Annotated in this window: 220 protein-coding genes, 4 tRNA genes, 1 other RNA gene, 2 pseudogenes and 1 riboswitch (2 of these 228 only partly in view); of the genes and pseudogenes, 128 read left to right on the forward strand and 99 right to left on the reverse strand. The window is 66.1% G+C overall.

Translation table 11 applies throughout. The features are described from left to right. On the forward strand, positions 1 to 104 hold the 3' portion of the coding sequence (locus tag LLW23_RS14570; RefSeq protein ID WP_228946219.1) for a hypothetical protein. It extends 334 nt beyond the left edge of the window; only the last 104 of its 438 coding nucleotides appear in the window; the start codon falls outside the window, past its left edge; it ends in the stop codon at positions 102 to 104. 134 nt (positions 105 to 238) lie between these two features. Here LLW23_RS14570 and tcmP read toward each other — a convergent pair whose 3' ends face one another. From tcmP to LLW23_RS14590, 4 genes are all read right to left on the reverse strand, one after another. Further along, complete coding sequence (gene tcmP / locus LLW23_RS14575; protein WP_228946220.1) at positions 239 to 1,441, reverse strand: three-Cys-motif partner protein TcmP; 1,203 nt, start codon at positions 1,439 to 1,441, stop codon at positions 239 to 241. Further along, a complete protein-coding gene (locus LLW23_RS14580) occupies positions 1,438 to 2,169 on the reverse strand; it encodes a DUF5131 family protein (RefSeq protein ID WP_228946221.1) in 732 nt (243 codons plus the stop codon). Before LLW23_RS14580 ends, tcmP begins: the two co-directional genes overlap by 4 nt. 202 nt (positions 2,170 to 2,371) lie before the next feature. Next, positions 2,372 to 5,836, reverse strand: a complete 3,465-nt coding sequence (gene mfd, locus LLW23_RS14585; protein WP_228946222.1) for a transcription-repair coupling factor — start codon at positions 5,834 to 5,836, stop codon at positions 2,372 to 2,374. A gap of 148 nt (positions 5,837 to 5,984) precedes the next feature. Beyond that, positions 5,985 to 6,269: an FAD assembly factor SdhE gene (locus tag LLW23_RS14590; protein WP_228946223.1), complete on the reverse strand. Its 285-nt coding sequence runs from the start codon at positions 6,267 to 6,269 to the stop codon at positions 5,985 to 5,987. Between the two features lie 72 nt (positions 6,270 to 6,341). On the opposite strand from LLW23_RS14590, the gene recG reads away from it, so the two are divergent. From recG to LLW23_RS14605, 3 genes are all read left to right on the forward strand, one after another. Beyond that, complete coding sequence (recG, locus tag LLW23_RS14595) at positions 6,342 to 8,396, forward strand: ATP-dependent DNA helicase RecG (protein WP_228946224.1); 2,055 nt, start codon at positions 6,342 to 6,344, stop codon at positions 8,394 to 8,396. A 12-nt stretch (positions 8,397 to 8,408) separates the two neighbouring features. Beyond that, positions 8,409 to 8,846 (forward strand): DMT family transporter, encoded by a 438-nt coding sequence (locus LLW23_RS14600; RefSeq protein WP_228946225.1) that lies wholly within the window; start codon positions 8,409 to 8,411, stop codon positions 8,844 to 8,846. Between the two features lie 73 nt (positions 8,847 to 8,919). Beyond that, positions 8,920 to 9,795: a DUF2971 domain-containing protein gene (locus tag LLW23_RS14605; RefSeq protein ID WP_228946226.1), complete on the forward strand. Its 876-nt coding sequence runs from the start codon at positions 8,920 to 8,922 to the stop codon at positions 9,793 to 9,795. Between the two features lie 23 nt (positions 9,796 to 9,818). Here the strand turns inward: LLW23_RS14605 and tyrS are convergent, their stop codons facing one another. The 3 genes from tyrS to serS form a co-directional block, all read right to left on the reverse strand. After that, complete coding sequence (gene tyrS, locus LLW23_RS14610; protein ID WP_228946227.1) at positions 9,819 to 11,045, reverse strand: tyrosine--tRNA ligase; 1,227 nt, start codon at positions 11,043 to 11,045, stop codon at positions 9,819 to 9,821. 221 nt (positions 11,046 to 11,266) lie between these two features. Next, complete coding sequence (locus tag LLW23_RS14615) at positions 11,267 to 12,322, reverse strand: M23 family metallopeptidase (protein WP_228946228.1); 1,056 nt, start codon at positions 12,320 to 12,322, stop codon at positions 11,267 to 11,269. 10 nt (positions 12,323 to 12,332) lie between these two features. After that, the gene (serS, locus tag LLW23_RS14620; protein ID WP_228946229.1) at positions 12,333 to 13,637 is read right to left on the reverse strand and encodes a serine--tRNA ligase; all 1,305 of its coding nucleotides are present in this window, start codon (positions 13,635 to 13,637) and stop codon (positions 12,333 to 12,335) included. A gap of 83 nt (positions 13,638 to 13,720) precedes the next feature. Here serS and LLW23_RS14625 point away from each other — a divergent pair, with 83 nt between their 5' ends. Further along, positions 13,721 to 14,161 (forward strand): host attachment family protein, encoded by a 441-nt coding sequence (locus tag LLW23_RS14625; RefSeq protein WP_228946230.1) that lies wholly within the window; start codon positions 13,721 to 13,723, stop codon positions 14,159 to 14,161. A gap of 78 nt (positions 14,162 to 14,239) precedes the next feature. Here LLW23_RS14625 and LLW23_RS14630 read toward each other — a convergent pair whose 3' ends face one another. Next, positions 14,240 to 14,509: a PEP-CTERM sorting domain-containing protein gene (locus tag LLW23_RS14630; protein WP_228946231.1), complete on the reverse strand. Its 270-nt coding sequence runs from the start codon at positions 14,507 to 14,509 to the stop codon at positions 14,240 to 14,242. Between LLW23_RS14630 and LLW23_RS14635 the strand changes: the two genes are divergently transcribed. The 5 genes from LLW23_RS14635 to LLW23_RS14655 all read left to right on the forward strand — a co-directional run bounded on the left by LLW23_RS14635 (position 14,496) and on the right by LLW23_RS14655 (position 17,213). Next, positions 14,496 to 15,056: a hypothetical protein gene (locus LLW23_RS14635; RefSeq protein ID WP_228946232.1), complete on the forward strand. Its 561-nt coding sequence runs from the start codon at positions 14,496 to 14,498 to the stop codon at positions 15,054 to 15,056. The two genes, LLW23_RS14630 and LLW23_RS14635, sit on opposite strands and share 14 nt — an antisense overlap. A 605-nt stretch (positions 15,057 to 15,661) precedes the next feature. Beyond that, positions 15,662 to 16,027, forward strand: a complete 366-nt coding sequence (dksA, locus tag LLW23_RS14640) for an RNA polymerase-binding protein DksA (protein ID WP_228948597.1) — start codon at positions 15,662 to 15,664, stop codon at positions 16,025 to 16,027. 72 nt (positions 16,028 to 16,099) lie between these two features. Next, entirely contained in the window at positions 16,100 to 16,465 is a 366-nt protein-coding gene (locus tag LLW23_RS14645) for a PilZ domain-containing protein (protein ID WP_228946233.1), read from the forward strand. Between the two features lie 59 nt (positions 16,466 to 16,524). Continuing rightward, a tRNA-Leu gene (locus LLW23_RS14650) sits at positions 16,525 to 16,610 on the forward strand. A 78-nt stretch (positions 16,611 to 16,688) separates the two neighbouring features. Next, entirely contained in the window at positions 16,689 to 17,213 is a 525-nt protein-coding gene (locus LLW23_RS14655) for a biliverdin-producing heme oxygenase (RefSeq protein WP_228946234.1), read from the forward strand. Here LLW23_RS14655 and LLW23_RS14660 read toward each other — a convergent pair. From LLW23_RS14660 to LLW23_RS14675, 4 genes are all read right to left on the reverse strand, one after another. Then, positions 17,206 to 17,880 (reverse strand): HPP family protein, encoded by a 675-nt coding sequence (locus LLW23_RS14660; RefSeq protein ID WP_228946235.1) that lies wholly within the window; start codon positions 17,878 to 17,880, stop codon positions 17,206 to 17,208. The genes LLW23_RS14655 and LLW23_RS14660 overlap by 8 nt on opposite strands. 62 nt (positions 17,881 to 17,942) lie before the next feature. Beyond that, a complete protein-coding gene (locus LLW23_RS14665) occupies positions 17,943 to 20,078 on the reverse strand; it encodes a histidine kinase dimerization/phosphoacceptor domain -containing protein (RefSeq protein WP_228946236.1) in 2,136 nt (711 codons plus the stop codon). A gap of 82 nt (positions 20,079 to 20,160) precedes the next feature. After that, positions 20,161 to 21,159 (reverse strand): NAD(P)H-dependent flavin oxidoreductase, encoded by a 999-nt coding sequence (locus tag LLW23_RS14670; RefSeq protein WP_228946237.1) that lies wholly within the window; start codon positions 21,157 to 21,159, stop codon positions 20,161 to 20,163. 184 nt (positions 21,160 to 21,343) lie between these two features. Then, a complete protein-coding gene (locus LLW23_RS14675; protein WP_228946238.1) occupies positions 21,344 to 22,711 on the reverse strand; it encodes an acyl-CoA dehydrogenase family protein in 1,368 nt (455 codons plus the stop codon). Between the two features lie 91 nt (positions 22,712 to 22,802). On the opposite strand from LLW23_RS14675, the gene LLW23_RS14680 reads away from it, so the two are divergent. The 7 genes from LLW23_RS14680 to LLW23_RS14710 all read left to right on the forward strand — a co-directional run bounded on the left by LLW23_RS14680 (position 22,803) and on the right by LLW23_RS14710 (position 28,659). Then, a complete protein-coding gene (locus tag LLW23_RS14680) occupies positions 22,803 to 23,819 on the forward strand; it encodes a phosphotransferase family protein (RefSeq protein ID WP_228946239.1) in 1,017 nt (338 codons plus the stop codon). After that, positions 23,816 to 24,160: a DUF6285 domain-containing protein gene (locus LLW23_RS14685; RefSeq protein WP_228946240.1), complete on the forward strand. Its 345-nt coding sequence runs from the start codon at positions 23,816 to 23,818 to the stop codon at positions 24,158 to 24,160. The genes LLW23_RS14680 and LLW23_RS14685 overlap by 4 nt, the downstream gene beginning before the upstream one ends. Positions 24,161 to 24,251: 91 nt before the next feature. Beyond that, the gene (locus LLW23_RS14690) at positions 24,252 to 25,436 is read left to right on the forward strand and encodes an acyl-CoA dehydrogenase (protein WP_228946241.1); all 1,185 of its coding nucleotides are present in this window, start codon (positions 24,252 to 24,254) and stop codon (positions 25,434 to 25,436) included. A gap of 113 nt (positions 25,437 to 25,549) precedes the next feature. Then, positions 25,550 to 26,656: a CaiB/BaiF CoA transferase family protein gene (locus LLW23_RS14695; protein WP_228946242.1), complete on the forward strand. Its 1,107-nt coding sequence runs from the start codon at positions 25,550 to 25,552 to the stop codon at positions 26,654 to 26,656. Between the two features lie 86 nt (positions 26,657 to 26,742). Continuing rightward, a complete protein-coding gene (locus LLW23_RS14700; protein ID WP_228946243.1) occupies positions 26,743 to 27,864 on the forward strand; it encodes a CaiB/BaiF CoA transferase family protein in 1,122 nt (373 codons plus the stop codon). A gap of 15 nt (positions 27,865 to 27,879) precedes the next feature. After that, positions 27,880 to 28,050: a hypothetical protein gene (locus LLW23_RS14705; protein WP_228946244.1), complete on the forward strand. Its 171-nt coding sequence runs from the start codon at positions 27,880 to 27,882 to the stop codon at positions 28,048 to 28,050. 60 nt (positions 28,051 to 28,110) lie between these two features. Further along, positions 28,111 to 28,659 (forward strand): (2Fe-2S)-binding protein, encoded by a 549-nt coding sequence (locus LLW23_RS14710; RefSeq protein WP_228946245.1) that lies wholly within the window; start codon positions 28,111 to 28,113, stop codon positions 28,657 to 28,659. 145 nt (positions 28,660 to 28,804) lie between these two features. On the opposite strand, the gene LLW23_RS14715 is transcribed toward LLW23_RS14710, so the two are convergent. Both LLW23_RS14715 and LLW23_RS14720 read right to left on the reverse strand, forming a co-directional pair. Then, on the reverse strand, positions 28,805 to 30,064 hold the full coding sequence (locus tag LLW23_RS14715; protein ID WP_228946246.1) for an MFS transporter: 1,260 nt from the start codon (positions 30,062 to 30,064) through the stop codon (positions 28,805 to 28,807). Next, complete coding sequence (locus tag LLW23_RS14720; protein WP_228946247.1) at positions 30,061 to 31,383, reverse strand: dicarboxylate/amino acid:cation symporter; 1,323 nt, start codon at positions 31,381 to 31,383, stop codon at positions 30,061 to 30,063. The genes LLW23_RS14715 and LLW23_RS14720 overlap by 4 nt, the downstream gene beginning before the upstream one ends. A gap of 247 nt (positions 31,384 to 31,630) precedes the next feature. Between LLW23_RS14720 and LLW23_RS14725 the strand changes: the two genes are divergently transcribed. Continuing rightward, positions 31,631 to 34,774 (forward strand): acetyl-CoA carboxylase family protein, encoded by a 3,144-nt coding sequence (locus tag LLW23_RS14725; RefSeq protein ID WP_228946248.1) that lies wholly within the window; start codon positions 31,631 to 31,633, stop codon positions 34,772 to 34,774. Between the two features lie 22 nt (positions 34,775 to 34,796). Next, positions 34,797 to 35,414: a glutathione S-transferase family protein gene (locus tag LLW23_RS14730; protein ID WP_228946249.1), complete on the forward strand. Its 618-nt coding sequence runs from the start codon at positions 34,797 to 34,799 to the stop codon at positions 35,412 to 35,414. A 5-nt stretch (positions 35,415 to 35,419) separates the two neighbouring features. Here the strand turns inward: LLW23_RS14730 and LLW23_RS14735 are convergent, their stop codons facing one another. The 5 genes from LLW23_RS14735 to hppD form a co-directional block, all read right to left on the reverse strand. Further along, entirely contained in the window at positions 35,420 to 36,064 is a 645-nt protein-coding gene (locus LLW23_RS14735) for a DsbA family oxidoreductase (RefSeq protein WP_228946250.1), read from the reverse strand. After that, the gene (locus LLW23_RS14740) at positions 36,061 to 36,939 is read right to left on the reverse strand and encodes an alpha/beta fold hydrolase (protein WP_228946251.1); all 879 of its coding nucleotides are present in this window, start codon (positions 36,937 to 36,939) and stop codon (positions 36,061 to 36,063) included. The genes LLW23_RS14735 and LLW23_RS14740 overlap by 4 nt, the downstream gene beginning before the upstream one ends. A 10-nt stretch (positions 36,940 to 36,949) precedes the next feature. Next, the gene (locus tag LLW23_RS14745) at positions 36,950 to 37,333 is read right to left on the reverse strand and encodes a Rieske (2Fe-2S) protein (protein WP_228946252.1); all 384 of its coding nucleotides are present in this window, start codon (positions 37,331 to 37,333) and stop codon (positions 36,950 to 36,952) included. Next, entirely contained in the window at positions 37,297 to 38,583 is a 1,287-nt protein-coding gene (hmgA, locus tag LLW23_RS14750) for a homogentisate 1,2-dioxygenase (protein WP_228946253.1), read from the reverse strand. Before hmgA ends, LLW23_RS14745 begins: the two co-directional genes overlap by 37 nt. A 270-nt stretch (positions 38,584 to 38,853) precedes the next feature. Further along, positions 38,854 to 39,915 (reverse strand): 4-hydroxyphenylpyruvate dioxygenase, encoded by a 1,062-nt coding sequence (gene hppD / locus LLW23_RS14755; protein WP_228946254.1) that lies wholly within the window; start codon positions 39,913 to 39,915, stop codon positions 38,854 to 38,856. Positions 39,916 to 39,993: 78 nt separating this feature from the next. Here hppD and LLW23_RS14760 point away from each other — a divergent pair, with 78 nt between their 5' ends. Beyond that, positions 39,994 to 40,434: a MarR family winged helix-turn-helix transcriptional regulator gene (locus LLW23_RS14760; RefSeq protein ID WP_228946255.1), complete on the forward strand. Its 441-nt coding sequence runs from the start codon at positions 39,994 to 39,996 to the stop codon at positions 40,432 to 40,434. An 18-nt stretch (positions 40,435 to 40,452) separates the two neighbouring features. Continuing rightward, positions 40,453 to 41,346 carry an ROK family protein gene (locus LLW23_RS14765; RefSeq protein ID WP_228946256.1) on the forward strand — a complete coding sequence of 298 codons (894 nt, stop codon included), beginning with the start codon at positions 40,453 to 40,455 and terminating at the stop codon, positions 41,344 to 41,346. 25 nt (positions 41,347 to 41,371) lie between these two features. Here the strand turns inward: LLW23_RS14765 and LLW23_RS14770 are convergent, their stop codons facing one another. Then, positions 41,372 to 42,769: a cytochrome P450 gene (locus LLW23_RS14770; protein ID WP_228946257.1), complete on the reverse strand. Its 1,398-nt coding sequence runs from the start codon at positions 42,767 to 42,769 to the stop codon at positions 41,372 to 41,374. Between the two features lie 84 nt (positions 42,770 to 42,853). Next, entirely contained in the window at positions 42,854 to 43,858 is a 1,005-nt protein-coding gene (locus tag LLW23_RS14775) for a hypothetical protein (RefSeq protein ID WP_228946258.1), read from the reverse strand. Between the two features lie 21 nt (positions 43,859 to 43,879). On the opposite strand from LLW23_RS14775, the gene LLW23_RS14780 reads away from it, so the two are divergent. Next, entirely contained in the window at positions 43,880 to 44,173 is a 294-nt protein-coding gene (locus LLW23_RS14780; protein WP_228946259.1) for a hypothetical protein, read from the forward strand. Further along, positions 44,170 to 44,988 carry a 3-deoxy-8-phosphooctulonate synthase gene (kdsA, locus tag LLW23_RS14785; RefSeq protein ID WP_228946260.1) on the forward strand — a complete coding sequence of 273 codons (819 nt, stop codon included), beginning with the start codon at positions 44,170 to 44,172 and terminating at the stop codon, positions 44,986 to 44,988. The genes LLW23_RS14780 and kdsA overlap by 4 nt, the downstream gene beginning before the upstream one ends. Before the next feature lie 109 nt (positions 44,989 to 45,097). On the opposite strand, the gene LLW23_RS14790 is transcribed toward kdsA, so the two are convergent. From LLW23_RS14790 to LLW23_RS14800, 3 genes and pseudogenes are all read right to left on the reverse strand, one after another. Further along, positions 45,098 to 45,652, reverse strand: coding sequence for a histidine phosphatase family protein (locus LLW23_RS14790; protein ID WP_228946261.1), 555 nt, complete (start codon positions 45,650 to 45,652; stop codon positions 45,098 to 45,100). Continuing rightward, complete coding sequence (kdsB, locus tag LLW23_RS14795; RefSeq protein WP_228946262.1) at positions 45,649 to 46,455, reverse strand: 3-deoxy-manno-octulosonate cytidylyltransferase; 807 nt, start codon at positions 46,453 to 46,455, stop codon at positions 45,649 to 45,651. Before kdsB ends, LLW23_RS14790 begins: the two co-directional genes overlap by 4 nt. A 31-nt stretch (positions 46,456 to 46,486) precedes the next feature. Further along, a pseudogene (locus LLW23_RS14800) lies at positions 46,487 to 46,891 on the reverse strand (CBS domain-containing protein); the annotation flags it as partial. A gap of 8 nt (positions 46,892 to 46,899) precedes the next feature. Here LLW23_RS14800 and LLW23_RS14805 point away from each other — a divergent pair. Further along, positions 46,900 to 50,163 (forward strand): glycosyltransferase, encoded by a 3,264-nt coding sequence (locus tag LLW23_RS14805; protein ID WP_228946264.1) that lies wholly within the window; start codon positions 46,900 to 46,902, stop codon positions 50,161 to 50,163. A gap of 16 nt (positions 50,164 to 50,179) precedes the next feature. On the opposite strand, the gene LLW23_RS14810 is transcribed toward LLW23_RS14805, so the two are convergent. The 5 genes from LLW23_RS14810 to LLW23_RS14830 form a co-directional block, all read right to left on the reverse strand. After that, a complete protein-coding gene (locus LLW23_RS14810; RefSeq protein ID WP_228946265.1) occupies positions 50,180 to 50,353 on the reverse strand; it encodes a hypothetical protein in 174 nt (57 codons plus the stop codon). A gap of 76 nt (positions 50,354 to 50,429) precedes the next feature. Beyond that, entirely contained in the window at positions 50,430 to 51,236 is an 807-nt protein-coding gene (locus tag LLW23_RS14815) for a sulfotransferase family 2 domain-containing protein (protein ID WP_228946266.1), read from the reverse strand. A gap of 54 nt (positions 51,237 to 51,290) precedes the next feature. After that, the gene (locus LLW23_RS14820) at positions 51,291 to 52,046 is read right to left on the reverse strand and encodes a hypothetical protein (protein WP_228946267.1); all 756 of its coding nucleotides are present in this window, start codon (positions 52,044 to 52,046) and stop codon (positions 51,291 to 51,293) included. A 70-nt stretch (positions 52,047 to 52,116) separates the two neighbouring features. Continuing rightward, positions 52,117 to 53,016: an RNA polymerase sigma factor RpoH gene (gene rpoH / locus LLW23_RS14825; RefSeq protein WP_228946268.1), complete on the reverse strand. Its 900-nt coding sequence runs from the start codon at positions 53,014 to 53,016 to the stop codon at positions 52,117 to 52,119. Positions 53,017 to 53,073: 57 nt separating this feature from the next. Then, on the reverse strand, positions 53,074 to 54,021 hold the full coding sequence (locus tag LLW23_RS14830) for an RluA family pseudouridine synthase (RefSeq protein WP_228946269.1): 948 nt from the start codon (positions 54,019 to 54,021) through the stop codon (positions 53,074 to 53,076). A 12-nt stretch (positions 54,022 to 54,033) separates the two neighbouring features. Between LLW23_RS14830 and LLW23_RS14835 the strand changes: the two genes are divergently transcribed. The 25 genes from LLW23_RS14835 to LLW23_RS14955 all read left to right on the forward strand — a co-directional run bounded on the left by LLW23_RS14835 (position 54,034) and on the right by LLW23_RS14955 (position 72,559). Then, positions 54,034 to 54,444, forward strand: coding sequence for a M67 family metallopeptidase (locus LLW23_RS14835; RefSeq protein ID WP_228946270.1), 411 nt, complete (start codon positions 54,034 to 54,036; stop codon positions 54,442 to 54,444). Between the two features lie 24 nt (positions 54,445 to 54,468). Continuing rightward, the gene (locus tag LLW23_RS14840) at positions 54,469 to 55,113 is read left to right on the forward strand and encodes a histidine phosphotransferase family protein (RefSeq protein WP_228946271.1); all 645 of its coding nucleotides are present in this window, start codon (positions 54,469 to 54,471) and stop codon (positions 55,111 to 55,113) included. A 39-nt stretch (positions 55,114 to 55,152) separates the two neighbouring features. Further along, positions 55,153 to 57,438: a chemotaxis protein CheA gene (locus LLW23_RS14845; protein ID WP_228946272.1), complete on the forward strand. Its 2,286-nt coding sequence runs from the start codon at positions 55,153 to 55,155 to the stop codon at positions 57,436 to 57,438. Beyond that, complete coding sequence (locus LLW23_RS14850; protein WP_228946273.1) at positions 57,435 to 57,863, forward strand: chemotaxis protein CheW; 429 nt, start codon at positions 57,435 to 57,437, stop codon at positions 57,861 to 57,863. Before LLW23_RS14845 ends, LLW23_RS14850 begins: the two co-directional genes overlap by 4 nt. 61 nt (positions 57,864 to 57,924) lie before the next feature. Then, positions 57,925 to 58,290 (forward strand): response regulator, encoded by a 366-nt coding sequence (locus LLW23_RS14855; protein WP_228946274.1) that lies wholly within the window; start codon positions 57,925 to 57,927, stop codon positions 58,288 to 58,290. A gap of 74 nt (positions 58,291 to 58,364) precedes the next feature. Next, positions 58,365 to 59,387, forward strand: a complete 1,023-nt coding sequence (locus LLW23_RS14860; protein ID WP_228946275.1) for a chemotaxis protein CheB — start codon at positions 58,365 to 58,367, stop codon at positions 59,385 to 59,387. After that, on the forward strand, positions 59,387 to 60,229 hold the full coding sequence (locus tag LLW23_RS14865) for a CheR family methyltransferase (protein ID WP_228946276.1): 843 nt from the start codon (positions 59,387 to 59,389) through the stop codon (positions 60,227 to 60,229). The genes LLW23_RS14860 and LLW23_RS14865 overlap by 1 nt, the downstream gene beginning before the upstream one ends. Before the next feature lie 20 nt (positions 60,230 to 60,249). After that, positions 60,250 to 61,146 (forward strand): DMT family transporter, encoded by an 897-nt coding sequence (locus LLW23_RS14870; protein WP_228946277.1) that lies wholly within the window; start codon positions 60,250 to 60,252, stop codon positions 61,144 to 61,146. Next, positions 61,143 to 61,832 carry an N-acetylmuramoyl-L-alanine amidase gene (locus tag LLW23_RS14875; RefSeq protein WP_228946278.1) on the forward strand — a complete coding sequence of 230 codons (690 nt, stop codon included), beginning with the start codon at positions 61,143 to 61,145 and terminating at the stop codon, positions 61,830 to 61,832. The genes LLW23_RS14870 and LLW23_RS14875 overlap by 4 nt, the downstream gene beginning before the upstream one ends. A gap of 34 nt (positions 61,833 to 61,866) precedes the next feature. Continuing rightward, positions 61,867 to 62,245: RNase P RNA component class A (rnpB, locus tag LLW23_RS14880), an RNA gene on the forward strand. A gap of 40 nt (positions 62,246 to 62,285) precedes the next feature. Then, the gene (locus LLW23_RS14885) at positions 62,286 to 62,822 is read left to right on the forward strand and encodes a J domain-containing protein (protein ID WP_228946279.1); all 537 of its coding nucleotides are present in this window, start codon (positions 62,286 to 62,288) and stop codon (positions 62,820 to 62,822) included. Continuing rightward, complete coding sequence (locus tag LLW23_RS14890; RefSeq protein WP_228946280.1) at positions 62,819 to 63,115, forward strand: (2Fe-2S) ferredoxin domain-containing protein; 297 nt, start codon at positions 62,819 to 62,821, stop codon at positions 63,113 to 63,115. Before LLW23_RS14885 ends, LLW23_RS14890 begins: the two co-directional genes overlap by 4 nt. Positions 63,116 to 63,130: 15 nt before the next feature. Next, the gene (locus LLW23_RS14895) at positions 63,131 to 63,535 is read left to right on the forward strand and encodes a DUF2147 domain-containing protein (protein ID WP_228946281.1); all 405 of its coding nucleotides are present in this window, start codon (positions 63,131 to 63,133) and stop codon (positions 63,533 to 63,535) included. A 13-nt stretch (positions 63,536 to 63,548) separates the two neighbouring features. Next, positions 63,549 to 63,719 carry a hypothetical protein gene (locus LLW23_RS14900; RefSeq protein ID WP_228946282.1) on the forward strand — a complete coding sequence of 57 codons (171 nt, stop codon included), beginning with the start codon at positions 63,549 to 63,551 and terminating at the stop codon, positions 63,717 to 63,719. Further along, complete coding sequence (locus LLW23_RS14905; protein ID WP_228946283.1) at positions 63,716 to 64,450, forward strand: 16S rRNA (uracil(1498)-N(3))-methyltransferase; 735 nt, start codon at positions 63,716 to 63,718, stop codon at positions 64,448 to 64,450. The genes LLW23_RS14900 and LLW23_RS14905 overlap by 4 nt, the downstream gene beginning before the upstream one ends. A gap of 158 nt (positions 64,451 to 64,608) precedes the next feature. Beyond that, positions 64,609 to 65,982 (forward strand): glutamate--cysteine ligase, encoded by a 1,374-nt coding sequence (locus LLW23_RS14910; RefSeq protein WP_228946284.1) that lies wholly within the window; start codon positions 64,609 to 64,611, stop codon positions 65,980 to 65,982. Between the two features lie 11 nt (positions 65,983 to 65,993). Continuing rightward, complete coding sequence (locus LLW23_RS14915; RefSeq protein WP_228946285.1) at positions 65,994 to 66,629, forward strand: nicotinate-nucleotide adenylyltransferase; 636 nt, start codon at positions 65,994 to 65,996, stop codon at positions 66,627 to 66,629. Then, the gene (rsfS, locus tag LLW23_RS14920) at positions 66,626 to 67,048 is read left to right on the forward strand and encodes a ribosome silencing factor (RefSeq protein WP_408641974.1); all 423 of its coding nucleotides are present in this window, start codon (positions 66,626 to 66,628) and stop codon (positions 67,046 to 67,048) included. Before LLW23_RS14915 ends, rsfS begins: the two co-directional genes overlap by 4 nt. 1 nt (position 67,049) lies before the next feature. After that, a complete protein-coding gene (locus LLW23_RS14925; protein ID WP_228948598.1) occupies positions 67,050 to 67,472 on the forward strand; it encodes a 23S rRNA (pseudouridine(1915)-N(3))-methyltransferase RlmH in 423 nt (140 codons plus the stop codon). Positions 67,473 to 67,477: 5 nt separating this feature from the next. Next, positions 67,478 to 68,626: a murein hydrolase activator EnvC family protein gene (locus tag LLW23_RS14930; protein WP_228946287.1), complete on the forward strand. Its 1,149-nt coding sequence runs from the start codon at positions 67,478 to 67,480 to the stop codon at positions 68,624 to 68,626. Between the two features lie 108 nt (positions 68,627 to 68,734). After that, complete coding sequence (locus LLW23_RS14935; RefSeq protein WP_228946288.1) at positions 68,735 to 70,084, forward strand: S41 family peptidase; 1,350 nt, start codon at positions 68,735 to 68,737, stop codon at positions 70,082 to 70,084. Then, positions 70,081 to 70,563, forward strand: a complete 483-nt coding sequence (locus LLW23_RS14940; protein ID WP_228946289.1) for a disulfide bond formation protein B — start codon at positions 70,081 to 70,083, stop codon at positions 70,561 to 70,563. The genes LLW23_RS14935 and LLW23_RS14940 overlap by 4 nt, the downstream gene beginning before the upstream one ends. After that, positions 70,560 to 71,093 (forward strand): demethoxyubiquinone hydroxylase family protein, encoded by a 534-nt coding sequence (locus LLW23_RS14945; protein ID WP_228946290.1) that lies wholly within the window; start codon positions 70,560 to 70,562, stop codon positions 71,091 to 71,093. Before LLW23_RS14940 ends, LLW23_RS14945 begins: the two co-directional genes overlap by 4 nt. Positions 71,094 to 71,106: 13 nt before the next feature. Further along, positions 71,107 to 71,625 (forward strand): hypothetical protein, encoded by a 519-nt coding sequence (locus LLW23_RS14950; RefSeq protein ID WP_228946291.1) that lies wholly within the window; start codon positions 71,107 to 71,109, stop codon positions 71,623 to 71,625. Positions 71,626 to 71,767: 142 nt separating this feature from the next. Next, a riboswitch (ZMP/ZTP riboswitch) is annotated at positions 71,768 to 71,847 on the forward strand. A gap of 22 nt (positions 71,848 to 71,869) precedes the next feature. Then, positions 71,870 to 72,559 (forward strand): DJ-1/PfpI family protein, encoded by a 690-nt coding sequence (locus tag LLW23_RS14955; RefSeq protein ID WP_228946292.1) that lies wholly within the window; start codon positions 71,870 to 71,872, stop codon positions 72,557 to 72,559. Between the two features lie 53 nt (positions 72,560 to 72,612). On the opposite strand, the gene odhB is transcribed toward LLW23_RS14955, so the two are convergent. The 10 genes from odhB to LLW23_RS15005 all read right to left on the reverse strand — a co-directional run bounded on the left by odhB (position 72,613) and on the right by LLW23_RS15005 (position 84,866). After that, complete coding sequence (odhB, locus tag LLW23_RS14960) at positions 72,613 to 73,905, reverse strand: 2-oxoglutarate dehydrogenase complex dihydrolipoyllysine-residue succinyltransferase (protein WP_228946293.1); 1,293 nt, start codon at positions 73,903 to 73,905, stop codon at positions 72,613 to 72,615. A 165-nt stretch (positions 73,906 to 74,070) separates the two neighbouring features. Then, a complete protein-coding gene (locus LLW23_RS14965) occupies positions 74,071 to 77,043 on the reverse strand; it encodes a 2-oxoglutarate dehydrogenase E1 component (RefSeq protein ID WP_228946294.1) in 2,973 nt (990 codons plus the stop codon). A 142-nt stretch (positions 77,044 to 77,185) separates the two neighbouring features. Beyond that, positions 77,186 to 78,070 (reverse strand): succinate--CoA ligase subunit alpha, encoded by an 885-nt coding sequence (gene sucD, locus LLW23_RS14970; RefSeq protein ID WP_228946295.1) that lies wholly within the window; start codon positions 78,068 to 78,070, stop codon positions 77,186 to 77,188. Between the two features lie 60 nt (positions 78,071 to 78,130). Further along, positions 78,131 to 79,093 (reverse strand): malate dehydrogenase, encoded by a 963-nt coding sequence (gene mdh / locus LLW23_RS14975; protein ID WP_228946296.1) that lies wholly within the window; start codon positions 79,091 to 79,093, stop codon positions 78,131 to 78,133. 126 nt (positions 79,094 to 79,219) lie between these two features. After that, positions 79,220 to 80,314: a cell division protein ZapE gene (gene zapE / locus LLW23_RS14980; protein WP_228946297.1), complete on the reverse strand. Its 1,095-nt coding sequence runs from the start codon at positions 80,312 to 80,314 to the stop codon at positions 79,220 to 79,222. A gap of 111 nt (positions 80,315 to 80,425) precedes the next feature. Continuing rightward, positions 80,426 to 80,878 carry a PaaI family thioesterase gene (locus LLW23_RS14985; protein WP_228946298.1) on the reverse strand — a complete coding sequence of 151 codons (453 nt, stop codon included), beginning with the start codon at positions 80,876 to 80,878 and terminating at the stop codon, positions 80,426 to 80,428. Between the two features lie 157 nt (positions 80,879 to 81,035). Next, positions 81,036 to 81,818 (reverse strand): succinate dehydrogenase iron-sulfur subunit, encoded by a 783-nt coding sequence (locus tag LLW23_RS14990; RefSeq protein ID WP_270049240.1) that lies wholly within the window; start codon positions 81,816 to 81,818, stop codon positions 81,036 to 81,038. A gap of 19 nt (positions 81,819 to 81,837) precedes the next feature. Further along, positions 81,838 to 83,217: a cell envelope integrity protein CreD gene (gene creD / locus LLW23_RS14995; RefSeq protein ID WP_228946299.1), complete on the reverse strand. Its 1,380-nt coding sequence runs from the start codon at positions 83,215 to 83,217 to the stop codon at positions 81,838 to 81,840. Between the two features lie 48 nt (positions 83,218 to 83,265). Beyond that, complete coding sequence (locus LLW23_RS15000; RefSeq protein ID WP_228946300.1) at positions 83,266 to 83,838, reverse strand: ClpP family protease; 573 nt, start codon at positions 83,836 to 83,838, stop codon at positions 83,266 to 83,268. 41 nt (positions 83,839 to 83,879) lie between these two features. Beyond that, positions 83,880 to 84,866: a C13 family peptidase gene (locus LLW23_RS15005; protein ID WP_228946301.1), complete on the reverse strand. Its 987-nt coding sequence runs from the start codon at positions 84,864 to 84,866 to the stop codon at positions 83,880 to 83,882. A 91-nt stretch (positions 84,867 to 84,957) separates the two neighbouring features. Here LLW23_RS15005 and LLW23_RS15010 point away from each other — a divergent pair, with 91 nt between their 5' ends. The 3 genes from LLW23_RS15010 to brnA are packed head-to-tail and all read left to right on the forward strand — an operon-like array spanning position 84,958 to position 86,066. Further along, entirely contained in the window at positions 84,958 to 85,584 is a 627-nt protein-coding gene (locus tag LLW23_RS15010) for a 2-hydroxychromene-2-carboxylate isomerase (protein WP_228946302.1), read from the forward strand. A gap of 10 nt (positions 85,585 to 85,594) precedes the next feature. Beyond that, entirely contained in the window at positions 85,595 to 85,879 is a 285-nt protein-coding gene (locus tag LLW23_RS15015; RefSeq protein ID WP_228946303.1) for a BrnT family toxin, read from the forward strand. After that, positions 85,869 to 86,066, forward strand: coding sequence for a type II toxin-antitoxin system BrnA family antitoxin (gene brnA / locus LLW23_RS17710; RefSeq protein WP_408641975.1), 198 nt, complete (start codon positions 85,869 to 85,871; stop codon positions 86,064 to 86,066). Before LLW23_RS15015 ends, brnA begins: the two co-directional genes overlap by 11 nt. On the opposite strand, the gene sdhA is transcribed toward brnA, so the two are convergent. The 3 genes from sdhA to sdhC are packed head-to-tail and all read right to left on the reverse strand — an operon-like array spanning position 86,067 to position 88,674. Then, on the reverse strand, positions 86,067 to 87,869 hold the full coding sequence (sdhA, locus tag LLW23_RS15020) for a succinate dehydrogenase flavoprotein subunit (protein ID WP_228946304.1): 1,803 nt from the start codon (positions 87,867 to 87,869) through the stop codon (positions 86,067 to 86,069). Next, positions 87,869 to 88,249, reverse strand: a complete 381-nt coding sequence (sdhD, locus tag LLW23_RS15025; RefSeq protein WP_228946305.1) for a succinate dehydrogenase, hydrophobic membrane anchor protein — start codon at positions 88,247 to 88,249, stop codon at positions 87,869 to 87,871. Before sdhD ends, sdhA begins: the two co-directional genes overlap by 1 nt. Beyond that, positions 88,249 to 88,674, reverse strand: coding sequence for a succinate dehydrogenase, cytochrome b556 subunit (gene sdhC, locus LLW23_RS15030; protein WP_408641976.1), 426 nt, complete (start codon positions 88,672 to 88,674; stop codon positions 88,249 to 88,251). The genes sdhD and sdhC overlap by 1 nt, the downstream gene beginning before the upstream one ends. 150 nt (positions 88,675 to 88,824) lie before the next feature. Between sdhC and LLW23_RS17560 the strand changes: the two genes are divergently transcribed. The 4 genes from LLW23_RS17560 to LLW23_RS15050 are packed head-to-tail and all read left to right on the forward strand — an operon-like array spanning position 88,825 to position 93,300. Further along, positions 88,825 to 90,201, forward strand: coding sequence for a methyl-accepting chemotaxis protein (locus LLW23_RS17560; protein WP_270049241.1), 1,377 nt, complete (start codon positions 88,825 to 88,827; stop codon positions 90,199 to 90,201). Positions 90,202 to 90,246: 45 nt separating this feature from the next. Beyond that, the gene (locus LLW23_RS15040) at positions 90,247 to 91,617 is read left to right on the forward strand and encodes a methyl-accepting chemotaxis protein (protein WP_228946306.1); all 1,371 of its coding nucleotides are present in this window, start codon (positions 90,247 to 90,249) and stop codon (positions 91,615 to 91,617) included. Positions 91,618 to 91,673: 56 nt separating this feature from the next. Then, the gene (locus LLW23_RS15045) at positions 91,674 to 92,375 is read left to right on the forward strand and encodes an SDR family NAD(P)-dependent oxidoreductase (protein WP_228946307.1); all 702 of its coding nucleotides are present in this window, start codon (positions 91,674 to 91,676) and stop codon (positions 92,373 to 92,375) included. Continuing rightward, positions 92,365 to 93,300 (forward strand): 50S ribosomal protein L11 methyltransferase, encoded by a 936-nt coding sequence (locus tag LLW23_RS15050; protein WP_228946308.1) that lies wholly within the window; start codon positions 92,365 to 92,367, stop codon positions 93,298 to 93,300. Before LLW23_RS15045 ends, LLW23_RS15050 begins: the two co-directional genes overlap by 11 nt. 123 nt (positions 93,301 to 93,423) lie before the next feature. On the opposite strand, the gene phhA is transcribed toward LLW23_RS15050, so the two are convergent. Both phhA and LLW23_RS15060 read right to left on the reverse strand, forming a co-directional pair. Next, positions 93,424 to 94,293: a phenylalanine 4-monooxygenase gene (phhA, locus tag LLW23_RS15055; protein WP_228946309.1), complete on the reverse strand. Its 870-nt coding sequence runs from the start codon at positions 94,291 to 94,293 to the stop codon at positions 93,424 to 93,426. A gap of 71 nt (positions 94,294 to 94,364) precedes the next feature. Further along, positions 94,365 to 95,159 (reverse strand): Coq4 family protein, encoded by a 795-nt coding sequence (locus LLW23_RS15060; protein WP_228946310.1) that lies wholly within the window; start codon positions 95,157 to 95,159, stop codon positions 94,365 to 94,367. Between the two features lie 162 nt (positions 95,160 to 95,321). Here LLW23_RS15060 and LLW23_RS15065 point away from each other — a divergent pair, with 162 nt between their 5' ends. Beyond that, positions 95,322 to 96,431, forward strand: coding sequence for a DUF5694 domain-containing protein (locus LLW23_RS15065; RefSeq protein ID WP_228946311.1), 1,110 nt, complete (start codon positions 95,322 to 95,324; stop codon positions 96,429 to 96,431). Between the two features lie 29 nt (positions 96,432 to 96,460). Here LLW23_RS15065 and LLW23_RS15070 read toward each other — a convergent pair whose 3' ends face one another. Next, on the reverse strand, positions 96,461 to 97,882 hold the full coding sequence (locus LLW23_RS15070; protein WP_228946312.1) for a sigma-54-dependent transcriptional regulator: 1,422 nt from the start codon (positions 97,880 to 97,882) through the stop codon (positions 96,461 to 96,463). 128 nt (positions 97,883 to 98,010) lie between these two features. Between LLW23_RS15070 and LLW23_RS15075 the strand changes: the two genes are divergently transcribed. The 7 genes from LLW23_RS15075 to LLW23_RS15105 all read left to right on the forward strand — a co-directional run bounded on the left by LLW23_RS15075 (position 98,011) and on the right by LLW23_RS15105 (position 102,981). Next, positions 98,011 to 98,145: an aa3-type cytochrome c oxidase subunit IV gene (locus LLW23_RS15075; RefSeq protein WP_228946313.1), complete on the forward strand. Its 135-nt coding sequence runs from the start codon at positions 98,011 to 98,013 to the stop codon at positions 98,143 to 98,145. Positions 98,146 to 98,148: 3 nt separating this feature from the next. Then, positions 98,149 to 99,273: an NAD(P) transhydrogenase subunit alpha gene (locus tag LLW23_RS15080; RefSeq protein WP_228946314.1), complete on the forward strand. Its 1,125-nt coding sequence runs from the start codon at positions 98,149 to 98,151 to the stop codon at positions 99,271 to 99,273. 62 nt (positions 99,274 to 99,335) lie between these two features. Further along, entirely contained in the window at positions 99,336 to 99,731 is a 396-nt protein-coding gene (locus LLW23_RS15085; RefSeq protein ID WP_228946315.1) for an endonuclease domain-containing protein, read from the forward strand. 3 nt (positions 99,732 to 99,734) lie between these two features. After that, positions 99,735 to 100,034 (forward strand): NAD(P) transhydrogenase subunit alpha, encoded by a 300-nt coding sequence (locus LLW23_RS15090; RefSeq protein WP_228946316.1) that lies wholly within the window; start codon positions 99,735 to 99,737, stop codon positions 100,032 to 100,034. A 106-nt stretch (positions 100,035 to 100,140) separates the two neighbouring features. Next, entirely contained in the window at positions 100,141 to 101,646 is a 1,506-nt protein-coding gene (locus LLW23_RS15095) for an NAD(P)(+) transhydrogenase (Re/Si-specific) subunit beta (RefSeq protein ID WP_228946317.1), read from the forward strand. Between the two features lie 125 nt (positions 101,647 to 101,771). Continuing rightward, positions 101,772 to 102,710, forward strand: coding sequence for a MarR family winged helix-turn-helix transcriptional regulator (locus tag LLW23_RS15100; RefSeq protein ID WP_228946318.1), 939 nt, complete (start codon positions 101,772 to 101,774; stop codon positions 102,708 to 102,710). Positions 102,711 to 102,905: 195 nt separating this feature from the next. After that, positions 102,906 to 102,981: transfer RNA gene (locus tag LLW23_RS15105), tRNA-Val, on the forward strand. A gap of 12 nt (positions 102,982 to 102,993) precedes the next feature. Here LLW23_RS15105 and LLW23_RS15110 read toward each other — a convergent pair. The 3 genes from LLW23_RS15110 to LLW23_RS15120 all read right to left on the reverse strand — a co-directional run bounded on the left by LLW23_RS15110 (position 102,994) and on the right by LLW23_RS15120 (position 107,184). After that, entirely contained in the window at positions 102,994 to 104,511 is a 1,518-nt protein-coding gene (locus LLW23_RS15110) for a CpaF family protein (protein ID WP_228946319.1), read from the reverse strand. A gap of 105 nt (positions 104,512 to 104,616) precedes the next feature. Further along, positions 104,617 to 105,645 carry a bifunctional DNA-binding transcriptional regulator/O6-methylguanine-DNA methyltransferase Ada gene (gene ada, locus LLW23_RS15115; RefSeq protein WP_228946320.1) on the reverse strand — a complete coding sequence of 343 codons (1,029 nt, stop codon included), beginning with the start codon at positions 105,643 to 105,645 and terminating at the stop codon, positions 104,617 to 104,619. A 57-nt stretch (positions 105,646 to 105,702) separates the two neighbouring features. After that, positions 105,703 to 107,184 (reverse strand): tetratricopeptide repeat protein, encoded by a 1,482-nt coding sequence (locus LLW23_RS15120; RefSeq protein WP_228946321.1) that lies wholly within the window; start codon positions 107,182 to 107,184, stop codon positions 105,703 to 105,705. Between the two features lie 114 nt (positions 107,185 to 107,298). On the opposite strand from LLW23_RS15120, the gene LLW23_RS15125 reads away from it, so the two are divergent. Both LLW23_RS15125 and LLW23_RS15130 read left to right on the forward strand, forming a co-directional pair. Next, complete coding sequence (locus LLW23_RS15125; protein WP_228946322.1) at positions 107,299 to 108,078, forward strand: enoyl-CoA hydratase; 780 nt, start codon at positions 107,299 to 107,301, stop codon at positions 108,076 to 108,078. Between the two features lie 65 nt (positions 108,079 to 108,143). Further along, positions 108,144 to 109,685, forward strand: a complete 1,542-nt coding sequence (locus LLW23_RS15130; RefSeq protein ID WP_228946323.1) for a tetratricopeptide repeat protein — start codon at positions 108,144 to 108,146, stop codon at positions 109,683 to 109,685. Between the two features lie 19 nt (positions 109,686 to 109,704). Here LLW23_RS15130 and LLW23_RS15135 read toward each other — a convergent pair whose 3' ends face one another. Continuing rightward, entirely contained in the window at positions 109,705 to 110,412 is a 708-nt protein-coding gene (locus LLW23_RS15135) for a dienelactone hydrolase family protein (protein WP_228946324.1), read from the reverse strand. Positions 110,413 to 110,520: 108 nt separating this feature from the next. Between LLW23_RS15135 and LLW23_RS15140 the strand changes: the two genes are divergently transcribed. The 7 genes from LLW23_RS15140 to LLW23_RS15170 all read left to right on the forward strand — a co-directional run bounded on the left by LLW23_RS15140 (position 110,521) and on the right by LLW23_RS15170 (position 117,231). After that, entirely contained in the window at positions 110,521 to 111,090 is a 570-nt protein-coding gene (locus LLW23_RS15140) for a F0F1 ATP synthase subunit delta (protein WP_228946325.1), read from the forward strand. 3 nt (positions 111,091 to 111,093) lie between these two features. Continuing rightward, on the forward strand, positions 111,094 to 112,623 hold the full coding sequence (gene atpA, locus LLW23_RS15145) for a F0F1 ATP synthase subunit alpha (protein WP_228946326.1): 1,530 nt from the start codon (positions 111,094 to 111,096) through the stop codon (positions 112,621 to 112,623). A 145-nt stretch (positions 112,624 to 112,768) separates the two neighbouring features. Further along, positions 112,769 to 113,650 (forward strand): F0F1 ATP synthase subunit gamma, encoded by an 882-nt coding sequence (locus tag LLW23_RS15150; RefSeq protein ID WP_228946327.1) that lies wholly within the window; start codon positions 112,769 to 112,771, stop codon positions 113,648 to 113,650. A gap of 11 nt (positions 113,651 to 113,661) precedes the next feature. After that, entirely contained in the window at positions 113,662 to 114,267 is a 606-nt protein-coding gene (locus LLW23_RS15155; protein WP_228946328.1) for a hypothetical protein, read from the forward strand. Positions 114,268 to 114,344: 77 nt separating this feature from the next. Further along, positions 114,345 to 115,820, forward strand: a complete 1,476-nt coding sequence (gene atpD, locus LLW23_RS15160; RefSeq protein WP_228946329.1) for a F0F1 ATP synthase subunit beta — start codon at positions 114,345 to 114,347, stop codon at positions 115,818 to 115,820. A 127-nt stretch (positions 115,821 to 115,947) separates the two neighbouring features. Then, complete coding sequence (locus LLW23_RS15165) at positions 115,948 to 116,199, forward strand: ATP synthase F1 subunit epsilon (protein WP_228946330.1); 252 nt, start codon at positions 115,948 to 115,950, stop codon at positions 116,197 to 116,199. Between the two features lie 66 nt (positions 116,200 to 116,265). Next, positions 116,266 to 117,231, forward strand: a complete 966-nt coding sequence (locus tag LLW23_RS15170; protein WP_228946331.1) for a phosphatase PAP2 family protein — start codon at positions 116,266 to 116,268, stop codon at positions 117,229 to 117,231. On the opposite strand, the gene LLW23_RS15175 is transcribed toward LLW23_RS15170, so the two are convergent. Further along, entirely contained in the window at positions 117,226 to 119,394 is a 2,169-nt protein-coding gene (locus tag LLW23_RS15175) for a primosomal protein N' (RefSeq protein ID WP_228946332.1), read from the reverse strand. The two genes, LLW23_RS15170 and LLW23_RS15175, sit on opposite strands and share 6 nt — an antisense overlap. 10 nt (positions 119,395 to 119,404) lie before the next feature. Here LLW23_RS15175 and LLW23_RS15180 point away from each other — a divergent pair, with 10 nt between their 5' ends. From LLW23_RS15180 to LLW23_RS15205, 6 genes are all read left to right on the forward strand, one after another. After that, complete coding sequence (locus LLW23_RS15180) at positions 119,405 to 120,337, forward strand: tyrosine-type recombinase/integrase (RefSeq protein ID WP_228946333.1); 933 nt, start codon at positions 119,405 to 119,407, stop codon at positions 120,335 to 120,337. Positions 120,338 to 120,395: 58 nt separating this feature from the next. Continuing rightward, entirely contained in the window at positions 120,396 to 120,596 is a 201-nt protein-coding gene (locus LLW23_RS15185) for a CsbD family protein (protein WP_228946334.1), read from the forward strand. A gap of 123 nt (positions 120,597 to 120,719) precedes the next feature. Continuing rightward, complete coding sequence (ald, locus tag LLW23_RS15190) at positions 120,720 to 121,799, forward strand: alanine dehydrogenase (RefSeq protein ID WP_228946335.1); 1,080 nt, start codon at positions 120,720 to 120,722, stop codon at positions 121,797 to 121,799. Positions 121,800 to 122,232: 433 nt separating this feature from the next. After that, positions 122,233 to 123,555: an EAL domain-containing protein gene (locus tag LLW23_RS15195; RefSeq protein ID WP_228946336.1), complete on the forward strand. Its 1,323-nt coding sequence runs from the start codon at positions 122,233 to 122,235 to the stop codon at positions 123,553 to 123,555. Further along, on the forward strand, positions 123,552 to 125,951 hold the full coding sequence (locus LLW23_RS15200) for an ATP-binding protein (protein WP_228946337.1): 2,400 nt from the start codon (positions 123,552 to 123,554) through the stop codon (positions 125,949 to 125,951). The genes LLW23_RS15195 and LLW23_RS15200 overlap by 4 nt, the downstream gene beginning before the upstream one ends. Positions 125,952 to 126,005: 54 nt before the next feature. Then, positions 126,006 to 126,392 carry a response regulator gene (locus tag LLW23_RS15205; protein ID WP_228946338.1) on the forward strand — a complete coding sequence of 129 codons (387 nt, stop codon included), beginning with the start codon at positions 126,006 to 126,008 and terminating at the stop codon, positions 126,390 to 126,392. 11 nt (positions 126,393 to 126,403) lie between these two features. Here LLW23_RS15205 and LLW23_RS15210 read toward each other — a convergent pair whose 3' ends face one another. Beyond that, positions 126,404 to 127,342, reverse strand: a complete 939-nt coding sequence (locus LLW23_RS15210) for a D-2-hydroxyacid dehydrogenase (RefSeq protein WP_228946339.1) — start codon at positions 127,340 to 127,342, stop codon at positions 126,404 to 126,406. A gap of 48 nt (positions 127,343 to 127,390) precedes the next feature. Here LLW23_RS15210 and LLW23_RS15215 point away from each other — a divergent pair, with 48 nt between their 5' ends. Further along, positions 127,391 to 128,350: a M48 family metallopeptidase gene (locus tag LLW23_RS15215; protein WP_228946340.1), complete on the forward strand. Its 960-nt coding sequence runs from the start codon at positions 127,391 to 127,393 to the stop codon at positions 128,348 to 128,350. A gap of 15 nt (positions 128,351 to 128,365) precedes the next feature. On the opposite strand, the gene cysS is transcribed toward LLW23_RS15215, so the two are convergent. From cysS to LLW23_RS15230, 3 genes are all read right to left on the reverse strand, one after another. Next, positions 128,366 to 129,793 carry a cysteine--tRNA ligase gene (cysS, locus tag LLW23_RS15220; RefSeq protein ID WP_228946341.1) on the reverse strand — a complete coding sequence of 476 codons (1,428 nt, stop codon included), beginning with the start codon at positions 129,791 to 129,793 and terminating at the stop codon, positions 128,366 to 128,368. Positions 129,794 to 129,876: 83 nt separating this feature from the next. Beyond that, positions 129,877 to 131,229, reverse strand: coding sequence for a sensor histidine kinase (locus tag LLW23_RS15225; protein ID WP_228946342.1), 1,353 nt, complete (start codon positions 131,227 to 131,229; stop codon positions 129,877 to 129,879). Beyond that, the gene (locus tag LLW23_RS15230) at positions 131,213 to 131,956 is read right to left on the reverse strand and encodes a response regulator (protein ID WP_228946343.1); all 744 of its coding nucleotides are present in this window, start codon (positions 131,954 to 131,956) and stop codon (positions 131,213 to 131,215) included. Before LLW23_RS15230 ends, LLW23_RS15225 begins: the two co-directional genes overlap by 17 nt. Positions 131,957 to 132,186: 230 nt before the next feature. Here LLW23_RS15230 and rpsU point away from each other — a divergent pair, with 230 nt between their 5' ends. Next, a complete protein-coding gene (gene rpsU / locus LLW23_RS15235) occupies positions 132,187 to 132,393 on the forward strand; it encodes a 30S ribosomal protein S21 (protein WP_228946344.1) in 207 nt (68 codons plus the stop codon). An 82-nt stretch (positions 132,394 to 132,475) separates the two neighbouring features. Continuing rightward, entirely contained in the window at positions 132,476 to 133,069 is a 594-nt protein-coding gene (locus LLW23_RS15240; protein WP_228946345.1) for an FKBP-type peptidyl-prolyl cis-trans isomerase, read from the forward strand. A gap of 370 nt (positions 133,070 to 133,439) precedes the next feature. Here LLW23_RS15240 and LLW23_RS15245 read toward each other — a convergent pair whose 3' ends face one another. The 8 genes from LLW23_RS15245 to LLW23_RS15280 all read right to left on the reverse strand — a co-directional run bounded on the left by LLW23_RS15245 (position 133,440) and on the right by LLW23_RS15280 (position 143,292). Continuing rightward, positions 133,440 to 135,527 (reverse strand): catalase, encoded by a 2,088-nt coding sequence (locus tag LLW23_RS15245; RefSeq protein WP_228946346.1) that lies wholly within the window; start codon positions 135,525 to 135,527, stop codon positions 133,440 to 133,442. A 152-nt stretch (positions 135,528 to 135,679) separates the two neighbouring features. Then, positions 135,680 to 138,172 carry a DNA topoisomerase (ATP-hydrolyzing) subunit B gene (gene gyrB, locus LLW23_RS15250; RefSeq protein ID WP_228946347.1) on the reverse strand — a complete coding sequence of 831 codons (2,493 nt, stop codon included), beginning with the start codon at positions 138,170 to 138,172 and terminating at the stop codon, positions 135,680 to 135,682. Between the two features lie 52 nt (positions 138,173 to 138,224). Further along, positions 138,225 to 139,487 (reverse strand): MFS transporter, encoded by a 1,263-nt coding sequence (locus LLW23_RS15255; protein WP_228946348.1) that lies wholly within the window; start codon positions 139,485 to 139,487, stop codon positions 138,225 to 138,227. 69 nt (positions 139,488 to 139,556) lie between these two features. Beyond that, on the reverse strand, positions 139,557 to 140,351 hold the full coding sequence (locus LLW23_RS15260; RefSeq protein WP_228946349.1) for an OmpA family protein: 795 nt from the start codon (positions 140,349 to 140,351) through the stop codon (positions 139,557 to 139,559). An 84-nt stretch (positions 140,352 to 140,435) separates the two neighbouring features. Next, positions 140,436 to 141,479, reverse strand: a complete 1,044-nt coding sequence (gene recF / locus LLW23_RS15265) for a DNA replication/repair protein RecF (protein ID WP_228946350.1) — start codon at positions 141,477 to 141,479, stop codon at positions 140,436 to 140,438. Positions 141,480 to 141,668: 189 nt separating this feature from the next. Continuing rightward, positions 141,669 to 142,724: a ribonucleotide-diphosphate reductase subunit beta gene (locus LLW23_RS15270; protein ID WP_228946351.1), complete on the reverse strand. Its 1,056-nt coding sequence runs from the start codon at positions 142,722 to 142,724 to the stop codon at positions 141,669 to 141,671. A gap of 65 nt (positions 142,725 to 142,789) precedes the next feature. Further along, complete coding sequence (locus LLW23_RS15275) at positions 142,790 to 142,990, reverse strand: hypothetical protein (protein ID WP_228946352.1); 201 nt, start codon at positions 142,988 to 142,990, stop codon at positions 142,790 to 142,792. Beyond that, entirely contained in the window at positions 142,987 to 143,292 is a 306-nt protein-coding gene (locus tag LLW23_RS15280; protein WP_228946353.1) for a hypothetical protein, read from the reverse strand. The genes LLW23_RS15275 and LLW23_RS15280 overlap by 4 nt, the downstream gene beginning before the upstream one ends. A 68-nt stretch (positions 143,293 to 143,360) precedes the next feature. On the opposite strand from LLW23_RS15280, the gene LLW23_RS15285 reads away from it, so the two are divergent. After that, on the forward strand, positions 143,361 to 143,612 hold the full coding sequence (locus LLW23_RS15285; RefSeq protein ID WP_228948602.1) for a DUF2171 domain-containing protein: 252 nt from the start codon (positions 143,361 to 143,363) through the stop codon (positions 143,610 to 143,612). 156 nt (positions 143,613 to 143,768) lie between these two features. Here LLW23_RS15285 and LLW23_RS17630 read toward each other — a convergent pair. The 3 genes and pseudogenes from LLW23_RS17630 to LLW23_RS15300 form a co-directional block, all read right to left on the reverse strand. Continuing rightward, positions 143,769 to 144,212, reverse strand: a pseudogene (locus LLW23_RS17630) (endonuclease domain-containing protein); the annotation flags it as partial. A 46-nt stretch (positions 144,213 to 144,258) separates the two neighbouring features. Continuing rightward, a complete protein-coding gene (locus LLW23_RS15295) occupies positions 144,259 to 146,151 on the reverse strand; it encodes a ribonucleoside-diphosphate reductase subunit alpha (protein ID WP_228948603.1) in 1,893 nt (630 codons plus the stop codon). Between the two features lie 632 nt (positions 146,152 to 146,783). Further along, positions 146,784 to 149,423: an EAL domain-containing protein gene (locus LLW23_RS15300; RefSeq protein WP_228946354.1), complete on the reverse strand. Its 2,640-nt coding sequence runs from the start codon at positions 149,421 to 149,423 to the stop codon at positions 146,784 to 146,786. Positions 149,424 to 149,503: 80 nt separating this feature from the next. On the opposite strand from LLW23_RS15300, the gene LLW23_RS15305 reads away from it, so the two are divergent. The 6 genes from LLW23_RS15305 (at position 149,504) to LLW23_RS15330 (ending at position 155,616) form a co-directional block, all read left to right on the forward strand. Beyond that, entirely contained in the window at positions 149,504 to 151,024 is a 1,521-nt protein-coding gene (locus tag LLW23_RS15305; protein ID WP_228946355.1) for a fumarate hydratase, read from the forward strand. Between the two features lie 223 nt (positions 151,025 to 151,247). After that, a complete protein-coding gene (locus LLW23_RS15310) occupies positions 151,248 to 151,889 on the forward strand; it encodes a DUF969 domain-containing protein (protein ID WP_228946356.1) in 642 nt (213 codons plus the stop codon). Next, a complete protein-coding gene (locus LLW23_RS15315) occupies positions 151,886 to 152,788 on the forward strand; it encodes a DUF979 domain-containing protein (protein WP_228946357.1) in 903 nt (300 codons plus the stop codon). The genes LLW23_RS15310 and LLW23_RS15315 overlap by 4 nt, the downstream gene beginning before the upstream one ends. Then, complete coding sequence (locus tag LLW23_RS15320; RefSeq protein ID WP_228946358.1) at positions 152,785 to 153,768, forward strand: DUF2891 domain-containing protein; 984 nt, start codon at positions 152,785 to 152,787, stop codon at positions 153,766 to 153,768. Before LLW23_RS15315 ends, LLW23_RS15320 begins: the two co-directional genes overlap by 4 nt. A gap of 63 nt (positions 153,769 to 153,831) precedes the next feature. Then, complete coding sequence (locus LLW23_RS15325; RefSeq protein WP_228946359.1) at positions 153,832 to 154,767, forward strand: NAD(P)H-dependent flavin oxidoreductase; 936 nt, start codon at positions 153,832 to 153,834, stop codon at positions 154,765 to 154,767. Positions 154,768 to 154,824: 57 nt separating this feature from the next. Then, positions 154,825 to 155,616, forward strand: coding sequence for an enoyl-CoA hydratase/isomerase family protein (locus LLW23_RS15330; protein ID WP_228946360.1), 792 nt, complete (start codon positions 154,825 to 154,827; stop codon positions 155,614 to 155,616). Between the two features lie 178 nt (positions 155,617 to 155,794). On the opposite strand, the gene LLW23_RS15335 is transcribed toward LLW23_RS15330, so the two are convergent. After that, a complete protein-coding gene (locus LLW23_RS15335) occupies positions 155,795 to 156,073 on the reverse strand; it encodes a chorismate mutase (RefSeq protein WP_228946361.1) in 279 nt (92 codons plus the stop codon). 63 nt (positions 156,074 to 156,136) lie between these two features. Here LLW23_RS15335 and LLW23_RS15340 point away from each other — a divergent pair, with 63 nt between their 5' ends. After that, positions 156,137 to 157,147 carry a polyprenyl synthetase family protein gene (locus LLW23_RS15340; protein WP_228946362.1) on the forward strand — a complete coding sequence of 337 codons (1,011 nt, stop codon included), beginning with the start codon at positions 156,137 to 156,139 and terminating at the stop codon, positions 157,145 to 157,147. Between the two features lie 180 nt (positions 157,148 to 157,327). Here the strand turns inward: LLW23_RS15340 and LLW23_RS15345 are convergent, their stop codons facing one another. Then, a complete protein-coding gene (locus LLW23_RS15345; RefSeq protein WP_228946363.1) occupies positions 157,328 to 158,275 on the reverse strand; it encodes a cation diffusion facilitator family transporter in 948 nt (315 codons plus the stop codon). 200 nt (positions 158,276 to 158,475) lie between these two features. On the opposite strand from LLW23_RS15345, the gene LLW23_RS15350 reads away from it, so the two are divergent. Then, entirely contained in the window at positions 158,476 to 159,663 is a 1,188-nt protein-coding gene (locus tag LLW23_RS15350) for a glycosyltransferase (protein ID WP_228946364.1), read from the forward strand. A 735-nt stretch (positions 159,664 to 160,398) separates the two neighbouring features. Here LLW23_RS15350 and ctrA read toward each other — a convergent pair. The 4 genes from ctrA to LLW23_RS15370 form a co-directional block, all read right to left on the reverse strand. Continuing rightward, a complete protein-coding gene (gene ctrA, locus LLW23_RS15355; protein ID WP_228946365.1) occupies positions 160,399 to 161,097 on the reverse strand; it encodes a response regulator transcription factor CtrA in 699 nt (232 codons plus the stop codon). Positions 161,098 to 161,196: 99 nt separating this feature from the next. Further along, a complete protein-coding gene (locus tag LLW23_RS15360; protein WP_333473776.1) occupies positions 161,197 to 162,309 on the reverse strand; it encodes an AI-2E family transporter in 1,113 nt (370 codons plus the stop codon). 22 nt (positions 162,310 to 162,331) lie between these two features. Beyond that, positions 162,332 to 162,910, reverse strand: a complete 579-nt coding sequence (locus tag LLW23_RS15365) for an isochorismatase family cysteine hydrolase (protein ID WP_228946366.1) — start codon at positions 162,908 to 162,910, stop codon at positions 162,332 to 162,334. A 53-nt stretch (positions 162,911 to 162,963) separates the two neighbouring features. Then, the gene (locus tag LLW23_RS15370) at positions 162,964 to 163,851 is read right to left on the reverse strand and encodes a LysR family transcriptional regulator (protein WP_228946367.1); all 888 of its coding nucleotides are present in this window, start codon (positions 163,849 to 163,851) and stop codon (positions 162,964 to 162,966) included. Between the two features lie 129 nt (positions 163,852 to 163,980). Here LLW23_RS15370 and LLW23_RS15375 point away from each other — a divergent pair, with 129 nt between their 5' ends. Next, positions 163,981 to 164,694 (forward strand): pirin family protein, encoded by a 714-nt coding sequence (locus tag LLW23_RS15375; protein WP_228946368.1) that lies wholly within the window; start codon positions 163,981 to 163,983, stop codon positions 164,692 to 164,694. 131 nt (positions 164,695 to 164,825) lie between these two features. Beyond that, a complete protein-coding gene (gene wrbA, locus LLW23_RS15380) occupies positions 164,826 to 165,428 on the forward strand; it encodes an NAD(P)H:quinone oxidoreductase (RefSeq protein WP_228946369.1) in 603 nt (200 codons plus the stop codon). 80 nt (positions 165,429 to 165,508) lie between these two features. Here wrbA and LLW23_RS15385 read toward each other — a convergent pair whose 3' ends face one another. Then, positions 165,509 to 166,264 (reverse strand): M15 family metallopeptidase, encoded by a 756-nt coding sequence (locus LLW23_RS15385; protein ID WP_228946370.1) that lies wholly within the window; start codon positions 166,262 to 166,264, stop codon positions 165,509 to 165,511. A 48-nt stretch (positions 166,265 to 166,312) separates the two neighbouring features. Between LLW23_RS15385 and LLW23_RS15390 the strand changes: the two genes are divergently transcribed. Continuing rightward, positions 166,313 to 167,008 (forward strand): RluA family pseudouridine synthase, encoded by a 696-nt coding sequence (locus LLW23_RS15390; protein ID WP_228946371.1) that lies wholly within the window; start codon positions 166,313 to 166,315, stop codon positions 167,006 to 167,008. A gap of 114 nt (positions 167,009 to 167,122) precedes the next feature. Then, positions 167,123 to 167,578 (forward strand): DUF983 domain-containing protein, encoded by a 456-nt coding sequence (locus LLW23_RS15395; protein ID WP_228946372.1) that lies wholly within the window; start codon positions 167,123 to 167,125, stop codon positions 167,576 to 167,578. A 56-nt stretch (positions 167,579 to 167,634) separates the two neighbouring features. Here the strand turns inward: LLW23_RS15395 and arfB are convergent, their stop codons facing one another. Further along, entirely contained in the window at positions 167,635 to 168,057 is a 423-nt protein-coding gene (gene arfB, locus LLW23_RS15400; RefSeq protein WP_228946373.1) for an alternative ribosome rescue aminoacyl-tRNA hydrolase ArfB, read from the reverse strand. A gap of 118 nt (positions 168,058 to 168,175) precedes the next feature. Here arfB and LLW23_RS15405 point away from each other — a divergent pair, with 118 nt between their 5' ends. Then, positions 168,176 to 168,541 carry a hypothetical protein gene (locus LLW23_RS15405; protein WP_228946374.1) on the forward strand — a complete coding sequence of 122 codons (366 nt, stop codon included), beginning with the start codon at positions 168,176 to 168,178 and terminating at the stop codon, positions 168,539 to 168,541. Positions 168,542 to 168,670: 129 nt separating this feature from the next. After that, positions 168,671 to 169,693 carry a helix-turn-helix transcriptional regulator gene (locus tag LLW23_RS15410; RefSeq protein ID WP_228946375.1) on the forward strand — a complete coding sequence of 341 codons (1,023 nt, stop codon included), beginning with the start codon at positions 168,671 to 168,673 and terminating at the stop codon, positions 169,691 to 169,693. Here LLW23_RS15410 and LLW23_RS15415 read toward each other — a convergent pair. Beyond that, the gene (locus tag LLW23_RS15415) at positions 169,686 to 170,879 is read right to left on the reverse strand and encodes a mechanosensitive ion channel family protein (RefSeq protein WP_228946376.1); all 1,194 of its coding nucleotides are present in this window, start codon (positions 170,877 to 170,879) and stop codon (positions 169,686 to 169,688) included. The two genes, LLW23_RS15410 and LLW23_RS15415, sit on opposite strands and share 8 nt — an antisense overlap. Positions 170,880 to 170,892: 13 nt before the next feature. Next, the gene (locus tag LLW23_RS15420; RefSeq protein WP_228946377.1) at positions 170,893 to 171,903 is read right to left on the reverse strand and encodes a DNA topoisomerase IB; all 1,011 of its coding nucleotides are present in this window, start codon (positions 171,901 to 171,903) and stop codon (positions 170,893 to 170,895) included. 107 nt (positions 171,904 to 172,010) lie between these two features. Here LLW23_RS15420 and LLW23_RS15425 point away from each other — a divergent pair, with 107 nt between their 5' ends. The 4 genes from LLW23_RS15425 (at position 172,011) to LLW23_RS15440 (ending at position 175,307) form a co-directional block, all read left to right on the forward strand. After that, positions 172,011 to 172,562: a type 1 glutamine amidotransferase domain-containing protein gene (locus tag LLW23_RS15425; RefSeq protein WP_228946378.1), complete on the forward strand. Its 552-nt coding sequence runs from the start codon at positions 172,011 to 172,013 to the stop codon at positions 172,560 to 172,562. Positions 172,563 to 172,623: 61 nt separating this feature from the next. After that, positions 172,624 to 173,400 carry a formate dehydrogenase accessory sulfurtransferase FdhD gene (gene fdhD, locus LLW23_RS15430; RefSeq protein ID WP_228946379.1) on the forward strand — a complete coding sequence of 259 codons (777 nt, stop codon included), beginning with the start codon at positions 172,624 to 172,626 and terminating at the stop codon, positions 173,398 to 173,400. Between the two features lie 93 nt (positions 173,401 to 173,493). Beyond that, positions 173,494 to 174,240: an SDR family NAD(P)-dependent oxidoreductase gene (locus LLW23_RS15435; RefSeq protein ID WP_228946380.1), complete on the forward strand. Its 747-nt coding sequence runs from the start codon at positions 173,494 to 173,496 to the stop codon at positions 174,238 to 174,240. Then, the gene (locus LLW23_RS15440) at positions 174,240 to 175,307 is read left to right on the forward strand and encodes an ecdysteroid 22-kinase family protein (RefSeq protein ID WP_228946381.1); all 1,068 of its coding nucleotides are present in this window, start codon (positions 174,240 to 174,242) and stop codon (positions 175,305 to 175,307) included. Before LLW23_RS15435 ends, LLW23_RS15440 begins: the two co-directional genes overlap by 1 nt. A 38-nt stretch (positions 175,308 to 175,345) precedes the next feature. Here the strand turns inward: LLW23_RS15440 and LLW23_RS15445 are convergent, their stop codons facing one another. The 3 genes from LLW23_RS15445 to LLW23_RS15455 form a co-directional block, all read right to left on the reverse strand. Beyond that, positions 175,346 to 175,702, reverse strand: a complete 357-nt coding sequence (locus tag LLW23_RS15445) for a hypothetical protein (protein ID WP_228946382.1) — start codon at positions 175,700 to 175,702, stop codon at positions 175,346 to 175,348. A gap of 204 nt (positions 175,703 to 175,906) precedes the next feature. Beyond that, positions 175,907 to 176,812, reverse strand: coding sequence for an alpha/beta fold hydrolase (locus tag LLW23_RS15450; protein ID WP_228946383.1), 906 nt, complete (start codon positions 176,810 to 176,812; stop codon positions 175,907 to 175,909). Continuing rightward, positions 176,809 to 177,600 carry an SDR family NAD(P)-dependent oxidoreductase gene (locus tag LLW23_RS15455; protein WP_228946384.1) on the reverse strand — a complete coding sequence of 264 codons (792 nt, stop codon included), beginning with the start codon at positions 177,598 to 177,600 and terminating at the stop codon, positions 176,809 to 176,811. Before LLW23_RS15455 ends, LLW23_RS15450 begins: the two co-directional genes overlap by 4 nt. A gap of 94 nt (positions 177,601 to 177,694) precedes the next feature. Between LLW23_RS15455 and LLW23_RS15460 the strand changes: the two genes are divergently transcribed. From LLW23_RS15460 to LLW23_RS15475, 4 genes are all read left to right on the forward strand, one after another. Further along, the gene (locus LLW23_RS15460; protein WP_228946385.1) at positions 177,695 to 179,032 is read left to right on the forward strand and encodes a flavin-containing monooxygenase; all 1,338 of its coding nucleotides are present in this window, start codon (positions 177,695 to 177,697) and stop codon (positions 179,030 to 179,032) included. Then, a complete protein-coding gene (locus tag LLW23_RS15465) occupies positions 179,029 to 180,099 on the forward strand; it encodes an acyl-CoA dehydrogenase family protein (protein ID WP_228946386.1) in 1,071 nt (356 codons plus the stop codon). The genes LLW23_RS15460 and LLW23_RS15465 overlap by 4 nt, the downstream gene beginning before the upstream one ends. Continuing rightward, positions 180,096 to 181,283, forward strand: coding sequence for an acyl-CoA dehydrogenase family protein (locus LLW23_RS15470; RefSeq protein WP_228946387.1), 1,188 nt, complete (start codon positions 180,096 to 180,098; stop codon positions 181,281 to 181,283). Before LLW23_RS15465 ends, LLW23_RS15470 begins: the two co-directional genes overlap by 4 nt. 115 nt (positions 181,284 to 181,398) lie before the next feature. After that, on the forward strand, positions 181,399 to 182,166 hold the full coding sequence (locus LLW23_RS15475; protein ID WP_228946388.1) for an SDR family oxidoreductase: 768 nt from the start codon (positions 181,399 to 181,401) through the stop codon (positions 182,164 to 182,166). On the opposite strand, the gene nth is transcribed toward LLW23_RS15475, so the two are convergent. Then, positions 182,167 to 182,820, reverse strand: coding sequence for an endonuclease III (gene nth / locus LLW23_RS15480; RefSeq protein WP_228946389.1), 654 nt, complete (start codon positions 182,818 to 182,820; stop codon positions 182,167 to 182,169). 18 nt (positions 182,821 to 182,838) lie between these two features. Then, entirely contained in the window at positions 182,839 to 183,567 is a 729-nt protein-coding gene (gene dapB / locus LLW23_RS15485; RefSeq protein ID WP_228946390.1) for a 4-hydroxy-tetrahydrodipicolinate reductase, read from the reverse strand. A 105-nt stretch (positions 183,568 to 183,672) separates the two neighbouring features. Between dapB and LLW23_RS15490 the strand changes: the two genes are divergently transcribed. After that, a complete protein-coding gene (locus LLW23_RS15490; protein ID WP_228946391.1) occupies positions 183,673 to 184,374 on the forward strand; it encodes an NAD-dependent deacylase in 702 nt (233 codons plus the stop codon). 19 nt (positions 184,375 to 184,393) lie between these two features. Here LLW23_RS15490 and era read toward each other — a convergent pair whose 3' ends face one another. From era to lepB, 3 genes are all read right to left on the reverse strand, one after another. Continuing rightward, positions 184,394 to 185,284: a GTPase Era gene (gene era / locus LLW23_RS15495; RefSeq protein ID WP_228946392.1), complete on the reverse strand. Its 891-nt coding sequence runs from the start codon at positions 185,282 to 185,284 to the stop codon at positions 184,394 to 184,396. A 218-nt stretch (positions 185,285 to 185,502) separates the two neighbouring features. Continuing rightward, complete coding sequence (gene rnc / locus LLW23_RS15500; protein WP_228946393.1) at positions 185,503 to 186,192, reverse strand: ribonuclease III; 690 nt, start codon at positions 186,190 to 186,192, stop codon at positions 185,503 to 185,505. Continuing rightward, entirely contained in the window at positions 186,185 to 187,048 is an 864-nt protein-coding gene (gene lepB / locus LLW23_RS15505) for a signal peptidase I (protein ID WP_228946394.1), read from the reverse strand. The genes rnc and lepB overlap by 8 nt, the downstream gene beginning before the upstream one ends. A 130-nt stretch (positions 187,049 to 187,178) precedes the next feature. On the opposite strand from lepB, the gene pgi reads away from it, so the two are divergent. Then, a complete protein-coding gene (gene pgi, locus LLW23_RS15510) occupies positions 187,179 to 188,672 on the forward strand; it encodes a glucose-6-phosphate isomerase (RefSeq protein ID WP_228946395.1) in 1,494 nt (497 codons plus the stop codon). A 102-nt stretch (positions 188,673 to 188,774) separates the two neighbouring features. Continuing rightward, entirely contained in the window at positions 188,775 to 190,124 is a 1,350-nt protein-coding gene (gene gorA / locus LLW23_RS15515; RefSeq protein WP_228946396.1) for a glutathione-disulfide reductase, read from the forward strand. A 24-nt stretch (positions 190,125 to 190,148) separates the two neighbouring features. Here the strand turns inward: gorA and LLW23_RS15520 are convergent, their stop codons facing one another. The 3 genes from LLW23_RS15520 to LLW23_RS15530 are packed head-to-tail and all read right to left on the reverse strand — an operon-like array spanning position 190,149 to position 191,946. Further along, a complete protein-coding gene (locus LLW23_RS15520) occupies positions 190,149 to 190,976 on the reverse strand; it encodes a diacylglycerol/lipid kinase family protein (RefSeq protein ID WP_228946397.1) in 828 nt (275 codons plus the stop codon). A 36-nt stretch (positions 190,977 to 191,012) separates the two neighbouring features. Next, positions 191,013 to 191,465 carry a vgr related protein gene (locus LLW23_RS15525; protein ID WP_228946398.1) on the reverse strand — a complete coding sequence of 151 codons (453 nt, stop codon included), beginning with the start codon at positions 191,463 to 191,465 and terminating at the stop codon, positions 191,013 to 191,015. A 31-nt stretch (positions 191,466 to 191,496) separates the two neighbouring features. Continuing rightward, positions 191,497 to 191,946, reverse strand: coding sequence for a copper chaperone PCu(A)C (locus LLW23_RS15530; protein ID WP_228946399.1), 450 nt, complete (start codon positions 191,944 to 191,946; stop codon positions 191,497 to 191,499). Between the two features lie 197 nt (positions 191,947 to 192,143). On the opposite strand from LLW23_RS15530, the gene dnaK reads away from it, so the two are divergent. The 5 genes from dnaK to LLW23_RS15555 all read left to right on the forward strand — a co-directional run bounded on the left by dnaK (position 192,144) and on the right by LLW23_RS15555 (position 196,679). Beyond that, positions 192,144 to 194,054: a molecular chaperone DnaK gene (gene dnaK, locus LLW23_RS15535; RefSeq protein ID WP_228946400.1), complete on the forward strand. Its 1,911-nt coding sequence runs from the start codon at positions 192,144 to 192,146 to the stop codon at positions 194,052 to 194,054. Between the two features lie 68 nt (positions 194,055 to 194,122). After that, positions 194,123 to 195,244, forward strand: a complete 1,122-nt coding sequence (dnaJ, locus tag LLW23_RS15540) for a molecular chaperone DnaJ (protein ID WP_228946401.1) — start codon at positions 194,123 to 194,125, stop codon at positions 195,242 to 195,244. A gap of 28 nt (positions 195,245 to 195,272) precedes the next feature. Beyond that, positions 195,273 to 195,644, forward strand: a complete 372-nt coding sequence (locus tag LLW23_RS15545) for a hypothetical protein (protein ID WP_228946402.1) — start codon at positions 195,273 to 195,275, stop codon at positions 195,642 to 195,644. Positions 195,645 to 195,707: 63 nt separating this feature from the next. Further along, positions 195,708 to 195,784: transfer RNA gene (locus LLW23_RS15550), tRNA-Arg, on the forward strand. 82 nt (positions 195,785 to 195,866) lie between these two features. Further along, positions 195,867 to 196,679: an acyl-CoA thioesterase gene (locus tag LLW23_RS15555; protein ID WP_228946403.1), complete on the forward strand. Its 813-nt coding sequence runs from the start codon at positions 195,867 to 195,869 to the stop codon at positions 196,677 to 196,679. Positions 196,680 to 196,699: 20 nt separating this feature from the next. On the opposite strand, the gene LLW23_RS15560 is transcribed toward LLW23_RS15555, so the two are convergent. From LLW23_RS15560 to gltX, 3 genes are read right to left on the reverse strand one after another with little or no spacing between them, the layout of a single operon-like run. Further along, positions 196,700 to 196,900: a hypothetical protein gene (locus LLW23_RS15560; protein WP_228946404.1), complete on the reverse strand. Its 201-nt coding sequence runs from the start codon at positions 196,898 to 196,900 to the stop codon at positions 196,700 to 196,702. Between the two features lies 1 nt (position 196,901). Next, on the reverse strand, positions 196,902 to 198,182 hold the full coding sequence (locus tag LLW23_RS15565) for a citrate synthase (RefSeq protein ID WP_228946405.1): 1,281 nt from the start codon (positions 198,180 to 198,182) through the stop codon (positions 196,902 to 196,904). Between the two features lie 18 nt (positions 198,183 to 198,200). Next, a complete protein-coding gene (gene gltX / locus LLW23_RS15570) occupies positions 198,201 to 199,637 on the reverse strand; it encodes a glutamate--tRNA ligase (protein ID WP_228946406.1) in 1,437 nt (478 codons plus the stop codon). A 38-nt stretch (positions 199,638 to 199,675) separates the two neighbouring features. On the opposite strand from gltX, the gene LLW23_RS15575 reads away from it, so the two are divergent. Then, the gene (locus tag LLW23_RS15575; protein WP_228946407.1) at positions 199,676 to 201,898 is read left to right on the forward strand and encodes a ComEC/Rec2 family competence protein; all 2,223 of its coding nucleotides are present in this window, start codon (positions 199,676 to 199,678) and stop codon (positions 201,896 to 201,898) included. Between the two features lie 51 nt (positions 201,899 to 201,949). Then, complete coding sequence (locus tag LLW23_RS15580; RefSeq protein ID WP_228946408.1) at positions 201,950 to 203,011, forward strand: NAD(P)H-dependent flavin oxidoreductase; 1,062 nt, start codon at positions 201,950 to 201,952, stop codon at positions 203,009 to 203,011. A gap of 81 nt (positions 203,012 to 203,092) precedes the next feature. On the opposite strand, the gene lexA is transcribed toward LLW23_RS15580, so the two are convergent. Both lexA and LLW23_RS15590 read right to left on the reverse strand, forming a co-directional pair. After that, on the reverse strand, positions 203,093 to 203,755 hold the full coding sequence (lexA, locus tag LLW23_RS15585; protein WP_228946409.1) for a transcriptional repressor LexA: 663 nt from the start codon (positions 203,753 to 203,755) through the stop codon (positions 203,093 to 203,095). Positions 203,756 to 203,813: 58 nt separating this feature from the next. Next, positions 203,814 to 204,998 (reverse strand): molybdopterin molybdotransferase MoeA, encoded by a 1,185-nt coding sequence (locus LLW23_RS15590; protein ID WP_228946410.1) that lies wholly within the window; start codon positions 204,996 to 204,998, stop codon positions 203,814 to 203,816. Positions 204,999 to 205,072: 74 nt separating this feature from the next. Here LLW23_RS15590 and LLW23_RS15595 point away from each other — a divergent pair, with 74 nt between their 5' ends. Continuing rightward, on the forward strand, positions 205,073 to 206,428 hold the full coding sequence (locus LLW23_RS15595; protein ID WP_228946411.1) for a M24 family metallopeptidase: 1,356 nt from the start codon (positions 205,073 to 205,075) through the stop codon (positions 206,426 to 206,428). Between the two features lie 78 nt (positions 206,429 to 206,506). Here the strand turns inward: LLW23_RS15595 and moaC are convergent, their stop codons facing one another. From moaC to LLW23_RS15615, 4 genes are read right to left on the reverse strand one after another with little or no spacing between them, the layout of a single operon-like run. Further along, positions 206,507 to 206,974 carry a cyclic pyranopterin monophosphate synthase MoaC gene (moaC, locus tag LLW23_RS15600; RefSeq protein ID WP_228946412.1) on the reverse strand — a complete coding sequence of 156 codons (468 nt, stop codon included), beginning with the start codon at positions 206,972 to 206,974 and terminating at the stop codon, positions 206,507 to 206,509. Continuing rightward, on the reverse strand, positions 206,971 to 207,750 hold the full coding sequence (trpC, locus tag LLW23_RS15605; protein WP_228946413.1) for an indole-3-glycerol phosphate synthase TrpC: 780 nt from the start codon (positions 207,748 to 207,750) through the stop codon (positions 206,971 to 206,973). The genes moaC and trpC overlap by 4 nt, the downstream gene beginning before the upstream one ends. Then, the gene (gene trpD, locus LLW23_RS15610) at positions 207,747 to 208,736 is read right to left on the reverse strand and encodes an anthranilate phosphoribosyltransferase (RefSeq protein ID WP_228946414.1); all 990 of its coding nucleotides are present in this window, start codon (positions 208,734 to 208,736) and stop codon (positions 207,747 to 207,749) included. Before trpD ends, trpC begins: the two co-directional genes overlap by 4 nt. Next, the gene (locus LLW23_RS15615) at positions 208,733 to 209,311 is read right to left on the reverse strand and encodes an anthranilate synthase component II (protein ID WP_228946415.1); all 579 of its coding nucleotides are present in this window, start codon (positions 209,309 to 209,311) and stop codon (positions 208,733 to 208,735) included. Before LLW23_RS15615 ends, trpD begins: the two co-directional genes overlap by 4 nt. A 138-nt stretch (positions 209,312 to 209,449) precedes the next feature. Here LLW23_RS15615 and LLW23_RS15620 point away from each other — a divergent pair, with 138 nt between their 5' ends. Next, on the forward strand, positions 209,450 to 209,932 hold the full coding sequence (locus LLW23_RS15620) for a hypothetical protein (protein ID WP_228946416.1): 483 nt from the start codon (positions 209,450 to 209,452) through the stop codon (positions 209,930 to 209,932). Positions 209,933 to 209,957: 25 nt separating this feature from the next. Here the strand turns inward: LLW23_RS15620 and LLW23_RS15625 are convergent, their stop codons facing one another. Continuing rightward, on the reverse strand, positions 209,958 to 211,055 hold the full coding sequence (locus LLW23_RS15625) for an alpha/beta fold hydrolase (protein WP_228946417.1): 1,098 nt from the start codon (positions 211,053 to 211,055) through the stop codon (positions 209,958 to 209,960). Between the two features lie 151 nt (positions 211,056 to 211,206). On the opposite strand from LLW23_RS15625, the gene LLW23_RS15630 reads away from it, so the two are divergent. Then, a complete protein-coding gene (locus LLW23_RS15630; RefSeq protein WP_228946418.1) occupies positions 211,207 to 211,791 on the forward strand; it encodes a DUF2141 domain-containing protein in 585 nt (194 codons plus the stop codon). Here the strand turns inward: LLW23_RS15630 and LLW23_RS15635 are convergent, their stop codons facing one another. Continuing rightward, a complete protein-coding gene (locus LLW23_RS15635) occupies positions 211,792 to 212,325 on the reverse strand; it encodes a hypothetical protein (RefSeq protein ID WP_228946419.1) in 534 nt (177 codons plus the stop codon). 52 nt (positions 212,326 to 212,377) lie between these two features. Between LLW23_RS15635 and LLW23_RS15640 the strand changes: the two genes are divergently transcribed. The 9 genes from LLW23_RS15640 (at position 212,378) to LLW23_RS15680 (ending at position 221,164) form a co-directional block, all read left to right on the forward strand. Then, a tRNA-Arg gene (locus tag LLW23_RS15640) sits at positions 212,378 to 212,454 on the forward strand. Positions 212,455 to 212,680: 226 nt separating this feature from the next. Beyond that, complete coding sequence (locus LLW23_RS15645; protein WP_228946420.1) at positions 212,681 to 213,544, forward strand: type 1 glutamine amidotransferase; 864 nt, start codon at positions 212,681 to 212,683, stop codon at positions 213,542 to 213,544. A 54-nt stretch (positions 213,545 to 213,598) separates the two neighbouring features. Further along, a complete protein-coding gene (locus tag LLW23_RS15650; RefSeq protein ID WP_228946421.1) occupies positions 213,599 to 214,264 on the forward strand; it encodes an HAD family hydrolase in 666 nt (221 codons plus the stop codon). Positions 214,265 to 214,386: 122 nt separating this feature from the next. Next, a complete protein-coding gene (locus tag LLW23_RS15655) occupies positions 214,387 to 216,360 on the forward strand; it encodes a PAS domain-containing protein (RefSeq protein WP_228946422.1) in 1,974 nt (657 codons plus the stop codon). Between the two features lie 97 nt (positions 216,361 to 216,457). Beyond that, a complete protein-coding gene (locus tag LLW23_RS15660) occupies positions 216,458 to 217,465 on the forward strand; it encodes a PAS domain-containing sensor histidine kinase (RefSeq protein ID WP_228946423.1) in 1,008 nt (335 codons plus the stop codon). 83 nt (positions 217,466 to 217,548) lie between these two features. Then, entirely contained in the window at positions 217,549 to 219,489 is a 1,941-nt protein-coding gene (locus LLW23_RS15665; protein ID WP_228946424.1) for a PAS domain S-box protein, read from the forward strand. A 129-nt stretch (positions 219,490 to 219,618) separates the two neighbouring features. Next, complete coding sequence (locus tag LLW23_RS15670; protein WP_228946425.1) at positions 219,619 to 220,008, forward strand: response regulator; 390 nt, start codon at positions 219,619 to 219,621, stop codon at positions 220,006 to 220,008. A gap of 109 nt (positions 220,009 to 220,117) precedes the next feature. Beyond that, positions 220,118 to 220,474 carry a DUF6481 family protein gene (locus LLW23_RS15675; protein ID WP_228946426.1) on the forward strand — a complete coding sequence of 119 codons (357 nt, stop codon included), beginning with the start codon at positions 220,118 to 220,120 and terminating at the stop codon, positions 220,472 to 220,474. A 24-nt stretch (positions 220,475 to 220,498) separates the two neighbouring features. Beyond that, the gene (locus LLW23_RS15680) at positions 220,499 to 221,164 is read left to right on the forward strand and encodes a spermidine synthase (RefSeq protein WP_228946427.1); all 666 of its coding nucleotides are present in this window, start codon (positions 220,499 to 220,501) and stop codon (positions 221,162 to 221,164) included. A 106-nt stretch (positions 221,165 to 221,270) separates the two neighbouring features. On the opposite strand, the gene grpE is transcribed toward LLW23_RS15680, so the two are convergent. Beyond that, the gene (grpE, locus tag LLW23_RS15685; RefSeq protein WP_228948605.1) at positions 221,271 to 221,816 is read right to left on the reverse strand and encodes a nucleotide exchange factor GrpE; all 546 of its coding nucleotides are present in this window, start codon (positions 221,814 to 221,816) and stop codon (positions 221,271 to 221,273) included. A 37-nt stretch (positions 221,817 to 221,853) separates the two neighbouring features. Next, positions 221,854 to 222,897, reverse strand: a complete 1,044-nt coding sequence (gene hrcA / locus LLW23_RS15690; protein ID WP_228946428.1) for a heat-inducible transcriptional repressor HrcA — start codon at positions 222,895 to 222,897, stop codon at positions 221,854 to 221,856. A gap of 79 nt (positions 222,898 to 222,976) precedes the next feature. On the opposite strand from hrcA, the gene rph reads away from it, so the two are divergent. After that, a protein-coding gene (gene rph / locus LLW23_RS15695) for a ribonuclease PH (protein ID WP_228946429.1) crosses the window boundary here: on the forward strand, positions 222,977 to 223,622 show its 5' portion. Its footprint extends 71 nt past the window's final position; 646 of the gene's 717 nt are visible here — the first part of the coding sequence; it begins with the start codon at positions 222,977 to 222,979; its stop codon lies off the right edge, out of view.

Consider the following 223,622-nt stretch of genomic DNA (forward strand, 5'->3'; position numbering starts at 1 on the left):
CGAGCGGTGAGGCGACGGGATGGCCGTTGATCGGGGCGATGTTCCTGACGATGGCGGTGGTGCCGGTGCTGACCTTGCTATTGCGGTTGACGGGGCTGGTGTAGGGTCGCTGGCATTCCGTTGCCGGCACGGTTGCCGCCGATGACGTGAATGTCGTTGGTCATCGCTGACTAGTGGCGGGGACGGGCGGGGGGGATTGCTGTTCAGATGGGCACGGCAAGCGGACAAACGCGGGCACTTAAGGCCTTGGCCAAGCGTTGCCCCTTGAGATCCTGTAGGAATCATCTGGAAGTTGTTTCCGGTTGCTGGTCCAAGCCGGCACAGACAAGACTCTTGCCTTTCGCAAGGCGTTGACCTCGCGTCCTAGTGCGGATCGGCTTACAACGTGTTCCGATAGGACGTTGGGCCAGACGTGCTCCCAGGCGATGCCAGTGTCACCCAAGGGGATCATCCGCAACATCATCTCGCGAGCAGCAACCCGCTCGCGAGCAAGCGCGGCATCGAGTCTCAAATCGCGCGAGGGTTCCGGTGGACCAAACAGAAAGCCCTGCCCCGTCGAGGTAATCGCCTGAATTTGCATTCGTCCAGCTACAGCGGCCTGTTCTTCCAACGCCTTGATTTGACAATCGCGGAACACCTCAATTCCGGGCGGTTTCCTTGTGCCATATACGAGGTAGTAGAAGGTCCTGCTCTTGCCCGGGTACTGAACTTCTACATCTGCAACGTAGCGAAATCCGCCCACGTTGCGCACGGCTTCTTTAAACCATCGCAAGAATGCGCGTTTTCGAGCTTCCGGAGTAGAAGCGGGATCAGCTTCCAACCGATTTAGCTCATCACGCCAGTTGACGCCGACAAACAGCCGATCGAACGTTGGCTGCAGTTGCGGCAGATTGGTGAAACGGTTCGCGAAGTCGAACATAAAATTAAAGACAACTTCGCTGCGTTCACGCGAAAGGAGAGGCTTTAATCGCGCCATATCTAACGCGAATCCTTTAGGATCGATCAGAGAGAAGCTGAATGCCCCTGCGGGGATCGTGCCGGCGATGTCTGCAACAACGTCTAGAAAATCGTCTTTGTACGGCGTCACCTGCACAGCAGGGAAATGAGAACCGATACCCTGCAGTTGCAGGAACGCCGATGCATTTCGCTCTACGAGATGCGCAGACATTTTCACGTTTCTGGACCTGCTCGCTGCTCCAGACCAGTAATCACTGGCCTCTGTCAGTGACTTAAGCGCGATGCCGAATGAAGTATCGCTATAGTTTTCGGCCCCGCTTTTCCAAGGACCAGAAAATCCGTCTACGTACACAATATGATCTGCGAAGCTGCCGATCTTATGAACCAAGCGCCCCAAATACTGGCGAAGGAAGAGGTGCTTGATGTAAGCCTGCTCGCGTCCGACATACTCCGGTGGAACCGGCGGAGCAAAAGTAGTCGTCATGCGGCGGCTAGGCTTGGCATTTCATTCCATTCTTTGCCGTCGAGTGACCGACCACCAGACTTTGGCCTGATACCTCCCCATTGCTTGAAGAAGAAAGCGACATTCTGCTCATCGCATTGACGCTGGATGTCTCGCACCCAGTCAGCAGACATTGGCCTAGCCTTCGGCCCACTTTCTCCGCCTACGATTACCCAATGAATGCCGGCCAAATTAATCGGACCAACAGCGCCAATAAGTGGCTCAATAGAAAGAAAGCGTACCCCAGCTGGCGCGGACCTCAGATGCTCGATCCGCGACTTCGCCTTGGCTTCCTCCACCGAGACGCCAAGCCAAATGTGTCCTGGTGCCGCCCGGCTCTTATAGCGGCGTTTTAGATACTCGCGCATCAAAGAGCTTCGCTTCGTCAATACCTGAAATACGTGCCAGTTAGCTCGCTCCATAGTGTCGAAAACAAGATCAACGAACGTGTGCGGAACCTCCTTGTGGAAGAGGTCGCTCATAGAATTGACAAAAATCATGCGCGACCGCCGCCACGCGAGCGGCTGATTTACTCTGCCCGGCCGTAACGTGAGGTCGAAGCCGCTTTCGAAGGGATGGCCTGGCACTCCGCGAAAGCGCTCAGCGAAGCGCAATGCGTAACAGTTGTCGCAACCAGCGGTGATCTGGGTACATCCAGTCACCGGGTTCCACGTCGCATCAGTCCATTCAATGGCGCTACCGTCCGCCATATTGCCCCCTCAGAACAGATGTGGAACATCGCACGGCGCAGATAAGAATGCAACGTTAGATGACGAGCGCCGCAATTGCGACGTGCCAGTAACTTCGGACGCGTGGTCAAGATAATTGTACCAAGAGAGCGCGTGTAGGGTTACCCTCCACCACTCGCCTGGGGCGAGCGGTTTCGCCTCCCCGAGCGAGCTCGGGGAGGATTTAGCCCGCCGCTTTCGCCAGCCCCTTCGACAGTTGCAGCGCGCCGTGCAGCCGGGCGGCTGGGTCGGCCCAGTTGCGCGTCAGCGCCAGCTTCGAATCCGGGCGCAGCTTCGCGATGCCGCCGAGCTTTTCGACGTACGCCAGCAGGCCGTCGATGTTGGGCGGCTTGTCGTCGTGGAAGCTCACCAGCGCGCCCTTTGGCCCCACGTCCATCTTCGAAACGCAGGCGACCTTGGCGTTCATCTTGATCTCGATGACCTTCACCAGATTGTCGGTCGCCTCGGGCAGGGCGCCGAAGCGGTCGATCATTTCGGCGGCGAAGGCGTCGAGGTCGGGCTTGCTGTCGAGATCGTTGAGGCGGCGGTAAAGGCCCATGCGAAGGTCGAGATCGGGGACGTATTCCTCGGGGATCAGGATCGGCGTGTCGACGGTGATCTGCGGCGAGAAATCGCGCGGGCGGCTGGCCATGCCGCCGGCGCGCGCGTCCATGATCGCTTCCTCGAGCATCGACTGGTATAGCTCGTAGCCGACTTCCTTGATGTGGCCGGACTGTTCGTCGCCCAGCAGATTGCCCGCGCCGCGGATGTCGAGATCGTGGCTGGCGAGCTGGAAGCCGGCGCCCAGGCTGTCGAGATCGCTGAGCACCTTGAGGCGCTTTTCGGCGGCGTCGGTCATCATCCGTTCGGGGGGCGTGACCATATAGGCATAAGCGCGCGTCTTCGAGCGGCCGACGCGACCGCGCAGCTGGTAAAGCTGCGCCAGGCCGAAGCGATCGGCGCGGTTGACGATCAGCGTGTTGGCCGAGGGGATGTCGATGCCGCTCTCGATGATCGAGGTGGAGATGAGCACTTCAAACTTCTTTTCCACGAAGGCCGACATGCGCTCCTCGACCTGCGCCGGCGCCATCTGGCCGTGCGCGATGACGTAGCGGATCTCGGGGACTTCCTTGCGCAGGAATTCCTCGATGTCGGGCAGATCGGCGATGCGCGGGGTGACGAGGAAGCTTTGCCCGCCGCGGTAATGCTCGCGCAGCAGCGCCTCGCGCAGGACGACGGGATCCCAGGGCATCACATAAGTGCGCACCGCGAGGCGATCGACCGGCGGAGTCTGGATGACGGAGAGTTCGCGCAGGCCGCTCATCGCCATCTGCAGCGTGCGCGGGATCGGCGTGGCGGTGAGCGTGAGGACGTGGACGTCGGCCTTGAGCGCCTTCAGCCGTTCCTTGTGGGTGACGCCGAAGCGCTGCTCCTCGTCGACGACGACGAGGCCGAGGCGCTTGAAATCGATGCCCTTGGCGAGGAGGGCGTGCGTGCCGATCACGACGTCGAGCTGGCCGGAGGCGAGGCCTTCCTTGACGCGCTTCGCTTCGGCGGCGGGGACGAGGCGCGAGAGGCGGCCGATCTCGATCGGGAAGCCTTCGAAGCGCGTGGTGAAATTGAGGTGATGCTGGCGCGCGAGGAGCGTGGTGGGGCAGACGATCGCGACCTGCATGCCGGCCATCGCCGCGACGAAGGCGGCGCGCAACGCGACCTCGGTCTTGCCGAAGCCGACGTCGCCGACGATGAGCCGGTCCATCGGCTTGCCGGCGGAGAGGTCGGCGAGCGTTTCCTCGATCGCGCGGTCCTGATCGTCGGTTTCCTGATAGGGGAAGCGATCGACGAAGCCGGGGTAGCCGCTGGAATCGGGCTCGGCGATCTCGCCGGGGCGCAGCGCGCGGGCGGCGGCGGTGGCCATCAGCTCGCCGGCGATCTCGCGGATCCGCTCCTTCATCTTCGACTTGCGGCGCTGCCAGCCCTCGCCGCCGAGCCGATCGAGGCTGGCGCCCTCTTCGCCGGCGCCATAGCGCGAGAGGACTTCGAGGTTCTCGACCGGCACGTAGAGCTTGTCGCCGCCGGCGTATTCGAGCTGGACGCAATCGTGCGGCGCCTTGGCGACCGGCACCTGCGTCAGCCCGACGTAGCGGCCGATGCCGTGATCGGTGTGGACGACGAGATCGCCGGGGGAGAGCGTGGCGAGCTCGGCGAGGAAGGCGTCGGCGGACTTGCGGCGCTTGGCGCGGCGGATGAGGCGGTCACCGAGCATGTCCTGCTCGGTGAGAACGGCGACGTTGGGGGCGGTGAAGCCGTGGTCGAGCGGCAGGACGATCAGCGCGACCTGCGTCTCGCCGACGCCGAGCGCCTCCTGCCATGTCTCGGCCAGCTTCGTGCCGGTGAGGCCGTGGTCCCGGAGCAGATGGCCGAGGCGATCGCGCGCGCCGATCGAATAGCTGGCGAGGACGGGGGTGCGGCCGTCGCGGCGGAGTTTGGCGAGGTGATCGACGACGGCTTCGTAGACGTTGCCGCCGGTGTTGCCCGCCATCCGCTCGGGGCCGAAATCGCGCGGGCCGTCGACGCCGAAGTCGATCACGGTCTTGGATTCGGGCTCGTGGAACGGGGTGGTGACGTGCGCGGCGGTGGTGACCAGCGCTTCGTCCCACTCCTTCGGCGCGAGGTACAAGGTCTTCGCGGGGAGCGCGCGGTAGCTGCCGGGTTGCGCGGCCTCGGCGCGTTTGCGGTTCTCGTAATAATCGGCGACCGATTCGAAGCGGGAATCGCCGGCGGCCTTCACGCCGTGATCGCGGACGATCAGCGCGTCGTCGCCGAGATGGTCGAAGAGCGTTGCTAGCTTCTCCTCGAACAGCGGCAGCCAATGTTCCATGCCGGCGAGGCGGCGGCCGTCGCTGATCGCCTGGTAGAGCGGATCGCCGGTCGCGGTGGCGCCGAAGGTCTCGCGATAGCGGCTGCGGAAGCGCTTGATGCTGTCGTCGTCGAGCAGCGCCTCGGAGGCGGGGAGGAGGGTGAAGCCGGGGAGCTTGCCGGTGGTGCGCTGATCGGCGGGATCGAAGGTGCGGACGCTCTCGATCTCGTCACCGAAGAAATCGAGCCGCAGCGCGTGGGTCTCGCCCGAGGGGAAGAGGTCGACGAGGCCGCCGCGGACGGCGAATTCGCCCGAATCGTGGACGGTATCGGTGCGGACATAGCCGTTGGCCGAGAGGAGCGTGGCGAGCTTGTCGCGGGCGATGCGTTCGCCGGGTTGGAGCGTCGCGACGAGCTGGCGGATGCGGAACGGGGTGAGCGTGCGCTGCGCCGCGGCATTGACGGTGGTGAGGACGAGCTGCGGCGCCTTCAGCTTGTGCTGCAGCCGGTGGAGCGCGCCGATCCGCTCCGCCATGACGCGCAGGGTGGGCGAGGCACGATCGTAGGGCAGGCAATCCCAGGCGGGGAATTCGACGATCTCGAGCTCTGGCGCGAAATAATGCGCGGTGGAGGCGATCGCGCGCATTGCGGCTTCGTCGGGCGCGATGAAGACGGCACGCGTCTTCGCGGCGCGCGCGAGATCGGCGAGGACGCTGGGGAGGAAGCCGGTGGGGACGCCCGACAGGGTTAGGGGGGCGGTGGCGGCTAGGATGGTTTGAAGGTTGGGCATCGAATGCTTTCTAGCCCTCTCCCCTTCAGGGGAGAGGGTTGGGAGAGGGGGAGTGTTCGGGGATTACGGCTTGTTACTGCCCCTCTCCCCGACCCTCTCCCCTGAAGGGGAGAGGGAGACTGTTCACTGCCCCTCTCCCCAGCCTTGGTTATGCCTCTGGCCGCATGCCGGGGAGGCCGATCGCGAAATCGACATTCCGCATCGTCGCCATCATCGGCCCGTCCCATTGCGGCGGGCAGGGGATCGAGCCGATCGCCCAGCCCATGATGTCGACGTCCTGTTCCTCCATCAGCGCCTCGAACCAGTCGAGCTGGTCGGGGGTCCAGCTGGCGTGGTGCGCGTCGAAGAAGCCGCCGATCATGAAATCGGCCTCGCGCGTGCCGCGGTGCCAGGCGCGGAAGCGGGTGCGCTTCAGGCGGGTGTCTTGGTCCATCACGGCTCCAACGGCAGTTGGCCGGCGGCGGTTTCGCGCGGCCGGCTTACGGGGTATCGGGACCAGATAGTCATGCGCCCCGAAATCCTCAATCCGCTGTTCGCCGAAGTCACTGCGCTCAAGGGCGTCGGGCCGAGCCTTGCCAAGCCGCTCGAACGGCTGGGGCTCGCGCGGATCGTCGATGTCGCGTTCCATCTGCCGAGCGGATGGATCGATCGCATCCCGCGCGACGAGCTGATGGCGCACGATGCCGGGCGCACGATCGCGATCACCTTGACGCCGCGCGAGATCCGCACCTCCTCCAGCCCACGCGCGCCGACGCGGGTGCAGGCGAGCGATGCGCTGGGCAATTACGTCAGCCTGGTGTTCTTCGGGCGATCGAGCGGGATGGTGCGCAAGCTATTCACCGTCGGCGAGCTGGTGTGCGTGTCAGGCAAGGTCGAGCAATACGGGCAGGAGCTCCAGATCATCCACCCGGAGATCATGGAGGAGGGCGACGGCACGCGCGAACGCGAGGCGATCTATCCGCTGTCGGAAGGGCTGACCTCGCGGCGGCTGGGCGCGATGGTGGCGCAGGCGATCGAGCGCGCGCCCGACCTGCCCGAGTGGATCGAGCCGAGCCTGTTGGCGCAGCGTGACTGGCCGGCGTGGAAGGCGGCGCTCGCGCGGATCCATGCCGACCCGTCGGATGCGGTGGCGCGGGCGCGGGTCGCGTATGACGAGATATTCGCCAATCAGCTCGCGCTGGCGCTGGTGCGGCAGGATACGCGGCGGCGGCGCGGGCGCGCGCTCAAGGGCGACGGGCTACTGCGCGACCGGCTGAACCTGCCCTATGCGCTGACCGGCGCGCAGGGCCGCAGCGTGCGCGAGATCGAGGGCGATCTGGCGCAGGACGCGCCGATGCTGCGGCTGCTGCAGGGCGATGTCGGATCGGGCAAGACCCTCGTCGCGGCGATGGCGCTGCTGGTCGCGGTCGAGGCGGGGGCGCAGGGGGCGCTGCTGGCGCCGACCGAGATCCTGGCGCGGCAGCATTATGAGACATTGCGCGAGACGCTCGCCGGGCTGCCGATCAACGTCGCGGTGCTGACCGGGCGCGACAAGGGGCGGGTGCGCGAGGGCGTGCTGATGGGCCTCGCCGATGGGTCGATCGACATCTTGATCGGCACGCACGCGATCTTCCAGGAGGCGGTGACCTATCGCGATCTGGGGCTGGTGGTGGTCGACGAACAGCATCGCTTCGGCGTGGCAGAGCGGCTGGCGCTGTCGGCCAAGGGCAAGACAACGCCGCATCTGCTGGCGATGACCGCGACGCCGATCCCGCGCACGCTGGTGCTCGCGCAGCACGGCGAGATGGACCAGAGCCGGCTCGACGAGATGCCGCCGGGGCGCGAGCCGGTCGAGACGCGGGTGATCAGCGAGGAGCGGCTCGACGAAGTGGTGAATGCGCTCGGCCGGCATCTGGCGGAGGGCAAGCAGGCCTATTGGGTCTGCCCGCTGGTGGAGGAGAGCGAGAAGAGCGATCTCGCCGCAGCCGAGGCGCGCGCGGCGACGCTTGCGGCGCGGTTTGGCGATCGCGTTGGGCTGGTGCATGGGCGGATGCGCGGGCCGGAGAAGGATGCGGTGATGGCGCGCTTCGCCGCCGGCGAGACGGGCGTGCTGGTCGCGACGACGGTGATCGAGGTGGGCGTGAACGTGCCCAATGCGACGCTGATCGTGATCGAACATGCCGATCGCTTTGGCCTTGCACAGTTGCACCAGTTGCGTGGGCGCGTCGGGCGGGGCGGGGGGCAATCGCGGTGTTTGCTGATGCGGGGCGCGGCGCTGAGCGAAACGTCGCGCGCGCGGCTGGCGCTGATGCGTGAGACGAACGACGGGTTCCGCATCGCCGAGGAGGATCTGCGGCTGCGCGGCGGTGGCGAATTGCTCGGCACGCGGCAGTCGGGCGAGGCAGCGTTCCGGCTGGCGACGCCCGAGTTGCTGGGGGAGTTGCTGCCGGTTGCGTTCGACGACGCGCGGCTGCTGATCGATCGCGACGGCGGGCTGGCGGGCGCGCGGGGGCAGGCGGCGCGGGTGGCGCTGTATCTGTTCGAGCGCGATGCCGGTGTGGCGCTGCTCCGCTCCGGCTGATAGCGCCCGGTTATGACTGCGCTGCTGCCGATCCTGTTCGCCGTTGCTGCCGGGCTGTGTGTGGCGGTGCAATCGCCGTCGAACGCGATGCTGGCGCGATCGACCGGATCGGTGTGGTTTGCGGCGACGATCTCGTTTCTGGGCGGGACGTTCGTGCTGCTGACGATCTGGGCGGCCTATGATCGCACGCCGCTCAGCGCGGTGCGCGCGGCGCCGGCTTGGGCGTGGATCGGCGGGTTATATGGCGTCGTGTTCGTGGCGGCGGTGGCCTATGCGACGCCGCGGCTGGGGCTGGCGGTGACGCTGACCGTTACGCTCGCGGCGCAGCTGACGATGGCGGTGGCGCTGGACCATTTCGGGCTGCTGGGGTTGCGGCAGGAGCCGGTGTCGCTGTCGCGGCTGGCGGGGTTGGCGCTGGTGGTGGCGGGGGTGTTTCTGGTGCGGCGGTGAGGGAGATGATAAGTCCGGTGCTTTGCGGCTAGAAAGCATTAATTCGACATTGGAAATATGAAACGATCTGCTCTTGCCAATATCCGATCATCCGAGCTTCGACTGCCCTCGCCTTAATCAGAGGCTCTGGCGCTATACCGATTTTCCAAAATTCACCGAGCTACTTACGTCTCGACGACTTTGGCTGGCAAACGCCGAAATACTGGCGATCGATGATCCACATGAGGGCCTTCAGGGAGCGGTACAGTTTCCCCATCGAATGTGGCGTTCACTTGATGAAGTCCCCGACGCACTCCGTAAGCAAATCGTGGGAAAAGGCCGCCGAAAGCCCGAAGAAACGGACGATCACGTTTTTGCAGGCTGGTTTATGGGTGAAGAACAGCGTTGTTTTATGACGCTGTCTAATCGCCGAAACTTTTTCGTTAATTGCTGGCACGCTGCTGATCATGAGTCTGTCGCGATGTGGAAGATATATGGATCACCCGGTGCTGGAGTCGCCATCGTGTCTAGCGGCGGCCGACTTCATACTGCTCTGGAGCATTCGAGTGAGAAAATATATCTCGGCGCCGTAAAATATGTTGATCCGCTGACGTTTGAGATTGGAACCCCAAACGCCTTCGACTCCTTGGTACGGAAGCGATCAAGCTTTTCTTACGAGAACGAGGTTAGGATCGTTCATTGGCAAACCGGACGGTATCATGATCCTCTGTCGAACTTTGACTGGGACGAGAGTGCAATGCGTTTCAAAAATATTGTAGAGGATCCGCGCCCGATTTTGCCGGGATTAGCTCTAGACTGTGATCTTGATACCATGATCGAGCACGTGATAGTTTCACCGCTCGCGCCGACTTGGTATCTGCCAATGATCGAGCGATTGAGAGAAAAGCTCGGCTACAACTTCACAATTAGCGCCTCAGACCTTCTAACCGCACCACCAACCATTGACTGATGTCGAACTGGTGAGGTGGCAAGTTACTCCGCCACCAGCATCCCGTGATTCTTCTTCCCTGCCGACACTCGCACCGGCTCAGCGCCTGCAGTCACTGTCGCTAATTCGTCCGACACCTTCTCGCCCGCGACCCTAGCTCCACCCTGCTTGATCAGCCGGCGCGCTTCGCCCTTCGAGGCGCAGAAGCCGAGGCCCACCAGCACATCGACCAGCGGCACGTCGCCCGATGCGGCGAACGTCGGCAACGTGTCGCCGCTGGTGCCTTCCTCGAACGTCTTGCGGGCGGTTTCGGCGGCTTGCTCCGCCGCTGCGCGGCCGCGGCATAATGCGGTGGCTTCGTTGGCGAGGATCTTCTTCGCTTCGTTGATCTCGGCGCCTTCGAGCGCTTCGAGGCGGGCGATCTCGGTTTCGGGCAGGTCGGTGAACAGGCGCAGGAAGCGGGCGACGTCGCGGTCGTCGGTGTTGCGCCAGAATTGCCAGTAATCGAAGTGCGGCAGCTGGTCCTCGTGCAGCCACACCGCGCCCGCGACCGTCTTGCCCATCTTCTGGCCGTCGGCGGTGGTCAGCAGCGGGGTGGTGACGCCGAAGACCTCGGTGCCGTCCATGCGGCGCGCGAGCTCGATGCCGTTGACGATATTGCCCCATTGATCGCTGCCGCCCATCTGCAGCCGGCAGCCGTGGCGCGCGCTGAGCTCGCGGAAATCATAGGCCTGCAGGATCATGTAGTTGAATTCGAGGAAGCTGAGCGATTGCTCGCGCTCGAGCCGCAGCTTCACCGAATCGAACGACAGCATGCGGTTGACCGAGAAATGCTGGCCGACCTCGCGCAGGAAGGGGATGTATTCGAGCTGGTCGAGCCAATCTGCATTGTCGACCATCATCGCATCCGTGGGGCCATCCCCGAACGTCAGGAAGCGTTCGAAGATGCGGCGGATCGAGGCGACGTTGTCGGCGATCCGATCGGTGGTGAGCAGCTGGCGCGATTCCTCCTTGAACGAAGGATCGCCGATCTTGCCGGTGCCGCCGCCCATCAGGACGATCGGCTTGTGGCCGGTCTGCTGGAGCCGGCGCAGGAGCATGATCTGGACGAGGCTGCCGACGTGGAGCGAGGGGGCGGTGGGATCGAAGCCGATATAGCCCGGGACGACCTGCGTGGCGGCGAGCGCGTCGAGCGCGGCGGCGTCGGTGGTCTGGTGGATGTAGCCGCGGTCGGTGAGGGTGCGGAGGAGATCGGACTTTAGGGTGGTCATGGTGGGGGGGACATGCCCTCCTAGGGGCGCTGTCGCAAGCGGGAGGGCAGTTGGTGTGCGCTGATATCCTCCCTGAGCTTGCTCGGGGAGGGGGACCGCTCGCCGGAGGCGAGTGGTGGAGGGGAATGCCGTGAGGCGGTTCGCTTGGGGCTTTCCCCTCCACCAGCTTCGCTGGTCCCCCTCCCCAAGCGAGCTTGGGGAGGACTGAAAGAAGGGGAGGATTACCTTCGCGGCAGCTGCGCGGTGGGGTCTATCGGGGTGCGGCCACGGCGGAGTTCGAAGTGGAGTTCGGGGCGGTCGGCGAAGCCGGTGTCGCCGGACAGCGCGATCGTCTGGCCTTTCTTCACCGCCTGGCCGCGCTGCACGAGCAGTTTGGAGGCGTGGCCGTAGACGCTGGTCCAGTTTTCGCCGTGGCGCACGATGACGAGCCCGCCGAGCGCAGCGATGCCGTCGCCGACATAGGCGACGGTGCCGTCCGCGGCGGCCTTGACCGCGGTTTCCATCGGTACGGCGATCTTGATGCCGTTGTTGCGCTCGCCACTGGCGCCGGCGCCGAAACGGCTCACGATCGTGCCGTCGACCGGCCAGAGGAAGCGGCCCGGGCGGCTCAGCGGTGCCGAGATGGCGGCGGTGGCGGGCAGCACCCGGCGCGGCGTGGCAACCGCTTTCGCCGGGGCCTGGTTCGCGGCGATCGCGGGTTCGCCGCCGGTGATGATGTCGTCGATCTCGAGCCGGAAGGCGGCGGCGCGCTCGGCCGCGCTGCGCGGGCGTGCGTCGCCGGGGATCAGGATGCGCTGGCCGGTGCGCAGGATGTAGGGCTCGGCGAGGTCATTCGTGGCGACGATCCGCGACCATTCGACGCCATAGGCGCGCGCGATGGCGATGCCGGTCTGGCCCGAGCGGACGAGGTGGTAACGGCCGCCGGGGATGCGCAGTCGCTGGCCCGTCCGGATCGTGAAGGGCGGCGCGAGATCGTTGGCACGCGCGATTGCTTCCGACCCGGCTCCTACACGCTCGGCGATTGCGCGCAATGAGTCGCCGGAGCGGACGATGTACGTCTGGTCGGCGACCTGCTGCGCATCGGCGGCGACGGGGCGGGCTTCCCACGCCGGGCGCGGAGCCGGCAGCTGCGAAACCTCTTCCGACGTGCCGCCGCGATCGTCGGGTGCCGGTAGATCGAGCGGCGGGGGCGCTGGCGGGGCGGGGCGGTTGCTCGACGGAATGCACGCCGCGAGCCCGAGGACGAGCGGCAGGGCTGGCGTGATCCGTAATCGCATCACCGCAGCGTTAACCGTTCGCGGGCCGCGGCTCCAGCCTGTTCAGCCCGCCGAGATAGGGCTGGAGCACCGACGGCACGGCGACCGACCCATCGGCCTGTTGATAATTCTCGAGGATCGCCACGATCGTGCGACCGACGACCAACCCCGAGCCGTTGAGCGTGTGGACGAATTTGGTCGCCTTCTCGCTCCCCTTGTCGTCCTTGGCTGGCCGGAAGCGCGCGTTCATGCGGCGCGCCTGGAAATCGGTGCAGGTCGAGCAGGACGAGACTTCGCGGTAACGATCCTGGCCGGGCAGCCAGACCTCGATGTCGAAGGTGCGTGCGGCGGAAAAGCCCATGTCACCGGTGCACAGCTTCATGCGGCGGAACGGCAGTTCGAGGCGGGTGAGCACGTCCTCCGCCGCGGCGGTCATCCGCTCATGCTCGGCCTCGGACTGGTCGGGTTCGACGATCGAGACCATCTCGGCCTTGTCGAACTGGTGCTGGCGGATGAAGCCGCGCGTGTCGCGCCCCGCCGCACCGGCTTCGGAGCGGAAGCAGGGGGTGAGCGCGGTAAAGCGCAGCGGGAGATCGCTCGCCGCGAGGATCTTCTCGCGCACGATGTTGGTGAGGCTGACTTCGCTGGTCGGGATCAGCCAGCGGCCGTCGGTGGTGCGGAACAGATCCTCGGCGAACTTGGGTAGCTGGCCGGTGCCGAACATGGCCTCGTCGCGGACGAGCAGCGGGGGGACGACTTCCTCATAGCCATAGTCGCGCGTCAGCACGTTGAGGCCATATTGGCCCAGCGCGCGGGCGAGCCGGGCGGCGTGGCCGCGCACCAGCGTGAAGCGCGCGCCGGCGAGCAGCGCGCCGGTCTCGAAATCGAGGCCGATCGCTGGGCCGATCGCGTCATGCTCGCGGATGGGGAAGTCGAACGTGGGGCGGGTGCCGCGTTCGTGGACAAGCTGGTTGTCGTTCTCGTCGGCGCCGTCGGGCACGTCGGCGAGGGGGAGATTGGGCAAAGTTGCGAGCAGCGTATCGAGCGTGCCGCCGACCTGTGTTTCCTCGGCTTCCAGCTCGGGCAGGCGCTGCTTGAGCGACGCGACTTCGGCCATCAGCGTCGCGGCAGTGGCCTCGTCCTTCTTGGCTTTTGCGGCGCCGATCGCCTTCGAGGCTTCGTTGCGGCGCGCCTGACCGGTCTGCAATTCGGTCAGCAGTTCGCGGCGGCGGCGATCCAGATCGAGGATCGTTGTGGCGTCGGTCGGCTTGCCGCGACGCGCCATGGCGGCGTCGAAGGCGGCGGGATCGTCGCGGATCAGGCGGATGTCGAGCATGGCGGGGCGCTATGCAGGGCGCGGGGAGGGGAGGCAACCCGCGCGGCTACCGCGGCGTTCTAGATCGCCAAGGAGAAGTGACCATGCAAGTGCCCCACAATTCCGTCGTCCTCGTCGTAGATGGCCGCAAGCTGCTGTTCTTGCGCAACGAAGGCGACGCGGCGCACCCGAACCTGACCGTCGAACATGCCCGCGAGCAGGACAATCCGGCCACGCGCGATCAGGCGACCGACGCGGCGGGCCAATCATCCTTGTCGCAGGGCGCGGCACGCAGTTCGGTCGAGCCGACCGACTTTCACCAGCTGGAGGAGGATCGCTTCGCTGCGGGTGCCGCCGAGCTGCTGAAGAAGCGCGCGCTGTCGCAGGATTACGAATCGCTGATCGTCATCGCGCCGCCCAAGACGCTGGGCGAATTGCGCAAGCATTATCACAAGGAAGTCACCGATCGACTGACCGGCGAACTTGCAAAGGATCTGACCGGACATCCGATCCCCGATATCGAGAAGGCGCTGCTCAACGCCTGATCGCATTCCAACAAACGAAAAGGGGCTTCGCACGACCGGTGCGAAGCCCCTTTTCTTTGCCGTCAGGCGTGCCGCGGATCAGGCGGCGACTTGCTTCCCGAGCCGGCGACGCGCGATCAGCGCTGCGGCGGCAGCGCCGAACAGGATCAGCATCGGCGGGGCCGGCACCGGCGAGGGATTGCCGCTGCTGTTGCCGCTGCTGTGCCCGCCGTTCGATCCCCAGCCGTGCGACGAACCATGGCTCGATCCCCAGCCCTTCGACGACGAGCCGTAGGACGAGCTTGAAGTCGAGGTGGACGTGGAGACGTTGCCGCTCGACGATGAGGAGGTCGAGGTGGACGACGACACGTTGCCGCTGGAGGACGAGGAGACGTTACCACTCGACGACGAAGACACGTTGCCCGACGAGGAGGACGTGCTGCTCACGTTGCCGCTCGACGAAGTGCTGCTGACGTTGCCCGACGAGGTCGAGGAGGTGCTGCTAACGCCGCCGGTCGACGTCGAAGAGCCGCCCGACGATGTGGACGAAGACGAGCCGCCCGACGAGGTCGAGGTCGACCCGCCGCTGGAGGTCGAGGAAATCACGATCCCGCTCGATCCGCCGCCGCTGCCGCCCGAGCCGCCGAAGAAGCCGCCCGCGAAGAATCCACCGCCGCCAACGCCGCCGCCGCCGAACCCACCGCCGATGATCGGCGCGACACCGCCGCCGCCCGATACGAGCGCGGGGCCGGCCGGCAGCGGCACGGGAACCGGCGCTGCTTGCGATGCGACCGTCACGACCGTCGGCGCACAGGCCGCCGTCGTCGTGGTGACGATGCGCCGTACCTTGCCGCGACGCGCGACGGTGCGCTTCACCACGCGCTTGGCCACCACCTTGGGGGCGACCTTCGAGTAGGAAGTGCGCGCCTTCTGCGTTTCCGCGACATGGACCGCGCCGCCGCCGACGACCGCGCCACCAACGGTGCACGCGCAGAGTTTCGCCAAAGCCATCCGCACTGACATGATGTCATTCTCTCAATAATTAGAAGACGTCGCCGTCGTTCTGGTCCTGTCGCAACGATGAAGTTGCTATCCGACAAAGGGAGAAACAAAGCCTTAAGCGCAACGGCGTTAACCATCATTGTGCCACCTGCTCGCGCATGAATCGCAGAACCGCCGGCGGGTTTATGGTTAACGTACCAGTCGGGGACGGAATCCGGCGAGCCAGCCGGCGCAGTGCCGGTTCGTTCATTGCGGGGCAAGAAGGCCGCGCTTATCGGCAGGTTACGCTCGCGAACGCTTGTCGCGTCTAGGGCACGCGACTATAGGCGCGGCCCAGGGGCGCTTGGTGGTGCTGAACACACCCTGACGCGGGCGGGGAGATGGTCGATGGCGACAGCGTACAATCGCGCGGATCAAACGGGTGCATCCGGTCGTGGAGCAGCCAACGACAGTGAAAACCGCTATCCGGACGAGGCCTATCATGACGATGGCTATCGACCGCAGCCCGACGAGCCGTTCATGAACCCGCGCCAGCAGGCGTATTTCCGCGCCAAGCTGCTCGCCTGGAAAGATGCCATCCTGCGCGAGGCGCAAGGCACGCTTTCGCAACTGCAGGTCGATTCGATTCGCGAGGCGGACCTCAACGATCGCGCGTCGAGCGAAACCGACTGGTCGATCGAATTGCGCACGCGTGATCGCCAGCGCAAGCTGATCGGCAAGATCGAGGCCGCACTGCGCCGGCTCGACGAGGGCGAATACGGCTATTGCGAGGTTTCCGGCGAGCCGATCAGCCTCGGCCGGCTGGAGGCGCGGCCGATCGCGACGATGTCGGTCGAGGCGCAGGAGCGCCACGAGCGGCACGAGAAGGTTTCGCGCGAGGACTGATTTCTTCGCGAAGGTGCCGATCCGGTCGGTTTGTTTATAATCCGTCAACACTTCAGGCCATATTCAACGCGTATGGATTCCGCCCGCGCCAGTGTCTTCCTCGATGCCGCGCCTGCCGAGGGCGGCGAGCGCGGTCGCGACAGCATGTTCCTGCTCGCCACGCTGAAGGTGGAGGGCCGCCGCGAGGCGCTTCAGGTGCGCGTGCGCAACCTTTCCACCGGCGGGCTGATGGCCGAGCTTCCCGAGCCGGTATCGCCCGATTCGCCGGTCGAGATCGAATTGCGCGGCATCGGCTCCGTCACTGGCCGGGTCGCCTGGCAGACCGAGGGGCGCGCCGGCATCGCCTTCGATCGCCCGATCGATCCGCAGCGCGCGCGCAAGCCGGTCGGCGGGCGCAAGGACGACGACGGCCCACGACCGCTGCGCTTTCCAAGATAGCGTCGACGAGGCTAGACGGACCGCCCCCGATCATGGCAAAGGCGCCGCCCGGGGCGCATGCGGGCGTGGCGGAATGGTAGACGCAGCGGACTCAAAATCCGCCGTTGGTAACAACTTGTCGGTTCGAGTCCGACCGCCCGTACCACTGACGATCGCCGCCGATTGAGATCGGCTTAGCGATCGATGCTCGACCGGTGCGCGCGGATCGGGCATTCATGCTGTAATGTCAGCAACTTCCCTGCTTCGTTCCCGTACCGCGCCGGCGCATGAGGCGGTCGACGGCGCTTTCGCCGAGTACGACCTGGCCGATCGCGCATCCTATAGCCAATTCCTGGTCTCACACGCCCGCGCGCTGCCGCTGGCCGAGGCGATGGCGGTGAGGGTGTGGCCGGCGTTGCGGCCGCGGACGCCGCTGCTGCTGGCGGACTGCGCCGCGCTTGGCGTTACGGTGGATGTGCCTGCCGAGCCGATCGAGCAGCCCCGTGTCGAGACCGACGCCGAGCATTGGGGCGCGCTGTACGTGGTCGAGGGATCGCGGCTGGGCGGCGGCATGTTGGCCGGACGCGTAGGCGAGGGGCTGCCGCGTGCGTATCTCGCGGCGACGCACCAGCAGGGCGAGTGGCGCGCGATCCGGCAGGCGATCGATGCGGCGGCGGACGGGCAGGACGAGGCCTGGCATGATGCGTTAGTGGCCGGCGCGCTGACCGTGTTCGGCCTTTACGCGATGGTTGCCGTCCGCGTTACCTGACCCGCGCCGTGCTGGTGCGGGCGGTGGCGTGGCGCTCGGCATGTGCCAGCAGCGCGTCGAGATCGGCGCGGCTGATGTCGAAGCTTTCGTCCATGTCGGCGAGCGCGCGGTCGATGTCAGTGGCTTGCAGCGGTGTGCCTAGCGCGGGTGCGGGGGCTTGCGCGCGCGGATAGGCGTGGCGGGTCGCGCGGTGGTACAGCATGGCGATCACGACGAGCGCGATCGAGTTGGTCGCGACGGGCATCAGGGCGAAGGCATAGCCTGCATCATGGATCGCCGGGCCGCCGATCACTGCGGTAAGCGCCGCCGCGCCGCCAGGCGGGTGAAGGCATTGCAGCAGCGACATGACAAGGATCGCGCCGCCCACCGCAATGCCCGCGGCAATTGCGGTGTCGGGGATCAGATCGAACGCCGCGACGCCGATAATCGTCGAGATGACATTGCCGCCAAGTACTGGCCACGGCTGCGCAAGCGGGCTGGTCGGCACGGCGAACACGAGCACCGCCGACGCGCCCAGCGGCGCGACGATCACCGGCAGGTCGGCGGCGGCCAGTGGGAGGCGGCCGCAGATCCAGATGGTCGCGGCGATCCCGAGCGCTGCACCGAGGCAGGCGAGCAGCCGGCCCGACAGGCTCGCGCCGGCGAGCAGAGGTTTGAAGAAGGGCAAAGGCGTCTCGCGGGTGATCGATGGGCGGGGGCGGGGTATCAGGCCCGGCGCGCGCGACCAACCTAGCGCTGGGGTTCCTCGATCGGCATCGTCACGATCGCGCGCAGGCCGGGGCCGTTATCGGCATGCTGCAACTCGCCGTCGAGCCGGCTCATCACCGAACTCATCATCCGGCTGCCGAAGCCAACCCGATCGCCGACGACGCCGCTGCCGTGATCGGCGACGATCAGCTGCAGGCGATTGCGGTGACGCTGCAGCGCGATGTCGATCCGCCCGGTCCCGCCGGGATAGGCATATTTGGTGGCGTTGATGATGAGCTCGGCGGCGAGCAGCCCTACGCTCACCGCGCGATCGGTGGGGATCAGCATCGGCGTGAGATCGACCGTCATCTGCGACGACCATTCGGTGCCGAGCGACGCCTTGAGATCGCCGATCAACTCTTCGAGGTAACGCGCAAGATCGATCGTCTCGATCTGGTCGTCGCGATACAGCCGGCGGTGGACCAGCGCGACCGCCGACAGCCGCGAACACGCCTCGATCAGCTGGTCGGCGACCGGGCCAGGCCCCGCGTCACGCGCCTGGAGCGACAGGAAGGCCGAGACCAGTTGGAGGCTGTTCTGCACGCGATGGTGAACCTCCTTCATCAGCAGGTTCTTCTGGTCGAGCGCGGCGTCCTTCTCGGTGAGCGCGCGCTCGAGTTCGCGATAGAGCCGTGCGCGCTCGCGCGTGTCGCTTGCCTCGCGCAGGGCACGGCGCAGGCGGTGCGCGGCTTCGACCTGTTCGAGCGTCCAACGGCGCGACTGACCGCGCACCATCTCGCTCCACGAGGCGAACGACGTGCGCGGGGTGAGCGTGGCGTCAGGATCTAGGCCGACGCCCTTGTGAGGATTGCCGGCCCACTCGATTTCCACGACCTGCTCGACACGGAACAGGATCAGCAACGATCGCTCCTCCGGCACGGGCAAGGCGAGGATGCCGCTGGCGCGCTCGGGGAAGCGCGCGGCATCTGGGTGTACTTCAGCGAGGTTATGTGAGGCGAAGGCCTCGGTGGTGTTGCGCTCGCCGAGCCAGGCGGCGATTGCGGCGATGTCCGCCGCCTCGGGGCAATGCCCGTAGCGGTCGATGCCGCCGGGGTGGATCACCGCGATCCCGTCGCCGTCGAACATCCGCTGGATGTCCTGGTGCCGGGTCGAGACCGCATTGGTGAGCGGCGGGCGCAGCGACGGCACCAGCACGTCCTCGGCCGCGCGCAAGGCGAGCCGCTCGCGATAGCTTTCGGCTTCCTCCTTGGCGCGGATCTGCCGGGCGAGCCCGCCGGCGAGCGCAACCCCGGCGAGGCGGATGTCGAGCGGCATCTGGCGCGGCGTCTGGTTATGGCAGGCGATCAGGCCCCAGAGGATCCCGTCCTTCACGATCGAGATCGACGCCGAGGCGCTGACGCCCATGTTGTGTAGATATTGCAGGTGGATCGGCGATACGCTGCGCAGTGCCACGTCGCTGAGATCGGCCGACTGGAAGGCTGCGGGGCGGAGTGGGGCGGGGGTGTAGCCGACGTCGGGAATGACGCGTGCGCGGTTGCGCACGTACAGCGCGCGCGCCTGGCGCGGGATGTCGCTGGCCGGGAAATGATGATGCATGAAGCTGCCGAGCGCGGGATCGCGATCCTCCGCCATGACGCGGCCGGCATCGTCGTCGAGGAAGCGATAGACCATCACGCGATCGAAGCCGGTCAGCGTACGGAAGGCGATCGCCGCGCGCTCGCACAGCAGCTGCAGGTTGGTGGCGCGCTCGAACCCCGCGGCGATCGCATCCATCCACGCGAGCATCTCGCCGGCCAGCAAGGGCTCCGCGGGGGCGGGCTCCAGCTCGACGATCAAGTGGTCGGCACCGGTGTAGATCGCGACGTCGAAGCTTTGCTGGTTCAGCCGTACCGCGGCGGCGCGGATCGCGACGCCGGGGGCTTTAGCCGCCGACGCGATGCGCGCGGCAATGTCCTGCGCCAGGAGCGTGTCGAGCGTTTCCCCTAACCAGGCGTCGCCCAGATACGCCTCGCAATCGCCGGCGCCCGCGACGGTGCGCAGGGTGGCAGGATCGACGATCAGCACCATGCCGTGCGGCTGGATGGCGCCGGGAATGTGGATCGGTTCGCGATCGCACTCCGTCAGATCGGGCGCAGCCCGGTCACTGTGCGTCGCCATGCCCCTCTTTCCACGCCAATACCGCGCGAAGGCATGACGCAGCGACGCAAGCTGCGCAATTGATCTCGATCAGTTAATCGTTCTACTCGGCGGCCTCGGCGTAGCGCGCGATCATTGATTGCAGGCGGCTTTCGATGATGTCTTCCGCCTCGGCGACGATGCGATCGACCAGCTGCTTCACCGTCGGCACGTCGTCGATCAGGCCCTGCACCATGCCGGCGGACCAGATGCCGCCATCGGTGTCGCCGGCCTGCATCGCATCCTGCCCGCGCTTGCCCGCGACGAGATGCTGGATGTCGCTGAACTGCGCGCCACCCGCGCGCTCGATCTTCACGACCTCGTCCGACACCGCGTTCTTCATCACGCGCGCGGTGTTGTGCATCGTGCGGAAGATGAGGTTGGTCGCGCGCTCGTCGTTCTCGACCATCTGCTGCTTGAAGCTTTCGGCGATCTGCGCCTCCTGCGTCACGCAGAAACGCGTGCCCATGTTGATGCCGTCGGCGCCGAGCGCGAGTGCGGCGACGAGGCCGCGGCCATCGGCGAAGCCGCCGCTCGCGAGCATCGGGATCTTCAGCTTGTTCGCCGCGGCGGGGATCAGGATCAGGCCGGGGATGTCGTCTTCGCCGGGGTGGCCGGCGCATTCGAAGCCGTCGATCGAGATCGCGTCGACGCCCTTGCGCTCGGCCGACAGCGCGTGGCGCACGCTGGTGCATTTGTGGATGATCTTGACGCCGGCGGCCTTGAACATCGCCCATTGCTCGGCGACCGCGGGGGTGCCCGCGGTTTCGACGATCTTGATGCCAGCGTCGATGATGACGTTCGCATAGGCGTTGTAATCGGGCGCGTTGATCGTCGGGAAGACGGTGAGGTTCACGCCGAATGGCTTGTCGGTCAGATCCTTGGTGCGCTGGATCTCGTTCGCCAGCTCCTCCGGCGACGGCTGCGTCAGCGCGGTGAGGAAGCCGAGCGCGCCGGCGTTGGCAACGGCGGCGACGAGGTGCGCCTTGCCGACCCACTGCATGCCGCCCTGTGCGATCGGATATTCGATCCCGAACGCTTCGGTGAATCGCGTCTTGAGCATTGCCCTCTCCTATTTTGGTGGCCGTGACCGGCGCTAACGTAACAGATGTTATGCTGATGCTGGATCAGCCGCAAGCCTCCAGCGTCATGCCGGGCTTGTCCCGGCATCCACGTTTCCGCGCATCCTCCGGTCGTGGCGCGCGCGGACGGGTGGATCCCGGGACGAGCCCGGGATGACGAAGAAGTCAGAAGTTCGAGCCCAGCGCCTGCTTGCCCGAGCGAGGACGGATCTGGCTGTTCTTGTAGTCGACGTCGGACCAGTCGAGATCCTTGAACTCCTGCCGGCGTGGGCCGAGGTAGCCGAACAGGAAGGCGCCGACCTTGCGCATCTGGATCTCTTCCGCGCCTTCGGTGATGCGGTAGCGGCGGTGGTGGCGGTAGATGTGCTCGAACGCCTTGTGGCGCGAATAGCCGATGCCGCCATGAACCTGCATCGCGCGATCTGCGGCTTCGCAGCACAGGCGATTGCCCCAGTAATTGCACATCGAGACCTTGTCCGAGAGCCGCTTTTCCACCTCATGGTGCGGCATCTGGTCCATTTCCCAGGCGGTCTTGCGGATCAGCAGGCGCAGCATCTCGCACTGCGTGGCCAGCTCGACGAGCGGGAACTGGATCGCCTGGTTGCGCGCGAGATCCTCGCCGAACGGCTTGCGCTGGCGGGCGTAGCGGATCGATTCCTCGATGCAGTAGCTCGCAGCGCCGAGCGAGCTGGCGGCCTGGCGGATGCGGTTCTCATGGACGAACGCCTGCGCGACCGGCAGGCCGTTTTCCTTCTCGCCGAAGATCGTGCTCTCGGGCACCCACACGTCGGTGAACGACACGCGCGGGTGATCGGTCGGCATGTTGAAGGTCCAGAGATATTCCTCGATCTTCACGCCTTCGTCGTCGGTGGGGACGAGGAAGCAGGTGATGCCCTTTGCCGAGCCATCCTCGCCAGTGGTGCGGGCGAACAGCGCGCAATGCGTCGCGACGTGCATCCCCGTCGTCCACATCTTTTCGCCGTTGATGACATAGCCGGGGACGCCATTGCGCACCTCGGGCACGCCGCGGGATTCCATGAAGGTCGCGTCAGAGCCGTGGTACGGCTCGGTCAGCCCGAACGTCACGCGGCGCGTGCCGTTGAGCGTGCCTGAGATGAATTCCTGCTTTTGATCCTCGGTGCCGAAATCGTCGAACATCTTGGCGAAGGGGTTGTTCGCGACGATCGAATGTTCGGTCTGCAGATCGTTGTGGAGGCCCAGGCCCTTAGCGGCGAGATATTCGCGGATGACGCACATCCACAGGTTCGACCCGCCCTTGCCGCCGAATTTGGGATCCATCGCGAAGCGCAGGTGGCCGGCCTTATCGGCGCGGCGCTTGGCCTCGCGCATCAGCTCTTCCCACTCGTGCCGCGGCAGCCCGCCGGCCTCGAAATCGGTGCGCGCATATTCGCGGCGGTGATCGAAGAAGCGGACGTTATCGTCCGCATCCTCGAGCGGCTTGATCTCCGCCTCGATGAAGGCGTCCAGCTCTTTCAGATAGTCGAGCAGATCCTGCGGCAAACCGAAATCCATCACCCATCTCCTAATTAAGTCGATTCTTTTAACTTGCGTAGCGCGCCGCGGCAGGATTTACAGCCCCCCAATCGATCAAGCCGAGAGGGCGATGGCGGAGAGGCTTTCCAAGGACGAACTGGCGCGGCGCCTGACGGCGATCGTGCCGCGCATGGCGCCGGGCGCCGAGCAGGTCGACAATCTGGTGCGGCTGACCGGCGGCGCGAGCATGGAGACATGGTCGTTCGACGCGGTGACGGGGGACGGCAACGCGACGCCGCTGATCCTGCGCCGGCGCACGCGGCTGGTCGAACATTCCGCGGTCACCAAGCCGCCGCTGCGGCGCGAGGCGGATGCGATCGGGCGTGCGGTGGCGGCCGGGGTGCCGGCGCCAATCGTCGCCTATGTCTGCGACGAGGACGCCGACGGGCTGGACGAGGCCTATGTGATGCAGCGCGTCGCCGGCGAAACGCTGGGCAAGCGGATCGCCAACGATCCGGCGTTTGAGCCCGCGCGTGGCAAGCTGGCGCGGCAATGCGGCGCGGCGCTGGCGCGAATCCACGCGGTCACGCCGATCGACGGGATCGAGCGGACCGACGCCGCCACGACGCTCGCCAATTACGAGGCGTCGTGGCGCGCAACCGGCAACGTCCGCCCGACGATCGAGGCGGCGTTCCGCTGGCTCGAGAAGCGCCTGCCACGCGAGCCGGTGACGCCGCGTTTCCTGCATGGCGATTTCCGCAACGGCAACATCATGGTCGATCCCGACGACGGCCTCGTCGCGGTGCTCGATTGGGAACTGGTGCATGTCGGCGACCCGGCGGAGGATCTGGGCTGGCTGTGCACCAGCAGCTGGAAGTTCGGACGGCCCGATCGCTACGTCGGCGGGTTCGGCGACCTTTCGGACCTGCTGGCGGGCTATGCCGAGGCGGGCGGCGATCCGGTGTCGCCGGCGCGGGTCGATTTTTGGTCGATGCTCGGCAGCCTGAAGTGGGGGGTGATGACGATGGGCATGTACGCAAGCTTCGCTGCCGATCCCACCGCCGGCCCCGAGCGTGGGGTGATCGGGCGGCGACTGTCCGAAACCGAGGCGGATATCGTCGCGATCATCGAACGGAACGCGGCATGATCACGCATCCGACCGCGCACGAGCTGGTCGCGGGCGTCGCGCAATGGCTGCCGGTCGATGGCAGCGCGAGCGGGTTCGGGTTGCGCGTGGCGCGCAATGCGCTCGAGATCGCAGCGCGGGATTTGGCGCTGAGCCCGGCGGCGGACGCACGCGCGATCGAACGGATGCGTGCGCTGCTGGGCCGCGACGGCACGCGCGACGAACTCGACCAGGCGCTGGTGGCGGCGATCCGCGACGGGTCGATTGCGCCCGACGATGCGGCGCTGGTGGCGCATCTGAAGGCGACCGCGCTCGATACGATCGCGATCGACCAGCCCAAATACGCGCATACCCTTGGCTGAATCGCGCAGCAGGCTATAGCCCTCGCTCGATCCCGTTCAGACGAACGGGTACGGGGCGTGCTGCCCCGAACCGAGGTAGAGGCACAAGTTTATGGCCGGCATGGGCGCGTTCGATTGGGCTGATCCGTTTCTGCTCGAGGACCAATTGACCGAAGACGAGCGGATGGTGCGCGATACCGCGCGTGCCTATGCGCAGGAGAAACTGGCGCCGCGGATCATCGATGCGTTCGCCAACGAGCATACCGACGTCGAGATCTTCCGCGAGATGGGCCAGCTGGGCCTGCTCGGGCCGACGATCCCGGAAGAATATGGCGGTGTCGGCGCGGGTTATGTCGCTTACGGTCTGGTGGCGCGCGAGGTGGAGCGGGTCGACTCGGGCTATCGCTCGATGATGAGCGTCCAGTCGAGCCTGGTGATGTACCCGATCCACGCCTTCGGATCGGAGGAGCAGAAGCGCAAATACCTTCCAAAGCTGGCGAGCGGCGAGTGGATCGGTTGCTTCGGGCTGACCGAGCCCGATGCCGGCTCCGATCCCAGCGGCATGACGACGCGCGCGGTGAAGACCGATGGCGGTTATCGCCTGTCGGGCTCGAAGACGTGGATCTCGAATTCGCCGATCGCCGACGTGTTCGTCGTCTGGGCGAAGAGCGATGCGCATGGCGGGGGCATCCGCGGCTTCGTGCTGGAAAAGGGCATGAAGGGGCTGAGCGCGCCGAAGATCGAGGGCAAGCTGTCGCTGCGCGCGTCGATCACCGGCATGATCGTGATGGACGAGGTAGAGCTGGGCGAAGACGCGCTGCTGCCCGACGTGCAGGGGCTGAAAGGGCCGTTCGGCTGCCTCAACCGCGCGCGCTACGGGATCAGTTGGGGCAGCATGGGGGCGGCGGAATTCTGCATGCATGCCGCGCGGCAATATGGGCTCGACCGGCAGCAGTTCGGCCGACCGCTCGCCGCGACGCAGCTGTTCCAGAAGAAGCTGGCGGACATGGAGACCGAGATCGCGCTCGGGCTGCAGGCGTCGCTGCGCGTCGGGCGGCTGATGGACGAGGGGCGGTTCGCGCCAGAGATGGTCTCGATCGTGAAGCGCAACAATGTCGGCAAGGCGCTCGATATCGCGCGCGCGTCGCGCGACATGCATGGCGGGAACGGGATCTCGGGCGAATATCAGGTGATGCGGCACGTGATGAACCTGGAGACGGTGAACACGTACGAGGGCGCGCATGACGTGCATGCGCTGATCCTCGGGCGCGCGATCACGGGGATCGCGGCGTTCTAGATATCTACCCCGGCGAAGGGATCCCATCAAAGTATTACTTTGATGGGGCCCAAGGCCGGGGCCCAGTATCGGGCCGGCCGCAACTGGGCCCCGGCCTTCGCCGGGGAACAGGAATGAATACACCTCTGAAGGGCATCAAGGTCGTCGAACTCGCGCGCATTCTCGCGGGGCCGTGGGCGGGGCAGATCTTGGCGGATCTCGGCGCCGAGGTGATCAAGGTCGAGAGCCCGGCGGGGGACGATACGCGGACGTGGGGGCCGCCGTTCGTCGAGCATGCGGGGCAGCGCGCGGCGGCTTATTATCACGCCTGCAACCGGGGCAAGAGCGGCATCGTCGCTAACTTCACCAACCCAGATGACGTCGCGCGCGTTCGGGCGTTGATCGCCGGTGCAGATGTGGTGATCGAGAATTTCAAGGTCGGCGGGCTCGCCAAATATGGGCTCGACTATGCCAGCCTCGCGGCGGATCATCCGCGGCTGGTGTATTGCTCGATCACGGGCTTCGGGCAGGACGGGCCGTATGCACATCGCGCCGGATACGATTTCATCATCCAGGGCATGGGCGGGATGATGTCGCTGACCGGCGAGCCCGATGGCGCGCCGCAGAAGATGGGCGTTGCGGTCGCCGACATCATGACCGGGCTGTATGCGACGATCGGCATCCAGGCCGCGCTGCTGATGCGCGAGCAGACTGGGCGGGGGCAGCAGGTCGATTGCGCGCTGCTCGATACGATGGTGGGCGTGCTGGCGAATCAGGCCGCCAATTATTTCGCGAGTGGCGAGAACCCGGCGCGGATGGGCAATGCGCACGCCAATGTCAGCCCCTATGCGGTTTTCCCGACCAGCGACGGCTGGTTCATCCTCGCGGTGGGGAATGACGCGCAATATCATCGCTTTGCGGCGATCGTCGGGATCGGGCCGGACCCAAGGTGGGACAGCAATGCCGGGCGGATCGAGCATCGCGCGCCGCTGTTCGCGCTGATCGAGGCCAGATGCCGCACCTTCACGCGAGACGATCTGCTCGCGCGGCTGGAAGTTGCGGGCGTGCCCGCGGGGCCGATCAATACCGTCGAGCAGGCGTTGAACGACCCGCAGATCGCGGCGCGCGGCATGGTGCTGGCGCCGAACGAAACGCGCCCGATCGCCGGGCTGCGGACGCCGATCCGCTTCTCGGGCGCCGAGCTGGCACTGGAGCGTGGCGCGCCGCCGCTGGAGCTCTGAGCGACCTTGCGCCGTTCGACATAACTTTTGTTGTGCTGAGCGGCAGCGCGCGATACCGGCCGGGAAACGATTAGGAGAGCGCATCCGTGAGCACGCCACCCCTTGCCGGCATTCGTATTGTCGAATTCGCCGGAATCGGCCCTGGGCCATTCGCCGGCATGATGCTCGCCGATCATGGCGCCGAAGTGATCCGCATCGATCGCCCGTCGAAAGGCGGCGGGATCTCGATCGACAGCAAGGATCCTCTGCTGCGCAATCGCAAGTCGATCGGCATGGACTTGAAGGACCCCAAGGCGATCGCCGCGGTGCGCAAGATCGTGGCCGGCGCCGACGGGATCATCGAGGGGTTTCGCCCCGGCGTGATGGAGCGGTTGGGGATCGGCCCCGACGTGCTGCTCGCGGACAATCCCAAGCTCGTCTACGGCCGGATGACCGGCTGGGGGCAGACCGGGCCGATGGCGCCCGAGCCGGGGCATGACATCAATTACATTGCGATCTCGGGCGCGCTGCATGCGTTCGGGCGCAAGGGCGAGAAGCCGACGCCGCCGATCAACCTGGCGGGCGACTTCGGCGGCGGCGGTATGTTCCTCGCGTACGGGATGCTCGCGGCGTTGCTGCACGCGGCGCGGACCGGCGAGGGGCAGGTGGTCGATGCGGCGATGACCGATGGGTCGGCCGTGCTGATGACGATGATGTGGGGCTTCCGCGGCATGGGCCGGTGGAGCGACGAGCGCGGCACCAACCTGCTCGATACCGCGGCGCATTTCTACGACACGTACGAGACGAGCGACGGCAAGTTCATCTCATTGGGCGCGATCGAGCCGCAATTCTACGCCGAGTTCCGCGCGGTGATGGGGCTGTCGGACGACAAATGGGCGGCGCAGATGAATGCGCGGCAATGGCCGGCGCTGAAGGACGAGCTGACTGCGCTGTTCAAGACGAAGAGCCGTGACGAATGGGTCGCGGCGTTCAGGGGGCACGACGTGTGCTTCGCGCCGGTGCTCGGGTTCGACGAGGCGTATGATGACGCGCACAACCAGGCGCGCGGCACGTTCGTCGAAGCGGGCGGGGTGAAGCAACCGGCACCCGCGCCGCGCTATTCCAAGAGCGGCACGGTGGCGCCGGCGCTCGGCGGCGGGCGTGACGATGCCGGCGTGCTGCGCGCGCTCGGCTTCGACGACGCGGAGGTCGCCGGGCTCGGCTATTGAACGGGAGGCGGCACGATGCGGGCGAGCGAACATTTCCTGACCTCGGCGGAGGATAGCGACGGCAACGTCTGGGTCGTGCGCGCTGACGACAACGACACCGCCTGTCACGTCGCCGACCTGTTCCGGCTGAGCGATCATGTGCGGGTGACGATCATCGCGCCCGACGATCCGCTGGATCTGGATTGACGTCGCGTTGAGCGCCGTTGCCAGGTGACGGATCCTGGCGACTGGCGCTAAGGCAAGCGAATGACGAAGCTTACCGTCAACAACGAGGCGATCGAATATCGCCTCGATCCCGCCACGCCATTGCTGTGGGCGCTGCGCGACGCATCCAACCTGACGGGCGCGAAATACGGCTGCGGGACGGGGAGTTGCGGCGCCTGTACCGTGGATATCGATGGTCGCGCGGTGCGATCGTGCCAGGTGACGATCGCGGCGGTCGAGGGCAGTTTCGTCACCACCGTGGAGGGGCTGTCGCGGGACCGGGCGAATCCGGTGCAGCTCGCGCTGATCGCCGACAATGTCGTGCAGTGCGGTTACTGCATCCCCGGCATCGTCATGGCGGCGGCGGTGCTGATCAAGAACGATCGCGATCCGTCCGAAGCCAAGATCAAGCAATCGATCACGAACATCTGCCGCTGCGGCATCTATCCGCGGCTGGTGGAAGCGATCCAGCGCGCGGCGCGAGCGGGGCGCGGCGACGAGATGCTGCCCGCGGGCGCACGGCCGGGGATCGATCCGGCCGAGGCGGCCAAGAGCGTGCCGGCGCTAAGCCCGGCGCCCAGTGGGGAATGATTTAGAACGACCAAGTCCGTTCGCCCTGAGGAGAGGCTGAGCTTGTCGAAGCCTCGTCTCGAAGGGTACACACCTCGGTGCTTCGAGACGGCATTTCGACAAGCTCAATGCCTCCTCAGCACGAACGGTATAAGGCATCCCGCGCCTAATCCTCGTTGATGCGGCTCGTCGCGCGGGTGTCGCGCATGCGCAGGTACACGATCAGCGAAACGCCGATCATCGCGGTCACATACCAGTAGAAGCCGCGCTCCCACCCCGCATCCTTGAAGCGTAGCGCGACATATTCCGCGGTGCCGCCGAACAGCGTGTTGGCCAGCGCATAAGGCAGCGCCACGCCGAGTGCACGAATGTTGGCGGGGAACAGCTCGGCCTTCACCACCGCGTTGATCGAGGTGTAGCCGGTGACAATCACCAGCGCCGCCATCACCAGCAAGCCGGCGGCGAGCGGGCTCTTCACCGTCTCGAGCGTGGCGAAGATCGGGTAGGTCGCGAGTAGCCCGAGCACGCCGAAGCCGACCATCAGCGGCTTGCGCCCGATCCGGTCGCTCAAGCCACCGGCGAGCGGCTGGAGGCACATGAAGACGAAGAGCGTGGCGGCGTTGATCTGGCTTGCGGTCGTACGGTCGAAGCCGCTGGTGTTGACGAGGAACTTCTGCATGTAGATCGAGTAAGCGTAGAAGGCGAGCGTGCCGCCGGCGGTGAGCAGCATGACCGTCGCGGTCTCGCGCGGGTGATGCGTGACGAGCGTCCAGAAGCCCGATTTCGGCCCCTCGGCGCGCTTGAAGCTTTCGGTTTCGGCGAGGCCGCGGCGGATGCGGAACACCACGATCGCGAGCACGCCGCCGATCGCGAACGGGATGCGCCAGCCCCAGGCGTCGAGCGCGGCCTCGCTCATCGTCGATTGCAGCAGCAGGAGGACTAGCAGCGCGACGAGCTGACCGGCGATCAGCGTGACATATTGAAAGCTGGAGAAGAAACCGCGGTGCTGTTTGCCCGCCATTTCGGAGAGGTAGGTCGCGCTGGCCCCATATTCACCGCCGACCGACAGGCCCTGCATCAGCCGCGCGAACACCAGCAGTGCGGGGGCGACGACGCCGATCGTCTCGTAGCCCGGCGTGATCGCGATCAGGAACGAGCCGGCGCACATCAGCGTCACCGACAGCGTCAGCCCGGCCTTGCGGCCGCGGCGATCGGCGTAGATGCCCATGATCCACGCGCCGACCGGACGCATGATGAAGCCGACCGCGAAGACCGCGGCGGCGCTCAGGAGCTGCGCGGTACGATCGCCATCGGGGAAGAAGTGCGGCGCGAAATAGAGCGTGAAGGCGGAATAGGCGTACCAATCATACCATTCGACGAGATTGCCGGTCGATCCGCCGATGATCGATTTGAGCCGCGGGTTCACGGCTCGACCTCACCCGGCGGCAGATCCTCGATCGGCGGCAGCTTGCCCGACAGCGCGGCTTCGAGCTGGTCGCGGTCGAGTTCGCCTTCCCAGCGTGCCACCACCAGCGTCGCGACGGCATTGCCGACGAAATTGGTGAGGCTGCGGCATTCGGACATGAAGCGATCGACGCCAAGGATCAGCGCCATGCCCGCGACCGGCACCGACGGCACGATCGAGAGCGTTGCGGCCAGCGTGATGAAGCCCGCGCCGGTGACGCCGGCGGCACCCTTCGACGAGAGCATCGCGACGGCGAGCAGCAGCAACTGGTCGCCGAGCGGCAGATCGATGTTGGTCGCCTGCGCGATGAACAGCGCGGCGAGCGTCATGTAGATGTTGGTGCCGTCGAGGTTGAACGAATAGCCTGCGGGGACGACGAGCCCGACGATCGATTTCGGCGCGCCGGCGCGCTGCATCTTCTCGATCAGCGCCGGCAGCGCCGCCTCCGACGACGAGGTGCCGAGCACGAGCAGCAGCTCGGCCTTGAGGTATGCGATCAGGCGGAAAATCGAAAAGCCGCACAGGCGCGCGACGAGGCCCAGAACGACGAGCACGAATAATAGCGAGGTGAGATAGAAGGTTGCCACCAGGCCGGCGAGATTGGCCAATGTCCCGACGCCATAGGTGGCGATGGTGAAGGCCATCGCGCCGAACGCGCCGATCGGCGCGGCGCGCATCAGGATCGACACGAGCTTGAACACCGCGACCGAGATATCCTCCAGCACCGAGAGGATGCGGGTGCCGCGTTCGCCGATCGAGGCGAGCGCGATGCCGAAGAGGATCGCGACGAACAGCACCTGAAGGATGTTGCCGGCGGTGAGCGCCGAGACGAACGTGTCTGGGATGACCGACAGGAGGAAGCCGGTGAGCGTCGTCTCTTGCGCCTTGGCCGTATAGCCCGAGACTGCGCCTCTATCGAGCGTTGCGGGATCGATGTTCAGGCCGGCGCCGGGCTGCACGACATTAGCCACGACGAGCCCGACGATCAGCGCGAGAGTGGAGAAGAAAAGGAAGTATCCGAATGCCTTGGCGGCCACTCTTCCGACGCGGGCGAGATCGCGCATGCCCGCGATCCCAGTGACGATCGTGAGGAAGATCACCGGGGCGATGATCATCTTCACCAGCTTGATGAAGCCATCGCCGAGCGGCTTGAGCGCCGCGCCGGCGTTGGGGAAGAAATGGCCGATCGCGACGCCGAGTGCGATCGCGATCAGGACCTGGACGTAGAGGTGGCGATACCAGGGGCCGGCGGGCGATACGGTCGTGGTTTGCGGCAGCATGCCGATCAATCCCCTAGGAGGGGACGCGGTTCAAGCCCTTCCTCCCGCGTGAGCAGGCTGCCCGTCTAGCTCCCCTCCCGCTTGCGGGAGGGGCTGGGGGAGGGCGTGTCCACAAGCGCCGCATTCGATCTCACGGACAGTCCCTCCCCCGACCCCTCCCGCAAGCGGGAGAAGGGAAGAAATAGGGTTGCCGTCACCCTGATCTCACTTGAAAGAAAGGCGAAGGAGAGGGGCCATCCAAAGCCTGTTGATCGCCAACCGCGGCGAGATCGCGATCCGTATCGCGCGCACCGCCGCCTCGCTCGGGCTGGAGACGGTGGCGGTGTATTCCGCCGACGATGCCGATGCGCCACACGTCGCCGCGGCGCATCGCGCGGTCGCCTTGGTGGGTGAGGGGCCCGCGGCGTATCTGGCGATCGATGCCGTCGTGGCGGCCGCGCGGGATGCGGGGTGCGATGCGGTGCATCCTGGGTATGGGTTCCTCAGCGAGAATGCGGCGTTTGCGGCGGCGTGCGCAGCGGCTGGGCTGATCTTCATCGGGCCGGGGGCGGATCTGCTCGCGCTGTTCGGCGACAAGGCGGCGGCGAAGGTACATGCGCGTGATGCCGACGTGCCGGTGCTTGCCGAGGGGGCGGATGCGACGGGGGCGGTGATCGTCAAGGCGGTTGCCGGTGGCGGCGGGCGCGGCATTCGCGTGGTGCGAGATCGCGCCACGCTCGAGGTGCAAGTGGCGGCGGCGGGGGCGGAGGCGCTGGCGGCGTTCGGCTCGGCGGAGGTGCTGGTCGAGCGCTATGTCGCCGACGCGCGGCATATCGAGGTGCAGTTGGCGGGCGATGCCGGGGGCAACGTGGTGTCGCTCGGCACGCGCGACTGCACAGTGCAGCGGCGGCACCAGAAGCTGATCGAGATCGCACCGGCGCAGGCGCTCGATCCGGCGCTAGCAGCGCGGATCGAGGCGGCGGCGGTGCGGCTGTTGCAAGGCACCGGCTATGTCGGTCTGGCGACGGCGGAGTTCCTGGTCGATCGCACGCTGCCGCCCGATCATGCGGATGCTTTCGCTTTCCTGGAGGTCAATCCGCGGCTGCAGGTCGAGCACACCGTAACCGAGGAAGTGACCGGGTTCGACCTGGTCGCGCTGCAACTGCGGCTCGCTGGCGGTGAACCGTTGCCGGCTGTGCTGCCCGAACCGCGCGGGGTCGCGATCCAGCTGCGGATCAACGCCGAGACGATCGGCGCGGACGGGACCCCGCGTGCCTCGGGCGGTACGGTCTGCGCGCTCGATGCGCCGGGTGGGCCGGGCATTCGCATCGACGGCGCGGCGCGACTCGGGCTTGCCGCGAACCCGCGGTTCGATTCGCTGCTCGCCAAGCTGATCGTCCATGCGCCTGACTGGACGAGCGCGCTGGCGCGGGCGCGGCGCGCAGTGGCGGAGTATCGGATCGAGGGCGTCGCAACGAACCTCGCGTTGCTCGCCGGGCTGCTGGCGCGCGAGGAAGTCGCGACAACGGCGATCGATACCGGATGGTTCGATCGCAATGTCGCTGACCTCGTGCCGGCGGCGGCGGAGGCCGCTCCAGCCGATGCGCAGTCGATTGTCGCGCCGCTTTCCGGGGTGGTCGTCGCGATCGGCGTGGATGTGGGGGATCGGATCCTGGCTGGCGCTGAGGTGGGTACGATCGAAGCGCTCAAGATGCAGCATGCCGTCGTGGCGCCGCGCGCCAGTGTGGTGCGGGCGATTGCCGCTCAGGCGGGCAAGGTAATCGACGAAGGCGCGGTGTTCCTCGAAATCGACGCGATCGAGGGTGAGGGCGATGCCGCGGTGGCCGTTGCGGCGCCCGACCCCGATCTGATCCGTGCTGACCTCGCCGAGGTGCGCGCGCGCCATGCGCTCGGGCTCGACGAGAACCGGCCGGAGTCGATGGCGCGGCGGCAGCGGACCAACCAGCGGAGCGCACGCGAGAATATCGCCGACCTGTTCGATCCGGGCAGCTTCATCGAATATGGCGCGCTGACGATCGCGGCGCAGCGGCGGCGGCGGAGCCTTGACGATCTCATGCGCAATACGCCGGCCGACGGGCTGATCGGCGGAATCGGGACAGTCAACGCCGCCGATCACGGCGAGGAGGCGGCGAAATGCCTCGGTCTTGCCTATGATTACACAGTGCTGGCGGGGACGCAGGGGCACAATAATCATCGCAAGACCGATCGGCTGCTCGGCATTGCTGGCGATCTGAAGCTGCCGATCGTCTTCTACACCGAGGGCGGCGGCGGCCGGCCGGGAGATGTCGACTCGGTCGGCGCGACGGGGCTGGACGTGCCGACGTTCAAAAGCTTCGCCGCGCTGTCGGGCGTCGCGCCGCGGATCGGGATCACCTCGGGCTATGCCTTTGCGGGCAATGCGGTGCTGTTCGGCTGTTGCGACATCACGATCGCGACGCGCGACGCGCATCTTGGCATGGGTGGCCCGGCGATGATCGAGGGCGGTGGGCTGGGGGTCTATTCGCCTAAGGAGGTCGGGCCGGTCGAGATGCATTGGGCGAGCGGCGCGATCGACGTGCTGGCCGAGGACGAGGCGGACGCCACCGATTATGCGCGGCGGTTGCTGTCGTTCTTCCAGGGGCGGGTCCAGGGTGGCGAGGCGCCCGACCAGCGCTTTTTGCGGCATGTGGTGCCCGAGAACCGGCTGCGCGTGTTCGATGTGCGGCGCGTGATCGACGGGCTGTTCGACGTCGGCTCGTTCGTCGAGCTGCGCGGCGGCTATGCCAAGGGGATGATCACCGGGCTGGCACGGCTCGATGGGCGAGCGGTGGGATTGATCGCCAATGATTGCCGATACTTGTCGGGCGCTATCCATTCCGAGGGTGCGGACAAGGCGGCGCGGTTCTTCCAGCTTTGCGATGCCTTCGGGGTGCCGATCGTCTCGCTCTGTGACACGCCGGGGTTCATGGTCGGGCCTGACGCCGAGAAAACCGCGCCGATCCGCCGCGGTTCCCGGATGTTCATCGTCGGGGCGGCGCTTGGCGTGCCGGTGTTCACCGTCGTGGTGCGCAAGGCCTATGGGCTCGGCGCGCAGGCGATGGCGGGGGGATCGCTGCATGCGGGGCCGTTCACCGTTGCCTGGCCGACGGGCGAGTTCGGCGGCATGGGGCTCGAAGGCGCGGTGCGGCTGGGCTATCGCAAGGAGCTTGAGGCCATTGCCGATCCGGAGGTACGAGGCCAGCAATATCAAGAGCTTGTAGCGAATTCCTACGAGCGCGGGAAAGCAGTGTCGGTGGCGCAATATCTCGAGATCGACGCGGTGATCGACCCGGCGGATACGCGAACCTGGCTGCTCCGCGGCCTCGCCTCGACGCCGGTGCGGCGGTCCGGGCGTTACATTGATACGTGGTAAGAACACTGGGTGAGGATGTGAGATGATCGAGCTGTATCATTGCGCCGACGCGCGCTCGTTTCGCGCCTTGTGGGCGCTGGAAGAGCTGGGGCTGCGCTACGAACTGCACGTGCTGCCTTTCCCGCCGCGCTTCCGGCAGCCGGAGTATCTGGAGGCGAACCCGCTAGGCACGATCCCGTTGCTGGTCGATGGCGACACGCGGATGACTGAGTCCGCAGCGATCGTGCAATATCTGGCGGTGCGCTACGGCCCGACCGATCTGGCGGTCGCGCCCGATGCGGCGGAGTATGGCGCGTGGCTCAACTGGCTGCACTTCGGCGAGGCGACGCTGACGTTCCCGCAGACATTGGTGCTGCGCTATCGCGTGCTGGAGCCCGAGGAGCGGCGCTTGCCGCAGGCGGCGGATGATTATGCGCAGTGGTTCCATTCGCGGCTGCGGCATGTCGAGCGGGCGCTGGCGGATCGCGAGTGGCTGGTCGGGGGGCGGTTCACGATGGCCGACATTTCAGTTGGTTATGCACTCCTGCTGGCGAAGGATCTTAAGATCGACAACGGCTTCAAACCCGCCGTCGCGGCGTATTGGGAGCGGCTGCAGGCGCGCGATGGATTTGCCCGGGCGAAGGCGGCGCAGAAGGCCTGACCCCGTCAGCGCGCCGCGAGTTTGCGGAGCGCGCGTTCCAGCCGGGCGGGCTCCTGCGCGCCGCTGATGACGAACTCGCGATCGATCACGATCGTCGGAACCGAGGTGATCCCTTCGGATCGCCACTCGATCTCGTCGTCATGCACTTCGGTTGCAAAGGCACCGCGGGCCAGCACGTCGGCGGCGGCGGCGCGATCGAGTCCGGCTTCCGCGGCGGCATCCGCCAGTACGGCGTGGTCCGAGACGTTGCGGCCGTGCGTGAAATAGGCGGCGAGCAGCGCGTGCTTCAGCGCCAGCTCACCCCCCTCGCGCCTCGCCCAGTGCAGCAGGCGATGCGCGTCGAACGTGTCGTAAATCCGGTCCGAGCGCCTCGCCATCGACACGCCGGCCTCCGCGGCGGCGGCGCGCACGCCGCCACCCCGTTCGCGTGCCTGTTTGGGCGTGATGCCGTATTTGCGCGCGATGTTGTCGGCGACCAGCTCGCCCTCCGGCGGCAGGCCGGGGTTGAGCTGGAGCGGGTGGAAGACCAGCTCGGTCGCCACCGCATCACCGACCGTGGCAAGCGCGCGCTCGAGATTGGCGAGACCGATCAGGCACCATGGGCAAACGATGTCCGACACGAAATCGAGGCGGAGGATGCGACTGCTCATCGCTTGGCGACGCTGTCGATCGCATCGAGGATCTGCGGGATCAGTTCGACCGGCAGATTGTGCCCCATGCCCGGGATCTCGACGAGCCGCGCGCCCTGGATGCTCGCCGCGGTGTCGCGTCCCGCTGCGGCGGGCACCAGCGCATCGTCGGCGCCATGGACGACGACGGTCGGCGCCTTGATCGCCTTCAGCCGGTTCCGACGGTCGCCATCGGCGATGATCGCGGCCATTTGCCGCGCGAAGCCATCGGGGTACGTCGATCGCACGATGCTCTCGCGCACGCGTGTCGCGAGCAGCTCGGGTTCGACCGGATAAGCCGGGCTGCCGATGACTTGCGCGGCGTGGATGCCGTGCGCGACCAGCGCATCGATGTCGTCGGTCTTGGGGCGGTTGACGAGGACGTCGATCGCCTCACGCCGCGCGCGCGGGAGCGACGGGTTGCCGGTCGTCGACATGATCGAGGTGAGCGACAGCGCGCGCGCGGGATAGGTTGCCGCAAACAGCTGCGCGATCATGCCGCCCATCGATGCGCCGACGATATGCGCCTGAGCGATCTCCAGCGTGTCGAGCAGCCCCGCGGCATCGGCGGCCATGTCGGCGAGCGTATAGGCGACCGTCGGCTTCAGCTTCAGCATGCGCTGGAACATCATCAGCCCCAGCCGCGGGCGGCCCGCTTGTGCGAACTTGGTCGACAGGCCGATGTCGCGATTGTCATAGCGGATGACGTAATAGCCGCGCGCAGCGAACGCCTCGACGAACGGCAGCGGCCACAGCGTCAGCTGTGCGCCGAGCCCCATGATCAACAGGACCGGCGGATGCGCCGGGTCGCCGAACGTCTCATATTCCAACTCGATGCCGTTCGCGCGCGCCTTCATGGCCTCTCCCTTACGCCGTGACGATCGTGCCAGCCTCCACCCGGACAGGCCATGGCGTCAAGCCGGCACCGTAACAGGGGCCGACGAGGCACGCGCCCGTGGCTATGTCGAACAACGCGCCGTGCCAGCTGCAGGCGATCTGCCCGGCTGCAACATAGTCGTCGAGCTTCTGTGCGAGCGGCAGGCCGAGATGCGGGCATTTGTCGAGGTAGCCGAATACCTCGTGACCGCAGCGGACGACGAAGCCGTGGAAGCGGCCGGCGAGCAGCTCGAGGACGAAACTGCGCGCGGCACCATCGGCGATTTGATCGAGCGCGCCGAGCGACACACCGGCGGGGGTGGCGGTGAGACGTTCGGTCAGGGGAGCTGCGCCTTGGGGAAATCGGCCCAGCATTCGTCGTAGTCGGGCTGCGCGTGTTCGGCGGCCAAGCGGGTCGGCCGGTACGGCCAGCAGCTTTCGAGCATGAAGGCCATCGTGCCGGCGATCTTGTGCGGCTTGAGATCGGCGTTCGAGGCGGCGTCCCACGTCGCCTTGTCGGGGCCGTGGCCGCTCAGGAGGTTGTGGAGGGAGAGGCCGCCGGGGCGGAAGCCTTCGGCCTTGGCATCATAGGCGCCGGTGATGAGGCCCATCGCTTCGGACATGATGTTGCGGTGGAACCACGGCGGGCGGAACGTGTCTTCGGCGACCATCCAGCGCGGCGGGAAGATCACGAAATCGGCGTTGGCGCGGCCGGGGACGTCGCTGGGGCTGGTCAGCACGGTGAAGATCGAGGGATCAGGATGGTCGAAGCTGACCGTGTTGATCGTGTTGAAGCGCGACAGATCGTAGCGCCACGGCGCGAGATTGCCGTGCCACGCGACGACGTCGAGCGGGGAGTGGTGAAGCTCCGTGCGCCAGAGGCTGCCGAGGAATTTTTGGATCACTTCGCAGCGCTCTTCGCGATCCTCGAACCAGGCGTGCGGCGTCTCGAAATCGCGCGGGTTGGCGAGGCCGTTGGCGCCGATCGGCCCTAGATCGGGGAGGCGGAAGAGGCTGCCGTGGTTTTCGAGCGCATAGCCGCGCGCGCCGCCATCGGGGAGGAGCGCGCGGAAGCGGACGCCGCGCGGGATGAGCGCGATCTGGCCGGGCGCGATCTCGATCCGGCCGAGTTCGGTGAGGAGGTCGAGCCGGCCCTCCTGGGGGACGAACAGGAGTTCGCCGTCGGCGTTGACGAAGACGCGGTCGATCATGTCGCGATCGGCGGCGTAGAGATGGAGCGCGACGCCCTCGAGATCGGCGGGATCGCGCGTGGTGAGCATGGTCGTCATGCCGTCGATCAGGTCGACGTTTGGGGTTGGGGTGATCGGGTCCCAGCGGAGGCGGTTTGGGGCTAACGGCTCATGCGTGGTGCCGGGCGCGAAGGTGCTTGCGCCTTCGTAGCGGGTAAAGGGCGGGTGCTCGGCGGAGGGGCGCAGGCGGTAGAGCCACGAGCGGCGGTTCTCGTGGCGGGGCGCGGTGAAGGCTGTGCCGGAGAGTTGCTCGGCGTAAAGGCCGTAGGGGGGCTTCTGCGGCGAATTGCGCCCGATCGGGAGCGCGCCGGGGACGGCTTCGGTGGAGATGTGGTTGCCGAAGCCGGGGGTGTAGCTCGCACTGTCGGTTGGCATCTTCGCCTCTCCGTTTGTTCTCTTCGTCATGCCGGGCTTGTCCCGGCATCCACCGTGCCGCGCATCCTCACGCTTCAGGTTTGGCGGCGCAGTGGATCCCGGCACAAGGCCGGGATGACGGGGGTTTTGGGTCACGCGGCTGCCGCTCCACCCGCCGACGCGTCAGACGCGTCAGACGCGTCAGACGCGGCAAAGCCGCGCCTCGTGCGCGGGCTCTGCCGCGCTGGCCGGTCGCGGCCGAGCGCAGGCGCGCTCGCATAAGGTCGATGCTTAGGCATCGACCTTTATGACGCCGCGCCGGATCTGGTCGAGCTCGATGCTCTCGAACAGCGCCTGGAAATTGCCGTTCCCGAACCCCTCGTTGCCCTTGCGCTGGATGATCTCGAAGAAAATCGGGCCGAACATGTTTTCGGTGAAGATCTGCAGCAAAATGCCCTCGCCATTCTCGACCGAGCCGTCGAGCAGGATGCGGTTCCGGCGCAAGCGTTCGAGATCCTCGCCGTGGCCGGGGACGCGCTTGTCGACGAGTTCGTAATACGTCTCGATCGTATCCTGCAGCTTCACGCCGCGATCGCGAAGCCGCTCGACGGTATCGTAGATGTCGTCGGTGGTCAGCGCGAGGTGCTGGATGCCTTCGCCCTGATATTCCCGGATGAATTCCTCGATCTGCGACTTGTCGTCCTGGCTCTCGTTCAGCGGGATGCGGATCGCCTTGTCGGGGGCAATCATCGCCTGGCTGAACAGGCCGGTCGCCTTGCCCTTGATGTCGAAATACTTCTGCTCCTCGAAATTGAAGAGCGTGCGGTAGAACTGGCTCCAAACCGACATCTGCCCGCGGCGGACATTGTGGGTGAGGTGATCGAGCAGATCGAGCCCGACGTTGTTCTTGGCTTCGGCTTCGCGCCAGCCGGGATATTCGGCCCAGCCTTCGTACAGATCGATGCCGTCCTGGATGAAATACAGATACGAGCCGCCGATGCCCATGATGACGGTATCGTCCTCGTCGGTGAGCGTCGCGCCGTTGGCGACGGCCCAATCGAGCGCGCGCTTGGGATCGGACACGCGGAACGCCATCGCGCTGGCCGAGGCGCCGTGCTCGTTGCGGAACTGCTTCACGCGGCCCGCCTCGTCGCGGTTGAGCATCAGGTTGATGCGGCCCTGCTTGTAGCGGGTGATGTTCTTGGTCGGATGGCGGTGCGTCGGCACGAAGCCGAGCTGTTCGAACTGCGTCGCCATCGCCTGCGGATCGGGCGAGGTGAATTCGACGAATTCGAAGCCGTTCAGACCCAACGGATTTTCGGGGGGATTTCCGGGTGCGTTGTCGAGAGACATGGCGGCATCCTCATATGGTAACAATTGATACCATCATCGTAGTTTGTGTGATCTGTGTCAAATGCTACCGCATCCACGATGACCAACCAGCTCGTGCTCGACCGGTTCCTGCCGTATCGCCTGTCGGTCACCTCGAACCTCGTCAGCGACCGCATCGCGCGCGCCTATGCGGCGCTGTTCGGGCTGACCATTCCGGAGTGGCGGCTGATCGCGGTGATCGCCGAGGTCGCGGCGATTACCCAGGCGGACATTGGCGAGCAGACGCGGATGGACAAGGTGACCGTCAGCCGCGCCGCGATCGCGCTGGTCGAGCGCGGGTTGCTCGCGCGGGCGCCGAACCCGAGCGACAAACGCTCGCACCATCTGTCCCTGACGGCGGCGGGGCGCGACCTGTATGCGAGCGTCGCGCCCAAGGCATTGGAACTGGAAGGCAAGATCTTCGCTCGGTTCTCACGCGCGGAGCTGGATGCGTTCGTCGCGATGCTGCGCCGGATCGACGAGGCTGCCCTCGAAGAGTGACAGGTGGGGAAGAACGACATGACCGACGCGCCGCTGATCGCCGGGATCGAACTGGGCGGCACCAAGTGCATCGCGATCCTCGCCAGCGGCCCAGAGGCGATCCACGAGCGCGTCGAGCTGCCGACAACCAAGCCCGACGAAACGCTGGCGGCGCTCGAGGCAGTGATCGACGGCTGGAGCGGGTTCGCGGCGCTTGGGATCGCGAGCTTCGGGCCGGTCTCGATCGATCACGGCGCAGGCGACTATGGCCGTATCACCTCGACGCCCAAGCCGGGCTGGGCGGGCACGGATGTCGCGCGGCGGCTGGCGGCACGGTACGATGTGCCGACGGGCTTCCACACCGATGTCGTCGGCGCGGCGCTGGGCGAGGCGCGGTGGGGGGCGGCGCAGGGGCTGGCCGACCTCGCCTATGTCACCGTCGGCACCGGGATCGGCGTCGGGCTGGTGGCGCATGGCCGGCCGGTCGATGGGCTGACGCACAGCGAGCTGGGGCATCTGCGCCCGCAACGGCTGGCGGGTGACGACTGGACCGGCGTGTGCCCGTTTCACGGCGCGTGCGTCGAGGGGCTGGCGGCGGGCCCCGCGATTGCCGCGCGTACGGGCACCAAGGGGCAGGATCTGCCGGCCGAGCATCCCGGTTGGGACGGAGTCGTCCACGCGCTGGCTCAGCTGCTGCACGCGGTGGTGCTGACCGGCGTACCGCGGCGGATCGTGATGGGTGGCGGGGTGATGGTGGGCAGTCAATTCCTGTTTCCGCGCGTTCGCGCCGCGCTGAAGGCGTCGCTGGGTGGCTATATCCAGCTCGTCGAAGTGGAAGACGTCGACACGTTCGTCGTGCCGCCAGCGCTGGGCAACAATGCCGGGCCGCTGGGGGCAATCGTGCTGGGTGAGCTCGCGCTTGGCGCGCGCTGACCTGTAACGTTCGCGCGCTCGTTGATCAGCGCGGCGTGAAGCGCAGCTTGATCCCGTGTTTCGGTCGCAACGTCAGCCGGCTTACCGGTTCGGGGCGTTCGTCGGGCGGGCTTACGAGATCGAACGCGCGCACGACGCTGGCGAGCACCACCACCGCTTCCTGCATCGCAAAGCCCTGGCCGACGCACAGCCGCGGCCCCTGGCCGAACGGCAGCCACGCCTCGCGCACGCTCGTCTTGGTCGCCGGGTCTTCGTAGCGCGTCGGATCGAAGGCGTGCGGGCAGGGCCAGTGTTCGGGGTTGCGCTGGATCAGCCACGGCGAAACGACGAGCATCGCGCCGGTCTCGAGGTGTTTGTCACGCATCTGGGTGGGGCACGTCACTTCGCGCGGCATAAAGGCGACCGGTGGGTAAAGCCGCAGCGTCTCGCGAAAGACGTTGCGGGTGAGCGTCAGGCTTCGCACCGCCTCGGGTTCGATGTCGCCGGTCCCGACGACCTCGGTCACTTCGCCGAGCACGATGGCTTGCGTCGCGCGATCCGCGGCGAGGCAGTAGAGCGCCCAGCTCATCGCGCTCGCCGATGTCTCGTGGCCGGCGAGGAAGATCGTCGAGACTTGCCCCATCAGCTCGGGCAGCGTGAACGGCTGGCCGGTTTCAGGGTGGCGCGCGGCAAGGAGCGAGGTGAGGATATCGTCCGCGCCGGCGTCGTTCCCGGCATGATACGCCTCGAAGCGTGCGCGGACGATCGGTTCGAACACCGCGTGGATGTCCTTCGCCGCGACGCGTGAGCGCGCGAAGAAGCCGAACGACGGCAGGCGGTAGAAGCGCAGCATCGAGGCGGACTGGGCGTGGCGCTGGAAGCGGTTGAACCCGCGGTAGATCTGGCCAGCGCCGGCGGCGTCGAGCGGGAGCGAGAAGAGTGTGCGGAAGATCACGTCGGCCGCAACATGAGTCATCAGCGGATCGACATCGATCGGCCGTGAGAGGTCGAGCGCGCGGATGCGCGCGATCAGCGCGTCGGCGGCGTCGCGCATCATCGGCAGCGTGCGGCCGAGCGCGGCGTGCTGGAACGCCGGGTTGATCATCGCGCGCTGCGTCGCCCAATCGTCACCGTTCGCCGAGAACACGCTGTTGCCGATCGCCGGGCCGAGTGTGCGGACGAGCAGGTGGTGCTTGGGAAACTCGCGCCAATTTCCCATGATCCGCTTCACGAGGACGAGTTCGTTGGCGATATACATCTGCAACCCGGGGGTGCGGATCTCCCCCATCTTCATCGTGTAGCTCTTGGCGAAGAGCACATGGATCCACGAATTCCAGCCGCGCACGAAGCGCCAGAACAGCGACGATTTCTTCGGGTGCGGATCGGGGAAGGGGGGTACGAAGCGGCCGTCGACATGCTCGCCGCCGATGTTTGGCAGCGTCATTGGATCTGGCGAAACGCCGCGATCGAGGCGTCGATCGGGCGCGCCGCGGCCATCAGGCTCGGAAAGTCGAGCGGCGAGACGCGATCACCCATCCGCAGATAATCGAAGTGGATCTCGTACTTGTTGGCATATCCCTTGTGGTACGTGTCCGGGTTGTAGAACAAATGGAAGCGTGGGGAGAGCAGCTCCATCCGCGGCTTGGGATCGGTCGCGACGATCGCCATCGGATTTACGCCATGATAGGCCGCGCCATCGGGCGGCGAGCCGATGTCGATCCAGCGGAAATCGGCGGTCGCAAGGCGGCGGAGCTGATCGTGGAAACGCGTCGCATCCCATCGTCACCAGCGCGAAGTTCGCTGGCAGCGTATCACCGCAGCGATCGAGCAAGCGGACCATCAGCGGAATCGACAGGATCGATCCGTTGCTGTGGGTCAGCAGTATTATCTCGTCCCACGGCTCAGCGAAGCTCGCCGCGATCTCTTCGGTAAATACGGCAAGCCGGGCTTCGATCTCGGGATGCGCTTCGCCGCCGCCGAGTTCGCTGTTGAACACGAAGAAGCGCAGCAGCCATGGCGCATGCCATTTGGTCAGCAACGGCGCGGAGATGGCTACTGCGGCGGCGAACCCGACCAGCAGTGCGATCCAGCCGGGCAGCCAGATCGCGGCCACACCCCACAGGATCAGCGTCAGCAGCAGTGGCAGCGCGATCGTCAGCACCGGGGGGTAGAAAAGCGTGATCAGCGGGCCCCTGCCCAGCTTTTTGCCCTTCTCGAAATCGAGGTGGCGGATATTGGCGCTGTACGCGCTCCAGGCGCGCACGGCGAGCTTGAACGGATTGCGGATCCACGCCGTGCGGACGATGTCGTCCCAGCGCAGGAAACTATAGTCGGTGATCACGTCCTGCGCGGGGTTCGCGATCGTCCAGTCGGCGCGCAATGCGCCAACGTTGCGGCGGGTCGAAACCGTCGCTGGCTCTCCGGTCAACGCGGCGTAGCGGGCGACCGCCTCGGCCGCGAGCGAATGGTAGAAGCGCACGCCGCGGGGGTCGAAGCCGCCGACGTAGAAGACTTTGCGCTTGAACCCCGCCATCGCGCTTGCCTACACGATCGGATGGCCGAGCGGGAACGGAATTACTGCGTCTTCCTCGACCACCGCAAATACAATCGTAACATCGGCTGCCGCCGGCATGATAATCTTTATGGCATTGCCGGAGGCGGAACCGAGCGACAACGCTGGGCCGTCGACCGCGATTTCTACCGCACGATGCGCGCGCAGGGCGATCCGATGGCATTGCCATCCTATGTGACGTGCCTGTTGTTCGGCTGGTTCTTCTGGAACTATCATTCCGGCCGCTGGCCGTGGCGCGGGCAGTTGCTGCGCCGTTTCGTGAAGGCACCAAGATGATTGTGAGCGTTGGTGGGGTGACGTTCGGCAACGATCTGCCGTTCGTGCTGGTGAGCGGCCCGTGCCAGATCGAAAGCCGCGATCATGCGCTGCGGCTGGCCGAGGCGATCGCCGCGATGGCGCGGGCGGCGGGCGTGCCGTTCGTGTTCAAATCCTCGTTCGACAAGGCGAACCGCACGTCGATCGGCGGACGGCGCGGGGTGGGGATCGACGAGGGGCTGCGCGTGCTCGCCGACGTGCGGGCCGCGATCGGCTGCCCGGTGCTGACCGATATCCACGCACCCGAGCAAGCAGCCCCGACCGCCGACGCGGTGGATATCCTCCAGATCCCGGCGTTCCTGTCACGCCAGACCGACCTGCTGCTCGCGGCGGGACGCACCGGGGCGGCGGTGAACGTGAAGAAGGGCCAGTTCCTCGCGCCGTGGGACATGGCGGCGGTGGCGGCAAAGATCGCCTCGACCGGCAACGAACGGATCATCCTCACCGATCGCGGCGCGAGCTTCGGCTACAACATGCTCGTCAGCGATCTGCGCGCGCTGCCGATCATGGCGGAGACGGGCTATCCGGTGATGTATGACGCGACGCATTCGGTGCAGGCGCCGGGCGGAATGGGGGGCTCCTCCGGTGGGGACCGTCGCTTCGCCCCGCCGCTGGCGCGCGGGGCGGTGGCGGTCGGGGTGGCAGCGGTGTTCGCGGAGGCGCACGACGATCCGGATCAAGCGCCGTCGGACGGCCCTGTGATGCTGCCGCTGGAATGGCTGCCGAGATTGCTTGAGGATTTGCGGCGGATCGATGCGGTGGTGAAGGAGGGGTGAGGCGGGTGTGCCTCGATTCGCCGGGGCGCTCCACCCTATACCCCGGCGAAGGCCGGGGGCCAGCAACGGGCCGCTCGCAACTGGGCCCCGGCCTTCGCCGGGGTACGAGCTACGCCGGCGGTCTCTCGTTCCAAGCAATGACTTGATGATCGATCACTTCGCCAAAAGCGCCGGTGCGGAGCTTCGCCGGCTTCGCACCTAACGCTATCAGCGCGAAGCGCGCTGCGCCGTTGCTCGTGACCAGCAGCACGGTGCCTTCCGAGCCCTCGAAGAACCCGCGCCACGCCGCGATCCGCTCGGCCGCATTGACGATCCAGCCCGGCGGCGGGACGGCATCGCCTTCCCACGCCGCAAGCGCTTCTGCCCCGATCCGGGCGGTCACGGCTTCTTCGGTTTGCCCCTCGTCCGACCCATGATCGATCTCGCGCAGCCATGCGGCAGACTCTGCGACCAGATACGGCACGACGATCGCCGCGGTCTTGCGCGTGCGAAGAAGCGGCGAGGTCAGGCATCGATCGAAGCGTACGCTGGCAAAATTGTCCGCTAGCGCGCGCGCCTGTTCCCGTCCACACTTGACCAGTGCGAGATCGGTGCGGGCGCCGATCCGGCGCGGCGGCTCGCCCGGCGCAAAGGTGTTGCCGTGGCGCACGATGATCGCCCTCATGCGCAATGCGGGTCGCCGTGCGCCGCGATCAGCGCCTCGGCGCGGGCGATATCCACTTCGGTGTCGATCCCCGACATGTCGAACACAGCCGGCGCGACCTCAACCGCAGCGATCCGCAGCCCGAGTTCAAGCAGCCGCAATTGCTCCAGCCCCTCCAGCTGTTCGAGTTCGGTCGGCGGCGCCGCCTCGAACGCTTCGAGCGCGGCGCGGCGGTAGCCGTAAAGCCCGACATGCCGCCACACGGGGCAGGGGAGGCCAGCGCGGCGCATTGCGGACTCGTCGCGAAGCGCCGGCAGGATCGTCTTGGAGAACCACAAGGCGCGGCCATCGGCGGCGCGCACGCACGTCGTGCCGCTGAACGGGGCTGCCCATTTGTGCGCGCGGAACGCATCCAGCGTGTCCCACGACAGCTGCACGACAGGGGTCGCTACATCCATATCGCCGTCGCGCAGAGCGGCGACCACGGCGGTCAGCGCGTCGGCCGGCTGAAACGGTGCATCACCCTGCAGATTGACAATGATCGCGGGCGCCTCCGCTTGCAGCCGCGCGGCGGCGAGCGCGCGCCCCGAGCCGGAAGCGATCGCCGGATCGGTCATCACCGCGGCGCACCCCGCCGCCTCGGCATGCGCAGCAATTCGCGGATCGTCGGTCGCGACCACCAGCGTAGCGTCGATCTCGGCCAGCGCGCGGCGCGCAAAGGCGATAGTCCGGTGGAGCAGACTGACACCGGCAATTTCCCGCAGCGGCTTCATCGGCAACCGAGTCGAAGGTCCGCGTGCGGGGATGACGACGAGCAGGCTCATCGCCGCACCTCGTTCGACGCCGGCGCCAGGCTCAGACGACGCCAGCGCGCAGCACGTCGTGCATATGGACCGCGCCGACCAACCGATCGCCATCGCACACGAACAGCAGCAGGATGTTGCGTTCATGCATCCGCCGCACCGCCTCTGACGCCAGCTCAGCCGGGCCGATGTATGTCGGGGGCGCTGTCATGAACTGGCTGACGGTGTTCGAAAGATTGCCGTTGCTCGTCACCGTGCGCCGCAGATCGCCATCGGTGAAGGCGCCGATCAGCTTCCCCTCGGCATCGACGACCGCCGTTCCGCCAAGCCGCGTGCGCGTCATCTCGATCGTCGCGTCGAGCAGCGTTGCCTCGGGTGTCACGCGCGGAATGTCCGGCCCCCGCGCCATCAGGTCGCGCACCTTGAGCAGCCGGGCACCCAGCCGGCCATTGGGATGCGTGCGCCATGGTGCGCGAGAATCGGGGCTATGATTTCGGCGCCTGGGCGCATCTGCTGCGGCTCGAACCGGCGCTGTACGGTGCGGACGCGCTGTACATCATCAACGACAGCATCTTCGGCCCAAGCGATCCAAAACAGTTCGGCGACGTGATCGCAGCGGCGCGTGCCAACCCGGCCGATCTGGTCGGGCTGACCGAGTCGCTCGAGCGCGGCTGGCACATGCAGAGCTATTTCCTGCGCGCCAACGCCGCGGTGCTGTCGTCTTACGCCTTTCAGATCTTCGTCAATTCGGTGCGCGTGATCCCCGACAAGGACGATCTGATCAACGAATTCGAAGTGCCGCTGACGCAGCGGCTGTGCGCCTCGGGCTATACCGCTGCAGCGCTGTTCAAGGTCGATGAAGCGCGTAAACCAACGCTCTTCTCGTGGAAGCGGCTGCTTGTCGCCGGCTATCCGTTCGTGAAGCTGCTGCTCGTGCGTGGCCGTTTCCCGCATATCGATACCGACGGGATGGACAAGGCGCTCAAGCGCGCCGGGTTCGACCAGGATCTGCTCGACGCGACTCTCGCCTGTCGCACCGACGAGCCGCTGCCCGAGCCCAGCTACCCCTTGCTTGCCCGCCCGCTCACGTCGCGGCTGAAGGACGAGGAGCCGCCGCGCAAGCCGTACAAGGTCGCCTTCTACGGCCCGTGGAACTACGACAATGGCCTGGGCTCGGCGAGCCGCGGGATCATCGCCGGCATTCGCGCCGCCGGCGTCCGGCTGAACCTGCACCCGATCCACAAGCCGTTCCATGTTCACAAGCCGCTGACCCCGCCGCACGACGTGATCGACTTCGACGGGGCGGCGGATATCGCGATCGTTCATCTCAACCCCGATTCCTGGCATCTCCTAACCGACGAGCAGCGCAGCGAGATCGGCCGCGCGCGGCGCCGCATCGGCTATTGGGTGTGGGAGATGGAGCATCTGCCCAAGGCGTGGCGGCGCGACTTCTCGTCGGTCGACCGCATCTGGGCGCCGAGCGGCTACAATGCCGCACTGTACGAGGCGCAGGACGAAGCGCCGGTCGACGTGGTGCCGCATGTCGTGCCGGTCGAGGTCGACATGGCAAGCAACCGCGCGCCGATCCGCGAGGCGCTTGGGCTGCCGAGCGAGCGCCGCCTGTTCCTCTACGTGTTCGACGGCGCGAGCTATCTCGTGCGCAAAAACCCAGCGGCGCTGATCCGTGCTTTCGGCGCGAGCAAGCTGGCGGAGCAGGGTTGGTCGCTGGTGCTCAAGACCAAGCATCTGATGGACCGCGCGGGCGACGGCGAGGCGCTCGCTGCGCTGGCGGGCGAAACCGATGGCGTGATCTTGCTTGATCGCTCGCTCAGCAGCCGTGAACTCTCTGATTTGGTCGCCGCGTGCGACATCTACGTCTCGCCGCATTGCGCCGAAGGGTTTGGGCTGACGGTGGCCGAGGCGATGGCTGCGGGCCGCGTCGTCGTCGCGACCGATTATAGCGGAACGACGCAATTCCTCGACGATAGCTGTGGATTCCCCGTGCGCGCTACGTCGTGGACGCTCGCTGAGGATCATGGGCATTACACCAAGGGCGGCACCTGGGCGAAGGTCGACGAGGCCGCGCTGGCCGATGCGCTGAGCACCGCGGCGGCGCGCATCGACGCTGGCGACACGTCGATCGGGGAGGCCGCGCGCGATCGGATCGCGCAGATGCTGTCGATCGCGGCGGTCGGCGCGACGGTCGCCAAAAGTCTCGACGCCGTCCTCACCGACACCACCGACATCCGCCGCGCGCCCCCGCGGATCGAGGAAGGCGCGACCGGGACGCCGCTCTCGGCTTTCGACCCCGGCGCGATCCTGAAGGTCGTCCCGCTCAAGGCCGGCTCGCTCGTTCCAACAACAAACGCACTAGCGTCTGTGGATGATGATCGAGAAGTTTGGGCAATGTTCGTCCCCGAAAACGGCGGCGTCCATCCCCTCACCCGCCGCATCTTCGAACGCCACGCGACGCCGCGCCCCGACGTGTCGCTATTCTACGCCGACGACGCGGCGTTTGGCGAAGCGACGCTGCTCGATCAGATCCGCCTGAAGCCGCAATTCGACCAAACGCTGTTCGCCGCACAGGATTATATCGGCGCGCCGCTGTTCGTCCGCGGCTCCGCGCTCCACGAACTGGGCGGCGTAAACGAGGATCTCGGCGAGGCGGGGCTTTACGATCTTGTGTTGCGTGCGGCCGAACGCGGCATGTCGATCGGGCGCATTCCTGAGGTACTTTTGGTGCAGCCGGGCGAGCGCCCGATCGCACCGGCGGATGCGCGTCGCGCGCTGATCGAAAATTCTCCGCTGTACGCCGGCTATGACGTGTCGAGCGGGCCTGCGGCGAATACGCTGCAGCTCGCAGCACGGTTCGGCGACGATCGCCCGCAGGTCACGATCTGCGTGCCGACGCGCCGCACCGCGATCGAGGACGGCGACGGAACCTATATCGAGCGGCTGCTCGCCAGCATTGCGACGGCTGACTGGCCGGCGCATCGCCTCACCGTGATCGTCGCCGATGATATCGCCGGCAGGCCCGAGTGGGAGCACGGCGACTGGCCGTTCACGCTGCGCCGCATCGAAACGCTGCGCGAACCGCATGTGCCGTTCAACTTCGCCGCCAAGGTCAACACGCTGTGGCGCGCGGCGGAGAGCGATCTCGTCATGATCACCAACGACGATGTGGTCGCGCTCGATAGCGGATGGGTGGCGGCGCTCGCCGGCTTCGCGATGGATCGCGACGTCGGCGCGGTCGGGCCGCGGCTGCTTTACGATGATGGCACGATCCAGCATGCCGGCATCTATGGCGGCGTGCTCGGCACCAGCGTTCACGCCTGGCTTGGCCGGCGGCCGGGCGCACCGACCTATCAGGACTGGGCGATGACTCAGCGTGAGGTCTCGATGATCACCGGGGCACTGATCGCGACGCGGCGCAGCGTGCTTGAAGCGGTCGGCGGCGTCGACGAGCGCTTCAGCCTGGAGTTCAACGATGTCGACCTGTGCCTGAAGATCCGTCAGCTCGGCCTCAGGATCGTCTACAATCCAGCGGCCGAGTTGATCCATTCGGAGAAGAAGTCGCGTGGCGATACGGTGCCGCCGGGCGAGCAGCTCGCGCTGTTCCTCAGCCGCTGGCAGGATTGGCTGGCGGACGATCCGGCGCTGCCGCCGCGCCTGCGCCGCGACATGCTCGATCTCACGCCATCGGCCGGGCGGGGGGATTGGTTCGTCTGAGCACGCACGAGCGCGCTCAGTCGATCAGGTCGCCCGCCGTAGCGTCGCCAGTCGTGCGCCGGATCTTGCGGCGCTGCTGTCGGCGCGGTGAGGCGCGCTCCATCGCCACGGCGATGATGATGAGCACGAACAGCATTGCGCCGAAGAAGATCATGTAGTCGGACGTGAAGTCGAAACGTGCTGCGTTCATTGTCTCGATTGTCCGGTTGCGCCGAGGGTCGAGTATAGGCTTAGATCAGTTGCGTCGGTTTTGAAAGTTGAGGGCGTTACCCGCGCGCGGCGGGTGGCGGTTCGGCCGCCATCAGCGCGCTCCATTCACCGGCCACTGTCGCGAGGTTCGCCCGCGCAATCTCGTACAATGCCACGTCGCGCTGATTGTACTTTGCGATCGCAGCGTGGAGGTCCGGGGTGACGTCCACGTGATTGTCCTCCGTGTCCTCGGTCGCTCGCTTGTGCTCGGACGGGAGCAGGTTCGTGCCCAGCAGTCGCGAGAGGATGTTGAACGACAGGGCATAGTTTTCGAGCAGGCCGACAAAGGCGTAGTTGCTGCCGATGAAGGCGTTGATCTGATCAGAGGTGACGACGTCATTCGGCATCAGGAAGCGCGCCATTTTATTCTGTGTCTCGGGTGCCTCAATATAATGCTCGATCGTCGGGAAGCGCGCGATCGTCTGTGCGTAGGTCGGGTGGGATGGCGTGCGCGAATAGCGATAGTCGGAAATGACGCGTTGGATCGGATCGCGCAGGAAAGTGAAGGCGCGCGCATCGGGCCGGGCGGTGCGGATCGGGGCAGCCATGTCCCAGGTGAAGTGCCCCGAGCACGAACGCGCCGCTGCGATCGTGCCATCGTCGATCACCGCGGCGATCTCGTCCTCGATCCGCGTGAATGTGACCGTCTCGCCGTAGAAATACTGGCGATGGATGTTGCGGTACGGCCGGCGCATCCGGGCGAGCTCCGCGGATAGCGACGAGCCCGCAGTCTTCGGCACGTGGATGAAGATGCACAGTTCCTCCGTGAAGCGCTCGTTCGCGAAGAAGGGCGCAAGGCCTTTCGTGATATTGCCAAACGCCACGCCGGCTGCTCCTCATTTGCTGAAGCGGGGCTATGCCGCAGCAACTCCCGTGGCTCAACGGCTGGCGGCGGCTCCTTCAAGCGGGATGCCGTTGCGCTCCGCTGCGCGGCTAGCCGCGAGATAGCCGCCGCCAGCGGCGGTCAACGCGAGAAAGCCGACGACCAATGCGTCGAGCAACATCATGAGCCAGACCAGCCAATCCGGTCGCCCGATCGCGCCATAGCCGAGCGCATAGTGCAGCAGCATCAGCGGCACCGAGCCGGCAAGCGTGTAGCCAACCGCACGCCAGAAGCTGCCAGCCATGACGGCGAAGGAACGAAGCGGGCCGATCCGCGCATTGCCCAACGGCCAGGCGACGAACCAGGCCGTGAGATACATACCGATCACGCCCACCCCGATTGCAAAAGCGAGGCCCACATATTGCGCTAGCCGCGCGTCGAGGCCGAGCAGCACGCCGATCGGAGGGCCGAACAGGCCGATCCATTGTGTCACGGCGTGAAGCGCGAACTGGATACCGAACAGCGTCGCGGCGGGCCGTTCGATCCGCTTCGCCCTTTCGGCATTGCGATCCCACGCCATGTAACGGACGAACCAATAGCCCGGCAGGATCATCGCGAGCGTCTTGGCGCAGCCGAACGTCAGGCGTCGCTGATCCATCGCGACTCCACTGACGCCGTGCCGATACATCCCGATGTCGATCTCGACGACATGCTGTGCGAATTCGATCAGGACGGGGATAGAGAAGAGGATGGGAAGCGCGACCGCAAAGGCCCAGCTATCGGCATAGAGCCGCTTGATATCATTCCACATGCCAAGCCCCGCCGTTCCGCCGCCGCGATGGCGAGGAATGACGGGGCTTGCAACCACTTGCCCCGAATGATCAGGCGGTAAGTAAGCGCTTCTCGCCGGCGATCTTCATCATCGCCTTTTGCAGCTTTTCAAATGCGCGCACCTCGATCTGGCGGACGCGCTCGCGACTGACGCCATAGACTTGGCTGAGTTCCTCGAGCGTCTTGGGATCGTCGGTCAGGCGACGTTCCGTCAGGATATGCTTCTCGCGATCATTGAGATCGTCCATCGCGCTTACGAGCATGCCGTGCCGGACGTCAGCTTCCTGCGCCTCGGCGACGACCTGATCCTGCAACGGCGAATCGTCCTGCAGCCAATCCTGCCACTGACCCTCACCGTCCTCACGCATCGAGACATTGAGCGACGTATCGCCGCCCATCGCCATGCGACGGTTCATGCTGGTGACATCGGCCTCGGTAACGCCGAGATCGGTCGCGATCTTCGTCAGATGCTCGGGCTTGAGATCGCCGTCTTCGAACGCATCGAGCCGGGCCTTCATGCGACGCAGGTTGAAGAACAGCTTCTTCTGTGACGCGGTGGTGCCCATTTTCACGAGGCTCCACGAACGCAGGATGAATTCCTGGATCGAGGCGCGGATCCACCACATCGCATAGGTTGCGAGTCGGAACCCGCGATCGGGCTCGAACTTCTTCACGCCCTGCATCAGGCCGATGTTGCCTTCGCTGATCAGCTCGGACACCGGCAGGCCATAGCCGCGGTAGCCCATGGCAATCTTCGCGACGAGGCGGAGATGGCTGGTGACGAGCTGCGCTGCCGCTTCGGTATCGCCATGTTCTTGAAAACGCTTGGCGAGCATATATTCCTGCTCGGGCGCCAGGATCGGGAATTTCTTGATCTCGGCGAGGTATCGATTGAGGCTTTGCTCGCCGCCGAGCGCCGGGATTGTCGCCGGGAGGTTGCCGCTAGCCATAATAATTTTCTCCCTTTCCGGAGCCCGCTTGCCGCACTGCAGCGAAGCGCTTCCACGTTATACGTCGAGTTGACTGAACAGTTCCTGCATGTCTGCAGGCATCGCACTATCGAACGACAAAGCGATACTTGTCACGGGATGAATGAACCCGAGCCGCGCGGCGTGGAGCGCCTGACGGCGGAATGAAAGTTCATCAAGATCACGCTTATGAGCCTGTTTTGTTCTACCATAGACGGGGTCACCCAGCAAGGGATGGCCGATCGACGCCATGTGGACGCGCACCTGGTGCGTACGCCCGGTTTCGAGCCGGCATTCCACCAGTGCGGCCTCGCGCAGCCGATGTTCGGTACGGTAATGCGTCACCGCGCGCTTGCCGCCGGCGACGATCGCCACCTTCTTGCGGTTGCTCGGAGAGCGGGCGAGCGGGGCGTCTACTGCGCCATCGGGCGGCATCGGCCGGCCGCCGACGATTGCCTTGTAGCGCCGGTCGATCGAGTGATTGGCGAACTGCTTGGCGAGCCCCTCGTGGGCGCGGTCGGTTTTCGCCGCCACCATTAGGCCGGACGTGCCCTTATCGATACGGTGAACGATACCCGGCCGGGCGACCCCGCCGATTCCCGACAGCGAGCCGCCGCAATGATGCAGCAGCGCATTGACGAGCGTACCATCGAAATTGCCTGCCGCCGGGTGAACGACGAGGCCCGCGGGCTTGTCGATCACGATGAGATGATCGTCCTCGAACGCGACCACCAGCGGGATATCCTGCGCTTCGTTGTGCGCCGGGATGGGATCTGGGACAGCGACTGCGAATACCTCGCCCGCCGCTGCGCGCTTCGCCGGATCGCGTACCGCGACGCCGTCGCGATCGACCTGTCCGGCGTTGATCAACACCTTCAATCGCTCGCGCGACAGCGTCGGCACGGCATCGGCCAGGGCACGATCGAGCCGCCAACCATCGGCTGCCGCTGCGATCGTCGCTTGAATGACGGAAACCCCCCGGTCCATTAGGTGACTTATATGGATAGTACGCTCCAAATTTCAAGTTTGCTGGTCGAGCGGATCGTCGCTGAAGCGAGCGCGTCGCGCGACGAGGTTTGTGGGCTTCTGTTGGGGTGCGATGGCATCGTGACGGAGGTGCGGCCATGTCGCAACGTACATTCCATGCCCGCCACGCGGTTCGAGCTCGATCCGGTGGCGCTGTTCGCCGCGTTGCGCGGGGTTAGGGCGGGCGGTCCGCAGGTTCTTGGCCATTATCATTCGCACCCGTCTGGCGTGGTTTTGCCGTCCGCGACCGATGCTGCCGACGCTGCCCCGGACGGCACGTTCTGGCTGATCGTCGCAGGTGATGTCGTCGCCGCCTGGCGAGCAGTGAGCGATGGAGCGGTGCACGGGCGCTTCGATCCGGTTACCCTCGCCATTGCACGCTAGACTCGGCTGCTTCATGGAACGCCGATGACCATCGATCCCGTTGATTTCGCGAGCCTGCTCTGTTCTCGCCTGTGCCACGATTTGCTTTCGCCGATCGGGGCGCTGAACAACGGGCTGGAGCTGCTCGCCGACGAGACTGATCCCGCAATGCGCGAGCGCTGCATGGAGTTGCTGGCGGAAAGCGCGCGCACCTCGGCGGCCAAGCTCAAGTTCTTCCGCCTCGCGTTCGGCGCTGCCGGTGGCTTTGGTGAATCGGTCGATTCTCGCGAGGCGCAGCAGGCGATCGAGGGTCTGTTCGGCGAAACGAAGCGGCTGACGATCAACTGGATGGTCGAGGAGCAGTTCCTGCCCAAGACGGCGATCAAGGTGCTGCTGAACCTCGCGATGATTGCGGGCGACGCACTGGTTCGCGGCGGCACGCTCGATATCGGCGGCGAGGCGAACGACGGCGCGATCGAGATCGTGCTGAAGGCGGAAGGCCCGCGCATCGTGCTCGACGAGGAACTGCGCGCGACCTTGGTCGATGGGGTCGCGGGCGATGCTGTGACACCGCGGGCGGCCGCGGCGTTCCTGGTGCATCAAATGGTGTCAGGCGCGGACGGCAAGGTGCTGGTGAGCGCACCGGCAGACAATGTGCTCCTTTTCGGTGCGGCGATGCGCGCGCAGTAAACGCGCTCTTTACCGGCTTGGGCGCACAGCACGCCGGCCATGGACGATCTGCTGCAGGAATTCATCGCGGAAACGCGCGAGACGCTCGCCGCGCTGTCGGGCGAGATCGTCGCCTGGGAGGCCGATCCGTCGGATCGGGCGCGGCTCGATTCGATCTTCCGCTTTGTCCACACCGTGAAAGGCAGCTGCGGTTTTCTTGATCTGCCGCGGCTCGCCCGGCTGAGCCATGCCGCCGAGGACGTGCTGCAAAGCGTACGCTCGGGCGAGCGGGCGCCCGACACGCGGCTGGTGAATGCCGTGCTAGCGATTGTCGACCGGATCGGCGAGATCGTCGAGGCGATCGACGCGGGCGCCCCGCTCGACGATTCGGCGGAGGATCTGCTGCTCGCGGCGCTCGATGGCGAGGCCGCACCCGCGCCAACTGCGGCTCCCGTCACGACTGCGTCGTCGGCCGCAAGCGCGCCACGCGCGCCTGCGCGCAGCATTCGCCTGTCGGTCGATCTGCTCGATCGCATGATGAACGGCGTGTCGGAAATGGTGCTGGCGCGCAACGAGCTCGCCCGCCGCCTGCGCGAGACGGGCGACCTGTCGCTCGAGTCCGCGATCGACCGGCTGTCGCTGACCGTGTCGGAGCTGCGCGATACCGTGACGCGGACGCGGATGCAGGCGATCGATTCGCTGTTCTCCGCCGTGCCGCGCCTGGTGCGTGATACAGCCGCAGCGTTGGACAAGAAGGTCGCGCTGTCGATCGAGGGCGCCGATGTCGAACTCGACCGCGAGATGGTCGAGCTGCTGCGCGATCCGCTCATGCACATTGTTCGCAACGCGATCGACCATGGGATCGAAACGCCCGAGGAGCGTCGTCATGCCGGCAAACCCGAGACTGGGCGGCTCGCCATCGTGGCGCGGCAGTCGGGCAATCGCATCATCGTCGAGATCGTCGATGATGGCCGTGGGGTCGATACCCTGCGGCTGGTCGAACGTCGCATGGTGCAGGAGCCGACGCGTGCCGCCGAACTCAGCGCGCTCGACGAGCAAGCGCGCCTCGCACTGGTGTTCGAGCCCGGCCTGTCGACACGCGATGAAGTTACCGCGCTGTCGGGTCGCGGCGTCGGAATGGACGTGGTGCGCACCAACGTGGAGCAGATCGGCGGATCGATCCGCCTCGACAATGTACCCGGGCGCGGCCTCACCACCACGATCGAGGTGCCGCTTACGCTGGCCATCCTGTCCGCGGTGGTGATCGAAGTTGGCGCCGACAGCTATGCCGTGCCGCGCCAGGCGGTGGAGGAAATCATCGCGGCTAATTCGGCGGCGGTGCGGATCGACAAGGTGGGCGATACGATGCTCGCGACGGTGCGCGGCCGGCGCCTGCCGCTCGTCTCGCTCGGCGAAATGCTGGGGGCGGGCGAGGGGATCGGCCCGATGCTGATGATCGTCAACTTGCCGGGCGGCATGTTCGCGCTTGGCGTCGACGCGGTGATCGATACGCAGGAACTGGTGGTGAAACCGGTCGCGCCGGCGGTGATGATGGCGGGAATCTATGCCGGGCAGATGCTGCCCGACACCGGGCACCCGCTGCTGCTGCTGGACTGCGCCGGAATCGCGGCGGTGGCCGGCATCGCATTCGAGCGCGTCGTGACATTTGAGCCCGAGGAGGCGGAGGTTGTGCCGGAAGGCCCTGCCGTCTTGCTGTTCGAGGGCCTGGATGGCCAGCGTCGCGCGGTCGCGCTGAGCAGGATCGATCGGATCGAGACGGTGCCCGCGGCGTCGTTGCGGCAGGCCGGAGGACGCTGGTGGGTGACGGCGCGCGCCGGCATCGTCGCGCTGCTACCCGGCGACGCGCCGATCGCCGAGCGGGGCGACCTCTCGATGCTGCTGATCGATCAGACGGACGGCCCCGTCGGCTATCTCATCCGGCGTGCGCTCGACATCATCACTATCGATAACGAAATCCTGCCGGTGGATGGCGCCGGCCTAGTGACGGGCATTGCAGTGATCGAAGGCGAGCCGGTCGAGCTGGTCGAGCCATTGCGCCTGCTGGGTGTCACGCTAGTCGCCGTCGGTGCGCGGCCAATCTGCCTGCTGCAGGGCACCGACACGATCTGGATGGAAGCATTCCTGCGTCCGACGGTCGAGGCGGCCGGGTATCGTGTCGCCCGCACGCTTGCGCCCGGCGAGAGCGCGGCGGTGACGCTTTCGACCGAGGATACGGCCGATCACGGCAGCGGGATCGTGCGGCTTGCGCGGGACGCCACTACCGGCCGGCCGCAGCTGGATCCGGAAACGCTGGCGCGCGCGCTCGGTATGGGAGTGGGCCGATGAGCGGATTGCATCTGCTGGCGCATGTCGGCGGCCGCGGCATCGCGGTGCCGTGCGAGGCGGTCGAATCGGTCGTCGGTATCCCGGCGATCGTCGCGGCGCCGCGTGCGCATCCGGCGGTCCGCGGGCTTGCCGCGTTGCGCAGCCGGGTCGTGACGGTGGTCGACACTTGGCATGTGCTTGGACTCCAGCCCGGGCCGGAGGTTGCGAGCCGTGCGATCCTGACCGTCGTCGACGGGCATTATCATGCGGTTCTCGTCGATTCGCTCGAGGACGTGGCGCCGCTGGCGGTGGAGCCGGTTCCGAGCGGCCTGGCACTTGGCCCACGCTGGGGCGCACTGGTTACCGGCGCCGCCGAGCGTGACGGCGAGCCGCTGCTCGTGATCGATCTGTCGGCGCTGGTCGGGTCACTGACTACGATCGATTAACGCGGTCCTTACCCTTCGCGGTGCAGGAAGGATCGTCAAAAGGACAGTACGGGGTTGCGTAATGAAATCGTGTCTGGTCGTCGACGATTCGAAAGTGATCCGCAAAGTTGCGCGGCACATCCTGGAGGGGCTCGATTTCTCCGTGTCCGAAGCGGCGGACGGGCGCGAGGCGCTCGACTCATGCATTGCTAGCACGCCTGACGTGGTCTTGCTCGATTGGAACATGCCAGTGATGAGCGGGATGGATTTCCTCCGCGCGCTCCGTGAAACGACTCTGCAGCACCGCCCGAAGGTGGTGTTCTGCACCACCGAGAACGGCATGGCGCATATCCGCGCCGCGATCGAGGCCGGCGCCGACGAATATGTCATGAAGCCGTTCGATCGCGAGACGCTCGAAAGCAAGCTCCAGATCGTCGGCGTCGCCTGACCGCTGCGATGGCGAGCAGTGCCGCCCTTTCCGCCGCAGGGGCAGCCGCGACTGGTGAGCATCGGCGTCAGCGCGTGCTGATTGTCGATGATTCGTCCGTCGCGCGCGCGGTGTTGACGCGGATGGTGGAGGACGGTGCAATCGCACTTGTCGCTGCGACCGTGCCGGACGTGCAGGGCGCGCTCGAGTTTCTCGCCAGTAACACGGTCGACGTCATCCTGCTCGATCTTGAAATGCCGGGCGTCGATGGGCTTACTGGGCTTCCCGCGCTGCTGGTGGCAAGTGCGGGCGCCAAGGTGCTCGTCGTGTCGTCCGCGGCCGGTGATGGCGCGGCGGCATCGGTTCAGGCGCTGGCGCTCGGTGCGGCCGATACGCTGGTCAAACCGGGGCGCAGCGTCACCGCCGGCGGCTTCGGCCATGCGCTGGCCGAAAAGCTGGCGCGACTGGGCGAGCGGACGAGCCCAATGCTGCGCGCGGTGTCGCGCCGCGCCGCCGCGGCGAAGGTGGGCCCGCAGCGCGAATTTGACCTCGTGGCGATCGGTGCGTCGACAGGCGGGATCCTCGCACTCAACACCATGTTACGTGCGCTGCCGGCGTCGTTCCGCACCCCGATTGTCGTGACACAGCATCTTCCGGCTGCCTTCGTCCCCTATTTCGTCGGGCAACTGTCCGCTGCCACAGGCCGGCGCTGCGAGGTCGCGAGCGATCGGCTCGCCTTGCGTGAGGGGATGGTCGTCGTCGCGCCGGGCGACGCGCATCTGGTCGGCGTGTCGCTACCCGGCGGCCGCGCTGCCGTTCGCTTGTGCCGCACGCCAGTCGCCAATGGCAACATGCCGTCGGTAGATCCGATGTTCACGACGTTCGCCGACTGCTTGGGGCCGCGCTTGTTGGCGGTGGTGCTGAGCGGAATGGGACGTGATGGCCTTGAGGGCGCCGGCCGGGTTCATGCGACGGGCGGCAGCGTCGTCGTGCAGGATGAAGCGAGTTCGGTCGTGTGGGGAATGCCCGGTGCGGTCGCCGCTGCGGGCCTGGCCGACGCGGTGTTGCCGCCCGAGGCGATCGGCGCCTTCGTCGGCGCTACCCGGGCGCTCGCCTGATGCCGTCTCGCATCAAAGCCTCGTCCGATGCGAGCCCGGGCACGGTCAACGTGCTCGCCGCCTTGCTCGAGGCGCGGACAGGACAGCGCATCGCGGCCAATCGCACGTGGCGGATCGACACCGCGCTGAAGCCGATCGTGGCCGAACGGAGCCTCGGCTCGATCGATGAACTCGTCCGGCAAGTGCTGGAAGGCACTAGTCCCGCGTTGGCTGACCAGATCGTCGACGCGCTGCTCAACCAGGAAACGTCGTTCTTCCGCGATGCAGGCGCGATCGAGGGGGCGGTCGAAGCGATCGCCACGCTCGACGTTCGGACACCGCGCGTCTGGTGTGCGGGCTGCGCGAGTGGCCAGGAGCCGCTCTCGCTTGCCATGGCCTTCGCCGACCGCGCGGGGATCGAGCCAGACATCGTCGCGACGGACGTTTCTTCCGCGGCGATCGCGCGCGCTCGTGCCGGGCGCTTTTCGCAATTCGAGATTCAGCGCGGGCTGCCGATCCGGCGGATGCTGCGCTGGTTCGAGCAGGACGGCAACGACTGGGTGGCGAGCAGCGATCTGGTCCAGCGGGTCACGTGGCGGCGGCACAATCTGGTTGCCGATCCGGCGCCGGGCCGACCGTTCGACGCGGTCTTCTGTCGCAACGTCCTGTTCTATCTTGCGCCAAGCCTGCGTGCCAGGGTGCTCGATACCATAGCGGACTGCTTGCGGCCGGGCGGCCTGCTGCTGCTCGGTGCGGGTGAGACGGTGATCGGCCAGTCGGACCGCTTCGCCCCCAGCAAGCGCTTCCGTGGCATGTACGAGATGACACGGCGCGAGGCGAACCCGGTTTACATGGCGCGCTGATCGCCCCACGGGGCAGCGCGATGCCCCAGACCGCACCCGCTCCCGCACCATTCGGCGCGCGCGACCTGCTGGTTGTGCTCGCGATGAACCTGCTGTGGGGGTTCAATATCATCGCCGTGAAGATGGCGGTGAGCGAGATCGCGCCGCTGACAGCAGGCTTTCTGCGTCAGGCGCTGGTGCTGCTCGTGTGCGCCGGATCGCTGCGCATCGTGAAAGGGCGGATGCGCGCGCTGGTCGCGCTAGGAACCCTGTCAGGCGGGCTGTTCTACGTCGCGATCAACCTGTCGCTGGTGGTCGCCGACAACGTCGGTGCGCTGGCCATCGCGGGACAACTCGGCGTGCCGTTTTCGATGCTGCTCGCGATCATCTTCTTTCGCGAACGCATTCACGGGCCACGCATCATCGGCATCGTGCTGGCCTTCGCCGGCGTCGGGCTGCTGGTGTTCGATCCCGCCGCGGCACGCGAGGGGCCGGGGATCGCGCTCACCGCGATCGGTAGCTTCATCTGGGCGGTCTGCTCGCTGATCCAGCGCCAGCTGCGCGGCGTGGCGATCCTGACGATTTATGCCTGGGTCGGCCTGCTCGGTTCGATCGTGCTCGGCGGGCTGGCGCTCGTGTTCGAGCCCGATGCGATGCGCAGCATCCCGCAACTGCGGCTGGGCACGCTCGGCTGGGTCGCCTTCTCGGCGATCGGATCGACCGTGCTCGGGCAGGGCGCGATGGTGTGGCTGCTGCAGCGGCATCCGGTTTCGACCGTCACGCCGCTGACGTTGGCAGCGCCAGTGGTGGCGGTGTTCGCGGCATCCTATTGGTTCGACAGTCCGCTTGGATGGCCGATGCTGGCGGGCGGGGCGGTGGCGATGCTAGGAGTGGCTATCGTGACGATCCGAACCGCCCGTGCCGAGGAGCATCCATGACGCCGATCGAGGCGCCGTCGCCGAACTTCGATGATCGCGCGCTGCCGATCACGATGATCGTGCTTCACTACACCGGCATGGCGGACGGCGAGTCGGCGATTGCCCGGCTGCGCGACCCCGAGGCGAAGGTGTCGGCACATTATGTTGTAGCGGAGGACGGCACGACGCTGCGGCTGGTGCCCGATGAGAAACGCGCGTGGCACGCAGGCCAGTCGCACTGGCGCGACATCGACGACGTGAACTCCGCCTCGATCGGGATCGAGATCGTCAATCCCGGCCATGACCTCGGCTATCGCCCCTTTCCGGACGAGCAGATCGACGCGGTGATCCGCCTCGTCCACTCGCTGAAGGACCGGTACGAGATTACGCGCGGCAACATCGTCGGCCATTCGGACATCGCCCCGGCACGCAAGCGCGATCCGGGCGAGCTGTTTCCTTGGGGAAAGCTCGCCCGGCTACGACTCGCGCTGCCGCGCCCGACGAAGAACCTGATGGACCCGATGTGGAGCGAAGGCGGCTTTCTGCTCGCTCTTGAGCGCTTCGGCTATGACGTCACCGACAAGATGGCGGCGATCATGGCCTTCCAGCGCCGCTTCCGCCCGGAGCTGGTCGATGGCGAGATCGATGCAGAATGCCGAATGATCCTGCTCGCGCTGTTGCTGCCGAAACCGCAGGGGGATGATTGACGCGTCGGCACGCGACGCTACAGCCCCGCATACATCAGAGGGCTGGGCGGCCGCGTCGTGTTTTATCGCACGCCGAGGAAAGTCCGGGCTCCATGGAACAACGGTGGCGGGTAATGCCCGCCGGGGGTGACCCCAGGGAAAGTGCCACAGAGAGCAGACCGCCCAATCTTCGGATGAAGGCTTCGGCCAGGCAAGGGTGAAAGGGTGCGGCAAGAGCGCACCGCGCTGCCGGTAACGGTAGCGGCATGGCAAACCCCACCGGGAGCAAAACCGAATAGGGGCGGCATATGGGCGTGTTCCCGCCCGTCGCCCGGGTTGGTTGCTTGAGCGCGTCGGCAACGGCGCGCCTAGATGAATGGTCGCCCATCCCGGCAACGGGTGGACAGAACCCGGCTTACAGGCCCTCTGGTGTCACCTTTAACCTTTGCTCCTCAATCGCTAGATAGCTCAACCATGGCCCGTTCCACCCGCACGAATGACTGGGGTTTTCCCCGCTGGCGCGAATATGGCGCATCGCGCGAGGCGACGACCGTGCGGTTGTGCGATCGCCACGGCTGCGGTGAACCCGGCAATTGCCCGGCACCCAAATCGCCCAACAGCCCGGAGCGGTGGTATTTCTGCCAGGTCCATGCCGGCGAATACAATCGCGGTTGGAATTACTTCGAAGGTCTCGACGCCGAGGAAGCTGCTGAGCGCGAGCGCGAGGAGCGGCGTGATGCCTCGGGCTACGAACAATCGCGGCACCAGAGCTGGGCCGGATCGGGCGACGGCACGCGCTCGCGTGACGAAATGCGCTCGCTCGAGGTGCTCGAGGTTGAGGTCGACGCGAGTTTCGACGAGATTCGCGCGGCGTGGCGGCGGCTGGCGAAATCAAACCATCCCGACGTCCGCCCGGGCGATGCGGACGCAGCAACGCGCTTCCAGGCGATCCAGGCGGCGTACGAGGTGCTGCGCACGGCCGAGGAGCGGCGGAGCTGGAAGCCCGCGTGAAGCGCGCGCGGTCGCAATGGACTGGCGCCGTGCTGGTGTGCGGCAAATGTTCGAAGAAGGTGGGTGGCGGCTTTGGCGCGAAGGGTCGCGAGCGACTGGCCAAGGCGCTGCGCCGCGAAGCTGGGTTCGGCAAGGGCCGAAAGGCCGTGATCGGCGTTGTCGAGGTGAAGTGCCTTGGCCTCTGCCCCAAAAACGCCGTGACCGTCGTGGACACACGTCGTCCCGGCGAGTGGCTGGTGATCCCCGCCGGCGGCGATCTGGCGGAGGTGGCGACCCGCTTCGTGGATGAGTGATCGAGTGAGAGAGTGATGATGTCGACGATGCGTATCCTGGCCGCCGCGCTGATCCTGGCCACTCCCGCCACCGCGCAGCGTGCGCAGGGGTGGGAAGGCATCTGGCGCAATTCCGCCGACAGCGTCAGGATCCGGGTCGCGCGTTGTGGTGCCGGGCTGTGCGGCACGGTGGTGCAGGCGAGCGCGAAGGCGAAGGCCGACGCCGCGGCGGGCGGCACCGATCGGCTGATCGGCACGCAGCTGTTCCAAGATTTCCGGCGCGACGGCGATGGGCTTTGGTACGGTCAGGTATACGTGCCCGATGTCGATCAGACGTTCGACGGGACGATCGAGCAGGTCGATCGCAACACGATCGTCGGCACCGGCTGCCTGTTCGCGGGCTTCGGCTGCAAGACGCAGACGTGGCGGCGCGTGCGCTGATGTCGCCTAGCTCGTGATCCATCTGTCGGTCGCCATTGGGCGTTTCGTCGAGGCGCTGTTCTTCGCGATCCTCCGCGTTGCCGGCATGATTACGGGCGTGGTGCTGGGCGTGGCCTTGCTGGGGCTGATCCTGTTCCTGGTGGCGCGCTGGCTGATCGCGCGCGGGCGCGAGGCGCCGCGATGATCGCGACCCCGGCATGGCCGCCGCGTTCTACGCCGCGACTATTCGTCGATCGACCGCTCGCACCGGGCGCGCTGCGGATTGATGGGCCGCAGGCGCATTATCTCGCCAGCGTTATGCGCGTGAAGGCTGGTGATCCAGTGCGGCTTTTCGATGACGCGACGGGCGAGTGGCTCGCGTTAGTGTCGGCGGCTGGCAAACGCGACGTGACGCTCGACGTGACCGAACGGCTCGCCGAGCGCGAGGCGGTGCCTGACCTGTGGCTGGTCGCTGCGCCGCTCAAGAAAGGCCGGGTCGACTGGATGGCTGAGAAGGCGTGCGAGCTGGGCGTCGCGCGGCTGGTGCCGGCGCTGACGCATCGTACCGTGGTCGACAAGCCGAACGTCGATCGGCTGCGTGTACACATGATCGAGGCAGCCGAGCAATGCGGGCGCACTGCCTTGCCGCAGGTGGCAGAGCCAGTGAAGCTCCCGGCACTGCTCCGGGACTGGCCGGAGGGCCGTGCGCTCTATTTCGCCGATGAATTGGGCGGATTACCGGCGCGCGACGCGATCAAGCCAGGGCCGGCGGCGATCCTGATCGGGCCCGAGGGAGGGTTCGACGACGGCGAACGCGCCGCGATCCGCGCGTTGCCGCAGGCGGTTGGCATGTCGCTGGGCCCGCGCATCCTGCGGGCCGATACCGCGGCGGCGGCCGCGGTCGCGATCTGGATGGCGACGGCTGGGGATTGGTAGCACCTAAACCGTTCATGCGGAGGAGGTGCTGAGCGGTAGGCGAAGTGCCGTCTGGAAGCGCAAGTGGTTCGAGACGAGACTTCGACAAGCTCAGCCTCTCCTCACCACGAACGGGGTGGCCACTAGCCGCCGTCACAATCCCAGATTAAGGGCGCGCAATGACGACGAAAACCGTTTCGGATAGCAACTCGCCCTTTATCGAGTCGCGCGAGCAATTGATCGCCAGCTTCGCGCGCGGCGAGAAGCCGAAGGAGCGGTGGCGGATCGGGACCGAGCACGAAAAGTTCGTCTATGCCCGTGACGATCATCGCGCGCCGAGCTGGGACGAGCCGAGCGGTATCCGTGCGCTACTGACCGAGCTACAGCAATATGGCTGGACGCCGGTGATGGAGAACGGCAGCCTGATCGCGCTGAATGGCGCCGACGGATCGGTGAGCCTCGAGCCGGCCGGCCAGTTCGAACTGTCCGGCGCGCCGCTCGAAAATCTGCACGAGACTTGCGCGGAGACCGGTCGTCACCTCGATCAGGTGAAGGCGGCGGGCGAGAAGCTCGGCATCGGCTTTCTCGGGCTTGGCATGTGGCCGGATAAGACTCGCGCCGAGCTGCCGATCATGCCCAAGGGCCGCTACGCCATCATGCTCCGTCACATGCCGCGGGTCGGCACGATGGGGCTCGACATGATGCTTCGCACCTGCACGATCCAGGTGAACCTCGATTACGCGACCGAGGCGGACATGGCGCAGAAGTTTCGCGTTGGCCTCGCGCTGCAGCCGCTCGCGACGGCGCTGTTTGCGAATTCGCCGTTCACTGAGGGAAAGCCCAATGGCTTCCTCAGTTATCGCAGCCACATCTGGTCGGATACCGATCCCGCGCGCACGGGCATGCTGCCGTTCGTGTTCGAGGACGGCTTCGGCTACGAACGCTACGCCGACTACATGCTCGATGTGCCGATGTACTTCGTCTATCGTGACGGCAAGTATATCGACGCGGCCGGGCTCTCGTTTCGCGACTTCTTGAAGGGCGAACTGTCGGTGCTGCCGGGCGAGCTGCCGACGCTCGACGACTGGACCGATCACCTGTCGACCGCCTTCCCCGAAGTGCGGCTCAAGACCTTCCTTGAGATGCGCGGCGCCGATGGCGGGCCGTGGAACAAGATCTGCGCGCTACCGGCGCTGTGGGTCGGGCTGCTCTACGATCAGGGCGCGCTCGATGCCGCTTGGGATATGGTGAAGGGCTGGTCGATCGAGGGGCGGCAGGCGCTGCGCGATGCGGTGCCGAAGCTCGGCCTCGACGCGCCGTTGCCCGGTGGCGGCACGCTGCGCGACATCGCCGGCGAGGTGCTCGACATCGCCAATTCGGGTCTGGCGGCGCGCGCGCAAACGAATCGTTCAGGCGACAACGAAACGGGATTCCTCGATCCGCTGCGCGACATCGTACGATCGGGCAAGGTGCCCGCGCAGCAGCTGCTCGATCGGTACAATGATATCTGGGGCGGCGATCTGTCGAAGGTCTACGACGAGCAGAGTTTCTGAGCATTGCCGGCGTGAGAGGCCGCCCGATCCGCATCGGCCTGCTCGGCGGTTCGTTCAACCCGGCGCATTCCGGCCACCGCGGCATCAGCCTCGCCGCGATCGAGGCGCTCGACCTCGACGAGATGTGGTGGCTCGTCTCCCCCGGCAATCCGCTCAAGCCGGCAGCGGGGATGGCGCCGCTGCCGGCGCGACTCGCTTCCGCCCGCCGCGTCGCACGCGCCGCGCGTATCCGCGCGACCGATATCGAGACGCGGCTTCGCACGCGCTTCACGGTCGATACGCTGGCTGCGCTCGTTCGCCGCTACCCCCGACATCGCTTCGTCTGGGTGATGGGCGCGGACAACCTGCAGCAGTTCGACCGGTGGCGTGCGTGGCGACGGATCGCCCGCACCGTGCCGATTGCGGTAGTTGCGCGTCCGGGCTATGACGGCACTGCCCTCGCGGCACCCGCGATGGGTTGGCTACGGCGCTTCCAGAGGCCCGCACGCCAGGCAAGGAACTGGACGAAGTGGAGTGTGCCAGCCCTGGTGCTGCTACGTTTCCGCCCCGACCCGACCTCCGCGACGCAGCTTCGTGCCGCCGACCCTGCCTGGCATCTGCGTGATTCGCTTCCCATATCCGTCGCCATACCTTCCACCCAGGAGTGATCTTGCCCGCAACCGCCCACGCCTATCGATCGCCGGACGCCGACAGCGTCGCGGCCTTGCATAAGCTCGTTCTCGACAGCCTGGACGACGATCAGGCCGTCGACACCATCTCGATCCCGCTCGCCGGCAAGTCATCGATCGCCGATCATATGGTGATCGCGAGCGGTCGCTCGACGCGGCAGGTCGCCTCGATGGCGTCCAAGCTGTCCGAGAAGATCAAGGCCGAGACCGGGCGTTCGCCGCGGATCGAGGGACTGCCGACGGCGGACTGGGTGCTGCTCGACGCTGGTGACGTGATCGTCCACCTGTTCCGCCCGGAGGTTCGCTCGTTCTACAATCTCGAGCGGATGTGGTCGTTCGGCGACGCGCCGGTGCCCACGCCAGCGCCGACCGCCGGAGCCGAGATCGGGACGGCCTGACCTGATCCTTCATATCGTGGCACGTGGGCGGATCGGGCGATCGCCCGAGGCCGAACTTGTTGATCGGTATCTGAAGCGGATCGCTTGGCCCACGCGTGTGACGGAATTGCCAGATCGCGGCGGGCGTGTGCCCGAGGTGGCGGCGGGGACGCGTCGGGTGATGTTGGACGAAACCGGCGCCGTGCAGTCGTCGGTCGAGTTCGCCCGTACGCTCGAGCGCTGGCGTGACGATGGGGTGCGCGAGGCACGGTTCATGATCGGCGCGGCGGACGGCTTCGGCGATGCCGAACGGGCAGGGGCGGACTTGCTACTGTCGTTCGGGCGCGCGACTTGGCCGCACCTGCTGGCACGCGCGATGCTCGCGGAGCAATTGTTTCGCGCTACCTCGATCCTTGCCAACCACCCGTATCATCGCGAAGGCTAGCCGCCATGCGGTGGCCGAAGACAGCGATGCTTCTGGCGGCAACGGTGCCGCTCGCCAGCGCCGTCGCGGCACCCGATCCGCTCGCAATCGAACGCGACCGGCTTCGGGCCGCCAAGGCCGATGCGATCGACGCGGCCAACCGCGCCGCCGATCTCGCACGCCGCGCTGCCGAGGAGCGTAACGCTGCGGCCAAGGCGCGTGCCGAGGAAGCCACTGTTGCGGCACGGATCGAGCGCGCTGAGGCGGAGATCGCCGCCGCGCGTGCGCGCGTCACAATCGTGGGCACGTTGCTGGCCCGCCAGCGCGCCGCGCTCGGCGAGCGACAAGCACCGGTGGCGCGGCTGATGGCGGCGCTGGCCTCGCTGGCCCGTCGGCCGGCGGCAGCTGCGGTGGTCCAGCCGGGATCGGTGACCGATCTGGTGCATGTCCGTGCCGTGCTCGGCAGCACGCTGCCCGCGATCCGCAGCCAGACGACAGAATTGCGCGACGATCTGGCGCAGACGCGCGCGCTCCAGGCGAGCGCGGCGCTGGCGGCGGAGAGCCTGGCCAATGGACGCCAAACGCTGGTGCAGGAGCGCAGCGCGCTCGCCGCGCTACGGGCGCGCCATGCGCAAGCGGCGACTCAGCTCGGGCGTGACTCGCTGATCCAGTCCGATCGCGCGATCGCGATGGGCGAGGCAGCGCGCGATATTGTCGATCGGATGGCGGCGATCGGCGAGACGCAGGCGACGCTGGAGGAATTGGCCCCGCTTGCCGGGCCTCCGGCGAGCGCCGGTGGAGCAGCTGCACCGGCCGTCTACCGCCTGCCGGTGCAGGGCCGGCTGGTAACTGGGTTCGGCGAAGTGATCGACAATGGCGTCCGCGCGAGGGGGCTTACCTTCGCGGTCGAGGCGAAAGCGCCCGTCCTTTCGCCGGCGGCGGGCCGGGTGGTGTTCGCTCGGCCGTTCCGCCGGTTCGGCACGATCGTGATCGTCGATCATGGCGCGGGGTGGAACAGCCTCGTGACCGGGCTGGGCGCGGCGGCCGTACGGCGCGGCACCGAGGTGATCGCCGGTCAGCCGCTCGGCCGTGCGCCTGATGGAACGGAGCCGCGCGTGACGATCGAGCTACGCCGCCGCGGGCGGCCGGTGGACGCGGCGGCGTTGATTGGGTGAGAGCATCCACACGTTTCCCGCTCAGCCCCCGTTAAGCTCCGGCAGTGCTTTGATCGGGCGCGCGAAAGTCGCTACATGCGGCCGATCCGCTCCCGAGGATGGTTACGCATGAAGTTCCCGCTGCTCTCCGCCACTGCCCTCGTTGCCACGTTGGCGCTGGTACCGCTCAGCACGGGAGCGATGGCGGCAGTCGATACCGGCGCCTATCGCGAGATGGAGCGGTTCATGGACGTGTATAACCGCGTCAAGGGCGACTATGTCGACAAGGTTACCGACGATCAGCTGATCAAGGGCGCGATCGACGGCATGCTGGCCGCGCTCGATCCGCATTCGAGCTATGTCGATGCGTCCGACTATGAGAATTTGCGCATCCAGACCGAGGGTAATTACGGCGGCCTTGGCCTCACCGTCTCGATGGAAGACGGCGCGGTGAAGGTGATTGCGCCGCAGGAGGACTCGCCAGCGTGGCGCGCCGGGATCAAATCGGGCGACTACATCACGCATATCGACGGCAAGCTGATCTACGGTGGCACGCTCGACGAAGCGGTCAGCCAGATGCGCGGCAAGCCCGGCAGCAAGCTTGCCATCACCATTGTGCGCCCTGGCCGCGACAAACCGATGGAGGTCGCGCTTACCCGCGAAATCATCATCCAGCGCCCGGTGAAGTGGGAAGTGAAGGGCGATGTCGGCTACATCAACATCAATACGTTCTCCGAGACGACGGGCGCCGACACGCGCGGCGCGGTAATGGCGATCGAGAAGTCGCTTGGCCGACGCCCGCTCGGTTATGTCGTCGATCTGCGCGCGAACGGGGGGGGGCTGCTGACGCAGGCGATCGAAGTGTCCGACGTGTTCCTCGAGGGCGGCGAAATCGTTTCGCAGCGTGGACGCGGCAAGAACGATATCGAGCGCTACTACGCCAAACCGGGTGACCTGACGCACGGCCTGCCAGTGATCGTCCTGACCGATTCCGGCACCGCCTCCGCTTCCGAGATCGTCGCCGGCGCGATCCAGGATCATCATCGTGGGCTGGTGATGGGCGAGCGGACGTTCGGCAAGGGATCGGTGCAGACTTTGCTTCAGCTCGGCCCCACGACCGCGCTGCGGCTGACCACGGCGCGTTATTACACGCCATCGGGGCGTTCGGTGCAGGAGGGCGGGATCGAGCCCGACATCAGGGTGCCGCAACTGAGCGACGCCGATTACAAGTCGCGCCCGGTGTTCCGTGAGGCAGACCTTCGGCGTCACCTGATCAACGAGGTGAAAGCCGATGACAAGATCCTCGAGGAGGACACCAAGGACGATCCGCGCTTCACCGCGACGCCAGACGCGCTGAAGAAGCAGGGCGTCGAGGATTTCCAGCTCTGGTATGCGCTGAAGACGATCGCGCGGCTGGGTGGGCCGACGCAAGTCGCGGCGGTGACGTCGTCGATGAAGAAGGATCTCGCCGCTAAGTGACCGATGCGCAATCACGGGCGCGGTTCATCGCGCTGGTCCTGCCGTTACTGTTGCTTGCGGGTGCCTGGGGATCGCAGCTGATCGGTGGGCTCGTACCGTGCGAGATGTGCCATTGGCAGCGCTGGCCACATTATGCCGCGGTCGTCGTAGCGGCGCTGGCGTTTGTCGTGCCGGGGCGTTCGAGCAAGGTGGCAGCGATCGTCACGGCGGCGGTGCTGATCGCGCTGTCGGGACTGATCGGCGTCTTCCACGCCGGTGTTGAATATCATTGGTGGGAGGGGGTCACCGCCTGCTCTACAATGGTAACCGGCGAGGGTGTTTCGACCGACGAGATGCTGCGCCGGATCCTCGCGGCGCCGGTGATCCGGTGCGACGCGGCGCAATGGAGCCTGTTCGGCATCTCGCTGGCCGGGTTCAACGCGATTTTCTCGCTCGGTGGAGCGGGGGTAATCGCATGGTTGATTGGGAGAGCAAGATGAGCTGGAAGCCTGGTGATCCGCGGCGTGACACGCCAGCGATGATTCGTGTCGACCAAGCCGGCGAATATGGCGCGACGCGGATCTATGCCGGGCAACTGGCCATCATGGGGCATCGCTCGCCGGTCGCGCGCAAGATCGCCGGCATGGCGTTGCAGGAGGAGCGGCACCGGCAGTTCTTTGACCGGATGCTGGCAGAACGCGGCGTCCGCCCGACCCTCCTGCAGCCGATTTGGAACGTCGCGGGTTATGCGCTGGGTGCGGTGACGGCGGCGATCGGTCCGGAAGCGGCGATGGCCTGCACCGTGGCCGTCGAGACCGAGATCGATAAGCACTATGCCGATCAGCTGATCGAGCTCGGCGAGGGTGACCCCGAATTGAGCGAGGCGGTGCTCGATTTTCAAGCCGAGGAGGTCGAGCATCGCGAGACGGCGCTGGCCAGCGGGGCCGAGGATGCGCCGGGTTATCCGCTGCTGTCCGCCGTGATCCGAATGGGCTGTCGCGTCGCGATCGCGACCGCGAAGAGAGTGTGACGAGGATGATGGCATGCGACTGATCCGATCGACCGTGCTGGCGTTGCTGGTCGCGACGCCGCTTGCGGCGCAGACCGCGCCCGGCGAGCAAGCGCCGGCCAAGCCGCCGCAGGTGGTGATCGTGCCGCCGCCCGGCCGGGTGGCGCTGCCGGGTGCCGAGCGCCCTAGTCGCCAGACGATCTCGACCGAGACCGCCCGCGGCGCGCCGGTCAACGGCGTGCTCGTGCTCTACGGCAACGAGCGCTGCCCGACGAACACCAACGGCGAGGAGATCGTGGTGTGCCAGCGTCGCAGCGCGCAGGAGCAATTCCGTATTCCCAAGGAAGTCCGCACGTTTGAGGTGACGCCGGAAAACGAATCCTGGGCGACGCGCGAAAAGACCAACCAGGATGTCGGCAACGTCGGCGTCGGCTCCTGTTCCACCGTCGGCGCGGCGGGAGCGACGGGCTGCTTCGTGCAGAATGCCCGCCGCGCGAAGACCGAATCGCGTGCGCGGGAGAAGGCGGCGACGGCGGATCTGACGCCGTACTAAACCCCACCGTCGTGCCGGGCTCGTCCCAGCATCCACGGTGCAACCCACGCTTCGGCCGATACGCGCGCGGACGGGTGGATGCCGGGCCTAGCCCGGCATGACGGCGGCTATTGATCGGCCCGTCCTGCCAGCGTAAACCAACGAGCAATCACGTAACTGGCGCCAGCGCGGAGCACCGCGGGGGAGCGTGACCGAACACTGCCGCGCGCCTGGGCATCACCTCGAATGCGAAGGAAGATGCCCGATGCGTATTGCATTCCTGCTGTTCCCGAACGTCACGCAACTCGATCTGACCGGCCCGGCGCAAGTGCTGTCGCGGTTGGGCGGCGATGCGCGGCTCGATCTGGTGTGGAAGACGCTCGATCCGGTGCCGACCGACGCGGGTTTCTCGATTTTGCCGACGGCGACCTTCGACGAGGTCGACCACGCCGATATCCTGTGTGTTCCCGGTGGGTTCGGCGTTAACGGCGTCATCGCCGACGACGTAGCGATGGCGTGGGTCGAGCGGATCGGCACGTCGGCGACGTGGGTGACAAGTGTTTGCACTGGCTCGCTAATTCTTGGCGCGGCGGGGTTGCTGCAAGGTTATCGGGCAGGGTGTCATTGGGGACAGCGGCATATGCTGCCGCTGTTCGGGGCGGAGCCGGTGGCCGAGCGCGTGGTGGTGGATCGCAACCGCGTTACCGGCGGCGGCGTGACTGCGGGGATCGACTTCGCGCTGACACTCATGGCGCTGATACGCGGCGAGAATCACGCGCGCGCAGTGCAGCTCAGCCTGGAATATGATCCCGCGCCGCCGTTCGACGCCGGGTCGCCCGAACGGGCGGGAGAGACGCTGGTCGCGGTGTATCAGCGGCGGGTGGCGACACTTGCGCCGGGGCGGGATGAAGAGCTGCGCACATTGGCGCAAAAACGGGGGTTTACCCTGAGGTAGCGACACTCAAAACCCCCGGTACCCCGGTGTAATGCCGGGGTAGGGCGGGGGCGTCAGAGGTCGATCAGGATCCGCGTCGGATCTTCGATCGCATTCTTGAGCGCGACCAGGAACGTCACTGCCTCGCGGCCATCGACCAGACGGTGATCGTAGCTGAGCGCGAGGTACATCATCGGGCGAACCACGACCTGCCCGTCGCGCACGACCGGGCGATCCTCGATCCGATGCAGTCCGAGCACGGCCGACTGCGGCGGGTTGATGATCGGGGTGGACATCAGCGAGCCGAATACGCCGCCGTTCGAGATCGTGAAGGTGCCGCCCTTCATCTCGTCCATCTTGAGCGTGCCGTCCTTCGCGCGCTTGCCGAAGTCACCGATCGTCTTTTCGATCCCGGCGACCGACAAATCCTGCGCATCGCGGATCACCGGAACGACCAGACCGTTCGGCGCCGAAACCGCGACCGAGATGTCGGCATAGTCGTGATAAACGATCTCATCGCCTTCGATCGAGCCGTTGACCGACGGCACGTCCTTCAGCGCCATGCACGCGGCCTTCACGAAGAAGCCCATGAAGCCGAGCCGGACGCCGTGCTTCTTCTCGAACAGATCCTTGTACTTGGTGCGCGCCTCGATCACCGCGGTCATGTCGACGTCGTTGAACGTCGTCAGGATCGCGGCGGTATCCTGCGCTTCCTTCAGGCGCTTCGCGATCGTCTGGCGCAGGCGCGTCATGCGCACGCGCTCTTCCTTGCGACCGGTGGACGCGGCGACCGATGGGGTGACTGGCGCTGCGGGGGCAGCGGTCGGCGCCGGCGCGGGTGCCGGTGCCGGGCGCGAGGAGGCTGCGGTGGCGACGTCCTCCTTGGTGATGCGGCCGTCGCGGCCGGTGCCCTTGATCGTCGCGGGATCGACGCCGTGCTCGAGCATCGCGCGGCGCACCGACGGGCTCAGCGCAGCTGGGGTATCGTCGCCCACCGCAGTGGCGCCATGGTTGCCATAGCCGCCCGCAACCGGCGTGCCCTGATCGGCAGCGACGGGCGCTTCCGGCTCGGCCTTGGGCGCCTGTGTGACGGCGGGCTGCGGCGCGGGCGCTGCTGCAGGCGCGCCGTCGCCAGCATCGATCGTCGCTATCATCGCGCCGACCTGCACCGTCTCACCGACTGCGACGGCATGCTGCCCCATCACGCCTGCGACCGGGCTGGGCACTTCGACCGAGACCTTGTCGGTTTCGAGGCTGGCGATCGGCTCGTCCGCGGCGACCTTGTCGCCCGGCTGCTTCAGCCACTCGCCGAGCGTCGCTTCGGTGATCGATTCGCCCAGCGTGGGGACCAGAACTTCGGTTGCCATGTCTTCGCTTCCCTTGTTCCCCGGCGAAGGCCGGGGCCCAGTTGCGATGAGCGGGTTGCCGCGCGCATCGCTTGATTAACGTCTACCTTCGCGACTGGTCCCTGGCTTGGCGCCGATCAAAGCAACTCTTTGATCGGCGCCATTCACCGGGGATCAGCAGCAAGATCAGCCTGTCGCGATGCCCGCCTTCTTGGTCGATTCGGCAGAACGCGTACGCCGGATTTCCTCGCGGACATTGTGCCCGAGCGCATCGGCAATCAGCGCGCCCTGTTCCGCCTGGTGGCGCTTCATCAGGCCCGTGGCGGGCGATGCTGCCACGGCACGGCCGGCGTAGCGCGCGCGCTTCGTCGCGCAGCCCGCCATGCCGAGCGCTTCCTCGATGAACGGCTCGACGAAGAACCAATAGCCGTTGTTGCGCGGCTCTTCCTGCGCCCAGACCACGTCGGTGAGGTTGGGCATCCGCGCGATCCGCTTCGCCAGCGCGTCGGTCGGGAAGGGATAGAGCTGCTCGACGCGAACGATCTGCGTGCCGGTGTTGCCCGCGGCATCGCGTGCCTCGATCAGATCGTACGCCACCTTGCCGGTGCACAGCACGAGCCGCGTGGTCGCTTCATCCGCTGCGCCATTGGTATCCGACAGGATGCGCCGAAAGTGCGAGACGCCGACGAAGTCCTTCGCCGACGATACGGCCAGCTTGTGCCGCAGCAGCGACTTGGGGGTGAAGACGACCAGTGGCTTGCGGAAACTGCGGTGCATCTGCCGGCGCAGCAGGTGGAAATAATTCGCCGGCGTGGTGCAGTTCGCGACCTGCATATTGTCCTGCGCGCACAGCTGCAGGAACCGCTCGGGCCGCGCCGAGCTGTGCTCCGGACCCTGGCCTTCGTAGCCATGTGGCAGCAGCATCACGAGCCCGTTGGCGCGCAGCCACTTGGATTCGCCGCTCGCGATGAACTGATCGATCATGATCTGCGCGCCGTTCACGAAGTCGCCGAACTGCGCTTCCCACAGCACCAGCGTTTTCGGATCGGCGAGCGCATAGCCATATTCGAAGCCAAGCACGCCATATTCGGACAACGGGCTGTCGAGCACCTCGAAGTGGCCATGCTCGACATTCCACAGCGGCACATATTTGCGCTCGGTGTTCTGATCGACCCACACGGCATGACGCTGCGAGAAGGTGCCGCGGCCCGAATCCTGCCCGGACAGGCGGACGCCGAAGCCTTCCGACAGCAACGACCCGAACGCCAGCGCCTCGCCTGTCGCCCAGTCGAAATTCTCGCCGGTCGCAAACATGTTGCGCTTCGCGTCGACGACGCGCGCCAGCGTCTTGTGGATTGCCAGATCCTCGGGAACGGTCGTCAGCGTGCGGCCGATCGAATCGAACAGCTTCTGCTCGATCCCGGTTTCGACGCTGCGCCGCGCGCTTTCGGCATCGGCCGGGATCGACAGGCCGGACCAGCGACCGGCGAACCAATCCGCCTTGTTCGGCTTATAGCTTGCGCCCGACTCGAACTCGCCTTCGAGTAGCGCGGTAAACTGGCCGATGTTCTCATCGACCCATGCTTGATCGACCACCTTCTGTTCGATTAGCCGCTTGCTGTAAATCTCGCTCACCGGCGGATGCGCGCGGATCGCCTTGTACATCAGCGGCTGGGTGAAGCTGGGCTCGTCGCCTTCGTTGTGGCCGAAGCGGCGATAGCACCACATGTCGATGACGACGTCGCGGTGGAACTTCTGGCGGAACTCGATCGCCATCTTGGTGGCAAAGGTGACCGCTTCGGGATCGTCGCCGTTGACGTGGAACACCGGCGCCTGGACGCCCTTGGCGACATCCGACGGATACGGCGACGAGCGCGCGAACTGCGGGCTGGTCGTGAAGCCGATCTGGTTGTTGATGACGAAGTGGATGCAGCCGCCGGTATTGTAACCGCGGATGCCAGAGAAGCCGAGGCATTCCCACACGATGCCCTGGCCGGCGAAGGCCGCGTCGCCATGGATCAGCACCGGCAGCGCCTTGCAATGATCATCGAGATCGCCCGCGATCGTCTGAATCGCGCGGACCTTGCCGAGCACGACCGGATCAGCCGCCTCGAGATGGCTCGGATTGGCGACGAGCGACATATGGACCTTGATCCCGTCGAACTCGCGATCGTTCGACGTGCCGAGGTGATATTTCACGTCACCCGAGCCGCCGATATCATCGGGGTTGGCCGATCCGCCGGCGAATTCGTGGAAGATCACGCGCAGCGGCTTGCCCATGACGTTGGCGAGCACGTTGAGGCGGCCACGGTGGGCCATGCCGAAGACGATCTCGTTCACGCCGGCGGCGCCGCCATATTTGATGACGCTTTCGAGCGCGGGGATCATCGATTCACCGCCGTCGAGCCCGAAACGCTTCGTGCCGACGTATTTGCGGCCGAGGAATTTCTCCCATTGCTCGGCCTCGATCACCTTGTTGAGGATCGCCTTCTTGCCCTGCGGCGTGAAGTCGATCGCCTTGTCCTTGCCCTCCATGCGCTCCTGGAGGAAGCGGCGCTCCTCCACGTCGGCGATGTGCATATATTCGAGGCCGACGCTGCCGCAGTAATTGGCGCGCAGGATATCGACGAGCTCGCGGATCGTCGCCCATTGCAGCCCCATCGTACCGCCCATGTAGACCGGGCGATCGATGTCGGAATCGGTGAAGCCGTGATATTCGGTCTTGAGATCGGCCGGCAGCTCGCGCGTGGCGTTGAGGCCGAGCGGATCGAGATTGGCGGCGAGATGCCCGCGCACGCGATACGTGCGCACCAGCAGCTGCGCGCGGATCGCATCGCCAGCGGCGCGCACGATCTCGTCCTGCGACGGGGCCTGGGGCGCCGGGGCGGCAGCCGCAGCGGGCTTCGCCTTCGATGGCTTGGGCGCCGGCTCCATCTGCGTCGGATCGAGCGCGGAGGTGAGATCGTCGGTGCTCGTCAGCGGCCAGCGATCGCTGCTCCAGCTTGGCCCCGCGACGCCGTTTTCCAGCCCCTCGAAGAAACCGCGCCAGCCCGGCTCGACGCTGTCGGGCGACGCCTTGAAGCGCGCATAGAGCGCATCGATGAAGGCCGGCGAGACGCCGCCGGCGATGTCCGAGAAATCCTGGCCTTCGTAGCCCATGTCGTACTCCAATCTCCCTCTCCCCTTCAGGGGAGAGGGCCGGGGAGAGGGGCAGTGCGACAATCCTGCCGTCCTGCCCCTCTCCCGACCTCGCCTGCGGCTCGGCCACCCTCTCCCCTGAAGGGGAGAGGGCATTACGGGTTCAACCCTTCAGCACTTCCAGCAGCGTCGACCCGAGTTCGCTCGGGCTAGCCGCCACCTTGATGCCCGCGGCTTCCATTGCCGCGATCTTGTCTTCCGCGCCGCCCTGGCCACCCGAGACGATCGCCCCGGCATGGCCCATGCGACGACCCGGAGGCGCCGTGCGGCCCGCGATGAAGCCGGCCATCGGCTTCTTGCGGCCACGCCGTGCCTCGTCCTGCAGGAACTGCGCGGCTTCCTCTTCGGCCGATCCGCCGATCTCGCCGATCATGATGATCGACTCGGTCGCGTCGTCCGCCAGGAACAGTTCGAGCACGTCGATGAAGTTCGTGCCGTTGACAGGATCGCCGCCGATGCCGACCGCGGTCGTCTGACCAAGGCCTGCGTTCGACGTCTGGAACACTGCTTCATACGTCAGCGTGCCTGAACGCGAGACAACGCCGACCGAGCCCTTCTTGAAGATCGTGCCCGGCATGATGCCGATCTTGCACTCACCCGGTGTCAGAACGCCCGGGCAGTTCGGCCCGATCAGCCGCGACTTCGAGCCGACCAGCGCACGCTTCACGCGCACCATGTCGAGCACCGGAATGCCCTCGGTGATGCACACGATCAGCGGCACCTGTGCGTCGATCGCTTCGAAGATCGAATCCGCGGCGAAGGGCGGCGGGACGTACACGACCGAGGCATCGGCGCCGGTCTTCGCGACGGCTTCGGCGACGGTGTCGAACAGCGGCAGCCCGAGGTGCGTGCCGCCGCCCTTGCCCGGCGTGACGCCGGCGACCATCTGCGTGCCGTAATCGAGCGCCGCCTGCGTGTGGAAGCTGCCGGTGTTGCCGGTCATGCCTTGCGTGATGACCTTGGTGTTCTTGTCGACGAGAATGCTCATGTCGTCTCCCTGAGATGTGGGAAGGTGCTCCCCGGCATCACCGGGGAACAGCAAAGAAGTTTACGCCAGGCTCTCGTCGATGCCCCTGCAGGCGACGAGCAGTTCCTTGACCGCGTCGACCGAGACCTGAAGGTTGCCCTTGGCTTCGTCCGACAGCTTGACCTCGACCACCTTCTCGACGCCGCCGGCGCCGATCACGACGGGGACGCCGACGTACAGATCGTCGATGCCGTACTGGCCCGTCAGGTGCGCAGCGGCTGGAAGGACGCGCTTCTGGTCGTACAGATACGCTTCGGCCATCGCGATGCCGCTGGTGGCAGGAGCGTAATAGGCCGAGCCGGTCTTGAGCAGCGCGACGATCTCGCCGCCGCCGCCGCGCGTGCGCTTGATGATCTCGTCGACCTTTTCCTTGGTCGAGAAGCCCATCTCGATGAGATCTGCGACGGGAATGCCAGAGACGGTCGAATATTCGAGCACCGGCACCATCGTGTCGCCGTGGCCGCCGAGCACGAACGTGTTCACGTCCTTCACCGAAACCTTGAACTCTTCGGCGAGGAAGTGGCTGAAGCGCGCCGAATCGAGCACGCCGGCCATGCCGACGACCTTGCTGTGCGGCAGGCCGGAGAATTCACGCAGCGCCCAGACCATCGCGTCGAGCGGGTTGGTGATGCAGATCACGAATGCCTCGGGGGCGTTGTCGCGGATGCCCTGGCCGACGGCCTTCATCACCTTGAGGTTGATGCCCAGCAGATCGTCGCGGCTCATGCCCGGCTTGCGCGCGACACCAGCGGTGACGATGATCACGTCGGCGCCGGCGATGTCCTTATAATCGTTCGAGCCGGTGATCGTGGCGTCGAAGCCCTCGACCGGGCCGCACTGCGACAGATCGAGCGCCTTGCCCTGCGGCACGCCTTCGACCACGTCGAACAGCACGATATCGCCCAATCCCTTGAGCGCGGCCAAGTGCGCGAGCGTGCCGCCGATGTTTCCGGCGCCGATCAACGCGATCTTCTTGCGGGCCATCCAATCCCCTTTCGTTACTCTAGGTCGTGATTGGAACGGCCGCGTACGCCCTTTGCCGGGGTGGAGCAACCCACTAAAGACGGTTCCTGCGGGTTTCAATGATAACCATTCGCAATAGCGATAGGGTCAAGTGACGCCGTGGCCTTCGGCGAGATAGTCTTCCGACCGCATCTCTTCGAGCCTGCTCACCGTGCGCTGGAACTCGAACCGGCCATCGCCGACGGGGTAGAGCGCGTCGGGCTGCGCATCGGCGGCGGCGAGGAGCTTGACCTTATATTCGTACAGCGCGTCGATCAGGCTGACGAAGCGCGCCGCTTCGTTGCGGCTGTCCGGCCCCAGCAGCGGGATGCCGACGAGGATCACCGTGTGGAAGCGCCGCGCGATCGCCAGATAGTCCGCACTGCCACGCGCCTCGCCGCACAGTTTCTTGAAGCTGAACACCGCGACGCCCTTCAGCGACTTGGGCACGATCAGCGTGCGGCCCTGCACCGTCAGTTCCTCGGTCGGCACATGCGCGCGATCCTCGGGGGGATAGTCGGTCAGCCGGAAGAAAGCGGCGGAAAGCTGTGCGGTCGCCTCCGCGCCGTTGGGGACCAGCCATGTGTCCTGCTGCCCCAGCCGGTCGCGGCGGTAATCGACCGGGCCGTTGAGCGCGAGTGTATCGAGGCGTTGCTCGATCAGCCTGATGAACGGGAGGAAATGCTCGCGGTTGAGGCCGTTCTTGTAGAGGTCGGCCGGCGCGCGGTTGCTCGTCGTCACCACCGTCACCCCGGCCTCGATCAAGGCGGTGAAGAGCCGCGACAGGATCATCGCGTCGGGCGAGTTGGTCACCATCATCTCGTCGAACGCCAGCAACCGCGCCTCCTGAGCGAGCGCCGCGGCGACGGGAGCGATCGGATCGCCGAGTTCCTTGCGCCGCTCGACCGCGAGGCGGTCGTGAACCTCAAGCATGAACTCACCGAAGTGGACGCGGCGCTTTTGCTCGATCGCGGTGTTGGCGAAGAACAGGTCCATCAGCATCGATTTGCCGCGGCCGACGCCGCCCCACAGATAGACGCCGCGCGCGGGGACTACTTTCTTGCGGAAGATACCCGTGGTCTTGGGGTGGACGAGTTCCTGCGCCAGCTGGTCCAGACGCGCCGCGGCGGTGGCCTGTTCGGGGTCGGGGCGAAGTTCGCCCGCGGCGACGAGGGCTTCGTAGGCGGAAAGGACAGTCGTCACGAAATTCTCCTCCGTCATGCCGGGCTAGTCCCGGCATCCACGGTCCCGCGAAATCAGCGGCTCCGGCGTCTGCGGCACGGTGGATGCCGGCACAAGGCCGGCATGACGGAGCTACCGCTTCGTCGGCTTGCGGATCGTGCCCGAGAACTCGGCGACCGGCCCGGCGGTTTGCACCACCAGCCCGCGCAGGAACAGAAGTCGCCCCGTCTCGCGCAGCAGCTCGACCTGCGCCTCCAAAGGTTCGCCGATCTTGCCCGCGCCGAGGAAATGCGTGTTGAGATCGAGCGTCACCGCGGTCCCCGCCTCGATCAACCCGAAGCTGCGCGACGCGGCGAACAGCGCCACATCGATGAAGCCGAGCATCGCCCCGCCATGGACGTTGTCGCCCAAGTTCGAATGCCGCCGCTCGGGGTTCATCCGCACGCGGCAGGTGCCGTCCTCGATGCGCACCATCATGTCGCCGAGGAAGGTATTGTAGCGATCCGAGTTCTTCAGCCCCCAGCGTTTCCAGCCGGGGTGATCGGGATGTTCCTCGAAATGGAACTCGGGCTTGGGCTCTTCCATCAACATCCCCCGCCGGAATAGCCGACCACGTACACTGGCAATTCAACCCGTCACCCCGGACTTGATCCGGAGTCCCGCTTTATATGCTTGGTAGAAGGCAGCGGGACCCCGGCTCAAGGCCGGGGTGACGGAGGATTTGGTGATTAACCGAAAAGCGTCAGACGACGCGCTCGACTTCCATCTTCTTGATTTCGGCGATCGCCTTGGCCGGCGACAGGCCCTTGGGACAGGCGTTGGCGCAGTTCATGATCGTGTGGCAGCGATACAGGCGGAACGGATCCTCCAGCTGATCGAGCCGCTCGCCGGTCATCTCATCGCGGCTGTCGGCAAGCCAGCGATACGCCTGGAGCAGGATCGCCGGGCCCAGGAACTTGTCCGAATTCCACCAGTAGCTTGGGCACGAGGTCGAGCAGCAGGCGCACAGGATGCACTCGTACAGCCCGTCGAGCTTCGCACGCTCCTCCGGCGACTGCAGCCGCTCCTTGCCCGAAGGCGGCGGCGTCACCGTCTTCAGCCAGGGCTGGATCGAGGCATATTGCGCGTAGAAGTGCGTGAAATCCGGCACCAGATCCTTGATCACGTCCATTGCGGGGAGCGGCGTGATCTTGATCTCGCCCTTCACGTCCTCGATCGCGGTGGTGCAGGCGAGGCCATTCTTGCCGTCGATGTTCATCGAGCACGACCCGCAGATACCCTCGCGGCACGAGCGGCGGAAGGTGAGCGTCGGATCCTGTTCGCCCTTGATCTTGATCAGCGCATCCAGAACCATCGGGCCGCATTCGTTGAGGTTCACCTCGAACGTGTCGTAGCGCGGGTTCTCGCCGCTATCGGGATCGTAGCGATAAACCTTGAAGTTGCGCATCGTCCCGCCCGGTTCGGGAGAAGGGATCTTGCGCCCGCCCTTGATCTTGCTGTTCGCGGGCAGGGTGAATTCGGCCATCTTAGCGTTCCAGCTTCCGTTACGTTGCCGACTGCGAACGGAGCCCGCTCCAGTCGAGGTTGCGCGTCAGATACATAACACCGGCCAGTGCCGCAAACAGAAGCAACGAGCCGATGAGCAGCGAATACGCCTCGAGGCTGAGCAGGACGTAAAGGACGCCATACAGGGCCGCGAGAAGTGCCGCGATGTACCCGCCGCGACGCCAGCTGCGCAGCACCGCGGCCGAGTAAGCCGCGAGCAGGCCGATGATCGCCGCCGCAGCCACGATATAGGCAGCCGCGAACCCGATTACCTCCGCAAAGGCCAGTAACATGACGAAAAAAAGTACCAGTCCCGCACCGACCAGCAGGTACTCGACGGTGGCGACGCGCACGCCCGCGATCACGTCGAACATCAGGAACGCCATGAAGGTGAAGCCGATGAACAGAAAGCCGTATTTCACCGATCGGTTGACCTGGCTGTAGAGATCGACCGGCGAGATCAGATCGACCCGCGCTTCGTAATCGCCCGCCGGCAGCGCCGTGGCATAACGATCACCCGTCTCGGGCCGCGTGTCGGGCACCACGTCGCCTGACGATACGAGGCTGCGGCCGAGCGCCAGATTGCCGACGCGCCATGTCGCGGCGAAGCCATCGTCGGAGATGCGCTGCGTGGTCGGCAAGAAGCCACCCTGGAAGCTGGGGTGCGGCCACTTCGATGTCACGTGCCAGCGCGTGTCACCAGCTTGCGGCGCGAGCGCGAGCCAACCATTGCCGCGGAAGGCGTAGCGGAAGCCGACCGTCATCGGCTGCGTCCGGATCGAACCGGCATCTAGCCAGGTGAAGAAGCCGGAATTGCCGGTAGCGGGCGATCCCTTGCCGGGCTGGAGGATAAGCCGGCGACCGTCTGCGCTCACCTCGGGTGGACGCCCGAAGAGGCCGCGCGCGTCCTTGAGGCCGAAGCGTAGCTCGGCGCGATCATAGGCGAGCTTGTCCGCCGTGATCCCGAAACGCGCGAGATCCGTTGGCAGCGCGAAGCGTGCGGTGCCGGTCGCGACCGCCTCGAACAGTACCGCTTCGTAGATCGAGCGACGGCGGCGTTCTGGCGTAAGTTCCGTGCGTAAGTCCGCGGCCTGTGGCGCCAGCGTCAGCTCGCGCCAGACGAGGCTGGTGCGCACGACCTGCCGTCCGCCCTCGTTGACCGTCTCGGTCGCCTCCGCCTGATAAGGCAGGACGAGAACTGGCCCGGCGATCGTCTGCGGCCCGCCCCAGCCCTCCGCGATCGAGGCGCGCGCGGTATTCGATTGCTCCTGTCGATCGTAAACGAGCAGATAGACCGCGAAGAGCGGGATCGCGAGCAGCATGGCGATGAGGATCGCCATTGCGAGCTTGCGGCCGGGAGTGGGGCCTTCGGTCGTCAATCGTCACCTATCTTCGGCCAACATTGGCCGCAGCTGGTGCCGCAAGTGTCAGATGATGTCGAGCACCAGCCCGCGCGCGCGCGCCTCGGTCGCCTCGATATACCAGTTCGACGGCGCCTTTGACTTGAGCTCCTCGATGGTCACCTGGGTGCCCTCGACCAGTGCCTCGAACCCTTCGTCCTGGATGCGGATCGAATCCTGGATCTCGTTGAGCTTCGCCAGCAGCACCGGCGCGAGCGTGTTGAGTGGACCGGAGAGCTGGACGGTCGAGTTCATGATCCGCTCGTGGATCATCAGCCGCGAATTGTGCGTCAGGAAGCGCTTGTCGGCCGGGAAGGCGGACATGAAGGTTGCGCCGGCCGAATAGACCGCGACCTTGCCGAGGAACAGCGTCTCGCGCCCGGTATATTCGCGCAGCAGGCGGATCGAATCGCCCATCGCCCGCGCCATTTCCGGATCGCCGCCGAGCGTGGTGATCGATACGACGAGGGGCCCGTCACCGCCCGCATTCGCGAGCTGGTTCTTAAAATTCTCGTACATGAAATTGTCCACCGGGCCGTGCAGCTGGATCTGCGGGTTGGCGAGCAGTGGATAGTTGGTGGCGTTGCTGGTCTTGGTCATGCCGCGCGAACCATGCGCGACGAAGAGGGTTCCGGCAAAAGTTAATTATTGTTGGTTCCGGCGGTCTCCAGCACCGCATTGGCTGGCCGCCCCACCGGCGCGCTCGCCACCTTGGGCGCCCGCGCATCGAGCGCCGCGAGCCACACGGCCGCGCCTGGCCCGATCGACACTTGCGGATCGGATGGGTCGAGCTTCCCCTCGCGCTCCCAGCCGGCGATCGTCCGCACCGCTTCGTCCGCCGCCGCGGCGAGCGGCTGTGGCTTGCGCAGCGCGTGATTGATCAGCGCGTCGCCGAAGAACGTCCAGTCATTGTCCGCCTGGCACCCGAATGACGTCTTGCTCGCGGAGGCGGCGGTGACGATGGCGGTCGTGTCATTCGACAGCAGCGGCACGAACACGCCGGCGTAGCAGGCGCTGATCATGATCAGGCGATTGCGAATGCCGAGTTGCGACATCGTGCTCCACAGCCGCGTCGGCGAAATCGCGCCAAACCCCTGGTCACCGTCATTGTAGACGATGCCGTACCGCGCGCCATGGCTGGTGGTGTAGAGCACCAGCACGTCCTCCGCCGGGTCCATCGTTTCGGCGACGCGGGCGAGCGCCATCTCGATGTTTGCCGGCGAGCCCATCGCAAACGCACTGTCGGCGGCGCCGTCGGTGCCCGCGAGCACGATCGTGCGGCCCTCCGCGCCGTAACGGCGGCCGAGCACCTTGGCCGCCTCACGCGCCTCGCGGCCGAACACCGGATCGCTGTCGAGCGCGACCGCGACGACATAGGCGTCCACCATCCCCTTGCGCTGCGGCTGCAGCCGCGCGAGCGTGGTTGCCAATCGGCGATGTTCGGCGAGCAGCCACGCCGCCGAGCGGTCGTGCTCGATCGCACCGCCCTGGTCGGCGAGCTGCATCAGTTCCGCGTCGCTGCCACGCGCGACGAGCGGGACGGGGCGGGTATGCTGCGGCGGCTGATAGGTCTGTGCCGGCGCCATTCCCGCGAGCGCGGCGAGCAGGATCGTGGCGAGCCTCTTCATCGCCGCGCATCTCGCGATGATGAAGCCCGTGTGTCAATCGCTTGATCGTATCGGCGGGTGCAGCCTAGCGTGCGCGACAAGGGAGAGACGCGTGATCGAGTTCTTCTTCGACTGTTCCAGCCCGTGGACCTGGCTCGGCTTCGAAAGCATCCAGCCGCTTGGCGCCGAGCTGGAGGTCGAGATCATCTGGCGCCCGATCCTGGTGGGCGGCGTCTTCAACGCAGTAAACGCCAGCGTCTACGAGGGCCGCAAGAACCCGGTTCCTGCGAAGGCACGCTACATGCTTAAGGATATGCAGGATTGGGCGCGCCTACAGGGTCTGTCGATCAAGTTCCCGCCGAGCATCTTCCCGGTCAACAGCGTGAAGGTGATGCGGGCCTGCTGCTGGCTGGGGCAGGATTGCGTGCCGTTCGCGCGCGCCGCCTTTCGCGCCTATTGGACCGACGATCGCGATATTGCGGACGACGCGGTGATCGCCGACGTGGCTTCGGCCGCTGGCGTGGATGCCGCCGCACTGTTCGCGGCAATCGCGACCGACCCGGTCAAGGCGCAGCTGCGCGCCAACACCGACGAACTGATCGCCCGCGGCGGCTTCGGCTCGCCGACGATCTTTGTAGGCGGTGACGAAATGTACTTCGGCAACGACCGCATGCCGCTGGTGCGCGCGGCGGTTGAGCGGCGCTTGAACGGGATAGGCTCGGTCTCACTTTCAGGTTAGCGTGCGCCTGATGTTCGAATTCGATCCGGCGAAGAGCGAAGCGAACAAGCTGAAGCATGGGATCGACTTCATCGAGGCGCAGGCGCTTTGGGATGATGTCGACCTGACCGATCTGGGCATGGTGGAATATGACGGAGAAACGAGACATATTTTCGTTGGACAATGGCAACGGCGTCGATGGACGGCAATCGTCACCTACCGAGGCGGAGACATCCGCATCATTTCCGTCCGACGTTCGCGATCAAGCGAAGAAATGGCCTACGAGCGTCGCCGAATTCGACCAGATGTTCGATAACGGGGAAGACATTGATCATCTGATCGACTGGTCTTCCGCCGAACGCCTCAATGCATCGACCGAAGTTAGTCTCAGCATGCCGCTTTGGATGGTGAAGCGGCTTGACGCGAACGCCACTCGCCGTGGTGTATCGCGTCAAGCGCTTATCAATATGTGGCTAGCCGATCGACTGGAAGCCGCTCGCTAATCAATAAACCCGCTTCTTCGGCTTGATATACTCGGCGTCGTCGGTGAGCGTGTAATCGTGCACCGGGCGATAATCGATCGCGCAGGTGCCGCCCTTGCCGCCCCATCCGTCGAACGTCGCGGTCGTGTGCTTCATCCAGTTGGCGTCGTCGCGCTCGGGGAAGTCCTCGTGCATGTGCGCGCCGCGGCTTTCCTTGCGGTTGTCCGCGCAACGCATCGTCACCACTGCTTGGCCGATCAAATTGTCGAGCTCGAGCGTCTCGACCAGATCGGTGTTCCAGATCATCGAGCGATCCTTGATGCCGATGTCCTGCATCGACTGATAGGTCGCATCGATCTTGGTGACGCCTTCGGCCAGCAATTCGCTGTCGCGGAACACCGCAGCGTGGCGCTGCATCGTGCGCTGCATCTCGGCGCGGATCTTCGACGTCGGAATGCTGCCCGCAGCGTTGCGGAAATGATCGAGCCGGCCCAGCGCCATCTCTTCCGAGCCCTTGGGCAGCGGATTGTGCGTCGTATTGGGCTTCAGCGTTTCCTTCAGCCGCAGCCCGGTCGCACGGCCGAACACCACGAGGTCGATCAGCGAGTTCGATCCGAGGCGGTTGGCGCCATGGACCGACACGCAGGCCGCCTCGCCAACCGCGAACAGGCCGGGGACGATCGCATCCGGATCGCCGTTCGTCATCTGAACGACTTCGCCGTGATAGTTCGTCGGGATGCCGCCCATGTTGTAGTGGACGGTTGGCGTCACCGGCAGCGGCTGGCGCGTGAGGTCGACACCGGCGAAGATCTTGCCAGTCTCGGTGATGCCGGGCAGGCGCTCGGCGAGCACCTTGGGATCGATATGGTCGAGGTGAAGGAAGATATGGTCCTTCTCCTTGCCCACGCCGCGGCCTTCGCGCATTTCGGCTGCCATCGAGCGCGACACGACGTCTCGGCTGGCAAGATCCTTCGCGCTGGGGGCGTAACGCTCCATGAAACGCTCGCCTTCGGAATTGGTGAGATAGCCGCCTTCGCCGCGCGCACCCTCGGTGATCAGCACGCCCGCGCCATAGATGCCGGTCGGGTGGAACTGGACGAACTCCATGTCCTGCAGCGGCAGCCCGGCGCGCAGCGCCATGGCATTGCCGTCACCGGTGCACGTGTGCGCCGATGTCGCCGACTGATACACGCGCCCGCCGCCGCCCGTCGCCAGCACCACCGCATGCGCGCGGAAGCGGTGGATCTGACCGGTTTCCATGTTCAGCGCGATCACGCCGCGGCATGTGCCGTTCTCCATGATCAGGTCGAGCGCGAAATATTCGACGTAGAAGTCCGAATTATACTTCAGGCTCTGCTGGTACAGCGCGTGCAGCATGGCGTGGCCGGTACGGTCCGCGGCCGCCGCCGTGCGCTGAACGGGAGGCCCTTCGCCCATGTTCTGCATGTGGCCGCCGAACGGGCGCTGGTAGATCGTGCCATTCTCGTTGCGGCTGAAGGGCACGCCGGCGTGCTCGAGTTCGTAGACCGCAGCTGGGGCCTCGCGCACCATATATTCGATCGCGTCCTGGTCGCCGAGCCAGTCCGAGCCCTTGACGGTATCGTACATATGCCACGACCAGTGATCGGGCGAATTGTTGCCGAGGCTCGCGGCGATGCCGCCTTGCGCTGCAACCGTGTGGCTGCGCGTCGGAAAAACCTTTGTGATGCACGCGGTTTTCAGGCCGCTCTCGGCGATGCCCATGGTGGCGCGCAGGCCCGAACCGCCGGCGCCGACGACAACTGCGTCGTAAGTATGATCGATAATCTGGTAGGCGGCAGGCATCAATTGGCTCCAAACGCGATCTTGAGGATCGCGAACACGGCAGTGCCGCCGATTGCGGCTACGAACAGATTTAGGAGTACCATCGCGACAATACGACGTTCGTCACGCTGATAATCTTCGATCACCACCTGCAGGCCGATGCGGAAGTGGTAGAACACCGACAGCACCAGCAGCAGCATCGGCACTGCGACCCAGGCGGACGACAACCAGTCGCGCATCGCGCCGTAATCATAGGCCGGGCGCCGTGCGAGCGAGATCAGCAGCCAGCTCATCAGCAGGATGTTCGATCCCGCGGTGATCTTCTGGTGCCACCAGTGATGCGTGCCCTCGTGCGCGCTGCCAAGGCCGCGGACGCGGCCGATCGACGTTCCCGACCCCATTACTTGGTCCCTACGTAAAGCCAGAAGGCGAGCGTCAGAACCGCCGCGCCGACGAAGGTGAGCCGTGCGAGGTTCTGGTTGAGCTTCAGCTCGAACCCGGCGCCGGTATCCATCACCAGATGGCGGATGCCGCTCATCATATGCTGGAACAGCGAATAGGTGAGCCCGACCCCGAGCACCCAGCCGATGATGTTGAGGCGGCCATCGGCATAGGTGAACACGTTGCGGAAATCGGCGTACGCCTCGGAACCCGAAGCGAGCGCCGCCAGGAACCACACGAGCAGCAATGCGCCGACCGTCGCCATCCCGCTGCCAGTCGCGCGGTGCAGGATCGACACCGTCATCGCCGGGCTCCAGCGATAATGGATCGCGAGTGGACCGGCGAACAGGTGCGGGCTTTTTGGTCGAGCGGGCTTAGAGGCCAAGGCGTAACTTCCTGCGATGAGCCGATGGATCGGCGCGGCATATGCGGCGCACACCCCCATGATGCAACCCGGCGCATCCTCCTGCGAGACGATTGCAGCGCCGCCGTCCTAACCCACGTTTAACCACTCCGCCGCTAGGCCGGTGTCACCATGACCCGGGAGCACACCGCCTTGTCCGACGATCTGCCAGCGCTGGGCGTCATCACGCGCGAGATCGATCTGGAGGCTCGCCTGCGCGTCTTCGATTTCGATCACACGCTGGCAGCAACCAGCCGCGCGGTCTGGGCAGCGATCGAGCCCGAGATCCGCAGCATTTCCGAGGCTTATTGGCAGCAATGGCTGCGCTGCTTCGACGATCGCCGCATCTGGGCGGCGCATGATACCGAAAAGATGATCGACATCGGCTGCACGTTCCTGCGCAACCGCTTCCTCGCCACCGCCCAGCGCGAGTGGATCGAATCGATCGAGCGATCGGTCGCCGCGGCTTATCAGGCGGAGGTAACGCCGATGGCGCTGCTGTCGATGATCAGCGCGAGCGATCGCGCGGCGCTCGGCGTGCTGTTGCGTCGCTGTCCCGCCGGGGATGCGCGTCTGCCCGAGATGATCGACACGCTGATGCGACTGTCGGCGCTTGAAGGCGAGATCACCGTCGCGATCTACAGTGATTATCGCAAGCATAGCGCCCGGTCGTCACGTGATCGACTGGCCGCGGATTTCCGCGTCGGTATCGCCGCTACGGTCGAGGAAGCCACGGCCGAGGGCGGTCACCTGCGCATCCAGGCCTCCGGAGCGTCGGCGTCGGCTCGCGGCGTGCTCGGCAAGGCGAGCGAAGTCGCTGCGGCAGCCGAGCAATCCGCCGTCGCGATGCGCGATGCCGCCTCGACCGCCGCCGGGCTGATCCGCGCCATCGAAGACGCCCGCGCCGAAGTGGAGGCCGCCGCGGAAATCGCGACGCGCGCTGCCGGGCAGGCCGAGCAGGCAGTCGGCGTCAGCGGCGCATTGAGTGACCATGCCAAGTCAATTGAATCCATCCTCAGCCTGATCCGCGACATCGCAGGGCAGACGAACCTGCTGGCACTGAACGCCACGATCGAGGCGGCGCGGGCGGGGGATGCCGGTCGCGGCTTCGCGGTCGTCGCACAGGAAGTGAAGAGCCTCGCCAACCAGACCGCGCGCGCCACGGACGATATCGCGGGCAAGATCGCCGCGATTCAGTCAGCCACAAAGGTGACGGTAGATACCAGCGCCGGCATCCGCGCCACGATCGGCGAGGTGCAGGTGTCGGCCACGCGCATCCGCCACGCGATGGAGGCGCAGGCGCAGACCGTCACCGCGATCACCGCAGCAGTCGATGAGACGGCGCTCGCCGCGGATTCGATGTCCGACACGATCGCGGCGATCCACACCGATACCGAGTCAGTCGCTGGCGAGATCGATTCTTTAGGTGCCGGTTTCGATCGTCTCGCCGGGCGGCTGGGGCTGCTCAACGGCAGCGCCGGGGATTTCGCCGCGCGCGTCGCGGCCTGAGTAAAGTCGATCGTGCCGCATGACCGCACGACGCAGGAGGTAGGGATGGCTGAAGAGCCGACGATGACACTCGGTGGCTGGGGTGGCCAGGCTCGGGCGCTTGCCGCTCACGTGAACGAATATGATTGGGACAGGGGGATTGCGCCCGGCGCGGCGGAAATCGACGCGCTGCTGACCGGCGCGGATTGCGATGCGATCGCTGTGGCGTTCTGGAGCCATTATCTGGCATTGCCGGCCACTCGGCATATCCTGCCGCTGGTCAATCCGGCCTGGCATGAAAAGCAGCGCGCGCGCAGTTCGCGCTATATGCGGATGAAATATACCGCACCGTTCGACGAGGCGTGGAAGGTGGCGGCGGAAAAGCACGCCGATATGTCACGCGTGTCCGGTGTGCCGCTCGCGGCGCTGACGGCGGCGCTGGCCTTTGCTCATGCCCATACGCTGGCGGTCATCGAGGCGCGCGTCGATGGTGACATTGGACGGATGCGGCGGCTTGCCGACGTGGTGCAGCGGCTTGCGCTGATCGAGGCGGACATCATGTCGGCGTATCTGGCGCGCACCGATAGCGAACGCGTGGCGCAGGAGCGCGCCGCGCACGCACAGGCGTTCCGCGATCATATCGCGGGCGCGATCGATGGTGCCGCCGCGCTTGGCGAACGGCTCCGCACGCAAGCGGCGAACGCGGCGCGATCCGCCAGCTCGATGATCGGTCGCGGCGCCGAGGTCGCGGCCGCAGCGGAGGAATCCGCGATGGCGATGCGCGACGCCGCCTCCACCGCGGCCGGGCTGATCCGCGCGATCGAAGATGCCCGTGCCGAAGTCGAAACCGCTGCGGAGATCGCGACGCGCGCGGCGGGGCAGGCCGATCAGGCGGTCGGCGTCAGCGAGGCGCTAAGTGATCATGCCAAATCGATCGAATCGATCCTCAGCCTGATCCGCGACATCGCGGGGCAGACTAATCTGCTCGCGCTCAACGCCACGATCGAGGCGGCGCGGGCAGGGGATGCCGGCCGCGGCTTTGCGGTGGTGGCGCAGGAGGTTAAGAGCCTCGCCAACCAGACCGCGCGCGCCACCGACGACATTGCCGGCAAGATCGCCGCGATCCAGTCGGCTACGCAAGTCACGGTCGATACCAGCGCGGGGATTCGCGCCACGATCGGCGAGGTGCAGGTTTCGGCCACGCGCATCCGGCACGCGATGGAAGCACAGGCGCAGACGGTGACGGCGATCACCGCCGCGGTCGACGAAACCGCGCTCGCGGCCGACGCGACGGCTGGCAACATGACCACGATCATGCGTGACGGCCAGACGTTCGCGCGCGACTTCGACGCGCTCGGCACCGACTTTGCGGCGATTGACGAGCGCGTGATCCTGTTGCGCACTGCTGCGGAGGAGTTCTCCACTCAGGTGGCGTAACGGGTTACCCGGCGGCAGGAATTGAGCGCACGGGCGGCGGAGTCTATGGCCGCGGCATGACCAACATCCTTCTCACCGGCGCCTCGCGCGGGATCGGCGCCGCGATCCGCGCCGCGCTTGCGCCCCAGGCGACTGTCGTCGGCCATGCGAGCCAGGACGGCACCGACACGATCGGCGCTGATCTCGACCAGCCCGGGGCGGCTTCGGCCTTGTGGCACGCCGCACGCGACCGGCTCGGCACGATCGACGTGCTGATCAACAACGCGGGCGTCTTCGAGGCGAATCCGATCGAGGCCGACGACGCGGCCTGGCACGCGAGCTGGGAGCGTACGATGCGCATCAACCTCACCGCCTCCGCCGAACTGTGCCGCTTGGCGGTGCTTCACTGGCAGGAGCGCGGCGTGCCGGGACGGATCGTCAACGTCGCGAGCCGCGCGGCGCATCGTGGCGACAGCCCGGCGCACTGGCATTACGCTGCCTCCAAGGCCGGCATGCTGGCAATGACCAAGACGATCGCGCGCGCTTACGCGAAGGACGGCATTCTCGCCTTCGCAATTTGCCCCGGCTTCACCATGACCGGGATGGCCGACGATTATCTCGCCAGCCGTGGCGGTGACAAATTGCTCGCCGACATCCCGCTCGGGCGCGTGGCGATGCCTGATGAGGTCGCCGAAATGGCGCGCTGGCTCGCGCTCGACGCGCCGGCGTCGATGACCGGTTCGGTGCTCGACGTTAACGGAGCAAGCTATGTCCGATAGCTGGAAGGTCACGCTGCCCTGCACCCGTGCCGAGGCGGAGGCGATCGATGCCGCCGACGATCTCACGATCGACGCCGTGCTGATGACCACCGAGGAGGTCGAGGACGATGTCGAGCGTTGGCGGCTCGACGCTTATCTCGAGCACGAGCCCGATGCGGCGACGCTGGCCGCGATCAGCGCGTTGGTGCCGAGCGCCGCGGGTACGGCGCCCGCGGTCGCCCCGATCGTCGCGCAGGACTGGGTCGCGTTGTCGCAGGAGGGGCTGGAGCCGATTCGCGAAGGCCGCTTCGTCGTCCACACCAGCGCACACCCGACGGAGGCACCCGAGGGGGGTAGGGCGCTGTTGATCGACGCTGGCCGCGCTTTCGGCACCGGGCATCACGCGACCACCAGCGGCTGCCTCGCGATGCTCGACGGGCTGGCCGAGCGCGCGTTTGCCAGCATCATCGATGTCGGCACCGGCACGGGCGTGCTCGCCTTCGCCGCGGCGCATCTGTGGCCGAACGCACGGGTCGTCGCGACCGACATCGATCCCGCCGCAATCGAGGTAACGCAGGCCAACGCAATCGCGAACGACATCGCAGGCGTCGAGCTGATCGTCGCCGACGGCGCGCTCAGCGACGCCATCACCGCGCATGCACCGTACGATCTGGTGATCGCCAACATCCTGGCCGGGCCGCTCGTGTCGATGGCGCCCGAACTCGCCGCGATCGCGGACCCCGGGGCGACGATCGTACTGGCGGGGCTGCTGGAAACGCAGCGCGAGGCGGTGATCACCGCCTTTGCGGAATGCGGCTGCAGCCTGGAAGATGCCGACACGCGCGGTGATTGGACGATCCTGCGCCTTGCCGCCGGCGCGCTACGCTATGTTCCGGAGCGTGCGCCTGATCCGAAGGGACGGGACGGGTGGGCGCTGGATATCTAAAGGCTGCCGTCGCCTGCCCCAACCGTCACGCCGGGCTCGTCCCGGCATCCACGCCGCCGCGAGCGCTGCAGGTGTTGCGTCCGCGGAACCGTGGACCCCGGGACAAGCCCGGGGTGACGAATGTTAGGATGCCAATTTCCCCCGCGCATATTCCTGCGTGCCCCGCGTGATCACCTCGTCCTCGGTGACGATCTCCGCCACCGCGATCTCCGGCTGCTCCTTGATCATCTCGTACAGCGGCGCAAAGTCGGTCTCGACCGTCGCGCGCAGCAACGCGTCGAAGCTCGGCACGACGAAATAATTCTGCTGGAAATCGTCGATCCGATAATCCGTGCGCATCACTCGCGCGAGATCGAACTGCAGCCGATGCGGCGATGGATCGTCGAGCGCAAAGCGGCTCTCCGCGTAGCTCGAGACGATCCCGGAACCGTAGATGCGCAAACCTTCGGGCTCCGCGATTAGCCCGAACTCGACCGTATACCAGTAGAGCCGCCCGAGATACTTCAGCGCATCATGCTGCATCGCGCGCTGCCCGCCGCGGCCATAGGCTTCGAGGTAGTCGGCGAACACCGGATCGGCCAGCATGGGCACATGGCCGAACACATCATGGAAAACGTCCGGCTCCTGCAGGTAATCGAGCTGGTCGGGGCGGCGGATGAAATTGCCGGCGACGAACCGCCGGTTCGCCATGTGATCGAAAAACACCTCGTCCGGTACCAGCCCCGGCACCGCGACGACTTGCCAGCCGGTAAGGTCCATCAGCCGGTCGGACAATTCTGCGAAGTCCGGAATGCCCGGCTTCGATAGCTTAAGCACGTCGAGCCCGCGCAGCCACGCGTCGGACGCGCGCCCGGGCAGCAGCTTCGCCTGACGCGCGAACAGCGTGTCCCACGTCGCGTGCTCTTGCGCGGTGTAATGCGACCAATCCTGCGGCACGGTCCAGTCGGCAGCGGTGCCGGGCGGCGGGGTCAGAAGCGTGGAGGTATCGGCCATCTCAAGCGCATAGCATGCTGCGCCGCAACCACCACCGTCATGCCGGGCGTATCCCGGCATGACGGCGAGGTTTATGCCGCGAGCCGCTGCGGCTCGGCCGCTTCTTCGCGGCGTGCGCTGAGGTACGACGCCATCTCTTCGCCAAGCTCGCGCTGCGCGCGCTTGTAGATTACCGGCTCGGTCAGCCCGAGCCGCTTGCGGGCGGCGCCGATCGGCTCGTCCATCAGCTTCAGGATGTCCTCCCCCGCAAGCCACTTGGCCTGCTTGCCGCGCTGGTACCCTTCGGCCACGGCACGCGCGAACAGCGTGTTCTTGGTGACGCCGAAGCTCTTCAGCGCCGCCGCGCTGCCGATGAAGGCCCAGCCGAGCCCGCCAACCTGCGCATAGCTGAACGCCACCAGCGCCGCCTCGCCCAGGCTCTCGTCAGCCTTGTAGCCGGTCAGCACGTGCCAGATGTCGTGCATGTCGCGCGTGCGGCGGCCGAACCAGGCATAGGGATGTTCGATCTCGGCATTGTCGTTGCCGACCTTGCTGACTTCGACGAGGCCGTCAGCCGAATAGCCGGTGCTGTCGAGGAAGTCGCGATAGGCCGCGCCGACGGTGCCGGGTGCGAAGCTGTTGACCCACTCACGATCGGAAAACCGCTCGGCGAGGTTTGCCTGCTCCAGCGCGATGCGGCCGCCCTCGGGCGTCGCGAGCAGCTTGGCATAGCCCCATTCGGTGCTGCCCGTGTTGAGCGCACGCATGATGCGGAACACCTGCACGGTATCGTCGCCGTTGTTCAGCAGCTTCTTGATCGCATCGAACGCCGTGCGCCAGTCGCGCCGACCGGTCGTGCCGGGGAAGGGGGGAAGCGTAGCGGCCATCGATTCGGCTCCTTATTGACAGTGTTGTCAGTAAGCGATTTGCGAATGTTCGTCAAGGCGGGTCGGCAAGCGTCTGGCGGGGACGCCGACCATGGAGCGATGATTTCACGCGGGAGCGCCGGCAATCAGTGTATTGCATGACCAGCACACTGTGGCTAACAAATGTTTATGTTGCTTCTTGAACGCTTCGCTTCTCCGCTCGCCATGTTGATGTTGCTGGCCGCGACGTGTGCCGCGCAGGCGCAGGATTATCGGCCGGCGTTCCGGCCCGACACGTTGAAGGGGCCGCCGCCAGGACGGCCGAACGAGGTGCTGGTGCTGGGCACGACGCACCTGTCGACGCTGGGCAAGGATTTCTCGGCAACGCTGCTCGCGCCACTGCTCGATCGGCTCGCGGCGTGGCAGCCGACGGGTATCGCGACCGAGGATCTGTCGGGGCTGCAATGCGACAGCTTGCGGCGTCACCCGTCGCGCTACGCGGCGACGGTGAAGGATTATTGCTCCGATCCAGCGGCGGCATTCCGCGCGACCGGGCTCGACGTGCCCGCCGCCAATGCCGAGGCCGAGCGGCTGCTGGCGGCATGGCCGGCCGCGCCGTCGCCCGCGCAGCGGCGGCATCTGGCGGCGATTTTCATGGCGGCTGGGGAGCGCGGCTCGGCTTTGGTCCAGTGGCTGCGGCTGCCACCGGCGGAGCGGCGGCCGGGCGACGGCCTCGACGACGCATTGGTCGCTGCGCTGGAAAAGCTGCGGGTGGAGCGCAACGAAACCAGCCTGATCGCCGCAGCGCTGGCGGCCCGGCTCGGGCTGGAGCGCGTGTGGAGCGTGGACGATCATTCCGCCGATAGCCCCGAGAGTGCCGATCCCGCCGAGCGCAAGGCGGCCGGCGATGCGATCATGCGCGCTTGGGACAGTCCGGCGACGCATGCCCGCCAGGCCGAGAACGAGCGGCTGGCGAAGGGCCTGGCGGCACCGGGCGGCGTGCTGGCGATGTATCGCGCCTACAACGCCCCCGACGCGCCGGCGCTGGCCTACCGCTCGGATTTCGGCGCGGCACTGGTGGAGCCGTCACCGCAGCAATTCGGGCGCGGCTATGTCGGCTATTGGGAGACGCGCAACCTCCGCATGGTGGCGAACATTCGCGATGTGCTCGCCCGCCAGCCGGGCACGCGGCTGCTCGCGATCGTCGGCGCTTCGCACAAAGGCTATTACGAAGCGTACCTCAACCAGATGCACGACGTGCGCCTGGCGGATGCCGGTATCGTGCTGCGCTGACGCTGGCCGCTCCCGCTGAGCGCCTCGGGTCAGGCGGCGTTGTCGATGCCCAGCTCGCCCAGCTTGCGGTACAGCGTCGAACGGCCGATCCCGAGCCGCCGCGCAACTTCGGTCATCCGCCCGCGATAATGGCCGATGGCTAGCCGGATCACATCGGCTTCGATTTCCTCAAGCTGGCGCAGATTGCCGTCCGGGTGGAACAGCGTCACGCCGCCCGAAGTCGCCATTTGCTGCGGCTGGGGCAAGCGATCGACCCGGCGGTTGGCGGTCGCGATCTGCGGGAAGTCGGTGCGGGTCAGCGCGTCGCCCTCGCACAGCACCGCCGCGCGGAAGAGCGCGTTCTGCAACTGGCGCACGTTGCCCGGCCAATCGTAATCGACCAGCAGCGCGAGCGCGTCGTCGGTAATGCCGAGCTCCTTCAGCCCCGGCTGATGCGCGATCCGCGCGAGCAGATGGCGCGCCAGCGCCGGAATGTCCTGCGCCCGCTCGCGCAATGGCGGGATCGTCACTTGCACGACGTTGAGCCGGAAATAGAGATCCTCGCGGAAGCGCCCCGCCTCGACCTCGTCGATCAGCCGCTTGTTGGTCGCCGCGATGACGCGCACGTCGACCTCGCGGGCGTGGCGCGCACCGATCGGATGCGCCTCGCCTGACTGGAGCATCGCGAGCAGCTTGGCCTGCGCGTCGAGCGGCATTTCGCCGATCTCGTCGAGGAAGATCGTGCCGCCATCGGCATCGACCAGTCTGCCGATCTTGCGCTCGAACGCGCCGGTGAAGGCGCCGCGCTCATGCCCGAACAGCTCGCTTTCGACGAGGTTGGGGGGCAGCGCGCCGCAGTTCACCGTGATCATCGGCTTCTTCGATCGCGGGCTGGCGGCATGGACCGCCTCGGCGACCACTTCCTTGCCGACGCCGCTTTCCCCTTCGATCAGCACCGCGACGCGCGCGCGCGCGGCCTTGGCGGCGATCGCCAGCGCGGCGCGGAACTGCGGTTCGGATCCGACGATCTCGTCGAAGCCGAGCAGGGCCGGGATCTTTTCGGTCAGCGGTCGCAGCTCGCCTGCGGACGTGCCGACCACCGCCGCGTCGAGCGCGCGCAGCATCCGTTCGGGGGCGAGCGGCTTGACGAGGAAGTCGGTCGCGCCCGCGCGCATCGCGTTGACGGCATGGCTGACCGAGCCGTTGGCCGTCAGCACCAGGATCGGCAGCGCCGGGCGACGCGCGCGCAGCTCCGCGATCAGCGCCGACGCATCGGCATCCTCGCCCCAGTGATCGAGCACGATCGCATCGAGCTGCATGCCGTCCTGCGTGCCGAGCGTGGCAATGGCGGTGTCCGAATCGCCCGCGAACAGCGTGCGCCACCCGCCACGTGAGGCGAGTGCCGCCACCAGCCGTCGCTGTGCGGGTTCGTCGTCGATCAGCATCAGCATGCGCTGGCCGTTTCGCGTCATTTCCTGTCCCGTCTCCGTCCCGAGGATCAGCTTTAGCCGCACCAAGTAAAAGCGCCCTTAAGCAGGGTTGAGGCTGGGCACGTCGCCGGATAAGGTGATCGCAAGAGCAATCGACGAAGAGGATGACTATGGCCGACCATCGTGCCGACGCCGGCGATATCAAGGCGCATGCCGCCACTTACGATGGCGTCATCAGCCTGCTGAAGTGGGGCACGATCGTGAGCGTCCTGATCGCGGCGCTCGTCGTCTGGCTGATCGCGTAAGCCATGAAGATCGCTGTCCTCAAAGAGGGGGCGGACGGCGAACGGCGAGTGGCGGCGACACCGGAAACGGTGAAGAAGTTCATTCAGCTTGGTGCCGATTTCGCCGTGGAGACGGGCGCGGGCGTGACCGCGTCGATTGCCGACCAGGCTTATGCCGATGCCGGCGCGATGGTCGCCGATCGCGCCACAGTGCTGGCGGGGGCCGATATCATCCTCGGCGTGCAGGGGCCGGACCCGGCGTCGCTCGCCGGCGCCAAGCCGGGCGCCTGGCTTGCCGCTGGGCTCAACCCGTTCGGTGAGCGCGCCCGCGTCGACGCTTATGCGGCGGCGGGGATCGAGGCGCTGGCGATGGAGTTCATGCCGCGCATCACGCGGGCGCAGTCGATGGATATCCTCTCCTCGCAATCGAACCTGTCGGGCTACAAGGCGGTGCTCGATGCCGCGGCCGAATATGGCCGCGCGTTTCCGATGATGATGACGGCGGCGGGGACGGTTTCGGCCGCCAAGGTCTTCGTGATGGGCGTCGGCGTCGCGGGCTTGCAGGCGCTCGCCACCGCGCGGCGGCTCGGTGCGCAGGTGTCGGCCACCGACGTGCGCTCGGCGACCAAGGAGCAGATCCAGTCGCTCGGCGCCAAGCCGATCTTTGTCGAGAATGTGAAGGGCATCGAGGGCGAAGGCTCCGGCGGCTATGCGACCGAAATGAGCGAGGAATATCAGAAGGCGCAGGCCGAGCTGGTATCCGGCCATATCGCCAAGCAGGATATCGTCATCACCACCGCGCTGATCCCCGGCCGGCCCGCGCCGCGCCTGATCAGCGACGCACAGATTGCGACGATGCGCCCTGGCAGCGTGATCGTCGATCTCGCGGTCGAGCAGGGCGGCAACGTCGAGGGCGCGGTGCTGGGCGAGGTCGTCGAGCGCCACGGCGTGAAGATCGTCGGCCACCGCAACGTGCCCTCGCGGCTCGCGGCGGATGCGTCGGCGCTGTTCTCGCGCAACCTGTTCAACTTCCTCTCCGCCTTCTGGGACAAGGAAGCCGGCCGCCCCATCCTCGATGAGGAAATTGGCGATGCGGTACGGCTGACGAAGGATGGCAAGGTTGTTAACGCGCGTTTGCTTTCATCATGATCCTCCCCGGAACGGGGAGGGGGACCGCGCCCGAAGGGCGTGGTGGAGGGGGCCAGCGTCCGATGCTGCGCCCTGAAGTGGTGATCGCCCGAAAGCTACGGCGCGTGATGAGCTATCCTGAAGTCCCGCTGTGGCAGCGTCTTCGCGGCGGCGTGGTGCGGTTTCGTCGGCAACATCCGATCGGGCCGTATGTGGTCGATTTCTATTGCGCTGAGGCGCGCCTCGTTATCGAGGTGGATGGTGAAGTCCATTCTCAGCCTCGAGCGATCGATGATGATGCCAGCCGAGATCGATTTCTTACCGACAACGGATATCGTGTCTTGCGCATCCCTGCCGCTGACATTCTGAGTCATGCTGACGAGGTAGCTGCCTCGATCGCGTCGCTCGTTGCCCGCCCCCTCCACCACCGCCCTGCGGTCGGCGGTCCCCCTCCCCGTGCCGGGGAGGATCAGGAGTAGACCATGAACTTCATCGCGATCCTGTCGATCTTCGTGCTGGCTTGCTTCGTTGGCTATTTCGTCGTTTGGGCGGTCACGCCGGCGCTGCATACGCCGCTGATGGCAGTCACCAACGCCATCTCCTCGGTCATCATCGTCGGAGCGCTGATCGCCGCCGCCGCCAGCGGAAGCTCAAGTTCGAAATGGCTCGGGCTGCTTGGCGTCGTGCTGGCAAGCATCAACATCTTTGGCGGCTTCGCGGTCACGCAGCGGATGCTCGCGATGTACAAGAAGAAGGAGCGGCCGGCGGTCGCGAAGCACTAAACACGACCCGGCACCCCGGCGAATGCCCGGGGTCGCGCGCCACAGGCACGCGTTGGGGGAGGGCGGTCCCGGTTCGGGCCAGGACGACGGAACAGGGGAACAGGTAGTGGAACAGGTCGCGGACAATCCCTGGGCAGCGCTCGCCTATCTGGTGGCGGGGGTGTGCTTCATCCTGGCGCTGCGCGGGCTTTCAAGCCCGGCGTCGAGCCAGGCCGGCAATCGCTTCGGCATGATCGGCATGGCGATCGCGGTGGTGACGACGCTCGTCACGCACGTGCCCGTCATGCCCGTGCTCGCGATCGGCGAGGTTTCAGGCTATGATTACGCTGCCGTGATGCAGCGGATCGACACGCTTGCGGTGATCGAAATCCTCGCCGCGATCGGCCTGGGCGCCGCGATCGGCATCGTTACCGCGCGTAAGATCGCGATGACCGACATGCCGCAGCTCGTCGCCGCGTTCCACAGCCTCGTCGGCCTCGCCGCAGTGCTGGTCGCCGTCGCTGCCTACCTCAACCCGGTCGCGTTCGGCATCGCCGATATTGTCACGCCGTTGATCGGCCAGCCGTTCGCCTCGATCCATCCGGTCAGCCGGATCGAGATGATCCTCGGCGTCGCGATCGGCGCGATTACCTTCTCAGGATCGGTGATCGCCTTCCTCAAGCTCAACGGCAACATGGGCGGCGCGCCGATCATGCTGCCGATGCGCCATGCGATCAACATCGGCGTCGGGCTGATGATCGCCTTCTTCGCGTTCAACTTCTGGCTGACGCAGGAGCCGATCAACTTCTGGATCGTCGTCGCGCTGTCGTTCGCGATCGGTTTCCTGCTGATCATCCCGATCGGCGGCGCCGACATGCCGGTCGTCGTGTCGATGCTGAACAGCTATTCTGGCTGGGCCGCCGCGGCGATGGGCTTCACGCTGCACAATACCGCGATGATCATCACCGGCGCGCTGGTCGGCAGCTCGGGCGCGATCCTTAGCTACATCATGTGCCGCGCGATGAACCGCAGCTTCATCAGCGTGATCGCCGGCGGCTTCGGTGCCGAAGCGTCGGCCGGCGGTGGCGAAGCGAAGGAGCAGCGCCCGTGGAAGCGCGGCTCGGCCGAGGACGCCGCCTTCCTGATGAAGCAAGCCGAGCAGGTCATCATCGTCCCCGGCTACGGCATGGCCGTAGCGCAGGCGCAGCACGTGCTGCGCGAAATGGGCGACAAGTTGAAGGAAGAAGGGGTGCGCGTGAAATACGCGATCCATCCCGTCGCCGGGCGCATGCCGGGCCACATGAACGTGCTGCTCGCCGAAGCCAACGTGCCCTACGATGAAGTCTTCGAGCTGGAAGACATCAATTCCGAGTTCTCGCAGACCGACGTCGCGTTCGTGATCGGCGCGAACGATGTCACCAACCCGGCAGCGAAGACCGACAAGACCTCGCCGATCTACGGCATGCCGATCCTGGATGTCGAAAAGGCCAAGACGGTCCTGTTCGTCAAGCGTTCGATGGGCGGTGTTGGCTATGCCGGCGTCGACAATGACGTGTTCTACATGGACAATACAATGATGCTGCTGGCCGACGCGAAGAAGATGGTCGAGGAGATCGTCAAAGCGCTTGGTTAATGCAATTTAATCCATAATGGTTACTGTTAGGTACAACATAGTATAGTCCGTCCATCTTGGAGGCTTATGGTGCCTTTCCGTGGCAAGCCGAAAGGGGTGCGGTTCGCCACGGATCGGAGCAGCGCATGAACGTGACGACGCATGATGTTGTGCCGGGGCAGGGCGCGCGTATTGACGCGATCATTGTCGGCGGCGGGGGATATGGAACGGCAAGCACCGCTGTTGAGGCGGTCGGCCTGGCCGGCGGGCGCGTGATTGCGCAGGTCGAATGGGATGAGGCGGTCGAGCGGATCAGTCTTGTGGGCGCAAGGCCCGTGATCCTGCTCGAGGCGCAGGACGTTGCCGAGGACCGGCTTGCCGAGACGCTTCCGCGGCTCGACGGTCTGGCTGCCGGACGCGATCTTTCGGTGATCGCCGGCATTGCCGAGTCGCAGATCGACACAACGGCTGCCGGATTGCTGGTGTCGGGACATGAGATCCTATGTGCGCCTCGTCCATTCGACTGGGTGGGGGCGCTCGCGTCGCTGCAACTAGTCGATCAGCTCGTGCTGCACGACCGCGTCGGGGAGAGCGAAAGCGTGCGCCTCGCGCATTTGAACGCTGAGGTCGCGCGCATCACGAACGTGCTGGCGAGCCTCTCGACGCACGATGATCGTGCAAAGCCGAATGTCGCCGACCGCACGCTCGGCTTCGCCGCCGAGAGCGATGGCCGTCCGGCCGTTGCGCCCGCCGAAATCCGTCACATTGTGCGCGCGCGGCGGATGCGGGATCGGCATTTCGGCGAAGGAATGTTCGAGGATCCCGCGTGGGATATGATGCTGGATCTCTACGCGGCGCACTTGGAACGCGCGCAGGTGTCGGTGTCGAGCCTGTGCATTGCCGCGGCGATGGCGCCTACCACAGCGTTGCGCTGGATCGCGCGGCTCACCGAAGCGGGCCTGTTCGAACACCGCCCCGATCCGTTCGATCGGCGCCGCGCCTTCATGTCGCTCAGCGAGAGCGGTCTTGACGCAATGCATCGTTATGTCGCGACCGTCCGTGCATTGGACTTGCCGTTGGTCTAGATGTTGCGGCCGACGCGGGGCTCAGCGAAGCGGCGTTCGACCTGAACCTCGGTTTAATCGACCGCAGTTTCGCTTGGGGCGAACAACCCGCCGAGCACCGGGGCAATGCGCTCGCGGTTACAACCGGCATGTTCCAGGCCAGGAAGTGCCTTGTGCGCTCCACAAATCGCGCTACACCGCCGGCCTCCCGAGAGGGGGCGCTTAGCTCAGCTGGTAGAGCGGCTCGTTTACACCGAGTAGGTCGGCGGTTCGAACCCGTCAGCGCCCACCATCCGCCCGGCCCCTAGAGGCACGCCTCAAGGAACGCGTGGTCGAAGCCGAACTGCTTGGCCTTGTCGAGCGAGTAAGGCCGCAACCCCATCGCGCGATATTCGCCGATGATCTTCCCATCGGCGCCCTCGTCGAGATATTCGAACTTGAAGAGCTCCTGCGTCACGATGACGGGGCCTTCCATGCCGATCACCTCGGTCACGTTGGTCACGCGGCGCGAACCGTCGCGCAGACGCTTTACCTGGATGATCATGTCGACCGAATCGGCGATCTGGCGGCTGATCGCTTCCTTCGGCACTTTAATGTCCGACATCATCACCATGTTCTCCATGCGCGCCAGCGCTTCGCGTGGCGAGTTGGAGTGAAGCGTACACATCGAGCCATCGTGCCCTGTGTTCATCGCCGAGAGCATGTCGAAACACTCTGACCCGCGAATCTCGCCCAGGATGATGCGATCCGGGCGCATACGCAGCGCGTTCTTCACAAGGTCGCGGATCGAGATCTCGCCCTGACCCTCGAGGTTGGCGGGGCGCGTTTCCAGCGGCAGCCAGTGCGGCTGCTGCAGGCGAAGCTCGGCGGCGTCCTCGATCGTCAGCACGCGCTCGCCCGGGTCGATCATCTTCGATAGCGCGTTCAGCATCGTCGTCTTGCCCGAGCCGGTGCCGCCCGAGATGACGATGTTGAAGCGGCACGCCCCGGCGATTTTCAGCGCGGTCGCCATCTTTGGCGACATCGAGCCGAAGCCCGCCATCATGTCGAGCGTGATCGGCTTGGCGGAGAATTTACGAATCGAGATCGCGGTGCCGCGCAACGACAGCGGCGGCACGATCACGTTGACGCGGCTGCCGTCCTTGAGCCGCGCGTCGGCCAGCGGCGAGGTCTGATCGACGCGCCGGCCGACCGAGTTGCAGATGCGCTGCGCGATCTGGAACAGATGCTCCTCGTCGCGGAACTGGATGTGCGCGAGCTGCAGCTTGCCCTTCTTTTCGATGAAGGTCTGGTCGGGCCCGTTGACCATGATGTCCGAGATTTCCGGATCGGCCAGCAGCTCCTCAAGCGGCCCGAGCCCGAGCAGTTCGTCGACGAGCACCTTTTCCAGCGCGAATTGCTCGCGCCGATTGAGCGTCAGCTTCAGTTCGGCGAGCACTTCTCCGATGATCGGGCGGAATTCCTCCGCCAGCTCGTCCTTGCCCAGCGTCGCGGCGGCCTCAGGATCGACACGTTCGAGCAGGCGCGGCAGCACCTGTTCCTTGATCTTGTGGATCGACTGTTCGAAGCCCTCGACGCGGCTGTTGCCCGCTTCACCGGAGGCGGCTTGGCGATCCGCGAGGCGCTGCATCGCGTCGCCCTGGCCAGCCATCCCGCCAACCAATTCGGGCGCGGCGATCTCACCCGGCATCGCGACGCTGTCGAGCGGCGGAAACTGCTCGCCACCTTCGGGCCGGCCGGAGCCGCCCTGCATCGGCCGGGCGACGCCAAATCCCGGGCGTGTGCCCGATCCTACCCCGTTACGACGCCCGAATGCGCTCACGTTCGCTTCCCGTCCCACTAATCGACAGGCGAACGCTACCCGGAACGGTTTTCGATTTGCTTAATGGCCATATACCGTTGGTCGCGGGGCGAATTTGCGCCGGATCTAGCCACGCTCGCGCGCCAGCAACGTGCGCTTGCGCTCGGGGCCGTAGGCATAGCCGCCGATCGCGCCATCGGTGCGAGTCACGCGGTGGCAGGGGATCAGCACCGGCACATGATTCGCGCCGCATGCCGATCCGGCCGCGCGCACCGCACCGGGGCGGCCGGCCATCGCGGCAAGCTCGGCATAGCTGCGCGTCTCGCCCGGCGGGATTGACCGCAACGCTTGCCAGATAGCCTCCTGAAACGCGGTGCCGCGCACGTCGAGCGGCAAGTCGCGATCGCGCTCGGGCGATTCGACCGCTTCGACGACTTGCGCCGCCAGTGTTGCCAACGCCGCGCCGCCGGGCAGGATCTCCGCACGCGGGAAGATCGCGCTCAGCGACGTCGCGTCCGCATCGAACGCGATCCGGCACAGCCCGCGATCGGTCGCGGCGACCAGCATCGCGCCGAGGCTCGTGTCGACGATCACCCAGCGGATCGTGACGCCCGCCCCACCGCGCGTCCAGGCGCTCGGGCTCATCCCCAGCCGCGCCGCGCCATGCGCATAGAATCGGCTCGGCGCGGAATAGCCCGCTTCGTAGATCGCCGCGGTCACGCTGCTGCCGTCCGCCAGCGCAACCGCCGCGCGCCGCGCCTTCAGCCCGCGCGCATAGGCCGCCGGCGTCACCCCGGTCGCGCGCTTGAACAGGCGGTGGAAGTGGTGCGGTGCATAGCCGACCCGCGCCGCCAGCCCCTCCAGCGAAGGCGCTTCCTCCGCAGCCTCGATCCACTCGATTGCTTGCGCCACCGCGACGCGATCGCGCCCTACCTCGTCGGGGCGGCAGCGCAGGCACGCGCGAAACCCTGCCGCCAGCGCTTCGGCCGGCGCCGTATAGAAACGCACATTCTCGCGCTTGGGGTGACGCGCCGGGCAACTCGGCTTGCAATAGATCCCGGTCGTCCGCACCGCGACGACGAACTGCCCGTCGGCGTTGCGATCGCGGTGCTCGAAGGCGGCCCAGGCAGCGTCGGTGTCGATGGCGTCGGTCATGCCGCTGATGTACGCGCTTGGGCGAGCGCGGGCATCCCGTGACTTGCGATCAAAGCGTCAGAAGCCTGAGCGCTGGATGGCGAAGCGGCGCACGCCCCCGGCCTTCTCGGCCGCGGCCTGCACGTCCGGACGCTGGCCTACCGCCGTCCATGCGGCACGAATCGGATCTGGCGGCAGGCGCGTCGAGGGCTCGTCGAACGTGCTGAGTTCCTCAAGCGCACGAGCGCGCCGCTCGGGATTGGCGAGCCGCGCAACGAGCGACGCGGCGGCGCCTTCCTGATCGCCGCGACACAATAGCAGCGCCGTGGCAGTGGCTGGATCATCGTCTTCATGCGCGCGGGCGTAGGCGAGATCGGTGTCGGCGCCGGACTGGTCACCGGTTCGCACCCGCGCGCAGCCGCGCACGGAGATCATCTGCATCACGCCGTACGGACTGGCGCTGCCGTCATCGGTCTTGAACCCGGCCAGCGTCGCAAGCGCGGCGGCCGGGTCGCCCGTGACGAGCTGCGTGTTTGCGAGATTGATGGTCAGGCTGACGTTGGTCGAGCCGTGCTCCGACAGCGCGCGGCCGCTGCGCAGCGCGGCGATCGCCGCCGGCGCATCGCCATCGGCGTGGTGCGCGCGTGCGATCTGATCCCACCACCAGATTGCCTGTTCGTCGCGATCGACCAGTGGGGCGTTGCCCATCACCTTTGCGCGAATCGTATCGAGCGTGGCGAGCGCCTCGCGCGGACGACCGAGCAGGCGCAGGTCGTCTGCGACGCGGACGAGCGGGCCGATCGCATCGGGATGGCGGTCCGCAGCGGTGCGTTGCGCGGCGAGATCGCGCTCTACGGTCGCGCGAATGTCGTATTCGGCAGGGAAGGCGGCGCGGAAGCGCGGATCGAGCGTGAGGCCGACCACAAGCGAGGGGCTCGTCAAGCCGCGGACCAGATCAAGCGCGGCCTTGGTGTCTCCGGCTTCCTGCAGGGCAAGGGCGTTGCGGTAGCGGAAACCCTCGTTGGTCGCGCCCGGCTCGTCAGGCCAATAGCTGTCGGCGGCCAGCACCGTGAGAAGGCGCTGGCGCAGTGCGGCAAGCTTCGCCCGCTTCAGCTGGGTGTCGATTGTGTATAGATTACTGATCGGCAGCGCGTTGAGCGTCGCGCCGCGGCCATTGCTGAGCGCCTCGATCGTGGCGACGACCGCCGGCCAGTCTTTTCTCTCGACCTCATAGTATAGCCGCAAGCGCCAGAGGTAGTCGTCGCTGTCAGGCAGTGTGCTTCCTGCCAGCGCATCGTCATATGCGGCGCTTGGTTGCTTGAGTTCGTGCAGGCAGCTTGCCGACAGATGCAGCGTGACAAGTCGTAACGCAGGTACATCGGCGAACTCGCGCATCGTCTTCAGCTTGGCGACCAGCGGCAGGACAGCGTTGCAGTCACCGCGCTCAGCCGCCGCAACCACTCGGTTAAGTAAGCCGACGGCGGGCGGCTCCGCCTGCTCGGCCGCCAAGGCCGACACCCCGAGCGACAACGCCGCTCCGAAGAAGATCGCTCGTTTCACGCATGCCCCCCGACGATACGAGCGCATGCTATGGCCGCGCCGGTGCCGGCGCCAGAGGCTTGGTGCGGAGTGGAACATCGCGGTAGGACGGGATCAAACACGGGAGAGATGCTGATGACCGATCTGGTACTGGTCGAAAAGGCCGATGGCGTCGCGACGGTGACGCTGAACCGGCCGCAGGCGATGAATGCCCTGTCGAAGGCGCTACGCACGCGGCTGTATCAGGTGATGACCGCGATCGACGCGGATGATGAGGTGCGCGCGGTCGTGCTGACCGGCGCGGGCGAGCGCGCCTTCACCGCCGGGCTGGATCTCAAGGAGCTGGGCTCCGAGCCCGGAGCGCTCGGCTCCGCCAACGCCACGGGCGCGCAGGAGAACCCGGTCAAGGCGATCGAGCTATGCCGCAAGCCGGTGATCGGCGCGATCAACGGGGTCGCGATCACTGGCGGGTTCGAGGTGGCGCTCGCCTGCGACATCCTGATCGCAAGCGAGAATGCGCGTTTCGCCGATACGCACGCGCGCGTCGGCGTGATGCCCGGCTGGGGCCTCAGCCAGAAGCTGTCGCGGCTGATCGGCATCTCGCGCGCGAAGGAATTGTCGCTGAGCGGCAACTTCCTCGATGCGGTCACCGCGGAACGCTGGGGGCTGGTGAACCGCGTCGTCCTGGCCGCCGAGCTGCTGCCTGCCGCGCGCAAGCTGGCCGCCGACATTGCCTCGGCCGACGCGGACTTCATCGGCGCTTACAAGAAGCTGATCGACGATGGCTTCGCGCGCCCGTTCGGCGAAGCGATGGCACTGGAGCATGAGCGTTCCTCTACCGCCAATGCCGCGGTCACCCCCGATTCCGTCGAGGCGCGGCGCGCCGCGGTGCAAGCGAGGGGCCGGGCGCAATAGGGGTTTCGCTGTGCGGAAGTGGCGCTAACCTGTTTGTCCATTGGGGGATGGGGCAGGGGGTGAGCATGCGCTGGCGTATTATGGTCGCGACGCTTTGTGCGCTGCTGGTCGCACCTTCGGCGCGTGCCGAGTGGCTTGAGGCGCGCTCACGCCACTTCGTGCTTTATGCCGACAGCAGCGACACCGCGATCCGGCGCCAGTCCGAGGCGCTCGAGCGGCTCGACGCTGGGCTGCGCCGCTTCATGCACGTGGCCGACGAACCCGACATCGCATCACGCAAGCTGACCGTGTTCCTGGTCGACGATCGCGACATCGCGCGTCTGTGTCGCTGCACGAACGTCGGCGGCTTTTATATGTCGCGGGTTAGTGGATCGCTCGCGTTCAGCGGCAAGGGTGGCTGGACGACCGCCTCGAACAACGGCCGGCTGGTGCTGTTTCACGAATATGCGCACCACTTCCTGCTCGGCAGCTACAATCTCGCCTTTCCGGCGTGGTACGCCGAAGGCTTCGCCGAATTCGCCTCGACGATGAAGACCGGCCCCACTGCCGCGGTGATCGGTTACCCGGCGCAGCATCGCGCCTATGGCTTGATGGGCGGGCAGCGCTTCAGCGCCGAACAGCTGTTCGATCCCGCCTTGCGCGGCCGGCTGACGTCGAGCGAACAGATCGATGCCTTCTATGGGCGTGGTTGGCTGCTGACGCATTTTGTCAGCTTCAATCCCACACGCGCCGCCCAGTTTGGGAAGTACATTGCCGCGATCAACCAAGGCGTCCCCGGCATCAAGGCGGCACGTCAGGCGTTCGGCGATCTCGGCACGATGAACCGCGAAGTGAGCGGCTATCTGTCGAAGCGCACCCTGCCGGGCCTGACCTCACCTTATGTCGATGCGCAACTGCCGACGGTCACGGTTCGCGCGCTGACGCGGGGTGAAGCGGCACTGATCGATCTGCGGATGGAATCGGTTCGCGGCGTCGATCGCGAGAGCGGGATCAAGCTCTACAACAAGGCCGCGCCGATCGCCGCGCGGTTCCCCGATGATCCGGTGGTGCAGGGATGGCTTGCCGAAATGGCTTATGATGCCGATCAGAACGATGCATCGGAGGCTGCTGCGGCCAAGGCAATCGCGCGCGATCCCAAGTCGATGCAGGCGCTGCTGTATCGTGGGATGGTGAAGCTCCGCGCGCTCGAAGAGGCCAAATCGACCGACGCGGCGGCGTGGGATGCGGCGCGGCAAAGCATCATTGCCGCCAATCGCAACGATCCCGACGATGCGCGACCCTTGTGGTTGTTCTGGCAGAGTTTCGCGATGGAGGGGCGCAAGCCAAGGCCGTCGGCGATCACCGGGCTCCTGCGCGCGCAGGAACTCGCGCCGCAGGACGAAGGCGTGCGCTTCGCTGCCGCGATGGCGCGGCTCGAGGCGAACGAGTTGGCCGAAGCCAAGAGATTGCTCCGCCCGCTCGCTTATGATCCGCATGCCGGCGCGGACAATGCCGCCATTCGCATGATCGCCGCGCTCGATGCGGGAAAGAACGGGCCGGAGGTGATCGCCGCCGGTGCGGCGGCGGTCGTGGCGAAAACGGCGGCGGAAGCTGAAGAGAAGAAATAGGGGCGATCGCCCCACGCAATTACCCTCCGTTCGCGCGGAACAACGCCAGCGTCCGCTCGCGCGCCAGATCGGCCGATTGCTCGTGATAGTCCTTGCGCCGGTCCGAGTTGAACCCGTGCCCGGCTTCGTAGACGAATACCTCGGCGAGCGGGAATTCCTTCGCGATCACCTTTTCCACCCCCTCCATCGGGATGCCGCCGTCGAACCGGCCAAAATGCGCGATCACGGGCACGCGCGGCGCTGCCTCCTCGGCGAACTGCGGTACCATGCTGCCGTAATAGGCGGACGCCGCCGCGACGCGATCGAGCTTGGTCGCCGCCGCCCACGCCACCGAGCCGCCATAACAATAGCCGATCACGAACACCGCGCCCTTGCCCGCCAGCGTATCGATGCACGTCTGCGTGTCCTTCAGCGACAGCTCGAACGGGTGCAGCTTGCGCGCGAGTTCCACCGCGCGCTCGAAATCGGGGCCGGTATAGCTCGCCTCGAACCCCGGATGCTCGCGATCGAACAGCGCGGGCGATAGCACCTCATAGCCTTCGCTCGCGAAATCGTCGGCCATTTCGCGGATATGATCGGTGACGCCGAAGATTTCCTGCACCAGCACCACCCCGCCGCGCCGCTCGCCCTCGGGTGCGGCATGATAGACCGCGATCTCCGCGCCGTCGCTCATCGTCATGCGGATCATGTCGCCCATTGCAGTCTCTCCCGTCACCGATTGTTGCATCCGCGCTACCCCTTTGCTACGCGCCCGCCAACCCAAGCATCGGTGCCGCTCGCGCGCCGTGTTTCTGCATGGGGGTAAACTCTTAGTGCGAATGGGGATTCGACTCGCGTGGATGGTTCCAGCGGTAATCTAGGTGGCAGCATCCAGGCGAGCCTGGGCGGACGCTATGCGACCGCGCTGTTCGACCTCGCCGAACAGGCAAGGACGATCGATACGGTTGAGGCTAGCCTTGCGAAGGTGCGCGCCGCGCTCGATCAGTCGGACGACTTCAAGGCACTGACGACATCGCCGGTCGTCCCGCGTGAGGCGGCTGGCCGGGCAGTGCTCGCGACCGCCGACGAGCTCGGCGTCGACGCGACGACGAAGAGCTTCCTCGGCGTGCTCGCGCAGAACCGCCGGCTGGCGCAATTGCCCGCGGTGATCCGCGCCTTCCGCGCGCTTGCCGCACGCCATCGCGGCGAAGTCTCCGCCGAAGTCACCAGCGCGCATGCGCTTACCGATGATCAGGTCGACGAACTCAAGCAGCAGCTTCGCCGCCGTGTCGGACGCGAAGTATCGGTCGATCTGTCGATCGATCCGCGCCTGCTCGGCGGGCTCGTCGTCCGCATCGGCTCCCAGATGATCGATTCGTCGATCCGTACCCGATTGAATGCGCTCGCCAGCGCGATGAAAGGCTAAGTGATGGATATCCGCGCCGCAGAAATCTCGAAGGTCATCAAGGACCAGATCGCCAATTTCGGCACCGAAGCGCAGGTCAGCGAGACCGGCCAGGTGCTCAGCGTCGGTGACGGCATCGCGCGCATCTACGGGCTCGACAACGTCCAGGCGGGCGAGATGGTCGAATTCTCGAACGGCGTGCAGGGCATGGCGCTCAACCTTGAGGCCGATAACGTCGGCGTCGTGATCTTCGGGTCGGACTCGGAGATCAAGGAAGGTGACGTCGTCAAGCGCACCGGCACGATCGTCGACGTGCCCGTCGGCCGTGGCCTGCTCGGCCGCGTGGTCGATGGCCTCGGCAATCCGATCGACGGCAAGGGCCCGATCGTCAGCAGCGAGCGTCGCCGCGTCGAAGTGAAGGCGCCGGGCATCATCCCGCGCAAGTCGGTCCACGAGCCGGTGCAGACCGGGCTCAAGGCGATCGACGCGCTGGTGCCGGTCGGCCGCGGCCAGCGCGAGCTGATCATCGGCGATCGTCAGACCGGCAAGTCGGCCGTCGCGATCGACACGTTCATCAACCAGAAGTCGGTCAACGCCGGCGACGACGAGACGAAGAAGCTCTACTGCATCTACGTCGCGATCGGCCAGAAGCGCTCGACCGTGGCGCAGATCGTCAAGACGCTCGAAGAGAATGGCGCGATGGAATATTCCATCGTCGTCGCCGCGACCGCATCCGAGCCAGCGCCGCTGCAGTTCCTCGCGCCCTACACCGGCTGCGCGATGGGCGAATTCTTCCGCGACAACGGCATGCACGCCCTGATCGTGTACGACGATCTTTCAAAGCAGGCGGTTGCCTATCGCCAGATGTCGCTGCTGCTGCGCCGCCCGCCGGGCCGCGAAGCTTATCCCGGCGACGTTTTCTATCTTCACTCGCGCCTGCTTGAGCGCGCGGCGAAGATGAACGAAGCGAACGGCTCCGGCTCGCTGACCGCGCTGCCGATCATCGAAACGCAGGCCGGCGACGTTTCGGCCTACATCCCGACGAACGTGATCTCGATCACCGACGGCCAGATCTTCCTCGAAACCGACCTGTTCTTCGCCGGCATCCGCCCCGCGATCAACGTCGGCCTGTCGGTCAGCCGCGTCGGCTCGGCCGCGCAGACCAAGGCGATGAAGAAGGTGTCGGGCTCGATCAAGCTCGAGCTCGCGCAGTATCGCGAGATGGCGGCATTCGCGCAGTTCGGCTCGGATCTCGACGCCTCGACGCAGAAGCTGCTGAACCGCGGCGCACGGCTGACCGAGCTGCTCAAGCAGCCGCAGTTCAGCCCGCTGCCGTTCGAGGAGCAGACCGTGTCGATCTTCGCCGGCACCAATGGCTATCTGGATACCGTGCCGGTGCAGGATGTGGTGCGCTATGAGGCGGCGATGCTCGCGTTCATGCGCGACCAGCACGCCGCCACGCTGACCAAGATCCGCGACACCCGCGATCTTGGCGACGAGGCCAAGGCAGGCGTGAAGAGCGCGCTCGACGCCTTCGCGAAGACGTTCGCCTAAACAACTGCCCTCTCTCCTTCAGGGAGAGGGCGGACGACCCCGGCGGAAGCCGGGGGAAGTCGGGAGAGGGGCAGGGCACGGCGCTCGTGATCGCCCCTCTCCCCGACCCTCTCCCCTGAAGGGGAGAGGGAGTTAGAGGACCACGATGGCAAGTTTGAAGGCCCTCAAGATCCGCATCGGCTCGGTGAAGTCGACGCAGAAGATCACCAAGGCGATGAAGATGGTCGCCGCCGCCAAGCTGCGTCGCGCGCAGGAGGCGGCAGTCGCTGGCCGCCCTTATGCCGAGCGGCTCGAAGGCGTGATGGCCAGCCTCGCCTCGAAGGTGACGGTGAGCGAGAATAGCCCGCGGCTGCTCGCCGGCACGGGCAAGGATCAGGTCCACCTGCTGGTCGTCGCGACGTCCGAGCGTGGCCTCGCTGGCGCGTTCAACACCAACATCGTGCGCGCCGCACGCAAGAAGGCCGAAGAGCTCGAAGCGCAGGGCAAGACCGTGCGTTTCTATCTCGCCGGCAAGAAGGGCCGCGTGCTGCGCCGCTTCTACCCGACGTCGATCGTCGCGGATCACGAGCTTGGCCAGCACAAGAAGCTTGGCTTCGTCCAGGCGCGCGAAGTGGCGGACGATCTGATCGCACGCTTCGAGGCAGGCGAGTTTGACGTGGCGCATCTGTTCTACGCCAAGTTCCAGTCGGCGCTCGTCCAGATCCCGACCGGCATGCAGATCATCCCGGTCGCAGTGCCAACCACGACCATCGACACGCCGAACGATGGCGGCGCGGCGGTCGAATATGAGCCCGACGAGGAAGCGATCCTCGCCGATCTGCTCCCGCGCAACGTCGCGATCCAGATCTTCCGCGCGATGCTCGAAAATGCAGCGTCCGAACAGGGCAGCCGCATGACCGCGATGGACAATGCCACGCGCAACGCAGGCGACATGATCAAGCGGCTGAGCATCCAGTATAACCGCGCGCGCCAGGCCGCGATCACGACCGAGCTGGTCGAGATCATCTCGGGCGCCGAGGCCCTGTGAAGTCAACGGCAGTGATTCGTACGAGCATCATGCTGTCAGCGGCACTCGCCGTGGCGGGTTGTTCCGGCGAGCCTGCCGCGAACGAGCAGGCCGCCGCGCCGCAGACCAGCCAGACCTTCGCCTCGCCGAACCTCGCGGGCGGCAGCTGGAGCGGCGTCTTCTCCGATCCAAAGACGTCGATCGACAAGTTCGGCCGCATTGGCCTCCGCCCCGGCCCCTATGAGAAGAAGGGCGGGGAGTGGCGATCGGAAGCAGTGCCGACCGCGCTGACTGATCCCTCCGCGACAAACCCGGTGATGGCGCATTTCACCGCCAGCGGTGACGAGAAGGCGCTGAACAAGGTCGAATTCCGGCTGGTCGAGCCGCAGATGGCGAACGATCAGCAGGCGCGCGATCAGTTTGATGCTTGGATGAAGCAAGCGCTATCGCAGCTCGGCGTCACTGGCGGTGATACGGCGGTCAAGGCGATTCACGGCGAAAAGCCGCTGGTCGGCAAGCTTAAGGCGGGTGCCGATTATGCCGTGGTGCGCACCACGACTCCGACCGAACGCCGGCTGACCGTGACGTTTACCGAGGCAGCGCCTATATCGGGCGCAACCGACGCGACGACAGACTAACCCCGGTTCGATCCGGGCCGACACGACAACAGACACATTCCTGCCCCTGCAGGTACGACGAAGAAGGTAGAAGCAAGATGGCCACCATCCTCGAGGATCGCCCGACCATTTCGGGCAGCAACAAAGTGGGCCGCATCAGCCAGGTGATCGGCGCCGTCGTCGACGTGACGTTCGAGCAGGATCATCTGCCCGCGATCCTGTCGGCGCTGGAAACGAGCAACAACGGCCAGCGGCTGGTGCTCGAAGTTGCGCAGCATCTCGGCGAAAACACCGTCCGCACGATCGCGATGGACTCGACCGAGGGCCTGACCCGCGGCCAGAACGTGACCGACACGGGCGCACAGATCACCGTGCCGGTCGGCCCGGCGACGCTCGGTCGCATCCTCAACGTTATCGGTGAGCCGATCGACGAGCGTGGCCCGGTCAACTCCGAGCATCACGCGCCGATCCATGCGAGCGCGCCGCTGTTCGTCGACCAGTCGACCGAAAGCGCGATCCTCGTCACCGGCATCAAGGTGATCGACCTGCTCGCGCCCTATGCGAAGGGCGGCAAGATCGGCCTGTTCGGCGGCGCCGGCGTCGGCAAGACCGTGCTGATCCAGGAACTGATCAACAACATCGCCAAGGGCCACGGCGGCACCAGCGTGTTCGCCGGCGTCGGCGAGCGCACCCGCGAGGGCAACGATCTCTATCACGAATTCCTCGACGCTGGCGTCATCGCCAAGGATGCCGACGGCAATCCGCAGTCGGAGGGCTCGAAGGTCGCGCTCGTGTTCGGCCAGATGAACGAGCCGCCGGGCGCACGCGCCCGCGTCGCACTGTCGGGCCTGACGATCGCGGAATATTTCCGCGACGTTGAGGGCCAGGACGTGCTGTTCTTCGTCGACAACATCTTCCGCTTCACCCAGGCGGGCGCCGAAGTGTCGGCGCTGCTCGGCCGTATCCCGTCGGCAGTGGGCTACCAGCCGACGCTGTCGACCGACATGGGTGCGCTGCAGGAGCGGATCACCTCGACCAACAAGGGGTCGATCACCTCGGTGCAGGCCGTGTACGTCCCCGCGGACGATCTTACCGATCCGGCCCCGGCAACGTCGTTCGCCCATCTGGACGCGACGACCGTGCTCAACCGCGCAATCTCGGAACTCGGCATCTATCCCGCGGTCGATCCGCTGGATTCGACAAGCCGCGTGCTGGAGCCGCGCGTTGTCGGCCAGGACCACTACGACACGGCGCGTGCCGTCCAGACGATCCTGCAGAAGTACAAGAGCCTCCAGGACATCATCGCGATCCTCGGCATGGACGAGCTGTCGGAAGAGGATAAGCTCACCGTCAGCCGTGCGCGCAAGATCCAGAAGTTCCTGTCGCAGCCGTTCCACGTCGCCGAAGTGTTCACCGGCATCAGCGGCAAGTTCGTGCAGATCGACGACACGGTCCGCTCGTTCAAGGCGGTGGTGAACGGCGAGTATGATCATCTGCCGGAGTCGGCGTTCTACATGGTCGGCGGCATCGACGACGTCGTCGCCAAGGCCGAGAAGCTCGCGCAGGAAGCGTAGTTAATAGAAAGCCCTCTCCCCTTCAGGGGAGAGGGTTGGGAGAGGGGCAGCAAATAGCCCCTTCTCCGCAAACTGCCCCTCTCCCCGGCCCTCTCCCCTGAAGGGGAGAGGGGGAAGGTTAAGTGAAATGCTCCACTTCGAACTCGTCACCCCCGAACGCCTCGTCCGCAGCGAAGAGGTCTATATGGTCACCGTCCCGGGCACCGAAGGCGACTTCGGCGTGCTTGAAGGCCATGCGCCGCTGATGTCGACGATCCGCGACGGCGATCTCCTCGTTCAGCGCACCGCCGGGGGCGCGTCGGAGACGATCGCGATCCGCGGCGGCTTCGCCGAAGTGAACGCGCGCGGATTGACGGTGCTCGCCGAACACGCTGCCTGAGCCTGTAATCGATTGTCAGGTTGCTGCTAAACTCTAACTTAACGAACGAGCGGCATAGGGGCACGGATGGCAACCGCGCCGCTGACCCCATCGTTGTCGAGCGTCGACAAGCCGGTCGATAGTAGTTCGTTTGGCGCGATTGAGGCGCGACCGAGTTACACGCTGCTGTTCGTCATGGTTTCGCTGATTGCGGCGCTGGTGCCGGCGCTGGGGTTTAGCGTTGCTGGGGCCGACCTGCAGGTGATGGTTCTTGTTCTGGCAGGCCTGGCCGCGCTCGCGTTGACACTGCGCAAGCGTGGGTTCGGTCGCCTCGCGTCCGCGATCGAAGCTGCCGTTCTCCTCATGGCGGCATCCATGGCAACGGCTTGCCTCAGCGTGCTTTTTGCGACGATCGCGTTACCTTACCGCGACGCAGAACTCGCTCGCCTCGATGCCGTGATTTGGCCAGTGTTTACATGGCGGCAGATGTTCGAAGTCCTGCACACGAACGATCATCTTGTGAGGTTGATGTCGTCCATTTATCAGACGCTGTTGTGGCAGCCTTTTCTACTAGTGACATTGCTCGCGGGGTTCGGGTTCGAGCGTGAATGCTGGCGTTTTGTCCATGGTTGGTTCCTGACCCTGGCAACGTGCCTAATCGTTTTCCCTTTCGTCACGGCCGCGTCGCCATATGTCCTGTACGGGATCTCGCACTCCAACATTCCGGCACTTGGTGTCGACACGGGTTGGCTGCCGGTGCGGTTGCTGAACGACATCCGTTCTGGCGCGCTGACGACGCTGTCGCCGCAAAACATGACAGGCCTGATCTCCGTTCCCAGCTTCCATGCTGCGGGAGCTACCCTATTGTTCTGGAGCTTCCGACACCTCCGTCTGATCGGACCTGCCTTCATGGCGCTCAACGTGGCGATGGTCGCAACGACACCGCTGGTCGGCGCGCACTATTTTATCGATATCTTTGTCGGCATCGGTGTGGCGAGCGGCATGATCGCGGTCGCCGGCTCCGCGTCCCGGCAGTCGCAACCATCCTCATAGGAAACTATACGGATCCACGTCCACCGCCACGCGGACCTTGCTTGGCCAGTCGAGCGCCCCAAGCCACCCACGGATCACATCCTGCACGTCGAGCGCGCGGCGGGCGTGGACCAGCAAGCGATAGCGGTGGCGACCGCGCAGCATCGCGAGCGGCGCCGGGGCAGGGCCATAGACGTGCATCCCCTCCACCTCGGGGGCGCTGCGACCGATGAGCTTGGCGATGTCGTGCGCTACCGGTTGGTCCTCGCTCGACACGATGATCGCCGCATAGCGCCCGAACGGCGGCGCGCCGGCTTCCTGTCGCGATTCGATCTCCGCCGCATAGAAAGCATCGGAATCACCCGACACCAGCGCCTGCATCACTTGTGATTTGGGCGAGTGCGTCTGGATGAAGACCCGCCCCGGTTTCTCGCCGCGCCCGGCGCGACCCGATACCTGGCGGATCTGCTGGAACGTCCGCTCCGCCGCGCGCAAGTCACCGCCTTCGAGGCCAAGATCCGCATCGACCACGCCGACCAGCGTCAGGTTCGGGAAGTGATAGCCCTTCGTCACGAGTTGCGTGCCAACGACGATATCGATGTCGCCCGCCTCCATCCGCCCGACGAACTCCGCCGCCTTCGCCGGCGACCAGATCGTGTCCGAGGTGACGACCGCGACGCGTGCCTCGGGGAACAGCGCGGTCACCTCGTCCGCGATCCGCTCGACCCCGGGACCGCACGCGACGAGGCTGTCTTCCTCGCCGCACTCCGGGCAAGCGCGCGGGATCGGTTCGACATGGCCGCAATGGTGACACGCCAACCGCCGCGTCAGCCGATGCTCGACCATCCACGCAGTGCAATTCGGGCACTGGAAGCGATGCCCGCAGTGCCGGCACAAGGTGAGGGGAGCGTAGCCACGACGGTTGAGGAACAGCAGTGATTGCTCGCCGCGCTCGAGTGTCTCCTCCAGCGCCTTCACCAGCGGCGGCGCCAGCCAGCGGCCGCGATCGGGCTTATGTTCGAGCAGGTCGAGCGCTTCAATCGCCGGCATCTCCGCCGCGCCGAACCGGCCCGGCAGCTTCACCTCGGCATAATTGCCAAGCGTCACTTGCTGCCGCGTCTCGATCGCCGGCGTCGCGGAGGCGAGGATCACCGGGCAGCCTTCGAACTTCCCCCGCATCACCGCCACGTCGCGGGCATGATAATGGACGCCATCCTCCTGCTTGAAGCTGGTCTCATGCGCTTCGTCGACCACGATCAGCCCGAGATTGGCATAGGGCAGGAACAGCGCCGACCGCGCGCCGACGGTGACCCGTGCCTCGCCGCTGGCGATTGCCCGCCAAGCACGGCGGCGCTGGGTCGAGCGCAAACCGGAGTGCCACGCCACCGGCTCACACCCGAAGCGATCGTGGAAGCGCTTCAGGAACGGCTCGGTGAGTGCGATTTCAGGCAGCAGCACGAGCACTTGCCGGCCTCGCCGCAACGCCTCCGCGACTGCCTCGAAATACACCTCGGTCTTGCCCGATCCGGTCACCCCGTCGAGCAGGGTCGGATGGAAGGCATGCGCTGCCACATCGGCAACCAGCGCATCGGCGGCTTCAGTCTGTTCTGCCGACAGCGTCGGCGGCGCATGATCGGGGTCGGGCACCGGGTACGGGCTGTCGATATCGACCTCGACGCTCTCGATCGCACCGGCCTTCACCAGCCCGCGGATCACGCCGTCCGACACGTCGGCGATCGTCGCCAGCTCGCGGATCAGCCCCTGGCGGTCGCCGATCCGCTCCAGCGCCTGCTCGCGCTGCGGCGTCAGGCGTGGCGGCACTTGACCGGTGACACGATATTCGACCGCGATCCGCGAGCCCTCCAGCGCCGAGGTCGAGGATAGCGCCATCCGCACCACCGACGCCGGCGGCGCGAGGTAATAGTCCGCAGTCCACTCGACCAGCCGTCGCAGCGCCGGCCGCAACGGCGGCGCATCGGCGACGGCAACGAGATTGCGCAGCCGGTTGTCACCGACCTCGGCATCCGAGCCCATCCGCTCGGGCTCCCAGACCACGCCGAGCAACTGCCGTGGACCCAACGGCGCAACGACAATCGATCCCGGCTCGACGTGCATGCCTTGCGGGACCCGATAATCGAGCGGACCAAGCGCAGCGTTGAGCACGAGAACACGGGCACGAGACATTGGCCTGCATATGGCGTGTAGGCGACTCGGAAGAAAGCGGGTGGTATGCGCACGGGCAGTGGAAGACCTGCCAAACCTTTATGCCGCGCACTTGACGCGCGACCGCCGCCGCTCGATCCACACCGTCCGTGCCTACCGGGCAACTGCGGTGCGCTTGATCGGTTTCCTCACTCATCATTGGGGCGGCCCAGCCGACCGCGCCACGCTCGCCGGCGTCTCGGCGACGGACTTGCGCGCATTCCTGGCACAGCGACGCGGCGAGGGGCTGTCGAATGCCTCAGCGGCGCGCGAATTATCCGCCGCGCGGGACTTTCTCGACTGGGCGGGTGGGGAAGGGGCTGCACCTCGGCTGAAGGGGCCGCGCGTTCGCAAGGGGGTGCCGCGCCCGATCGCGCCGCATGAGGCCGTCGCTCTCGCGCAGGAAGTTGGCGACGGTGCGCGCGTCGAATGGGTAGGCAAGCGCGACTGGGCGTTGCTGCTGCTGCTCTATGGCGCTGGGCTGCGGATCGGCGAGGCGCTGGCGCTGACGGGCGCGGCGCTGCCACTGGGCGAGACGATCACTGTTACCGGCAAGCGCGACAAGACGCGGATCGTCCCGCTGCTGGCGCCAGTGCGCGCCGCTATCGAGGAATATTGTCGCGCGTCCCCCTGGCCGGTCGAGCGCACCGCGCCGCTGTTCCGCGGCCTCCGCGGCGGCACGCTGTCGCCCGGCGTGATCCGAGCGGCAGTGCGAACAGCGCGGGTGCAACTCGGCCTGTCGGAGCGCACCACGCCCCATGCGCTGCGACACTCTTTTGCCACGCATCTGCTAGGGCGCGGCGCTGATCTGCGCGCGCTGCAGGAGCTACTTGGACATGCAAGCCTTAGCTCTACTCAGATCTACACCGCGGTCGACGCTGCGCACTTGCTCGACGTCTACCGCCATGCACATCCGCGCGCCTGATGGAACAAACTGTTGCGGTATGACGTTGTTTCGTAACACAGATCAGGAGGTCATCATCATGGGCGAACTCGTCGACAAGATCAAAGGCAACGTCAACGAAGCAATCGGCAAGGCCAAGCAGGCTGTTGCTGACAAGGATCCTGCGACCCGGACTGCGGCAGACGATCGGCTTGAAGCTGAAGGCGCTGGCCAGGAGTTGAAGGGCAAGGGGCAGCAGGTTGCCGGCAAGATCAAGGGCGCTCTCGGCGACGATATCTAACCGCCTTATTTTGCGTTGTACATGGGCCGTGCCGGAACTTCCGGCGCGGCCTTTTGTCGTTTGAATGCTGGCGGCATACGGCGTCCGCGCCTATGTGGTTTCACCTGATACCAGGAGGCATGAATGCGCGTCGGTTTACCCAAGGAAATCAAGAACCACGAGTATCGCGTTGGGCTGACGCCGGGTGCGGTCCGGGAATACGTCGCCCACGGTCATGAAGTGCTGGTCGAGACCGGTGCCGGGTCTGGGATCGCCGCAGACGACGATACCTATGTAGCCGCCGGTGCCACGATCCTGCCGACTGCCGCCGACGTGTTCGATCGCGCTCAGATGATCGTGAAGGTAAAGGAGCCGCAGCCGAGCGAGTGGGTTCAACTGCGCGAGGATCAGATCCTCTTCACGTATCTTCATCTCGCACCCGACCCGGAACAGGCAAAAGGCCTGATGGCCTCTGGCGTGACGGCGATCGCCTATGAGACGGTAACCGATCGTGCAGGTGGCCTCCCGCTGCTGGCGCCAATGAGCGAAGTCGCTGGGCGTTTGTCGATCGAGGCTGCGGGCTCGGCGTTGAAAGCGTATAATGGCGGCCGTGGCGTGCTGATGGGTGGCGTCCCCGGCGTGGCGCCGGCGAGGATCGTGGTGCTCGGTGGCGGCGTGGTCGGCACACATGCCGCGCGCATGGCGGTCGGGCTGGGGGCGGAGGTCACGATTGTCGATCGCTCGATCCCGCGCCTGCGTCAGCTTGACGAGCTGTTCCAGGGTCGAGTGCGCACGCGCGTGTCGACGCTCGAGGCGATCGAGCAGGAGATCGGTGAGGCCGATGCCGTTATAGGCGCGGTGCTGATTCCCGGCGCGTCGGCCCCCAAGCTCGTGACGCGCGCGATGCTGGGTCACATGAAACGTCGTGCGGTGCTGGTCGATGTGGCAATCGATCAGGGCGGCTGCTTCGAAACGAGCCATGCGACCACCCATGCCGATCCGACGTACGAGGTCGATGGCGTGATCCACTATTGCGTCGCAAACATGCCGGGTGCGGTGCCGCTAACATCGAGTCATGCGCTCAATAATGCGACCTTGCCTTACGGCCTCGCACTGGCAGCTAAAGGCATAGCGGCATGTGATGAGGATGAAGGCCTGATGGCCGGTCTAAACATCCGCGCGGGCCGCATTATTAATGAAGCTGTAGCCGAAAGTCTGCGTTGACCGGACGAAGCTTTATTTGGTCAGTCAGTGATCTTCAAAATACGCAATTAACATGAAAGACCCTCGATCCCTTTATGGAGAATCGAGGGTCTTTTTTTGCTTTTCCGGTGCTTAGCTAATTATCTCAGCACACGACTGATACTTAAATGCGATCAATACATAAGCGACACCATGTTCTGCCTAGCCGCAGAAGGTGAGCGCCTCAGTTGATCGCCGACCCTTTACCAGGGCTTGACGTCCGTGCCCCAGATCAGGGCGATGATGAAAGCGAGCATGGCGAACTCCCTAGTTTGGCGCATAAACTTAGCGCGAATTTAGCCTTAACGAAATCTTCACCATTTCACAACAGGCCTAACAAATATTAACCACGATTCCAGCCACCGAGTTGCTGGGTTAAAGGTATCTTCAGGCCTCGCGACCTATCCCCGGCCCGATGTCTGATCCGGGCTCTTCCATCATGCATGCCCCGCCCCCGGGCCGGCGGGGCATTGCTGCTTTAGCCGCTATGGTGGTGCCGCGTCCGACTTGGCGGTTCGTGGTGCTCGCAGAGATCGGCAATTTCGCTCCGATACGCCGCCATGTCGGCTGCGCTCGCGCCGATTTGCTCGTTGAAGACGTTTTGGCACGGGTGCGCGCCGAGTTACCCGATCTGCGCGCGTTCGCGGCGGGACGGAGTAGCGTCGAAATCGCATTCGAGGGCGATGCAGCATCTGATCTCGACTGTACGCTCGACCTGTTGCGCGATGCCTGTGCGAGGCCATTCGACCTGGACGGAGAGGAGCATCGGCTCGACATTGTCTTTGGCGCTGCTGCCGGGCGCGTACCTCAGACCGATGATATACGTCTGATCGAGGAGGCCGAAGCGGCGTTGGCGGAAGCCCGTACGATCGACTCTCCCGTTCGTCACGATCTCGCCGGGCCGGGCGCGCGCGAGGTGCGGCGGTTGGCGCAAGAGCTGCGCGTTGCGATCAACGAAGATCAGCTCCTGCTGCTCTACCAGCCCAAGGTCCACGTTCGTCGCCAAGAGATCGGTAGCGCCGAGGCGTTGGTGCGTTGGCGCCACCCGGTGCGCGGTCTGGTCTTACCCGGTGATTTTATCACTGCGGCCGAGGATGGCGGCGTAATCGATCTACTGACGCTCTGGACCATTCGCCGCGCGATCGTTGATCAGCGCAGGCTGCAAGCGTCCGGCCACGATCTGCGCATCTTCATTAACATCTCCGGTCAGTTGCTCGCCGATGAGGCCTTCGTCGATGCCGCCTGCCGCCTCGTCGCCGAGGCTGACGCCAAATTAGGCTTTGAGGTGACCGAGACATCGGTGATCCGCGATCCGCAGTCGGCGATCGCGAATTTGCAGCGTTTCGCCGACATCGGAATCACCATCGCGATCGACGATTATGGCGCCGGTCTCTCAAGCCTCGCCTATCTGAAGCAGCTTCCGGCGCGTGAGCTGAAGATCGACAAGCTTTTCGTCACGCAGCTCACGAGCTCCAACCGTGATCCGCTAATCGTTCGATCCACGATCGATCTCGCGCACGCGCTTGAGATGGAGGTGGTGGCAGAAGGAGTTGAGACGCACGCAGCGCTTGCGCTGTTGACCGTGATGGGGTGCGACATGGTCCAGGGGTTCCTCATCAGCCGCCCGATCGCACTCGATGCGTTGATGACCTTTCTTGTGGAGGACCATCATCATCAGGCGCCGCAGGACACGCGAGCGTCGTTCACGCGTCTTGCCGCCGCGTGGAAACGCGGATGAACCGCAGCGGCTGCCGTGTACGCATAGCGGCTTTGTTCGGAGCACTTCTTCTCCTCGCTGCAGCTCGCGTGCCTGCAGTTACCGATCCGCGCTTCGAGGCCATGGCGGCTGAAGTGAAGGCGGGCATGCTCGCCGATCCGAATGCAGCAATCGGACGCGCCGAGCGGGCGTTATCCTATGCCAAGGAACAACGATCGCCCCGTATGGAGGCGACGGCGCTCTGGCTTCTCGGCGAAGGATACAGCCGCGTGGTGCAGAACGCGCGTGCGGCTCAGTATTTGGCCAAGGCGCGCCAGATCGTCGAGCGTGCCGCACCGGGCAGCCAGCTAAACGCTGACATACTTCTGTCCGAAGGCGGAGTTCTGTACGCGACTGGCGACGTTGGTGGCGCGTTGTCCGATCTTCGACGCGCGCATGGCATGTTTCGTGAGTCGGGCGACACGCGCAGCCGCGCGAAGGCACTGATCATGATCGCCGTCGTTTATGGCAGCGGCAATGATCACGTTGGCGCGCTCCGCTATTTCGGCGAGGCGATGGACGCCTACCGCGCGGATCCGGGCCTGTCTGTCGCAATCCATAATGGCCGCGGCTTGGCGCTGAGAGAGTTGAGCCGCTTCGGCGAAGCCGAAGTTGAACTCGACAAGGCACTGGAGATCGCTCGTGAAATGAAGAGCCCAGTGCTCTACGCTCAGATCCTCACCAACGTCGCCGACGTGAGGCTCGCGGCGAAAAACGTCGCTGGTGCTGATCGTGCAATCGCAGAGGGCATGACACGCACCGCCGCACATGATGCGGCCGCCTATCGACCGACGTTCGTCGCACTGGCAGCTGCCGCCGCGTTCGATCGCGGTGACATCTCCAAGGCACAACGGTTGATAGAAGAACGTTTCCGCGGCGCCGACCTCGCCGCGACGTTGCCGCCCGAGCGGCCAGCGCATGATGTCGCGTATCGCATCTACCGGAAGCTCGGACGAACCGATCTCGCGCTCCCGCACCTCGCTGCCCTGAAGCGGCTTGACGACCAGGCGACTGCTACGGCGCGGTCGAACAGCTCCGCCATTGCCGCCGCACAATTTGACTTCGCGAACCAGGAACTCCGCATAGCGCAACTCAGAGCGGCGGACCTTCAGAAAAGCATTTCCTTCGAACGCGCGCGCGCGAGCACTCAACGGCAAATGTTCTTGGGCGTGGCATTGGCAACGCTCGTCATCATCGCGCTGCTCGGCATCGGGCTGTTTACCATCCGTCGCAGCCGCAATGCGCTGGCCAAGTCGAACACGGCGCTTGGCAAGGCCTTGGCCGCTAAAACCGAATTCCTCGCCACCACCAGCCATGAAATCCGCACGCCGCTGAACGGCATACTCGGCATGACCCAGGTGATGCTCGCAGATCCGAAGACAGATGCCGGAACGCGCGACCGTCTATCGGTCGTGCATGGCGCCGGCGTGACGATGCGGGCTTTGGTCGATGACATTCTCGACGTGGCGAAGATGGAAACCGGCAAGATGACGATCGAGGAGGTGCCGGCTGACGTGCACCGCACGATCGCGGAGGCTGCGCGGATGTGGTCTGATCAGGCTCACGCCAAGGGGCTGCGCTTCGCAACCGACCTGGAGCACGGGCCGGGCTGGGCGCTCAGCGACACGACCAGGCTGCGACAGATCGCCTTCAACCTGCTATCGAACGCAGTGAAGTTCACGCCGGGCGGTCATGTTGCCATTACGACGGCGATCTATGGTGATCGCTGGCGGATGATCGTCGCAGACAGCGGCATCGGCATTGCCGCGGAGAAGCACGAGCTCATTTTTGAGCCATTCCGCCAGGCGGATGCGGGAACGACACGGCAGTTTGGCGGGACGGGCCTTGGCCTGTCGATCTGCCGCAACCTGTCGCGCGCGATGGGTGGCGATGTCACGGTAGCCAGCGCCCCGGGCGAGGGCGCTACCTTTACGCTCGACCTACCCTACGTGGCCGTCGAGGCGCCGGGGAGCGAGTTGATAGGGGGTGAGGGCGTGTTGGTGGTCGATCGCAATCCCATCACGCGGGCGATGTTCAAGGCCTTGCTCACGCCGGCTGGCGGCACGGTAGCTTTTGCCAGTACTGCCGCGGATGCCATCGAATGGCTGGCCCAGGAACAACCGGGAACGGTGCTGATCGATGATACGACCTTACGCGTAGCGGATGATCCGGTGGTAGCAGCCGCGATCATCGCAGCAGCCGCTCCCCGCGCGGCGGTCGCGTTGCTGGGTCCGCCACTTGAGCTCGCTGAGCGAGCGGCTTTCTCGAATGCAGGGATAACGCGATTCATCATCAAGCCCATCGGGAAGGATGAACTGGTTCGACAATTGTTCAGCGATGAACCGAGTGACCTCGCCCTTGTGCCACAAGCGGCTTGAGACGATAGCGCCGAAGGAGATGAAGCGTTTGATCTGCCTCTTCGGCCCGCGGCCATGAACGTGTTGTTCATCGAAGATGACCGGATGAACCGCCGCGTGGTTCGCGATATGCTTGAAGTCGCTGGTGCCGACATGGTCGAAGCCGAAAGCGCCGAGGAAGGGCTGCGGCTGATCGACGCGAACGACTACGACATCCTGCTGGTTGATTTGCGCATGCCCGGGATGGATGGGATCACCGCGATCGGCCACATTCGTGCGCGGAATGACTACAAGGGCCGCGTACCGATCATTGTCGTGACGGCGGACACCGCGATTGACCTGCGAGAGAGATGCATCGCTGCCGGGGCGAATGAAGTGATCTTCAAGCCCGTCGCGATGGACAATCTGTTCGACGCGATGGGCCGCGTGCTTGCGGCCAACGATGATGGGCTGATCGGCTAACCCGCTCCGCGTCAGTAACCGCGATCAAGATCGGCGACGTTTTCCATCGGCTCGCCAGCACGGAATGCTGCCATATTGCGCAGGAAAAGCGCTGCGGCGCGCTGGAACATCTTGGTCTGGCTGCGGCCGGATAGGTGCATGGTGATCATGCAATTCGGCGCCTTCCAAAGCGGATGGTCGGCCGGCAGCGGCTCCGGGTTGGTCGGATCGAGGAACGCGCCGCCGATTTTGCCGCTGTGGAGCGCCGCAATTAGCGCGTCGTCGTCGATCATGTCGCCGCGCGCGATATTGATCAGCCAGGCGCTGCTCTTCATCGCCGCCAATTCATTCGCGCCGATCATGGCCTTCGTCTCGCCCGTCGACGGCGCGGCGAGGATCACCCAGTCGAAGGTGCCGATCTGGTCACGCCAGACATCCGGGGTCAGCGTTCCGTCGCTGCCTGATCGCGTCACGCCGGTAACGGTGACGCCAAAGGCCTCAAGCCGCTCGCCGATGAGCCTGCCGATTGCACCTAGGCCGACGATCAGCGCCTTGGTCTCGAATAGCTCGATCTTGCCCGGCGCGTCCGCCGGCCATTCGGCGCGATCGTGCGCGCGGATCACTTCGTCAAAGCGCTTGGCTGCGGCAAGGACGCCTAGCACGGCATATTCGGCGACTGCCAGCGCGTTGATTCCCGCGCCATTGGTCAGGATCGTGCCCTTTGCACGGAGCACGTCGAGCGGGAATGCGTCCAACCCAGCGTAGATCGTCGAGACCCACTTGAGGTTCGGCCCCGCGCCACGAAGTGCCTCGTCCATCAGCCGCGCGGGCTGCATGTCGATCCAAGCAATGTCTGCGTCCACGATCATCTGCTTCGCCTCGGCCGCTTTGCTCCACCATGCGACCTCGAGGTCCGTGGGCAGCTGCGGTTCGAGGATCGGACGGGCGAGCGCGGGGAGGACAGCCTTCATGACGATGCGTGATAGCGCGTGTCGCAAGGCTCGCCTATCGGGGTTGATGTGAAGCTTGTCCTCCTCGCCGCCCTCCTGCTCGCTGCCCCGCCAGCCGGCCTTAACGTCAACGATCTGAATGCGTTGCGTGCAATCGACCTGCGGCTGGCGACAATTGTTCATCGGCTCGCCACCGCCAATGCCCCCTTGTGCCGCGAACAGGCGCCGGCGACGGGCCTCGTCCTGCACGCGGTGAACCAGTATGATTCGCAGACTGCCGAGGCTGCCCGCGCGACGTTTGGTTTTGCGGTGCCGATCGGCGTGGAGGCTGTGGTCGCCGGTTCCGCGGCTGCGCGTGCGGGGATCCAAACGGACGACGGCGTAGCTGCGATTGGGGGCCATCCACTCACTGAGGAGGCGACCGCGCCTTCTAGCACCGATCGGGACCAAGCGCTCGAACTGCTGGCGACGCAGGGGGAGCACTTACCGCTGACAATCGTGCGCGACGGCCGCCGGCAGGATGTCACGATCTCCGCGCCGCGCGGCTGCCGAGCGCGCTACGAAGTCATGCTTGGACCGGAGATGACGGCGCAATCGGACGGTCGGATCATCCAGATCGGCGTCCGTTTCTTCGAGCGGTATCGCGATGACGAGACCGCGGTGATCGTCGCACACGAGCTTGCGCACCTGATCCTGCGCCATCGCGCGCGGCTGGAGGCGGCCGGGGTGAAGGGCGGCCTTCTCGGAGAAATCGGTCGCAACGCGCGCATCGGCCAACTAGCCGAGACCGAGGCCGATGTGCTCGGCGTCACGTTGCTGCATAATGCGGGCTACGATCCAGAGTCAGCGGCGCGGTTCTGGCAGGAACGTGGCTCGGACATCGACGGTGGGCTGTTTCGCAGCCGCACGCATCCGGCGACAGAGAAGCGTATAGCGGCGATCCGCGCGGCGGTGGCAGCGATCCCGGCGGGGGCGGGCGTGTACGTCCCACCAATCCTGTCCGCGCGCGATCAGCCGATGGGGAAGTAAAGGTCGGTCGCGGCGTCAGCCTGTCATTCGCCAGTCCCAGCCAAGCGGATCGCCGTCCATCACCTCGACACCCGCTTTCACAAGCTCGTCGCGGATCGCATCCGAAGTGCCGAAGTCCTTCGCTTCCCGCGCTGCCCGCCGCTCCGCCAACCGCGCTTCGATCGCCGCGACGTCGATCGTCGCCGTAACCGGCCGCACACGCAGGTCTGCCCGCGTCAACTGATCGAGTGGCAATCCGAGTATAACCGTGAAATCCTCCAGCGCCGCCAGCCGATCGCCCGCTGACATCGATTTGTCTCCGACCAACGCGTCCAGCAACGGAAGCGCCTTGGGCGTGTTCAGATCGTCCGAAACCGCCGCCTCGAGTTGCCTGCGATAGGCTTCGGCCGATCCCTTCGCCGGCTCGTCGCGGCGCGAACGTAGCGCTTCAACCGCCTGTACCAGCCGCTTCAGCCGCACCTGCGCCGCGCCGAGGTTCTCCCACGAGAACTCCAGCTCGCTGCGATAGTGCGCCTGGAGGCACAGCATCCGGTACGACAACGGATGGAAACCACGATCAACCAGCGCCTGCAGCGTCAGGAAGTCACCCGAAGATTTGCTCATCTTCCCCGTGCGGTCGACGAGGAAGTTGTTGTGCATCCAGAAGTTCGCGCCGCTGTCGCCGCAGCCGCAATGCGCCTGGTTCTGCGCGATCTCGTTGGGATGGTGGATCTCGCGGTGGTCGATTCCGCCGGTGTGGATATCGAACCCGTCGCCGAGATACTTCCGGCTCATCACCGAGCATTCGAGATGCCATCCCGGCGCGCCGCGGCCCCATGGCGAATCCCATTCCATCTGCCGGTTTTCCCCCGGCGGCGACGTGCGCCAGATCGCGAAATCCTGCGCGTGACGCTTGCCCTCGACCGGATCGATCCGACCCTCGCCGACATCGTCGGCCGACCGCGCGAGCCGTCCGTACTCCGGGACCGTGCTCACATCGAAGTAGAGGCCGCTCTCCAAACGGTAGCAATGCTTCGCTTCGATCGCGCGCGCGAAGTCTAGCATCTCGGCGATATGATCGGTCGCCAGCGGGAGGTGCGTCGGCGCGCGGATGTTGAGGTCTACGAGGTTCTGCTTGAAGGCCTCAGTATAGTGGCGCGCAATTGCCCAGATATCCTGCCCCGAGCGCTTCGCTGCTGCCTCCATCTTGTCGTCGCCGGCGTCAGCATCCGACGTCAGATGCCCGACGTCGGTGATATTGATGACGTGGGTGAGATCATGCCCCTTCCACGTCAGCACGCGCGATAACGTGTCGGTGAAGACGTATGCGCGCAGATTGCCGACATGCGCGTAATTGTAGACCGTCGGGCCGCACGAATAGACGCGCACGCCCGCGATGGGATCGAGCTGGGAGAAGGCGCGCATCGAGCGCGACAGGCTGTCGTAGAGCGTGAGCTGCGTCATGGCGGCGCATCTAGCGGCCAACCGGCCGCGCCGCAAAGGGGCCGGCGGCGTGGGCGTTTCGGTGGTGCCGGTTGCGCGATCCTTCAGCGCGCGATCGGCAAGGTCAGCGTCGCCAGCCCACCGCCGCCGGCGCGGTTCGTGAGCGACGCGCTGCCGCCGTGGCGTGCAGCGATCGAGCGGACGATCGCTAGCCCCAGCCCGGTCCCGCCAGTCGACCGATTGCGGGAGGCCTCGCCGCGGACGAATGGATCGAACAGGCGCTCGACCTGCATCAGGTCGATCCCTGGCCCCTCGTCCTCGACCGACACGATCGCGCGCTCGCCCTCGGCGCGCCAGCGCACCGTGGCCTGATCGCCATAGCGCACGGCATTGCCGATCAGGTTCGCGATCGCGCGACGCAGGCTGCGCGGGTCGCCGCGCACCACGAGCCGAGGGCCGCTCTCGATCGTGACTGCGTGGCCGCCGACCTGCATATCCTCGACCAGCGAATCAAGCAGGCTGGACAGCTCCACGAGCGTCGAATCGCGTTCCCCGGATTCGTCGCGCGCAAAGGCAAGCGTGTCGCTAATCATCGCGCGCATTTCGTCGATGTCGCGGGTTGCGCGCTCGCGGGCTTCATCGGGCAGTTGCTCGATCCAGAACGACAGGCGCGCCAGTGGCGTGCCGAGATCGTGCGCGATCGAGGCGAGCATCCTGGTGCGCGCTTCGGCATGGTTCGCCAGCCGATCGTGCATCGTCGCCACTGCCTCGGTCAGCGCGCGGACTTCGCTTGGCCCGTTGCGTGGGAAGGGGGGGCGGACCGCGCCAGCGCGGGCGGCCTCCGCAGCGACGGCGAGCTTTCGGAGCGGTCGGGTGATGGCGCGCGCCATGAACCATGCGGGCAGCGCGAGCGCGAGCACTGCGAGCAGCATCGCCAGCAACGTTGCCTTGTGCCAGCCGGTCAACCACGGGCGCGGACCGGGGCGCACCACGCGCCAGCCGTCGTCGGCCCGCCACGCGACGGTGAATTCGCCAGTGATTTCCCGCCGCAGGAACGGCAGCTGACGATCGGTCAGTGCGATCACGCGGTCAGGCGTCGTTTGCAGCAATTCGGCGAGCTGCGCCTCGATCGCGGGCAGGCGGCCCTCGATCAGCCGGGCGCGGGGCGGGGTGCGGCTGCTGGTGACGATCAGATGGCGGCGTTCGTCCGCGAAGACTTTGCGGAACCTGCGCGGGAAGGGCGGCATATCGTCAGCCGAAGTGGAGCGGACTTCGCGGCCGGACAGTTCGCTTGCAATCACGTCCAGCCGCGTCGGCATCGGCATCGGCGGCGGGCCGTTGTAGGTGACGACGAACAGCACCACGGTTGACGTCAGGACTGCGCTGATCACCAGCGCCAGGATGGCGACGGCGATCGGACGGCCGCCGCGGCGCGTCACGTCAGCGCCGCTCGACATCGGCGACGAACATATAGCCTTCGTTGCGCACCGTGCGGATCAACTCGGGCCCGGCGCCCTCGCGGGACAGCTTGCGGCGCAGGCGGCTGACCTGCACGTCGATCGCGCGGTCGAACTGTTCGGCGTTCAGCCCGCGCGACAGATCGAGCAGCTGATCGCGGGTCAGCACGCGGCGGGGATGTTCGATGAAGGCGATCAGCAGTCGGAACTCGCCGTCCGACAGGTTGATCTCGACATGCTCGGGATCAAGCAGCTGCCGCCCCACCGCATCGAGCCGCCAGCCGGCGAACCGCAGATATTCGCGCTTGCCCGGCCCCGTGCTGTTCGCCGCGGTCGTCGCCTTTCGGCGCAGCACCGAACGGATCCGCGCCAGCAATTCGCGCGGGTTGGCGGGCTTCGCGATATAGTCGTCGGCGCCCAGTTCGAGCCCGACGATCCGGTCGATCTCCTCGCCGATCACCGACAGGATGATCACCGCCGGGCTCGTCGCACGATCGAGCGAGCGCAGGATCGTCAGTCCGTCCTCACCCGGCATCATCACGTCGAGCACGATCAGCTCGTAACTCTCCATCGCCAGCGCGCGCCGCATTTCCGCACCATCGGCAGCGGTGTCGACGAGATAGCCATGCGTGGCGAGAAAGCCCGCGGTCAGCTCGCGGATACCGGGATCGTCGTCGACGATCAGCAGGCGGGTTTCGATGTCCAAAGTGTCGGCGTTTGCAATCATGGCCCTGCAATGATGGCGATGCGTATCCAGCAGGTTTCAATGCTGCAACAAATGCGAACACCGCAAGAATATGGCTCGTGCGGTACGCTCCTTCGCTGAAAACCCCAACCCGCATCGCCGAACCGACCGGTTGCGCGGGCGTGGACCGGGTGTTAGGGGCGCGCGGTTCACGGCGCGGGCCTCGTCCGCGGCCGTAATTGCCGTTTTTCAATCCGGAGAAGTGTCGGTTTATGCAGATCATGGTTCGCGAAAACAATGTCGATCAGGCGCTGCGCGTGCTGAAGAAGAAGCTGCAGCGTGAAGGCGTGTACCGCGAAATGAAGCTGCGCCGGCATTTCGAGAAGCCGTCGGAAAAGCGCGCGCGCGAGCATGCTGCCGCGATCCGTCGTTCGCGCAAGCTCGATCGCAAGCGCCTGGAGCGTGACGCAGCACGGTAAGCCGTCGCTTTCGTTCGAACCTTTCACTATCGTTGCTGCACACAGGCGCGGACCATCGCGCCGGAATTGATCGGGGATCGCCATGTCGACCGTAACCGCCGTTCCAATCGCCGCGGTCAAGCGCAGCTATGTGCTCTGGCTTATCGTGGGCATCATCGCCGCCGTGGTCGCCGCTGCTGCGCTCGCCGTTCAGGGTGACGACTTCATGGCCCGCAATGCGCGCGCCAAGGGCGTCGTCTCGACCGCATCGGGGCTGCAATATCAGGTGCTGACGCCCGGCGCCGGCGCGAAGCCGACCGACACCGATGTCGCGCTGGTCAATTACGAGGGCAAGCTGCTCGACGGCACCACCTTCGACAAGTCGCAGCAGCCGACGCCATTCCCCGTCACGGGCGTCGTGAAGGGCTTTTCCGAAGGCCTGAAGCTTATGCCGAAGGGTTCGAAGTACCGCTTCTGGATCAAGCCCGAGCTTGGCTATGGCGCCGAGACGAAGGGACCGATCCCCGGCAATTCGACGCTGGTGTTCGACGTCGAGCTGCTCGACTTCCTGCCCGAGGCGGTGATCCGTCAGATGCAGCAGCAACAGCAGATGATGGGCGGCGGCATGCCCGGCGGCCCAGGCGGTCCCGGTGCTCCGGGTGGGCCCGGCACGCCTGGCGGCCCACCGCCGCGCTGATCCGTTCAATAAGGCAAACGGTTGGACCACCCCGGCAGGCGCCGGGGTGTTTTTTTGTTGTGCTTGCGGGTTGTTAGGTGAGGTCTTCGCGGCTCGGCGGGCGCGAGACGATTGCAGGGATTGCAATCGAATGTTGAGGAAGTTGAGGCTGTGGCTCGGTTTTTTCCAACAACCCTCAACATTCACCGGCTGACGATGGCAGCGGACTTTGGCAGGCATGGCATGACGCATTTCGCCGTAATGCCACGCCAGTATCGCTGTAGGACACCAAAAGCCGTGGATCGGCGGTTTTCACAAGCACCCTGATAATCGACTGATCAGGCGAAGACGCGGCTGGCTGCATGAACCGAGCAACCAGCCGCAACCGACCTCATGCCAGCGTGCGTACCTTTGGTTCACGATCCCAGTAACGCTTCTTGGCAGCATCGACGAAGCCGTCCAGGTTCGTAATGCCCTCGTCCACCTCGACGCCCGCCTTGTCGAGAAGCGGCTGGGCGTCAGCGTTGGCGCCGATCGCCTTGAGATGGCCGAATGCGTCCATGACCCACTGGACCGCCGCAGCTTCCTTGACCAGCTTGGCGCACGCCTCGGCTGATAGCACCAGCGCCACCGCATCGAGCGTGACCGAGGGCTGACCGAATAGCTGCGCGTCGGCTGCCACCGCCGAGCCGTCGGATAGCGGCACCTTGCCGACCTTGGGCGCCACCAGCTTCGCGGTTCCCTTCGCGGCCGCAATTGCCGTGGTCAGCGTCGCCAGGGCACTCGCGTCCGTGCCATCCGCGATCAGGATCCCGACCGTCCGGCCTTCGAGCGTTTCCTTTTCCAGCGGCCCGCGGATGATGCGCAGCGCCGGCGAGACGTCCATGTCGAGCACGGGCGCAGCCGTCGGCGAGGCGGCGGGCAGGTCCATCGCGAGACCATCGGCGACGCGGGTCGCCAATCCCTCGTCGACGTTGCGCAGGTTCGCCACCACCGCTTCGCGGATGTGCGGGATCGACACCTTGGATAGTTCGAACACCAGCGCCGACGCGAGATGCGCGGCCTCGGCCGGGTCTACCGAACGGAAGAACAGCCGCGCCTGGCTGTAATGGTCGGCGAAGCTTTCGGGCCGCACGCGCAACTTCTGTCCCTGCTCCTCGGACGGGAAGGTCTTGTAACCGTTCTCCGGATCTTCGCGCGCGCCGGCCGGCTCGCCTGCCTTGGCGAGGCTGTTGGGCTCGTAGTTGGCGCGTCCCTTAGGTACCGCCATCTGCATGTGGCCGTCACGCTGCTGGTTCAGGAACGGGCAGCCCGCCGCTTCGGCACGGCCCTTCGCCTGATTGATCGGCAGCTGATGGAAGTTGACGCTGCCCAGCCGCGACAATTGCGTGTCGGTGTACGAGAATAGCCGGCCCTGGAGCAGCGGATCGTTCGAGAAGCCGATCCCCGGCACGACATGGCTCGGCACGAATGCCGCTTGCTCGGTTTCGGCGAAGAAATTGTCGGGATAGCGATCGAGCACCATCTTGCCGACGATGCGGACCGGGAGCACCTCCTCGGGGATGATCTTGGTCGCGTCCAGCACATCATATGGCTGGCTGTTCGCGAAGTCCTCGTCGAACAGCTGCACGCCGAGATCCCATTCGGGATAGTCGCCGCGTGCGATCCGCTCGAACAGATCGCGTCGCTGGAAATCGGGATCTGCGCCGGCGATCTTCACCGTCTCGTCCCAGATCGTCGACGCGAGCCCAGCGCGCGGCTTCCAATGGAATTTAACGAAGGTGCTCTTCCCCTCCTTCGAGATGAAGCGGAAGGTGTGGACACCGAACCCCTCCATGTTGGCGAAGGTGCGCGGCAGCGTCCGGTCCGACATGGCCCACATGATCATGTGGGTCGCTTCGGGCATCAGGCTGATGAAGTCCCAGAAGGTGTCGTGCGCGGTCGCGGCCTGCGGATAGCCGCGGTCGGCCTCCATCTTGGCGGCGTGGATCAGGTCGGGGAACTTGATCGCATCCTGGATGAAGAACACCGGAATGTTGTTGCCAACCAGATCCCAATTGCCTTCGCGCGTGTAGAATTTAACCGCGAAGCCGCGCACGTCACGCGGCGTATCGACCGATCCAGCGCCGCCAGCGACGGTCGAAAAGCGGGTGAACACCTCGGTGCGTTGCCCCTTCTTTTGGAACAGATCGGCACAGGTGATGTCTGCCAGACTCTCGGTGCACTCGAAATAACCATGCGCCGCCGATCCACGCGCGTGGACGATCCGCTCCGGAATGCGCTCGTGATCGAAGTGATTGATCTTCTCGCGATAGACCTCGTCCTCCAGCAACACAGGACCACGCGAGCCCGCCTTCAACTGGTTCTGGTTATCGCTGACTGGTGTGCCGTGGTTGGTCGTCAGTACCGGATGATCGGCATCGGTGGTCTGGTGGGTCTCGCCACCAGAGGTTGGGTTCACGGCGATGGTGTCGGTCATGATCGTCCTTGCACACTAAGAAAGGCGATAACGAACCGACACACGACATGTTGCGGTAGATCAGTCTTAACCTGGAGCAAGCAGCGTCGCGACGTGACGCACGACGGATACGCGATCGACCAACGTCGATCGTAATCAGCTCAGCCCGCTCATCAAACGTCCAAATTCGCAACGTTCAGCGCATTCTCCTGAATGAACTCGCGGCGTGGCTCCACCGTGTCGCCCATCAGCCGCGTGAAGATCTCGTCGGCCACGTCGGCCTGATCGATCGCGACCTTCAGCATCGAGCGGTTGTGTGGATCGAGCGTGGTTTCCCATAACTGGTCGGCGTTCATCTCGCCGAGGCCCTTGTAGCGCTGGATCGCGAGGCCCTTGCGGCCGGCTGCGAGGATCGCGTCGAGCAGCTGCGAGGGGCGCGCGACGAGCGTTTCGCCCTTGCCGATCACGAAGCCTTCGGCCTCCTCGGCCTCCTCCGCCGCAGCATCTTCAGCCGCGGTCGTCTCGCTACGGTCGGCCGATTTGATCGACACGAGCTTGCGCGCGGCGACATATAGCTCGGCCTGTTCGGCGGCGAGCGTGTGCAGCTTGCGCGCCTCGGCCGAAGCGATGAACGCCGCCTCTATGATGTGGTGATCGGTGACGCCGCGCCAGAAGCGTTCGAAGTGGAAGCCGCCTTCCTCCGTCATCCGCGCCGTCCAGCGCGCTTCGGGATCGCCCACGTCGAGCCGGCGGGTGACTTCGGCAAGCCGATGCGCGCGCTCGTCACGTCCGATTTCCGGGTCGAGCGCGCCGCCAAGCGCCAGCGTTTCGATGATAACGGGATCGTAGCGCCGCGGCACATAGCGCATCAGCGTGCGCATCCGCCGCGCATGTTCGACCAGCGCCACCAGCGGCGTGCCCGAGCCGATGCCGTCCAATGTCGTGCCGTTCGCGCCGTTTCGGACGAGGTAATTGTCGAGCGCGGTCTCATCCTTGAGATACTCGATCGCCTTGCCGCGCGTCGCCTTATAGAGCGGCGGCTGCGCGATGTAGAGGTGCCCGCCGTTGATGAGATCGGGCATCTGGCGATAGAAGAACGTCAGCAGCAGCGTGCGGATGTGCGCACCGTCGACGTCAGCGTCGGTCATGATGACGATCTTGTGGTAACGCAATTTGTCGAGGTTGAACTCGTCGCGGCCGATGCCGGTGCCCATCGCCTGGATCAGCGAGATGATCTCCTTCGACGAGAGCATGCGATCGGTGCGCGCGCGCTCGACGTTGAGGATCTTGCCACGGATCGGCAGGATCGCCTGGAATTCGCTGTTGCGGCCCGATTTTGCCGAGCCGCCGGCCGAATCGCCCTCCACGATGAACAGTTCGGACTTGGCGGGATCGCGCTCGCGGCAGTCGTGCAGCTTGCCGGGCAGGCCGGTGACGCCCATCACCGTCTTGCGGCTGGCGTCGCGCGCCTTGCGCGCGGCCTCGCGCGCCGAGGCGGCGTCGATCACCTTCTGGATGATCTGGCGCGCGTTCTGCGGATTTTCCTCGAGCCAATCGGCCATCTTGTCGGCGAGCAGGCTTTCGAGCGGCTGGCGCACCTCGCTGCTGACGAGCTTGTCCTTGGTCTGCGACGAGAATTTCGGATCGGGCAGCTTGACCGAAACGATCGCGGTGAGGCCCTCGCGCATGTCGTCGCCGGTGAGCGCGATCTTCTCGCGCTTCAGCACGCCTGATTTCTCGGCGTAATTGTTGAGCGTGCGGGTCAGCGCCGAGCGGAAGGCTGCGAGGTGGGTGCCGCCATCACGCTGCGGGATGTTGTTCGTGAAACACAGGACGTTCTCGTAATAACTGTCGTTCCACTGCAGCGCGACATCGATGCCGATATCGTCGCGCTGGCCGTGGATTGCGATCGGCTCCGGGAACAGCGGCGCCTTGGTGCGATCGAGCCAGCGCACGAACGCGGCGATCCCGCCTTCGTAATAAAGCTCGACCGTCCGCGGCTCTTCATGCCGTGCGTCGGTAAGGAACAGCCGGACGCCGGAGTTGAGGAAGGCGAGTTCGCGGAAGCGGTGCTCGAGCTTGTCGAAATCGAACTCGACGATCTTGAACGTGGCGGGCGAGGGGAGGAAGGTGACGCGCGTGCCTTTCTGCCCCTCGGCGGCCTTGCCGACGACCTTCAGCGGGGCGACGGCATCGCCGAATGCGAAGCGCATGTAATGCTCCTCGCCGTCGCGCCAGATGGTGAGATCGAGGAACTCGGACAGCGCGTTGACGACCGAGACGCCGACGCCGTGGAGGCCGCCGGAGACCTTGTAGGCGTTGTCGTCCGACGTATTCTCAAATTTGCCGCCGGCGTGGAGCTGAGTCATGATGACTTCGGCTGCCGACACGCCTTCCTCGGGGTGGATCCCGGTCGGAATGCCGCGGCCGTTGTCGGTGACGCTAACCGAGCCGTCAGGGTTCAGCGTGATGTCGATCCGGTCGCAATGGCCGGCGAGCGCCTCGTCGATCGCATTGTCCGAAACCTCGAACACCATGTGGTGGAGGCCCGAGCCGTCGTCGGTATCGCCGATGTACATGCCGGGCCGCTTGCGCACCGCGTCCAGGCCCTTGAGCACCTTGATCGAGGAGGCGCCGTAATCGTTGGAATTCTGCTGTTCTGCCATGCCAAGCATATAGGCATGAGTGCGGTGTAACGGAAGCGAAATGGGTGCGCGATCAGGCCGGTGCGGCGGCGGCCTGAACATGCGGGAGGGGGCGTTCGCGCAAGCTGAGGAACAGCAGCGCGGTCATGCCGAGCGCGGCGGCGGCGAGCGCCAGCGCGGAGCTGTAATTGCCGGTCGCATCGTGCAGCCGGCCGAACGCGGTGATCCCGATCGCTGTACCGATCAGCGTGATCATGATGAGCAGGCCATAGACCTCGCCATAGGCGCGGATGCCGAAGAGCCGCGCGGTGAGGAACGGCAGCAGATCATGCTCCGCACCGTTCATCAACCCGGCGAGGAAGACGAGCGCGAGCAGCAGCGGCAGGCCCGGCTCGGGCAGCTGCAACGCGACGAAGGCGAGGGTCGAAATCGCAGCGAAGGCGGCCGCGGTCGTCTGAGGGCGGAAGCGATCGACCAGAGCGCCCATCACGAGCCGCCCGACCACCTGGCTCGCGGCGAAGCTGGTGACGAGCAGTGCCGCCTGTGCCGCGCTCAAGCCGCGATCGATCCCGAACGGCACGAGCGAGGTGACGAGCCCGATGCTCGCGACATTGATGAGCGCGCCGCACAGGCCGAGCCGCCAATAGCGCCCGTCGCGCCGCGTCTCCGCGCCCGTCATGCCATCGACCGGCTGGGTGGCGAGCGGATCATCGTGATCGCGCCGCGTGGGTGCGGCCGAGACGCCGCGCAGCAGCAGCAACACCGCGGGCAGCGCAAGCCCGCCGACGACGATGCACAAGGTGAGGAAACCGATCCGCCACCCGTATGCGGCGATGACGGCACCGAGCACTGGGGCGAGCGTGAGCGTGGTGATTGAAATGCCCGAAGTCGCGATGCCGAGCGCCATGCCGCGGTGCGCGACGAAGCGCTGCGCGATCAGCTTGCCATAGACGATCGCGCTGGTGCCGGGCACCGCCAGCGCCAGCCCGAACACGAGCACGCGATATTCCCAAAGCGGCCCGCTCATCGCGGCGAGCCCGGCATAGACCGCCGCGAGCAGCAGCATCGCGGCGATGATCATCGGCCGCGCGCCGATGCGATCGACCAGCCGCCCGAGGAACGGCACCGCTAGCCCGCCGAGCAAACCAACGCCGGCAGCGGTGGCGATGTCTCCGCGGCTCCAGCCGAATTCAGCGATCGGCCCGACGACGAACAGGCTCGACAGGTTCTGGAACAGGCCCGGCCCGAAGCCGATGCCGACCATCGCCGCGCCGACCACCGGCCACCCGCGACGCCACTCGCCCGGCTCCCCGGGTCGTCCTGTGCTGCTCTCCATGCTCGCGATGGTAGCGCGGTCGGCCGCGGCGTCCACCCCGCGCGTGACGGGGCGGACGCCGGGCCGCGATCAGCCGCCGTCCTGCGCGAAGCTTTCGGCGCGCTGGCCGAGCAACGTCACCTCGACGCGGCGATTGCGCTGCATCCCGGCCGTGCTCGTGTTGCTCGCGACGGGCTGGCTTTCACCATGCCCCTCGACCGAGAAGCGCGCGCGGGTCACGTCCATCTGGTCGAATGCGCCGCGCACCGCATCGGCGCGACGCAGCGACAGCGACTTGTTGTACGCGTCCGAGGCGCGCGAATCGGTGTGGCCGTCGATCGCGACGCGCACGCCAGGGTTGTCGCGCAAGTAATCGGCGAGCGGACGGAGCCGATCGATCGCGCCGGGGCGGAGCGTTGCGCTGTCGGTGTCGAACAGCACTTCCTCGCTCAGCGTCATGGTCGCGCCGCGCGGCGTCTGGCGGAAGCCATAGTCGCGCATCGCGCGGCGATCCCACCGGCCGGGGCCGGCGTCGACGCCGCGATCGGGCAGCGGCACCGCGACCGCGAACCCGACATCGCGGCGGTCCCAATCGAAGCGCGCGCGGGCAGGGCCGGCGGTCTGGATGAAGGCGCGGTTGGCGGCGTTCGCCTCGCGGCGGCCGATCACGCGATCGCGGTTCCAATCGAAGTTGCGCAGCACGAAGGCACGCCCGCGCAGGCTTGCGCGCAATTCAGGGAGCAGCACCGGCACGCCGGGGCCGACGAGCCGCCAAGCGCCGCTACCGGGGCGGCCGCCGCTCCAGTCCCAGGCGCGTTGCGCGCTGGCAGGCAGGGCGGTGGTGACGGCGGCGAGGCCGAGCGTCGCAAGGATCAAATTACGCATCACTGTTCTCCGTAGCCCCCGCTACGGTGCGACAGATGCGGCGCGGCGCTTGAACCGCGCATGATCCCGGATGACAGCCGGCGTTCAGCCGAGCGCGATGCGTGTCGCGCGATCGTCGATCGCGGCGAACAGCGCCGGCTCGGTGCCGGTCATCCACACTTGCGCGTGGCCGGCGAGGCGATCGAACAGCGCGGCGCGGCGTGCCGGATCGAGGTGCGCCGCCACCTCGTCGAGCAGCAGGATCGGCGGCTGCCCGCGTCGCTCGCCGACGAGCGCGGCATGCGCGAGCACGATGCCGAGCAGCAGCGCCTTCTGCTCGCCGGTCGAGGCCTGCGCGGCGGGGATTTGCTTGTCGACATGCCGCACGGCGAGGTCGGCGCGGTGCGGGCCGGTCAGCGTTCGGCCGGCGGCGGCGTCGCGGCCGCGACCGCTCGCCAGCGCGTGGAGCAGCGCGGCGGCGTCACCGGCCCAGCCCTCCAACACGAGGTGCGCGCGGGGGAAATCGCCGCCGGTTTCCTGTGCGAGGCGTTCGGAGAGCGTGGCGACCGTCTCGCTCCGCGCCGCGGCGATCGCGGCGCCATGCTGCGCCATTTGCGCTTCGAGCGCCGACAGCCAGTCGCGATCGGGCGCTGGCTCGGCGAGCAGCTTGTTGCGCGCGCGCATCGCCGCTTCGTAGCGCGTCGTTTCGAGCGCATGGCCGGGCGACAGCGCGAGCGTCAGGCGATCGAGGAAGCGCCGCCGCTCGCTCGCCGGCTCGACGAACAGCCGATCCATCGCCGGGGTGAGCCACAGGACCGACAGCCATTGCGCCAGCGTGTTGGCCGCGCCGGCTGCGCCGTTGAACCGCACCACGCGGCGTTCGGGCGCGGCGGCAAGCGTGCCGGTGGCAAGCTCGGTCGCGTCGCCGAGCGTCGCGGCGACACCGAAGCCGCCGGGGCCATTGCGGCGCGCGATTTCGCTCAGCGCCGCCCGCCGAAGGCCGCGGCCGGGGGCGAGGAGGGACACGGCTTCAAGGACGTTGGTCTTGCCGGCGCCGTTGGGGCCGGTGAGGATCACGAAGCCCGGCTCGGGCGTGAGCGCCAGGTCCGCGTGGCTGCGGACGTCGGTTAGGACGAGCCGGCGGATCATCGAAGGTGCGGGGTGGGAGACATCGGGCCGAGTGCGCCTACGTCATTCCCGCGCGGGCGGAAATCCACTCTGTCATGCCGGGCTCGTCCCGGCATCCACGGTGCGGCACGCCCCGAAGCGTCGAATGCGCGGGACGGTGGATGCCGGCACAGGGCCGGCATGACGAAGGAAGGGTCAGTGAGCGGCCTGTTACTCGGCCGCCACGCCGGCGTGCGAGAACATGTCGCCACCGTCGCCCAGTTCCTCGTTCGCGGCGGGGCGGGCCTTGGCCTTCTTGCGCATGTCGAACGAATCCCACACGTCGTTCCACTGGCCCTTCGTGGCGGCCTTGGAATACTCGGTCGCGCGCTGCTCGAAGAAATTGGCGTGCTCGACACCGTTGAGCATCGGCGCGAGCCACGGCAGCGGATGTTCGTCGATCATGTAGATCGGCTTCAGGCCAAGCTGCCCCATCCGCCAATCGGCGATGTAGCGGATGTACTTCTTGATCTCCTTGGGCGTCATGCCGTTCACTGGGCCCATCTCGAACGCGAGGTCGATGAAATTGTCCTCAAGCCGGATCGTCGTCTGGCACACGTCGGCGATGTCGTCCTTCACCGCCTTGGTCAGGCACTGCCGCTCCTGGCAGAAGGTGTGGAACATCTTGATGATGCCCTCGCAGTGCAACGTCTCGTCGCGGATCGACCAAGTGACGATCTGCCCCATGCCCTTCATCTTGTTGAAGCGCGGGAAGTTCATCAGCATCGCGAAGCTGGCGAACAGCTGCACGCCCTCGGTGAAGCCGCCGAACATGGCGAGCGTGCGCGCGATATCCTCGTCATTATCGACGCCGAAGTTCTGCATGTAATCATGCTTGTCCTTCATCTCGGCATATTCGAGGAAAGCGCCATATTCGCTTTCGGGCATGCCGATCGTGTCGAGCAGATGGCTGTAGGCGGCGATATGCACCGTCTCCATGTTGCTGAACGCGGTCAGCATCATCTTGATCTCGGTCGGCTTGAACACGCGGCCGTACTTCTCATGGTAGCAATCCTGCACCTCGACATCGGCCTGGGTGAAGAAGCGGAAGATCTGGGTGAGCAGATTGCGCTCGTGATCGGTCAGCTTCTGCGCCCAATCGCGGCAATCCTCGCCCAGCGGCACTTCTTCGGGCAGCCAGTGAAGCTGCTGCTGACGCTTCCAGAATTCGAACGCCCAGGGGTATTCGAACGGCTTGTACTGCTTGCGGGCTTCGGTGAGGGACATGGGTTACTCCGGGACGGTAAGGTGAGAATTCGTGAGTCTTGAGCATGTTGCAATGGGGCTCGGAATCATCCCTCGGCGCTCCACCGCACCATGGCAGTGGCGCTCATCGCGAGGACGATGCCGCCCGCGAGCGCCATGATACCGATCATGCGAAACGCGTAGATCTGGCCATCGCTCCGCGGCCGGGCGAGCGCGAGCAGCAGCCCCGCGCCGAGCAGCGCGAACACCAGCGCGACCGCGTACATGGCAAGGATCTGCCAGCTCATCGCCGAACGCGCCGGCTGACATAGACGGTTCGCGTGCTCCGCGCGCCGACGCCGAGGAAGACGATGCCGACGAAATAGCCGAAATCGTACCAGCCGCCGTTGTTCGGCACGGCATAGATGGCGACGTCCGGCATCACGACGCTTGCCACCCAGGCGACCGGAAAGATGAAGCCGTGCCATAGGCCGAGCAGGAAGCCGGGGGTGGCGGCGGCCTGGTTGACCGCGGACGGAACCTGGCGCGCGCAGGCGGCAAGGAGGAGCGCGATCGCGACGATGCCTGCCCGGTTGAAGACGCGCATCATGCGATCCCTCCGATGCATCCAAAGCCCGCATGTGTCGTTGTGTTGCCGAACCGACCAGGAGACTGACGATGCACGATCACAGCAACATCAAAGAGCATATGACGGTCATCGGTGCCGATGGCGTCCATGTCGGCACGGTTGATCATATCGATGGCGAGCGGATCAAGCTGACCAAGACCGATAGCCCATCGACTGAAGATGGGACTGGCGGCAAGCATCATTACCTGCCGGCCGGCCTCGTGGCAGCGATCGAGGGCGATACGGTGCGGCTGTCGGCCACGGCGCAGAACGCGGTCGACATGTTCGAAGAGGACGCGTGAAACCGCTTTCCCTCTCCCCTTGTGGGAGAGGGAGGGGCCCGCTGCCGCAGGCAGTGGGAGGGTGAGGGGGCCGTCCATCAGGGGTGCCTTTTGCGTTAGTGCCTGCGTGACTGCCGCAACGACGCCGTCAATGTTCTCGATGACGTCGCGATTGGAGAAGCGGATCACGCGATAGCCTTCGGTTTCGAGGAAACGGGTGCGGCGGGCGTCTTGTTGTTCGCGAGTCGCGTGATCGTCGCCGTCGACTTCGATTATCAGCTTGGCGCCGTGCGAGCAGAAGTCGGCGTAATAGCGGCCTAGCGGCACCTGGCGGCGAAAGCGCGCGTCCGGGCATGCTTCGTGCAGTGCGCGCCATAAGCGGCGTTCCGGTTTGCCCATTGCTTGCCGCAGTTCGCGCGAGCGGTTCACGGTATTAGCGGGCAGGCGCTGGCGCTTGGTCAGGCCTTCTTCATTGCCCCTCACCCTTCCCACGCGCTGCGCATGCAGGCCCCTTCCCTCTCCCACAAGGGGAGAGGGAGTTGGCGCGTCACTTCCCTCTCCCCCTGTGGGAGAGGGAGGGAGCGCCGCAGGCGCGGAAGGGTGAGGGGGCGTGTTTGTCATGACCTATCCTCGGCCACATCATCAGCCGTCGCCGGCTAACTCTGCGTTATTGGCAGGCGAGACACTCGTCATAATCGGTCGTCGCGAACTCATATTTCGGCTTCTCGAGCGTATTATCCGCCTCGACCCCGCCCGCGAACCCAGCCCGCTGAACACTCTTCGAGCGCAGATAATACAGCGACTTGATCCCCAGCTCCCACGCGCGGAAGTGGAGCATCAGCAGATCCCACTTCTCGACGTCGGCGGGGATGAACAGGTTCAGCGACTGCGCCTGATCGATATACGGCGTGCGATCGCCGGCGAGTTCGAGCAGCCAGCGCTGGTCGATCTCGAAGCTCGTCTTGTAACAATCCTTTTCCTCGGCGCTGAGGAAATCGAGATGCTGGACCGAGCCGCCCTGTTCGAGGATCGAATTCCACACAGCGTCGGAATTCTTCGCCTTTTCGATCAGCAGTTTCTCGAGATACGGGTTCTTCACCGAGAAGCTGCCCGAGAGCGTCTTGTGGGTGTAGATGTTCGCCGGGATCGGCTCGATGCACGCGCTGGTGCCGCCGCAGATGATGCTGATCGACGCGGTCGGGGCAATTGCCATCTTGCAGCTGAACCGCTCCATCACGCCCATGTCGGCGGCGTCGGGGCAGGGGCCGCGCTCGATAGCGAGCTGCATCGAGGCTTCGTTCACCTGGCTGCTGATCTGCTTGAACATCTTGAGGTTCCAGCTCTTCGCCATCGCGCCTTCCATCGGCAGGCCGCGCGCCTGGAGGAAGGAGTGGAAGCCCATGACGCCAAGGCCGACCGACCGCTCGCGGCCCGCGCTGTACGCGGCGCGTTCCATGCCGGGTTCGTGGCGGTCGATGTAATCCTGCAGCACATTGTCGAGGAAGCGCATCACGTCTTCGACGAAGCGCTTGTCGTCCTTCCACTGATCCCACGTCTCGAGATTGAGCGAGGAGAGGCAGCAGACCGCGGTGCGATCGTTGCCGAGATGGTCGCGGCCGGTCGGCAGCGTGATCTCGCTGCACAGATTCGAGGTCGAGACCTTGAGGCCAAGATCGCGGTGATGCTTGGGCATGTTCTTGTTCACGTGATCGGCGAAGACGATGTACGGCTCGCCCGTCGCGAGCCGCGTCTCGACCAGCTTCTGGAACAGCGAGCGCGCGTCGAGCGTGGCGCGTACAGTGCCGTCCTTGGGGCTCTTGAGCTGCCATTCGGCGCCGTCACGGACGGCTTCCATGAAGGCGTCGGGGATCAGCACGCCGTGGTGCAGATTGAGCGCCTTGCGGTTGAAATCGCCCGATGGCTTGCGGATCTCGAGGAACTCTTCGATCTCGGGGTGCGACACGTCGAGATAGCAGGCCGCCGAGCCGCGGCGCAGCGAACCCTGGCTAATCGCGAGCGTCAACGAATCCATCACGCGCACGAACGGGATGATGCCGCTGGTCTTGCCGTTCAGGCCGACCGGCTCGCCGATCCCGCGCACGTTGCCCCAATAGGTGCCGATCCCGCCGCCGCGACTGGCGAGCCAGACGTTCTCGTTCCAGGTATCGACAATGCCGTTGAGGCTATCGGGCACGGAGTTGAGATAGCAGCTGATCGGCAGGCCACGCCCGGTGCCGCCGTTCGACAGCACCGGCGTCGCAGGCATGAACCAAAGCTGCGAGATGTAATCGTAGATGCGCTGCGCATGCGCGGCATCGTCGGCATAGGCGCTGGCGACGCGAACGAAGAGATCCTGATAGTTTTCGCCCGGCAGCAGATAGCGATCGTTCAGCGTGTCCTTGCCGAAATCGGTGAGGAGCGCGTCACGCGAATGATCGACCTCGACCGGATAGGGCTGCTGGCGCACGGATTTGCTGTCGCGCTCGGCCGTGCCGGTCGCATTCGTCGCTTCCAATGTGTCGGTCGCCATGTTCGCCTCACTCGCGTCTCTGAAATCCATCGCCACCGCTTCCTCGTTCTTCATTCGTTCGAATCGGAGGCGAGCCCCCATCCTACACCGGAGCCGCCCTGCCTGTGAGAACAAAATGAGACCGTCGCCGCGAAGAAGCGGCGCAAAACGCCGTCTCCACGATATAGGGTCGCATCGGTCCTTCTACCAGCGATTGGGTCCGCCCCCGTCTCCAACCCCTACTGATTGTGGCAGCAGGCGCGCGGTGGCAAGCAGGTAATGCATTGCGCGGGCTGCGGTTCATCGCGGCATCGCCACGTTCCACACGCGGCGCGTCAAGCGACGCGCGGACTTCCGCCGCGTTCGTGAATTGCAAGGCCCCCGGGGCCCCGCGAAAATATTCTTATTGGTCGGCCGGCATGGCAGTCGCCGCTCGTGGCGGCCTGATTCCGCTCTTGATTTGCGCGCCTAAACCAAATCAGGCGCGCTCGATCTTATCGGCGCTTCGCCGTGCGGTTGCTGCAGGCGGGTGTAGAAGAAGCAGGGCGGGTCAAGCACAAGGCCCGTCCTGCTTCCCCGGAGCGGCCATGATACGCAAGCCACAATTTGTCATTGGCCGACCTCGGCTGACCCGGACGTGACCAGCTCGTTGCGCGATATACATATACGCAACGCGGAGCGCCTCAGCCCGCCTTGCGCGTGAGCTTCGACGTCGGCTGGTTGAGCCGCTCCAGATTGAAGTTCTGCGCGAACTCGAGGCCGGCGCGGCCGTCGGCGGCCCAGCGGATGGTGGCGGGGAACAGCTGGTTTTCGAGCAGTTCGATCTGCACGTCGACGCCGATCGCCTCGTCGGGGAATTCCACCCCGTCGATCATCGCGCCGGTCGCGGAAATGTTGCGGATGCGGACTTCGCCGGCTTCGTCGCCCATCTCGATCCGCGCCGAGCGCAGCATCTTGGAGCGGTTCGCACGGCTGACGCGATGGCCGACGGCGGTGATCCGCCCGCCATCCGTGATCAGCTGTGCCAGCACGTCCTCGGCGCGCGCCGGGCGACCGTAGACGAAGCCCTGGATATGGCTGCAGCCCAGATCGCGGATCAGCCCGATCTCGTCCTGCTGCTCCACCCCTTCGGCAGTCGTCTCCATGCCGAGCGTGTCGGCGAGCGTGACGATCGCCTTGATGATCGCCGCGTTGCGATTGCCCGATTCGATCGCGCCGCGTACGAAGCTCTGGTCGATCTTGATCTTGTCGAACGGCGCCTTCTTCAGATAGCCAAGCGACGAATAGCCGGTGCCGAAATCGTCGAGCGCCAGCCGCACGCCGATGCCCTTCAACGCCTTGAACATCTGATCCGACGACGCATCCTCGTTAAGGAACACTCCTTCGGTGATCTCGAGTTCGAGCCGCGCGGCGGAGATGCCGGACGAAGCGATGGCGCTGGTCACCACCGCCGGCAGTGCGGGGTTGGCGAACTGGATCGGCGAGACGTTGACCGCGACCCGCACATTCTCGGGCCAGCGCGCGGCCTCGGCGCAGGCGGTGCGCATCACCCATTCGCCGATCGCGTCGATCAGCCCGCATTCCTCGGCGATCGGCACGAAGTCCGCTGGGCTGATCGCGCCGCGGGTGGGATGGACCCAGCGCAGCAGCGCTTCATAGCCGACGATCCGCGCGTCGCCGGTCGAAACGACCGCCTGATAGGCAAGGTGGAACTGGTCGCTTCCCAGCGCCTGCCGAAGGTCGTCCTCCAACCGCTTGCGGTTCTGCGCGCCCTCCAGCATCTCGTCGCGATAGAAACGGTACATGCCGCGCCCGTCCGCCTTGGCGGCATAGAGCGCGAGATCGGCGTTGCGGATCAGTGTCTCGCTGTCGTCGCCATGTTCGGGTGCGATCGCGATGCCGATCGAACAGCCGATCGCGATTGACGAGCCCTTGATGAAATAAGGCTGTGAGAGCGCGGCGATGATTTCCTGCGCCAGGCTGCCGAGGCTCTCGCGGTTGCCCTCGCTCGGCAGCACGACCTGGAATTCGTCGCCGCCCAGCCGACCGACGAGGCCGGCGTCGCCCACCGCGCGCTGCACGCGCTGCGCGACCTGCTTCAACAGCTCGTCACCGATCTGATGCCCGAGCGTGTCGTTGACCGTCTTGAAGCGATCGAGATCGAGCAGGAACAGCCCGGTCGTCGTGCGCGGGCCTTGCGCGGGCGCCAACGTCTGATCGAGCGCGAGCCGCATCCGCTGGCGATTGGCAAGCCCGGTGAGGCTGTCGAACAGCGCAAGGCGGTTGATCTCGGCATCGGCGCGGCGCCGCTCGGTGAGATCGGAACCCGAGCCGATGAAGCCCTGGAACCGCCCGAGATCGTCAAGCATCGGCCGGCCCGAGATCGACCACCAGCGATCCGCCTTGGTCTCGAACGCCGGGCGCACCGAATAGTCCGAGAAGCTGGTGCGCGAGGACAGGTGGAAGGTCAGCGTGCGCTCGGTATCGACCAGCGTCGAATCGACGCGGAAGATGTTGACCAGCCGCTCGCCGATCGCCGGGGTGCCGAGCGCGGCGAGTTCTCGCGCGACCTTGTCGGTCAGGTAGCTGACGTTGCCGGCGCGGTCGGTTTGCCAGAACCAGCCAGTGCCGTGGCTTTCATATTCCTGCACCAGCCGTGCGGCGAGGCGCTGGGCCTGCTCCTCCTCGCCGCGCGAGGCGAGAAGCTCGTGATCGCGCAAGGCGACGCGGCACACGCCGACAGCCAGCGCGACCGCGAGTAACGCAGCCGCCGCTGCGGCTAGCCCGAAGCCGGCGGTGATTGGCACCATCGCGGCGAGCGTGGCGGCGAAGGCGAGCGATGCCGCGCGCACCGCATGCAACGCAATCGCGGTGAGCACGATCGCGCCGAAGCCGAGCACGAACCCTGTCACGCGAAGCGAGCCGCTCGGCAGTCCGGGCGATAGGCCCATCAGCAGCGATAAGGTGACGCCGAGCAGCGCCGCGAGAATCGCCAGCGCGCCGATCCGGAGATGCGGCGGGAGTTGGCTGGCGGCAGGCAGGGCAAGGAGGCCCCAGCAGGCCAGCCCGAGCACACTGAGCGCGGCGCCAAGCGTCGTCGCTAGTGCCGTCGGTTCGTGCCAGAGCGCCAGCGCGCCGATCAGTCCCGCTGCGGCGAGCACCAACACGCCGACCACCACCGGCCACAGCGCCGCCACCTCGGATAATCGCGCCGCTGCGGCATTGTGCGCGCGATCGTCGTCGGAGGGCGCCAGCCCGAGCGCCACCCCGAGGCGCGGCTTGGTGGGCGGCAGGTCAGGCAATACGCGGCGAACAGATCCCATTGATCCACGATAAGCCGCGATCATTGGGAAAGGGTTAGCGGCCGTTGCACCGATCGCCTTCACCCCATAGTGAATCGTGCATGACCACGATCCGCGCCGCAGACCTGATCGAGAGCGTTGCCGATGCGCTCCAGTTCATCAGTTACTATCACCCGATGGATTACATCCGCGCGCTCGGTGAGGCGTATGAGGCGGAACAGGGCCCGGCGGCCAAGGATGCGATCGCGCAGATTCTGACCAATTCGCGGATGTGCGCGGAGGGGCATCGGCCGATCTGCCAGGATACCGGCATCGTCAACGTGTTCGTCAAATGGGGCATGGACTGCCGGCTCGACGATACCAGCCGATCGATGCAGGAGGTGATCGACGAGGGCGTGCGCCGCGCGTACCTCCACCCGGAGAACAAGCTGCGCGCCTCGGTGCTCGCCGACCCCGCCTTCACGCGCCGCAACACCAAGGACAATACGCCGTGCGTACTGCACGTCGACATGGTGCCGGGCAGCACGGTGTCGGTCGACGTCGCGGCGAAGGGCGGCGGCTCGGAGAACAAGTCCAAGTTCAAGATGATGAACCCGAGCGATTCGATCGTCGATTGGGTGCTCGAGATGCTGCCGCAGATGGGCGCAGGCTGGTGCCCGCCGGGGATGCTCGGGATCGGCATCGGCGGGACGGCGGAGCATTGCGTGCTGCTCGCCAAGCAGGCGCTGATGGAGCCGATCGACATGGGGCCGCTGAAGGCGCGGGGGCCGCGGAACGATATCGAGGCGCTGCGGATCGAGATCTTCGACAAGGTCAACGCGCTGGGCATCGGCGCGCAGGGGCTGGGCGGCCTGTCGACGATCCTTGACGTCAAGATCAAGGACGCGCCGTGTCATGCCGCGGGCAAGCCGGTGGCGATGATCCCGAACTGCGCCGCGACCCGCCACGCGCACTTCACGCTCGACGGTTCTGGGCCGGCTTTCCTTGAGACGCCCAATCTAGCCGAATGGCCCGACGTTCACTGGACGCCCGACAAGGCCGCGATCCGGGTCGATCTGGATGCGCTGACGCCGGAGGTGGTGCAGTCGTGGAAGCAGGGCGATCGGCTGCTGCTCAATGGCAAGATGCTGACCGGGCGCGATGCGGCGCACAAGCGGATCAAGGACATGCTCGATGCGGGCGAGCCGCTGCCGGTCGAGTTCGCGGGCCGCGTGATCTATTATGTTGGGCCCGTAGATCCAGTGGGCGAGGAAGTTGTCGGGCCGGCTGGACCCACGACCGCGACGCGGATGGACAAGTTTACGCGCATGATGCTCGATCAGGGCCTGCTCGCGATGGTTGGCAAGGCCGAACGCGGCCCGGCGGCGACCGACGCGATCCGCGAGGGCAAGTCGGCATATCTGATGGCGGTCGGTGGCGCGGCCTATCTGGTGGCGCGGGCGATCAAGGGCAGCAAGGTCGTTGGGTTCGCGGATCTCGGGATGGAAGCGATCTACGAGTTCGAGGTTCAGGATTTCCCGGTGACGGTCGCGGTGGATAGCGAGGGCAACAACGTGCACCAGCTCGCCCCGCTGGTGTGGCGGGACAAGATCGCGCGCGAGTGGTTGTTGCAGCCGGCTTGAGCGAAGCCCCTCCGTTCGTCCCGAGCAAAGTCGAGGGACAGTTCCAGGTGAGGCATCTGGGGCTTGTGCCTCGACTTCGCTCGGCACGAACGGGTTTTTAGCGCGCCGCCGTCATGCCGGGCTTGTCCCGGCATCCACCGTGCCGCACACCTGACGCAATGGGATACGCGGCACAGTGGATCTTGGCACAAGGCCGGGATGACGGATTGAACGACGCCGCCTGATGCTTGTCCTTTCCGGCATCGCGATCATCGCGCTCGGCTTTCTGCTGCGCTTCAATCCGATGCTCGTCATTGCGGCGTCGGCGCTCGTTACCGGGCTGGCGGCGGGGATCGATCCGCTGGCGATCCTCGCGGCGTTCGGGAAGGCGTTCAACGATACGCGCTATGTGACCGCGATCTATATCGTGCTGCCGGTGATCGGCCTCCTCGAGCGCAATGGGCTGCAGGCGCGGGCGCGGGCGCTGGTGGCGGGGCTGAAGGGGCTGACGCTCGGGCGGTTGTTGATCGCGTACCTCGGGTTTCGTCAGGTCACCGCGGCGCTGGGGCTTACCTCGGTCGCGGGGCATGCGCAGACGGTGCGGCCGCTGATTGCGCCGATGGCTGAGGCTGCGGCGGGGGAGGCGCATGATCCCGAGAAGGTGAAGGCGCTGGCGGCGGCGACCGACAATATCGGGCTGTTCTTTGGCGAAGACATCTTCATTGCGATCGGATCGATCCTGCTGATGAAGGGCGTATTGGAAGGATACGGCATTTTTGTCGAGCCGCTGCAGATGTCGGTATGGGCAATCCCGACCGCGATCGCGGCGTTCGTGGTGCATGGCGGGCGGCTGTGGTGGCTTGATCGGCGGGGGCGACGGGCATGATCGGGCTGAACCTGGTCTATGGCGTCGCGGGGCTGGTCTTCCTCGCCTTCGCCGGGCTTTCGGCAGTGGAGCGGCGCTGGGCGAACACCGGCTTCTATGCGTTGATTGCGACGAGCTTCGTCGCCGGCGATTGGCTCGGCGATATCGGCAACGGCGTGCTCGTGCTGGCGTTGGTCGGCATCGCGGCGAGCGGGCGGATGCGTCGGAGGGTGGACTCGGCGGCACCCGTGGAGCGCAGCGCGATGGTGTTCGTGCCGGCGCTCGTCATCCCGGCGATGGCGCTGATCGGGACGTTCGTGTTCAAGCAATTTCCCACTGTTTTCGATCCTAAGCAGGCGACGCTCGTTGCGTTGACGGTCGGCGTGCTGCTCGCGCTCGCGCTCTGTTACGCCTGGCTGCGGCCGGCGCCGGCCGAGCCGTTCCGCGCCGGGCGTGCGTTGATGGACGATATCGGCTGGGCCGCTGTGTTGCCGCAGATGCTCGCGAGCCTGGGGGCGGTGTTCGCGCTCGCCGGGGTGGGCGAAGTGGTCGGGGGGCTGGTCGGTGTGGCGATCCCGAGCGGCAGCGTGCTTGGCGCGGTGCTCGCGTTCGGGCTGGGCATGGCATTGTTCACGATGGTGATGGGCAATGCCTTTGCCGCCTTCCCGGTGATGGCTGCAGCAGTCGGTATCCCGCTGCTCGTGAAGACCTATGGCGCCGATCCTGCGCCGGTGGCGGCGATCGGAATGCTTGCGGGGTTCTGCGGCACGCTGATGACGCCGATGGCGGCGAACTTCAATCTGGTGCCCGCCGCGCTGCTGGAGCTGAAGGATGCCAACGGCGTGATCCGCGCGCAGGTGCCGACCGCGCTGCCGCTGCTTGCCTTCAACATCATCCTCTTGTGGTGGATCGTCGCATGAAGCTCCGGGCCGATGTCGCTGCCACCTTCGCGCGACTTACGTTGAGCCATATCGGGCAGCGTTATCCCTATAAGCTCGATCTGGTGCTCGGCGGGCCGGAGGATCTGGTCGAGCCGCATATGCTGCATCCGATCTTCCACGGCAGTTTCGACTGGCACAGTTGCGTTCACGGCTGGTGGCAGTTGCTGACGATCGCGCGGCTCTTCCCCGATCTGGAGGAGGCGGCGCACATCCGCGCGCGCGCCGACGCGATGCTGGTGCCTGACAAGGTGGCGGGCGAGGTGGCGTTTCTCGCGCGGCCGTCAGCGGGCGGGTTCGAGCGGCCGTATGGCTGGGCGTGGGCGCTCGCGCTGCATGGCGAGGCGGTGCGGCATGACGCAGCGTGGGGCGCGGCGCTCCAGCCGCTGGCGCTCGCGTTTGCCGAGCGCTTCACGCAGCATCTGCCCAAGCTCACCTATCCGATCCGCGTCGGCATGCATTACAACACCGCCTTCGCACTGGTCCTCGCGCGCGATTGGGCGGTGTCGCATGATCGGGCGCTGGTGAAGCTGATCGATGCGCGGACGCGCGAGTGGTTCGGCGAGGATCGCGCATGCCAGGCGTGGGAACCGGGCGGGGACGAGTTCCTGTCTCCGGCCTTGTGCGAGGCGCTGCTGATGAGCCGGGTGCGCGGGGCGCAGTTCGCCGGCTGGTTCGATGCGTTCCTGCCCGATGCGGTGAACGGCACCCCCGCGACGCTCTTCACCCCCGCGACCGTTTCCGACCGCAGCGACGGCAAGATCGCACATCTCGACGGCCTCAATCTCAGCCGCGCCTGGTGCTGGCGGTCGATCGCGGCAGCATTGCCGATGCACCCGATCGCGCGCGTCGCGCGAACCGCGGCGGATCAGCATCTTGCCGCCAGCATCGCGCATATCGACGACGATTATGCCGGCACACACTGGCTAGCGACGTTCGCGCTGCTCGCACTCATGGCTTGAAAAGGGCTGGCGCCAAGGAGTGGCGTGTGTAAACCCGATCTTCAAATAATCGGGAGAGGGCGAATGGCACTCAAGACGCGCGTCACCGAGATGCTCGGGATCGAGAAGCCGATCATCCAGGCGGCGATGGGCTGGATCGCGCGGTCGCATTTGTCGTCGGCGGTGTCGAATGCCGGGGGGATGGGGATCATCGAGACCTCGTCAGGTGAGCTCGATGCGGTGCGCGACGAGATCGTCAAGATGCGTGCACTGACCGACAAGCCGTTCGGCGTGAACGTCGCGCAGGCGTTCGTCCGCGATCCCGGCATCATCCAGTTCGTGATCGATCAGGGCATCCGCTTCGTCACCACCTCAGCAGGCGATCCGATGAAATATACCGCGATGCTGAAGGCGGCGGGGCTGACCGTCTTTCACGTCGTGCCGAGCCTGGCCGGTGCGCTGCGCGCGGTCGAGGCGGGCGTCGATGGGCTGATCGTCGAGGGCGGCGAGGGCGGTGGGTTCAAGAACCCGAAGGATGTGTCGACGATGGTGCTGGTGCCGCAGGTGGTCGAGGCGGTCGACGTCCCGGTGGTCGCTGCGGGCGGGATCATGGACGGACGGACGATGGCGGCGGCATTCGCGCTCGGCGCGGAGGGCGTGCTGATGGGCACTCGCATCCTGTCGTCGACCGAATGCCCGGTGCATGAGAACTGGAAGCAGGCGATCGTCGATGCCGATGCGACCGACACCGTATTCCTCAACCGCAGCGGGCCAGGGCCGGCGCTCCGTGCGCTGCGCACCGACCGGACGACGCGGATCGAGAAGGAAGGCACGGCCAGCATCTTCGGGGAGTTCGCGAATACGCAGGCGGTATATTTCGGTGGCGATCTGGAAGCTGGGATCGCGCTGACGGGGCAAGTCGCGGGGCGCATCCACGAGGTGAAGCCGATCGCGCAGATTTTCGACGAGACGATGGCGGAGTATGAAGCGACGGTATCGCGGCTGGCGCGGGCGGCGTGATTGCACGTCACCCCGGCTCGGGGCCGGGGTGACGGAGAAACGGAAGAGGGTTGGACTATGGCCGAGGACGTTACTTACGAGGTTTCCGACGGCGTCGCGACGCTGACGCTGAACCGGCCCGAGCGAATGAACACCATCTCCGGGCCGATGCTGGACGAACTGACGCGGCTGCTGGTGCAGGCTGGCGCGGATCGCGAGGTGCGGGTGATCGTGCTGACCGGCACCGGCCGTGCGTTCTGCGCCGGGCTCGATCTGAACGCGGCGCAGTCGGGCAACGGGATCGGGACGTCCTCGGCCACGTTCGGCGCGACGATCGATCTGCGCAACACACCGCCCACCGTACTCCACGCGCTCGACAAGCCGGTGATCGCGGCGCTCAACGGCTCGGCGGCGGGCTATGGCATGGACATGGCGCTCGGCTGCGACATCCGCGTGATGGCGGCGGAGGCGAAGCTCGCCGCGGCGTTCGTGAAGCGCGGCGTGCTGCCAGAGTCGGGCGGCACGTGGTTCCTGCCGCGGATGCTTGGCTGGGCGAAGGCAGCGGAGATCATCTTTACTGGGCGGACGCTGTCGGCGGCGGATTGCCTGAAGGAAGGCCTCGTCAACGAAGTTGTGCCGGCGGATCAGGTCGCGGCGCGCGCGCGCGAGATCGCACTGGAAATCGCCGCGAACGCGCCAATGGCGGTGCAGGGGGCGAAGCGTCTGATGCGGATGGGCATGGACGAGACGTTCGAGACCCATGTGCAACATGTGTATCTGCAATTGCTGCCGCTGTTCCAAAGCCAGGATTTCCGCGAGGGAATGGCGAGCTTTCTGGAGAAGCGGCCAGCGGTGTTCACGGGGAAGTAGCCAAGGCCGTTCGTGTCGAGCGAAGTCGAGACACCATGGCGTGGTCCGCGCGGCATGTCCCTCGACGATGCTCGGGACGAACGGATTGTGGTGGGACAGGCCCTCCCCCGTCCCCTCCCGCAGGCGGGAGGGGAGAAGAAAGGTGCCCCTCCCGCAAGCGGGAGGGGAAGAGGAGAAGTCAGCCCTGCAGCTGCTCGTGGTGGCGGATTACTTCGTCGATGATGAAGCGCAGGAATTTCTCGCTGAACTCGGGATCGAGTTCGGCCTCCTCCGCCAGCGCGCGCAACCGGCCGATCTGCGCCTCCTCGCGGCCCGGATCGGCGGGCGGCAGCCCGGCCTCGGCCTTGTAGCGGCCGACCGCCTGGGTCACCTTGAAGCGCTCGGCGAGCAGGCAGACGAGCGCGGCGTCGATATTGTCGATGCTCTTGCGATAGCCCCTCAGCACCTCGTCCGGCATTCGTGTCCTCCCATGGCCCCCGTGGTTGCGGCCTTGCGCCCGCGTCCGTAGAGGGTGTCGCAGATGAGCGCCACCGTCCACCGCCTAGCCGGCCGCCAGCCGTCGCTGGATCCGATGATCCAGCTCGTCGCCGCCGACATGAACCTCGTGAATGCTGCGATCCTTGGTCGCATGCAGTCCGAAATCCCGTTGATCCCCGAGCTTGCCGGGCATCTGATCGCCGGCGGGGGCAAACGGATGCGCCCGATGCTTACGCTCGCGAGCGCGAAGCTGCTGGGCTATCCCGGCGCGCGGCATCATCGGCTGGCCGCGGCGGTAGAGTTCATCCACACCGCAACCCTGCTGCATGACGACGTGGTCGATGGATCCGATCTGCGGCGCGGCAAGCGCACCGCGAACATCATCTGGGGCAATCCGGCGAGCGTGCTGGTCGGCGATTTTCTGTTCTCGCGCGCGTTCGAGCTGATGGTCGAGGACGGCAGCCTGAAGGTGCTCAAGATCCTGTCGAACGCGAGCGCGGTGATCGCGGAGGGCGAGGTCAACCAGCTCACCGCCGCGCGCCGGGTGGATACAGGTGAGGATCGCTACCTCGAGATCATCAACGCCAAGACCGCGGCGCTGTTCGCCGCCGCCTGCCGCATTGCCGCGGTGGTGGCCGAGCGGCCCGAGGCGGAAGAAGCGGCGCTTGACGCTTATGGCCGCAACCTCGGCATCGCCTTCCAGCTGGTCGATGACGCGATCGACTATACGTCCGACGCGGGCACGATGGGCAAGGACGCGGGCGATGATTTCCGCGAGGGCAAGATGACGCTGCCGGTGATCCTCGCCTATGCGCGCGGCAACGCCGAAGAGCGCAAATTCTGGAAGGATGCCGTCGAGGGGCGCCGCGACACCGATGACGATTTCGCGCACGCGGTCGAACTGGTGCGGACGAGCCGCGCGGTCGACGATACGATCGCGCGCGCACGGCACTATGGCCAGCGAGCGATCGACGCGATCGGGCCGTTCGCCGGCGGCAAGGCGAAGGACGCGATGGTCGAGGCGGTCGAGTTCGCGGTGGCGCGGGTTTACTGAGGGTCGAGGCGACCGGATTATCCTCCCCTGCAAGGGTAGGGGGACCGCTCGCCGCAGGCGAGTGGTGGAGGGGTGTCGCGCTATCGAGCGGGCGACACCCCTCCGTCAGCGCGTGCCGCGCTGCCACCTCCCCTTGCAGGGGAGGAATGGGTGCAGTGCAATTTAGACGCTTGCAGCCGCCTAAACTGCCCCCGCCCGCTCCAGCCCGCACCGCGCTTCGCCCGTTTCCACCTGCAGCGTCGCATGGCCGATGCGGAAGTCGTGGTGGAGCATGTCCTGTGCCTCACGCAGGAAGGCGTCGCCGGGGTGGCCGGCGGGCATCAACAGGTGCGCGGTGAGCACGGGCTCGGTGGTCGACATCGGCCAAATGTGCAGATCGTGGACGTGAGCGACGCCGGGCAGGGCGGCGAGCGCCTCGCTGACGCGATCATAATCGATCGCGCGCGGCACGGCGGCGAGGCTCATCTCCACCGTCTCGCGCAATAGCCCCCAGGTCTGCCAGAAGATCAGCCCGGCGATCACCAGGCTGACGACCGGGTCGATCCACCCGGCGCCGGTCGCCCAGATCGCGGCGCCGGCAAGCACCACGCCGGCCGACACCGCCGCATCGCCGAGCATGTGGAGATACGCGCCGCGGATGTTGACGTCGCCCTTGCGCCCGCGCGCAAAGAGCCAGGCGGTGACGCCGTTGATGACGATGCCGACTGCGGCGACCGCGGAGATCGTCAGTCCCGGGACGGGGGCGGGATCGCCGAACCGGGTCACCGCCTCGAATGCGATTGCGCCTAGCGCCATCAGCAGCAGCAAGGCGTTGGCGAGTGCGGCGAGGATCGTCGAGCCCTTCAGCCCGTACGTGAAGCGCTTCGACGGCGGCGTGCGGGCGAGCGCCGCGCCGCCCCAAGCGACCGCGAGGCCAAGCACGTCGGACAGATTGTGCCCGGCGTCGGCGAGCAGCGCGACCGATCCGGTCCACAGCCCGGCGGAAGCCTCCGCAACGACATAGACGAGGTTAAGCGCGATCCCGATCGCGAAGGCGCGATCCCAGGTGGCGGGCGCGGCGTGGTGATGATGATCGTGGCCGTGGCCATGCGAATGAGCGTGCCCGTGGCCGTGATGCGCATGCGCCATGGAGGTTGGTTAGCATTGGGGGTGGAGGACCGATAGGGTGCTTGCCGCACGCGTTCGATCGCCCTCACCCTTCCGCGCCTTTGGCGCTCCGTCCCTCTCCCGCTGGGAGAGGGAAGGGGCCCGCGACCCGTAGGGTCGTGGGAAGGGTGAGGGTGATCTGCATGACGGAGGCTTAACCACCGTTCCGCTACACCGGCCGCATGTTGCGCGTGCTGACGCTATCCTCTTTGTTCCCCGATGCGACGCGGCCGAACTTCGGCGTGTTCGTCGAGCGGCAGACGATCGGGCTCGCCGCGCTGGCGGAGGTGGAGTTGCGCGTGGTCGCGCCGGTGGGCCTGCCGCCGTGGCCATTGCGGCGGCACGCGCATTACCGCCCGCTCGCCGGGCTCCCGCCGGCCGAGACGTGGAAGGGGCTCGACGCAATACGCCCGCGCTTCACCGTCTGGCCGGCGACGCAGGGGCGGTTCCACGTCGCGGCGCTCACGCGCGCGCTGGTGCCGGTGCTCGATCGATTGCGCGAGACGTTCGCGTTCGACGTGATCGATGCGTCGTTCTTCTTTCCCGACGGGCCGGCGGCGGTCGCGTTGGGCCGGCGCTATGGCGTGCCGGTATCGATCAAGGCGCGCGGGGCGGATATTCACCATTGGGGCTGCGCGTCGGCGACCGCGGCGCAGGTGCTGGCGGCGGGGCGCGAAGCCGACGGGCTGCTCGCAGTGTCGGCGGCGATGCGCGACGACATGGCTGCGCTCGGCATCCCGGCCGACAGGATTCGCGTCCATCACACCGGGGTCGACCTCGACCGCTTCGTGCCGATCGATCGCGTGGCGGCCAAGGCTCGGCTCGGCGTTGATGGACCGCTAATCGTGTCGGTCGGCGCGCTGATCCCGCGCAAGGGGCATGACATCGTAATCGAGGCGATCGCGCATGTGCCCGGCGCGACGCTGCTGATCGCGGGCGAGGGGCCGGCGCGACCAGCGCTGGAGGCGCTGATCGCGCAGACCGGCGCGCGGGTGCGGCTGCTGGGATCAGTGCCGCACGACGATCTGCCGCAGCTGATCGCCGCGGCCGACGTGATGGCGCTCGCGTCGTCCTCCGAGGGGTTGGCGAACGCCTGGGTCGAGGCGTTGGCGTGCGGCACACCGATCGTGATCACGGACGCGGGGGGCGCGGCGGAGGTGGTGACCGGGCCCGCCGCGGGGCGGATCGTGGCGCGCGAACCGGGGGCGTTTGCGGGGAGAATCGGGGAGTTGCTGGATGCGCCGCCCGCTGCCGCGGCGACGCGCGACTGCGCGCGGGGGTTTACTTGGGACGCGAACGCGGCGGCGCTGCGGGACCATCTCGCGGGGTTGGTTGGCAGGGGAGATCCGAACGGGAATGTTGGTGGTTAGCGGCCTCCGGTTTGCAAACCCGCGCGCCGCCAAACGGCTTTTCTCATTACTGCGTATTGCATTGCCCAGCTAAAGTCCGAGAAACCTGAAGCCGCGTAGCTAAGCGTTCGCTTCGAAAATTTACGATAGATACGGTCCATCAAACTCGTCGAGACTGGAGCCTCGAACAGAAGTATTCTGATCCGCTCGCCTCTACTCAGGTCAGCATCGCACATAGTCGTTTTCTGAACACGATACTCGGCCTGCCGAGGCCCAAACCAAACCCGCGTCGGTCGGACGATGGAGACTGCCCCCACTTCATATCCGCCGTCCTTTACTACCACACCGTCGATCGCAGCCGTCGCGTGGTTAAGTTGTTCCAGTGCAGCCTGCAGCCTCTGCTTGTCGTCAGCGTAACCGATAGGTTCACAAGCAAATGCACTCCCGGTGGCAAGGAGTGCGCCTGTGGCAGCGATCACGATCCGTCGCACGCTCGACATTGCGCGAGCATACGGCAGGACGTCGAAAACGCAGCCACGAATATCGGCTCTACGTCGATAACGAACTGAGCACGGAGCTCGGCTATTGGGCGGGAGCCGCTCCCTCACGGTGAGTTTGTGGGTTGCAGGGGCGACATCGCCAGTCGCGACGGCCTCCACCATCATGCACCGGTGCCCGCGGGGAGGAGCCGGACACGGAAAGGCCGCGGCACCCCCCCGGATGCCGCGGCCTTCTCCCCGATACGCCGGGAGTTCGTCAGGCGACCTTGGCGGCCACCTCGTCGGGTTCGCGCAGCACATAGCCGCGACCCCAGACGGTTTCGATGTAGTTCTCGCCTTCGCATGCCATGCTCAGCTTCTTGCGCAGCTTGCAGATGAAGACGTCGATGATCTTGAGTTCGGGCTCGTCCATGCCGCCATAGAGATGGTTGAGGAACATCTCCTTCGTCAGCGTCGTGCCCTTGCGGAGCGACAGCAGCTCCAGCATCGCATATTCCTTGCCGGTCAGATGGACACGCGCGCCATCGACTTCGACCGTCTTAGCGTCGAGGTTCACCGCCAGCTTGCCGGTCTTGATCACCGACTGCGAATGGCCCTTCGAGCGGCGGACGACGGCGTGGATGCGCGCGACCAGTTCCTCGCGGTGGAACGGCTTGGTCACGTAATCGTCGGCGCCGAAGCCGAAGCTGCGGATCTTCGAATCCATCTCGTTGACGCCCGACAGGATCAGCACCGGCGTCGACACGCGGGCGACGCGCAGGCGTTTGAGCACGTCATAGCCGTGCATATCCGGCAGGTTCAGATCGAGCAGGATGATGTCGTAATCGTACAGCTTGCCGAGGTCCAAGCCCTCCTCGCCAAGGTCGGTCGAATAGACGTTGAAGCCTTCGGCACCGAGCATCAGTTCGATCGCTTTCGCGGTCGTCGGCTCGTCCTCGATCAACAGCACCCGCATGCGTCTTTCCCCCGTTTGCGAGCGCACCCCCTCCGAACAGGGGCGCCCCAAGCGATTCATTAACCAAACGACATCTGAACGCAAAAGGTTAATTAGAGATTAATCCAGCTTTTCTGCCGAGTCGCGCGGTGTGCCGGCGGCGGTGAACAAAGTGCGGTGACGGCGGCGTGGAATATCCTCGCCCAGCGTGTCGCGCAGGTACAGGCTGCGCACGAGCGTGTAGATCACCACCAGGATCGCAGCCGAGAAGAAAAGCCCAAACAGGCCGAACACCGCGCCGATGCCGAGGATCGCGAACAGCGACACCGCGGGCGGGATGGCGATCACCCGGCTGGTGACGAACGGCGTGATGAAATTGGTCTGCACCACGCGGACGGCAGCGAACACGCCGACCGTCCACAGCACGTGGCTGACCGATTGCGTCGCCGCCAGCCCGAGCGCGGGCACCATTGCGGCGAGCGGCCCGACATAGGGGATGAATTCGCTGATCCCGGTCAGCAGGCCGAGCACCGCCGCAGACGGAACGCCGACCCACCACAGCCCGAGCCCGACGAGCACGCCCATCGTGGTCATCTGGATGAGCTGCGCGCGCAGCCACAGCCGCAGTGTCGATGCGGTGTCGAGCAGCGCATCCTCCATCACCGCGCGCTTCGAGGGCGGCATCAGCAGCAGGAAGCCGCGCTCGTACACCTTGGGATCGACCGCAAAGAAGATCGCACCGACCAGCACCAGCAAGGCGTTAAGCGCGAAGCGCCCCGCGCCCTCGGCGAGCCCGCCGATGTCCTGCGCGATCCGGCTCCCGGCGAAGGCGGCGCGCACCGCATCGACCACCTTCGCGCCGACCGGCGACTGCGCCAGCTGCCCGCCGATCTGGTTCAGCACGCCGGGCAGCCGCGTGACGAGCGCATTGGCCTGCGCGCGGAACTCGACCCCGAACAGCCAGCCCAGCAGCCCGATCATCGCCAGCACACTGAGGATTGCCAGCACCAGCGCCGGCCGCGAGGGCAGCCGCAGCCGATCCTCGTAAATCTCCGCAATGGCATGGATCACGATCGCGCCGAGCACCGCGCCGAATGCCAAGATCAGCAGGTTGCCGGTGGCGTAGATGATCGCGGCGAGCGCGGCGACGCCGAGCGTCAGGAACAATCGACGGACGTACCGCGCATCGTCGGCATCGGGGGACAGGCGGTTCATCGCGCAGGTACGCGGCATGTCCGCGCTTGGTTGCACCGGGTCAGGAGGCGGTGGTCTTCGGCGTTCTCGCGAGCCAGGCGTCGAGCGTAAGATCGGCGGTCGAGCAGGTCTCTGCGCTCATCCCGTTTGCCATGATCTCCAGCGCCCAGTGCGATCGCTCGCGCTCCTGCGATGCGACCGCGTCGCGCGGCACCCACAGATCATATTCGCGCATGTGCGCATCCGCCGCGGTGAAGAGCACGCAGATATCGGCCGCCACACCAACGAGGATCAACCGCGAGACGTTCAGCCGCGGCAGCAGCGCAGGCAGTGTGGTCGCGTAGAAACCCGAGGATTCGGGCTTGATGACGAAATAGTCCTGCGGGCCGGGCTTCAGCGCCTGCGCGAATGACGCACCGCCGCCTTCACCGATCCAGGCGATGATGTCGCTCGGCTCGTCGTGCCAGCGGCCGTAATTGTCGTTGACGTAGATGACCGGCACGTCGCTCGCCGCGGCTTGCCGGCGGAGCGAGGCGATCGGCGCAACGAGGTCGGCGACCGCCTCCTTCAATCCACCACCGCCGTCGAAGTCGAAGGTGTTGAGAACATCGATGACGAGGATTGCGGCCGTGCTTGGCATGCTCCGCTGGTAGCGGCCGCGCGTGCGGCGACAACGACTTGGATCAGTAGCGTTCAGTCGCGCAGGTGATCGGCGAGGAAGGCGATCAGCGCCTCCACGCGTGCGGGCCGCAGCGGGCTCGGCGGGGTGAGCAGGTGCAGGCCGACCGGCGCGGCACGCCATTCGGGCAGCAGCTCGACCACCGCGCCTGTCTCCAGCGTATCGCCCAGGATGAACGCCGGCAGGCGCGTGATCCCGAGTCCGGCGACCAGCGCGGGGAGCAGCGCTTCGCCGCTGTTGGCCGAGATCGGCCCCTCGGCCTTGACCGACACCTCAACCCCGCCCGCACCGCGGAAGCGCCACGGGCCATTGATGTTGGTATAGCCGAGCAGCGCGTGATCGCCGAGCTGGCCCGGATGCGTTGGCGTGCCATGCGCCGCCAGATAGGATGGCGCCGCCACCAGATACGTCTGGATCGTGCAAAGCCGTCGCGCGCGCAGCGAGCTGTCGGGCAGTTCGGCGATGCGTAGCGCGATATCGAAGCCCTCGGCCACGATATCGACGCGCGCGTCCGACAGATGAAGGTCGATCTCGATCCCGGGATGCGCGGCGAGGAAGTCGGCAAGCAACGGCGCGATCTTGCCGACACCGAACGTCATCGGCGCAGCGAGCCGGATGCGGCCGGCCGGCGCGCTCGCCGCATCGCGTGCCGCTTCCTCGGCGACATGCGCAGACGCGAGGATCAGCGCGGCGTGCTCGGCGAGCGGGCGCCCCGCCTCAGTCAGCGCGAGCCGGCGCGACGTGCGGTGGAACAGCGACTGGCCGATATCCGCCTCGAGCCGCGAGACCGCCTTCGAGATCGTCGCCTTGCTGAGGCCCAGCGCGTCGGCGGCGGCGGTGAACGAGCGATGTTCGGCAACAGTGGCGAAGATTGCCCAGGCTTCGAGATCGGGCAGGCGCATGCGTTTCCTCCACTCCCCCCGAACTGACTCGGGCCACGATGCTTAGTTTCGGCAACAATCCGTTTCAATCGTTTCTGTTTTCGTCGTGCGTCGCGCTTCCTATCTCCGTTTTAACAGATGGAGGTTCCAATGACCGACACACGTACTCGTATCGATCGCCGCTCGTTCGAAAGCCTTGGCCATGCCAATCATGGCTGGCTCGACGCGCGGCATCATTTCAGCTTCGCCAATTACTACGATCCCGACCGCATGGGTTGGGGCGCGATCCGCGTCTGGAACGATGACACGATCGCGGCGCAGAATGGCTTCCCGCCACACCCGCACCGCGACATGGAGATCATCACCTACGTCCGCTCGGGCGCGATCACGCATCAGGATTCGCTCGGCAACAAGGGCCGCACCGGCGCTGGCGACGTTCAGGTGATGAGCGCCGGCAGCGGCGTGCGCCATGCCGAATACAATCTCGAGAACGAACCCACGACGCTGTTCCAGATCTGGATCGAGCCGCGCGCCAAGGGCGGCAGCCCGAGCTGGGGCGCCAAGCCGTTCCCCAAGGGTGATCGGTCGGGCCGCTTCGTGACGCTGGCGAGCGGCTTTGCGGAGGATGCCGAGGCGCTGCCGATCCGCGCCGACGCCCGCGTGATGGGCGCGACGCTGAAGGCGGGCGAGACCGTCACGCATGTCGTGGGCGAGGGGCGCCATGCGTATCTCGTCCCCGCGACCGGCGCGATCACCATCGATGGCGCGCCGTTCGCGGCACGCGACGGTGCGGCGCTGGAAGGCGGAACGTACGCGATCACGGCGGTCGAAGACGCCGAGCTGGTGATGGTGGACTCGGAGTGACCCAAACTCCCCTCCCGCTTGCGGGAGGGGTCGGGGGAGGGGCTGTCCTCCCCCACAACCTCAGGGGCTTGAGACAAGCCCTTCCCTAACCCCTCCCGCAAGCGGGAGCGGGATCTTGCTGGAGCATTTCCATGACGAAGGTTCTCGTTCTATATTATTCGTCCTACGGCCACCTTGCGACGATGGCTGATGCCGTCGCGGAAGGCGCACGGGCCGGTGGCGCCGAAGTAGACGTCCGCCGCGTGCCCGAGACCGCGCCCAAGGAAGTTGCCGAAAAGGCCGGCTTCCGCGTCGATGACACGCACCCCGAGATCGAGGGCGTCAACGCGCTCGCCGATTACGACGCGATCATCATCGGCGCGCCGACACGCTTCGGCCGCGTGCCCAGCCAGATGGCGGCGTTCCTCGATCAGGCCGGCGGCCTGTGGGCGAGCGGCGCGCTCAACGGCAAGGTCGGCGGCGCGTTCACTTCGACCGCGAGCCAGCACGGCGGGCAGGAAACCACGTTGTTTTCGATCATCACCAACCTGCTGCATTTCGGCATGACCATCGTCGGGCTGGACTATGGCTATCAGGCGCAGATGACGCTCGACGCGGTTCACGGTGGTTCGCCTTATGGCGCGTCGACGCTCGCCGGCGGCGACGGCAGCCGCCAGCCGAGCGAAATCGACCTCGGCGGCGCACGCTACCAGGGCCAGCGGATTGCCGAGACTGCGGCGAAGCTGAAGGCGTAACTGTTCCCCGGCGAAGGCCGGGGTCCAGTATCGAGCCGGTAGCAACTGGGCCCCGGCCTTCGCCGGGGAACAGAAGAAGATCAGCGCCGCTCCCGCTTCTTGCGCTTCTTCTTTCCCTCGGGCTCCGGCGGCGCGAACGTCGGGGTAACCGGCGGCGGAACTACCTTCGGCAGCACCGGATCGATCGCCGGGTTCGCCGGAAATGCCTTGCGCGCGCGGGCGAACAGAAAGCGCGCGCGGGCAGCGCCTGGCACCGCGGCGCTGGTGCCGACCCAGCGCCAGTGCCACGGCTCCCACTTCACATTCTGCTTGTTGCTCGTCGGGAACGATAGTTCGAAGCCGAAGCGCGGCGCGTTGGCGGTCAGCCAGCGGAAGCCCGGCTTGGCCGCCATGCACGCCTCGGCATCGGGGCAGCCATCGGCGGGTCGCACGGTGAAATCGAGCGCATAGCCGGTGGCATGCTCGCTATGCCCCGGCGGCGCGGCGGAGATCGCGCGGTCGAGGCCATTGGCGCTTTCGCGCGTGCGGCAGAAGGTCGCTTGCTGGCGCTGGAGCGAGCGGTGGCAGGACAGCGCATAGAGCTGGCCCTGTACCGCCGGATCGCCCGCCGCCGCGGAGAGCAATCGTTCGAGATCCGCAAGCGCTTCGGCGCGCAGCTTGCAGCCATTGATCGAGCGCCCCGGCGCGACGTTCAACAACACGTCCGGCGAAGCATCGCCATAGGGCAGGTGGCCGAGCGCGCGCCCGTCCGCGCCGATTGGCACGCTCACCCCATCGCACAATTGCGCCTGCGCGGGCGCGGCAGTGATCAAAAGAGCAAGAACCAGCCGGCGCATCGGACACTGCTCTGGCCTCGCGGGCCCGGTGATGGCAAGGGCCGCGGCATGATAGGCGACCGGGTGCTCTTCCTCGACGGCGAGGCGTTGGTGATCGACAAGCCTGCAGGCTTGCCGGTCGATCGTCCGCGTGACGGGGCGATCAGCCTCGAGAATCACATGTCGAACCTGACGTTCGGCTTCCATCGCTGGCCAAAACCGGTGCATCGGCTCGATCGCGACACCAGCGGCTGCCTGCTCCTGTCGCGCAATCCCAAGGCGCATGCGAAATTGCAGCAGGCGTTCGAGGCTGGCACGGTGAGCAAACGCTATCTCGCGATCCTCGATGGCGTGCCCGAGGGCGAGAGCGGCGAGATCGATTTCCCGCTCGGCAAGGTATCTACGATCGAGCACGGCTGGCGGATGACGCAGGATCCCGCGGGCAAATCGTCGCGCACCGCGTGGCGGCTATTGACGGTGCAGGACGGGCGCGCGCTGGTCGAGTTCCGTCCATCGACTGGCCGTACGCACCAGATCCGCGTCCATGCGCTTGAGGGGCTGGGTGTCGCGGTGCTCGGTGATCCGACATACGGCAGCGCGCACAAGGCCGGGATGATGCTTCACGCCGCGACGCTGATCGTGCCGCGCGCCGGCAAGCCCGATGTTGCGGCCGAAGCGCCTTGGCCGCCGCGTTTCAACGACGTGGGATTTGCAGAGATCGGCCGCGAATCGGCCGCTACCGATGAGGCGGAGGCCACCGGCTAAGATCGCCCGATTGCGGGCCTTTCCTGATCGTCCTTCGTTGCACCGCTCCGCAAGATCTCGGGGTGCGACATTATGTCCAATGTCACGCTGTGCAATTGCGCGATAGGACGGGCGATGATCGAAAATGACCGCCTGATTTCAGCAGAAAGCACAGGCAAAGAGAAGTTCGGCTGGATTTTGCGATCGGGTTGGAAGGGGTCGTGCCCCCGGTGCGGCAAGGGCCATATGTTCAAGTCGTGGTTGAAGATCACCGATCGGTGCGAAGTGTGCAGCCTGGACTATCGGTTTGCGAGTCCCGACGATGGCCCCGCGTTTTTCTCGCTTTGTATCGTGGCGTTTCCGTTGGCCTTTTTCGTCGTGTGGATACAGGTCGCGTTCGAGCCTCCGTGGTGGGTTCACCTGTTTACCTCTGTGCCGGTGATGTTGCTCGGCTGCCTTTTGCCGCTTCGCCCGATCAAGGGTTGGCTCGTCGCGTCGCAGTATGTGAACCGAGCACAGGAAGCCGGTTCGCATGTGCTCTGGGCGCAGCTTCATGGAAGCGACGCTTCAAAGAGCGAGTTCGACCAGTAACCTAATGGGCCGGGACGACGTCCGCTTCAACCAACGCGCGACATTCACACCGCGTCTCAGTCGATCGGTTTCCGCCGGTTCGTCTTGACCGTCGAGCGTTTGACTTTGGCATCCACACGGCGGGTTTGAGATGCCTTGGTCGGCTTCGTCGGCCGGCGCTTTTTCGGTACGATCGTCGCTTGCTGGATCATCGCGATCAATCGCTCGCGCACCTCCTGACGGTTGAGCAGTTGCGAACGCGATCCTTCTGACCGCAGCACAAGCGCTCCGTCTCGCGTCATCCTGCTGCCGGCGATCGTGGCCAGCCGGTGCTTCACGGCTTCGGGCAGCGACGGCGAATTTGCCACGTCGAACCGCAGAATGACCGCGCTATCGGTCGTGTTGACGTGCTGGCCGCCGGGACCACCCGAGCGCGTGGTCGTCTCGACCAGTTCGTCACTGTCGATCGAGATCGAACGGGTGATTGGGATCGCGACCATAAAGCGTCATGCTGTGACAGGCATCTCCAGCGCAAGCCGTTGTACGCCTTTGCACCACCCATATTGAAGCCGCGGCAGCGTGTATTATATTCGCGATACACCGATCGATAGGACCGCAATGGCGAAGAAGGACAAGAAGGGTTTCCGGATCCCCAAGGAGATTGGCGGGATCAAGGTGCCTAAGGAAGCACGCCGCGCGGGCGAGGCGTTGATCGAGAAGGTCAACACGCCGGCCGGTCGTCAGGCGCTCGCCTCCGGCCTCGCGATGGCGGCGACGGTCGCAGCAGCTGCTGCGGCGAAGCAGGCGCGCGGACCAGCCTCAGCAACGCCAACCGGCGATCAACCGGGATCGCAAAGTGCCCAGGGCGGCCCGGAGAAGCCCGGTCAGGCAGGCACCGCCGGGCCAGCCGATCCGCAGCAGATGGCGGACATGCTGGGCCAGGCGGCAAGCGCGTTCATGACTAGGATGTTCGGCGCGCGCTGAGGACAAGCCGCTATGGCGCCACGCTGATTCTTGCGTTAGGTCACCCGCGGGGGATCTAAACGGGGCGTGCGACAGCGGGAAGCTTTGTCGGAGGCATTTCTCGCTGCGGCAGTTGAGCCGGAGCGATGGATGGCCGCGCTTGCGCAACTCGCCGATGCGACCGGATCGGATCATGCGCAGCTGATCGGGATCGGCCGCGATTATTCGCTCGGCTTCAATTGGGTCAGCGGCATGACGCCAGCGGCGCATGCGATGTTCGATCGCGACGAGTTGGTGACGCCGCAAACCAATTTCCGCGTCGCGGCAGGTGTGACCGCGCGCGCCGATGCGATCGTGCGCGAGGATCACTACGATGCGGTGAAGTCACAGCTGGTCGATGACGTCTATCTCGATCTGTGCAGCGATTTGCGCATTCCTTATGGGTGCCAGACCAACCTGCGCGTAGATGGCGGCGGGTTGATCGGCTTCGCGTTGCTGCGCTCGCAACGGACGGGGCCAACCACGATCGAGACCGAGACGCTGTTCACCGAAGTGCGCGATGCGGCCGCGGCCGCCACATCGCTGCAAGTGGCGCTCGAGCGAGAAGGGCACCGGTTGGTCGCTGGCGGGTTCGATGCGATGGGCACCGCCTGTTTCGTGCTCGATCGCCACATGGCTGTGCGCGCCGTCACCGCCGCCGCGGAGGAATTGCTGCACCAGGGCGTTGTCCGGCTGAACGACGGGCGCCTCGGCCTTCCGTCCGCTGCCGAGGAACGACGGCTCGGCAGCGCGCTTGCAGCGGTCGGGGAAGGGCGGTCGCTCGCCGCGAGCATCGCCGTGCCGGACGGGGCGGGGGTGATGATGCTCAAGCTGCATCGCCTGCCGGCGCGCGAATGGAACATGGGTTTTGCGCCGTTCGCACTTCTCGTGGCGAAGCGACCGAGCCGTCCGAGCGCGCAAGACCTGAGCTTCCTGCGCGATCATTATGCGCTGACGGCGAGCGAGGCGGAGATCGCGCTGATGCTACGCGCCGGCCACGCCCGCGAGGCGATCTGCACCGTGCGAGGGATCACCCGCGAAACGCTGCGGAGCCATTTGCGCTCGCTGTTCGCAAAGATGGGCGTCGCGCGCGAGACCGAGGCGATCCACCTGCTGCACGCACTACTCAGTTGATTCGATCGCTCGCCGAGTTGCCCGAGACTTCGTGGACTGGCTGTACCTGTGCGTAGGGCATGACGAGCCGTCCATCGGGGGCGGCGGTGTAGGTGGTTTGCGTCGGGAAGGGGATATTGATCCCTTCGGCCACGAAGCGGCGGTAGATCGCGAGGCCGACCTTCGTTCGCGCCGCATAAGCATGCTCAAAATCCGGAAACGGCGTATCGAATTCCAGCTCGAAATCGAGCGACGAGGCACCGTAAGCGACGAAGCCGCAGCGAATGAACACCTGCTCCTGCTGCTCCACCACTTCCTGGAGCATCGCCGGCAGACGATCGAGCACGTCGAGGTCTGTCTCATAGGCGACGCCGATGGCCAGCTTCGTGCGGCGCCGGTCGCGCCGCGTGTTGTTGACGATTTCCTTGTCGAGCAGGTTCTTGTTCGAGATGATCCGCTCTTCGCCATTTACGCCGCGGATGCGGGTCGACTTCAGGCCGATCTCCTCGACGTTGCCCGAGCTGGTATCGTACATGATCATATCGCCGCGGCGGAACGGGCGGTCGAAGATGATCGCGAGTGCGGCAAACAGGTCCGCGAAGATGCCCTGCGCGGCAAGACCGATCGCGATGCCGCCGACGCCCAGACCGGCGACGAGGCCAGTGACGTTCACGCCGAGATTGTCGAGCACCACCACCAGCGCAATCGCGAAGACGACGATCGTCACGAGCAGGCGGATCAGCCCCATCGCATTCATCAGCGCTTCGCCCGAGTAATTCTCGGATCGAGTGCGATGCTCGATCGCACCGAGGATCAGTTCGCGCGCCCAGGTTGCCGCCTGGAACACGGCAGCCAGCGTGAACAGGAAGTTGATCGTCGTCGTCACGATCACTGGCGGATCGGCGTAACCGCCCACCAGCTTTGCCGCGACTAGGACGATGAAGAAGGTGCTGGTGCGCTGGATCGCCTTGCCGAAGATTGCAGCCCAGCCCTTGCCCGAGTTCGAGCGCCGCGCGAGCTTGGGCCCCAGGTTGCGTAGCCACAACAACCCGAGGGCGAGCGCGGTGCCGATGGCAGCGGCAATCGCCACCTGCAACCAGTGTTCGCCGATCCAGTCGCTGGTCGATGTCCACAAGGTCTGCATCTGCTGCTGCACGTCGCCCGCCGAAATCTTCGGCAGGGCCGCAGCACTCTTGTTGGTCGTCATGGTCTCTTTCTGATCAGGCCGCTTCTTGCGCCGATGGCACCTCGCCGGTGTCGAGGAACGCGATCAACCCGCGTTCGGCGCGGCTGAGCCAGCGCGTCGAGCGGGGGAGATGCAATGCGGCACGGAATTCTTCCTGGCCCTCTTTCACAAGCGCGATGAGCGCGGGATGAACATAGGATTTGCGCGCGATCGCTGGCGTGTTGCCAAGTCGCTCTGTCACTGGTGCAAGCATCGTCTTGAGACTGATGTTCTTCTTGGCGGCCGACAGCGCCTCGAAGGCAATGGCGCTCGCGCCCCAGGTGCGGAAATGCTTCGCAGTAAAGTCCCCGCCGGTCGCCTCCTTGATGTAAGTGTTGACGTCACCCGACGTCACCGGTCGCGGTTCGCCCGTGGCATCGACATATTGGAACAGCTTCTGGCCGGGCAGATCCTGGCACTTCTTCACGAACCGCGCGAGGCTGCCGTCGTTGATCGTCAACGTCTTGAGTTTGCCCGATTTCGCTTTGTACTGCAGCCGCAGCCTGCTGCCGCGGATCTCGGCGTGTCGATCGCGAAGGGTGGTGACGCCGAAACTCTTGTTGCTCTTGGCATACACCTCGTTGCCGATGCGCAGGTGGCCGACATCGAGCAACTTGACGATCGCCGCGATCGTCTTCTCCTTCGAATGCCCACGGCTCGCAAGATCCACCTCGACCCGCGCCCGCAGCTTGGGCAGCGCACGGCCGAACGAGCCGCACAGATTATACTTCTCGTCCTCGCGCGCGGCGCGGAATTCGGCGTGATAGCGATATTGCTTGCGCCCCTTCTCGTCCCAGCCGACCGCCTGAATGTGGCCGTTGGGGTCGGGGCAGAACCATGCGTCGCGGTAAGCCGGCGGCAGCCCGATCGCATTCAGCCGTTCGATCTCGTCCCGATCGGTGATGCGCGCGCCGGCGGGATCGAAATAGCCCCAGCCATGGCGCATCTTGCGCCGGGTGATGCCGGGTTCCTCGTCGTCATGATAAATGATCGCTGCGCTCGCCACTCATACCTCCGCACGGGCTCCGGAAATGCACGGGCCGTCGCGCCGGTTCCGGAACGCCTTCGCGCGGTGGAGGGTTGAGGGGTCAACCCCGATAGGAGTTTTCTGACATGGCCGATATTTCCCACGCGCGCGTGCTGATCCTCGCCACCGACGGTTTCGAGGATTCCGAACTGTTCGATCCCCGCCAGGCGCTGCTCGACGCTGGCGTCCAAGTCACGCTCGCCTCGATCAAGACCGATCCGATCCAGGGCGTGAAGAACGACAGCGAACCAACGCGCACGATCACGCCCGACATGACGCTCGATCAGGTCGATACGGAGGAATTTGACGCGCTGCTGCTGCCCGGCGGGCTTGGCAATCCGGACAAGATGCGGATGGAGGAGCGCGCCGTCGCGATCGTCGGCGAGTTCATGGACGACGCCAAGATCGTCGCGGCGATCTGCCACGCGCCGTGGTTGCTGGTCGAGGCGGACGTGGTCGATGGCCGCCGCGTGACGAGCTGGCCGTCGGTGCGCACCGATCTGGAAAATGCCGGCGCCGAAGTGGAAGACGAGGAAGTCGTGATCGACGGCAATCTCATCACGAGCCGAAAGCCCGGCGACGTCCCCGCCTTCAGCCGCGCGCTGATCGAGGCGCTCCAGGACGAAGTCGAAGACTGACGACAGGAAGGCTGAGGACAAGCGCTTGCCCGGCACCGCGCCACCGCGCACGGTGCCGGGCATGAGCAATCCAGCAGCAGTTGACCAAGCCTTCCGCCGCGTCGCCGCCGAGGGAGCGGTAACGGACGTAACGCGCGCGATTGCCAATGAAATGCCGATCGCGATCGAATGCAATGGCATCGCTTACGCCGTCCTCATGGCGAGCCCCGATGCGATCGAGGATCTCGCTTACGGCTTCGCACTGGGCGAACGCTTGATCGACGGTACGGACGACATCCGGGGGATCGACCTGCACCCAGTCGCGACGGGGATCGTCGCCCGGCTCACGCTGGCGCGCCGCGTCGCCGACCGGATCGGCGCACGGGTGCGGCATCGCAGCTCGGACGCGTCGTGCGGCTTGTGCGGCGTCGAGACGCTCGACCAGGCGCTCCGCCCGCTGCCGCCCGCCGCCCGCTGGGACGGTGAGGACGACGCCGTGTTCCGCGCCTATCACGCCTTGTGCGAGCTCCAGCCGCTGAACGCTGCGACCGGCGCGGTTCACGGCGCTGCGGCGTGCGCGCGCGACGGCACGATCGGCCTCGTGCGCGAGGATGTCGGGCGGCACAATGCCTTCGATAAACTGATAGGCGCGATGCTGCGGAGCGGGCAGGGGTGGGACGGCGGCTTTGCGTTGCTTACTTCGCGCTGCTCGTACGAGCTGGTGGAGAAAGCCGTGCTCGCCGGCTGCCCGATGCTCGCGACGATTTCGGCGCCGACGCAACTGGCGGTGACGCGTGCCGCAGAGGCGGGGCTGGCGCTGCGCACGCTGGTGCGCGGGGATGCGCTGCTGGCGACGTAGCGGAGCAATCGGCCGCGCTTGCAGCAGCGCGCGCAATCGGCATAACGGCGCACTAAGTCAGCCGGCTTACGATCGGCGATGCAAGGAGATGATATGCCCCAGCCGCACCCGCTGTTCGACCTGACTGGCAAGGTGGCGTTGATCACCGGCGGCTCGCGCGGGCTGGGGCGCGAAATGGCGCTCGCCTTCGCCGATGCCGGCGCGGACGTGATTGTCTCCAGCCGCAAGGCCGACGCCTGCGAAGTGGTGGTCGCCGAGATCATCGCCAAGGGCCGCCGCGCCGTCGCCATCCCGGCACATGCCGCGAAGTGGGACGAGATGGACACGCTCGCCGACGCTGCCTGGAACGCCTTCGGCCGGCTCGACATCCTCGTCGCCAATGCCGGCATGGGTCCGATGGTGCCGAGCCACGAAGTGTCCGAGGCGCTGTTCGACAGCGTCGTCGGGCTGAACTTCAAGGGCCCGTTCCGGCTGATCGCCAACATCGCGCATCGCATGGCTGAAGGCGAGGGCGGCACGATCCTCGCGACCTCGTCGATCGCCTCGTTGCGCCCGACGCCGCAAGTCGTGCCTTATGCCGGCGCCAAGGCCGCGCTCAACGCGATGGTTTCGAGCATGGCGCACGAATACGGCCCCAAGGTGCGGATCAATGCGATCGCCGCCGGCCCCTTCCTCACTGACATCTCGAAGGCGTGGACCGACGAGGCGCGCGAGACGACTGCCAGCGCGATCGGCCGCCCCGGCCGCCCCGACGAGATCGTCACCAGCGCGCTGTATCTCGCCAGCCCCGCATCGAGCTTCGTCACCGGCACCGTCCTGCGCTGCGACGGTGGCTGCTGATGAGTGCCGATCTCGAATCCGGCGCGGTCGATCCCGCATGGCTCACCACGCGGCTGCGCACTGCCGGGCTGATCCGCGACGCGCGCGTAACCGCCGTCACCGCCACGCCCGTCGGCGTCGGCATGCTCGGCGATTCGATCCGCTTCGAGGTGACGTACGATCGCGACGAGGGTGCGCCGTCCTCTTTCGTCGGCAAGTTCGCCAGCGCCGATCCTACCAGCCGCCAGACCGGTGCGGGCTTCGGCCTCTACGAGCGCGAAGTCGGCTTCTATCGCCACCTTGCCGATACCGTCGCGATCCGCAGCCCGCGCTGCCACTCGGCCGAGCACGATCCCGCCGACGGCACCTTCGCGCTGCTGATGGAGGATCTCACTCCCGCGCGATCGGGCAACCAGCTCACCGGCTGCGGTCTCGCCGATGCCGAGCGCGCGATGGAACAGGCCGCCGCGCTCCACGGCCCACGCTGGAACGACGCGAGCTTGCGCGATCATGATTTCCTCAACCAGACCGGCGCGCGTGATTTCGTGATCCGGGTGTTTCCCGATTGCCTCGCCGAATTTCATCGCCGCTACGATGGCGTGCTGGAGCCGGAATATATGGCGGTGTGCGACCGCTACGGCGCGCTGATCGGCAACGCCTTCAACCTTGAGCCGACCAGCTTCACGCTGACCCACGGCGACTTCCGCCTCGACAACATGCTGTTCGACGCGCGCGGCGGCGAGGTGCCGCTGGCGGTGCTCGACTGGCAATCGCCCGCAATCGGGCTGGGCGCGGTGGACGTCGCCTATTTCCTCGGCATGGCGCTTTCGATCGAGGATCGGCGCACGCACGAGCGGCATTTGCTGGAATGCTACCTCGAGCATCTGCGTGGCTATGGCGTCACCGAGTATGATTACGACGCCTTGTACCGCGATTATCGACTGACCTTGCTGTCAGGCGTCTCGACCGCAGTATTCGCCTCCGCCTCGACCAAGCGCACCGAGCGCGGCGACGCGATGTTCCTAGCGATGGCGCGCGGCGGATGCGCGCAGGCGATCGATTGCGATGCGCTGGCGGTGATTGGGTGAGGAGAGTTGGTGGCTGAGCGAACGTTCCCGCCCCCGCCTCAGCGCCAACTGCCTTCGGTCGCAAACGCAATCGTCATCAAAAGCATCAGCAGGCAGAGCAAAGTCGATTGCACCATAACTCCTGTGGCGCACGCTCTGCTTGTAGTGCGTTCTTCGAAACGTTTTCGGATAGCTGCTGCAACTACGGCCAACACCGCCCACATCGTTCCTAGAACAGGAATGATGTAGTCACCCTCTCCTGCAACAGCCATTATCGGAAGTGAGGCGATTGCAGGTAGAACAACGAACGGAGCGGGTGAATAAACACCGGCGAGCATCCTTTTCGATCGCGAACGCGACGTCTGTTTTTCGAGACGCTCGGCCTCCAGCCATGCCTCAGGTCCAATCCGGTTCATTGGTGCTGCATACGCACGACAACCCAACGTCTGCAACGCGCGGTATGCCGCTTTCCCAATCCGTCATGCTGAACTTGTTTCAGCATCCAGCGCGCCACACGCGGTGACGTGGCTTACCGATGGGTGGATCCTGAAACGAGTTCAGGGTGACGGTTCGTGGGGGTGCCTCTCGCTCTCGTCGACGGACGAACGACGGGGCCACCATCACGCCCGCGGCAGCCACTCCTCCACGATCGCATTCACCGCTTCGGGTGCCTCCTGCTGCACCCAGTGTGACACGCCGGGCAGTCGCCGGATCGTCAGGTCGCGCACGTAGCGCTCGGTCCCGTCGAGCGTCTCCAGCCCGAGCGCTTTGTCCTCCTCGCCCCAGACGATCAGCGTCGGCACGTCGACCTTGCCGTCGCCGATGTCCATCGCCGATCGATTGCGCACCGCGGCGCGATACCAGTTGATCATTGCGGTCAGCGCGCCGGGGCGCAGCGCGGCCTTGGCGTAGACGTCGAGCACGTCGCGCGGGAAGCGGCTCTTGTCGACCGCCATGCCGCGGAACGCCTCGCGAATGCCCCGCGCGTCGTTGCGGCGCATCGCCCATTCGGGCAGCCGCGGCAGCTGGAAGAAGGCGATATACCAGCTGCGCTTGCGCTGCGGCCCATGCTTCAGCGCCTCGGCGAAGCAGGCCGGGTGGGGCAGGTTCATCACTACCAGCCGTTCGACCGGGCGCTTTTTCCAGATCGCGAACATCCACGCGATTGCGCCGCCCCAGTCGTGCGCCATCAGGGTGAGCTTCTTCGCACCGCTCGCGTCGAACAGCGCTGCGGCATCCTCGACGATCCGGTCGGCGCGATAGGCCTCGACGCCCGCCGGGCGAGACGAGGCGCCATAGCCGCGCTGGTTGGGCGCCCAGACGCGATAGCCCATGCTGGCGAGCAGCGGCATCTGATACCGCCACGAGAAGTTGAGCTCGGGGAAGCCGTGGAGGCAGAGCACGAGGTGATCGCCGCTGCCCGCCTCCGCCACCTCGAACGTCATGCCGTTCGCCGCGACTTCGCGGATCGTGATCCCGCTGTCGGGCGCGGGCTGCCAGCTCGCGTTGGGGACCGTCCCGGTCATGCCACGATGCTCTCGGCCGCCGCGGCGGCGTAGCGCATGATGTTGGGCTGGCCGGTCCATGCCGATTGCCCGCCATCGGCGACGATGATCGATCCGGTGACGTATGAGGCGGCGTCCGAGGCGAGAAAGGCGATCACCTCGGCCATCTCCTCCGCCGTGCCCGGGCGACCCATCGGGATCGTGTCGTGCCAGTCCGGCTCGAGCCCCGGCATCGCCGTCGCGCCGGCGGTGAGCGGCGTCGCGATCAAACCGGGGCACAGCGCGTTGACGCGGATGCCCTCGCGCGCATGATCGATCGCGAGGCTGCGGGTGTAGTTGATCACGCCAGCCTTCGCGGCGTTGTAGGCGGTGAAGCCATAGTCGCCCGCCAGCCCGGAGATCGAGGCGGTGTTGATGATCGCGGTCTTGCGGCCCGTCATGTGCGGGATCGCCGCGCGGCAAGCGTAGAACACCGCGTTGAGGTCGATCGCGATCACGCGCTCCCAAGTGTCGGGTTCGAGATCGGGGGTGCGGCCGAAGCAACCGATCCCGGCATTGTTGACGAGGATGTCGATCCGCCCATGCGCCGCCACCGTCTGCGCGACGAACGCCTCGACCGCGTGGCGATCCGCGACGTCGGCGGCGATAGCGAGCCCACCGACGTCCGCTGCCACGGCCTGCGCCGCTTCAAGCGCGAGATCCACGACCACCACGTTCGCGCCTTCGCGGGCCAGAAGCCGCGCCGTCGCCGCGCCGATCCCCGAACCGCCGCCGGTGATCACCGCTATCTTGTCCGTGAACCGCATCATTCTCTCCCGATGGACGCCGGTTGATTCGGCGCTCGCTTCAGGCCATCATAACTTTCGTTATGGCCGCCAGGAAGGGTGGCCGAGGAGAGAGTTCATGGCGACAGGCAAGCGCGCCTGCATCATCGGTGCGGGCTGCTCGGGCTTCACCACCGCGAAGCGGCTGCAGGACGAAGGCATATCGTTCGACTGCTTCGAAATGTCAGACGATATCGGCGGCAACTGGTACTATAAGAATCCCAACGGCAAGTCGGCCTGTTATCAATCGCTGCACATCGACACCTCGAAATGGCGGCTGGCATTCGAGGATTACGCGGTACCCGCCGATTGGCCCGACTTCCCGAGCCATGCGCAACTGTGGCAATATTTCCGCGACTATGTCGATCATTTTGGTCTGCGGAAGCACATCACCTTCAACACTGCGGTCACGAAGGCGACACGCCGGCCCGGCGGCGGCTGGCAGGTGACGCTCTCGACCGGCGAAACGCGCGATTATGATGTGCTGTTCGTCTGCAACGGGCACCATTGGGATCCCAAGATCCCCGATTACCCCGGCACGTTCGACAACCCGCATTTCCACGCGCACGACTATCGCGATCCGTACGATCCGATTGATCTGCGGGGCAAAAACGTGATCGTCGTCGGCATGGGCAATTCGGCGATGGATATCGCGAGCGAGCTTTCGCAGCGCCATCTGGCCAAGAACCTGTGGGTCGCGGCTCGGCGCGGCGTGTGGGTGCTGCCCAAGATGGCGGGCGGCAAGCCGATGGACAAATCGGCGATGCCGACGTGGATGCCGCGCAAGCTCGGCAAAGCGCTGGCTCGCCGCATGATCAAGAAGATGGTGGGCCGCATGGAGGATTACGGCCTGCCCAAGCCCGATCACGAGCCGCTCGACGCGCACCCCAGCGTCTCCGGCGAATTCCTGACGCGCGCGAGCTGCGGCGACATCAAGTTCAAGCCGAACATCAAGGCGCTGGAGGGAAGCCGCGTGCGCTTCGACGACGATACCGTCGAGGAGATCGACGCGATCGTCTACGCCACGGGATACAAGATCAGCTTCCCGTTCTTCGACGATCCCGCGCTGCTGCCCGACGCGCAGAACCGATTCCCGCTGTTCAAGCGGATGGTGATCCCCGGCATCCACGACCTGTTCTTCATGGGGCTGGCACAGCCGTTGCCGACGCTGGTGAACTTCGCCGAGCAGCAGTCGAAGCTTGCCGCCGGCTTCATGAGCGGGCGCTATGCGCTGCCGTCGGTCGACGAGATGCGCAAGATCACCGCCGAGGACGAAGCGACGGAGCTGGGCGATTATTACCAATCGACGCGGCACACGATCCAGGTGGATTTCGCGCGCTACGTCGCCGATCTGCACAAGGAAGTCGCCAAGGGCGAGCGGCGCGCGAAGGCGCAGACCGGGAAGGCAGCGGCATGACCGACACGCTCGTCCGCCCGGAAACGCCCGTAGCGCTTGATTCCGTCGATCGGGCGGCGCTGATCGACAGCGTCCGCCGGTCGCTCGCGGATCGCTGCACGCAGGCAGACGTGCGCCGCATCATGGACAGCGAAACCGGCCACGATCCCGCGCTCTGGCGCGCGCTCGCGGAGATCGGTGTTACTGGCCTCACCGCACCCGAGTCAGCCGGCGGGGCGGGGCTCGGCGCGATCGAGCTTGAACTGATCATGGAAGAAGCCGGCGCCGCCTTGCTGCCCGCGCCGCTGATCTCGACCGCGATTGCCACGGTGTTGCTCGACGGCGAGCGGCTTGCGAGCATCGTAGATGGCTCGCGCATCGCCGCGGTCGCCTTCGCCGGCACGCACGACTGGACCGGGCGCAGCGACGTCCGGATCGCGGGCGACCGGCTCAGCGGCACTGCGCGCTTCGTGCCCGACGCGGCGATTGCGGACACGATCCTCGTCGCTACCGATGACGCAGTCTTCGCGGTCGATCGCGGCGACGTGGACGTTACGCCGCTCCCCGTGTTCGATCGCACGCGGCGGATGGCCGATGTCGCGTTCCACGGCCCAGCGACACGGATCGGCGATGCGTCGCGCGTGGCGGCGGCGCGGGATATCGGCATCGTCGCATTGGCCGGGGAACAGGCCGGCGCGGCGCGGCGAATGTTCGAGCTGACCGTCGCTTACGCCACCGAACGCCACCAGTTCGGCCGCGCGATCGGCAGCTTCCAGGCGATCAAGCACATGGCCGCGGACCTGCTGCTCGAAAGCGAGTCCGCCACCTCGGCCGCACGCGATGCGGCGCGGCAAGTGGCGGAGGGCAGCGCGACGAAGGACGCGGCCGTCCCGCTCGCCGCTTTCGCCTGCGCCGATGCGTTCGTGCGCGTCGCCAAGGACGGCATCCAGATGCACGGCGGGATCGCCTTCACCTGGGATCATCCGGCGCATCTGTACATGCGTCGCGCGCGATCGGGGGCGCAGCTGTTCGGCGATTCCAGCCACTGGCGCGAACGCTACATCCGCGCGCTGGAGGCGCAGGCATGACCAGCGATCATCTTCAGGCCGAAGTCGACGCCTGGCTCGCAACGCATTGGCAAGGCTTGCCCGCGCACCACGAGAGCTTCGGTCGCGATCCGCGCAGCGCATGGCTCGCCAAGGTGCGTGACGCGGGTTGGGCGGTGCCGCGCTGGGACGCCGAATGGGGCGGGCGCAACCTGTCGAACGAGCGGGCCAAAATCGTCGAGCGCGCCTTCGCCGCAGTCGGCGCCCCCGGAGCAGGGCAGGACCGCTCGAACCTGTGGGCCAACACTGCGCTCGCGCATGCCACCGACAGCTTCAAGCGCCAGATCGTGCCGCAGCTCCTCGCCGGCGAAGTCGGCATGTGCCTGCTGTATTCAGAGCCGGGTGCGGGATCGGACCTCGCCGCCGTACGCACGCGGGCGGAAAAGGTCGATGGCGGCTGGCGCATCAACGGCCAGAAGGTGTGGACCAGCGGCGCGCGCGTGGCGGATTACGGCATGCTGATCGCGCGGACCGATTGGGACGTGCCCAAGCATCGCGGCATCAGCTTCTTCTTCCTGCCGATGAAGCAGGACGGCGTTGAGGTCCGCCCGCTGCGCCAGATCACCGACGAGGCGCATTTCAACGAGGTGTTCATCACCGACGCCTTCGTGCCCGAGGAAAATCTGCTCGGGCCGCTGAACGGCGGCTGGGGCGTGCTGCAGACCGCGCTCGCCTATGAGCGATCGGTGATGGGCGACGCGGCGCGCGGCCCGCGGTCGGGCGCAGGCGGGCCGAAAGGCGATCATTCGCTGCTCGGCCTGGCGCGCGAAGCGGGGCGGCTCGACGAGGCAGTGGTGCGGCAGGATGTCGCGCAAGTGATCGCATGGCGCGTGCTGAACAAGCTCAACACCGCGCGCGCCAAGGCGGAGATGGCGCAAGGCACGTCCTCGCCCATCATGTCGCTCGGCAAGCTTGCGATGAGCCGCATCCTGCACGAGGAAGCGCGCGTGCGCACGATGCTGCTCGGGTCGGAAAGTCTGCTGGAAGGGCCTGAGCATCCGCGTGCCGAGGACGCCAATTTCCTCGCGTTCAACGCCTATTTCACCTCGATCGGCGGCGGGACGGACCAGATCCAGCGCAACATCATCGGCGAGCGCGTGCTCGGGTTGCCGAAGGAGCCGGAAGTCGATCGCACGATCCCGTTCCGCGAGGTGCGGGCGGGGTAAATGATAAAGCCTTCTCCCCTTCAGGGGAGAGGGTTGGGAGAGGGGCAGGGCGGGAACGGTCGGTGTACTAGCACTGCCCTCTCCCCGGCCCTCTCCCCTGAAGGGGAAAGGGAGTATGGCGCGTAGCATCTTCATCACTGGCGGCGCATCGGGAATCGGCCTCGCCGCCGCGCGCCGCTTTTGGCGCGAGGGCTGGACCGTTGGGATCGGCGATATCGACGAGCCCGGCATGGCGCGCGTCGCCGACGAACTCAGCGCCTACACCGTGCGGCTCGACGTGCGCGACCGCGCGCAATGGGCGGCAGCGCTCAGCGGGTTCATCGCGCACGCGGGCAAGCTCGACGTGCTGCTCAACAATGCGGGGATCGCGCGCTACGGCATGTTCGAGGACGTGACGCCCGACGAGTCCGATCTTCAGATCGACATCAACGTGAAAGGCGTAATCAACGGCGCCTATGCCGCGCTGCCGCACCTCAAGGCGACGCGCGGGAGCCGGCTGATCAACGTCGCTTCGGTTGCGGGAATCGTCGGGTCGCCCGGGCTCGCGGTGTATTCCGCGACCAAGCATGCGGTGCGCGGGCTTTCCGAAGCGCTCGATGCGGAATTCACGCGCCACGGCGTCGATGTCGCCTGCGTCATGCCGTTCTTCGTCGAGACGCCGATTCTCGATGCCGGATCCAAGGGCAGCAACCGCACGATCCGCGATGCGATCGGCAAGTCACCGGTCTACACGGTGCAGGACGCCGCCGACGTGATCTGGCGCGCGGCGCATGGGCGCGATCGCGAGTATATCGTCGGCAAGGCGGGCCGGCAGGCGAGTTTCGCACGGCGGTTCATGCCGAACCGGCTGCGCAAGCGGATGAAGGCCGCGTTCGCGGGATAGTCACGCGCGGCTGGCGGCGGGCGCCGGAGTCTTCGGTTTGTACGCACACAGATCCGCCACCGCGCACCGCCAGCATTCCGGCCGCCGCGCCTTGCACACGTAGCGCCCGTGCAGGATCAGCCAGTGGTGCGCGTGGAGCCGGAACGGCTGCGGCACCGCCTTCTCGAGCTTCAGCTCCACCACGAGCGGCGTCTTGCCCTTGGCCAGCCCGGTGCGATTGCCGAGCCGGAACAGATGCGTATCGACCGCGAAGGTCTCCACCCCGAACGCGACGTTCATCACCACATTGGCAGTCTTTCGCCCGACCCCGGCCAGCGCTTCGAGCGCATCGCGATCCGCCGGCACCTCGCCGCCGTGGCGATCCACCAGCGCCTGGCTCAGCGCGATCACGTTCTTCGCCTTTGCGTTGAACAGCCCGATCGTCTTGATGTGCTCCTTCAGCCCGGCCTCGCCGAGCGCGAGCATCTGCGCCGGTGTCGTCACCTCGGCGAATAGCCGCCGCGTCGCCTTGTTTACCCCGGCATCGGTCGCTTGCGCCGACAGCACCACTGCGACGAGCAACTGATACGTGTTGCCCGACTCGAGCTCGGTTTCGGGATGCGGATTGGCTTCGGCGAGGCGGCGAAAAAATTCGAAGATGTCGGCTTTATTCATGCGGCCTTCTTCATGGCCTCAAAGCCCGAGCACCTCGGTCATGCCATAGCGACCGGCGGGCTTGTCGGCGAGCCACATCGCGGCCTTCACCGCGCCGCGCGCGAAGATCGTGCGATCCTCGCCGCGATGGCCGAGCTCGATTCGCTCGCCCTCGCCGGCGAATACCACCATGTGATCGCCCACCACGCTGCCACCGCGCAGCGAGGCGAAGCCGATCGTGCCTTCAGTGCGCGCGCCGACGAGGCCCGCGCGGCTGTCGACACGTTCCTCGCCCAGCGTGGTGCCGCGTCCTTGCGCTGCCGATTCGCCCAGCAGCAGCGCAGTGCCGGACGGCGCATCGACCTTGTGGCGATGATGCATCTCGACGATCTCGATGTCCCATTCCGGCCCGAGCCGTTGCGCCGCTTCGCGCACCAGAATGCTGAGCAGCGTGACGCCGAGCGAGGTATTGCCGGTCTGCAGCACCGCGACCGATCCGGCCGCGCGATCGATCAGCGCATGATGCGTCGCGTTGAGCCCGGTCGTGCCGATCACGATCGGCGTGCGTGCAGCGACCGCGGCCGCGAGGTGCGATTCGAGCGCGGCGGGGGTCGAGAAGTCGACCAGCACGTCGGCGTCATGCGCCAATGCGGTCGGATCGCCCCCTGCATCGACCCCGCCGGCGACATCCGCGCCCTCGGTTTCGACGATGGTGGCGATGGCGCGACCCATTCGACCCGCGCTTCCGTAGATCCCGATTGCGGTCATGGATATCCTTCGGTGATCGATCCTCGTCCCGATACCGTCCGGTAACCGCGCCGTCGAGTAGCCACGCCGTCGCTTCGTCCATGATCTTGCCTTATGATCCGCACCATGGCCGACTACCGCAATATCGTGATTCTGACCGGCGCGGGCATCTCGGCCGAGAGCGGCCTTGCCACCTTCCGCGGGCCCGGCGGGCTGTGGGAGGGGCATCGCGTCGAGGACGTCTGCACGCCCGAGGCGCTGGCGCACGATCCGGCGCTGGTGCATCGCTTCTACGATCTGCGCCGCGCCGCGCTGGCCGCGGTCGCGCCCAATGCGGCACACGCAGCCTTGGCGCGGCTCGATGCAGAATGGCCGGGTGAACTGCTGATCGTCACGCAGAACGTCGATGATCTGCACGAGCGCGCCGGAACTGGGCGGTTGCTTCACATGCACGGCGAGCTCACGTCGGCCTTGTGCGCCGCCTGCGACGCGCGGGTCAGCTGGCCGGGAGACTTGCCGCCCAAGACGCCTTGCGCGGCGTGTGGTGCGCCGGCGCTGCGGCCCGACATCGTCTTCTTCGGCGAGATGCCGTACCAGATGGAACGGATCGAACGCGCACTCGCGGCGTGCGACCTGTTCGTCTCGATCGGCACCTCGGGGGCGGTGTATCCGGCGGCCGGGTTCGTCCAGACCGCGCGCCATTACGGGGCGGAGACGCTGGAATTGAACCTCGAGCCGTCGGGCGGGAGTGGCTGGTTCGGCGAAAGCCGGCTGGGGCCGGCGGGCGTACTGGTGCCGGCTTGGGTGGACGAAGTGCTGGCGCGTTAGCCCTGCAAACCGACGAGCGTCATTCCACCCAATCAAGCCCGATGTCGCGATAGACGCTGCGGTCTTCGTCCCAGCCCGGCTTCACCTTCACATGCAGATACAGATGCACCGGCCGGTCGAGCAGTAGCGCCAGCTCCGCCCGTGCGCGCGCGCTGATCTCCTTGATGCGCGTGCCGCCCTTGCCGAGCACGATCGCGCGCTGCGTCGGTCGTTCGACCAGGATCTGCTGGTGGATCTCCGCCGCGCCGTCTTCGCGATCTACGAACTTCTCGGTCTCGACCGTGGCGGCATAGGGCAGTTCGGCGTGGAGCTGCAGGTAAAGCTGCTCGCGCGTCACTTCGGCGGCGAGGGTTCGTTCGGTGGCGTCGGAGGTCTGGTCCTCAGGGAAATGCCACGGGCCTTCGGGCATTTCGGCGGCGAGCGAGCGCTTCAGCTCGGGCAGACCGTCGCCGGTCGATGCGCTGACGAAGAAGGTGTGGGCGAACTGGACCTGCGCATTAAGCTTCTCGGCGTGGAGCAGCAGCTTGGGCTTGTCGGCGAGATCGACCTTGTTGAGGATGAGGTACTTGGTCTCGGGTCGATCGACGATCCGCGCGGCGATATCGGTCACTTTCGCGCCGAGCCCGCCCTTCGCATCCACCACCAGCGCGAGCACGTCGGCGCCCTCGGCCCCGCCCCAGGCGGCGGCGACCATCGCGCGATCGAAGCGGCGCTTGGGATCGAAGATGCCGGGGGTATCGACGAGCAGGAGCTGCGTATCCTCCTCCATGGCCACGCCGAGCAGCCGGACACGTGTCGTCTGCGCCTTCGGGCTGACGATCGCGACCTTCTGCCCGACGAGCGCATTGACGAGCGTGGACTTGCCGGCGTTGGGGGCGCCGAGCACGGCGACGAGGCCGCAACGGGTCATTCTAATTCCTTGGTTGGGATAGTCCCCATACCGTTCGTCCCGAGCATCGTCGAGGGAAGAGGCTTAGGCAAATCCTCCCTGGAACGGGGAGGGGGACCAGCCGCAGGCTGGTGGAGGGGCTGGCTTGGCGTAACCGTGCGGCCACGCCAGCCCCTCCACCACCGCCTTTGGCGGCGGTCCCCCTCCCCGAGCGGAGCTCAGGGAGGATCTGGAAGAGACTAAACCTTCCGCTTCTTTGGAATCGGCACGCTCACCTCGCGCAACAGCGCCGTCGCCGCTGCGGTTTCCGCCTCTTGCTTGCTGCCGCCCTCGGCCGTCGCCTCGGCGAGCTTCGGGATCGAGGCTTTCACCGTGAACCGCGGCGCATGCCCCGGCCCCGACCGCTCGACCACCTCGTAACAGGGCGGCTTGCGTTGATTTGCCGCGGCCCATTCCTGCAGCGCGGACTTGGGATGCTGCGGCGCGGTCTCCGCGGCGTGGAGCCGCTCGGACCACAAGCGGCGGATCAGCGTGCGCGCCGGATCCAGCCCGGCATCTCGGAACAACGCACCAAGCAGCGCCTCCATCACGTCGCCAAGCACATTATCGCTGTCGCCGGCGCCGTCGTCGCGCGCCTGCTTGCCCAACCGCAGGTGCGCGGGGACGCCGATCTCGCGCGCTACCTCGGCACAGATGGCGCCTGTGACCAGCGCGTTGAAGCGCTTCGAGAGTGCACCCTCAGGCTCCCCCGGAAAGGTCTCGAACAGCCATTCTGCCATTGCGAGCCCGAGCACGCGGTCGCCGAGAAATTCCAGCCGCTCGTAATGCACCTCGCCACGGCTGGCGTGGGTGAGGGCGCGTTCCCAGTCGGCGAGATCGCGCGGTTCGTGATCGAACGTGAGCGCGATCCAGGCCGCGAGATCAGTCAAAGCCGCGCCCCAGCCGGTCCCACCGCGCAGCGGTGATCCAGGTCCATGGCAGCAGCCAGTTGGCAGATCCGTCGGTCGACCAGAAGATGATCACTGCCTTGCCCTGCACGCGATCGAGCGGGATGAAGCCCATGCCCTGCGGCTGGCCGGGCAGCGCTTCGTCGGACGAGGGAAAGCGGCTGTCAGCCGAATCGTCGCGATTGTCGCCCATCAGGAACACGTTGCCAGCCGGTACGGTGTAGAGCGCGGTATCGTCGGCGTCCGGTATGTAGCGTTGATCGAGCACGTCGTAGCTGCGCCCGCCCGGCAGCGTCTCGCGGAAACGCGGGATGCGGCAGGTCGCGGTGCCGGCCGCGGACTGGATGAACTCAGCATCGCATTCACGCGCGCTGAAGTTGGGCGAGAGCGGCACGATGAAATCGGCGACGCGCTGCTTGGGGATCGCCTGGCCGTTGAGGATCAACTGCCCCTGCCGCATCTGGATGGTATCGCCCGGCAGGCCGATCACGCGCTTGATCACGTCATGGTCGTCGGGCGCCTTGGAGCGGAACACCACCGTGTCGCCGCGCGCGGGAACGCTAGCGAAGACGCGCCCCGGCACGGGCGGAACGCCGAACGGCATCGACCAGCGCGAATAGCCATAGTTCCACTTCGAAACGAACAGATAGTCCCCGATCAATAGCCGCGGGAGCATCGATTCGGACGGAATCGAAAAGGGCGCGAAGACGAAGCTGCGGAACAACCACACGATTAGCGCGAGCTTCAGCAGGAAGCGGATCGTCTCCGACAGTTCCGATCTCTTCGCCGGCGGCGGCGCAGAGGCAGGGGGGCGGGTAGCGGTGTCGACTTCGGCCATGGCGCGCGGCGTCGCGCAAGCCACGCGGCGCGTCAAGCGGGGGAACGTTCCACACCTAGTCCCGTTCGCGTCGAGCTTGTAAGCGACGCACGCCCTTCGACAGGTTCGGGGCAATTGAACGGAGCGCACCATGGCCGACTGGTCGACGATCGAAGCACTGCCGCAGACGAAGCTCGAACAGTTATTCGCCGATGATCCCGAGCGGCTTGCCAAGCTGTCGCTCGATGTCGCGGGGATCCACTTCGACTGGTCGAAAACGCATCTGACGCGCGATGCGGTCGCCGCGTTCGAGGCATTGGCGAAGGAACAGGATCTCGCCGGCAAGCGCGAGGCGATGTTTTCTGGCGCCCACGTCAACACCACCGAGGACCGCCCGGTCGAGCACACCGCCGAACGCGGCGAGGGCAAGGCGGAAAGCGTCGCGCGCGCGGCCGAATATCATGCGCGCATGCGCGTGCTGGTCGACGCGATCGAGGCTGAGGCCTTCGGGCCGGTGCGGTATGTGATCCAGGTCGGGATCGGCGGATCGGCGCTTGGGCCGCATTTGCTGATCGACGCGCTCGGCCGTGACAGCGACCGATACGAGGTCGCGATCGTGTCGAACGTCGACGGCATCGCGCTCGACGACGTGTTCGACCGCTTCGATCCGGCGACCACACTGCTGCTGATCGCGTCGAAGACGTTCACCACGACCGAGACGATGATGAACGCCGAAGGCGTAATCGCCTGGATGGAGGAATTCGGCGTCGAGGATCCCTACGGCCGCGTCATCGCGCTGACCGCGGCGCCTGAGAAGGCGGTCGAATGGGGCGTCGACGAAACCCGCGTGCTGCCATTCTCCGAAGGCGTCGGCGGGCGATATTCCTTGTGGTCGTCGATCGGCTTTCCGGCGGCGATCAAGCTCGGCTGGGATCAATTCGAAGAGCTCTTGGAAGGCGCGGCGGAGATGGACCGTCACTTCCGCCTGACCGCGCTGCACGAAAATGCGCCGGCGCTCGCCGCCTTCGCCGACCTCTATTACACGCAGGTCCGCGGCTGCGAGACGCGCGCGCCGTTCGCCTATGACGAGCGACTGCGGCTGCTGCCCAGCTATCTCCAGCAACTCGAGATGGAATCGAACGGCAAGGGCGTGACGGCCGATGGCCAACCGGTCGGCCGGGCGACCGCGCCGATCACCTGGGGCGGCGTCGGCACCGACGCGCAACACGCGGTGTTCCAATTGCTTCATCAGGGCACGCACCTCGTGCCGGTCGAATTCCTGGCCGTGATCGAGCCGGGCGATACGCTGCCCGACGAGCATCACCGCCAGTTGCTGCTCAACGCCTTCGCCCAAGGCGCGGCGCTGATGGCGGGTCGCGCCAATGCGGACGACCCGGCGCGCGCTTACCCCGGCGACCGCCCGTCTTCGACCATCCTCCTCGACACGCTCGATGCGCGGACGCTGGGGGCGCTGATCGCCTTCTACGAGCATCGCGTCTTCGTGAACGGCGTGTTGCTGGGGATCAATTCGTTCGACCAGTTCGGCGTGGAACTGGGCAAGGAAATGGCCAAGGCTGCGGCGAAGGGCGGCGAGACGTTCGATCCGTCAACCGAGGATCTTATCCGGCGGGCGGGCCTGGCGTGATTTGGGGCTCGTTATCCCGCTCCTTTACAGTGATCGGGATTTCGATCCTTTCGTCGAACATCTCGGGCTCATATCTGCGCTCGACCCCAGCGGAGTGAACTGATGCCCGAGTACGATTACGACCTTCTCACGATCGGCGCCGGTTCCGGCGGCACGCGCGCATCTCGCGTGGCGGCGGCGCATGGCGCGCGGGTTGCGGTGGCGGAGGAGTATCGCGTCGGGGGCACCTGCGTGATCCGCGGGTGCGTGCCCAAGAAGCTGCTCGTCTATGGCGCGCACTTCGCCGAGGATCTGAAGGATGCGCAGCGTTTCGGCTGGCGCGTGCCCGAGAACCTCGAGTTCGACTGGAAGTGCCTGCAGACCAACGTCCTCGCTGAGGTCGATCGGATCAACGCGGCCTATACGACGACGCTCGAGACGAACGGCGCGCAGATCATTCATCAGCGCGCGACCGTTACCGGGCCGAACGAGGTGACGCTCGCCAACGGCACGACGAAGACCGCCAAGACCATCCTCGTTGCGACCGGCGCGCGGCCGTTGCTGCCCGAGTTTCCGGGGGCGGAACACGGCATCACCTCGAACGAAGTGTTCCATCTCGATGCCATTCCCAAGCGCGTGCTGATCGCCGGCGCGGGCTATATCGCCAATGAGTTCGCCGGCATCTTCCACCAGCTCGGCGCGCATGTGATCGTGATGAACCGGACCAAGGACATCCTGCGCGGCTACGACCTGCAGATCCGTGATCGGCTGCTCCAGATCAGTATGATGAAGGGGCTCGACTTCCGATTCGACGCGACGTTCGAGAAGATCGTGAAGCGTGAGGACGGATGCCTCGATGTGCACATGACCGGGCATGACACGGTGACAGTGGATTGCGTGATGTACGCGATCGGTCGCGTGCCCAATACCGACGGTCTGGGGCTCGAGACGGTCGGGATCGGCGTCGACGACAAGGGCGCGGTGCCGGTTGATGAGCAGAATCGCACGACCTGCCCGTCGATTTTCGCGATCGGCGACGTGACGAACCGCATCCAGCTGACCCCGGTAGCAATCCGCGAGGGGCAGGCTTTTGCCGAGAACCAGTTCGGCAAAGGCGGCGCCAGCGTCGATTATGATTGCGTGCCCGCCGCGTGCTTCAGCCACCCGCCGATCGCCGGCGTCGGCATGACCGAGAGCGAGGCGCGGCAACGGCTCGGTTCGGTGAAAGTCTATTCGTCCGATTTCCGCCCGATGAAGAACGTCCTCGCCGGGCGCGACGAGCGCTCCCTGTACAAGATGATCTGCGACGGTGAGACCGACCGCGTCGTCGGCATCCACATGATTGGGCCTGACTGCCCAGAGATTATTCAGGCAGCTGCGGTGTGCGTGAAGGCCGGGCTGACGAAGGCGCAGTTTGATTCGACAGTGGCGCTGCATCCGACGATGGCAGAAGAACTGGTGCTGATGCGCTGACGTCGGGATGGTCGAGGGAGGGGGTCAGCGCTCCGCCGAAATGGTGCTAACGAACCGCTCGGCCGTCCGCCCGCTGCTGATCGGCACGCCCGGGTCGAGCAGTACTGGCTCCCCATCGAACAGCGCGAGCACGGGGCGACGCCCAGCGACCGCGAACCGGTCAACACTTTGGGTGGAAACCGCGCGCGCGGCGATCCAGTCGCCGGTAAGCCACTCCCAACCGAGCGTCGCGATCGATCGCCAGTCGCGCGCATCGATCGCTGCCAGTGCCAGCCTGGCGTCGGCCGGCTGCACCATGACCGCCTGATAGCGTCCGTCGAGCGTCGTCGCGCCCGCCAGCCGGATGCCGCGCGCGAAGGTGTTTCGCCACGAATTGCGCGCCGCGGCGATCAGCCGCCGCAACCGTCCCGCGCGCGCCGCCTCGCGTGCTCGCGCCCAGTGCGCCGCCGGGCCGAGGATCAGCGCAACGAACGCGCGGTGCGGACCCGCTTCGACAAACGGCAGTGCGGTCAGGCGATCCTCGTCCGTCGCGATGATCGCGGTGATGTCGTGCTCGCCGTGCAACACCCGCGCGAGCAGGTTCATCGTGCCGCCCGGCAGGATCAGGATCGCGCCCGACCAGTCGGCCAGCGCGCAGACTGCGGCGTTGATCGTGCCGTCCCCGGCGAACAGCACCACCGTGTCGACTCCTGCCGCGTCGATCGTCGCTACACTCGGCAGCGGATCGGCAGGAAAGTCGGTACGCCCGACGATCTCATCACCGCGCGCGCGAAGCAGCGCCTCGACCTCGGCACAGCGAGCGGGTGAGGTGGAGCCCGATGCCGGATTGGTGATGATCCACAGCCGCCGCATCGAGGTGCGATGCGGCAGGCGCGTGACAAGCGTGCGTCAGCCAAACGGCAGGACGGTTTCGTACCGCGCCAGCTGCGGCGCCCCGGCCACGCGCGCCCCGGCGCGGAGCAGGAAGGCATGGCGGACGATCTCGGCCTGCTGCTCGATGCCGTAGCGCTTCAGCGGCCAACCCGGCACGAAGCTGTAATGGTAGCGGCAGAAGGGATGGCGAGCGAGCGGCAGGTAGATGCCGCGCTGATGCTGCCAGACATGGCACATCTCGTGGATGAACAGCCCTTGTTCGCCGAGCGAGGCGGCGGCGAAATCCTCACGGTACAGGTCACCGTGCGGATGAAAGTGCAGCCGACCACGCGGCGCCATCACGACGTGTCGCGGCTGGAAGAACGCCCATTTGTGGTTGCACACTTCGACCGCGGCATAGTCGATCGTATCGCGATAGACCGAACGCGCTAGGTCGATCTCGCCGGCCGTCAGCGGTCTACCGATCACGTCGCGACCTCTCCTGCGCGCAAGTCGCCGCTCACTTGAACGCGGGCGCCGGATCGCCTGCCGCGATCACGCGCGCGGTTTGCTCGATCCGAGTGCCATCGGCGAAAGTGAAGATGAACGGCAACGTCCCGCCGGGCTTTACCGCCGGATTGACGTCGAACAGCATCGCGTGCCGGCCCGCCGGCGCGAAGCGCACCTCCTGAAGCGCGGGCACCGCCACTTGCCGCACCGCATCCATCGTCATGCCGCCGCCCGCCGCGGCCTTCGATTCATGCAGCTCGGTCCTGACCGCGACTTCGGTCGATACGCTCAAGAGCGTTGCGTCGGTCGGCCCGCCATGGATCGTGAAATACGCCGCGGCTGGCCGCCCATCGACCGCCGCCAGCCGCACCCACGCATCGCCGACGTAAAGTTGCTCCTCTTGCGCGCAGCCTGTCAGCGTGGCAGCGGTGACGACGAGCGCGGCGGCGGCGCGGAACATGGGGCTTCTCCGGATCGCGAATAACAGCGGCTGCCGCTACGCCGGCATGCGCTGTGCGGCAAGGTATCGCCTGTCTTGCGGCGCGGGAACCGCCACCTATATCGCGCTTCGTCAACGCTGTTGCGTCGCCGTAACGGGGCGGAGCAGCACGGTTTTGTTCACACGGTTTGTTTCAGGCAGGGGCTAGAAGAGCACTCATGGCAAAAGTAATCGGTATCGATCTCGGGACCACCAATAGCTGCGTCGCAGTGATGGAGGGCGGCAAGCCCAAGGTGATCGAGAATGCAGAAGGCGCACGCACCACGCCGTCGATCGTCGCGTTCGCCAAGGATGGCGAGCGACTGGTCGGCCAGCCGGCCAAGCGCCAGGCGGTGACGAACGGTGATAACACGATCTTCGCAGTGAAGCGCCTGATCGGCCGCCGCTTCGACGATCCGATCACCAAGAAGGATACCGAACTGGTCCCCTACACGATCGTGAAGGGCCAGAATGGCGACGCATGGGTAGCGGCAGGCGGCAAGGAATACAGCCCGTCGCAGATCAGCGCGTTTACGCTGCAGAAGATGAAGGAAACCGCCGAGAGCTATCTCGGCGAGACCGTCACGCAGGCCGTGATCACGGTTCCCGCATACTTCAACGACGCGCAGCGCCAGGCGACCAAGGACGCCGGCCAGATCGCCGGCCTCGAAGTGCTGCGCATCATCAACGAGCCGACCGCGGCTGCGCTGGCCTATGGCCTCGAGAAGCAGGACGGCAAGACGATCGCGGTCTACGATCTGGGCGGGGGCACGTTTGACGTGTCGATCCTCGAGATCGGTGACGGCGTGTTCGAGGTGAAGTCGACCAACGGCGACACCTTCCTCGGCGGTGAGGATTTCGACAACAAGGTCGTCGAATATCTCGCCGAAGGGTTCAAGAAGGACGAGGGCATCGACCTCGCCAAGGACAAGCTTGCGCTCCAGCGGCTGAAGGAAGCCGCCGAAAAGGCGAAGATCGAGCTGTCGTCGGCCGCCTCGACCGAGGTGAACCTGCCGTTCATCACGGCCGATCAGAACGGCCCGAAGCATCTCGTCAAGACGATCACGCGGACCGATCTGGAGAAGATGGTCGATACGCTGATCCAGCGCACGATCGAGCCGATGAAGAAGGCGCTGGCCGACGCTGGCCTGAAGTCGGGCGACATCTCCGAAGTCGTGCTCGTCGGCGGCATGACGCGCATGCCCAAGGTGCGCGAAGCGGTGAAGAACTTCTTCGGCAAGGAGCCGCACACCGGCGTGAACCCGGACGAAGTTGTCGCGATGGGTGCGGCGATCCAGGCGGGCGTTCTGCAGGGCGACGTCAAGGACGTGCTGCTGCTCGACGTGACGCCGCTGTCGCTCGGCATCGAGACGCTCGGCGGCGTGTTCACGCGCATGATCGATCGCAACACCACGATCCCGACCAAGAAGTCGCAGACCTATTCGACCGCCGACGACAATCAGCAGGCCGTGACGATTCGCGTTTTCCAGGGCGAGCGCGAAATGGCTGCCGACAACAAGATGCTCGGCCAGTTCGATCTCGTCGGCATTCCGTCGGCGCCACGCGGCGTGCCGCAGATCGAAGTCACGTTCGACATCGACGCTAACGGCATCGTCAACGTGTCGGCGAAGGACAAGGGCACCGGCAAGGAGCAGCAGATCCGCATCCAGGCGTCGGGTGGTCTGTCGGACGCCGACATCGACAAGATGGTGCGCGAAGCCGAGCAGTTCGCCGAGGACGATAAGAAGCGTCGTGCGGGCGCCGAGGCGAAGAACAACGCCGAGAGCCTGATCCACACCACCGAGCGCCAGCTCGCCGACAATGGCGACAAGGTGGACGAAGCGCTGAAGACCGAGATCCAGACCGCGATCGATGCTGCCAAGGCAGCGGTCGAGGGTGGTGATCCCGATGCGATGAACGAGAAGAGTCAGGCGCTCGCGCAGGTCGCGATGAAGCTTGGTCAGGCGATCTACGAGAAGCAGCAGCAGGCAGAGGCGTCACCGAACGCTGATGGCGCCGCTGACGCGCCCAAGGAAGATGACGTGGTCGACGCCGAATTCTCGGAAGTCGACGACAACCAAAAAGCGTAAGTGATGCGCGGGCCGCCCCCTCGGATATCCGGGTGGCGGCCCGCCCGTCATGCGCGCGGGGGCGCTGAATGACCGAAGTCGATTTCTACGAATTGCTCGAAGTCGAGCGGACTGCGGACGCGGGGACGATCAAGTCGGCCTACCGCAAGCTCGCGATGAAGTATCACCCGGACAAGAATGCCGGGTGCAAGGATTCCGAAGCGAAGTTCAAGGCGGTCAGCGAGGCATACGACTGCCTCAAGGATCCGCAGAAACGTGCCGCCTATGACCGTTTCGGTCACGCCGCGTTCCGCAACAGCGGCGGCGGTGGCGGGCATAGCCAGCAGGACTTCTCCGGCTTCTCCGACATCTTCGAAAGCGTGTTCGGCGAATTCATGGGCGGTCGTGCCGGTGGTCGCCAGCAGGTCCGCCGCGGTGCCGACCTGCGCTACGACATGGAGATCAGCCTCGAAGAGGCATACCATGGCAAGTCGGCCGACATCACGGTCGACGTTACCGCCTCGTGCACCACGTGCCACGGCTCCGGCGCGCGCGCCGGCAGCCGGCCGCATGCGTGCAACACGTGCGGCGGCCACGGCAAGGTCCGCGCGCAGCAGGGTTTCTTCGTCGTCGAGCGCGCTTGCCCCGTCTGCAACGGCTCGGGCCAGGTGATCGATGACCCGTGCCCCGATTGCCGCGGCGACGGACGCGTCGAGAAGACCAAGACACTGACGGTAGAGATCCCGCCGGGTGTTGATGAGGGCACTCGTGTCCGCATGACAGGTGAGGGCGAGGCGGGCGCACGCGGCGCCCCGCCGGGGGACTTGTACATCTTCCTCCACGTCAAGCGCCACGGCCTGTTCGAGCGCGAGGGCACCACGCTGTTTGCGCGCGCCCCCGTCAGCTTCACGACCGCAGCACTCGGCGGGTCGCTGAATATTCCCGGGCTCGACGGGCGCAATCACGAGGTGCGCATCCCGGCCGGGATTCAGTCGGGGAAGCAATTGCGCCAGCGCGGCGCCGGCATGCCCGTGCTGCAGGGGCGCGGGCACGGCGATTTGGTCATCCAGATCGAGGTCGAAACGCCGACGAAGCTGTCGACGCGTCAGCGCGCGCTGCTCGAGGAGTTTCGCGAGACCGAGACGGGTGACGAAAGCCCCGACAGCCAGGGCTTTTTCACCCGGCTGAAGAACGCATTCGCGGGGGAGTAATCGGGGGCTGACGAAGGGAGTAACTCAGATGCGCATCCTGTTCCCGACTGCCCTCGCGCTCGCCATCGTGGCCGCCCCCGGCGCTGCGCGCGACCGCAACGCCGTCCCGGTCGCCACCCCGACCGGCGAGCCGCAAAACTGCGTCCCGCTGCGCAACATCCGCGAGAGCGTGGTGCGCAGCGATCGCGTGATCGACTTTCGCATCGGTGGAAACCGCTACTATCGCGTGACGCTGGATCAGTCGTGCCCGCAGCTCGGCTTCGAACGCCGCTTCAGCTACGCCACCTCGCTCAGCCAATTGTGCGCGCAGGACATCATCACCGTGCTCTATTCGACCCCACCGCTCAGCGGAGCCAGCTGCGGCTTGGCGCCCTTCCAGCCAGTGACGATCGCCAAGTGATCACGGCGCGACGCTGAATCGGCTGGCGCACCCGGTCATCGTTTGCTAGTCGCTCGAACCCAAGCACCCGTAGCTCAGCTGGATAGAGCGCTGCCCTCCGAAGGCAGAGGCCACTGGTTCGAATCCAGTCGGGTGCACCATTCCATTTTGACAGTTTCCTCCCGTGGGCTGCGTGCCGTCGCGCCACCTAGACAGGCCTGAGCGAAAGTGTGAACGGGGCGCATGAATCGTCCCTTTCTCGATGTCGAGGGCACGCCGGATCCGGCCGCCTTCCGCCTTGCTATCACCAATCAGGTCTGCGTCGGCCCGCCCGGAAATGTATTCATGTTCGGCGGTGTTGGGCTCGCCGCTGCGACGATCGCCGCCGAGCGGGTCACGGGACGCAACCTCGTGTGGGCCAGCGCGCAATTCGTTTCCTACGCACGGATCGGCGATACGCTGGAGCTTGCGGTCGAGACGCTCTCGGCGGGCAACAACATCAGCCAGGTACGTGTCGTCGCAATCGATGCCGGCAAGCTGATCCTGAGCGTCAACGCCGCGCTTGGCGATCGTCGGAACATGCCCGACGGCCAGTGGGTCACACCGCCGGATATGCCGCCGCCGGATCAATGCGAGCCGTGGCCGCTCTGGCCAGTGCAAGACGCCAAGCTGATGGATCGTCTCGATGTCCGCATGGCGCCGGGGCGTTGGGGCGCCACGCCGCGCGATGGCGTGCCCTCGGTCGATGGCCGCATGGTACTATGGATGCGCACGAAGGAAGGCGCGCCGATCGATGCAAGCCTGCTTGCGCTGTTCGCCGATTTCGTGCCGTCGGGCATCGCCTCCGCCTTCGGGCGGCGCGGCGGGGGCAACAGCCTCGACAACACGCTGCGGGTCGCGCGCATCGTGCCGACGGAATGGGTGTTATGCGACGTCCGGATCAGCGCCGCGGCGCGCGGCTTCGGGCACGGCGCGATCCACATGTTCGCTGACGACGGCACGATGCTGGCGAGCGGCAGCCAGTCGGCAATCCTGCGCTTCATGGAGCCGGCGTAACCGGCTCCATTCGCGAACTCCTAGCGCAAGCGCCGCGACACCAGAATCAGCAGCAACCCCGCAACCGCAACAGCGGTGCCGCGGGTTGCCCACACCCGCTGATCGATCATGAAGCTCGATTGCGGCCAGTTCACATAGCCCATGCCCTGGCCGATCCACAGCAGGCCGAGCAGCGTCATCACGACGCCTAGTGCAACCACGACGGGGCGAAGCCGCCCCATCTCAGCGCTCGCCCACGGGCACGTATGCGCGCGCCGTCGGCCCGGTATACAGCTGCCGCGGGCGGCCGATCTTCTGATCGGGATCGGTGATCATCTCGTTCCACTGCGCAACCCAGCCGACCGTGCGTGCGAGCGCGAACAGCGCGGTGAACATCGATGTCGGGAAGCCGATCGCCGACAGGATCACGCCCGAGTAGAAATCGACGTTCGGGAACAGCTTCTTCTCGATGAAATAATCGTCGCTGAGTGCCAGCTCCTCGAGCCGCAGCGCGGTCTCGAACAGGGGATCGTCGACCTTCAACGCGTCGAACACTTCGCGCACCGTCTTCTGCATCACCGTCGCGCGCGGATCGTAATTCTTGTACACGCGATGGCCGAAGCCCATCAGGCGGAACGGATCGTTCTTGTCCTTGGCGCGCGCAATGAATTCCGGAATGCGCTCGGGCGTGCCGATTTCCTGCAGCATGTTGAGCGCGGCTTCGTTCGCGCCGCCATGCGCCGGGCCCCACAGGCAAGCGATGCCCGCCGCGATGCACGCGAATGGGTTGGCGCCCGAAGAGCCGGCGAGCCGCACGGTCGAGGTCGAGGCATTCTGCTCGTGATCGGCGTGGAGGATGAAGATCCGGTCCATAGCCTTTTCGACCGCCGGGTTCACCTCGTATGGCTCGGCCGGCACGCCGAACGTCATGCGCAGGAAGTTGCCGGTGTAGCTCAGCGAATTGTCGGGATAGAGGAACGGCTGCCCGACACTGTACTTGTACGCCATCGCCGCGATCGTCGGCATCTTCGCGATCAGCCGGTGTGACGCGATCATGCGCTGCGTCGGATCATGGATGTCGGTCGAATCGTGGTAGAAGGCGGAAAGCGCGCCGACCACGCCGCACATTATCGCCATCGGATGCGCATCGCGACGGAAGCCGCGATAGAAGGTCGCGAGCTGCTCATGCAGCATCGTGTGGCGCGTGATCGTCGTCTCGAACTTGGTCAGCTCGGCGGCTGAAGGAAGCTCGTCGTTGAGCATCAGGTAGGCGACCTCCATGAAGGTCGACTGTTCGGCGAGTTCGCCGATCGCATAGCCGCGGTGCAGCAGCACGCCTTCGTCGCCGTCGATATAGGTCAGCTTCGACTGGCACGACGCGGTCGAGGTGAAGCCCGGATCGTAGGTAAAGGCGCCGGTCTGCGCATAGAGCTTGCGGATGTCGACCACGTCGGGGCCGACCGACCCCGAAAGTACGGGATAGCCGAAATCCTGCTCGGCGAGCGTTAGCTTGGCGTCGGTCATGGGTTTTCGATCCTTCCCTCAGGCGGCCAATTGGTCTGCGATCCGGCCGAGGCTTTCGCCACGCCCGAGCAGCAGTAGAACGTCGAAAATGCCCGGCGAGGTTCGCCGGCCAGTGAGTGCGGCGCGGAGCGGTTGGGCAACTTGGCCGAGCTTCAAGCCCAATGCCTCGGCCACTTGCCGCACCGCTGCTTCAAGCGCTTCCGTATCCCACTCGCCCACCGCGTCAAGCGCAGCGTGTACCTTTGCAAGTGTGTCGCGCGCATTGCCTGCGAGCAACGTTTCCGCATCGGCCGCCATCGGCAGCGGCCGGGTGGCCAGCAGGAACTGCGCACCATCCGCCAGCTCGTTGAGGTTCGCGGCGCGCGGCTTCAGCGCCGGGATCGCGGCGGCAATCACCGGGCGGCGCGCATCGTCCGCGTCGAGCCCGAGAATCGCCGACGTCAGCGTCGCGAGCCGCGCATCGTCGGCGGTGCGGATATACTGGCCGTTGAGATGTTCGAGCTTCTTCAGATCGAACCGCGACGGCGACTTGCCGACGCCGGCGAGATCGAACCATTCGATTGCCTGCTCGCGACTGATGATCTCGTCGTCGCCATGGCCCCAGCCGAGCCGCAGAAGATGATTGTCGAGCGCTTCAGGCAGGATGCCGAGTTCGTCGCGATACGCCTCGATCCCGACCGCGCCGTGGCGCTTCGACAGCTTCGCGCCGTCCGCCCCGTGGATCAGCGGGATGTGCGCGTAGACCGGCTCGGGCCAGCCCATCGCCTTGATGATCGGCAGCTGGCGGAAGGCATTGTTGAGATGATCGTCGCCGCGGATGATGTGCGTGACGCCCATGTCGTGATCGTCGACCACCACCGCGAGCATATACGTCGGCGTCCCGTCCGACCGCAGCAGCACGAGATCGTCGAGTTCGGCATTCTGCACGGTCACGCTGCCCTGCACGCGATCCTCGATCGTCGTCGCGCCTTCGGTCGGGGCGGCGAGGCGGACGACGTGCGGGGTCGCAGGATCGTTGTGCGTGCGATCGCGCCAGGGCGAGCGAATGCGCAACGGCTGTTTCTTCGCCTGAGCCTCGGCGCGCATCGCGTCGATTTCCTCGGGCGTCATGTAGCAGCGATAGGCCGCCCCGGCAGCGATCATCGCCTCGGCCACCTCGGCATGGCGCGCGGCGCGGGTCGATTGATAGACCTCGTCACCGTCCCAATCGAGCCCAAGCCAGCGCATGCCCGAAAGGATCGCGTCGATCGCCGGCTGCGTCGAGCGCGCGCGATCGGTATCCTCGATCCGCAGCAGGAAACGCCCGCCGTGATGGCGCGCGAACAGCAGATTGAACAGCGCGGTGCGCGCGCCGCCCAGATGCAGGAAGCCGGTCGGCGACGGGGCAAAACGCGTCACGACGCCGGCGTCGCGAGCGCCGTCTTTCGACGTGGTATTTTCGATGGTTGCGCTCAAGCGCGCTAGCTCCCAGGCTGATAATCGAGATGGCGACGATGGCCGCGCACGCCCCTAGCACGCACCTTCCCGCGCTTCAAACCGCGCGCGACCGGCTCGAATCCTGGTTCGAGGCGGAGCGCGACCAGCTGCCGCTGTGGCTGCCGGTGGCGCTCGGTTGTGGGGTCACGACGTGGTTCCTGCTGCCCGATCCGGTGCTGTGGCGCGCGGCGCTGCTCGCGTCGGGTGCGGTGGTTCTGTTCGCTCTCGCAGCGGCGCGCGGCGGGCGGGCAGGGGCGTCGATCGCGATTGCGGCGCTGGCCTTTGCGGCGGGGCTGGCGCTGGTCTGGTTCCGCGCCGAGCGGGTCGCCGCGCCGGTGCTGACACGACCCGCGATCGTCGAGCTATCGGGCGCGATCGAGCGCGTCGACCAATTGCCCGCGCGTGACATCGTCCGGCTGCGCCTCACCCGGCTGCAGTGGATCGACCGCACCCCATCGCCAGCGCCAACCCGCATCCGCGTCAATGTCGTGCAGGCCGATGCGCCGGCAGGCCTCACGCCGGGCGCAACGATCAGGTTGCGCGCTCGGCTGATGCCGCCGCCCCCGCCGGCGGTGCCCGGCGCCTATGATTTCGCGCGGGTCGCGTGGTTCGACGGCATTGGCGCGACTGGCCGCGCGCTCGGTCGCTTGACGATCCTGGCCGGCGGTGCCGCGCGCGAGCCACTGCGCGCACGGCTGTCGCGGCACATCCAGGCGCGGCTCGACGGCAGCGCCGGCGGCATCGCGGCAGCACTCGCGACGGGTGACACGGGCGGCATCGCGCTGGAGGATCAGGAAGCGATGCGCCGCTCCGGTCTCGCGCACCTGCTGTCGGTGAGTGGGCTGCACATCACCGCCGTGGTGGGCCTGACGATGCTGGTGGCCGCCCGCTTGCTCGCGCTCAACATGCGGCTGGCGCTCACCGGGCGCGTGCCGTTGATCGCGGCAGCCGTCGCAGCGGCGGTGGCGATCGGATACACGCTGCTGACGGGTAGCGAGGTGCCGACGATCCGCAGCTGCGTCGCCGCGCTGCTGGTGCTCGCGGCGATGGCGCTGGGCCGTGAGGCGCTGACGCTGAGATTGGTCGCGACCGGGGCGGTGGTAGTGCTGCTGCTCTGGCCCGAGGCGCTCGCCGGGCCGAGCTTCCAACTATCGTTCGCGGCGGTGACAGCGATCATCGCGCTGGCCGAGCACCCCCGGGTCCGCGCGTGGTTCGCGCCGCGCGAGGAGGGCTGGGGCAGTTGGCTGCTGCGCGGCGGCGCTTCGCTGCTGCTTACCGGCGTGGCCGTCGAACTCGCGCTGATGCCGATCGCAGTGTTCCACTTCCACAAGGCCGGGCTCTATGGTGCGGTCGCAAACCTCGTCGCGATCCCGCTGACGACGTTCGTCGTGATGCCGGTCGAGGCACTCGCGCTGGCGCTCGACTCGGTCGGGCTCGGCGCGCCGGCATGGTGGCTCGCCGGTCAGTCGCTCGCGCTGCTGCTATGGATCGCGCACCTCACCGCCGATGCGCCCGGCGCGGTCGCCGCGCTTCCGGCGATGCCGCATGGTGCCTTCGCACTGATGGTCGCGGGCGGGCTGTGGCTGGCGCTGTGGCGTACGCGCTGGCGGCGGCTCGGGCTTGCCCCGATGCTCGCCGGAGCGGCATGGGCGCTGGTCATGCCGCCGCCCGACATATTGGTGACCGGCGACGGCCGCCACGTCGCCGTCCGCCTCCCCGACGGCAAGGTCGCGCTGCTACGCGACCGCGCGGGTGACTATGCGCGTGACACGCTCGCGGAAAACGGCGGCACCGATGACGAGCCGGTGCTCCTGTCGGAACAGCGCGCCGCCGATTGTACCCGCGACCTGTGCCGCATCGATCTGTACAGCAGCGGTCGGCGCTGGCGCATCCTCGCGACCCGCAGCGCCTATCTGGTGCCGGCGGGCGCGCTGATCGATGCCTGCCGCGCGGCCGACATCGTCGTCAGCGAGCGGCGACTGCCGAGGCGCTGCACCCCACGCTGGCTGCGTCTCGATCGCGAGACGCTCGCGAGGACGGGCGGGGTAACGCTCGGCCTCAGCTCAGGGAGAGTCAAGACGGTGCGAACGGAAGGCGATCGACACCGGTGGGTCGCGGCGGCAGACACTCGGCCGGGGCCGTGGCGGCGGGTCGGGGCGCCGTCACGAAGAGGAAAGTTCACCGACGACGTCGCCGGAAGCACGACTGGGCGGCAGATAACGACACCAACGGATCGCTAACCGGTGCGGCCTTGCACATATGAAAACCGAACCACCAACACACGGAGGCCCATGCGCTTCACGGACCGCCTCGGCTTAACCCTGCCCCTGATCCAGGCGCCGATGGCGGGCGTATCGACCCCCGCCTTGGCAGCGGCGGTATGCGAGGCTGGCGCACTTGGCTCGATCGCGATCGGCGCCACCGATGTAGCCAGCGCCCGCACGATGATTGCGGACGTGCGCGCGCGCACTGATCGCGCGTTCAACGTTAACGTGTTCGTCCATCGCCCCGCACACGCCGATCCCGTCCGCGAAGCGCACTGGCTCGATCTGCTGCGCCCGCTGTTCGCCGAATTTCGCGTCGAGCCACCACCCGCGCTCCGGACGATCTACACGAGCTTCGCTGACGACGCCGACATGCTCGCGATGCTCGTCGACACCGCGCCGCCCGTGGTAAGTTTCCACTTCGGCATTCCGCCGGCAGACACCCTGGACGCGCTACGCGCCCGCGGCGTGTTCATGCTTGCAACGGCGACCAGCGTCGATGAGGCGATTGCGATCGAGGCCGCCGGAATCGATGCGATCGGGGCGCAAGGCATCGAAGCTGGCGGTCACCGCGGCATGTTCGAGCCTCAAGCGCCCGACGCAGCGATGAGCACCCTGGCGCTAACCGAAACGCTCGCAAAGACCACGCACCTGCCGATCATCGCTGCCGGTGGGATCATGGACGGCGCCGGCATCGCCGCGGCGCTCGACCGCGGCGCGGCGGGGGTGCAGCTCGGCACCGCATTCATCGCCTGTCCGGAGTCGGCGGCGGACGAGGCATACCGCGCAGCGGTTAGCGGCCTGAGCGCCGACACCACGATCCTCACGTCGGTGATTTCCGGGCGGCCAGCGCGCGCGATCCCGAACCGCTTTACCGCCCTGGACACCGGCTCAAACATCCCGCCGGACTATCCACGCGCTTACGATGCTGGAAAGGCTCTCCATGCTGCCGCAAAAGCGACGGGCGAAAATGGCTTCGGTGCACACTGGGCTGGCCAAGGCGCTCCATTCGCTCGCAGCCTGCCCGCTGCAGAGCTGATCGCAGCGTTGAAAGCCGAGCTCGAAGCATGCCGAGAGCAACAATCCTGAGAATCTTCCAGGCGATGAAACTTACCCGCCCGCGACCTTGCGGCGCTTGCTAGGCGGAAAGCTAGATTCCCTGACGCGGCATCACGAATATCGCCGCAAGATCCCCGCAAGCTTGCCCTGCACCCGCACCTGCGCCGGCGCATAACGCTGCGGATCGTACGCGCGGTTCGCCGGGTCGAGCCGGATCATCGCACCCTCGCGGCGGAAGTACTTAAGCGTCGCCTCATTGTCCTCGATCAGTGCCACGACGATCTCGCCATCGCGCGCCACGTCCTGACGACGGATCAGCGCATAGTCGCCATCGAGAATGCCGGCCTCGACCATCGAGTCGCCCGCCACTTCCAACGCGAAATGGTCGCCGGCGCCGAGCAGCGCCGCTGGCACGGGGAGCATCGTCGATCCCTCGAAAGCCTCGATCGGAACACCCGCGGCGATCCGCCCGTGCAGCGGTACTTCGATCACGTCGTTGGCCGGCGCGGGCACTGCCTTGCGCGCAGGTGCCGGTGTCGGCGCGCGCCGTGGCTCGGCGCGCTCTGGGATCTTGATCACTTCGAGCGCGCGGGCGCGATTGGGCAGGCGGCGCAGGAAGCCGCGCTCCTCGAGCGCCGAGATCAGCCGGTGAACGCCGGACTTGGACTTCAGGTCAAGCGCCTCCTTCATCTCCTCGAACGAGGGCGAGACACCGGTCTCGATCAACCGGTCCTCGATGAAACAGATCAGCTCGTGCTGTTTCCTGGTGAGCATGGCGTCATCATCTCCGCGCGAACAGACAAGGAACCTTTATGGAACGTTCCAACGTACGTCAAGCGATCATGAGGACTTCCGCCGAGTCGCCGCGTTCCGCCGCTGGGTCGTGCGGCGGGCGGACGATCAAGCATTGCGCGCGCGCAAGCGTCATAAGCATCGAACTGTCCTGGATCGCCGCCACATAAGCGCGCCCGTCGCGCAGTTCGGCGCGCATATAGTCGGTGCGTGGGCCGTTCGCGGGCAGCGACTCGCCCAGGATCGCATGCGTGGTGATCGGGAAGGGCTGTGCCGCGCCGGCCAGTCGCGCGATCACTGGTTTGACGAACAGCAGCGCGGTCACGAACGCCGACACTGGATTACCGGGCAGGCCGAGCACCGGCATGTCGCCGCGCCGCCCCGCCATCAGCGGCTTGCCGGGGCGAAGCGCGACGCGCCAGAAGTCGATCGTCGCCCCTGCGCCGAGCAGCGCCGGCCGGACGAGGTCGTGATCGCCCACCGATGCGCCGCCGGTCGTGACCAGCAGGTCTGCGTCGACCGTCGCAAAGGCCTGCGTCAGCACATCGAGCCGATCGGGCAGGATGCCGAGATCGATGATGTCGACCGGCAGGTCGGCCAGCAGCGTGCGCAGCAGCAGCCGGTTCGATTCGGGTAGCGAGTCCGCGCCGAAGTCAGCCCCCGGATCGACCAGCTCGTCGCCCGTCGCAGCCAGCGCAACGCGCACCCGGCGATGCACCGCCGCGTGCGAAACTCCCCCAGTCGCCGCCACTGCCAGCCGCGCCGCCGTCAGCCGATCACCCGCCGCGACCAGCACGTCGCCCTCAGTAAAATCGAGCCCGCGCCGGCGCACGTTGCCGCCGATCCGCAGCGGGCCCTCGCCAGCAAGGATCAGCCGCTCGCCGTCGCGTTCGGCCTCCTCCTGCACCATCACCACATCCGCGCCGTCGGGTATCGCCGCGCCGGTGAAGATCCGCACCGCCTCGCCGGCGCCGATCCCGCCATCGAACGGCCGGCCGGCCGCGCTCTCGCCGATCACGCGCCACGGGCCGGGCAGGTCGGCGAAGCGCAGCGCATAGCCGTCCATCGCCGACAGGTCGCGCATCGGCTGCGTACGCCGCGCGACCAGTGGCTCCGCGGCCCAGCGCCCGCCCGCTTGGGTGATCGGCAGCGTCTCGGTGGCGACTGGCGCGATGGCGGCGATCAGGCGTGCCTGCGCCTGCGCGACGGGAAGCAATTCGCTCATGCCGGGCCGAGTGGCAGATTGACGGCGCGAGCAACAGTGCGATTGATGCGACAAGCAAAAAGCAAACGGGGGCAATGATGCAGTGGTTGGCAATAGTGGCAGCGGCGGGATTGATCGGGGCGGCGCCGCTGCCCGCACCGGATCAGGCGGAGACGCTGTCGCCGCTCGCCCCGGCGGTGCTGCCGCTGCGCGAACAGGCGCAGGTGCGCGACGGCTGGCTGCGCGAGCGGCTCGACATGGTCGTGCCGCGGCTGATGCGCGACGCAAAGGTCGACATGTGGATCCTGATCGCGCGGGAAAATGCCGAGGATCCGGTGCTCGCCACCATGCTCGATGCCGAGAGCTTTCACGCGCGGCGACGCACGATCCTCGTCTTCCACGATCCCGGTGATGGCAAGCCGGTCGAGCGGCTGACGGTGAGCCGCTATGGCCTTGCAGACCTGTTCCCGTCGGCGTGGAAGCCCGAGGAGCAGCCCGATCAATGGAAGCGCCTCGGACAGATCGTCGCCGAACGCCGCCCGCGTCGCATCGCGGTCAACGTGTCGCCCGAGACGGCATTCGCCGACGGCCTGACCAAGAGCCAGCATGACGAACTGAGCGCGGCGCTGGGCGACGATGCCAGGCGGCTCGTCCCCGCCGGCCCGCTCGCGATCGGCTGGCTAGAGACGCGGACACCCGCGGAAATCGCGCGCTATCCCGAGATCGTTCGCACTGCGCATGCGATCATCGCGCAGGGCTTTTCCGCGCGCACGGTCAGCCCGGGCGTCACGACCGCCGACGATCTCGTCTGGTGGTATCGTGAGCGCATCGCCGCACTGAAGCTCGACACCTGGTTCCAGCCATCGGTCGCGATCTTCCGCCGCGGCGCTAAGGAACTGTCGGGTGACGAGGTGATCCGGCCGGGCGACATGCTGTGGGTCGATTTCGGCATCAAATATCTGGGCCTGAACACCGATACGCAGCATCTCGCCTATGTACTGCGCCCCGGCGAGCGCGAGGCGCCCAAGGGCTTGCGTGATGGCCTCGCCGCCGCGAACGGCGTGCAGGATGCGCTGACCGGTGCATTCCGCACCGGCCTCACCGGAAACGAGATGCTCGCCGCAGCCCGCGCGACGGCGCTCGCCAAGGGCTTGCGTCCAACGATCTACTCCCACCCCATCGGCTATCACGGCCACGCCGCCGGCACCGCGATCGGTTTCTGGGACGATCAGAAGCCATCGCCGCGCGGCGACTATAAACTGCGTCCGATGACGGCATGGTCGATCGAGCTGTCGGCGACTCACGCCGTCCCCGAATGGGGCGGGCAGGAGGTCCAGTTCCGGCTTGAGGAAGATGCATGGTTCGATGGCACGCGCGTTCGGTATCTCGATGGTCGGCAGACCCGCTTTCACTTGATCGGCGCTGCGGGGGCAAAACGAAAGCCGCGTTGAGCGTCACTGTCCCGGCGTTTCCCGCGGGTTGCGCCGTCTGCCCCGCGGGCAGCGGCGCGGCAGAGTCGCTTTCGTAGATTACGCCGCGAAATCCCCCGATTTTCCCCCGGTCTTACGCAGCAGTTTCACGCCCTCGATCGTCATCCTTTTGTCGATCGCCTTGGCCATGTCGTAGATCGTGAGCAGCGCGACGGACACGGCGGTCAACGCCTCCATCTCGACGCCGGTGCGGCCAGTCGTGGCAACCGTCGCCGTCGCGCTGACGCCATCTGCCTCTATTGTAAGGTCAATTGTCACCTTCGACAGCGGCAGCGGGTGGCACAGCGGGATCAGCTCGCTCGTGCGCTTCGCCGCCATGATCCCGGCAACGCGCGCCACCGCGAGCACGTCGCCCTTGGCCACCGCACCATCAGCAATCGCCCGCGCCGCCTCGGCCGACATTAAAATTCGGCCAAATGCAACGGCTTCTCGTACGGTCTCGACCTTGCCGCCGACATCCACCATCCGCGCCGCGCCAGCCTCGTCGAGATGCGTGAGCCCGCTCATCCGACCAGCGCCCGCGTCGCCGCGGCGATGTCATCCTGCCGCATCAGGCTCTCGCCGATCAGGAAGCAGCGCACACCATGCCCCGCCATGGCATCGAGATCGGCACGCGTGTTGAGCCCGCTTTCAGCCACGAAGGTGCAGCCCGCTGGCGCTCGCCCGACCAGCTCGTACGTGCGATCGAAGCTCACCGAAAAATCACGCAAATCCCGGTTGTTGACGCCGATCAGCCGCGATTTCAGCTTGAGCGCGCGATCGAGTTCGTCAGCATCGTGGACCTCCACCAGCACGTCCATCCCGCGCTCGATCGCCGCCGCTTCTAGCTCCGCGGCGACGGTATCTTCCAGCGCAGCCATGATGATCAGGATCGCATCCGCCCCGATCGCGCGCGCCTCGGCGACTTGCCACGGATCGAGCATGAAGTCCTTGCGGATCACCGGCAGGTCGCACGCCGCGCGCGCCGCGACGAGATAATCCTCATGGCCCTGGAAATACTCCCGGTCGGTGAGGATCGACAGGCACGCCGCGCCGCCGTCTTCATACGCGCGAGCATGCGCCGGCGGATCGAAGTCGGCGCGGATCAAGCCCTTGGACGGGCTCGCCTTCTTGATCTCGGCGATCAGTGCGTAGCGGTCCGTTGTGCGATCAAGCGCGGCTTTGAATCCGCGCGGCGTGCTCTGCGCCGCAGCCAGCGCATCGAGATCGCTTAACGAGCGCAGCTGCCGCCGCGCCGCGACCTCCTCGCGCTTCGTCGCCAGGATCGTGTTGAGAATAGTCATGCCCAGTCGATCCAGCGGTCGAGCAGATCAAGCGCCGCACCACTGTCGATCGCTTCGGCTGCCCGAGCTGCGCCGGCGCTCAGCGGCTCGCCGACCAGCGCCAGCGCGGTGGCCGCGTTGAGCACCACCGCGTCGCGATAGGCCCCGCGCGCGCCATCGAGCAGGTCGCGCAGCGCCCGAGCGTTATAGGCCGGATCTCCTCCGCGGATCGCTTCCACCGGGTGCCGCCGAACGCCAGCATCCTCGGGCACGATCTGGCTTCCGACCGCTACGTCGCCGATCGCCACCACCAGCGTCGGCCCCGCGCCGGAAACTTCGTCGAGCCCTTCCTCGCCCGACACCACCAGCGCCGCCTCGGTGCCGAGCTGCGCCAGCGCCTCGGCATAGACGGGCGCATAATCGGGCCGCGCGATGCCGATCAGCTGCCGCGTGACGCGCGCCGGATTGGCGAGCGGCCCCATGAGGTTGAAGATCGTTCGCGTGCCAAGCCGCTGCCGGATCGGCGTGATCCGCTTCATCGCCGGATGGTGATTGCCGGCGAACAGGAAACAGATCCCAAGCTCGTTCAGCGTTTCCTCGGCGAGTTCCCCCGCGCGCGCCATGTCGAGCCCCAGCGCCTCGAGCGTGTCCGCCGCGCCGGCCTTTGACGAAGCGGCGCGGTTGCCGTGCTTGGCCACCGGCACGCCGCATGCCGCGACCACTAGGCTGACTGCCGTCGATACGTTGAGCGTATGGTGCCCGTCGCCGCCCGTGCCACACACGTCGATCGCACCCGTCGGCGCGCTGATCGCCACCAGCCGCGCGCGCATCGCGCGGGCCGCCTCGGCGATCTCGATCGAGGTCTCGCCGCGTGCCGACAGGTCGACCAGGAAACGCGCGATCGCTTCCTCGCTCGCGCGCCCGTCGAGGATGTCCGCGAACGCCTGCGCGGCGCTCTCGTGCGACAGCGGCGACGCAGTATCGGGCAGCAGCGCCATCGTGGTCATGCCAGCGCCTTTGCGCCGGTCAGCGCGACGAAATTCGCAAGCAGATCGTGGCCGTGTTCGGTCGCGATGCTCTCGGGATGGAACTGCACGCCATGGATCGGCAGTTCGCGATGCCGAAGCCCCATTACCGATCCGTCTGGAGCGGTAGCGTTCGGCACGAGCACATCGGGCACGTCCTCCACCACCAGCGAATGGTAACGCGTTGCGATGAACGGCGAGGGGAGGCCAGCGAACACGCCCGTCGCATCGTGCGTGATCGCGCTCGTCTTGCCGTGCATCAGTCCGCCGCGCACCACGCGCCCGCCGAAATGCTGCCCGATCGCCTGATGGCCGAGGCACACGCCCAGCAGCGGCCGCCGGCTTTCCGCGCAAGCCGCGACTAGATCGAGGCTGATCCCGGCTTCGTTCGGTGTGCAGGGGCCGGGCGAAAGCAGGAAGCCGGTCGCGTCGGATGCGAGCGCGTCTGCCGCGGTCAGTGCGTCGTTGCGCTCGACGTGCACTTCGGCGCCCAGCTCCATCAGATAATGGACCAGGTTCCAGGTGAAGCTGTCGTAATTGTCGATGACCAGGATCATGTCGCGCCCGCCATAGCCGAACGCGCCTCCGCCGCAACGGCTGTTGCACCGACGCAATAATACGTAATTGGATCGCGACGTTCAGACCGGATAAAGTCACCGTGGTGATCGTTGTCTGATTACCAGGAGGTCGCCACAATGTTTCGCCCGCTCGCCATCACCGTCGCCGCGCTCGCGCTGTTCCCCGCCGCCGCGCTTGCCCAGACGGCGGCCCCGACGCCCGATCAGGCGCAGGCCGAAACCGGTCAGCCGCCGCAGCGCATCCGCCAGGTGAACCTGATGGGCAACGAAAAATGCCCGGTCGCTGCGGCGGACGAGATCGTGGTGTGCAGCCGGGTCGATCCGAACGAACAGTTCCGCGTCCCCAAGGAATTGCGTCAGCCAGCCGAAGTGCCGGCGCAGAACCAGAGCTGGGTGAACCGTGCAGCGACCGTCGATCAGGTCGGCCGCGTTGCGGGTGGCTTGCCGAATACCTGTTCGCCGGTCGGCGCCGGCGGGCAAACCGGATGCGGCATCGTCGCCGCACGCAATTACGCGGCGGAGAAGCGTCAGGCGAAACGCGAGGCGGAGCAGGCTGCGCCCGGCTCGACGACTGAGCAAGACGACGATCCGCAGGATTGATCGGCGCTCCGCTGGCTGAGAAGAGCTATTTCTCGGCCAGCAGCCGCACCAGGTCCGCCTTCCAGAACTTCGCCCAGGTATGCGTCCCGTGCCCCTTGGTCTCGGTGCTCGCCGCGATCAGCCGGAAGGTTGCACGCGGCATTCGCTTGGCCGCCGGCTCGACCACGCCATAACCCGACGGGTTGATGAAATCGTCGCTCGAGTTGATCCACAACACCGGCACGGTGATCTTCTCGAGCGCCGGCGACGGATCGTAGTTTCGCGACGAATCGAGCTGGTAGATGTAATCGTTGGCATCGCGCCCGGCGCTGTTGCGTGCCAGCGCCTCAGCCAGGAACGCCTCTGCGGCGGGCCGCGTCGGATATAGCTTCTGCAACGCCAGCGGGTTGGCCCCCGCGATGATCGACAGGCTCGACGCGGTGCGCAGGCCCTGCTGCGGCTGTGCGATGTAGTTGCCGCCCGCCCACGCCGGATCGGCCTGGATCGCGTCGATCGTCATCTTGCGCCACATGCGGTTGAGCCCCGCGATCTGCACTGGCAGACACGCAAAGGGCGCCAGCCGCTCGGCGAACCCGGGGTAGGTCTCGCCCCACACGAACGCATGCATGCAGCCCATCGACGTGCCCAGGATCACCTTCAGCCGCGTGACGCCGATCGCCTCCAGCATCGCCTTCTGCCCGGCGACCATGTCGTCGTAATCGTACTTCGGAAACGCCATCCGCTTGCCGTCCGAAGGCTTGGACGAGGCACCATGGCCGATATTGTCCGGCAGGATGACGAAGTGCGTGCGGATGTCGAACGGCTGGCCAGGGCCGTAGAGCTCGTCCGCAAACTGCGGCTGGATGAATTGCTTGCCCGTGCCGCCGGTGCCGTGAAGCACCATCACCGCATTGTCGATCCGCCCGTCCGGCCCGCGATGCGGCGTGCCGAGCGTCGTGTAATGCATCCGCAGGTCCATCGTCTCGCCGGTCTTGAAGCGGAAGCCGGGGAGGGTGATGTCGCCCTCCTTGATCAGCCACGTCGTTGCGGCAGGGGCGGGGCGCGCCGGCGTGGCGACTGGCTGGGTTGTCTGGGCAAAGGCAGGGAAGGCTGCGGCGAAAGCGAGCAGGGAAAGAGAGCGCATCGCAGGACCGTAACGAACTTCTCCGGCATATTGAAGAAGATGTCGTCGGGTGCGAACCATAATCGAATCGTCGTAGATTAGCAGCGGACGACGTGCTCTTAAGCGTAGCAAACAGGAGGGATATAGCGATGGTTGCTACGGCTTTGATAGCATGCTCGCAGGGGCGAGCCGCGTTGCGCGGGTCGATTTGACGACCTTGCGTTCGGATATGAAGCGCGTCGGCGTCGTCATGCTCTTGGCTGCCTCGCTTGGTACCTCCGCCTTCGGGCAAATGCCCAGCGCCCCGCTCGGGCCTTATGCGGCCCGCTGCACCGCGGGCGATTCACCATCGATCCTCGTCACGGTCGTCGGGCTGAAGAGCCGGACCGGCACTATACGCGTGCGCACCTTCGGCGGCGCGACGTCAACATGGTTCGAAAAGACCAAGTGGATCACGCGCGTCGAGGTGCCGACACCCGCGAGCGGCCCGATTCGCGTCTGTTTGCCGGTTGCCGCGCCCGGCACTTATGCGATCGACATGCGGCACGACATGAACGGCAATAGCGAGACCGACCGATCCGACGGCGGCGGCGCATCGGGCGATCCGAAGGTGACGCTGCTCGATTTCGTCTTTGGGCGAAAGCCTCCCCCGCACGTCACCGCCGTGACGGTAGGCCGCGGCGTCACCGAGATCACCGTCACCGCAATGTATCTCCGTGGCGGCGCGCTTCGCCCGCTCGCCGCGTCCGCGCGCTGATCAGGTGGGCGCGAGCGCGCCTTGCAGCGCCGCGATCCGCGCCACCTGTGCTGCAGCCGCCACGCGCACGCGCTCGATCGCCGCGTCGAGCGCCGGATAGTCCGGCGTCAGCGCCGTCGCACGCTCCGCCGCGACCTCCTCCAAATCCGTGACGAGCTCCTGCGTCGACGAACGCAACGTATCCAGCTCCGCCAGCGCGACTTGCGCATCGAGCCACGCCTCGCTGCCCGCCGGTGATCGCCCCGCGGCAGTAACCTGTCGCGCCGCGCGCGCCGCGGCGGCATCGAACGCTGCCGCCCGTTCCGACAGCATCCGCTCCGCCGTCGCGATCCGCGCATCGAGCGCCGGGTCGGCGACTACCGCTGCGGGCGGTGGCGCCGCCGGTTCGTCAAAGGTCCGCGTCTCCGCCGTACGCGGCAGCAGCGAGGGATAAGCCTCGCGCCCAGCGCACGCTGTGAGCGACAGGACGGCGATCGAAAGGGCGGGCAGCGAGCGCAACAACATGCCCGCAGGCTTAGGGAGCGAAAAAGTCACGCGCAACGCTCTTGCGCAATCCGAAAGCCCCTTCTATTGGCCCCTCTCCCAAGCGCCCGTAGCTCAGCTGGATAGAGCATCAGACTACGAATCTGAGGGTCGGACGTTCGAATCGTTCCGGGCGCACCATTCTTTTTCTGCGGTTCCGAGCATCGATCAGGTGCTTCGAAGCCGCGTGGCAATCGTAGCAATCGCTTCGCCGCCGCGATCTCTCCTGACGAACAAATACCTTGAAGACGGATAAATGCGCGTCGCGGCGGGTTCAGGTCGCATCGCCGCGCGATGTGGATCGGATCGGGCGCGCGACCAGAGCGAGCGCCGCCGCGTCGCGCTGCTTCCCGTCACGTGAGTCCCCATGCATATTCTCGTTTCCGAAAGCGAACCGCCGGCCGCGCGGCGCAAGCGACGCGACAGCGTCGGGCGCAGCTCCGGCGAGACCTTCATCAAGCGCCTCGCGCAGCTCGTGCCCGGTGCCACCTGTGATCGCGTGACGCCAGCGGACGAGGGCAGCGCCGTCCCCGATGCCGCTAAGATCGCCGGCTATGACGCCGTGTTCCTGTCCGGCTCGCCGCTGCATCTGTACGAGGATTCACCCGCCGTCCGCCGCGAGGTGGCGCTCATGCGAGCGGTTTTTCAGTCCGGAACGCCGTCGTTCGGATCATGCGCGGGGCTGCAGGTCGCGGTGGTTGCGGCCGGCGGCACGGTTCGGGCGATGGGGCCGCGGCGGGAGGCGGGGTTCGCGCGTCGCATCGTGCGCGCGGCGGCGGGGGAGAATCATCCGCTGCTGGACGGCCGCCCACCGTCGTTCGACGCGCCAGCGGTCCATACCGACGAGGTGGATCGGCTGCCGGCCGGCGGCACGCTGCTGGCGTCGAACGCGGTGACGCGCGTCCAGGCGGCGGAAATCCGGCATGACAACGGGGTATTTTGGGGTGTCCAATACCATCCGGAGATCTCGCTGCGCGAAGTCGCAGCGGCGCTTCGGCGACAATCGGAGGATCTGGTCGAACACGGCCTCGCCCGCGACGAGGCGGATATCGACGATCATTCCGCGACGATCGACGCGCTCCATGCCGATCCCGCCCGCCAACATCTCGCCTGGCGCCTTGGTCTCGACGCGCAGGTGACTGACGAGGCGAAGCGGATGATCGAATTGCGCAACTTCATCGATCATTTGGTGCTGCCCACACGCTCTGCCCGCGGCCGGACCCGAGGCTGAACGCCCGCCCGCGCGTTTGAAGGCCAAGACAGACTCTCCAAAAAGGATGATCCGATGGCGATCCGCGCCGTACTTTTCGACATCGACGGCACGCTCGTCGACAGCAACGACCTGCACGTCATCGCCTGGCAGGAGGCGTTCGCCTCGATCGGCGAGCGTTTCGAGCGAAGCGTCATTCATGACCAGATCGGCAAGGGCACCGACATGCTGGTCCCCACGCTGCTGCCGGATGCCGATCAGGCCACGCAAGACGCGCTCGGCGAGGCGCACGGCTCAAACTTCAAGGAACGCTTCCTCGCGCAAGTGAAGCCATTTCCCGGCGCGCACGATCTGCTCGCCCGCGTCCATGCCGACGGCAAGAAGGTCGTGCTCGCGTCGTCCGCATCGGCCGAGGAACTGGAGCACTATACCGGATTGCTCGATGCCCGCGATCTCGTGGACGCCACGACCAGCGCTGACGATGTCGAGAATACCAAGCCGGCGCCGGACATCTTCGCGACCGCGCTGAAGAAGATCGCGCCACTCACCGCGGAGGAAGTGATCGTCGTCGGCGATACGCCATATGACGTAGAGGCGGCGGGGAAGTGCGGGATCGCGACGATCGCGCTGCGCTCGGGCGGCTTCCCCGATTCCGCGCTCCGCGAGGCGGGTGCAGTGGCGCTGTACGACGACGTCGCCGCCTTGCTGCGCGATTATCAGGACTCTCCGCTCGCCGAATGATCGCACGGCCCGGATGAAAAAGCGGAACCGCTCGGTTCAGGGAAGGTATTAACCTTTCACAACTTTTCTCGCGGAGCCGTGATGTTGCACTACCCAAGTTCGCTGCGCGTGCCACCCGGCCAATGATCGATCCGGCGCTCGCCCAGCAGATCGTCGAAAGCTCGACCGATTTCGCGATCATCACGTTCGATCGCGAGGGTCTGATCACCAGCTGGAATCCTGGCGCGGAGGCGCTGCTCGGTTGGTCGCCGGGTGCGGCGATCGGGCAGCATGCGCGGATCTTCTTCACGCCGGAAGATCAGGCGGCAGGCTCGCCCGAGGACGAAATGCGGCGCGCGGCGGAAGACGGGCGCGCGATCGACGAGCGGTTTCACCAGAAGGCGGACGGAAGTCGCTTCTGGGGCTCGGGGCTGGTGATGCCGCTGAAAGGCGCGACGGGCTTCCTCAAGATCGTCCGCGACCGGACGAAGGAGCGCGAAGCGGAGCGCCGTATTGTGACGCTCACGGATGCGCTGCCCGGGTTCGTCTTCGAGGCCGATCCCGACGGCCACTATGTTCAGACCAACGCGCGCTTCAGGGAATATACCGGTCGCGGGGATGCCGAACTGCTCGGCGATCGCTGGCTGGAAGCGGTCCATTCCGATCATCGCGAGCGGGTTCGTACCGCCTGGGAGGCGGCGATCGACAGCGGCGAGCCGTTCGACGAGACCTTCCTCGTCGAACGCAGCGATGGCGAATATCGCTACTTCGCCTGCCGCGGCATCCCCGAGCGCGACGAACATGGCCTTGTGATGCGCTGGATCGGCACCTGCGTCGATGTCGAGAACGAGTCGAAAGCCAAGGCCATGCTCGAAGGCGTCAATCTGTCGCTCGAACATGCCGTCACCGATCGCAGCGCTGCGCTGGAGCAATCGCAACGCACGCTCTCAGCCGCGATCGCCGAGCGCGAGCGTATCGAAGACGCACTTCGCCAAAGCCAGAAGATGGAGGCGATCGGGCAGCTCACGGGCGGCGTCGCACATGATTTCAACAATCTGCTCACGGTCATCATCGGTGGCGCCGACATGCTCAAGCGCCCCGGCCTCAGCGACGAGAAGCGTCAGCGTTACATCGCGTCGATCAGCGAGACTGCCGACCGTGCGGCAAAGCTGACGAACCAGTTGCTTGCCTTTGCACGGCGCCAGCCGCTGCATGCTGAAAGTTTCGACATCGTCGAACGCTTGCGGCGCAGTGAGGATGTGCTGCGCACCGTGTCGGGCGCTCGCGTCACGCTAACGTTCGACATTCGCTGCGAACCTTGCATCGTCCACGCTGATCCCAGCCAGTTCGATACCGCGATCGTGAACATGGCCATCAACGCGCGCGACGCGATGGACGGCGTAGGGCGGTTGGCGATCAGGATCGATGAATGCGATCAAATCCCCCCCACGCGCGGCCATGCAGCAGTCGATGGCCGCTTCATTCTGGTTGCGGTGAGCGATACCGGCAGCGGGATCTGCGAGGCTGACCTGCCGCGGATCTTCGAGCCGTTTTTCACGACGAAGGATGTCGGCAAAGGCACCGGCCTTGGCCTCAGCCAGGTGTTCGGTTTCGCCAAGCAATCGGGCGGCGACATCGCGATCGACAGCGAGGCGGGAGCGGGCGCGACCTTCACGCTTTACCTGCCGTGTGCCGACGATCCGGCAAGTCGCACCGTTGGCGATGCCCAGTCAGCGCCGGCGCAAGCGTCGGGATCGGGCGCCGGCTGCGTCCTGCTGGTCGAGGATAATCAGCTGGTCGGCGAATTTGCCGCGCAGCTGATCGGCGAGCTTGGCTACACCAATCAGTGGGTGCCGAGCGCGCAGGAAGCGCTTGCAGTGATCGCGGCGCAGCCCGATCGGTTCGACGTGGTATTCACCGACGTCGTGATGCCCGGCATCTCGGGAATCGAACTCGCCGAGACTCTCCGCGTGCGGCATCCCGACCTGCCCGTTGTCCTGACGAGTGGTTACAGCCACGTGCTCGCGCTCGAAGGCACGCACGGGTTCGAGCTGTTGCAGAAGCCATATACCGCTGACGGACTCGCTCGTGTCCTGCGCGCGGCAACGCGTCCATGATCCGTCGCATCTAACATTTGTTAAGGAAAAGACGCGGCAGCGTTGTTGCTGGCTTTCCGAAGATTCTGCATGAGCCGTTCCGGAGACGGAATTTATCATGCTGAACATGGAAGACCTCTACCGGCTGTTGCGGACCGGTCATGTTCAGGCGCAGGGCATCGTCGATACCGTTTCCGATCCGCTGCTGGTGCTCGACTCGAGCCTCTGCGTGCAAAGCGCCAGCCGCTCGTTCTTCGAGACATTCCACGTCGATCGCTACGAAACGATCGGCAAGCCGCTGTACGAGCTTGGTGACGGGCAGTGGGATATCCCCACCCTGCGCAGCTTGCTGACGGAGGTAATTCCCCGCGCCACCGCGATCCTGGATTATCAGGTCGAGCACGATTTTCCGCACCTCGGCCGTCGCACGATGCTGCTGACCGCGCGCACACTGCACCATCCGGACATCAGCAGCCATACCATGCTGTTGTCGATCGTCGACGTGACCGAGCGGAAACGGAAGGACACCGCGCGCGATCTGCTGTTCGGCGAACTGCGGCATCGCATGAAGAATCTGCTTGGCCTCGCGCAATCAATGGCGCGCCAGATGCCTGCCGAGGGCTGCACCGCCGCGCAATATCGCGACGACTTCCTCGGGCGTTTCAGCGCTTTGATGGATGCCGAAGACGTCGCTTTTTCCGAACATGATCAGGGCGATTTGACCGATCTGCTCGAACGCGTCTTCGCCCCATACCTGGCCGATTCTGCGGCTGCGTTGATCACTCCGAGTGAGGCGGTGGACCTCAGCCCGCGCATGCTCACGTCGCTCGGACTCGCTTTCCACGAACTCGCGACGAACGCTGCGAAATACGGAGCTTTGTCGGTACCCGGCGGCAAGGTTCGCGTCGGCTGGACGGTCGAGAAGGGATCCAACGCGCTTCGCATCACTTGGAGCGAAAGCAATGGCCCGCCAGTAACGCCGCCGACGACGACTGGCTACGGCACGCAACTGATTGAATCGACGATCACTTACAGCCTGTTCGGTACGATCAAAACCGACTATGCGAAAAGCGGCGTGCAGGTGGATATCGTCATTCCATTGGACGAAGGGTCACCAAAGCGCTGAATGATGGCCGTAATGAGCGGCGTCGGCGCAATCCTGGTCTTGCCGCAGCATCGATTTGCGACACGCCAGATGCAGGAGGCTCGATGACCGATCAACGAGAGCTGCTTAGTCGTCAGCACGCCCTTGCCGACTTCGGCGAATTCGTTCTCGATAGCGATGATCTGCAGGCCGTGCTGACGGAAGCATGCCGGATCGTCGCCGGGGCGCTGCAGACGGATTACGCAAAGATCCTCGAGATCGAGGACGGCGAGGGTAGCGTCCTTGTACGGGCAGGCGTCGGCTGGCATCCTGGCATCGTCGGGCATCAGCGCATCCCGCTGGGGGTCCGATCGTCGGAGGCATTCGCGATCGAGCAGTGCGAGCCGGTCGTGACGCAGGATCTCGCGACCGAAGAGCGGTTCGACTTCCCGTCGTTCATGACCGATCATGGCGTGGTCGCGCTCGTCAACGTCCCGATCCTGTTGCCCGGCCGCAAGGCGTTCGGGCTGCTACAAGTCGATTCACGCGTCCCGCGCGCGTTCGAAGAGGACGACATCCAGTTCCTGCGCACTTATGCGATGGTGCTTGGTCCCGTCATCGATCGCCTCAACAAGCTGCGCGATCTCGCCCGCACAACTGAACGGTTTCGCCTGATCGTCGAGCATGCGCAGGATTATGCGATCGTCCTCACCGATGCCGAAGATCGCATCGTCGATTGGCTGCCCGGCGCGGAAGCAGTCTTCGGCTGGAGCAAGGAGGAAGTGCTCGGCCAGTCCGCCGCGATCATGTTCACAGCCGAGGATCGCGCCGCCGGCCTGCCGGAGCGCGAAATCGCGACCGCGCGGCGCGAGGGGAAGGTCGCCGACGTGCGTTGGCATGTCCGTAAAGACGGCAGCCGCGTGTTCATCGAAGGCCAGGCCACCGCAATGCGCCATCCCGATGGCAGCTTCGCCGGCTTCATGAAGATCGGCCAAGACGTGACACGCCGAGTTCATGGCGACGAGGCGCTCCGAAACAGCGAGACCCGCCTGCGCCTCGCCGTCGAAACAGCGCAACTCGGCACGTGGGACTGGGACATGGCAACGGACACAATCGAATGGTCCGACGTGCATTACACGCTGTCCGGCTATGATGTTGGCGAGGTTGTGCCAAGCTACGCCGCCTGGTCCTCGCGCCTTCACCCTGATGATCGGGCGGCAACCGAGCACGCACTTGCGCAGGCGCGGGATCGTCGCGAGGTCTTCGTCGCCGAGTTCCGCAACCGCCATCCCGACGGCACGATCCTGTGGTGTTCGGCGCGCGGCCAGTTCTTCTACGACGAGGATGGCCGCCCGATCCGCATGATCGGCGCAATGCGTGACGTGACCGAGCGGCGCGAGTGGGAAGAGCGCCAGCAAGTCCTGATCCACGAGCTGCAGCACCGCACCCGCAACCTGATGGGCGTCGTGCGCTCGACCGCCAGCCGGACGATGGCGGCCAGCGCCGATCTGGCGGAGTTCGAGGCGCGCTTCGTCCACCGGATCGATGCGCTCGCGCGCGTGCAGGGGCTGCTGTCGCGGCTCGGCTCGAACGATCGCATCGCGTTCGACAAGTTGCTCACCTCGGAGCTGTCGGCCGTCTTCGGGGAAGCCGAGCGGGTCACGTTCGAGGGGCCGCCGGGGATCCGCCTGCGCTCTTCGGTCGTGCAGATGCTCGCCATGGCGCTTCACGAGCTCGCCACCAATGCGGTGAAATATGGCGCGCTGAGAGATCCGCAGGGATCGCTGCACGTCACCTGGCAGCTCGAGCCGGATGGGCCGGGCAACATGCCATGGCTGCACGTCGACTGGCGCGAGCGCGGCGTGTCGATCGCCGATCCCAATGGCGCGCCGCGTGGCACCGGGCAGGGGCGCGAACTGATCGAGCGCGCCCTTCCGTATCAATTAGGTGCCAAGACCCGCTTCAGGCTCGAACCCGACGGCCTCCACTGCACCATGTCGATCCCCGTATCAGCGAGCATTGCCGTGGAAGAAGACGATCTGCCCGATCCCCGATCCGGGCTGTAGCGCCAGTCGTTTTTCGAGCCGCTTTAACGAGCGTTAGAGCGCTGGCTTTTGCGCGCCGACATGATCCCACAATGCCAACTCCTGCACAGAACATCGCATCTCCTCCGGCGAGCGGCGGAAACCACCCCAATGCGTGACGAGTCGATGGATGGCTGCCGCGTGCTCGTCGCCGAGGACGAGTATATGCTGGCGAGCGATCTCGCCGACGCGCTCGAACAGGCCGGCGCGCACGTGATCGGGCCCGCGCCGACCGTCGAGGACGCGCTGTCGCTGCTCGAGGACAAGCCGATCGATTTCGCGGTGCTCGACGTGAACCTCAGCGGCGATCTGGTCTATCCGCTTGCCGATGCGCTGGTCGGCCGCGGTATCTCCTTCATGTTTGCCACCGGCTATGACGCCAACGCGATCCCGTCGCGTTATGATGGCGTGCCGCGGCTCGAAAAGCCGGTCGATCCCGCGGTCGTGGTGCGTGCGGCGGCACGGTCGGTGCGCGGCGCTGTGACACTCGCGCAACCCTGATTGTCCCTGATTGACGCGAAATGCCGTTGAGGGCAGCGCAACGTCGGCAATGGTGCTAGAGGCGCACTCCGGCGGTTCTTCCGATCGCTGTCACTTCAACGGATTGCACATGGCTGGTTACAAGATTCCTGATTTCAACGAGCGCGCCGGAGCCGCGCGCGCGGCCAAGCAGGCTGCGCTCGAAAAGCTGCGCGACAAGCCCGAGCCCGATGCCGCCGCGCTGGCGGAGCGGCAGGCCGTGCGCGCCGCGCGTGATGCCGCCGCCGCCGAGCGCCGCGCCGCACGGCTTGCCGCCGAGGAAGAAGCCAAGACAGCCAAGCGCGCCGAGAAGGAGCGGCTCGAGCAGGAGCGGCTCGAGCAGGAGGAGCGCGACGCGCCGGCCGAGCCAGCGACGCCGAAGACCGCCGAGGAAATGAAGGCCGCTCGCGACGCGCGCTATGCCGCGCGCAAGGCGCGCAAGAAGTGATTCCTCGCTCGTGATTCGGCGCCCATGATCCCACGCGAAGTCATCGGCGTGGCCGAGGTGCCGGGCGGTCCGCCGCTCCGCCTCGTGCGTCACGGCGGTGACTTCATCATCATGCTCGATCGCAACGAACTGATGAGCAGCCGGATGAGCGGCTCAGAGGTGGCGCTCGGCACGATGACGCTGCAGCGGCTCGCGGCGCCTTCGCCGCGACTGCTGGTCGGCGGCTATGGCATGGGCTTCACGTTGCGGGCGGTATTGGCGAAAGTCGATGCCGATGCGCGGGTGACGGTCGCCGAACTCGTCCCCGGGGTCGTCGATTGGGCACGCGGCCCGATGCAGGCGATCGCCGACGGCTGCCTCGACGATCCACGCGTCGAGCTGCGCATCGAGGATGTCGGCGCGGTAATTGCGGCGGGGCAGGGCGCGTACGATGCGATCCTGCTCGACGTCGACAACGGCCCCGATGGCCTCACCCGCACCGGCAATGACGCGCTTTACAACCAGCGCGGCCTCGACCGTGCCCGTGCCGCGCTACGCCCGGGCGGCATTCTCGCAATATGGTCGGCCGGCGCGGATGCCGCCTTCACGCGCCGGCTGAAGCTCGCGGGCTTCGCGGTCGACGAGGTGAAGGTGCGCGCGCGCGAGAACGGCAAGGGGCCAACCCACACGATCTGGTTCGCGCGGGTCTGATTCCACCCCCGGTCATCCCGGAATTGATCCGGGATCCCGCTCCTTTGCCCCACCGCCAGAAGAAGCGGGACCCCGGATCAAGTCCGGGGCGACGGAGGCAAGTTAATCAATCCGGCTTCTTCGCCACCGCAACCAGCGCCGGGCGCAGCAACCGGTCACGGATCATCCAGCCCGATTGCATCTCCTGCACGATCGTCCCTGGCTCCTCGTCCGACGCCGTTTCAAGCATCGCCTGGTGCCGGTTCGGATCGAGCGGCTGGCCCAGCGCGTCGATCTTAGTCAGGCCGTTGCGCTCGAACACCTTGGTCAGCTCACGGCCGGTCGCCTCGAGTCCAGTCACCAGGCCTTTGAACTTGTCGTCACCGCGCAGCTCGGGGGAGATCGTCGACAGCGCGCGTTCGAGATTGTCGTTCACGCTCAGCACGTCGCGCGCGAAATTGGTGGCGGCATAAGCGCGCGCGTCGCTCGCATCCTTCTCGGCACGGCGACGCACGTTCTGGATCTCTGCCTGGGCGTACAACGTCTGCTGCTTCGCCTCGGCGAGCTGGTTCTCCAGCTCGGCGATGCGGTCATGCTCGGCGACTTCAGGGGCATCCGCTGCGGTCTCTTGGCGCAGGTCATCAGCCGGGCTGTTGGTCTCGGTCTCGCTCATCATATCCCTGTCTAAGTCGTTGTCTGTTGCTGGCAGCTCAACCCATCAGCCGGGCGAGCGTTGCGGCAGTGAAATCCACCATGGGCACGACGCGCGCGTAGTTCAACCGAGTCGGCCCGATCACGCCCACCACACCGACCACCCTTCCGTCGCTGCCGTGGAACGGCTTGGCGATCACCGACGATCCCGACAGCGCGAACAGCTTGTTCTCCGCGCCGATGAAGATCCGTGTCGCATCGCCCGCCCGCGCCGAATCGAGCAGCGCGGCGATCTCCTGCTTCCCGTCGAGATCGTCGAGCAAGTCACGCACGCGATCGAGATCGGCCGCCACTGCATCGTCGAGCAGCCGCCCCTGGCCACGCACGATCAGCACCGGCCGCCGCTCGCCATCCTCGCTCCAGATTGCCAGCCCGCGCTCCACGAGTGCCTGCGACGCAGCATCGAGCGCGGCGCGCCCCTGCGCCATCTCGCGATCGATCCGCGCGCGTGCGGCGGCCAGCGTCAGCCCGGAGAGCGTCGCCGACATGTAATTGCCCGCCTCGATCAGCGCAGACGCGCCGACACCCGGCGGCAGATCGACGACGCGATTCTCCACCCCGCCGTCTTCGCTCACCAGCACCGCGAGCGCTTGCGCGTGCGACAGCGGCACGAATCCGATCGAACGCAGCACCTGCTCGCGCTTGGGCACCATCACCAGCCCGGCGCACGCCGACAGCCCAGACAGCGCTGCGGTCGTCGCCGCCAGCGCTTCCTCGACCGGCCCGCCGCGCCCGGCGCGCGACTCGATCGTCGCGCGCTCCTCCGCCGACGGTTCGAGCGCGTGCATCATCCCGTCGACGAACAACCGGAGCCCCAAGTCGGTCGGCATCCGCCCCGCCGACGTATGCGGCGCGGCGAGCAGGCCGGCGTCCTCCAATTGCGCCAGCACGCTGCGGATCGACGCCGGGGACAGGTTCAGCCCCGCCAGCGCCAGCGTCTTCGATCCCACCGGTTGGCCGTTTTCGAGATAGCCATCGACGACGCGGCGGAAGATCTCGCGGGCGCGGTCGGAAAGCTCGGCGATCGGTGGGGATGCGTTCACCCGCCAAATCTAGGGCGCGCGCACTGGCGCGGCAATCGCCGAGCGGCTAACCGCGCCAGCAAATCAGGAGAATATGAAAATGCGTCCCAGCGGCCGTGCGCCAGATCAGATGCGCGTCATCAGCATCGAGCCGAATTTCACCCGCCACGCCGAAGGTTCGGTGCTGATCGGATTCGGCGATACGCGCGTGCTAGTCACCGCCAGCATCGAGGAGCGCGTGCCGCCGTTCCTGCGCGGCAAGGGGCAGGGCTGGGTAACCGCCGAATACGGCATGCTCCCGCGCGCGACGCACACCCGCGGCAATCGTGAAGCGGCCAAGGGCAAGCAGTCGGGCCGCACGCAGGAAATCCAGCGGCTGATCGGGCGCAGCTTGCGCGCCGTCACCGACATGGCGGCGCTTGGCGAACGCCAGATCGTGCTCGATTGTGATGTGATCCAGGCCGATGGCGGCACCCGCACCGCGTCGATCTCGGGCGCCTGGGTCGCGTTGCGGCTCGCGGTCAACGGCCTGCTTAAGGCCGGCAAGATCGAGACGGACCCGATCTCGCAGAAGGTCGCCGCGATCAGCTGCGGCATTTACCAGGGCCAGCCAGTGCTCGACCTCGACTATGTCGAGGATTCGAACGCTGACGCCGACGGCAATTTCGTGCTGCTTGAAAACGGCAACATCGCCGAGGCGCAGGCCACTGCCGAAAACGCGACCTATGACGAGGAAGCGCTGCTCC

This window comes from Sphingomonas radiodurans (assembly GCF_020866845.1).
Classification (GTDB): Bacteria; Pseudomonadota; Alphaproteobacteria; order Sphingomonadales; family Sphingomonadaceae; genus Sphingomonas; species Sphingomonas radiodurans.

Excerpts from the sequence above, each read along its gene's own strand:
- tcmP (WP_228946220.1), bottom strand. The coding sequence starts at position 1,441 with ATGACGACTACTTTTGCTCCGCCGGTTCCACCGGAGTATGTCGGACGC.
- LLW23_RS14580 (WP_228946221.1), bottom strand. The coding sequence starts at position 2,169 with ATGGCGGACGGTAGCGCCATTGAATGGACTGATGCGACGTGGAACCCG.
- mfd (WP_228946222.1), bottom strand. The coding sequence starts at position 5,836 with ATGCCCAACCTTCAAACCATCCTAGCCGCCACCGCCCCCCTAACCCTG.
- LLW23_RS14590 (WP_228946223.1), bottom strand. The coding sequence starts at position 6,269 with ATGGACCAAGACACCCGCCTGAAGCGCACCCGCTTCCGCGCCTGGCAC.
- recG (WP_228946224.1), top strand. The coding sequence starts at position 6,342 with ATGCGCCCCGAAATCCTCAATCCGCTGTTCGCCGAAGTCACTGCGCTC.
- LLW23_RS14600 (WP_228946225.1), top strand. The coding sequence starts at position 8,409 with ATGACTGCGCTGCTGCCGATCCTGTTCGCCGTTGCTGCCGGGCTGTGT.
- tyrS (WP_228946227.1), bottom strand. The coding sequence starts at position 11,045 with ATGACCACCCTAAAGTCCGATCTCCTCCGCACCCTCACCGACCGCGGC.
- LLW23_RS14615 (WP_228946228.1), bottom strand. The coding sequence starts at position 12,322 with ATGCGATTACGGATCACGCCAGCCCTGCCGCTCGTCCTCGGGCTCGCG.
- serS (WP_228946229.1), bottom strand. The coding sequence starts at position 13,637 with ATGCTCGACATCCGCCTGATCCGCGACGATCCCGCCGCCTTCGACGCC.
- LLW23_RS14625 (WP_228946230.1), top strand. The coding sequence starts at position 13,721 with ATGCAAGTGCCCCACAATTCCGTCGTCCTCGTCGTAGATGGCCGCAAG.
- dksA (WP_228948597.1), top strand. The coding sequence starts at position 15,662 with ATGAACCCGCGCCAGCAGGCGTATTTCCGCGCCAAGCTGCTCGCCTGG.
- LLW23_RS14645 (WP_228946233.1), top strand. The coding sequence starts at position 16,100 with ATGGATTCCGCCCGCGCCAGTGTCTTCCTCGATGCCGCGCCTGCCGAG.
- LLW23_RS14655 (WP_228946234.1), top strand. The coding sequence starts at position 16,689 with ATGTCAGCAACTTCCCTGCTTCGTTCCCGTACCGCGCCGGCGCATGAG.
- LLW23_RS14665 (WP_228946236.1), bottom strand. The coding sequence starts at position 20,078 with ATGGCGACGCACAGTGACCGGGCTGCGCCCGATCTGACGGAGTGCGAT.
- LLW23_RS14670 (WP_228946237.1), bottom strand. The coding sequence starts at position 21,159 with ATGCTCAAGACGCGATTCACCGAAGCGTTCGGGATCGAATATCCGATC.
- LLW23_RS14675 (WP_228946238.1), bottom strand. The coding sequence starts at position 22,711 with ATGGATTTCGGTTTGCCGCAGGATCTGCTCGACTATCTGAAAGAGCTG.
- LLW23_RS14680 (WP_228946239.1), top strand. The coding sequence starts at position 22,803 with ATGGCGGAGAGGCTTTCCAAGGACGAACTGGCGCGGCGCCTGACGGCG.
- LLW23_RS14685 (WP_228946240.1), top strand. The coding sequence starts at position 23,816 with ATGATCACGCATCCGACCGCGCACGAGCTGGTCGCGGGCGTCGCGCAA.
- LLW23_RS14690 (WP_228946241.1), top strand. The coding sequence starts at position 24,252 with ATGGCCGGCATGGGCGCGTTCGATTGGGCTGATCCGTTTCTGCTCGAG.
- LLW23_RS14695 (WP_228946242.1), top strand. The coding sequence starts at position 25,550 with ATGAATACACCTCTGAAGGGCATCAAGGTCGTCGAACTCGCGCGCATT.
- LLW23_RS14705 (WP_228946244.1), top strand. The coding sequence starts at position 27,880 with ATGCGGGCGAGCGAACATTTCCTGACCTCGGCGGAGGATAGCGACGGC.
- LLW23_RS14710 (WP_228946245.1), top strand. The coding sequence starts at position 28,111 with ATGACGAAGCTTACCGTCAACAACGAGGCGATCGAATATCGCCTCGAT.
- LLW23_RS14720 (WP_228946247.1), bottom strand. The coding sequence starts at position 31,383 with ATGCTGCCGCAAACCACGACCGTATCGCCCGCCGGCCCCTGGTATCGC.
- LLW23_RS14730 (WP_228946249.1), top strand. The coding sequence starts at position 34,797 with ATGATCGAGCTGTATCATTGCGCCGACGCGCGCTCGTTTCGCGCCTTG.
- LLW23_RS14735 (WP_228946250.1), bottom strand. The coding sequence starts at position 36,064 with ATGAGCAGTCGCATCCTCCGCCTCGATTTCGTGTCGGACATCGTTTGC.
- LLW23_RS14740 (WP_228946251.1), bottom strand. The coding sequence starts at position 36,939 with ATGAAGGCGCGCGCGAACGGCATCGAGTTGGAATATGAGACGTTCGGC.
- LLW23_RS14745 (WP_228946252.1), bottom strand. The coding sequence starts at position 37,333 with ATGCTGGGCCGATTTCCCCAAGGCGCAGCTCCCCTGACCGAACGTCTC.
- hmgA (WP_228946253.1), bottom strand. The coding sequence starts at position 38,583 with ATGCCAACCGACAGTGCGAGCTACACCCCCGGCTTCGGCAACCACATC.
- hppD (WP_228946254.1), bottom strand. The coding sequence starts at position 39,915 with ATGTCTCTCGACAACGCACCCGGAAATCCCCCCGAAAATCCGTTGGGT.
- LLW23_RS14760 (WP_228946255.1), top strand. The coding sequence starts at position 39,994 with ATGACCAACCAGCTCGTGCTCGACCGGTTCCTGCCGTATCGCCTGTCG.
- LLW23_RS14765 (WP_228946256.1), top strand. The coding sequence starts at position 40,453 with ATGACCGACGCGCCGCTGATCGCCGGGATCGAACTGGGCGGCACCAAG.
- LLW23_RS14770 (WP_228946257.1), bottom strand. The coding sequence starts at position 42,769 with ATGACGCTGCCAAACATCGGCGGCGAGCATGTCGACGGCCGCTTCGTA.
- LLW23_RS14775 (WP_228946258.1), bottom strand. The coding sequence starts at position 43,858 with ATGGCGGGGTTCAAGCGCAAAGTCTTCTACGTCGGCGGCTTCGACCCC.
- LLW23_RS14780 (WP_228946259.1), top strand. The coding sequence starts at position 43,880 with ATGGCCGAGCGGGAACGGAATTACTGCGTCTTCCTCGACCACCGCAAA.
- kdsA (WP_228946260.1), top strand. The coding sequence starts at position 44,170 with ATGATTGTGAGCGTTGGTGGGGTGACGTTCGGCAACGATCTGCCGTTC.
- LLW23_RS14790 (WP_228946261.1), bottom strand. The coding sequence starts at position 45,652 with ATGAGGGCGATCATCGTGCGCCACGGCAACACCTTTGCGCCGGGCGAG.
- kdsB (WP_228946262.1), bottom strand. The coding sequence starts at position 46,455 with ATGAGCCTGCTCGTCGTCATCCCCGCACGCGGACCTTCGACTCGGTTG.
- LLW23_RS14805 (WP_228946264.1), top strand. The coding sequence starts at position 46,900 with ATGGTGCGCGAGAATCGGGGCTATGATTTCGGCGCCTGGGCGCATCTG.
- LLW23_RS14810 (WP_228946265.1), bottom strand. The coding sequence starts at position 50,353 with ATGAACGCAGCACGTTTCGACTTCACGTCCGACTACATGATCTTCTTC.
- LLW23_RS14820 (WP_228946267.1), bottom strand. The coding sequence starts at position 52,046 with ATGTGGAATGATATCAAGCGGCTCTATGCCGATAGCTGGGCCTTTGCG.
- rpoH (WP_228946268.1), bottom strand. The coding sequence starts at position 53,016 with ATGGCTAGCGGCAACCTCCCGGCGACAATCCCGGCGCTCGGCGGCGAG.
- LLW23_RS14830 (WP_228946269.1), bottom strand. The coding sequence starts at position 54,021 with ATGGACCGGGGGGTTTCCGTCATTCAAGCGACGATCGCAGCGGCAGCC.
- LLW23_RS14835 (WP_228946270.1), top strand. The coding sequence starts at position 54,034 with ATGGATAGTACGCTCCAAATTTCAAGTTTGCTGGTCGAGCGGATCGTC.
- LLW23_RS14840 (WP_228946271.1), top strand. The coding sequence starts at position 54,469 with ATGACCATCGATCCCGTTGATTTCGCGAGCCTGCTCTGTTCTCGCCTG.
- LLW23_RS14845 (WP_228946272.1), top strand. The coding sequence starts at position 55,153 with ATGGACGATCTGCTGCAGGAATTCATCGCGGAAACGCGCGAGACGCTC.
- LLW23_RS14850 (WP_228946273.1), top strand. The coding sequence starts at position 57,435 with ATGAGCGGATTGCATCTGCTGGCGCATGTCGGCGGCCGCGGCATCGCG.
- LLW23_RS14855 (WP_228946274.1), top strand. The coding sequence starts at position 57,925 with ATGAAATCGTGTCTGGTCGTCGACGATTCGAAAGTGATCCGCAAAGTT.
- LLW23_RS14865 (WP_228946276.1), top strand. The coding sequence starts at position 59,387 with ATGCCGTCTCGCATCAAAGCCTCGTCCGATGCGAGCCCGGGCACGGTC.
- LLW23_RS14870 (WP_228946277.1), top strand. The coding sequence starts at position 60,250 with ATGCCCCAGACCGCACCCGCTCCCGCACCATTCGGCGCGCGCGACCTG.
- LLW23_RS14875 (WP_228946278.1), top strand. The coding sequence starts at position 61,143 with ATGACGCCGATCGAGGCGCCGTCGCCGAACTTCGATGATCGCGCGCTG.
- LLW23_RS14885 (WP_228946279.1), top strand. The coding sequence starts at position 62,286 with ATGGCCCGTTCCACCCGCACGAATGACTGGGGTTTTCCCCGCTGGCGC.
- LLW23_RS14895 (WP_228946281.1), top strand. The coding sequence starts at position 63,131 with ATGATGTCGACGATGCGTATCCTGGCCGCCGCGCTGATCCTGGCCACT.
- LLW23_RS14905 (WP_228946283.1), top strand. The coding sequence starts at position 63,716 with ATGATCGCGACCCCGGCATGGCCGCCGCGTTCTACGCCGCGACTATTC.
- LLW23_RS14910 (WP_228946284.1), top strand. The coding sequence starts at position 64,609 with ATGACGACGAAAACCGTTTCGGATAGCAACTCGCCCTTTATCGAGTCG.
- LLW23_RS14930 (WP_228946287.1), top strand. The coding sequence starts at position 67,478 with ATGCGGTGGCCGAAGACAGCGATGCTTCTGGCGGCAACGGTGCCGCTC.
- LLW23_RS14935 (WP_228946288.1), top strand. The coding sequence starts at position 68,735 with ATGAAGTTCCCGCTGCTCTCCGCCACTGCCCTCGTTGCCACGTTGGCG.
- LLW23_RS14945 (WP_228946290.1), top strand. The coding sequence starts at position 70,560 with ATGAGCTGGAAGCCTGGTGATCCGCGGCGTGACACGCCAGCGATGATT.
- LLW23_RS14950 (WP_228946291.1), top strand. The coding sequence starts at position 71,107 with ATGCGACTGATCCGATCGACCGTGCTGGCGTTGCTGGTCGCGACGCCG.
- LLW23_RS14955 (WP_228946292.1), top strand. The coding sequence starts at position 71,870 with ATGCGTATTGCATTCCTGCTGTTCCCGAACGTCACGCAACTCGATCTG.
- odhB (WP_228946293.1), bottom strand. The coding sequence starts at position 73,905 with ATGGCAACCGAAGTTCTGGTCCCCACGCTGGGCGAATCGATCACCGAA.
- LLW23_RS14965 (WP_228946294.1), bottom strand. The coding sequence starts at position 77,043 with ATGGGCTACGAAGGCCAGGATTTCTCGGACATCGCCGGCGGCGTCTCG.
- sucD (WP_228946295.1), bottom strand. The coding sequence starts at position 78,070 with ATGAGCATTCTCGTCGACAAGAACACCAAGGTCATCACGCAAGGCATG.
- mdh (WP_228946296.1), bottom strand. The coding sequence starts at position 79,093 with ATGGCCCGCAAGAAGATCGCGTTGATCGGCGCCGGAAACATCGGCGGC.
- LLW23_RS14985 (WP_228946298.1), bottom strand. The coding sequence starts at position 80,878 with ATGGAAGAGCCCAAGCCCGAGTTCCATTTCGAGGAACATCCCGATCAC.
- LLW23_RS14990 (WP_270049240.1), bottom strand. The coding sequence starts at position 81,818 with ATGGCCGAATTCACCCTGCCCGCGAACAGCAAGATCAAGGGCGGGCGC.
- LLW23_RS15000 (WP_228946300.1), bottom strand. The coding sequence starts at position 83,838 with ATGACCAAGACCAGCAACGCCACCAACTATCCACTGCTCGCCAACCCG.
- LLW23_RS15005 (WP_228946301.1), bottom strand. The coding sequence starts at position 84,866 with ATGAAGAGGCTCGCCACGATCCTGCTCGCCGCGCTCGCGGGAATGGCG.
- LLW23_RS15015 (WP_228946303.1), top strand. The coding sequence starts at position 85,595 with ATGTTCGAATTCGATCCGGCGAAGAGCGAAGCGAACAAGCTGAAGCAT.
- brnA (WP_408641975.1), top strand. The coding sequence starts at position 85,869 with ATGTTCGATAACGGGGAAGACATTGATCATCTGATCGACTGGTCTTCC.
- sdhA (WP_228946304.1), bottom strand. The coding sequence starts at position 87,869 with ATGCCTGCCGCCTACCAGATTATCGATCATACTTACGACGCAGTTGTC.
- sdhD (WP_228946305.1), bottom strand. The coding sequence starts at position 88,249 with ATGGGGTCGGGAACGTCGATCGGCCGCGTCCGCGGCCTTGGCAGCGCG.
- LLW23_RS17560 (WP_270049241.1), top strand. The coding sequence starts at position 88,825 with ATGACCCGGGAGCACACCGCCTTGTCCGACGATCTGCCAGCGCTGGGC.
- LLW23_RS15040 (WP_228946306.1), top strand. The coding sequence starts at position 90,247 with ATGGCTGAAGAGCCGACGATGACACTCGGTGGCTGGGGTGGCCAGGCT.
- LLW23_RS15045 (WP_228946307.1), top strand. The coding sequence starts at position 91,674 with ATGACCAACATCCTTCTCACCGGCGCCTCGCGCGGGATCGGCGCCGCG.
- LLW23_RS15050 (WP_228946308.1), top strand. The coding sequence starts at position 92,365 with ATGTCCGATAGCTGGAAGGTCACGCTGCCCTGCACCCGTGCCGAGGCG.
- phhA (WP_228946309.1), bottom strand. The coding sequence starts at position 94,293 with ATGGCCGATACCTCCACGCTTCTGACCCCGCCGCCCGGCACCGCTGCC.
- LLW23_RS15060 (WP_228946310.1), bottom strand. The coding sequence starts at position 95,159 with ATGGCCGCTACGCTTCCCCCCTTCCCCGGCACGACCGGTCGGCGCGAC.
- LLW23_RS15065 (WP_228946311.1), top strand. The coding sequence starts at position 95,322 with ATGTTTATGTTGCTTCTTGAACGCTTCGCTTCTCCGCTCGCCATGTTG.
- LLW23_RS15070 (WP_228946312.1), bottom strand. The coding sequence starts at position 97,882 with ATGACGCGAAACGGCCAGCGCATGCTGATGCTGATCGACGACGAACCC.
- LLW23_RS15075 (WP_228946313.1), top strand. The coding sequence starts at position 98,011 with ATGGCCGACCATCGTGCCGACGCCGGCGATATCAAGGCGCATGCCGCC.
- LLW23_RS15080 (WP_228946314.1), top strand. The coding sequence starts at position 98,149 with ATGAAGATCGCTGTCCTCAAAGAGGGGGCGGACGGCGAACGGCGAGTG.
- LLW23_RS15085 (WP_228946315.1), top strand. The coding sequence starts at position 99,336 with ATGCTGCGCCCTGAAGTGGTGATCGCCCGAAAGCTACGGCGCGTGATG.
- LLW23_RS15090 (WP_228946316.1), top strand. The coding sequence starts at position 99,735 with ATGAACTTCATCGCGATCCTGTCGATCTTCGTGCTGGCTTGCTTCGTT.
- LLW23_RS15100 (WP_228946318.1), top strand. The coding sequence starts at position 101,772 with ATGAACGTGACGACGCATGATGTTGTGCCGGGGCAGGGCGCGCGTATT.
- ada (WP_228946320.1), bottom strand. The coding sequence starts at position 105,645 with ATGACCGACGCCATCGACACCGACGCTGCCTGGGCCGCCTTCGAGCAC.
- LLW23_RS15125 (WP_228946322.1), top strand. The coding sequence starts at position 107,299 with ATGACCGATCTGGTACTGGTCGAAAAGGCCGATGGCGTCGCGACGGTG.
- LLW23_RS15130 (WP_228946323.1), top strand. The coding sequence starts at position 108,144 with ATGCGCTGGCGTATTATGGTCGCGACGCTTTGTGCGCTGCTGGTCGCA.
- LLW23_RS15135 (WP_228946324.1), bottom strand. The coding sequence starts at position 110,412 with ATGCAACAATCGGTGACGGGAGAGACTGCAATGGGCGACATGATCCGC.
- atpA (WP_228946326.1), top strand. The coding sequence starts at position 111,094 with ATGGATATCCGCGCCGCAGAAATCTCGAAGGTCATCAAGGACCAGATC.
- LLW23_RS15150 (WP_228946327.1), top strand. The coding sequence starts at position 112,769 with ATGGCAAGTTTGAAGGCCCTCAAGATCCGCATCGGCTCGGTGAAGTCG.
- atpD (WP_228946329.1), top strand. The coding sequence starts at position 114,345 with ATGGCCACCATCCTCGAGGATCGCCCGACCATTTCGGGCAGCAACAAA.
- LLW23_RS15165 (WP_228946330.1), top strand. The coding sequence starts at position 115,948 with ATGCTCCACTTCGAACTCGTCACCCCCGAACGCCTCGTCCGCAGCGAA.
- LLW23_RS15170 (WP_228946331.1), top strand. The coding sequence starts at position 116,266 with ATGGCAACCGCGCCGCTGACCCCATCGTTGTCGAGCGTCGACAAGCCG.
- LLW23_RS15175 (WP_228946332.1), bottom strand. The coding sequence starts at position 119,394 with ATGTCTCGTGCCCGTGTTCTCGTGCTCAACGCTGCGCTTGGTCCGCTC.
- LLW23_RS15180 (WP_228946333.1), top strand. The coding sequence starts at position 119,405 with ATGGCGTGTAGGCGACTCGGAAGAAAGCGGGTGGTATGCGCACGGGCA.
- LLW23_RS15185 (WP_228946334.1), top strand. The coding sequence starts at position 120,396 with ATGGGCGAACTCGTCGACAAGATCAAAGGCAACGTCAACGAAGCAATC.
- ald (WP_228946335.1), top strand. The coding sequence starts at position 120,720 with ATGCGCGTCGGTTTACCCAAGGAAATCAAGAACCACGAGTATCGCGTT.
- LLW23_RS15195 (WP_228946336.1), top strand. The coding sequence starts at position 122,233 with ATGTCTGATCCGGGCTCTTCCATCATGCATGCCCCGCCCCCGGGCCGG.
- LLW23_RS15200 (WP_228946337.1), top strand. The coding sequence starts at position 123,552 with ATGAACCGCAGCGGCTGCCGTGTACGCATAGCGGCTTTGTTCGGAGCA.
- LLW23_RS15205 (WP_228946338.1), top strand. The coding sequence starts at position 126,006 with ATGAACGTGTTGTTCATCGAAGATGACCGGATGAACCGCCGCGTGGTT.
- LLW23_RS15210 (WP_228946339.1), bottom strand. The coding sequence starts at position 127,342 with ATGAAGGCTGTCCTCCCCGCGCTCGCCCGTCCGATCCTCGAACCGCAG.
- cysS (WP_228946341.1), bottom strand. The coding sequence starts at position 129,793 with ATGACGCAGCTCACGCTCTACGACAGCCTGTCGCGCTCGATGCGCGCC.
- LLW23_RS15225 (WP_228946342.1), bottom strand. The coding sequence starts at position 131,229 with ATGTCGAGCGGCGCTGACGTGACGCGCCGCGGCGGCCGTCCGATCGCC.
- LLW23_RS15230 (WP_228946343.1), bottom strand. The coding sequence starts at position 131,956 with ATGATTGCAAACGCCGACACTTTGGACATCGAAACCCGCCTGCTGATC.
- rpsU (WP_228946344.1), top strand. The coding sequence starts at position 132,187 with ATGCAGATCATGGTTCGCGAAAACAATGTCGATCAGGCGCTGCGCGTG.
- LLW23_RS15240 (WP_228946345.1), top strand. The coding sequence starts at position 132,476 with ATGTCGACCGTAACCGCCGTTCCAATCGCCGCGGTCAAGCGCAGCTAT.
- LLW23_RS15245 (WP_228946346.1), bottom strand. The coding sequence starts at position 135,527 with ATGACCGACACCATCGCCGTGAACCCAACCTCTGGTGGCGAGACCCAC.
- gyrB (WP_228946347.1), bottom strand. The coding sequence starts at position 138,172 with ATGGCAGAACAGCAGAATTCCAACGATTACGGCGCCTCCTCGATCAAG.
- LLW23_RS15255 (WP_228946348.1), bottom strand. The coding sequence starts at position 139,487 with ATGGAGAGCAGCACAGGACGACCCGGGGAGCCGGGCGAGTGGCGTCGC.
- LLW23_RS15260 (WP_228946349.1), bottom strand. The coding sequence starts at position 140,351 with ATGCGTAATTTGATCCTTGCGACGCTCGGCCTCGCCGCCGTCACCACC.
- recF (WP_228946350.1), bottom strand. The coding sequence starts at position 141,479 with ATGATCCGCCGGCTCGTCCTAACCGACGTCCGCAGCCACGCGGACCTG.
- LLW23_RS15270 (WP_228946351.1), bottom strand. The coding sequence starts at position 142,724 with ATGTCCCTCACCGAAGCCCGCAAGCAGTACAAGCCGTTCGAATACCCC.
- LLW23_RS15275 (WP_228946352.1), bottom strand. The coding sequence starts at position 142,990 with ATGAGCTGGCAGATCCTTGCCATGTACGCGGTCGCGCTGGTGTTCGCG.
- LLW23_RS15280 (WP_228946353.1), bottom strand. The coding sequence starts at position 143,292 with ATGATGCGCGTCTTCAACCGGGCAGGCATCGTCGCGATCGCGCTCCTC.
- LLW23_RS15285 (WP_228948602.1), top strand. The coding sequence starts at position 143,361 with ATGCACGATCACAGCAACATCAAAGAGCATATGACGGTCATCGGTGCC.
- LLW23_RS15295 (WP_228948603.1), bottom strand. The coding sequence starts at position 146,151 with ATGGATTTCAGAGACGCGAGTGAGGCGAACATGGCGACCGACACATTG.
- LLW23_RS15300 (WP_228946354.1), bottom strand. The coding sequence starts at position 149,423 with ATGGGATCTGTTCGCCGCGTATTGCCTGACCTGCCGCCCACCAAGCCG.
- LLW23_RS15305 (WP_228946355.1), top strand. The coding sequence starts at position 149,504 with ATGACCACGATCCGCGCCGCAGACCTGATCGAGAGCGTTGCCGATGCG.
- LLW23_RS15310 (WP_228946356.1), top strand. The coding sequence starts at position 151,248 with ATGCTTGTCCTTTCCGGCATCGCGATCATCGCGCTCGGCTTTCTGCTG.
- LLW23_RS15315 (WP_228946357.1), top strand. The coding sequence starts at position 151,886 with ATGATCGGGCTGAACCTGGTCTATGGCGTCGCGGGGCTGGTCTTCCTC.
- LLW23_RS15320 (WP_228946358.1), top strand. The coding sequence starts at position 152,785 with ATGAAGCTCCGGGCCGATGTCGCTGCCACCTTCGCGCGACTTACGTTG.
- LLW23_RS15325 (WP_228946359.1), top strand. The coding sequence starts at position 153,832 with ATGGCACTCAAGACGCGCGTCACCGAGATGCTCGGGATCGAGAAGCCG.
- LLW23_RS15330 (WP_228946360.1), top strand. The coding sequence starts at position 154,825 with ATGGCCGAGGACGTTACTTACGAGGTTTCCGACGGCGTCGCGACGCTG.
- LLW23_RS15335 (WP_228946361.1), bottom strand. The coding sequence starts at position 156,073 with ATGCCGGACGAGGTGCTGAGGGGCTATCGCAAGAGCATCGACAATATC.
- LLW23_RS15340 (WP_228946362.1), top strand. The coding sequence starts at position 156,137 with ATGAGCGCCACCGTCCACCGCCTAGCCGGCCGCCAGCCGTCGCTGGAT.
- LLW23_RS15345 (WP_228946363.1), bottom strand. The coding sequence starts at position 158,275 with ATGGCGCATGCGCATCACGGCCACGGGCACGCTCATTCGCATGGCCAC.
- LLW23_RS15350 (WP_228946364.1), top strand. The coding sequence starts at position 158,476 with ATGTTGCGCGTGCTGACGCTATCCTCTTTGTTCCCCGATGCGACGCGG.
- ctrA (WP_228946365.1), bottom strand. The coding sequence starts at position 161,097 with ATGCGGGTGCTGTTGATCGAGGACGAGCCGACGACCGCGAAAGCGATC.
- LLW23_RS15360 (WP_333473776.1), bottom strand. The coding sequence starts at position 162,309 with ATGCCGCGTACCTGCGCGATGAACCGCCTGTCCCCCGATGCCGACGAT.
- LLW23_RS15365 (WP_228946366.1), bottom strand. The coding sequence starts at position 162,910 with ATGCCAAGCACGGCCGCAATCCTCGTCATCGATGTTCTCAACACCTTC.
- LLW23_RS15370 (WP_228946367.1), bottom strand. The coding sequence starts at position 163,851 with ATGCGCCTGCCCGATCTCGAAGCCTGGGCAATCTTCGCCACTGTTGCC.
- LLW23_RS15375 (WP_228946368.1), top strand. The coding sequence starts at position 163,981 with ATGACCGACACACGTACTCGTATCGATCGCCGCTCGTTCGAAAGCCTT.
- wrbA (WP_228946369.1), top strand. The coding sequence starts at position 164,826 with ATGACGAAGGTTCTCGTTCTATATTATTCGTCCTACGGCCACCTTGCG.
- LLW23_RS15385 (WP_228946370.1), bottom strand. The coding sequence starts at position 166,264 with ATGCGCCGGCTGGTTCTTGCTCTTTTGATCACTGCCGCGCCCGCGCAG.
- LLW23_RS15390 (WP_228946371.1), top strand. The coding sequence starts at position 166,313 with ATGATAGGCGACCGGGTGCTCTTCCTCGACGGCGAGGCGTTGGTGATC.
- LLW23_RS15395 (WP_228946372.1), top strand. The coding sequence starts at position 167,123 with ATGATCGAAAATGACCGCCTGATTTCAGCAGAAAGCACAGGCAAAGAG.
- arfB (WP_228946373.1), bottom strand. The coding sequence starts at position 168,057 with ATGGTCGCGATCCCAATCACCCGTTCGATCTCGATCGACAGTGACGAA.
- LLW23_RS15405 (WP_228946374.1), top strand. The coding sequence starts at position 168,176 with ATGGCGAAGAAGGACAAGAAGGGTTTCCGGATCCCCAAGGAGATTGGC.
- LLW23_RS15410 (WP_228946375.1), top strand. The coding sequence starts at position 168,671 with ATGGCCGCGCTTGCGCAACTCGCCGATGCGACCGGATCGGATCATGCG.
- LLW23_RS15415 (WP_228946376.1), bottom strand. The coding sequence starts at position 170,879 with ATGACGACCAACAAGAGTGCTGCGGCCCTGCCGAAGATTTCGGCGGGC.
- LLW23_RS15425 (WP_228946378.1), top strand. The coding sequence starts at position 172,011 with ATGGCCGATATTTCCCACGCGCGCGTGCTGATCCTCGCCACCGACGGT.
- fdhD (WP_228946379.1), top strand. The coding sequence starts at position 172,624 with ATGAGCAATCCAGCAGCAGTTGACCAAGCCTTCCGCCGCGTCGCCGCC.
- LLW23_RS15435 (WP_228946380.1), top strand. The coding sequence starts at position 173,494 with ATGCCCCAGCCGCACCCGCTGTTCGACCTGACTGGCAAGGTGGCGTTG.
- LLW23_RS15440 (WP_228946381.1), top strand. The coding sequence starts at position 174,240 with ATGAGTGCCGATCTCGAATCCGGCGCGGTCGATCCCGCATGGCTCACC.
- LLW23_RS15445 (WP_228946382.1), bottom strand. The coding sequence starts at position 175,702 with ATGAACCGGATTGGACCTGAGGCATGGCTGGAGGCCGAGCGTCTCGAA.
- LLW23_RS15450 (WP_228946383.1), bottom strand. The coding sequence starts at position 176,812 with ATGACCGGGACGGTCCCCAACGCGAGCTGGCAGCCCGCGCCCGACAGC.
- LLW23_RS15455 (WP_228946384.1), bottom strand. The coding sequence starts at position 177,600 with ATGATGCGGTTCACGGACAAGATAGCGGTGATCACCGGCGGCGGTTCG.
- LLW23_RS15460 (WP_228946385.1), top strand. The coding sequence starts at position 177,695 with ATGGCGACAGGCAAGCGCGCCTGCATCATCGGTGCGGGCTGCTCGGGC.
- LLW23_RS15465 (WP_228946386.1), top strand. The coding sequence starts at position 179,029 with ATGACCGACACGCTCGTCCGCCCGGAAACGCCCGTAGCGCTTGATTCC.
- LLW23_RS15470 (WP_228946387.1), top strand. The coding sequence starts at position 180,096 with ATGACCAGCGATCATCTTCAGGCCGAAGTCGACGCCTGGCTCGCAACG.
- LLW23_RS15475 (WP_228946388.1), top strand. The coding sequence starts at position 181,399 with ATGGCGCGTAGCATCTTCATCACTGGCGGCGCATCGGGAATCGGCCTC.
- nth (WP_228946389.1), bottom strand. The coding sequence starts at position 182,820 with ATGAATAAAGCCGACATCTTCGAATTTTTTCGCCGCCTCGCCGAAGCC.
- dapB (WP_228946390.1), bottom strand. The coding sequence starts at position 183,567 with ATGACCGCAATCGGGATCTACGGAAGCGCGGGTCGAATGGGTCGCGCC.
- LLW23_RS15490 (WP_228946391.1), top strand. The coding sequence starts at position 183,673 with ATGGCCGACTACCGCAATATCGTGATTCTGACCGGCGCGGGCATCTCG.
- era (WP_228946392.1), bottom strand. The coding sequence starts at position 185,284 with ATGACCCGTTGCGGCCTCGTCGCCGTGCTCGGCGCCCCCAACGCCGGC.
- lepB (WP_228946394.1), bottom strand. The coding sequence starts at position 187,048 with ATGGCCGAAGTCGACACCGCTACCCGCCCCCCTGCCTCTGCGCCGCCG.
- pgi (WP_228946395.1), top strand. The coding sequence starts at position 187,179 with ATGGCCGACTGGTCGACGATCGAAGCACTGCCGCAGACGAAGCTCGAA.
- gorA (WP_228946396.1), top strand. The coding sequence starts at position 188,775 with ATGCCCGAGTACGATTACGACCTTCTCACGATCGGCGCCGGTTCCGGC.
- LLW23_RS15520 (WP_228946397.1), bottom strand. The coding sequence starts at position 190,976 with ATGCGGCGGCTGTGGATCATCACCAATCCGGCATCGGGCTCCACCTCA.
- LLW23_RS15530 (WP_228946399.1), bottom strand. The coding sequence starts at position 191,946 with ATGTTCCGCGCCGCCGCCGCGCTCGTCGTCACCGCTGCCACGCTGACA.
- dnaK (WP_228946400.1), top strand. The coding sequence starts at position 192,144 with ATGGCAAAAGTAATCGGTATCGATCTCGGGACCACCAATAGCTGCGTC.
- dnaJ (WP_228946401.1), top strand. The coding sequence starts at position 194,123 with ATGACCGAAGTCGATTTCTACGAATTGCTCGAAGTCGAGCGGACTGCG.
- LLW23_RS15545 (WP_228946402.1), top strand. The coding sequence starts at position 195,273 with ATGCGCATCCTGTTCCCGACTGCCCTCGCGCTCGCCATCGTGGCCGCC.
- LLW23_RS15555 (WP_228946403.1), top strand. The coding sequence starts at position 195,867 with ATGAATCGTCCCTTTCTCGATGTCGAGGGCACGCCGGATCCGGCCGCC.
- LLW23_RS15560 (WP_228946404.1), bottom strand. The coding sequence starts at position 196,900 with ATGGGGCGGCTTCGCCCCGTCGTGGTTGCACTAGGCGTCGTGATGACG.
- LLW23_RS15565 (WP_228946405.1), bottom strand. The coding sequence starts at position 198,182 with ATGACCGACGCCAAGCTAACGCTCGCCGAGCAGGATTTCGGCTATCCC.
- LLW23_RS15575 (WP_228946407.1), top strand. The coding sequence starts at position 199,676 with ATGGCCGCGCACGCCCCTAGCACGCACCTTCCCGCGCTTCAAACCGCG.
- LLW23_RS15580 (WP_228946408.1), top strand. The coding sequence starts at position 201,950 with ATGCGCTTCACGGACCGCCTCGGCTTAACCCTGCCCCTGATCCAGGCG.
- lexA (WP_228946409.1), bottom strand. The coding sequence starts at position 203,755 with ATGCTCACCAGGAAACAGCACGAGCTGATCTGTTTCATCGAGGACCGG.
- LLW23_RS15590 (WP_228946410.1), bottom strand. The coding sequence starts at position 204,998 with ATGAGCGAATTGCTTCCCGTCGCGCAGGCGCAGGCACGCCTGATCGCC.
- LLW23_RS15595 (WP_228946411.1), top strand. The coding sequence starts at position 205,073 with ATGATGCAGTGGTTGGCAATAGTGGCAGCGGCGGGATTGATCGGGGCG.
- moaC (WP_228946412.1), bottom strand. The coding sequence starts at position 206,974 with ATGAGCGGGCTCACGCATCTCGACGAGGCTGGCGCGGCGCGGATGGTG.
- trpC (WP_228946413.1), bottom strand. The coding sequence starts at position 207,750 with ATGACTATTCTCAACACGATCCTGGCGACGAAGCGCGAGGAGGTCGCG.
- trpD (WP_228946414.1), bottom strand. The coding sequence starts at position 208,736 with ATGACCACGATGGCGCTGCTGCCCGATACTGCGTCGCCGCTGTCGCAC.
- LLW23_RS15615 (WP_228946415.1), bottom strand. The coding sequence starts at position 209,311 with ATGATCCTGGTCATCGACAATTACGACAGCTTCACCTGGAACCTGGTC.
- LLW23_RS15620 (WP_228946416.1), top strand. The coding sequence starts at position 209,450 with ATGTTTCGCCCGCTCGCCATCACCGTCGCCGCGCTCGCGCTGTTCCCC.
- LLW23_RS15625 (WP_228946417.1), bottom strand. The coding sequence starts at position 211,055 with ATGCGCTCTCTTTCCCTGCTCGCTTTCGCCGCAGCCTTCCCTGCCTTT.
- LLW23_RS15630 (WP_228946418.1), top strand. The coding sequence starts at position 211,207 with ATGCTCGCAGGGGCGAGCCGCGTTGCGCGGGTCGATTTGACGACCTTG.
- LLW23_RS15645 (WP_228946420.1), top strand. The coding sequence starts at position 212,681 with ATGCATATTCTCGTTTCCGAAAGCGAACCGCCGGCCGCGCGGCGCAAG.
- LLW23_RS15650 (WP_228946421.1), top strand. The coding sequence starts at position 213,599 with ATGGCGATCCGCGCCGTACTTTTCGACATCGACGGCACGCTCGTCGAC.
- LLW23_RS15655 (WP_228946422.1), top strand. The coding sequence starts at position 214,387 with ATGATCGATCCGGCGCTCGCCCAGCAGATCGTCGAAAGCTCGACCGAT.
- LLW23_RS15660 (WP_228946423.1), top strand. The coding sequence starts at position 216,458 with ATGCTGAACATGGAAGACCTCTACCGGCTGTTGCGGACCGGTCATGTT.
- LLW23_RS15665 (WP_228946424.1), top strand. The coding sequence starts at position 217,549 with ATGACCGATCAACGAGAGCTGCTTAGTCGTCAGCACGCCCTTGCCGAC.
- LLW23_RS15670 (WP_228946425.1), top strand. The coding sequence starts at position 219,619 with ATGCGTGACGAGTCGATGGATGGCTGCCGCGTGCTCGTCGCCGAGGAC.
- LLW23_RS15675 (WP_228946426.1), top strand. The coding sequence starts at position 220,118 with ATGGCTGGTTACAAGATTCCTGATTTCAACGAGCGCGCCGGAGCCGCG.
- LLW23_RS15680 (WP_228946427.1), top strand. The coding sequence starts at position 220,499 with ATGATCCCACGCGAAGTCATCGGCGTGGCCGAGGTGCCGGGCGGTCCG.
- grpE (WP_228948605.1), bottom strand. The coding sequence starts at position 221,816 with ATGAGCGAGACCGAGACCAACAGCCCGGCTGATGACCTGCGCCAAGAG.